At 71.0% G+C, this 229,386-nt stretch carries 205 protein-coding genes, 7 tRNA genes and 1 riboswitch (1 of these 213 only partly in view); of the genes, 74 read left to right on the top strand and 138 right to left on the bottom strand.

The genetic code is table 11. The annotated features are described in order from the left end of the window. A protein-coding gene (locus BDW27_RS14620) for a delta-60 repeat domain-containing protein (protein ID WP_110049664.1) crosses the window boundary here: on the top strand, positions 1–1,268 show its 3' portion. Its footprint begins 1 nt before the window's first position; 1,268 of the gene's 1,269 nt are visible here — the last part of the coding sequence; only part of the start codon is in view: it crosses the left edge, with 2 bases visible at positions 1–2; it ends in the stop codon at positions 1,266–1,268. A 78-nt stretch (positions 1,269–1,346) separates the two neighbouring features. Here the strand turns inward: BDW27_RS14620 and BDW27_RS14615 are convergent, their stop codons facing one another. Continuing rightward, positions 1,347–1,655 (bottom strand): DUF4229 domain-containing protein, encoded by a 309-nt coding sequence (locus tag BDW27_RS14615; RefSeq protein WP_017543083.1) that lies wholly within the window; start codon positions 1,653–1,655, stop codon positions 1,347–1,349. A gap of 406 nt (positions 1,656–2,061) precedes the next feature. On the opposite strand from BDW27_RS14615, the gene BDW27_RS14610 reads away from it, so the two are divergent. Together BDW27_RS14610 and BDW27_RS14605 are read left to right on the top strand one after the other, a co-directional pair. After that, a complete protein-coding gene (locus BDW27_RS14610; RefSeq protein ID WP_026116196.1) occupies positions 2,062–2,262 on the top strand; it encodes a BldC family transcriptional regulator in 201 nt (66 codons plus the stop codon). A 116-nt stretch (positions 2,263–2,378) separates the two neighbouring features. After that, positions 2,379–2,735: a PLD nuclease N-terminal domain-containing protein gene (locus tag BDW27_RS14605; RefSeq protein WP_017543084.1), complete on the top strand. Its 357-nt coding sequence runs from the start codon at positions 2,379–2,381 to the stop codon at positions 2,733–2,735. A gap of 120 nt (positions 2,736–2,855) precedes the next feature. On the opposite strand, the gene ccsB is transcribed toward BDW27_RS14605, so the two are convergent. From ccsB to BDW27_RS14545, 12 genes are all read right to left on the bottom strand, one after another. Next, entirely contained in the window at positions 2,856–3,851 is a 996-nt protein-coding gene (gene ccsB / locus BDW27_RS14600; protein WP_017543085.1) for a c-type cytochrome biogenesis protein CcsB, read from the bottom strand. After that, a complete protein-coding gene (locus tag BDW27_RS14595; protein ID WP_017543086.1) occupies positions 3,848–5,392 on the bottom strand; it encodes a cytochrome c biogenesis protein ResB in 1,545 nt (514 codons plus the stop codon). Before BDW27_RS14595 ends, ccsB begins: the two co-directional genes overlap by 4 nt. A gap of 91 nt (positions 5,393–5,483) precedes the next feature. Further along, positions 5,484–6,314 carry a cytochrome c biogenesis CcdA family protein gene (locus tag BDW27_RS14590; RefSeq protein WP_110049663.1) on the bottom strand — a complete coding sequence of 277 codons (831 nt, stop codon included), beginning with the start codon at positions 6,312–6,314 and terminating at the stop codon, positions 5,484–5,486. Continuing rightward, complete coding sequence (locus tag BDW27_RS14585; protein WP_370446509.1) at positions 6,314–7,075, bottom strand: TlpA disulfide reductase family protein; 762 nt, start codon at positions 7,073–7,075, stop codon at positions 6,314–6,316. Before BDW27_RS14585 ends, BDW27_RS14590 begins: the two co-directional genes overlap by 1 nt. A 286-nt stretch (positions 7,076–7,361) precedes the next feature. Beyond that, a complete protein-coding gene (locus BDW27_RS14580) occupies positions 7,362–7,565 on the bottom strand; it encodes a helix-turn-helix domain-containing protein (protein WP_013155995.1) in 204 nt (67 codons plus the stop codon). Between the two features lie 258 nt (positions 7,566–7,823). Beyond that, positions 7,824–8,621, bottom strand: a complete 798-nt coding sequence (locus tag BDW27_RS14575) for a phosphatase (RefSeq protein ID WP_017543089.1) — start codon at positions 8,619–8,621, stop codon at positions 7,824–7,826. Positions 8,622–8,812: 191 nt separating this feature from the next. Next, entirely contained in the window at positions 8,813–9,973 is a 1,161-nt protein-coding gene (locus tag BDW27_RS14570) for an acetoin utilization protein AcuC (RefSeq protein ID WP_017543090.1), read from the bottom strand. A gap of 224 nt (positions 9,974–10,197) precedes the next feature. After that, on the bottom strand, positions 10,198–11,748 hold the full coding sequence (locus BDW27_RS14565) for a hypothetical protein (protein WP_110049661.1): 1,551 nt from the start codon (positions 11,746–11,748) through the stop codon (positions 10,198–10,200). A gap of 604 nt (positions 11,749–12,352) precedes the next feature. After that, positions 12,353–13,147: a pyrroline-5-carboxylate reductase gene (proC, locus tag BDW27_RS14560; protein WP_017543092.1), complete on the bottom strand. Its 795-nt coding sequence runs from the start codon at positions 13,145–13,147 to the stop codon at positions 12,353–12,355. 107 nt (positions 13,148–13,254) lie between these two features. Beyond that, complete coding sequence (locus BDW27_RS14555; protein ID WP_110049660.1) at positions 13,255–14,190, bottom strand: sugar phosphate isomerase/epimerase; 936 nt, start codon at positions 14,188–14,190, stop codon at positions 13,255–13,257. 184 nt (positions 14,191–14,374) lie between these two features. Next, positions 14,375–14,974, bottom strand: a complete 600-nt coding sequence (locus BDW27_RS14550) for a C40 family peptidase (RefSeq protein ID WP_110049659.1) — start codon at positions 14,972–14,974, stop codon at positions 14,375–14,377. A 233-nt stretch (positions 14,975–15,207) separates the two neighbouring features. Continuing rightward, on the bottom strand, positions 15,208–16,146 hold the full coding sequence (locus tag BDW27_RS14545; protein ID WP_017543095.1) for an SGNH/GDSL hydrolase family protein: 939 nt from the start codon (positions 16,144–16,146) through the stop codon (positions 15,208–15,210). A gap of 190 nt (positions 16,147–16,336) precedes the next feature. Here BDW27_RS14545 and radA point away from each other — a divergent pair, with 190 nt between their 5' ends. Continuing rightward, positions 16,337–17,725, top strand: a complete 1,389-nt coding sequence (gene radA, locus BDW27_RS14540; protein WP_083927456.1) for a DNA repair protein RadA — start codon at positions 16,337–16,339, stop codon at positions 17,723–17,725. A gap of 23 nt (positions 17,726–17,748) precedes the next feature. Here radA and BDW27_RS14535 read toward each other — a convergent pair whose 3' ends face one another. Continuing rightward, positions 17,749–18,132, bottom strand: coding sequence for an SSI family serine proteinase inhibitor (locus BDW27_RS14535; RefSeq protein WP_026128986.1), 384 nt, complete (start codon positions 18,130–18,132; stop codon positions 17,749–17,751). A 115-nt stretch (positions 18,133–18,247) separates the two neighbouring features. Further along, positions 18,248–18,940: a hypothetical protein gene (locus tag BDW27_RS14530; protein WP_199560666.1), complete on the bottom strand. Its 693-nt coding sequence runs from the start codon at positions 18,938–18,940 to the stop codon at positions 18,248–18,250. A gap of 144 nt (positions 18,941–19,084) precedes the next feature. Here BDW27_RS14530 and BDW27_RS14525 point away from each other — a divergent pair, with 144 nt between their 5' ends. Further along, positions 19,085–19,960 carry an A/G-specific adenine glycosylase gene (locus BDW27_RS14525; protein ID WP_110049657.1) on the top strand — a complete coding sequence of 292 codons (876 nt, stop codon included), beginning with the start codon at positions 19,085–19,087 and terminating at the stop codon, positions 19,958–19,960. A 75-nt stretch (positions 19,961–20,035) separates the two neighbouring features. Here the strand turns inward: BDW27_RS14525 and BDW27_RS28080 are convergent, their stop codons facing one another. The 26 genes from BDW27_RS28080 to dacB all read right to left on the bottom strand — a co-directional run bounded on the left by BDW27_RS28080 (position 20,036) and on the right by dacB (position 48,324). After that, positions 20,036–21,091, bottom strand: a complete 1,056-nt coding sequence (locus BDW27_RS28080; RefSeq protein WP_304592352.1) for a DUF3105 domain-containing protein — start codon at positions 21,089–21,091, stop codon at positions 20,036–20,038. Positions 21,092–21,207: 116 nt separating this feature from the next. Next, a complete protein-coding gene (locus tag BDW27_RS14510) occupies positions 21,208–23,712 on the bottom strand; it encodes an ATP-dependent Clp protease ATP-binding subunit (RefSeq protein ID WP_083927449.1) in 2,505 nt (834 codons plus the stop codon). A gap of 814 nt (positions 23,713–24,526) precedes the next feature. Further along, positions 24,527–24,865 (bottom strand): Lsr2 family protein, encoded by a 339-nt coding sequence (locus BDW27_RS14505; protein WP_017542917.1) that lies wholly within the window; start codon positions 24,863–24,865, stop codon positions 24,527–24,529. A 216-nt stretch (positions 24,866–25,081) separates the two neighbouring features. Further along, positions 25,082–25,363 (bottom strand): hypothetical protein, encoded by a 282-nt coding sequence (locus tag BDW27_RS14500; protein WP_026128962.1) that lies wholly within the window; start codon positions 25,361–25,363, stop codon positions 25,082–25,084. Between the two features lie 450 nt (positions 25,364–25,813). Continuing rightward, a complete protein-coding gene (locus BDW27_RS14495; protein WP_026128961.1) occupies positions 25,814–26,395 on the bottom strand; it encodes an amino-acid N-acetyltransferase in 582 nt (193 codons plus the stop codon). Positions 26,396–26,518: 123 nt separating this feature from the next. Then, on the bottom strand, positions 26,519–26,842 hold the full coding sequence (locus BDW27_RS14490; RefSeq protein ID WP_110049656.1) for a LuxR C-terminal-related transcriptional regulator: 324 nt from the start codon (positions 26,840–26,842) through the stop codon (positions 26,519–26,521). A gap of 703 nt (positions 26,843–27,545) precedes the next feature. Beyond that, on the bottom strand, positions 27,546–29,045 hold the full coding sequence (gene lysX / locus BDW27_RS14485; protein WP_017542913.1) for a bifunctional lysylphosphatidylglycerol synthetase/lysine--tRNA ligase LysX: 1,500 nt from the start codon (positions 29,043–29,045) through the stop codon (positions 27,546–27,548). A 111-nt stretch (positions 29,046–29,156) separates the two neighbouring features. Beyond that, positions 29,157–29,939, bottom strand: coding sequence for a type III pantothenate kinase (locus BDW27_RS14480; RefSeq protein WP_017542912.1), 783 nt, complete (start codon positions 29,937–29,939; stop codon positions 29,157–29,159). Between the two features lie 61 nt (positions 29,940–30,000). Beyond that, the gene (locus BDW27_RS14475; RefSeq protein ID WP_110049655.1) at positions 30,001–32,592 is read right to left on the bottom strand and encodes an L-aspartate oxidase; all 2,592 of its coding nucleotides are present in this window, start codon (positions 32,590–32,592) and stop codon (positions 30,001–30,003) included. A gap of 49 nt (positions 32,593–32,641) precedes the next feature. Next, entirely contained in the window at positions 32,642–33,523 is an 882-nt protein-coding gene (gene panC, locus BDW27_RS14470) for a pantoate--beta-alanine ligase (protein ID WP_017542910.1), read from the bottom strand. 172 nt (positions 33,524–33,695) lie between these two features. Then, on the bottom strand, positions 33,696–34,580 hold the full coding sequence (locus BDW27_RS14465; protein ID WP_110049654.1) for a Rossmann-like and DUF2520 domain-containing protein: 885 nt from the start codon (positions 34,578–34,580) through the stop codon (positions 33,696–33,698). A gap of 165 nt (positions 34,581–34,745) precedes the next feature. After that, positions 34,746–34,985, bottom strand: a complete 240-nt coding sequence (locus BDW27_RS14460) for a hypothetical protein (RefSeq protein WP_017542908.1) — start codon at positions 34,983–34,985, stop codon at positions 34,746–34,748. A gap of 459 nt (positions 34,986–35,444) precedes the next feature. Beyond that, a complete protein-coding gene (locus BDW27_RS14455; protein ID WP_017542907.1) occupies positions 35,445–35,687 on the bottom strand; it encodes a chaplin family protein in 243 nt (80 codons plus the stop codon). A 243-nt stretch (positions 35,688–35,930) separates the two neighbouring features. Then, positions 35,931–37,340 carry a PH domain-containing protein gene (locus tag BDW27_RS14450; RefSeq protein WP_110049653.1) on the bottom strand — a complete coding sequence of 470 codons (1,410 nt, stop codon included), beginning with the start codon at positions 37,338–37,340 and terminating at the stop codon, positions 35,931–35,933. Between the two features lie 81 nt (positions 37,341–37,421). Next, positions 37,422–37,973 (bottom strand): PH domain-containing protein, encoded by a 552-nt coding sequence (locus tag BDW27_RS14445; RefSeq protein ID WP_040693076.1) that lies wholly within the window; start codon positions 37,971–37,973, stop codon positions 37,422–37,424. Between the two features lie 112 nt (positions 37,974–38,085). After that, entirely contained in the window at positions 38,086–38,577 is a 492-nt protein-coding gene (locus BDW27_RS14440) for a DUF3180 family protein (protein ID WP_110049652.1), read from the bottom strand. Then, the gene (gene folK / locus BDW27_RS14435; RefSeq protein ID WP_051061244.1) at positions 38,567–39,061 is read right to left on the bottom strand and encodes a 2-amino-4-hydroxy-6-hydroxymethyldihydropteridine diphosphokinase; all 495 of its coding nucleotides are present in this window, start codon (positions 39,059–39,061) and stop codon (positions 38,567–38,569) included. The genes BDW27_RS14440 and folK overlap by 11 nt, the downstream gene beginning before the upstream one ends. A gap of 53 nt (positions 39,062–39,114) precedes the next feature. Continuing rightward, positions 39,115–39,486: a dihydroneopterin aldolase gene (gene folB / locus BDW27_RS14430; protein WP_017542902.1), complete on the bottom strand. Its 372-nt coding sequence runs from the start codon at positions 39,484–39,486 to the stop codon at positions 39,115–39,117. Next, the gene (locus BDW27_RS14425) at positions 39,486–39,932 is read right to left on the bottom strand and encodes a nuclear transport factor 2 family protein (RefSeq protein WP_017588276.1); all 447 of its coding nucleotides are present in this window, start codon (positions 39,930–39,932) and stop codon (positions 39,486–39,488) included. Before BDW27_RS14425 ends, folB begins: the two co-directional genes overlap by 1 nt. After that, complete coding sequence (folP, locus tag BDW27_RS14420) at positions 39,929–40,834, bottom strand: dihydropteroate synthase (protein WP_233515766.1); 906 nt, start codon at positions 40,832–40,834, stop codon at positions 39,929–39,931. The genes BDW27_RS14425 and folP overlap by 4 nt, the downstream gene beginning before the upstream one ends. Positions 40,835–40,934: 100 nt before the next feature. Further along, the gene (folE, locus tag BDW27_RS14415) at positions 40,935–41,528 is read right to left on the bottom strand and encodes a GTP cyclohydrolase I FolE (protein ID WP_017542899.1); all 594 of its coding nucleotides are present in this window, start codon (positions 41,526–41,528) and stop codon (positions 40,935–40,937) included. Continuing rightward, positions 41,525–43,528 carry an ATP-dependent zinc metalloprotease FtsH gene (ftsH, locus tag BDW27_RS14410; RefSeq protein ID WP_110049651.1) on the bottom strand — a complete coding sequence of 668 codons (2,004 nt, stop codon included), beginning with the start codon at positions 43,526–43,528 and terminating at the stop codon, positions 41,525–41,527. Before ftsH ends, folE begins: the two co-directional genes overlap by 4 nt. A 246-nt stretch (positions 43,529–43,774) precedes the next feature. Then, entirely contained in the window at positions 43,775–44,329 is a 555-nt protein-coding gene (gene hpt / locus BDW27_RS14405; RefSeq protein WP_199560655.1) for a hypoxanthine phosphoribosyltransferase, read from the bottom strand. A 108-nt stretch (positions 44,330–44,437) separates the two neighbouring features. Further along, positions 44,438–45,412 (bottom strand): tRNA lysidine(34) synthetase TilS, encoded by a 975-nt coding sequence (gene tilS, locus BDW27_RS14400; protein ID WP_110049650.1) that lies wholly within the window; start codon positions 45,410–45,412, stop codon positions 44,438–44,440. Then, entirely contained in the window at positions 45,409–46,488 is a 1,080-nt protein-coding gene (locus BDW27_RS14395) for a zinc-dependent metalloprotease (RefSeq protein WP_017542895.1), read from the bottom strand. Before BDW27_RS14395 ends, tilS begins: the two co-directional genes overlap by 4 nt. Before the next feature lie 489 nt (positions 46,489–46,977). Continuing rightward, positions 46,978–48,324 (bottom strand): D-alanyl-D-alanine carboxypeptidase/D-alanyl-D-alanine-endopeptidase, encoded by a 1,347-nt coding sequence (gene dacB / locus BDW27_RS14390; RefSeq protein WP_233515765.1) that lies wholly within the window; start codon positions 48,322–48,324, stop codon positions 46,978–46,980. A gap of 83 nt (positions 48,325–48,407) precedes the next feature. Between dacB and BDW27_RS14385 the strand changes: the two genes are divergently transcribed. Continuing rightward, positions 48,408–48,932 carry an inorganic diphosphatase gene (locus tag BDW27_RS14385; RefSeq protein ID WP_017542894.1) on the top strand — a complete coding sequence of 175 codons (525 nt, stop codon included), beginning with the start codon at positions 48,408–48,410 and terminating at the stop codon, positions 48,930–48,932. 66 nt (positions 48,933–48,998) lie between these two features. On the opposite strand, the gene BDW27_RS14380 is transcribed toward BDW27_RS14385, so the two are convergent. Continuing rightward, positions 48,999–49,592 carry an RNA polymerase sigma factor gene (locus BDW27_RS14380; protein WP_017542893.1) on the bottom strand — a complete coding sequence of 198 codons (594 nt, stop codon included), beginning with the start codon at positions 49,590–49,592 and terminating at the stop codon, positions 48,999–49,001. Positions 49,593–49,717: 125 nt separating this feature from the next. Continuing rightward, positions 49,718–49,969 (bottom strand): hypothetical protein, encoded by a 252-nt coding sequence (locus BDW27_RS14375; protein WP_017542892.1) that lies wholly within the window; start codon positions 49,967–49,969, stop codon positions 49,718–49,720. A gap of 551 nt (positions 49,970–50,520) precedes the next feature. Between BDW27_RS14375 and BDW27_RS14370 the strand changes: the two genes are divergently transcribed. Continuing rightward, on the top strand, positions 50,521–51,081 hold the full coding sequence (locus tag BDW27_RS14370; RefSeq protein ID WP_110049648.1) for a hypothetical protein: 561 nt from the start codon (positions 50,521–50,523) through the stop codon (positions 51,079–51,081). 244 nt (positions 51,082–51,325) lie between these two features. Here BDW27_RS14370 and BDW27_RS14365 read toward each other — a convergent pair whose 3' ends face one another. Continuing rightward, entirely contained in the window at positions 51,326–51,715 is a 390-nt protein-coding gene (locus BDW27_RS14365) for a hypothetical protein (RefSeq protein WP_026128957.1), read from the bottom strand. A 58-nt stretch (positions 51,716–51,773) separates the two neighbouring features. Beyond that, positions 51,774–51,983 carry a hypothetical protein gene (locus BDW27_RS14360; protein WP_017542889.1) on the bottom strand — a complete coding sequence of 70 codons (210 nt, stop codon included), beginning with the start codon at positions 51,981–51,983 and terminating at the stop codon, positions 51,774–51,776. A gap of 170 nt (positions 51,984–52,153) precedes the next feature. Between BDW27_RS14360 and BDW27_RS14355 the strand changes: the two genes are divergently transcribed. Both BDW27_RS14355 and BDW27_RS27490 read left to right on the top strand, forming a co-directional pair. Beyond that, the gene (locus BDW27_RS14355; protein ID WP_110049647.1) at positions 52,154–52,987 is read left to right on the top strand and encodes an exonuclease domain-containing protein; all 834 of its coding nucleotides are present in this window, start codon (positions 52,154–52,156) and stop codon (positions 52,985–52,987) included. A 70-nt stretch (positions 52,988–53,057) separates the two neighbouring features. Next, on the top strand, positions 53,058–53,213 hold the full coding sequence (locus BDW27_RS27490) for a hypothetical protein (protein WP_017542887.1): 156 nt from the start codon (positions 53,058–53,060) through the stop codon (positions 53,211–53,213). 12 nt (positions 53,214–53,225) lie between these two features. Here the strand turns inward: BDW27_RS27490 and BDW27_RS14350 are convergent, their stop codons facing one another. The 6 genes from BDW27_RS14350 to BDW27_RS14325 form a co-directional block, all read right to left on the bottom strand. After that, positions 53,226–53,579 (bottom strand): hypothetical protein, encoded by a 354-nt coding sequence (locus BDW27_RS14350; protein WP_040693070.1) that lies wholly within the window; start codon positions 53,577–53,579, stop codon positions 53,226–53,228. Between the two features lie 59 nt (positions 53,580–53,638). Continuing rightward, positions 53,639–57,010: a right-handed parallel beta-helix repeat-containing protein gene (locus tag BDW27_RS14345; RefSeq protein ID WP_110049646.1), complete on the bottom strand. Its 3,372-nt coding sequence runs from the start codon at positions 57,008–57,010 to the stop codon at positions 53,639–53,641. 142 nt (positions 57,011–57,152) lie between these two features. After that, on the bottom strand, positions 57,153–60,488 hold the full coding sequence (locus tag BDW27_RS14340; protein ID WP_233515764.1) for an AAA family ATPase: 3,336 nt from the start codon (positions 60,486–60,488) through the stop codon (positions 57,153–57,155). 598 nt (positions 60,489–61,086) lie between these two features. Beyond that, positions 61,087–61,162 (bottom strand) — tRNA-Thr (locus BDW27_RS14335). Positions 61,163–61,237: 75 nt separating this feature from the next. Continuing rightward, positions 61,238–62,782 carry an alpha/beta hydrolase gene (locus BDW27_RS14330; protein WP_199560664.1) on the bottom strand — a complete coding sequence of 515 codons (1,545 nt, stop codon included), beginning with the start codon at positions 62,780–62,782 and terminating at the stop codon, positions 61,238–61,240. A gap of 162 nt (positions 62,783–62,944) precedes the next feature. Further along, the gene (locus BDW27_RS14325) at positions 62,945–64,117 is read right to left on the bottom strand and encodes a DNA polymerase III subunit delta' (RefSeq protein ID WP_110049644.1); all 1,173 of its coding nucleotides are present in this window, start codon (positions 64,115–64,117) and stop codon (positions 62,945–62,947) included. 191 nt (positions 64,118–64,308) lie between these two features. On the opposite strand from BDW27_RS14325, the gene BDW27_RS14320 reads away from it, so the two are divergent. Next, positions 64,309–64,836, top strand: a complete 528-nt coding sequence (locus tag BDW27_RS14320) for a pyridoxamine 5'-phosphate oxidase family protein (RefSeq protein ID WP_233515763.1) — start codon at positions 64,309–64,311, stop codon at positions 64,834–64,836. Between the two features lie 95 nt (positions 64,837–64,931). Here BDW27_RS14320 and tmk read toward each other — a convergent pair whose 3' ends face one another. From tmk to BDW27_RS14305, 3 genes are all read right to left on the bottom strand, one after another. Continuing rightward, a complete protein-coding gene (tmk, locus tag BDW27_RS14315) occupies positions 64,932–67,040 on the bottom strand; it encodes a dTMP kinase (RefSeq protein ID WP_110049642.1) in 2,109 nt (702 codons plus the stop codon). Between the two features lie 278 nt (positions 67,041–67,318). After that, a complete protein-coding gene (gene topA / locus BDW27_RS14310; RefSeq protein WP_110049641.1) occupies positions 67,319–70,165 on the bottom strand; it encodes a type I DNA topoisomerase in 2,847 nt (948 codons plus the stop codon). A 716-nt stretch (positions 70,166–70,881) separates the two neighbouring features. Further along, entirely contained in the window at positions 70,882–72,177 is a 1,296-nt protein-coding gene (locus tag BDW27_RS14305; protein ID WP_110049640.1) for a hypothetical protein, read from the bottom strand. 75 nt (positions 72,178–72,252) lie between these two features. On the opposite strand from BDW27_RS14305, the gene BDW27_RS27100 reads away from it, so the two are divergent. Beyond that, positions 72,253–72,426, top strand: coding sequence for a hypothetical protein (locus BDW27_RS27100; RefSeq protein WP_160167867.1), 174 nt, complete (start codon positions 72,253–72,255; stop codon positions 72,424–72,426). Between the two features lie 81 nt (positions 72,427–72,507). On the opposite strand, the gene BDW27_RS14300 is transcribed toward BDW27_RS27100, so the two are convergent. From BDW27_RS14300 to BDW27_RS14290, 3 genes are all read right to left on the bottom strand, one after another. Next, positions 72,508–73,191, bottom strand: a complete 684-nt coding sequence (locus tag BDW27_RS14300; protein ID WP_110049639.1) for a chaplin family protein — start codon at positions 73,189–73,191, stop codon at positions 72,508–72,510. A gap of 158 nt (positions 73,192–73,349) precedes the next feature. After that, positions 73,350–74,372 (bottom strand): hypothetical protein, encoded by a 1,023-nt coding sequence (locus BDW27_RS14295; protein WP_110049638.1) that lies wholly within the window; start codon positions 74,370–74,372, stop codon positions 73,350–73,352. Positions 74,373–74,580: 208 nt separating this feature from the next. Next, complete coding sequence (locus BDW27_RS14290; protein ID WP_110049637.1) at positions 74,581–75,903, bottom strand: M20/M25/M40 family metallo-hydrolase; 1,323 nt, start codon at positions 75,901–75,903, stop codon at positions 74,581–74,583. Positions 75,904–76,040: 137 nt separating this feature from the next. On the opposite strand from BDW27_RS14290, the gene BDW27_RS14285 reads away from it, so the two are divergent. Next, a tRNA-Leu gene (locus BDW27_RS14285) sits at positions 76,041–76,125 on the top strand. A 468-nt stretch (positions 76,126–76,593) separates the two neighbouring features. Here BDW27_RS14285 and BDW27_RS14280 read toward each other — a convergent pair. Then, entirely contained in the window at positions 76,594–77,226 is a 633-nt protein-coding gene (locus tag BDW27_RS14280) for a TetR/AcrR family transcriptional regulator (protein WP_110049636.1), read from the bottom strand. A gap of 114 nt (positions 77,227–77,340) precedes the next feature. On the opposite strand from BDW27_RS14280, the gene BDW27_RS14275 reads away from it, so the two are divergent. The 4 genes from BDW27_RS14275 to BDW27_RS14260 all read left to right on the top strand — a co-directional run bounded on the left by BDW27_RS14275 (position 77,341) and on the right by BDW27_RS14260 (position 80,941). Beyond that, complete coding sequence (locus tag BDW27_RS14275) at positions 77,341–78,048, top strand: hypothetical protein (protein WP_110049635.1); 708 nt, start codon at positions 77,341–77,343, stop codon at positions 78,046–78,048. 124 nt (positions 78,049–78,172) lie between these two features. Continuing rightward, positions 78,173–79,750, top strand: a complete 1,578-nt coding sequence (locus BDW27_RS14270) for an alpha/beta hydrolase (protein ID WP_110049634.1) — start codon at positions 78,173–78,175, stop codon at positions 79,748–79,750. A gap of 538 nt (positions 79,751–80,288) precedes the next feature. Continuing rightward, complete coding sequence (locus BDW27_RS28015; protein WP_255421487.1) at positions 80,289–80,423, top strand: hypothetical protein; 135 nt, start codon at positions 80,289–80,291, stop codon at positions 80,421–80,423. Between the two features lie 110 nt (positions 80,424–80,533). After that, positions 80,534–80,941 carry a tautomerase gene (locus BDW27_RS14260; protein WP_110049632.1) on the top strand — a complete coding sequence of 136 codons (408 nt, stop codon included), beginning with the start codon at positions 80,534–80,536 and terminating at the stop codon, positions 80,939–80,941. A gap of 200 nt (positions 80,942–81,141) precedes the next feature. On the opposite strand, the gene BDW27_RS14255 is transcribed toward BDW27_RS14260, so the two are convergent. The 4 genes from BDW27_RS14255 to BDW27_RS14240 form a co-directional block, all read right to left on the bottom strand. Further along, positions 81,142–81,879 carry a hypothetical protein gene (locus tag BDW27_RS14255; RefSeq protein ID WP_110049631.1) on the bottom strand — a complete coding sequence of 246 codons (738 nt, stop codon included), beginning with the start codon at positions 81,877–81,879 and terminating at the stop codon, positions 81,142–81,144. A 614-nt stretch (positions 81,880–82,493) separates the two neighbouring features. After that, positions 82,494–83,540 carry a histidinol-phosphate transaminase gene (locus BDW27_RS14250; RefSeq protein ID WP_110049630.1) on the bottom strand — a complete coding sequence of 349 codons (1,047 nt, stop codon included), beginning with the start codon at positions 83,538–83,540 and terminating at the stop codon, positions 82,494–82,496. Then, entirely contained in the window at positions 83,537–84,586 is a 1,050-nt protein-coding gene (locus tag BDW27_RS14245; RefSeq protein WP_110049629.1) for a 2-ketoarginine methyltransferase, read from the bottom strand. The genes BDW27_RS14250 and BDW27_RS14245 overlap by 4 nt, the downstream gene beginning before the upstream one ends. Before the next feature lie 51 nt (positions 84,587–84,637). Continuing rightward, on the bottom strand, positions 84,638–85,270 hold the full coding sequence (locus tag BDW27_RS14240; RefSeq protein ID WP_158543583.1) for a LysE family translocator: 633 nt from the start codon (positions 85,268–85,270) through the stop codon (positions 84,638–84,640). 648 nt (positions 85,271–85,918) lie between these two features. On the opposite strand from BDW27_RS14240, the gene BDW27_RS14230 reads away from it, so the two are divergent. Genes BDW27_RS14230 through BDW27_RS14215 form a run of 4 tightly spaced genes read left to right on the top strand, consistent with a single transcriptional unit; the run spans position 85,919 to position 89,158 of the window. Then, positions 85,919–87,187 carry a beta-ketoacyl synthase gene (locus BDW27_RS14230; protein ID WP_110049626.1) on the top strand — a complete coding sequence of 423 codons (1,269 nt, stop codon included), beginning with the start codon at positions 85,919–85,921 and terminating at the stop codon, positions 87,185–87,187. Then, positions 87,184–88,395: a beta-ketoacyl synthase N-terminal-like domain-containing protein gene (locus BDW27_RS14225; RefSeq protein ID WP_110049625.1), complete on the top strand. Its 1,212-nt coding sequence runs from the start codon at positions 87,184–87,186 to the stop codon at positions 88,393–88,395. Before BDW27_RS14230 ends, BDW27_RS14225 begins: the two co-directional genes overlap by 4 nt. A 24-nt stretch (positions 88,396–88,419) precedes the next feature. After that, positions 88,420–88,680 (top strand): acyl carrier protein, encoded by a 261-nt coding sequence (locus BDW27_RS14220; protein ID WP_110049624.1) that lies wholly within the window; start codon positions 88,420–88,422, stop codon positions 88,678–88,680. A gap of 4 nt (positions 88,681–88,684) precedes the next feature. After that, a complete protein-coding gene (locus BDW27_RS14215; RefSeq protein ID WP_110049623.1) occupies positions 88,685–89,158 on the top strand; it encodes an SRPBCC family protein in 474 nt (157 codons plus the stop codon). Between the two features lie 165 nt (positions 89,159–89,323). On the opposite strand, the gene BDW27_RS14210 is transcribed toward BDW27_RS14215, so the two are convergent. The 8 genes from BDW27_RS14210 to BDW27_RS14175 form a co-directional block, all read right to left on the bottom strand. After that, positions 89,324–90,595: a Gfo/Idh/MocA family protein gene (locus BDW27_RS14210; protein WP_233515762.1), complete on the bottom strand. Its 1,272-nt coding sequence runs from the start codon at positions 90,593–90,595 to the stop codon at positions 89,324–89,326. Between the two features lie 85 nt (positions 90,596–90,680). Further along, positions 90,681–91,661: an ABC transporter permease gene (locus BDW27_RS14205; RefSeq protein WP_017542862.1), complete on the bottom strand. Its 981-nt coding sequence runs from the start codon at positions 91,659–91,661 to the stop codon at positions 90,681–90,683. Then, positions 91,658–92,674 carry an ABC transporter permease gene (locus BDW27_RS14200; RefSeq protein ID WP_110049621.1) on the bottom strand — a complete coding sequence of 339 codons (1,017 nt, stop codon included), beginning with the start codon at positions 92,672–92,674 and terminating at the stop codon, positions 91,658–91,660. Before BDW27_RS14200 ends, BDW27_RS14205 begins: the two co-directional genes overlap by 4 nt. Further along, a complete protein-coding gene (locus tag BDW27_RS14195; protein WP_233515761.1) occupies positions 92,671–94,338 on the bottom strand; it encodes a sugar ABC transporter ATP-binding protein in 1,668 nt (555 codons plus the stop codon). The genes BDW27_RS14200 and BDW27_RS14195 overlap by 4 nt, the downstream gene beginning before the upstream one ends. 69 nt (positions 94,339–94,407) lie before the next feature. Then, positions 94,408–95,481 (bottom strand): substrate-binding domain-containing protein, encoded by a 1,074-nt coding sequence (locus BDW27_RS14190; RefSeq protein ID WP_233515760.1) that lies wholly within the window; start codon positions 95,479–95,481, stop codon positions 94,408–94,410. A gap of 243 nt (positions 95,482–95,724) precedes the next feature. Further along, positions 95,725–96,666 (bottom strand): ArsA family ATPase, encoded by a 942-nt coding sequence (locus BDW27_RS14185; RefSeq protein ID WP_110049618.1) that lies wholly within the window; start codon positions 96,664–96,666, stop codon positions 95,725–95,727. Further along, positions 96,657–96,938 (bottom strand): cory-CC-star protein, encoded by a 282-nt coding sequence (locus BDW27_RS14180; RefSeq protein ID WP_017542857.1) that lies wholly within the window; start codon positions 96,936–96,938, stop codon positions 96,657–96,659. The genes BDW27_RS14185 and BDW27_RS14180 overlap by 10 nt, the downstream gene beginning before the upstream one ends. Positions 96,939–96,942: 4 nt before the next feature. Next, positions 96,943–98,715 carry a carbon starvation protein A gene (locus tag BDW27_RS14175; protein WP_110049617.1) on the bottom strand — a complete coding sequence of 591 codons (1,773 nt, stop codon included), beginning with the start codon at positions 98,713–98,715 and terminating at the stop codon, positions 96,943–96,945. Positions 98,716–98,866: 151 nt separating this feature from the next. Here BDW27_RS14175 and BDW27_RS14170 point away from each other — a divergent pair, with 151 nt between their 5' ends. From BDW27_RS14170 to BDW27_RS14160, 3 genes are all read left to right on the top strand, one after another. Further along, positions 98,867–99,673, top strand: a complete 807-nt coding sequence (locus tag BDW27_RS14170) for a hypothetical protein (protein WP_110049616.1) — start codon at positions 98,867–98,869, stop codon at positions 99,671–99,673. An 88-nt stretch (positions 99,674–99,761) separates the two neighbouring features. Beyond that, entirely contained in the window at positions 99,762–100,760 is a 999-nt protein-coding gene (locus BDW27_RS14165; protein ID WP_110049615.1) for a small ribosomal subunit Rsm22 family protein, read from the top strand. A 64-nt stretch (positions 100,761–100,824) separates the two neighbouring features. Then, complete coding sequence (locus BDW27_RS14160) at positions 100,825–103,197, top strand: serine/threonine-protein kinase (RefSeq protein ID WP_110049614.1); 2,373 nt, start codon at positions 100,825–100,827, stop codon at positions 103,195–103,197. Positions 103,198–103,218: 21 nt separating this feature from the next. Here BDW27_RS14160 and BDW27_RS14155 read toward each other — a convergent pair whose 3' ends face one another. Then, entirely contained in the window at positions 103,219–104,616 is a 1,398-nt protein-coding gene (locus tag BDW27_RS14155; RefSeq protein WP_110049613.1) for a CoA transferase, read from the bottom strand. Positions 104,617–104,779: 163 nt separating this feature from the next. Here BDW27_RS14155 and BDW27_RS14150 point away from each other — a divergent pair, with 163 nt between their 5' ends. Further along, positions 104,780–105,631, top strand: a complete 852-nt coding sequence (locus BDW27_RS14150; RefSeq protein WP_110049612.1) for an AraC family transcriptional regulator — start codon at positions 104,780–104,782, stop codon at positions 105,629–105,631. Here the strand turns inward: BDW27_RS14150 and BDW27_RS14145 are convergent. The 3 genes from BDW27_RS14145 to BDW27_RS14135 are packed head-to-tail and all read right to left on the bottom strand — an operon-like array spanning position 105,606 to position 107,917. Beyond that, positions 105,606–106,037: a DUF2000 domain-containing protein gene (locus tag BDW27_RS14145; RefSeq protein WP_110049611.1), complete on the bottom strand. Its 432-nt coding sequence runs from the start codon at positions 106,035–106,037 to the stop codon at positions 105,606–105,608. The genes BDW27_RS14150 and BDW27_RS14145 overlap by 26 nt on opposite strands. 45 nt (positions 106,038–106,082) lie before the next feature. After that, positions 106,083–106,724, bottom strand: coding sequence for a TetR/AcrR family transcriptional regulator (locus BDW27_RS14140; RefSeq protein WP_017542849.1), 642 nt, complete (start codon positions 106,722–106,724; stop codon positions 106,083–106,085). Between the two features lie 29 nt (positions 106,725–106,753). Further along, positions 106,754–107,917 (bottom strand): acyl-CoA dehydrogenase family protein, encoded by a 1,164-nt coding sequence (locus tag BDW27_RS14135; protein ID WP_110049610.1) that lies wholly within the window; start codon positions 107,915–107,917, stop codon positions 106,754–106,756. A 141-nt stretch (positions 107,918–108,058) separates the two neighbouring features. Here BDW27_RS14135 and BDW27_RS14130 point away from each other — a divergent pair, with 141 nt between their 5' ends. Both BDW27_RS14130 and BDW27_RS27260 read left to right on the top strand, forming a co-directional pair. Continuing rightward, on the top strand, positions 108,059–108,856 hold the full coding sequence (locus BDW27_RS14130; RefSeq protein ID WP_110049609.1) for a TIGR03084 family metal-binding protein: 798 nt from the start codon (positions 108,059–108,061) through the stop codon (positions 108,854–108,856). Positions 108,857–108,962: 106 nt separating this feature from the next. Beyond that, a complete protein-coding gene (locus BDW27_RS27260) occupies positions 108,963–112,457 on the top strand; it encodes a hypothetical protein (RefSeq protein ID WP_110049608.1) in 3,495 nt (1,164 codons plus the stop codon). A 62-nt stretch (positions 112,458–112,519) separates the two neighbouring features. On the opposite strand, the gene BDW27_RS14120 is transcribed toward BDW27_RS27260, so the two are convergent. Beyond that, positions 112,520–113,725, bottom strand: coding sequence for a DUF418 domain-containing protein (locus BDW27_RS14120; RefSeq protein ID WP_110049607.1), 1,206 nt, complete (start codon positions 113,723–113,725; stop codon positions 112,520–112,522). A gap of 1 nt (position 113,726) precedes the next feature. Then, on the bottom strand, positions 113,727–114,335 hold the full coding sequence (locus BDW27_RS14115) for a TetR/AcrR family transcriptional regulator (RefSeq protein ID WP_110049606.1): 609 nt from the start codon (positions 114,333–114,335) through the stop codon (positions 113,727–113,729). A 202-nt stretch (positions 114,336–114,537) separates the two neighbouring features. On the opposite strand from BDW27_RS14115, the gene BDW27_RS14110 reads away from it, so the two are divergent. From BDW27_RS14110 to BDW27_RS14100, 3 genes are all read left to right on the top strand, one after another. Beyond that, positions 114,538–115,791, top strand: coding sequence for an NAD(P)/FAD-dependent oxidoreductase (locus BDW27_RS14110; protein ID WP_233515759.1), 1,254 nt, complete (start codon positions 114,538–114,540; stop codon positions 115,789–115,791). Between the two features lie 145 nt (positions 115,792–115,936). Further along, complete coding sequence (gene thiD, locus BDW27_RS14105; protein ID WP_017542842.1) at positions 115,937–116,740, top strand: bifunctional hydroxymethylpyrimidine kinase/phosphomethylpyrimidine kinase; 804 nt, start codon at positions 115,937–115,939, stop codon at positions 116,738–116,740. 107 nt (positions 116,741–116,847) lie between these two features. Next, positions 116,848–117,042 (top strand): CsbD family protein, encoded by a 195-nt coding sequence (locus BDW27_RS14100; protein WP_017542841.1) that lies wholly within the window; start codon positions 116,848–116,850, stop codon positions 117,040–117,042. A 70-nt stretch (positions 117,043–117,112) separates the two neighbouring features. On the opposite strand, the gene BDW27_RS14095 is transcribed toward BDW27_RS14100, so the two are convergent. Next, positions 117,113–117,619, bottom strand: coding sequence for a MarR family winged helix-turn-helix transcriptional regulator (locus tag BDW27_RS14095; protein ID WP_017542840.1), 507 nt, complete (start codon positions 117,617–117,619; stop codon positions 117,113–117,115). Positions 117,620–117,789: 170 nt separating this feature from the next. On the opposite strand from BDW27_RS14095, the gene BDW27_RS14090 reads away from it, so the two are divergent. Genes BDW27_RS14090 through galK form a run of 5 tightly spaced genes read left to right on the top strand, consistent with a single transcriptional unit; the run spans position 117,790 to position 122,741 of the window. Then, positions 117,790–118,788 (top strand): EamA family transporter, encoded by a 999-nt coding sequence (locus BDW27_RS14090; RefSeq protein WP_110049604.1) that lies wholly within the window; start codon positions 117,790–117,792, stop codon positions 118,786–118,788. A 37-nt stretch (positions 118,789–118,825) separates the two neighbouring features. Beyond that, complete coding sequence (locus BDW27_RS14085) at positions 118,826–119,614, top strand: DeoR/GlpR family DNA-binding transcription regulator (protein WP_017542838.1); 789 nt, start codon at positions 118,826–118,828, stop codon at positions 119,612–119,614. Next, positions 119,611–120,636: a galactose-1-phosphate uridylyltransferase gene (gene galT / locus BDW27_RS14080; RefSeq protein ID WP_110049603.1), complete on the top strand. Its 1,026-nt coding sequence runs from the start codon at positions 119,611–119,613 to the stop codon at positions 120,634–120,636. Before BDW27_RS14085 ends, galT begins: the two co-directional genes overlap by 4 nt. A 3-nt stretch (positions 120,637–120,639) precedes the next feature. Continuing rightward, positions 120,640–121,602: a UDP-glucose 4-epimerase GalE gene (gene galE, locus BDW27_RS14075; RefSeq protein WP_017542836.1), complete on the top strand. Its 963-nt coding sequence runs from the start codon at positions 120,640–120,642 to the stop codon at positions 121,600–121,602. Continuing rightward, positions 121,599–122,741: a galactokinase gene (gene galK, locus BDW27_RS14070; RefSeq protein WP_110049602.1), complete on the top strand. Its 1,143-nt coding sequence runs from the start codon at positions 121,599–121,601 to the stop codon at positions 122,739–122,741. Before galE ends, galK begins: the two co-directional genes overlap by 4 nt. 104 nt (positions 122,742–122,845) lie before the next feature. Here galK and BDW27_RS14065 read toward each other — a convergent pair whose 3' ends face one another. Beyond that, positions 122,846–123,718: a hypothetical protein gene (locus BDW27_RS14065; RefSeq protein ID WP_110049601.1), complete on the bottom strand. Its 873-nt coding sequence runs from the start codon at positions 123,716–123,718 to the stop codon at positions 122,846–122,848. A 377-nt stretch (positions 123,719–124,095) separates the two neighbouring features. Here BDW27_RS14065 and BDW27_RS14060 point away from each other — a divergent pair, with 377 nt between their 5' ends. Further along, positions 124,096–125,031, top strand: coding sequence for a Gfo/Idh/MocA family protein (locus BDW27_RS14060; RefSeq protein ID WP_110049600.1), 936 nt, complete (start codon positions 124,096–124,098; stop codon positions 125,029–125,031). A gap of 35 nt (positions 125,032–125,066) precedes the next feature. Here BDW27_RS14060 and BDW27_RS14055 read toward each other — a convergent pair whose 3' ends face one another. Further along, positions 125,067–125,327, bottom strand: coding sequence for a GlsB/YeaQ/YmgE family stress response membrane protein (locus BDW27_RS14055; RefSeq protein WP_017542832.1), 261 nt, complete (start codon positions 125,325–125,327; stop codon positions 125,067–125,069). 474 nt (positions 125,328–125,801) lie between these two features. Here BDW27_RS14055 and BDW27_RS28075 point away from each other — a divergent pair, with 474 nt between their 5' ends. Then, positions 125,802–126,269 carry a helix-turn-helix domain-containing protein gene (locus BDW27_RS28075; RefSeq protein WP_017542831.1) on the top strand — a complete coding sequence of 156 codons (468 nt, stop codon included), beginning with the start codon at positions 125,802–125,804 and terminating at the stop codon, positions 126,267–126,269. A 102-nt stretch (positions 126,270–126,371) separates the two neighbouring features. On the opposite strand, the gene BDW27_RS14045 is transcribed toward BDW27_RS28075, so the two are convergent. The 3 genes from BDW27_RS14045 to BDW27_RS14035 form a co-directional block, all read right to left on the bottom strand. Then, entirely contained in the window at positions 126,372–126,986 is a 615-nt protein-coding gene (locus BDW27_RS14045) for an ATP-dependent Clp protease proteolytic subunit (RefSeq protein WP_110049599.1), read from the bottom strand. After that, positions 126,983–127,639 (bottom strand): ClpP family protease, encoded by a 657-nt coding sequence (locus tag BDW27_RS14040; RefSeq protein WP_110049598.1) that lies wholly within the window; start codon positions 127,637–127,639, stop codon positions 126,983–126,985. The genes BDW27_RS14045 and BDW27_RS14040 overlap by 4 nt, the downstream gene beginning before the upstream one ends. Before the next feature lie 151 nt (positions 127,640–127,790). Continuing rightward, on the bottom strand, positions 127,791–128,285 hold the full coding sequence (locus tag BDW27_RS14035) for a MarR family winged helix-turn-helix transcriptional regulator (RefSeq protein WP_017542828.1): 495 nt from the start codon (positions 128,283–128,285) through the stop codon (positions 127,791–127,793). A 245-nt stretch (positions 128,286–128,530) separates the two neighbouring features. Between BDW27_RS14035 and BDW27_RS14030 the strand changes: the two genes are divergently transcribed. From BDW27_RS14030 to mnhG, 6 genes are read left to right on the top strand one after another with little or no spacing between them, the layout of a single operon-like run. Further along, on the top strand, positions 128,531–131,491 hold the full coding sequence (locus tag BDW27_RS14030; protein ID WP_110049597.1) for a Na+/H+ antiporter subunit A: 2,961 nt from the start codon (positions 128,531–128,533) through the stop codon (positions 131,489–131,491). Next, complete coding sequence (locus BDW27_RS14025; protein WP_017542826.1) at positions 131,488–132,321, top strand: Na(+)/H(+) antiporter subunit C; 834 nt, start codon at positions 131,488–131,490, stop codon at positions 132,319–132,321. The genes BDW27_RS14030 and BDW27_RS14025 overlap by 4 nt, the downstream gene beginning before the upstream one ends. A gap of 2 nt (positions 132,322–132,323) precedes the next feature. Then, positions 132,324–133,991 (top strand): Na+/H+ antiporter subunit D, encoded by a 1,668-nt coding sequence (locus BDW27_RS14020; protein ID WP_199560654.1) that lies wholly within the window; start codon positions 132,324–132,326, stop codon positions 133,989–133,991. Continuing rightward, on the top strand, positions 133,988–134,599 hold the full coding sequence (locus tag BDW27_RS14015) for a Na+/H+ antiporter subunit E (protein ID WP_110049596.1): 612 nt from the start codon (positions 133,988–133,990) through the stop codon (positions 134,597–134,599). The genes BDW27_RS14020 and BDW27_RS14015 overlap by 4 nt, the downstream gene beginning before the upstream one ends. Next, positions 134,596–134,919, top strand: coding sequence for a monovalent cation/H+ antiporter complex subunit F (locus BDW27_RS14010; protein WP_017542823.1), 324 nt, complete (start codon positions 134,596–134,598; stop codon positions 134,917–134,919). Before BDW27_RS14015 ends, BDW27_RS14010 begins: the two co-directional genes overlap by 4 nt. Beyond that, positions 134,912–135,322: a monovalent cation/H(+) antiporter subunit G gene (mnhG, locus tag BDW27_RS14005; protein ID WP_017542822.1), complete on the top strand. Its 411-nt coding sequence runs from the start codon at positions 134,912–134,914 to the stop codon at positions 135,320–135,322. The genes BDW27_RS14010 and mnhG overlap by 8 nt, the downstream gene beginning before the upstream one ends. 81 nt (positions 135,323–135,403) lie before the next feature. Here the strand turns inward: mnhG and BDW27_RS14000 are convergent, their stop codons facing one another. From BDW27_RS14000 to BDW27_RS13990, 3 genes are all read right to left on the bottom strand, one after another. Further along, complete coding sequence (locus BDW27_RS14000; RefSeq protein ID WP_110049595.1) at positions 135,404–135,811, bottom strand: DUF779 domain-containing protein; 408 nt, start codon at positions 135,809–135,811, stop codon at positions 135,404–135,406. Further along, positions 135,811–137,334, bottom strand: a complete 1,524-nt coding sequence (locus BDW27_RS13995; protein ID WP_110049594.1) for an aldehyde dehydrogenase family protein — start codon at positions 137,332–137,334, stop codon at positions 135,811–135,813. The genes BDW27_RS14000 and BDW27_RS13995 overlap by 1 nt, the downstream gene beginning before the upstream one ends. A gap of 203 nt (positions 137,335–137,537) precedes the next feature. Continuing rightward, positions 137,538–138,833 (bottom strand): GAF domain-containing protein, encoded by a 1,296-nt coding sequence (locus BDW27_RS13990; RefSeq protein ID WP_110049593.1) that lies wholly within the window; start codon positions 138,831–138,833, stop codon positions 137,538–137,540. Positions 138,834–139,064: 231 nt separating this feature from the next. Here BDW27_RS13990 and BDW27_RS13985 point away from each other — a divergent pair, with 231 nt between their 5' ends. From BDW27_RS13985 to BDW27_RS13970, 4 genes are all read left to right on the top strand, one after another. Beyond that, positions 139,065–139,676: a hypothetical protein gene (locus tag BDW27_RS13985; protein ID WP_146223263.1), complete on the top strand. Its 612-nt coding sequence runs from the start codon at positions 139,065–139,067 to the stop codon at positions 139,674–139,676. A gap of 215 nt (positions 139,677–139,891) precedes the next feature. Next, a complete protein-coding gene (locus BDW27_RS13980; RefSeq protein ID WP_110049591.1) occupies positions 139,892–140,815 on the top strand; it encodes a hypothetical protein in 924 nt (307 codons plus the stop codon). 168 nt (positions 140,816–140,983) lie between these two features. After that, the gene (locus tag BDW27_RS13975; RefSeq protein ID WP_110049590.1) at positions 140,984–142,726 is read left to right on the top strand and encodes a serine/threonine-protein kinase; all 1,743 of its coding nucleotides are present in this window, start codon (positions 140,984–140,986) and stop codon (positions 142,724–142,726) included. Then, positions 142,719–144,311 carry a serine/threonine-protein kinase gene (locus tag BDW27_RS13970; RefSeq protein ID WP_233515758.1) on the top strand — a complete coding sequence of 531 codons (1,593 nt, stop codon included), beginning with the start codon at positions 142,719–142,721 and terminating at the stop codon, positions 144,309–144,311. Before BDW27_RS13975 ends, BDW27_RS13970 begins: the two co-directional genes overlap by 8 nt. A 3-nt stretch (positions 144,312–144,314) precedes the next feature. Here the strand turns inward: BDW27_RS13970 and BDW27_RS13965 are convergent, their stop codons facing one another. From BDW27_RS13965 to BDW27_RS13955, 3 genes are all read right to left on the bottom strand, one after another. Next, a complete protein-coding gene (locus BDW27_RS13965) occupies positions 144,315–145,757 on the bottom strand; it encodes a short-chain fatty acyl-CoA regulator family protein (RefSeq protein ID WP_110049589.1) in 1,443 nt (480 codons plus the stop codon). 105 nt (positions 145,758–145,862) lie between these two features. Beyond that, positions 145,863–146,051, bottom strand: coding sequence for a DUF397 domain-containing protein (locus BDW27_RS13960; protein ID WP_026128944.1), 189 nt, complete (start codon positions 146,049–146,051; stop codon positions 145,863–145,865). An 8-nt stretch (positions 146,052–146,059) separates the two neighbouring features. Beyond that, positions 146,060–146,878, bottom strand: a complete 819-nt coding sequence (locus BDW27_RS13955; RefSeq protein WP_017542813.1) for a helix-turn-helix transcriptional regulator — start codon at positions 146,876–146,878, stop codon at positions 146,060–146,062. Between the two features lie 274 nt (positions 146,879–147,152). Here BDW27_RS13955 and BDW27_RS13950 point away from each other — a divergent pair, with 274 nt between their 5' ends. Beyond that, positions 147,153–147,614: an ATP-binding protein gene (locus BDW27_RS13950; protein ID WP_233515757.1), complete on the top strand. Its 462-nt coding sequence runs from the start codon at positions 147,153–147,155 to the stop codon at positions 147,612–147,614. A gap of 599 nt (positions 147,615–148,213) precedes the next feature. Here the strand turns inward: BDW27_RS13950 and BDW27_RS13940 are convergent. Together BDW27_RS13940 and BDW27_RS13935 are read right to left on the bottom strand one after the other, a co-directional pair. Continuing rightward, the gene (locus BDW27_RS13940; protein ID WP_110049586.1) at positions 148,214–148,435 is read right to left on the bottom strand and encodes a type II toxin-antitoxin system HicA family toxin; all 222 of its coding nucleotides are present in this window, start codon (positions 148,433–148,435) and stop codon (positions 148,214–148,216) included. Further along, complete coding sequence (locus tag BDW27_RS13935; protein WP_110049585.1) at positions 148,432–148,665, bottom strand: type II toxin-antitoxin system HicB family antitoxin; 234 nt, start codon at positions 148,663–148,665, stop codon at positions 148,432–148,434. The genes BDW27_RS13940 and BDW27_RS13935 overlap by 4 nt, the downstream gene beginning before the upstream one ends. 214 nt (positions 148,666–148,879) lie before the next feature. On the opposite strand from BDW27_RS13935, the gene BDW27_RS13930 reads away from it, so the two are divergent. The 5 genes from BDW27_RS13930 (at position 148,880) to BDW27_RS13910 (ending at position 154,999) form a co-directional block, all read left to right on the top strand. Next, complete coding sequence (locus BDW27_RS13930; RefSeq protein ID WP_110049797.1) at positions 148,880–150,388, top strand: MmgE/PrpD family protein; 1,509 nt, start codon at positions 148,880–148,882, stop codon at positions 150,386–150,388. Continuing rightward, on the top strand, positions 150,388–151,281 hold the full coding sequence (prpB, locus tag BDW27_RS13925) for a methylisocitrate lyase (protein ID WP_110049584.1): 894 nt from the start codon (positions 150,388–150,390) through the stop codon (positions 151,279–151,281). The genes BDW27_RS13930 and prpB overlap by 1 nt, the downstream gene beginning before the upstream one ends. Before the next feature lie 15 nt (positions 151,282–151,296). Next, entirely contained in the window at positions 151,297–152,433 is a 1,137-nt protein-coding gene (locus BDW27_RS13920) for a bifunctional 2-methylcitrate synthase/citrate synthase (RefSeq protein ID WP_110049583.1), read from the top strand. 219 nt (positions 152,434–152,652) lie between these two features. Further along, the gene (locus BDW27_RS13915; RefSeq protein WP_110049582.1) at positions 152,653–153,687 is read left to right on the top strand and encodes a methyltransferase; all 1,035 of its coding nucleotides are present in this window, start codon (positions 152,653–152,655) and stop codon (positions 153,685–153,687) included. A 136-nt stretch (positions 153,688–153,823) separates the two neighbouring features. After that, positions 153,824–154,999 (top strand): beta-1,3-glucanase family protein, encoded by a 1,176-nt coding sequence (locus BDW27_RS13910; RefSeq protein WP_017542804.1) that lies wholly within the window; start codon positions 153,824–153,826, stop codon positions 154,997–154,999. An 85-nt stretch (positions 155,000–155,084) separates the two neighbouring features. Here BDW27_RS13910 and BDW27_RS13905 read toward each other — a convergent pair whose 3' ends face one another. From BDW27_RS13905 to BDW27_RS13880, 6 genes are all read right to left on the bottom strand, one after another. Continuing rightward, a complete protein-coding gene (locus tag BDW27_RS13905) occupies positions 155,085–155,564 on the bottom strand; it encodes a hypothetical protein (protein WP_146223262.1) in 480 nt (159 codons plus the stop codon). Positions 155,565–155,697: 133 nt separating this feature from the next. Continuing rightward, entirely contained in the window at positions 155,698–156,120 is a 423-nt protein-coding gene (locus tag BDW27_RS13900; RefSeq protein ID WP_110049580.1) for a hypothetical protein, read from the bottom strand. Between the two features lie 189 nt (positions 156,121–156,309). Next, the gene (mmsB, locus tag BDW27_RS13895; RefSeq protein WP_110049579.1) at positions 156,310–157,245 is read right to left on the bottom strand and encodes a 3-hydroxyisobutyrate dehydrogenase; all 936 of its coding nucleotides are present in this window, start codon (positions 157,243–157,245) and stop codon (positions 156,310–156,312) included. After that, positions 157,242–158,363 (bottom strand): enoyl-CoA hydratase/isomerase family protein, encoded by a 1,122-nt coding sequence (locus BDW27_RS13890; protein ID WP_110049578.1) that lies wholly within the window; start codon positions 158,361–158,363, stop codon positions 157,242–157,244. The genes mmsB and BDW27_RS13890 overlap by 4 nt, the downstream gene beginning before the upstream one ends. Then, positions 158,363–159,505 (bottom strand): acyl-CoA dehydrogenase family protein, encoded by a 1,143-nt coding sequence (locus tag BDW27_RS13885; RefSeq protein WP_110049577.1) that lies wholly within the window; start codon positions 159,503–159,505, stop codon positions 158,363–158,365. Before BDW27_RS13885 ends, BDW27_RS13890 begins: the two co-directional genes overlap by 1 nt. Further along, positions 159,502–161,001, bottom strand: a complete 1,500-nt coding sequence (locus BDW27_RS13880; RefSeq protein ID WP_110049576.1) for a CoA-acylating methylmalonate-semialdehyde dehydrogenase — start codon at positions 160,999–161,001, stop codon at positions 159,502–159,504. The genes BDW27_RS13885 and BDW27_RS13880 overlap by 4 nt, the downstream gene beginning before the upstream one ends. A 27-nt stretch (positions 161,002–161,028) precedes the next feature. Next, positions 161,029–161,149, bottom strand: a riboswitch (cobalamin riboswitch). Between the two features lie 149 nt (positions 161,150–161,298). Between BDW27_RS13880 and BDW27_RS13875 the strand changes: the two genes are divergently transcribed. Beyond that, positions 161,299–162,591, top strand: coding sequence for an MFS transporter (locus BDW27_RS13875; protein WP_110049575.1), 1,293 nt, complete (start codon positions 161,299–161,301; stop codon positions 162,589–162,591). 120 nt (positions 162,592–162,711) lie between these two features. On the opposite strand, the gene BDW27_RS13870 is transcribed toward BDW27_RS13875, so the two are convergent. After that, complete coding sequence (locus BDW27_RS13870) at positions 162,712–163,314, bottom strand: TetR/AcrR family transcriptional regulator (RefSeq protein ID WP_017542796.1); 603 nt, start codon at positions 163,312–163,314, stop codon at positions 162,712–162,714. A gap of 480 nt (positions 163,315–163,794) precedes the next feature. Here BDW27_RS13870 and BDW27_RS13865 point away from each other — a divergent pair, with 480 nt between their 5' ends. Together BDW27_RS13865 and BDW27_RS13860 are read left to right on the top strand one after the other, a co-directional pair. Further along, positions 163,795–164,898 carry a glycosyl hydrolase gene (locus BDW27_RS13865; protein ID WP_110049795.1) on the top strand — a complete coding sequence of 368 codons (1,104 nt, stop codon included), beginning with the start codon at positions 163,795–163,797 and terminating at the stop codon, positions 164,896–164,898. A 1-nt stretch (position 164,899) separates the two neighbouring features. Then, positions 164,900–165,184 (top strand): MoaD/ThiS family protein, encoded by a 285-nt coding sequence (locus BDW27_RS13860; RefSeq protein ID WP_017542794.1) that lies wholly within the window; start codon positions 164,900–164,902, stop codon positions 165,182–165,184. Between the two features lie 34 nt (positions 165,185–165,218). Here BDW27_RS13860 and BDW27_RS13855 read toward each other — a convergent pair whose 3' ends face one another. Then, the gene (locus tag BDW27_RS13855; protein ID WP_233515756.1) at positions 165,219–166,499 is read right to left on the bottom strand and encodes a DUF418 domain-containing protein; all 1,281 of its coding nucleotides are present in this window, start codon (positions 166,497–166,499) and stop codon (positions 165,219–165,221) included. A 180-nt stretch (positions 166,500–166,679) separates the two neighbouring features. On the opposite strand from BDW27_RS13855, the gene BDW27_RS13850 reads away from it, so the two are divergent. The 3 genes from BDW27_RS13850 (at position 166,680) to BDW27_RS13840 (ending at position 169,698) form a co-directional block, all read left to right on the top strand. Continuing rightward, complete coding sequence (locus BDW27_RS13850; RefSeq protein ID WP_110049573.1) at positions 166,680–167,903, top strand: sensor histidine kinase; 1,224 nt, start codon at positions 166,680–166,682, stop codon at positions 167,901–167,903. Next, entirely contained in the window at positions 167,900–168,550 is a 651-nt protein-coding gene (locus BDW27_RS13845) for a response regulator transcription factor (RefSeq protein WP_026128936.1), read from the top strand. The genes BDW27_RS13850 and BDW27_RS13845 overlap by 4 nt, the downstream gene beginning before the upstream one ends. 134 nt (positions 168,551–168,684) lie before the next feature. Continuing rightward, positions 168,685–169,698, top strand: a complete 1,014-nt coding sequence (locus BDW27_RS13840; RefSeq protein ID WP_110049572.1) for a zinc-binding dehydrogenase — start codon at positions 168,685–168,687, stop codon at positions 169,696–169,698. 3 nt (positions 169,699–169,701) lie between these two features. On the opposite strand, the gene BDW27_RS13835 is transcribed toward BDW27_RS13840, so the two are convergent. Beyond that, positions 169,702–171,219 (bottom strand): SDR family NAD(P)-dependent oxidoreductase, encoded by a 1,518-nt coding sequence (locus BDW27_RS13835; RefSeq protein WP_026128935.1) that lies wholly within the window; start codon positions 171,217–171,219, stop codon positions 169,702–169,704. 175 nt (positions 171,220–171,394) lie between these two features. On the opposite strand from BDW27_RS13835, the gene idi reads away from it, so the two are divergent. Together idi and BDW27_RS13825 are read left to right on the top strand one after the other, a co-directional pair. After that, positions 171,395–171,946 (top strand): isopentenyl-diphosphate Delta-isomerase, encoded by a 552-nt coding sequence (idi, locus tag BDW27_RS13830; RefSeq protein ID WP_110049571.1) that lies wholly within the window; start codon positions 171,395–171,397, stop codon positions 171,944–171,946. A 112-nt stretch (positions 171,947–172,058) separates the two neighbouring features. Continuing rightward, entirely contained in the window at positions 172,059–172,748 is a 690-nt protein-coding gene (locus BDW27_RS13825; RefSeq protein WP_110049570.1) for an HAD family hydrolase, read from the top strand. 4 nt (positions 172,749–172,752) lie between these two features. Here BDW27_RS13825 and BDW27_RS13820 read toward each other — a convergent pair whose 3' ends face one another. From BDW27_RS13820 to BDW27_RS13785, 8 genes are all read right to left on the bottom strand, one after another. Beyond that, positions 172,753–173,052, bottom strand: a complete 300-nt coding sequence (locus BDW27_RS13820) for a DUF6221 family protein (RefSeq protein WP_017542785.1) — start codon at positions 173,050–173,052, stop codon at positions 172,753–172,755. A gap of 103 nt (positions 173,053–173,155) precedes the next feature. After that, positions 173,156–173,998, bottom strand: a complete 843-nt coding sequence (locus BDW27_RS13815) for a glutamate ABC transporter substrate-binding protein (RefSeq protein WP_026128934.1) — start codon at positions 173,996–173,998, stop codon at positions 173,156–173,158. 62 nt (positions 173,999–174,060) lie between these two features. Beyond that, positions 174,061–175,461 carry a hypothetical protein gene (locus BDW27_RS13810; protein ID WP_110049794.1) on the bottom strand — a complete coding sequence of 467 codons (1,401 nt, stop codon included), beginning with the start codon at positions 175,459–175,461 and terminating at the stop codon, positions 174,061–174,063. 144 nt (positions 175,462–175,605) lie between these two features. Continuing rightward, positions 175,606–176,307, bottom strand: coding sequence for an FHA domain-containing protein (locus BDW27_RS13805; protein WP_017542782.1), 702 nt, complete (start codon positions 176,305–176,307; stop codon positions 175,606–175,608). 8 nt (positions 176,308–176,315) lie between these two features. Next, positions 176,316–177,665 (bottom strand): VWA domain-containing protein, encoded by a 1,350-nt coding sequence (locus tag BDW27_RS13800; protein ID WP_110049569.1) that lies wholly within the window; start codon positions 177,663–177,665, stop codon positions 176,316–176,318. Next, a complete protein-coding gene (locus tag BDW27_RS13795) occupies positions 177,649–179,067 on the bottom strand; it encodes a PP2C family serine/threonine-protein phosphatase (protein WP_110049568.1) in 1,419 nt (472 codons plus the stop codon). The genes BDW27_RS13800 and BDW27_RS13795 overlap by 17 nt, the downstream gene beginning before the upstream one ends. Before the next feature lie 17 nt (positions 179,068–179,084). Further along, entirely contained in the window at positions 179,085–181,556 is a 2,472-nt protein-coding gene (locus BDW27_RS13790) for a serine/threonine-protein kinase (protein ID WP_233515755.1), read from the bottom strand. Further along, positions 181,557–182,810: a hypothetical protein gene (locus tag BDW27_RS13785; protein WP_110049790.1), complete on the bottom strand. Its 1,254-nt coding sequence runs from the start codon at positions 182,808–182,810 to the stop codon at positions 181,557–181,559. It lies immediately after the preceding gene. Positions 182,811–183,020: 210 nt separating this feature from the next. Here BDW27_RS13785 and BDW27_RS13780 point away from each other — a divergent pair, with 210 nt between their 5' ends. After that, a complete protein-coding gene (locus BDW27_RS13780) occupies positions 183,021–183,218 on the top strand; it encodes a hypothetical protein (RefSeq protein ID WP_017542778.1) in 198 nt (65 codons plus the stop codon). Here BDW27_RS13780 and BDW27_RS13775 read toward each other — a convergent pair. From BDW27_RS13775 to BDW27_RS13745, 6 genes are all read right to left on the bottom strand, one after another. Then, complete coding sequence (locus BDW27_RS13775; protein WP_017542777.1) at positions 183,215–183,751, bottom strand: AAA family ATPase; 537 nt, start codon at positions 183,749–183,751, stop codon at positions 183,215–183,217. The genes BDW27_RS13780 and BDW27_RS13775 overlap by 4 nt on opposite strands. A gap of 123 nt (positions 183,752–183,874) precedes the next feature. Continuing rightward, positions 183,875–185,026 carry a macrolide family glycosyltransferase gene (locus BDW27_RS13770; RefSeq protein ID WP_199560663.1) on the bottom strand — a complete coding sequence of 384 codons (1,152 nt, stop codon included), beginning with the start codon at positions 185,024–185,026 and terminating at the stop codon, positions 183,875–183,877. Between the two features lie 364 nt (positions 185,027–185,390). Beyond that, complete coding sequence (locus BDW27_RS13760) at positions 185,391–186,224, bottom strand: HdeD family acid-resistance protein (RefSeq protein ID WP_110049566.1); 834 nt, start codon at positions 186,222–186,224, stop codon at positions 185,391–185,393. Positions 186,225–186,447: 223 nt separating this feature from the next. Next, positions 186,448–187,734: a citrate synthase gene (locus tag BDW27_RS13755; protein WP_017542773.1), complete on the bottom strand. Its 1,287-nt coding sequence runs from the start codon at positions 187,732–187,734 to the stop codon at positions 186,448–186,450. Between the two features lie 779 nt (positions 187,735–188,513). Next, positions 188,514–190,139 carry a peptide chain release factor 3 gene (locus BDW27_RS13750; RefSeq protein WP_110049565.1) on the bottom strand — a complete coding sequence of 542 codons (1,626 nt, stop codon included), beginning with the start codon at positions 190,137–190,139 and terminating at the stop codon, positions 188,514–188,516. A gap of 87 nt (positions 190,140–190,226) precedes the next feature. Then, positions 190,227–190,943: a TetR/AcrR family transcriptional regulator gene (locus tag BDW27_RS13745; RefSeq protein ID WP_110049564.1), complete on the bottom strand. Its 717-nt coding sequence runs from the start codon at positions 190,941–190,943 to the stop codon at positions 190,227–190,229. Between the two features lie 135 nt (positions 190,944–191,078). On the opposite strand from BDW27_RS13745, the gene BDW27_RS13740 reads away from it, so the two are divergent. Then, on the top strand, positions 191,079–192,233 hold the full coding sequence (locus tag BDW27_RS13740; protein ID WP_049578402.1) for an acyl-CoA dehydrogenase family protein: 1,155 nt from the start codon (positions 191,079–191,081) through the stop codon (positions 192,231–192,233). Positions 192,234–192,294: 61 nt separating this feature from the next. Here the strand turns inward: BDW27_RS13740 and BDW27_RS13735 are convergent, their stop codons facing one another. Together BDW27_RS13735 and BDW27_RS13730 are read right to left on the bottom strand one after the other, a co-directional pair. Next, a complete protein-coding gene (locus BDW27_RS13735; RefSeq protein WP_110049789.1) occupies positions 192,295–193,110 on the bottom strand; it encodes an NAD(P)H-binding protein in 816 nt (271 codons plus the stop codon). 117 nt (positions 193,111–193,227) lie between these two features. Next, on the bottom strand, positions 193,228–193,470 hold the full coding sequence (locus tag BDW27_RS13730) for a hypothetical protein (protein ID WP_110049563.1): 243 nt from the start codon (positions 193,468–193,470) through the stop codon (positions 193,228–193,230). A 179-nt stretch (positions 193,471–193,649) separates the two neighbouring features. Between BDW27_RS13730 and BDW27_RS13725 the strand changes: the two genes are divergently transcribed. The 3 genes from BDW27_RS13725 (at position 193,650) to BDW27_RS13715 (ending at position 197,027) form a co-directional block, all read left to right on the top strand. Next, on the top strand, positions 193,650–194,825 hold the full coding sequence (locus tag BDW27_RS13725; RefSeq protein ID WP_110049562.1) for a sensor histidine kinase: 1,176 nt from the start codon (positions 193,650–193,652) through the stop codon (positions 194,823–194,825). Beyond that, positions 194,822–195,517 carry a response regulator transcription factor gene (locus BDW27_RS13720; protein ID WP_193374206.1) on the top strand — a complete coding sequence of 232 codons (696 nt, stop codon included), beginning with the start codon at positions 194,822–194,824 and terminating at the stop codon, positions 195,515–195,517. The genes BDW27_RS13725 and BDW27_RS13720 overlap by 4 nt, the downstream gene beginning before the upstream one ends. 67 nt (positions 195,518–195,584) lie before the next feature. Then, positions 195,585–197,027, top strand: coding sequence for a glutamate decarboxylase (locus BDW27_RS13715; protein WP_370446494.1), 1,443 nt, complete (start codon positions 195,585–195,587; stop codon positions 197,025–197,027). Positions 197,028–197,030: 3 nt separating this feature from the next. Here the strand turns inward: BDW27_RS13715 and BDW27_RS13710 are convergent, their stop codons facing one another. The 14 genes from BDW27_RS13710 to BDW27_RS13645 all read right to left on the bottom strand — a co-directional run bounded on the left by BDW27_RS13710 (position 197,031) and on the right by BDW27_RS13645 (position 215,683). Then, positions 197,031–198,764, bottom strand: coding sequence for a serine/threonine-protein kinase (locus tag BDW27_RS13710; RefSeq protein ID WP_110049560.1), 1,734 nt, complete (start codon positions 198,762–198,764; stop codon positions 197,031–197,033). A gap of 259 nt (positions 198,765–199,023) precedes the next feature. Beyond that, complete coding sequence (locus tag BDW27_RS13705; protein ID WP_110049559.1) at positions 199,024–200,121, bottom strand: cytochrome P450; 1,098 nt, start codon at positions 200,119–200,121, stop codon at positions 199,024–199,026. Further along, positions 200,118–201,404, bottom strand: coding sequence for a cytochrome P450 (locus BDW27_RS13700; RefSeq protein ID WP_110049558.1), 1,287 nt, complete (start codon positions 201,402–201,404; stop codon positions 200,118–200,120). Before BDW27_RS13700 ends, BDW27_RS13705 begins: the two co-directional genes overlap by 4 nt. Positions 201,405–201,668: 264 nt before the next feature. Then, positions 201,669–203,960 (bottom strand): cation-translocating P-type ATPase, encoded by a 2,292-nt coding sequence (locus tag BDW27_RS13695; protein WP_110049557.1) that lies wholly within the window; start codon positions 203,958–203,960, stop codon positions 201,669–201,671. Between the two features lie 17 nt (positions 203,961–203,977). Beyond that, entirely contained in the window at positions 203,978–204,181 is a 204-nt protein-coding gene (locus tag BDW27_RS13690; RefSeq protein ID WP_110049556.1) for a hypothetical protein, read from the bottom strand. A 1-nt stretch (position 204,182) separates the two neighbouring features. Then, entirely contained in the window at positions 204,183–204,392 is a 210-nt protein-coding gene (locus BDW27_RS13685) for a heavy-metal-associated domain-containing protein (RefSeq protein WP_017542758.1), read from the bottom strand. A gap of 400 nt (positions 204,393–204,792) precedes the next feature. Continuing rightward, positions 204,793–205,392 (bottom strand): GNAT family N-acetyltransferase, encoded by a 600-nt coding sequence (locus BDW27_RS13680; RefSeq protein ID WP_110049555.1) that lies wholly within the window; start codon positions 205,390–205,392, stop codon positions 204,793–204,795. Between the two features lie 224 nt (positions 205,393–205,616). Further along, positions 205,617–207,116 carry a sodium:alanine symporter family protein gene (locus tag BDW27_RS13675; protein ID WP_110049554.1) on the bottom strand — a complete coding sequence of 500 codons (1,500 nt, stop codon included), beginning with the start codon at positions 207,114–207,116 and terminating at the stop codon, positions 205,617–205,619. Positions 207,117–207,245: 129 nt separating this feature from the next. After that, positions 207,246–207,533, bottom strand: coding sequence for a GNAT family N-acetyltransferase (locus tag BDW27_RS13670; protein WP_110049553.1), 288 nt, complete (start codon positions 207,531–207,533; stop codon positions 207,246–207,248). A 110-nt stretch (positions 207,534–207,643) separates the two neighbouring features. Beyond that, positions 207,644–208,582: a DUF5996 family protein gene (locus BDW27_RS13665; protein ID WP_110049552.1), complete on the bottom strand. Its 939-nt coding sequence runs from the start codon at positions 208,580–208,582 to the stop codon at positions 207,644–207,646. Positions 208,583–208,657: 75 nt separating this feature from the next. After that, complete coding sequence (gene narI / locus BDW27_RS13660) at positions 208,658–209,416, bottom strand: respiratory nitrate reductase subunit gamma (protein WP_110049551.1); 759 nt, start codon at positions 209,414–209,416, stop codon at positions 208,658–208,660. Then, a complete protein-coding gene (gene narJ, locus BDW27_RS13655; RefSeq protein ID WP_110049787.1) occupies positions 209,413–210,093 on the bottom strand; it encodes a nitrate reductase molybdenum cofactor assembly chaperone in 681 nt (226 codons plus the stop codon). Before narJ ends, narI begins: the two co-directional genes overlap by 4 nt. Positions 210,094–210,209: 116 nt before the next feature. Then, positions 210,210–212,000, bottom strand: a complete 1,791-nt coding sequence (gene narH / locus BDW27_RS13650) for a nitrate reductase subunit beta (RefSeq protein ID WP_199560652.1) — start codon at positions 211,998–212,000, stop codon at positions 210,210–210,212. After that, positions 212,000–215,683, bottom strand: a complete 3,684-nt coding sequence (locus BDW27_RS13645) for a nitrate reductase subunit alpha (RefSeq protein WP_110049550.1) — start codon at positions 215,681–215,683, stop codon at positions 212,000–212,002. The genes narH and BDW27_RS13645 overlap by 1 nt, the downstream gene beginning before the upstream one ends. A gap of 162 nt (positions 215,684–215,845) precedes the next feature. On the opposite strand from BDW27_RS13645, the gene BDW27_RS13640 reads away from it, so the two are divergent. Then, entirely contained in the window at positions 215,846–217,039 is a 1,194-nt protein-coding gene (locus BDW27_RS13640; protein WP_110049549.1) for a nitrate/nitrite transporter, read from the top strand. A gap of 34 nt (positions 217,040–217,073) precedes the next feature. Here BDW27_RS13640 and BDW27_RS13635 read toward each other — a convergent pair whose 3' ends face one another. Together BDW27_RS13635 and BDW27_RS13630 are read right to left on the bottom strand one after the other, a co-directional pair. Next, a complete protein-coding gene (locus tag BDW27_RS13635; protein WP_110049548.1) occupies positions 217,074–217,802 on the bottom strand; it encodes an rRNA methyltransferase in 729 nt (242 codons plus the stop codon). Positions 217,803–217,869: 67 nt separating this feature from the next. Further along, positions 217,870–217,944 (bottom strand) — tRNA-Asp (locus tag BDW27_RS13630). Positions 217,945–218,042: 98 nt separating this feature from the next. Here BDW27_RS13630 and BDW27_RS13625 point away from each other — a divergent pair. Both BDW27_RS13625 and BDW27_RS13620 read left to right on the top strand, forming a co-directional pair. Next, positions 218,043–218,450: an RNA-binding S4 domain-containing protein gene (locus tag BDW27_RS13625; protein ID WP_017542747.1), complete on the top strand. Its 408-nt coding sequence runs from the start codon at positions 218,043–218,045 to the stop codon at positions 218,448–218,450. Between the two features lie 16 nt (positions 218,451–218,466). Beyond that, positions 218,467–219,111, top strand: coding sequence for a phosphotransferase (locus tag BDW27_RS13620; RefSeq protein ID WP_110049547.1), 645 nt, complete (start codon positions 218,467–218,469; stop codon positions 219,109–219,111). A 12-nt stretch (positions 219,112–219,123) separates the two neighbouring features. On the opposite strand, the gene BDW27_RS13615 is transcribed toward BDW27_RS13620, so the two are convergent. After that, positions 219,124–219,924, bottom strand: a complete 801-nt coding sequence (locus tag BDW27_RS13615) for an alpha/beta fold hydrolase (protein WP_110049783.1) — start codon at positions 219,922–219,924, stop codon at positions 219,124–219,126. 160 nt (positions 219,925–220,084) lie between these two features. Between BDW27_RS13615 and BDW27_RS13610 the strand changes: the two genes are divergently transcribed. Beyond that, complete coding sequence (locus tag BDW27_RS13610; protein ID WP_110049546.1) at positions 220,085–220,999, top strand: PP2C family serine/threonine-protein phosphatase; 915 nt, start codon at positions 220,085–220,087, stop codon at positions 220,997–220,999. A gap of 66 nt (positions 221,000–221,065) precedes the next feature. On the opposite strand, the gene BDW27_RS13605 is transcribed toward BDW27_RS13610, so the two are convergent. From BDW27_RS13605 to BDW27_RS13590, 4 genes are all read right to left on the bottom strand, one after another. After that, positions 221,066–221,139 (bottom strand) — tRNA-Phe (locus BDW27_RS13605). Between the two features lie 28 nt (positions 221,140–221,167). Next, positions 221,168–221,242, bottom strand: a tRNA-Asp gene (locus BDW27_RS13600). 89 nt (positions 221,243–221,331) lie between these two features. After that, a tRNA-Glu gene (locus tag BDW27_RS13595) sits at positions 221,332–221,404 on the bottom strand. A 97-nt stretch (positions 221,405–221,501) separates the two neighbouring features. Next, a complete protein-coding gene (locus tag BDW27_RS13590; RefSeq protein ID WP_233515754.1) occupies positions 221,502–222,977 on the bottom strand; it encodes a metallophosphoesterase in 1,476 nt (491 codons plus the stop codon). A gap of 153 nt (positions 222,978–223,130) precedes the next feature. Here BDW27_RS13590 and BDW27_RS13585 point away from each other — a divergent pair, with 153 nt between their 5' ends. After that, a complete protein-coding gene (locus BDW27_RS13585) occupies positions 223,131–223,481 on the top strand; it encodes a metallopeptidase family protein (protein ID WP_017542741.1) in 351 nt (116 codons plus the stop codon). 383 nt (positions 223,482–223,864) lie between these two features. Further along, entirely contained in the window at positions 223,865–225,181 is a 1,317-nt protein-coding gene (locus tag BDW27_RS13580; RefSeq protein WP_017542740.1) for an MFS transporter, read from the top strand. 139 nt (positions 225,182–225,320) lie between these two features. Here the strand turns inward: BDW27_RS13580 and BDW27_RS13575 are convergent, their stop codons facing one another. Together BDW27_RS13575 and BDW27_RS13570 are read right to left on the bottom strand one after the other, a co-directional pair. Then, positions 225,321–225,581, bottom strand: a complete 261-nt coding sequence (locus tag BDW27_RS13575) for a PspC domain-containing protein (RefSeq protein ID WP_017542739.1) — start codon at positions 225,579–225,581, stop codon at positions 225,321–225,323. A gap of 123 nt (positions 225,582–225,704) precedes the next feature. Next, complete coding sequence (locus tag BDW27_RS13570) at positions 225,705–226,316, bottom strand: TetR/AcrR family transcriptional regulator (RefSeq protein ID WP_017542738.1); 612 nt, start codon at positions 226,314–226,316, stop codon at positions 225,705–225,707. Between the two features lie 292 nt (positions 226,317–226,608). Between BDW27_RS13570 and BDW27_RS13565 the strand changes: the two genes are divergently transcribed. From BDW27_RS13565 to BDW27_RS13550, 3 genes are all read left to right on the top strand, one after another. Further along, positions 226,609–226,684: transfer RNA gene (locus BDW27_RS13565), tRNA-Lys, on the top strand. A 684-nt stretch (positions 226,685–227,368) separates the two neighbouring features. Beyond that, positions 227,369–227,572 carry a cold-shock protein gene (locus BDW27_RS13555; RefSeq protein WP_017542737.1) on the top strand — a complete coding sequence of 68 codons (204 nt, stop codon included), beginning with the start codon at positions 227,369–227,371 and terminating at the stop codon, positions 227,570–227,572. 238 nt (positions 227,573–227,810) lie between these two features. Further along, entirely contained in the window at positions 227,811–229,202 is a 1,392-nt protein-coding gene (locus tag BDW27_RS13550; protein ID WP_110049543.1) for a DEAD/DEAH box helicase, read from the top strand. Positions 229,203–229,386: the final 184 nt, after the last annotated feature.

Raw genomic sequence — 229,386 nt, 5'->3', positions numbered from 1 at the left:
TGAAACCGGCCCGATCGTTCGTCGCCCTGACGATGAGCTCCCTACTCCTGTTCCCGCTGGGGGTCGCGACCGCCGCGCCCGCCCTCGCCGCACCCCACCAAGGCGTGGTCAGCGAACAGCCGGTCCAGTGGACCCCGCACGTCCTGGACGGGACGGTCAAGGACATCCTCCGGATCGGCGACACCGTCGTGGTGGGCGGGGAGTTCGAGAGCGTGTCCGACGCCGACGGCGCCCGGACCCACAACCGGCGCAACCTGTTCGCCTTCCGGCACGGCACCGGCGAACTCCTGCCCGGCTTCGCCCCGCAGGTGGACGGCACCGTCAACACCCTGGCCGAGGGCCCGAACGGGTCGCTGATCATCGGCGGCCAGTTCCAGCGGGTCAACGGCTCGGCAAGCCGGGGCATCGCCCGCGTCGACGCCAGGACCGGCCGGAACGTCTCCGGCTTCGGCGCGAAGCTGGACGACGGGAGCGTGTACCGGCTCGCCAGCGACGGACGCCAGGTCTACGTCGGCGGCAACTTCACCGGGGTGAGCGGGCAGGAGCGCACCGGACTGGCCCGGATCGACCCCGCGACCGGCCGGGTGGACGCGGACTTCACCCCGACCATCTCCGAACAGCGCCGGGGCGTCCTGCGCGTACAGGAGCTGGCCCTGAGCCCGGACGGCCGCAGGCTCGCCATCAACGGGACGTTCACCAAGGTCGACGGCCTGGACCGGTACCAGATCGCCATGATCGACACCGCGAAGGGGGCGCCCACCACCTGGTCGACCTCGGCCTACGAGGCGGAGTGCGACTACTCGGCCATCCACACCTACATGCGGCAGATGGACTTCGCCCCGGACGGCTCCTACTTCGCCGTGGTGACGGGGGGCGGGCCTGAGGTGAAGCCCGGCCTGTGCAAGTCCACGGCCCGGTTCGAGAACACCGACGCCGCGAACTCCGACCCCACCTGGTCCAACCTGACCGGCGGGGACACCCTGTACTCGGTCGAGGTCACCTCGTCCGCCGTCTACGTGGGCGGACACCAGCGCTGGATGGACAACGAGAAGGGCGCCCTGAACCCCGGTCCGGGTTCGGTCGCCCGCGAGGGCATCGCCGCGGTGAACCCCGACACGGGCCGGGCCCTGCCCTGGAACCCGGGACGCTCGCGGGGCCACGGCGTGGAGGCGCTGCACGCGACCTCCGACGGCCTCTACGTCGGCAGCGACACCGATCGTCTGGCGGGCGAGTACCACGCACGTCTGGGGATGTTCCCGGCCCTGTGAGGCGCCGGCGTCAGGTGAGCGCCTGACAGGGAGTGGCCACGGGGTGGTGTCCGAGCGGTCGGACCACCGCCCCGTCGGTCACTTCTGGGGGTTCTCGGACTCCTGGGCGCGCAGGAGCTCGTCCTGGATCTCGTCCTCCCGGGCCGCGCCGCCCTCCAGTCGGCCCCCCACGGCCTTGTCCTGTTCCTGACGCTTCTTCGACCAGTCGTCGACCGAGGCCGACATCTGGTCGCGCCACTTGGAAAGGAGAACGTAGGAAGCGAGGCCGCTGATCAGCCACGCGAGAACCAACGCGATCCACGAGCGCGCGCCGAAGAGGTAGACGACGCCGAAGGCGCCCGCGAACAGCGCCACGCGGGCGGCGGTATAGGTCAGCCAGCTACGCATCAAAAAGCCTCACAACAGACGTTTACCTGCACTAGATTGGGCAGCGAACCCATCCACGCAGATCAGGTGCGTGGACGGCCGAGTCATGCGACCGCGGTCGAAGGGGTGGTGTCCCGGATCAGGCAGCCTTACCTCCAGGTTAAGGGCGTGTCTTCGCCGGTCCGCACCAGGGCGGGGTGTGTCCCGTCGCAGGCCGCGCGCGGTCAGCACTGGATTCAGATAGTCATGGGATGTTTGCAATCCCGACAGCCGGGTCTGAACATCACGTTCCGATCACATATCCCCCGCTTCTCCCCCGAACGCCGCAATTTCTCCGAAAACTAGGGAGGAAACGGACCAACTCGTGCACACTAGGGGATCAAACGCCCGCCGCCCCCTCAGTCCAGGCGGGCACGATTGGGGGAATGTGAAGGTGGAACGAGCAAGCGAACGCCTGTTGACCCCCGGGGAAGTGGCCTCACTCTTCCGGGTTGATCCCAAGACCGTGACTCGCTGGGCCGCCTCCGGGCGCATCAGCAGCATTCGGACCCCCGGCGGGCACCGCCGCTTCCGGGAGTCCGAGGTACGGGCCCTCCTACTCGGGGAACCGAGCGAGAGCACCACCTGAAGGAACGTTCGGCACGCCCCCGACGGTCCCGGACCCGACGACCCCCGGTGGTCTGCCCCGTACCCGGGCCGGTGTCCCCGGCCGGGAGGGGTCGACAGCAAGAGTAGGCTGGAACCATGGTGTGGCTCGGTGGCCTGATCACGCTCGTGTCGATCGTTCTATGGGTGTACGCGTTCTTCGACGCGTTGACCACTCCTGCCCAGGAGATCCGGAACCTTCCGAAGGTCCTGTGGCTGGTCGTCATCGCCCTGTTCATGCCCGTGGGTTCGATCCTGTGGCTCTTCCTCGGTCGTCCGCCCAAGCCCGTCTCCGTCCTGGGCAACGCGTCCTCCCCCGCCGAGGCCGTCAGGTCCGTGGACGACCTCGACCCGTCAGACTTCGCCAAGCCCTCGGACAGCCCGCACCCGCTCGGTCCCGACGACGATCCGGAGTTCCTCAAGGACCTCAACCGTCGGATCGATCCGGAGGACTGAGCCTCCGCAGGAGCTGGCACACGCCGCACCGCGCGCGACAGTCGCGGTACCCGGAACACAGAGGTGGGGCCGTACCCGGACGGGTACGGCCCCACCTTCGTCCCACTGCCCCGACCGGGGTCAGGCGTAGGAGTGCAGCCCGCTGAACATGTAGTTCACGGCGAAGAAGTTGAACATGACGGTCAGGAAGCCGATCACGTTGATCCAGGTCGCCTTCGGGCCGCGCCAGCCACCGGTCGCCCGGGCGTGCAGGTAGGCCGCGTAGATCACCCAGGAGATGAAGGACCACACCTCCTTGGGGTCCCACCCCCAGAACCGGCCCCACGCCTCGTCCGCCCACACGGAACCGGCGATGACACCGAAGGTCCACAGCGGGAACGCGAAGAGGATGAACCGGTGCGAGATGCGGTCGAGCAGCTCGGAGCTGGGCAGGCGTCCGGAGATGCCGGCCACCTTCTCCCCCAGGGCCCGCTTCGCCTCGGCCCGGTGCGCCACCAGGTAGGTGATGCCCGCCGCGCCGGAGACCATGAAGGCGCCGCCTGCGATGATCACCGCGGTGACGTGGATCGGCACCCAGTAGGACTGGAGCGCCGGGATCAGCGGGCCCGGGTCCACGTACAGCCACCGCACACCGATGCCCAGCAGGATCAGCACGGGGACCAGGACGAACGCGCCCAGGAAGCGGGCCTGGTAGCGCCAGGAGGCGTAGAGCAGGGCACCGACGGCCACCAGGCACATCGCCACCACGAACTCGAACATGTTGCCCCAGGGCCAACGTCCCGCGGCCAGCCCCCGGGTGACGATCTGGGCGAAGCCCAGCAGGAAGCCCAGCGCCGTCACACCCAGTGCGATCCGGCCCAGCACGCTCTGGGAGGCCTGCGCCTCCCCCTCGTCCGTGCGGACGTTGACCTCGATGTCACCGTCGTCGGCGCCCTCGACGGAGCCCGCGCCCACGGGCATGAGGCGTCCGGCCCTGAGCTTGGTGCGCTGTCCGTAGGCGGCCTCGATGGCGAAGAGGAACAGCGCGGCCGCGTACGTCACGATCATCGCGATGATCAACGTGTCACTGGCCGACGCCATCGTCTCGTCCACCGGTCCGGCGAGTGTGTACGTCACCGGTCACTCCCTCTTGTCGTCGACCCTCGCGGGTCGGATGTGGTGTGGGGGCCGTCGTCGGGCTCGCTCCTGAGCCGTCCGGCGAGCCGTTTGGTGATCTCGTGGAACTCGGCGTTGTCGCCGGCGACCTCGGTCTTGCCGAGCCCGGCCAGCTCCACGCGGGTCGTGCCGTCCTCCCCCTTGGTCGCGCGCACCCACACACGGCGGGGGCGCACGAACAGGGTCAGGAGCAGCCCCGCCACGGCGGCCGTGGCCGCACCCAGCGCGGGCAGGCGGGCGCCGTCCCGGTTGCTCTGGAGCGTGGCGTACTCCTTGTAGCCGGTGAAGGTGATCGAGCCGGCCTCGTCGGGCAGCTCCCAGGTGTCACCCACCGCCAGGACGGGGGACTCCCCCAGCGGTTCCATCCCGGCGGTCTGGAGCTGGTAGACCGACTGCGGATCCACCATTCCCATGTCGCCCTGGTAAGCCTCCAGCGTCACCCTCGGGTTCTGTGCCCCGGGGAAGGTCGAGACCAGCTCACCCTCGGGATCCTCGGCGGCGGTGGGCAGGAAGACCCCGACGAAGCCCAGTTCCTCGCCGCCGGTGTCGGGCACCTTCACCACACCGTCGGACGTGTAGCTCATCGTCTCGCGGTGCAGGAACGGGACCGCCTGGTCGAAGACCAGGTCCCCGTCGCCGTTGCGGACCTCGAACTGCGGCGCGTACCCGTGCCCCAGCAGGTAGACCTGCACTCCGTCCACGCTCAGAGGGTGGTTGACCTCCAGGGTGTGCTGCTGCACCTCGGCCCCGGGCGACTCCGTGTAGCTCAGCTCCGCCACGTAGGACTCGGCCTGCCCCCGCAGGTCCCCGTCGTCGATGAAGGAGGCCTCGAAACTGTCCAGGTGGATCGTGAACGGCTCGAAGGCGTCGGTGTCGGTCCAGTGCCCCGGGTAGATGGCGTCGTAGGAGGGCAGCGTGTTCGCGAACCCGTCCCCCTCCACCAGCAGCATGTTGCCCCGGTATCCGAAGAAGGATCCCGCCGCCAGGGCCAGCAGCAGGGCCAGGAGGGAGAAGTGGAACAGGACGTTGCCCGCCTCGCGCAGGTACCCGGTCTCGGCCGAGACCGAGTCCCCGTACCGCTCGACCCGGTACCCCTTGAGCACCTTGCGGGCCTGCTCCAGGGCGCTCTCCGGCGAGGCTGCGGTGCCGAACCGGGCCACGTACGGCATCCGCCCGAGGTTGCGCGGGGTCGCCACCGGACGCGCCCGCACCGCCTTGGCGTGCACCAGGGCCCGCGGGATCACACACCCGGCCAGCGACACGAACAGCAGCAGGTAGATCGCGGCATACCAGGGGGAGGAGAACACGTCGAACAGGTAGAACCGGTCCAGCCACGGAGCCAGCTCGGGGTTCTCACGGAAGTAGGTGGCGACCTCGTCGACGCTCACCACGTTCTGCGGCAGGATCGACCCCGGGATCGCCCCCACGGCCAGCATGAACAACAGGATCAGCGCGGTGCGCATCGAGGTGAGCGTGCGCCACACCCACCGGACCCAGCCCATGGGGCCCAGCCCCTTCGGCGCGGGCTTCCCGGGCTCGGGCGCCTTCGCCTGGTCGGCGCTCTCGGAGTTCTCGGACGTACGCGTACTCAAGTCAGATCACCGTCTGGAAGTTGGCGGCCCAGCCCTGCATGGCGATGGTCATCTGGGTCCACAGACCCGTCACCATCGCCAGGCCGACCAGGACGAGCATGACACCGCCGACCACGGTGACGGTCCGGGTGTGGCGCTTGAGCCAGCCGAACGCGTTCAGCGCCCGCCGGTAGAGCAGCGACGCCACGATGAACGGCAGGCCCAGCCCGACGCAGTAGACCAGGGACAGGAGCATGCCGCGACCGGCCCCGCCCTCGATGAAGGCCAGCGTCTGAACCGCCGCCAGGGTCGGGCCGATGCACGGCGTCCAGCCCAGGCCGAACAGCACACCGAGCAGCGGGGCGCCCGCGAGACCGGCGCGGGGCAGGCGGTGGAAGCGGAACTCGCGTCCCAGCCCGGGCAGCACGCCCATGAAGGCCAGGCCGAGGAGGATGGTGAGAGCGCCGAGCACGCGGGTGATCGGGTCGGTGTGGTCCATGAGGAGGTCACCGAGCCAGCCGATGAACCCGCCCACGGCGACGAACACCAGGCTGAACCCCGCGATGAACAGGACGCTGCCGGTGACCATGGTCCAGCGGCGTCGGGCCAGCTCGGCGTCGACGTCGGCGATCGTGCTCGTGGCGGTCGTGCCCTCGCCGCCCAAGGCGGAGTCGGGGGCGTTCGCCTGGCGTTCCCGCACGTGGGAACCGCTCATCCCGGACACGTACGACAGGTAGCCCGGGACCAGGGGCAGCACGCACGGGGAGAGGAAGGAGACCAGTCCGGCGGCCAGGGCGAGGGGGGCGGCCAGGAGGAGGGAGCCGGACATGACGGTGGTGCCGATCGCGTCCATCAGTCGCCGTTCCCGTCCTGGGCGTCCTCGTCGGAGCCCGGGGCGGTCGCGTCCTCGGAGGGCTCCGCGCCTTCGGTGTCCTCGGTGGGCTCGGCGCCCTCGCCGTAGCCCTCCAGCTCCGAGACCCGCGTCCGCTCCTCGGGATCACCCAGGTCGAACTCCACCACCAGCGGGTCGAGCAACCCCGTCAACTGGCCGTAGGTCGTCGGACCGATCACCCGCGCCGCGATGTTCCCCTCGGGGTCGATCAGCAGCGTGCTCGGGATCGCCCGCGGCGGCACCGTCTCACGGAACGCCTGCGGGATCTCCCCCGGCTGGTCGTACAGGCTCGGATACTCCACACCCTTGTTCTCGGTGTAGGCGATCGCCGCCGTCTCGTTGTCCTTGATGTTCACACCGAGGAAGTCCACGCCCAGCTCCCCGTACTCGGCGTGTACCTCGTCCAGCACCGGCTGCTCGGCGCGGCAGGGGCCGCACCAGCTCGCCCACACGTTCACGACCAGGATCCGGCCCTCGTACTCCGACAGCGACAACTCGTCGCCCTCGAAGGTCGTCCCCGTCACCTCCGGCGCGGCCGCGCGCTCGCCGTCCTCGAAGACCGTGGCACTGCCGTCACCCGAGATGAACCGGTCCTCCTCGCCCCCGGGCTCGATCTCGGTCCCCCCGGCGCAGCCGGACAGGACGAGGACGGCCGCCACCGCGGCGGCCGACAGGGACGGCACGGCACGACGGCGTCGCGTACCTGGGCTGCTACTGGGCATCGAGGGGACCTCGCGAACCGGGTGTGATCAGGGCGGACTACAACAACGACAAAGTGTAGTAGATGCCCTGGGGCCGGCTCGGCCGCCCCGACACATGGAAGGTTCCCCGCTGCGACGCCCGAGGTGACCGGTGCCCGGAAGCAGGTGGGAGCGCGGACGCGGAGGGAGGGGCGTCGCACGCGGGACGGCACACGTCAGGGGCGATGCTGGGGAACATCGCCCCTGAGTGGTCGGCGGATCGGGCGCTGGGTCAGTGGGCCCCGCCCCCGGGTCCGGCCTGGCCTGTTCAACCAGCCTCGACGAATGCCTCGCGGAGGTAGTCGTGTACGGCCCGTTCGGGGACCCGGTAGGAACGCCCCACACGAATCGCGGGGAGAACTCCCGAGTGCACCATTCGGTAAACGGTCATCTTGGACACACGCATGATCGTGGCGACCTCCGCCACGGTCAGGAACCTGACCTCTTCGAGAGGCGGTTTGCTCCCGTTCATCTTCCGACGCCCTCATTCCCGGACGTGAGCATTGTCTACCGTTCAGCCCTGGCGTGCCTCACGGTGCTCGGGGGACCCCGGCGAAACAGTCCCCGCCCCACCGACACGCCAGCGTGTCATGCTGTCACTACTGACACGTCCGTTTTCAGAGTAGAGCCGAGTTCCCCTCTACGGAAGGTCGATCGTGCTGTCTTCGTGGCTGTGCGTTGACCAAGGGTCAGATGAGGTTTAACGCTGGGTATAAATGGCCGATCACGCTCAAAGAAGGCCCGCTCTGGCGAGCACGTAGTCGCGCAGCGGAGCGTAGTCCTCGGGTAGGTATCCGTCGTCGAGAGGCACGGTGACCAGCAGTTTCCCCTCGTGTTCGGCGAGGAACAGAGCGGGGTCGTTGCAGTCGGCGAACCCCACCGTGGGCACTCCCGCCTCTCCTGCGGCACCCGCGAAACCGTGGTCGGCGATGACCAACTGCGGCCATGGCTCACCCCGGTCCGTGAGCTCCGCCAGGATCGCCCGCATCGCGAAGGGGTGGTGGCTGTGCCGGGGCAGGTGTCCGTCCGTCACCAGGGCCACGTCCTCCCGCCAGACCACGATCCGCCGGTTCGGCGGCCGTTCGGTGGTCACTTCGTAGGAGTAGCCGCCCGCCGCTGTGAGGACCTTGCACCCGCGTGCGGTGAGCGCGTCCTTCCACGACTGGTAGGTCTCCCGGAGGTTGCGCGGGTGTCCGGTGGCGAACATGACGCTCTCCTGCCGCCGGGCCGCCAGCGCCAGCCGGTCGGCGAGGGCCTCCAGGGCGTCGATGGTGAGGTCGGGGTCGATCGTGTCGATCCCCCAGACGTACTCCTCGTCCCCCACCACGCCGCAGCGCTTGTTCATCAGGGCGAGGACCTCGGCGTACGTCCAGTCGTGTGCGAAGGTCAGCCCGAACTGGTGGTACGGGTCCTTCTGCACGAGCCTCCGGTAGTGGCGCAGGTTGTTCTGCCGTGGGGTGTCGACGTGCCCCGCGATCCCCGTGCGAACCAGATAGGTGATGAGTTCGGCGCGTGTCGGCGGCGTCACCTGCGTTCCCCTTCCTCGTCTGCGCGGCGAGCCGGTGACACGCCGCGCGACCACCACGGCTTCGGCTCCTGTTCGCCCGGTATTAATCCCCTTCCTACCCGCTGAACGCGCGCCACGCGGCAATCGCGGAGATTTCACCGTGGTGTGATCGACGGCGGCGCCGGGGTGGTGAGGGGGCGGAGGGGTCCGGCTCAGAGGGTGGGGTCGATCCCGTGGCTGGGGAACACCGCGGTACGGGTGGCGTGGATGGCCCGGTCGACGGGGTCCCCGGGGTCGTAGCCCTGCTCGAAGGGGGTGAAGGAGACCCCTCGGCCGTCGGTCATGTAGAGCGGGGCCAGCTCGCCGGTGCGCTGGCGCACGAAGTCGCGCCACCCCTGCGGGGTCTCCCGGTCCGGGTCGATGGGCGCGCCCGCTGCCTCGGCCAACAGGTGGGTCCAGGCCCGGGGCACGACGTGGACGAGGCCGTAGCCGCCGCCGCCGAACAGCAGCCAGCGGCCGCCCGCCGTCTTGCGCGCCAGCTTGTGCAGCTCCTCGTAGGCCCGGCGCTGCCCGTCCACGCTGAGGGTGAGGTTGGCCAGGGGGTCGAGGGCGTGGGTGTCGCAGCCCTGCTGGGTCACCAGGATCTCCGGCTGGAACTCGTGCAGCAGTGGGGGGACCACGGCGTCGAAGGCGCGGTGCCAGCCGGTGTCGCCGGTACCGGCGGGCAGGGGGACGTTGACGGCGTACCCCTCGGCGTTGGGGCCGCCGACCTCCGAGGCGTGCCCGGTGCCCGGGAACAGGGTCGCCGGTGACTCGTGGAGGCTGATGGTGAGGACCCGGGGGTCGTCGTAGAAGGCGTTCTGGACGCCGTCCCCGTGGTGGACGTCCACGTCGACGTAGGCGACGCGCTTGGCGCCCTGTTCCAGGAGCCAGGCGATGGCCAGCGCGGGGTCGTTGTAGACGCAGAACCCCCACGCGTTGCCGTGCATGGCGTGGTGGAGTCCGCCCGCGATGTTGGCGGCGTGCGCGCTCTGTCCCGTCCACACGGCCCTGGCCGCCGCCACGGAGGCGCCCGCGATCAGCGCGGAGGCCTCGTGCATGTGGGGGAACACGGGGTTGTCGGTGGTCCCGAGCATGTGGGCGTCGTCGGGCTCCAGGGTCCGGCCGGCCCGCTTGACCGCCTCGATGTAGGCGGGGTCGTGCACCAGGGAGAGGAGTTCGTCCGAGGCCGGTTCGACGTCCAGGAGGTCGACCCCGGCACCCTCGAAGACGCCCAGCTCGCGGCTGAGCGCCATGGTCAGCTCGACCCGGATCGGCGCCATCGGGTGCTGCGGCCCGAAGTCGTAGGCGGTGAGTCCGTCGTCCCATGCCACCCGAAGTGAGCAGGACGTGCGCCCTCCCATGTGGTGACCCCCGTTTCAGGTGTGCGTGCTCCGAAGCACACAGTACGCAAGGCCGGGCCCGGGCAGAACCCCGGGTCCGGTTCGGTTCTCGGGCGTCCTCGCGCTGGAACGCGGCCCCGGGGGACGGGAACGGCCCCGGAGGGGGTTCCCTCCGGGGCCGGGGCCCATGACGGCGGTCCCGCCGCCGCGCGTCCCTAGCTGTTCTCCATCTTGTAGTAGCAGGACTTGTAGGTCTCGCCCGCCTTGAGATTCTTGGTGCCGTGGAGGGGCTTGCCGAAGCCGGACTCGGTGGAGGTGATCATCAGCCGGTACTCGCCCGGGTCCAGCTCGATCCGCATGACCTCGCCGTCGTCGAAGCAGGAGTTCCCGGTGGGCGGCGAGCTGTAGACCTCGCAGCCCTCACAGGGGTCGGTGAACTCCTCGCCGTGGACCGCGTCCGGGCCCACGTACATGAAGTGCATCTCCTCCGGCGAGTTGTTGGTGAACTCGATGACGACCTTGTCGCCGCCGCCGGTCTCGTACGGGCTCATGTCCTCGATCGAGGACTCACCGAAGATGGTCTGGAGGTCCATCTTCTGCTCGATGCGACCGGCGCCGATGTGCTTGGTGAGCTTCTCGACGTCGTCGGTCTCGTAGTCCGGGTAGCTGGCCTCCAGGTACTCGACCGTCTCGTCCGCGTCGTCGAGGTCACCGGAGTCCACCTGGGCCCAACCGCAGTTGAGCGCGGCGTCGGGACGCTCCTCCTCGATGCGCTCGGCGATGTCGGGCGCGGCGTCCCAGGAGAGGTCGTCGAACATCCCGATCTGGTCGAAGGCCGAGCACCAGTTCTCCGACTGGTAGTCGCCGGTGGCCACGTCGTACAGCTCGACGAGGGCGTCGGGCACCTGTGCGGCGGACGGGGTGTCGGAGAAGTCCTCGGCGATGAACGCGTAGGTCTCCTGCGCCTGCCGGAAGGCCTCCCTGACCTCGTCGGTCACGGTTCCCGTGTACGTCTGGTCCGCGTCGGCGGCCAGCTGGGCGGCGTAGTCGAAGTGGATCTCCGCGATGCTGCCGTCGGTGTCCTCCCAGCGGGAGCCCGCGTGCGCGAAGTAGTCGGTGTAGGACTCCAGCGCGTGGTCGTAGGCCTCGTTGGCCACGTCGGACTGGGCGCGGCGCAGGATCTCGCAGGCCTCGCCGCCCGCGCGGGCCCTGTTCATCAGGGACGGCGACATGGAGAGCTGGAAGCCGCCCTCCACCTGGCCGTAGACGTCGATCGCGGTGTCGCAGTCGCCCTCGGCGTGGGCGGTGTCGGCGACACGGAGCCGCCACTCACCGGTCTGCCAGACGCCGATCAGCGAGAGCGCCATGACCACGACGAGGCAGGCGGCCAGGACGACCGGCCTGGATCCGGCCGTGGGCTGCTCGCCCCGGGCCATGAGGCGCCGATCGTGCTTGCGTCCGGCGAAGAGGCCGTGCACGACGGTGACCAGGACCCACGTGAGGAGGGCCGGGGCCCAGGTGAGCAGGTTGTCGGCGGCGCCCATGACGGCGGCCGTGACCAGCAGGCCGAGGGTGACGGCCAGGTTGATCCCGAAGAACACCCAGCTGCGCAGGTAGAAGTAGCCCGCGCCCACACCGGACAGGTTGAGCAGCGCGGCGCGCAGCCCCGCCTTGGACTTGAAGAGGCCGAGCGGGGGCAGGGGCGGCGGCGGGGGGCCACCGAACTGGCCGGAGGGCGGTCCGGGGGGCATGCCGCCGGGCGGCATCCCACCGGGGGGCGGTCCTCCCGGAGGCATCCCTCCGGGCGGCGGTCCTCCCGGAGGCGGTCCGAAGGGCGGGTTGCCGCCGGAGGGGGTTCCCACGGGCGGGGGGCCGCCGAACGTGCCGGGCGGGGGACCACCGGGTCCGCCGGGACCCATGGGAGCGCCGGGGCCACCCGGGCCCACGGGTCCACCGGGAGGCGGACCGCCGGGCCCCTGACCCATGGGAGGCGGACCACCGGGCGGCGGCCCGCCCGGGGGTGGTCCGCCGGGCGGCTGGCCGCCGGGGGGAGACTGGCCGCCGGACGGGTGACCGGCGGCGGGGTTGCCTCCCGCGACCGGACCCCCGACGGGGTTCTGGGGACCGCTCGGAGCAGGGTGCGGAGTCGCGGACCCGGGCTGGCCCGGGACGTTGGACGGGTCCGAAGGGGGTTGAGGAGTTGTCATGGGGCCCCGGAATCAGTGAGGGGAAGACGTACAGAGTCGGAGGGAAGAGGGGACGAGCCCCTCTTATCCCGACTTTATTCGTCAGGTAGGACGCAATGTCCGACACCTCACGACCAGAGGAGCCAGGAAATCCATGAGTGAATTAGGTCACATTCACCCGTGGCTAGCTCTCCGACAGCGCCCTGCTCCGGTCCCGCGCCGCCTCGATCGCGTCCGTGAAGGCCGTGCGCACTCCGTGTCGTTCCAGCTCACGCAGCGCGGCCGCCGTGGTGCCCCCCGGCGAGGTCACCGCCTCGCGCAGGACCACCGGGTGCTCCCCCGAACCGTCGAGCATGGCCGCGGCCCCGGTGATCGTCTGCCCCACGAGGCGCTGCGCGGTGACCCGCGGCATACCCATGGCCACTCCGGCCTCGATCATGGTCTCCGCGATGAAGTAGAAGTAGGCCGGTCCGCTCCCGGAGATGGCGGTGACCGTGTCCATGTGCTGCTCACCGACCCGGAGGACCTCGCCAACCGCACCCAGCAGCTCCTCGGCCCGGTCCAGGTGCTCGGCCTCCGCGAACGCCCCGCCGGAGACGGCCGTCATCCCCCGGCCCATGAGCGCCGGGGTGTTGGGCATCGCGCGCACGACCGGTACGCCCGAGGACAGGTGGTTCTCCATCACCGCGGTGGTCAGCCCGGCGGCCACCGAGATGACCAGGTGGTCGCGAGTCAGGTGCGGGGCGAGATCGTCCAGCAGGGCCAGCATGTCCTGGGGCTTGAGGGCCAGCAGCAGGGTGCCCGCCCGCTTGGCGGCGTCCCCCGCCGGAACCGTCTCGACCCCGTGACGGGCGCGCAGCTCCGCCGCGTGCTCCTCGCGCGGCTCCGTGACGAGCACGTCCTCCGGTGCGTGGCCCTCGGCCAGCAGCCCGGCGAGCAACGCCTCGCCCATCTTTCCTGCGCCGATGATCGCGATCATTAGGGGTCCTCTCTGCGCGTTCACTCCACGCTAGCCGCCCGGAGGCTCCCGCGCCGACCACGCGTCCCACGGAGTGGACGTCCGAGGAGGCGGACCCGCCCCGGCGGTCAGTCCTGGGCCTTACCCTCGTCGTCGACCGACCCGCCGGGGTCGACGGAGAAGCGCCGGGGCGGGGACTGGCCGCGCCCGCGCAGCAGCGCGATGCGCTCACGGCGGCCCAGCGTGGGTTCGGGCTCGGGCGGCCCCTGCGCGAAGTGCAGCCGGGTGAAGGCCAGCGCCTCGGCCAGCTCGCGCATGCGCGCCTCGCGGTCCACGGACTTACGGGTGCTCACCTCCAGCACCAGCTGCCCCTCGTAACCGCTGCCCGCGAGGTGTTCGAGCAGTTCGGCCACGGGCTGAGTGCCGCGTCCCGGGATCAGGTGCTCGTCCAGGTTCTGGCCGCCGAAGCCGTCCGTCACGTGCACGTGGGACAGCCGGTCGCCCAGCCTCCTGGCCATGTCCATCGCGTCGGAGCCGGACATGGCGGTGTGCGAGAGGTCGAGGGTGACGTCCGGGTAGTCCCGGTCGAGCGGGTTCCAGCTCGGGGCGTAGGGGACGACCTCGCGGTCGCGCACGCGCACCGGGTACATGTTCTCGACCGCGAAGACCACGTCGGTCTCGTCCTGCATGCGCGCCACGCCGTTCTCGAAGTCGCGGGCGTACTCGCGCTGCCAGCGGAAGGCGGGGTGCACCACGACCGTCCTGGCGCCCAGCGCCTCGGCCATCTCCTTGGACCGCTGGAGCTTCCCCCAGGGCTCGCGCCCCCACACGCGCTGGGTGAGCACGAGGCAGGGGGAGTGGACCGCGGTCACGGGCATCTGGTGGTAGTCCGAGAGGCGCCGGAGGAGTTCGATGTCCTGGCTGGCCGGGTCGGAGGAGACGAGGACCTCCACGCCGTCGTACCCCAGCTTCGCGGCGATCTCGAACGCGGCCGGGGTCTTCTCCGGGTAGACCGACGCCGACGAGAGGACCACGGGCGCGTCTGGGACCTGGATAGGGCTCACGTGTTCCAGAGTATGCGCTCCTCGGCGATCTGGCGCGGGCGCCCGCGTGGACACGGCGTGGCGGGGGCTCCCCGCGGGGTCCGCACGGGCCCCTGAACTGGGGGGACGGCCGCCCCCGGCACTCGGGGAACGGCCGTCGGAGATCAGTGGCGCGCCCGGTGGCACGGCCCCGCAAGTGACGGGGTCAGAGTCGCACGGCACCGGCGAGGTCGTAGCGGGTCACGTCCCGCTCGGAGATCTTCCCGCCGGACCTCGGTGCGTCGATCATGCGGTCACCGCCGAGGTAGATGGCGACGTGGTAGGCGTGTCCGCCGGAGTCCGTCCAGTACAGGACGTCGCCGCGTCGGGCGTCGGAGTAGCTCACGCGGGTCCCGGACCGGACCTGGTCCTGGGCCACGCGGGGCAGGTTCACGCCGGCCTGCTTGAAGGAGTGCTGCACCAGTCCGGAGCAGTCGAAGGAGTTGGGCCCCGTCCCGCCCCACGCGTAGGGCTTGCCCTTGTGGGACTCGGCCGCGTCGATGGCCTTCTCCACGCCGTCGGTGGACAGGGACTGGTGGACCCGCTCGCGGTTCTCGGCGTTCGCTGGGCCCTCGTGCGGGGCCGCGGCGGAGACGGGCTGGGCCTGTGCCGGGGCTCCCCCGGCGGCTACGGTCGCGGCCGCGAGGGCTGCGACGAGGAGTGCGCGCGACCTACGGCGACGCGCCTGGGCGGATGCGGCCTGTCGCCCCGAGTGGGTGGTGGAACGGCAGGCCCGCGTTTGCTCGTGGTGTCGTGGTGTTCGCATGACGTGGTGCTCCCTGGGTGCTCCCGTCGGGGCAGCCCGCACCTCTGTGACGCGGGTCTCCCTGCCGCCAACACACCACCATTGGTCACACAGACATCACGGAAATTCACTCTCTGTAGTCCAACCAGCATCCAAAGACGGTAAAGACCGGTTGACCTCGGCGGGCAAATCGGTCGTCGATTCACCAAACGACCACTCGCCCGCCGAGGTCGGTCACCACCGGCTACAGCCAGCTACGGCTGCGGGACGTTCAGGGCGGAACGCACGAAGTCGGTCGTCGCCGCCATGCCGAGGTTGTTCGGGTGGATCGGCGCACCGTCCTCCGGAATCAGGCCCTCGACCCAGCGGGTGCCCGAACCCTGGCAGACGTCGTGGCCGCGCTCGAAGGTGTCGACGAAGACCGCCCCCTGGGCCTCGGCCTCCTCCTTGAGCATCGCGTTGAGCGCGGTCTGGGCGGAGTCCAGCCACGGGACGTCCCCACGGGAGATCGGCGTGCTCGGCCAGCAACCGCCGCTCTCCGGCAGGATCTGGAGGTAACCGACGCTGAGGACCGTGGCGTTGGGGCTGCGCTCGGCGATGTCCGCGTACACGCCGGAGACCTCACCCCGCAGTCCCTCGATCCGCTGGTCGAGCTCGTCACCGTAGTAGTCGGCGCAGGGGCTGCCCAGCGGGTTGCCCAGGCTGCGCTTCGCGCACTCCAGGAGAACCTCGGAGAAACCGAAGTCGTTCCCCGCGATCCCCACCGTGACCAGGTCGGTCTCGGGCCGGAGCGCGTCCAGCTGCGGCGGGGTGTCGTCGAACTGAGCCTCGTAGAGGTGGCTCATGACCGCGCCGGAGCAGCTGACGTCGGTGAGGTCGGCGATCCCCAGCTCGTCCGCGAGGCGCTTGGGGTAGTTGACCGAGGACTGCATGCAGCCGAGGAGCGGCATGTTGGCCTGGGCCTGGACCAGGGGGCCCGCGACGAAGGAGTCGCCGATGGCCACGTAGTGCTCGAAGGCGGCCGCCTCGGTCGCCTGGGCCTCCTCGGCGGCGACGGGCGCGGTGGCCAGCGAGATCCCCATGGCGGCGAGTGCCAGGGGGGCCGTGAACCGGGCGAGACGGCGCAGCGCGCCGGGGCGCTCACCGTCTCGGGAGGCACGGGGGATGGCGGGGGTTCGGTTCGTACGGAACACGAGGGATTTCCTCTCTCCAAGGAGCGGGGGCACAGGAGTGTTCTGACCATGGGGCGAGGGTGACTCTCCCCACATACTCTCTAACATGACTTACGAAACCCTTGACCTAACCGGTAGGTAACTTTCTTGTGTTTCCTGGGGCTCCCGATTCCATTCGGGCCTGTCCCCCACAGCCGTTAGCGTGTCGCCCATGGCAAAAGCTGCGAAGACGACGTTCCGGTGCGCCGAGTGCGGATGGACCACCCTCAAGTGGGTGGGGCGCTGCGGCGAGTGCCAGGCCTGGGGCACCGTCGAGGAGGCCGGGGCCCCCGCGCCCATGGCCGTCGCGTCGGCCCCGGTGACCTCCCGGGCCCGCCCCATCACCGAGATCAGCGTGGAGAGCGCCGAGGCGGTTCCCACCGGGGTGGACGAACTCGACCGCGTCCTGGGCGGCGGAGCGGTCCCCGGCGGTGTCGTCCTGCTGGCGGGCGAGCCCGGCGTGGGCAAGTCGACGCTCCTCCTGGAGGTCGCCGCCATGCGCGCCGCCAAGGCGCCCGTCCTCTACGTGACGGGCGAGGAGTCCGCTGGGCAGGTCCGGCTGCGCGCCGAGCGCCTCGGAGCCCTGTCCGACCAGCTCTTCCTCGCCGCCGAGACCTCCGTGGCCACCCTCGCGAGCCACGTCGACGCCGTCGCGCCGCAGCTGCTGATCGTGGACTCGGTGCAGACCATGGTCTCCCCCGAGGCCGCGGGCGTCCCGGGCGGCGTCACCCAGATCCGACAGGTCACCGGTGCGCTCATCCAGATCGCCAAGGAGCGCGGCATCGCCACCGTGCTGGTCGGCCACGTCACCAAGGACGGCTCGATCGCCGGTCCCCGCCTGCTGGAGCACCTGGTGGACGTCGTCCTCCACTTCGAGGGCGAGCGCCACTCCCAGCTGCGCCTGCTGCGCGCGGTCAAGAACCGCTACGGGCCCACCGACGAGATCGGCGTTTTCGAGCTCACCGAGAAGGGCATCTACGGCCTTCCCGACCCCAGCGGGCTCTTCCTCACCGAGCGGACCGACCCGGTGCCGGGCACGTGTGTCACCGTCACCCTGGAAGGTCGGCGCCCCCTCATCACCGAGGTGCAGGCACTGGTCGCTCCGACGCCCCTGCCCGCGCCCCGCCGCGCGACCTCGGGCCTGGACACCTCGCGGGTGAACATGATCCTCGCCGTGCTGGAGAAGCGCACCGGGATGAAGCTGGCCAACATGGACGTGTACGCCTCGACCGTGGGCGGGGTGAAACTGGGCGAGCCCTCCGTGGACCTGGCCCTGGCCCTGGCCGCCGCCAGCTCGAACAACGACGTCGCTCTGCCGAGCGGGTTCATCGCGATCGGCGAGGTGGGGCTGGCGGGCGACGTGCGCAGCGTGAACGGCGTGCGGCGCCGGGTCGCCGAGGCGCAGCGCCTGGGCTTCACTCAGGCGGTGGTGCCCAAGCACTTCGGCGACCCGGTCAACGGCATCCGCGTCCACGAGGTGGAGGAGCTGAGCGAGGCCCTGTCCTGGGTGGAGCGCAGGGGCCGGCGCCGGGGCTCCCCACGCGGGACCTCCGAGGACTAGGGCGTGTTCGGCGAACACACGCCCTAGAAGTCGAAGATCACGCCCTTGGCGTTGGCCAGCTGGCAGGCGTTGCCGAAGGTCTCCTCGTAGTCCTCGGCGCCGGTGACCCGGACGGTGACCGGGCGGTACTCCATGGTGCAGACGCCGTCCTGGTGGGCCCTCACGCTGGCGATGTCGCCGTGCTCGGCGATGAGGTCGCAGGCCTCGGCAGCCCGGGGGTGATCGCCCCCGGCCGGGTCACACTCCAGGGTGGCCCCGCGGGCCCAGCTCGTGGCGGTGTCACCGTGCTGCTCGACGGCGCCGAAGACCTCGAGCGAGTACGCGACGCCCCGGTCGTCGGCGGTCGCGGGCGCGGTCGCGCTGAGAGCGAAGGCGACGGCGGCGGCACAGGTCAGGGCGGTGGCCATGAGTTTCACAGGGAACTCCCGGGACGAGAACGACGAGAACAACATTCGCCACGAATAGTAGCCACTCGGTGACGATCAGTTGTGAGTTTTGCGTGAACTCGTCCCGCGCCCGCGGTCAGGCCTTGAGCTGGAACACGAGCTGGTCGACGCTGCCGACATGGTCGCCGCGCAGGTTCGCCTTGTACCAGCCGGGCTGGGCCTTGGCGCCGCCGTCTCGGCAGTCCGTGAAGGAGCGCTCCAGGTCCCAGGAGACCGTGTACTCGTGCGGTCGGCCCTGGGAGAGCTGACGCTCCTCCTTGCTGTTGCCCTTGGCGCAGTCCGCGGAGGAGTAGATCCGGTCGTCGCCGGAGTCCAGCCTGAGCTCGAACGCCTCGGGACCGACGTCCACGGTGCACGTCTGCTCGGCGACGTTGACCACGGTCACCTTGAACTCGGGCTTGGCGCCGCCCCCGTACACCTCCCGCTCCTTCTCCGCGAAGTCGAAGGTGACCACGACGTCCTGCGGACGGCAGTGGTCCTCGGGGCGCTCGGGGGCCGGGGCGTCGGCCGATCCCCCACCGGAACCGCCACCGGAGCCCTCGTCGTCCCCCTCGCCCTCGGACGGCGACGCGGACGGTGACGGGGACTCCGACGGGGAGGGCGAGGCTGACGGGTCGGCGTCCTCTTCGTCGGTTTCGGCCTCGGAGGGCTCCTCGGCTGGGACACTGGAGGAGGCCTCGGGTTCCTCGATGGACGCCTGGGAGCCCGCTGGCTCGCCGTCGTCGGAGGAGTTCTGGAAGGCGAGCGCGACCAGAGCGAACACCAGCATCACGCCAGCCAGGACGAAGGCGCGTCGCTTCCAGTAGGTCTCACGGCTGACGGGTGCTGGTTGTCCGGTACTTGACGCCATGGGCCGTAGTATTGCGGTTTTGCGTGCCACCCACCTACTCAACCCGCCGATTTCCCGTTAAAGATGAGCGATAACCCTTACAGCACCGCCGTTCTGGCGTGGTACGAGTCCAACGCCAGGGACCTGCCCTGGCGCCGCCCCGAGGCCTCGGCCTGGTCCATCCTGGTCAGCGAGATCATGCTCCAGCAGACTCCCGTCGTGCGGGTGCTCCCCGCGTGGGAGGCCTGGATGGAGCGCTGGCCCACCCCCGCCCACCTGGCCAAGGTGCCCTCCGGCGAGGCGGTTCGCATGTGGAACCGGCTCGGCTACCCGCGCCGGGCGCTGCGCCTGCACGCCTGCGCCGTCGCCATCACGGAGGAGCACGGCGGCGAGGTCCCCGACGACCACGCGACCCTTCTGTCCCTTCCGGGGATCGGCGCGTACACGGCGGCGGCGGTCGCGAGCTTCGCCTACGGACAGCGGCACGCCATTCTGGACACCAACGTGCGCCGGGTCCTGGCCAGGACCGAAACGGGGATCGAGTACCCGCCGAAAACCCAGACCAAGGCGGAGACCGCCCTCGCCGAGACGCTCCTGCCGCCGACGCCCTCCGTCGCGGCCCGATGGGGCGTGGCGGTGATGGAGTTGGGAGCACTGGTCTGCACCGCCCGGTCGCCGCGCTGCGCGGACTGCCCCCTCGCCGGACAGTGCGCCTGGAAGCTCGCCGGGAAACCCGCGTACGACGGCCCGCCCCGGCGCGGACAGACCTACGCGGGTACCGACCGCCAGGTGCGCGGCAAGCTCCTGGCGGTGCTGCGCGCCTCACACGAACCGGTGCTCAAGGACGCCCTGGACGCGGTGTGGGACGACGGCGTACAGCGCGAGCGAGCCCTGGACGCCCTGGTTTCCGACGGACTGGTCGACCCCCTGGACGACGGCCGCTACGCCCTGCCCGGGTAGCGGAACCGCACGGTTGACGGGCCCCCGGCCGGCGCCGGGAGCCCGGCCGGGCCCGTCCGCGCACCTCGCGCGGCCTCAGTTCATCCGGGCCCCGACCTCTCCGGCCCCCTCGGCGTCGAACTCCGCCTGGGTGCCGTCGAAGGCGCCGCTGCACGGAGCGCCGGGCTCGGGAGCGTAGGGGCTCTGCTCGTACTCCAGGAGGAAGTCCGCCAGGCGCGGGTCGGCCGGGTCGTCCAGCTTGAGCTGGGCGCCCCAGGCCGAGGCCACCACGGGTGACGGCAGGTCCTCCATCGGGCTGACCAGCACGTACGAGCCCTCCGTGTGGTGCTCGGTCAGCGTCGCCACCTCGTCGTCGGACAGTGCGGGATCGTGGGTGATCCACACCGCCCCGTGCTCCAGGGAGTGGACGGCCGCCTCCGTCAGGACCGGCTCGTCGTACACCCCGCAGTTCTGCCAGAAGCCGTAGTGCTCCCCGCCCACCGGCGGGAACTGCTCGTAGTCGACGGTCACGCCCGTCTCCACGTGGTCCTTGGACAGGTCCTCGAAGGTCTCGACGCCCTCGGTCCGCGCGCCTCCGGACCCGCCGGAACCATCCGAGCCGCTCGCCTGGTCCGGCCCCGCGTTGCCGTCGTACAGCCAGAAGGCGCCGAGGACCGTTCCGGCCACCAGGACCAGCGCCAGGCCGACCCCGCCGATGATCCACGGAGCGGCCGAACGGCCGCCGGGCGCGGGCGCTCCGGGGTGCCCGTACGGCGGCTGGCCGGGCGGCGGGCCCTGGGGCGGCTGGCCGGGGTGCGCGAACCCGGGCGGCGGACCCTGGTACGCGTAACCGGGCGGGGGTCCCTGCGGCGGGTGTCCCGGACCGGGCGGCGGGCCCTGGGGGTACTGGCCCTGCGGGGGCGGGCCCTGCGGGTACTGGGCCTGCGGGGTCGGACCCTGCGGGTACTGGCCCTGAGGGGGGTGCGGGGGCCACGGCCCCTGCGGCACGGGACCGGGGGGCGGACCCTGGCCCGCCGGAGGCCCCTGAGGGGCGTCGTGCGGCCCCGAGGGGCCGTGCGGGAACGGGGAACCGAGGGACGCCGACTGCGGCGGCTGGGAGCCGTCTGGGCGGGGTTCGTTTGGATTGGCCACGGACGGCACCCTAGCGTCCGACCGCCTTCCCTCGCTTCGGGAAACGACGAAGGGGGCACCCCCGAAGGGATGCCCCCGTCCTCAGACCACCGCCGGTACGGGACCGGCTGGGTCCACTACTCGCCCTTGGCGGCGGACTCCACCTCGGGGGTGTCCGGCACCGCGGCGGGCTTCGGCACACCCTTGAAGGTGAACTTCGCGTCCGTGCCCTCGCCCTCGGCGTCGATCACGACGATCTGACCCGCCTTGATGTCGCCGAAGAGGATCTTCTCGGAGAGCTGGTCCTCGATCTCCCGCTGGATCGTGCGACGCAGCGGCCTCGCGCCCAGGACCGGGTCGAATCCGCGCTCGGACAGGATCTGCTTCGCCTTGGGGCGCAGCTCGATGCCCATGTCCTTCTCCTTGAGCCGGTTGTCCAGGCTCGTGATCATCAGGTCGACGATCTGGAAGATCTCCTTCTCCGTCAGCTGGTGGAAGACGATGACGTCGTCCACACGGTTGAGGAACTCCGGCCGGAAGTTGGTCTTGAGCTCCTCGCTGACCTTCGCCTTCATCCGCTCGTAGTTGGTGTTGGCGTCGTCCTCCTTGGCGAAGCCCATGGCCTGGCCCTTGGAGATGTCCCGCGTACCCAGGTTGGTCGTCATGATGATGACCGTGTTCTTGAAGTCGACGTTGCGACCCTGGGCGTCGGTGAGACGACCCTCCTCCAGCACCTGGAGCAGAGAGTTGAAGATGTCGTTGTGGGCCTTCTCGATCTCGTCGAACAGGACCACGGAGAACGGCTTGCGGCGCACCTTCTCGGTGAGCTGGCCGCCCTCCTCGTAACCGACGTAGCCGGGCGGGGAACCGAACAGCCGCGAGACCGTGTGCTTCTCCATGAACTCGGACATGTCCAGCTGGATCAGCGAGTCCTCGTCCCCGAACAGGAACTCGGCCAGGGTCTTGGACAGCTCGGTCTTACCCACACCGGACGGACCGGCGAAGATGAACGAACCACCGGGGCGCTTGGGGTCCTTCAGACCGGCGCGGGTACGGCGGATCGCCTGGGAGAGCGCCTTGATGGCGTCCTCCTGGCCGATGACCCGGCGGTGCAGCTCGTCCTCCATGCGCAGCAGGCGGGAGCTCTCCTCCTCGGTCAGCTTGAAGACGGGGATGCCGGTGGACGCGGCCAGGACCTCGGCGATGAGCTCCTCGTCGACCTCGGCCACGACGTCCATGTCGCCGGCCTTCCACTCCTTCTCCCGCTGCGCCTTCTTGTTGAGAAGCTGCTTCTCGTCGTCGCGCAGGGACGCGGCCTTCTCGAAGTCCTGCTCGTCGATGGCCGATTCCTTGTCGCGGCGCACGCCGGCGATCTTCTCGTCGAACTCGCGCAGGTCCGGCGGAGCGGTCATCCGGCGGATGCGCATCCGGGAGCCGGCCTCGTCGATGAGGTCGATCGCCTTGTCCGGCAGGAACCGGTCGCTGATGTAGCGGTCGGCCAGCTGCGCGGCGGCCACAAGGGCGCTGTCGGTGATGGAGACCCGGTGGTGGGCCTCGTAGCGGTCACGCAGACCCTTGAGGATCTCGATGGCGTGCGTGATCGTCGGCTCGTCCACCTGGATCGGCTGGAAGCGGCGCTCCAGCGCGGCGTCCTTCTCCAGGTACTTGCGGTACTCGTCGAGCGTGGTCGCACCGATGGTCTGGAGCTCACCCCGGGCCAGCATGGGCTTCAGGATGGAGGCGGCGTCTATGGCACCCTCCGCCGCGCCCGCGCCGACCAGCGTGTGCAGCTCGTCGATGAAGAGGATGATGTCACCGCGGGTGCGGATCTCCTTGAGCACCTTCTTGAGGCGCTCCTCGAAGTCACCGCGGTAGCGGCTGCCCGCGACCAGGGCGCCCAGGTCGAGCGTGTACAGCTGCTTGTCCTTGAGCGTCTCGGGGATCTCACCCTTGACGATCTTCTGCGCGAGCCCCTCGACCACGGCGGTCTTACCGACACCGGGCTCACCGATGAGCACCGGGTTGTTCTTGGTGCGCCGTGAGAGCACCTGCATGACGCGCTCGATTTCCTTGTCCCGGCCGATGACCGGGTCGAGCTTGGACTCACGCGCGGCCTGCGTCAGGTTGCGGCCGAACTGGTCCAGCACCAGCGAGGTGGAGGGGGTGGACTCGGAGGAGGCACCGGTGGCCTGCGGCTCCTTGCCCTGGTAGCCGTGCAGCAGCTGGATGACCTGCTGGCGGACACGGTTGAGGTCCGCGCCGAGCTTCACGAGGACCTGGGCGGCGACGCCCTCGCCCTCGCGGATCAGGCCCAGCAGTATGTGCTCGGTACCGATGTAGTTGTGGCCGAGCTGAAGCGCCTCGCGCAGCGACAGCTCAAGGACCTTCTTGGCGCGCGGGGTGAAGGGAATGTGTCCCGACGGCGCCTGCTGGCCCTGACCGATGATCTCCTCGACCTGCTGCCGAACCGCTTCGAGGCTGATACCAAGGCTCTCGAGAGCCTTGGCGGCGACACCCTCACCCTCGTGGATGAGGCCGAGCAGGATGTGCTCCGTACCGATGTAGTTGTGGTTGAGCATCCTGGCTTCTTCCTGAGCCAGAACCACCACTCGCCGCGCGCGGTCGGTAAACCTCTCGAACATGTCTCGTCGCTCCTCTACAGAGCGGTCAGGCAGGGACGGCGATGACCGACCCGACTCTTCCGCATATAGGCCCCACAGGGATTAACCGCCCCGGGGAGCACTGTCGCACCCGCCCACCCTTCCGGCGGCTGCCGACAGGGTGGACGTCTCCGTACGGCCGACCGCAGCCGTCCGTGCCAGAGACTTTCCCCGACGATAGGGCGTTCACCCAACATCCAACTACCAATTGGCGCGTCAGATTTCCCTGTACGCCGAAGGCGAACGGCCCGGGACTCCCATCCATCACGAGAGTGCCCGGGCCGCACGTGCGTAAGCCGGATTGTCGGCTCTAAGCGAACAAGCGGAAGCCGTGTTGTTCTTCAAGCGGAAATGGACCGAACCATCTCCCGGAGTGACCCTGGTGACCCGGGACGACCCGCGTGCGTGCCACCCCGGCGGCGGGCCGGGGGGCCGGACTCTCTCGCTCGCGGGCTCCTGTCGGCGGTGCCGCGACCGCGACCGCGACCTCGCGCCGACACGCCGGTGTACCGGGCCGCCTCGTGGGCGGGGGTACCGCGCGTGTCACGTCATCCGCGTCGCTCTCCGCCTTCGGTGAACGCCGGGGACCACGGGTCCATTCCGAAGCCTCCCCGGCCTCGGGTCGGGATCCGTGCCCACAGGGCCTCACGTTCATCGGCGCGCCCTCTCGTCCCGGTGTCACAGGCCTCGGGAACCGGGCCTCGGGACGAACGGGTTCGGGACACCGCGTCGGTGACGCATGGGGCGAAATGTCGACCAGGACCCACCCCTATTCCGCCGCGTAGCGGCGGCAAACCTAACCCTTGACGGCCTCGTATTCGGCGACGATGGCCGCGGGGATACGGCCGCGCTCATTGACGGGCTTCCCTGCGGCCTTCGCCCAGGCGCGAATCTCGGCGCTGCGCTCACGGCTGGGAGCATTCCGGGTACCGCGACGAGCGGTACCGCGTGCCTGCTTCGCGGGGGCCTTGCGGGAGGCCTCAATGAACGGAGTAAGAGCCTCACGGAGCTTGGCGGCATTACCCGCGCTGAGGTCGATTTCGTACGTCGATCCATCGAGACCGAACGTCACCGTCTCCTCGGCCTCGCCGCCGTCGAGGTCGTCGACCAGGAAAACCTGGACCTTCTGTGCCATGGAATCAAACCTTTCAGCAGAGCGGTGTCTCCACACCTGAATATAAAGCTATCTCGCGAGAACGCGAAAGACAATTCCCGGCGTGCCAGAAATCACCTGGACCCGGGGCGACGAGATTCGGGGTCGCCGGAGCAGCGCGGGGCCGGCGAGTTGGCCCGCACACGCTGACCCCCGGCGCCGTGGGCGCTGGGGACCGGGTTCAGCGAGGCACAGTATCTAACGGGCCTCGGATTCGGTACGTTCCCCATCCTGGGCAATCGGCGTCTCGTTCGTCGCCTTGGTCTCGTCGACCCCGGCCGCGTCGTTGTCGACCGCGGCCTCCTCATCCTTGGCCGCGTCGCTGACCAGGCTTCCGTCCATCCTGCGCGGGGCCATCTCCTTGCGCAGCAGCTTGATGACGAAGGCACAGAACACGGTCGCGACAACCACGGGCGGGATGAGCGCGGACAATACGTCGATCAGTCCAGGGGGAAGCACCGATGACAAAAAGTCACCCATCGAAGCGGCCTACCCTTCCTGGTTGTTACTTATTGCAGCAAATACCCGACTCAGTGTCGGGCCTGCCGTGGGGGATGGCGCTCCGGCACCGCCGGGCAAACGCATACCAGACATCATAGACATCGTTTGCCCCCCGACTTGACACCGGACGTACCGAAGATGGTCCTTCAAAGCCTGATGGTGGCCAATGTCCGGTCGACTGTTCCACCTCCGCGCGGAAGACCTCCGTCACGGAGTCGGGCGATCGCGGACGGTGTCCCAAAAATCCGGGATGCCGAACGTCCCGTCGTCACTTCACCGGGGAACCGGCGATCCTGACGGACGCAGGTACACATTACCTGCCTTGTTCCACACCCATACCACCCGGTGCGGTTAAGGACCTAGGGCCATCGGGGGATCCGGCGAACCGTTCCGAAGGCGAAGCCCGTCCCTATCCGGGACCCAAAAGCTTTAGCCGGACACGCTTGCCGGACTCCCGTCGAGGTGTACAAGCATCCGAGTGTTCCCCAGGGTGTTGGGTTTGACCCGCTCCAGGTCAAGGAATTCCGCCACGCCCTCGTCATAGGAACGCAGGAGTTCCTCGTAGACACGGAACGAGACCGGGGTGCCCTGGATCGGGGCAAAGCCGTGTTTGGCGAAGAAACCGGTCTCGAATGTCAGACAGAACACACGGCGTACGCCCAACTCGCGGGCCGCGTCCAGCAGTTCGGTCACGATTCGGTGTCCGACGCCGAAACCGCGCAGGGAGGGGTCCACGGCGACGGTGCGCACCTCGGCGAGGTCCTCCCAGAGCACGTGGAGGGCGCCGCAGCCGACCACCCTGAGCTCACCCTCCGGCTCGGCGTGTGCGCCGGGCGCCGGCTCGGGAACGCTCTCCGCCTCGGCCACCCAGAACTCCTGGATGTCCTCGTAGAGGTTGACGGTGCTCTTGGAGAGCACGCGGCGGTCGACGGAGTAGGTGTCGACGAGGCGGCGGATGTGGGTCACGTCACGCGTCCTGGCGCGACGGATCCGGACATGACGAACGGGCATAGCCGGACCAGACTACGCCCAAGCGACCTCCCACCGGAACGCTCCTCATCCGGTGGTCGAAAGCTCGGCCTGCTGGGCCGGTATGCCCGCGGTGTCTCCCGGCGGTCGCCGGGTGGCGTCAGATCAGATGAGCTGACGCCTCGCGGCCCACACGACCGCCTCGATGGGTGTGTTCACGCCCAGCACGTCGCAGATGTTGCGAATGCGACGCCGCAGGGTCCGGGCGCTGAGCTCGAGGTGCCGAGCGGCCACTTCGGTGGTGACACCGGTGGCGATCTCGGCGAGCAGTTCGAGCTCCTCGTGACTCAGCTCGACCGGCGTGTAGGGGCCGTTGAACGCGTTCTCGCGCGACCGGGCCTGCAGGGGAACGACGTTCTCCCTGTGCTCCCGTGGCGAGAGGGTGTTCTGGTCCTCAACGGTACGTCGTACGAGTGTGGCCTGTTCCACTCCGTCCTCCCTCATCCATGTGAGTGCGGAACATCAACTCGTCACCGAGGAGTCAAGCGCGTCGACTGGCTGTCGGCGCGGGTGAGTCCCGACCACCCCGACCGCCCCCGGAGCCCCTCTGGCACAGGGGTGGGAGTAGGAGGGGAGCACGAGACACACGGACCCCGGGCGTCGCGGTCTGGGACGGACAGACCTCGTCGTGGATACGTGTGCGGCGGGTTGTCCGGATCGTGTCTCGACCCGGGCCCCGGCTCACCGTTGTTCTCGATCACTTCGGCAAACTCGCGGACCGAAGTCCGCCCTCAGCACGCTAAGCGGAGCGGATGATACCGTCAAGGCCCAATAAATCACCATGCGTGATGATGCAAAGCCCGTGCGTCACAAGTTCACGCGTCGGGAAATATCCTCCCCAGCCTGACCTGCGTAAACAATCTCCAACTTTATCGGGGCTCCGATAACTCAACTTTCAAGGGAAAAACCGGGCTCTTCCCCACAGGACATGCTGTTCTGGCGGGTGGTTTGTTCCGTCTGGCCGGAAAGTGAGCCGAGTCTCGTGGCGTCGGACACATTTGCGCTCTCGCTGGCATCCACGACTCGGGGCCGCCGCACCTGAGGTGCGACGGCCCCGACTCCCACTTTTCGGTCATCCCGCTACAAGGGTTTCGCTTTTTCCCCTTCCCTCCTCGGGATCGGGGAACGCGCCCTAGTCCCCGGAGGGCTTGACGATCGGGAAGAGCACGGTCTCCCGGATGTTCTTTCCAGTGAAGGCCATGAGCAAACGGTCGATACCGATCCCCACACCGCCGGTGGGAGGCATGCCGTACTCCAGCGCGCGCAGGAAGTCCTCGTCGAGCTGCATCGCCTCGGGGTCGCCGTCGGCGGCCATCAGCGACTGCTCGGTCAGGCGGCGGCGCTGCTCGACCGGGTCCACCAGCTCGGAGAAGCCCGTGCCGAGCTCCATGCCGAACCCGATCAGGTCCCACTTCTCGGTGAGCAGCGGGTCCTCGCGGTGCTGACGAGTCAGCGGACTGGTCTCCAGAGGGAAGTCGCACACGAACGTGGGCTGGACGAGCGTGTGCTCCACCAGCTCCTCGAAGACGTGCTCCACCAGCTTGCCCTGACCCCACTCGTGGCTGTACTCGACGCCCTTGGCCTCGGCCAGGCGACGGACCTCCTCGATCGGCGTCCTCGGGGTGACCTCGGCACCCAGGGCCTCCGAGACCGAGCCGTACAGCGTGACGCGCGGCCACTCCCCGCCCAGGTCGAAGGTCTCGCCGTCACGCTCGATCGTGGTGGAGCCGAAGACCGCGCGGGCGGCCTCCTGGATGAGCTCGCGGGTCACCTCCGCCACGTCGTCGTAGTCGGCGTAGGCCTGGTAGAACTCCAGCATCGTGAACTCGGGGTTGTGCGTGGAGTCCGCGCCCTCGTTCCGGAAGTTCCGGTTGACCTCGAAGACCTTCTCCAGGCCGCCCACGACCAGGCGCTTCAGCGACAGCTCGGGGGCGATGCGCAGGTAGAGATCCATGTCGTAGGCGTTGATGTGCGTGACGAACGGGCGCGCGGTGGCGCCGCCGTGCACGCGCATGAGCATCGGGGTCTCGACCTCGATGTAGTCGCGGGAGCTCAGCCCCTCGCGGATCGCCCGGATGGCGGCCGAACGGCTGCGCACCATCTGCTGCGACTCGGGGTTCACGATGAGGTCCACGTAGCGCTGGCGCACCCGGGCCTCGGGGTCGGTCAGGCCCTTGTGCTTCTCCGGGAGCGGGCGCAGGCACTTGGCCGTCAGCGTCCAGTCGCTCACCAGGATGGAGAGCTCGCCGCGGCGGGAGGTGATGACCTCGCCCTCCACACCCACGTGGTCACCGAGGTCGACGTCGGCCTTCCAGGCGTCCAGGCCCTCCTTGCCGACCTGGTCCAGGGACAGCATGATCTGCACGTCCCCGGTCTCGTCGCGCAGGGTCGCGAAGCACAGCTTGCCGCCGGAGCGGTAGAGCATGACGCGACCGGCGATGGCGACCTTCGCGCCGGTGTGGGTGTCGGGCTCCAGGCCCTGGTGTTTCTCACGCACGGGACCGATCGACGTCGTCCGCGGGTAGTTCACGGGGAAGGGGTCGGTGCCCTCCTCCCGGAGACGGTCCAGCTTCTGCCGCCGGACCCGCATCTGTTCGGGCAGGTCGTCATAGTCGTCGTGCGTGTCATTCACGGGCCCGATCCTACCGGCGCCAGCGCCCCCGAGGGCACCGAGCGAGCGGGAGCGCGGTGGTGGGGCCCGGGTGCGGACGGGCGGGTGGGCGCGGGGCCGCCCACCCCTGGGTCAGCCGGCGTTGCGCTCGAAGACCAGGCGCAGCCCGGTGAGGGTGAGCCAGGGTTCGTGGACGTCGACGGTCTCGCACTCGCCGACCACCGTTCCCGCCAGGCCGCCGGTGGCGACCACCGTCACGTCGTCCGGGTTGTCCGTCAGCTCCGCGACCATGCGGTCCACGATGCCGTCGACCTGCCCGGCGAACCCGAACACGATTCCCGAGCGCAGCGCCTCCGTGGTGTTCTTGGCGATCGCGGAGCGCGGCCTCACGATCTCGACCATGTGCAGCTGCGCCCCGCGCCGGGAGAGGGCGTCCACCGAGATGTCGATGCCCGGGGCGATGGCGCCGCCCACGTACTCGCCCTTGGAGCTCACGGCGTCGAAGGTGGTCGCGGTCCCGAAGTCCACCACCACGCTGGGCCCCCCGTAGAGGTGGCTGGCGGCCAGCGCGTTGATGATCCGGTCGCTGCCCACCTCCTTGGGGTTGTCCATGCGGATCGGCACGCCCGTCTTCACCCCCGGTTCGACGATCACCGCGGGCCGGTCGCCGAAGTGGCGGCGGAACATGTCCCGCATCTCGTGCTGGACCGAGGGGACCGAGCAGCACATCGCGATGCCGTCGATCTCGCTCTGGTCGTTCAGGGAGCTGCCGTCGATGAGCCCGCGCAGGACCACCGCCCACTCGTCCGCGGTGCGTCTGGTGTCGGTTCCCACTCTCCAGTGTTCGAGAAGGTCGTCGGAGTCGAAGAGACCGAAGACCGTCTCGGAGTTGCCGACGTCGATCGCGAGCAGCATTCTGGGGGCCTCACTGGTCGAATTGGTGTGTACCCAAGGAATCTTCCACCAAGTGGCTCCCTCACAACAGGTCGAGCGCGATATCCAGTGCCGGGCTGGAGTGGGTGAGCGCCCCGACCGCCAGGTAGTCGACTCCGGTGCGGGCGACGTCGGCGGCCACGTCGAGGGTGAGTCCACCGCTGGACTCCAGGCGGGCGCGGCCGTCCACGAGTGCCACGGCCTCGGTCAGCCGCTCCACGGGGAAGTTGTCCAGCAGGATCTCCTCGGCCCCGGCGGACAGCGCGTCCTCGATCTGGTCGATCCGGTCCACCTCCACCTCCAGGGGCAGGTCCGGGAAGCGCGCGCGGATGGCGCGGACCGCCTCGGCCACTCCCCCGGCGGCGACCACGTGGTTGTCCTTGACCAGCCCGGCGTCGCTGAGGCAGTAGCGGTGGTTGACCCCGCCGCCGCAGCGGACCGCGTACTTGTCGAGCGCGCGCAGCCCCGGGGTGGTCTTCCGGCTGTCCCGGATCCGCGCCCCGGTACCGGCCACGGCATCCACCCAGGTGCGCGTGGCGGTGGCGATGCCGGACATGTGGGTGAGCAGGTTGAGCGCGGTGCGTTCGGCGGTGAGCAGGTCACGGGTACGGGCGGTGACGGTCATGAGCACGTCGCCGCGCTTGACGGAGTCGCCGTCCCTGGCCACCCGGGAGACGTCCACGGCGCCCTCGGCCACCATCCAGAAGACGAGTTCCGCGAGGGGGAGCCCGCTGACGGTGCCGTGGGCGCGGGCCACCACGTGGGCGGTGCGGACCTGGTCGGCGGGGATGGTGGCCACGGTGGTGACGTCGATCCGGGGACCGGCGGTGAGGTCCTCCGCGAGGGCGCGGCGGACGGTGTCCACGTGGGACTGGTGGGGGGCGGTCCACGGAAGCGTGAACTCGGCGCGCGCCTCGGGCGCGGGGTCGGGCTGGGCCAGGGGGAGGGCGATGGCGTCGAGTTCGGCCACGAGGGCGGGCGGCAGCGACGCCTCCCGGATCTCGTCGGTGGTCACGATCGTTTCCCCTTCCAGTCGGACGACCACGGGCCGCACGCGCAGCTCGGGCCGGGGTTCGGGTGTGTCGGCGCGCTGGTGCGCGCCCCGGCTCTCGGTGCGGTGGAGCGCGGCGGCCGCCACGAGGCGCGCCACCGTGAGCAGGTTGGTGGCCTCCCATGCGGCGACGTCCGGGGCGACGTGCGCGGCGGGGGCCGCCAGTGAGTCGAGCCGGTCGACCAGCGCGGCCAGTCCCTGGCCGGTGCGCAGGACCCCGGCGTCGCGGGACATCAGGGCGCGGACCGTGGCGGAGGTGGCCGGGTCGACCAGCGGTGTGGTGGCCCCGGTGGTCCGCGCGGTCCCCGGGTTCCGCTCCGGGCCCCGGGCCAGGCGGTCGGCGATCCGGTCGGCGTAGACCAGCCCCTCCAGGAGCGAGTTGGAGGCCAGGCGGTTGGCCCCGTGCACGCCGGTGCGGGCCACCTCGCCCACCGCCCACAACCCGGGGACCCCGGTGCGGCCGTCGATGTCGACCTCCACCCCGCCGGACGCGTAGTGCGCCGCCGGAGCCACCGGGATCACCTGGGTGAGCGGGTCGATGCCGTGGGAGCGGCAGGAGGCGAGGATGGTCGGGAAGCGGCGCTCCCAGGTGGCCCGGCCGAAGTGCCGGGTCTCCAGGAACACGTGGTCGGTGTCCTGTTCGGCCATGGTCCGGGCGATGGTGCGGGCCACGACGTCGCGGGGGGCGAGGTCACCGAGCTCGTGCACCCCCTCCATGATCCGGCGGCCCTCGGCGTCGACGAGGTAGGCGCCCTCGCCGCGCAGGGCCTCCGAGACCAGGGGCTGGCGGCCGCGCGCGTCCGGGCCGAGCCAGAGCACGGTCGGATGGAACTGGATGAACTCCAGGTCGCGCAGGCGGGCCCCGGCGCGGGCGGCGAGCGCGAGGCCGTCACCCGTGGACACGGTCGGGTTGGTGGTGGCGGCGAAGACCTGTCCCATCCCCCCGGTGGCCAGCACCAGGGCGGGGGCCAGGACGGCGCCGACGCCGTCGCGCTCCCCCTCCCCCATGACGTGCAGGGTGGCGCCGAGCACCGCGCCGCCGTCCGGGTCGCGCAGGGCGTCCAGGGCCACCGCGTGTTCGACGACCTCGATCCGTTCCTCGGACAGGACCGCCTGGACCAGGGCCCGCTGGATCTCGGCTCCGGTGGCGTCGCCGCCCGCGTGGGCGACCCGGTCGGCGCGGTGTCCGCCCTCGCGGGTCAGGGACAGCTCCCCGTCGTCGTCCCGGTCGAACTCGGCGCCGAGGGAGATGAGCCAGCGCAGCGCGTCGGGCCCCTCGGTGGCCAGGACGTGCACCGCGTGGGGGTCGCACATCCCGGCCCCGGCCAGGAGGGTGTCGACCATGTGGGCGACCGGCCCGTCCTCGGGGGCCATGGCCGCGGCGATGCCACCCTGGGCGTAGGCGGTGGAGCCCGTCGAGAGCCGGTCCTTGGTGACCAGGACGACCCGGCCCGTTCCGGTGCGGCGGACGTAGCGCAGGGCGGTGCTCAGGCCCGCGATGCCCGAGCCGACCACGGCCACGTCGGCGTGGACGGTCCACCCCGGTTCCGGGGCCTCGATCCGGGTCTGTCTGGCAGGTGTCATCTTGGTTCTCTTTTGGGGGCTGTGGCGGACGGCGGCTGGGGCGTGGCGGTCACGGCTGGAGGGGCACTGTCACGTTGTCGATGAGCCGGGTGCGGCCCACCCTGGCGGCCACGGCCAGGACGGCGTCGCCCCGGTGGTCGTCGGCCGCGTCGGCGAAGGTCGCCGGGTCGACCAGCGCGAGGTAGTCGAGTTCGACCGGCGGGGAGGCCCGGGCGGCCTCGTCCAGGACGGCGCGGGCCGCCGCGCGTACGGCCACGGCGCCTTCGGACGCGGCGTCGGCGCCCGCGCGCAGGGCCCGGGACAGGGAGAGGGCGCTCGCGCGGTCGGCCTCGGAGAGGTAGACGTTGCGGCTGGAGGAGGCCAGGCCGTCGGGCTCGCGGAGGGTGGGGGCGCCGACGATCTCCACCGGGAGGTCGAGGTCGGCGACCATGCGCCGGACCAGGGCGATCTGCTGGGCGTCCTTGGCCCCGAAGACGGCGAGGTCCGGTCGGACCAGCTGGAACAGCTTGGTGACCACGGTGAGGACGCCGGTGAAGTGGCCGGGGCGTGAGGCGCCCTCAAGGCGTTCGCCCATGGCCCCGGCGTCCACGGTGACCATCTGCGGGCGCGGGTACATGGTGGCGGTCTCGGGGGCGAAGACCACGTCCACGCCCTCCTCGCCGCACAGCCGGGTGTCGCCGGGCAGGTCGCGCGGGTACTGGTCCAGGTCCTCGTCCGGGCCGAACTGGAGGGGGTTGACGAAGACGCTGACCACGACGGTGTCGGCCCGTTCGCGGGCCAGCCGCATGAGGCTGCGGTGGCCGCCGTGGAGCGCGCCCATGGTGGGGACCAGCCCCACCCGGCCCGCGTCGGCCAGGGCGCGGCGCAGTTCCTCGGAGGTGCGGACGACGAGCGGACCGTCTTCGCGGTCGGGCCGGGCGGGATCGGTCATGGTTCTCCTTGGTGGTCTGCCGGGTCCGCGTCGAGTCCGGGCCGTGGCCGGGTACCCGTGCTTGTGCCGGTGGACGTCGTGGTCGCGGCGGCGCCCCGCCGTGGGCGGGCGCGCCCCGCGGTCGGAGGGCGGCCTCCCGGGGTCCGGCTCGGTCTCCGGGGTGCCGGCGGGGTCAGCGACGCAGGACGTCCAGCAGACGGGCGGCGTCCTCGGGTTTGAGCATCCCGGCGTTGATGGCGCGGTCCGCGGTGAGCCGGGCCAGCTCGACATAGCTGGCGACGCTCTCGGGTGCGTGTTCCCGCAACTGTTCGACGTGTCCGGCCACGGTGCCGGCGTCGCCGCGCAGGACCGGTCCGCTCAGGCCGTGGATGCCCAGGCGCAGGGCGTTGTCCAGGGCCGCGCTGAGCATGGGGGCGAGCAGGCGCGCGGGTTCGGGCACCCCCGCGGCGGTGAGCAGGGAGGCGCTGTCGGCGACGAGGGTGACCAGGTGGTTCGCCCCGCCCGCGAGGGCCGCGTGGTAGAGGGTGCGCTTTTCCTCGGCGATCCACACCGGTTCGGCGCCCATCTCGACCACGAGGGCCTCGGCGATGGGGCGGAGCTGCTCTGGCGCGGTCACGCCGAAGGCGCAGTTGGCGAGCCGCTCGACGTCCTCGTCGCGGCCGGTGAAGGTCATGGCCGGGTGCAGGGCCAGGGGGAGCGCGCCGACGACGGTGGCGGGGGCCAGGATCCCGTACCCGTGGGCGCCGCTCGCGTGGACGAGGATCTTGCCGCGCAGGTCGGTGCCGGTCGCGGCCAGGCCCTCGACGAGGTCGGCGAGGGCGTCGTCGGGGACGGTCAGCAGGACGAGGTCGCTGGCCTCCGCCACCCGGGCGGGTTCGAGGAGGCGGGCGCCGGGGAGCCGTTCCTCGACCCTGGCCCGCGAGGCGTCGGAGACCGCCGAGGCGGCCACGACCCGGTGCCCGGCCCGTGACAGGGCGACGCCCAGGACGGAGCCGACCCGGCCCGCCCCGATGACGCCGACTCGCAGGCGGGCGGGACGCCCTTCGGTCGTCTCCATGAATCGTGTCCCCTCGTGGTCCGGTGCGTCCGCTTCACCTCGCACCGTGCTCTGAGCACACGATAGCCCGCCCGTACCGCTGACCAGCCGCCCCGCCCCCGGGGAAGGGGGCGGGGCGGCCGGGTGACACGGAGAGGGGCGAGTGAGGACACCCGCCCCTCGTCGTCAGTTCTGGATGATGACCCCGGAGTTGAAGCAGGAGCCCAGCGACTGGCCGAGGACGGCGTTCGAGTTGCCGCAGCCCTCGTTCTCGGCCTCCAGGTCCTTGATGTGGGTGAAGTTCCCACTGGCGTAGGTGTGGTGCGGGGTCCAGTGGCCCGCGTGCGCCGCGGCGGGGGCGGCGGAAAGGAGGACTCCGGCGGAGGCGAGGAGCACGGCACCGGTGGCGAGCGTCTTCTTCAGCACTACTTGTCTCCTTCAGTGTCCGGACGGGGGGACCGACCGAACTCGCAGTGACCCTTCGGTGGCGCCCGGGGGCGTCGAGATGAAGCTATCGACGCGCGACCCCCATGGAAATGCCCTGAACTGCATTGATCACAGAACATCGGCCTATGTTCACACCAGGTGACCGAACGTCCCGGTGCCGATCGGGACAAAGACGGGGACTTCGACCCCGGAGGCGTGTGCGCAGCGTGACCGGGCTGCGGGGTTCCAGCCAGGCACCAATCCCGGTTCCGGGTGTGCAACCACCGCCGGGGACCGACTCCCGGAGTCGGCCGACCCCGGACACGCGAAAGGGCGCCACTCCGTCGTCACGGAGTGGCGCCCCTGCGCGGAAAGCTCGCTGGCCCTGGACCGGGTCGGATCAGCCGGGACGTCTCCGGCCGGACACCCCCGCCCGGGCGGGCCGGGAAGTCGTTCCTACTACCAGTTCTTGACGCTGGCGCCGGAGTCGGTGCAGTTCGCGCCGGAGACACCCAGGATGGAGATCGAGTTGCCGCAGACGTTGATCGGCGCGTCGACGTCCACAACGGCCTGGTTGCCGCTCAGGATGCCGCCGTTGCCGGAGGTGAAGACGTTGCTGTTGGCCATGGCAGGAGTGCCGGCGAACAGGACGCTGCCAGCGGCAGCGGCGATGGCCGTGGCGGCGAGAGCCTTCTTCAGCATGTGTTTTCTCCCGTCAGCCGGTCAGCGGGGGCGCCAACCGGTCGATAACGTTGACGATGTGTATGACAGTGAACACTCAACGTGTTCACCACTATTTAGCCATAGGCCGTCGCCGTCCGTGGCCGAAACACGAAAGAGTTTTCCGGTCCTGACCTGGAAGTATCACCACGAGTGAGAAGACATGTCGGACATGCAACGCCGAATCGGAACCCCCGTGGCCCCACAATGTGACACACACCACACTCAGCTCTCGGGGGTGTCGCCGTTCGAACCCTCCGTTTTCTCACCCTCGTTCCGGCCGGTCACCGATCCTCCGTGCATGGTTGCCCGGGTAGCCCACCGTTCCGTTCCCGCAGAGGGCACCCTGGCCCGTCTTCCGTACTCCACCAGGGCGTCCAGTAAACGGCGTCCCTCCCCCGCATTCCGGTCGGTCGCACGCGCCGAGACCGGCCCCGGTGGGATGTCCACGTCGACGGTGACCCTGCCCCTCAGCTGCGCGATCGGCCCGGCCGACAGCCGCAGCGCCTGCATCCGCTCCACCGGCACGATCTCCGTGACCCGGCACAGGAACCCGCGCACGCTCACGAACAACCGTTCGTCCACCCCCACCGCGTGCGGCAGCGGGCCCCGGTTGTCCACCAACGGCACCAGTGCCGCCTCGCTCTCCGGGAACACCTCGTTCACCAGGGCGAAGGCCCTCCCCCGCGGCGCCACCGGCAGCAGTGCCGTCGAGTCGGCCTGGCGCGCGCCCGCGTAGCCCGCCACAGTCGCCTCGACCCTCGCCACGCCCAGCGCCCGCCACAGCAGCGGCTCCACCACGCGAACGGCCTGCACGCGGCCGGGAGGAACCGTCTGCATGCGCCGCTGGAACATCCCGTAGCGCAGCCGCAGCCCGTCCGAGGACGAGGACGCGTAGAAGTCCGTGTAGCGCGCCAGCGGTCCCCAGTAGTAGCGCAGCAGCCCGAGGACGAGCGGGACCGCCCCGGCCAGCGCCCCCGGTTCGAGGAACACCACGAACGCGGTCAGGAGCAGGAGCAGCAGGACGAACGACAGCAGCACCGGCACACGGAAGGTCAGTGCGCCCAGGAGCAGCAGGAAGGGAAGCCGGTAGAAGGGCCACTCGGGTGCCTCGGGCGCGCGCCCGGGCAGACCGGCCGCGTGCGCCAGCACCGCCACCCGCAGCCGCTCGGCCACCCTCCACCGCAGGCAGCGCAGCCGGATGGCGCTCCCGTCACCCCCGGCCAGCTCGACCCGCAGCTCCGCCAGGCCGAACACCTGCATCAGCAGGGGGCGCACCACGTCCACCGCCTGGAGGCGGCTCAGCGGGATCTCCCGCGAACTGCGCAGGAACAGGCCGCTGTGCACCACCAGGTGGTCCTCACGCAGCCCGAACGAGCCGTACCACCACGCGGGCAGCGCGTAGGCGAGGGAGCCGAACACCACCGCGAAGGCCAGGACGATCACCCAGGCGAGGCCGAACTGGCTCAGGATCGGCCCGACCAGCGCCACGAAGACGAGGGTGACCCCGAGGACCTGGAGCGGGATGATCAACCAGTGTGAGCGGAAGATCCCCGTGGTGACGTCGGCCGCCGGGTCCGGCCGCCGGGGCGGCACGGGCGGCGGAGCGCCCCAGGCGCCGTTCGGCGGCAGCATCGACGGCCCCCAGGCGGGCGGCGGCGGTCCGGAGCGGTGCGGTCCCTGCGGCCATGGGCCCCGCTGTGGCGGTCCGTGCACTTACAACCCCGTAGAGAAGGTCTCGCTGCGCGCCGCGAGCCGGTCGCGCAGCTGGACGGCGTCGGCCAGTGGAAGCCCCACCACCCGCGTGTCCGCCGTGCTCGCGGCGGTGCGCACGCGCACGGTCGCGATCCCCAGCGCCTGTTCGAGCAGGTCGGCGGTGACGTCCACGACCTGCATCCGGCCGTAGGGGACGACCACCAGCTGCCGCATCAGCACGCCGTAGGTGAGGTACAGCTCGGCGGACTCCTCGGCGTAGCCCCAGGAGCGCTGGAAGCGCCCGGCCAGGAGCCACAGCACGACGGCCGCCACCAGAACCGCCACCGCCCAGGTCACGGCCGCCCCCGGTCGGCCCGACAGGAACAGGAACAGGGCCCCGGCCGCGCCGACGGCCAGGCAGCACGCACCGGTCACGAGGCGGCGGTACCAGGCGAGCGCGACCGGAACCCGGGTCCAGTCGGTGTCCCCGGGTGCGGCGAAGGCGGCGTCCACGGGGCGCCGCGGCGGGTCGGACCCCTCCGGCGCCGGTGATGTCGGTTCACTGGTGTCCACGGGCTCAGTCAACCATCAGCGGGCAAGCCCCGCCCGAAACGGCTCGGCCGGAACCCGGAGTCGTCCGTGTTCCGCCCCCGTCCCGGGCGGGGCCCCACCCCTCAGCTCACTCCTAGGCGAGCCCCGGTGTGTCGTTCCGGTCCTCGTCGTCGTCCTCCGGCACCCGGCAGGCGTGCTCCAGGTAGAGGGCGGCGGCCAGCAGCAGACCGGCGGCGAGCGCCGTCCCCAGCGCTGTCAGGAACACCTCACGGTGGCTGGGCAGCTCCAGCCGGTCGGAGACGGCCAGCGCGGTCCCCGCGAAGTACCCCGCGGCCAGCGAGGCGAACAGCGCGCTCGCCTTCGCCAGGGCGAGCAGGCGGGCCGCGCCGAGCGGCTCCATCGGCTCGGTCCCGGGCGCCCGGCGCACACGGCGCGCCGTGCGACCGGCGGTGAACCCCTCCGCGAGGGCCAGCAGCAACAGGGTCGGGGTCGCCGACCACGGCATCAGCGGCAGGCCGCTCACCGTGTTGGCGACCAACAGCCCCAGCAGCGCCCCGAGGAGCGCCAGCAGGGTCGGGACGCGCCACCCGGTCGGGGTCAGCGTGCCCCCGCCCTCACCCGACACGTGCGTCCTCCCCTGGCAGCGTGAGCCTCAGGTCCTCCCGGACGGTCAGCTCCTGCTCGCCCCTGGTGTCCGCCTCCTCCACCCCGGCCAGCAGGGCGGCGACCGGCGCCCGGCCGGGCAGGACCGCGCCGGGGTCCGTGTCCAGCCAGGGGCGCAGCACGAACGCGCGCAGGTGCGCGCGCGGGTGCGGCAGCGTCAGCTCCGGATCGTCGTCGGTCGTGTCCCCGAAGGCGATGACGTCCACGTCCAGGGTGCGCGGCCCCCACCGAACCTCGCGGACCCGCTCGAAGGCGCGCTCGGCGGACCGGGCCAGCTCCAGCAGCTCCTTCGGAGTGCCGGTGGTGTCCACGACCAGGACCGCGTTGAGGAACGCGCCCTGGTCGGGCCCGCCCACCGGGGCCGTCTCGTAGACCGGGGAGGCCGTCACCGGGGTGACGCCCTCCCCTGCCGACAGCAGGTCCACCGCACCCTGGAGGGTGGCCATCCGGTCCCCGAGGTTGGAACCCAGGGAGAGCACGGCACGCGCCACCGCCGGACTCACCGCTGCCCCCGCTCGCCCCGGGTGACGGTGACCGACACGTCCGCGAACTCGTGCTCGATGGGCGCCGACGGCTTGTGCACCGTCAGCTCCACCCCTCGCACCAGGGACTCGGCCAGGCACACCCCGGCCAGGCGCTCGGCCAGGGTCTCGATCAGGTTCACCGGTTCACCGGTCACGACCGCGACCAGCCGGTCGGCCAGCTCGCCGTAGTGGACGGTGTCGGCGACGTCGTCGCTCTTCGCGGCGGTCGCCGTGTCCAGGTACAGCACGGCGTCCACGACGAAGTCCTGCCCCTCGCGGCGCTCGAAGTCGAACACCCCGTGGTGGCCCCGGGCCCGGAGGCCGCGGAGCTCGATGCGGTCCCGCATCAGTCCTCGGCCTCCGCCTCGTCGTCGTCCTCCATCAGCACCGGGGAGGCGTGGTGCGACCACAGCCGCCACCCCTGGTCGGTGTCGACGAACAGGTTGGTGGTGACCACCTGCCCGCCCGCCACGAAACCGGGGCTGCCGTCCTCCGCCGTCAGTACGTTCTCCTCGCATGTCACCATGGCGATGTCACCGCCCACCCCGATGTGCGTCTCGGTGAGCACGTACTGGATGTAGGTGACGTTGGCCATGATCAGCGACCAGGCGCGCATGATCTCGGTGCGGCCGCGCAGGAGCGGCCAGCCCGGGTTGACGCACACCAGGTCGGGGGCCTCGTGCTCCTCGGCCCACACGGTGCGCATCAGGTCGATGTCACCGTTCTCGATGGCGCTGTAGAACTGCGCGTTGGCCTCGGCCACGCGCTCCATGACCTCCTGGCGGGACTTCACGCGTCACCCCGGTCCACGGTCTGGTCCCGGCCCTCGGCGAGGCTGGCCCCGCCGTCGGCCCAGGCCGCCGCCACGCGCACCGCGTCGGCGTTCGGACGGACGTCGTGCACCCGGACCGCCCAGGCGCCGCGGTCCGCGGACAGGGTGGTCACGGCCGCGGTGGCCGCGTCGCACTCGACGAACGGGCGGTCCTCGCCCTTGGCGTCGCCGAGCAGGCGGCTGAGGAAGCGTTTGCGTGATCCCGCCACCAGGACGGGCCGGCCCAGTTCGTGGAACCGGTCGAGATGCCGGAGCAGCGCCCAGTTGTGCGCCTGTTCGGGGCGCTTGGAGAATCCCAGGCCCGGGTCCAGAACGATCTGGCCGGGGTCGACACCTGCACTGATCATGGCCTCCATACGGTCGCGGAGTTCATCGAGGACCTCCTGGACGACATCCGTGTACACGGCACGGCTCTGCATGTCATGACTATGCCCACGCCAGTGCATCAACACGTAGGCCACACCGGAAGAAGCGACGAGTCGGCCCATCTCGGGGTCGGCCAGCCCGCCGCTGACGTCGTTGACCAGCACCGCGCCGGCCTCCACCGCGCTCGCGGCGACCTCGGCCCGCATCGTGTCCACACTGACCGCGACTCCGCGCGCGGCGAGTTCGCGCACCACGGGTTCGACCCGGCGCAGCTCCTCGGGGGCCGAGACCCGTTGGGCCCCGGGGCGGGTGGACTCACCGCCCACGTCGACGATGTCCGCGCCCTCCTCGACGAGGCGCAGACCGTGTTCGATCGCGCGCTCGGGGTCGAACCAGGACCCGCCGTCGGAGAAGGAGTCGGGGGTGACGTTCACGACCCCCATGACCAGGCACCGCCCGTGGTCGGGCAGCCCCGGAAGTGTGTGTTTCGGCGCCATGCGCATCACCCTACGCGTACGCCGAGGGGCCGGGGGCACACGGCCCCCGGCCCCTCGGCGGTGGTGTCGGAGTTCGGACCCGGCACGGTCCCGAAGCGGGTCAGCGCTGGTCGAGGATGAGGCTCATGACCTCGGAGCGGGTGCGGTCGCTGCTGCGGAAGATGCCCCGCACCGCGGAGGTGACCGTCTTGGCCCCGGGCTTGCGCACCCCGCGCATGGTCATGCACAGGTGCTCGGCCTCGACGACCACTATCACCCCGCGCGGGTCGAGGTGCTCCATGATGGCGTCCGCGACCTGGCCGGTGAGGCGCTCCTGCACCTGCGGGCGGCGGGCGTAGACGTCCACGAGGCGGGCGAACTTGCTCAGTCCGGTGATCCGGCCGTGCGGGCCCGGGATGTAGCCCACGTGCGCCACCCCGAAGAACGGCACCAGGTGGTGCTCGCAGGTCGAGTAGAGCTCGATGTCCTTGACCAGGACCATTTCCTCGTGGTCGGCCTCGAAGACCGTGGTGAGGACGTCACCGGGCTTCTGACCGAGCCCGGAGAACTGCTCCTCGTAGGCCCGGGCGACCCGCTCGGGGGTCTTCGTCAGGCCGTCGCGGTCGGGGTCCTCCCCGATCGCGATGAGGATCTCCCGAACCGCGTGCTCGATGCGCTCGCGGTCCACGGGTCTGGCGGGCAGGTCCGAGCTCACTCCTGGTCTCCTTCGGTGGTGGTGGTCGGCTCCGGGTGCTGACCGTTGCTGGACGGGCCCTGGACGTCGGCACCGTTCAGCGCGGCCATCTCCTTCTTGGAGCGGACCGGGGGCCGGTTGGAGGGCTGGCGCTTGCCGTAGCCGGTGTAGGACCCGCGGGTGGGCCGCTTGCGGACCGGCTCGAAGACCTCCAGCACCTGGGTCTTGGTGAGCGTCTCCTTCTCCAGGAGCTGGAGGACGAGCTCGTCGAGCACGTCGCGGTACTCCACGAGGACCTCGTAGGCCTCGTCGTGCGCGGACTCGATGAGGCGCCGCACCTCCTCGTCGATGAGGGAGGCGATCTCCTCGGAGTACTCGCGGGCGTGGGACATCTCCCGGCCCAGGAACGGCTCGGTGTTGCCGGAGCCGAACTTGCGGGCGCCCAGGCGCTCGCTCATGCCGTACTCGGTCACCATGTTGCGGGCCAGGCTGGTGGCCTTGTCGATGTCGTTCCCGGCGCCCGTGGTGGGCTCGTGGAAGACGAGTTCCTCGGCGGCGCGGCCGCCGAGCATCATGGCGAGCTGGTCCATCATCTGCGAGCGCGAGGTGAGGAACTTGTCCTCGGTCGGCACCGACATCGTGTAGCCGAGCGCGCGGCCGCGCGGCAGGATGGTGATCTTGTGGACCGGGTCGGCGTTGGGCAGCGCGTGGCCGACCAGGGCGTGACCGCCCTCGTGGTAGGCGATGACCTTCTTCTCGCGGTCCGACATCACGCGGGTCTTGCGCTCGGGACCGGCCATCACGCGCTCGATGGCCTCCTCGAGGACGGCGTGGGTGATGACCTTGCTGTCCGCGCGGGCCGACAGCAGGGCGCCCTCGTTGATGACGTTGGCCAGGTCGGCGCCGGTCATCCCGGAGGTCTGGCGGGCGATGACGGCGAAGTCGACGTCCTCGGCCATGGGCTTGCCCTTGGCGTGCACGGCGAGGATCTCCTTGCGGCCGTCCATGTCCGGACGGTCCACGACGACCTGGCGGTCGAAGCGGCCCGGGCGCAGCAGCGCCGGGTCGAGGATGTCGGGGCGGTTCGTGGCGGCGATCAGGATGACGCCGCCCTTGACGTCGAAGCCGTCCATCTCGACCAGCATCTGGTTGAGGGTCTGCTCGCGCTCGTCGTGCCCGCCGCCCATGCCGGCGCCGCGGTGGCGGCCGACCGCGTCGATCTCGTCGATGAAGATGATCGCGGGCGCGTTGGCCTTGGCCTGCTCGAACAGGTCGCGCACACGCGAGGCGCCCACGCCGACGAACATCTCGACGAAGTCCGAACCGGAGATGGAGTAGAACGGCACCCCGGCCTCACCGGCGACGGCGCGGGCCAGCAGGGTCTTGCCGGTTCCGGGCGGGCCCATGAGCAGCACGCCCTTGGGGATCTTCGCCCCCATCGACTGGAACTTCTCCGGGTTCTGGAGGAACTCCTTGATCTCGTGGAGCTCCTCGATGGCCTCGTCGGCACCGGCCACGTCCTCGAAGGTGTTCTTCGGGGTGTCCTTGGTGATGAGCTTGGCCTTGGACTTGCCGAACTGCATGACCCGGGAGCCGCCGCCCTGCATCTGGCTGAAGATGAACCAGAAGATGACGATGATGATGATCAGCGGCAGGAGGCTGAACAGGGCCGTGGTCCAGATCGGTGTGGTCGCCACCGAGACCTCGTAGGCCTTCAGGTTCCCGTCGGGGTTCTCGCTGGACTCCTGGAGCATGTCGGCCAGCTGGAGGCCCTGCCCCTCCACCCAGTAGGCCTCGAGGATGTCCTCGTCGACCGTGGTCAGTCGGATGCGCTGGTCGCGGTCGACGATCTCGGCGTTGTCCACCTCGTCCTGCTCGATGAGCTGGTAGACCGTCGAGATGTCGGCTTCCTCAGGCTGGGGACCGGCGCCCACGTCGAACACGCGGAAGCCGATGACGAGCATGAGGGCGACAGCCAGGATCCAGATCCACGGGCCGCGGAAAAAACGCTTCAGATTCATGTGAGCGGAACCCTGTCGGGTCCGTCCCTCCTGACCAGGCCGCCCGCCCCAGAGGAGTTTCCGAAGCAGGACCTATCGGACACGTGCTCCCTGCGATGACGCCGGGATATTCGACGGTACACCTCGCCGCACGGAGCGGTCACACCGCTCGGACCGGTGGCGGGTCCGTCATGAACGCAACGACGGTGACCCGCCCCGTTGTTCCCGTGGCCGCCGCCGCGCGGGCACCGCACGGCGGCGGGAACGCTACTTCTCGTAGACGTGCGGGGCGAGGGTGCCGATGAACGGCAGGTTGCGGTACCTCTCGGCGTAGTCGAGCCCGTAGCCGATGATGAACTCGTTGGGCAGGTCGAAGCCGATGTACCTGACGTCGAGGTCGACGTCGAAGGCCAGGGGCTTGCGGACCATGGTGCAGATCTCCACGGACCGGGGCCCGCGGGACTTCAGGTTGCCGACCAGCCAGGAGAGTGTCAGGCCGGAGTCGATGACGTCCTCGACGATCAGGACGTCGCGGTCCTTGATGTCGGTCTCCAGGTCCTTGAGGATGCGCACGACACCCGAGGAGGTGGTCCCGGCCCCGTAGGAGGACACCGCCATCCAGTCCATGGAGACGGGGTTGTGCAGCGCCCGCGCCAGGTCGGCCATGACCATGACCGCGCCCTTGAGCACGCCGACGATCAGCAGGTCCCTGCCCTCGTAGTCGGCGTCGATCCGCGCCCCCAGCTCGGCCAGGCGCGTCTTGATCTCTTCCTCGGTGACGAGGACCTTCTCCAGGTCCTCGCCCATGTCCTTAGCGTCCACGCTCACGTCCTCGCTGCTGAGTTCCCCGTTTGCGGCAACCAGGATAAACGTGCCGAACGAGGCCACGGTGCCCGACCACCTGCCGGAGCCCGGGGTTCGGCCTCCGGATCAGGGCCCGAAGACGATCCGACCAGCGGTCCGACGCCCCCGAACCCCTCCGGGAAGGTCGATGTGGGCCTGCCCCCGCCACTCGGTGACAAGGCGATCCAGCTCACGTACGTGACGTGCGTTCAGCGCGCTCGCCGGGCACCCCGATTCGAGGGCGGCACGGCGCAGCACCCGGGTGCGCAGCGAGGGTTCGGCCCGTTCCAGCGGCCCCACCGCCAGCCCGGGCCCGCCTCCCTCCCGGGCCCGCTCGTGCAGGGCCCCGGCAAGCGCGTCCAGGGTGTCGGCGTCCGAGCGCAGCAGGGCGGCGGTCCTGGCCAGAGCGGAGGCGACCCCCGGGCCGAGGGCGGCCTCCAGGGCGGGCAGCGCCTCGTGGCGCACTCGGGAGCGGGCGAAGCGCGGGTCGTGGTTGTGCGGGTCCTCCCACGGGGTCAGCCCCGTCAGGGAGCAGGCCTCGCGGACGGTGGCGCGGTCCAGGTCCAGCAGGGGACGCAGGTAGTCGCCGGTACGCCGGGCCATACCGGCCAGGGACCGTGCCCCCGACCCCCGGGCCAGCCCGAGCAGGACCGTCTCCGCCTGGTCGTCGAGGGTGTGGCCGAGCAGGACCACCGCGGGACGGAGTTCGTCGACCACCGCGTCCAGGGCGTCGTAGCGGGCCCGCCGGGCCGCCGCCTCGGGGCCGCCCGACCCGCCGACCCGGACGTTGACCGCCCGCACGGGGTCGAGGCCGAGCCCGCCCAGAACCTTGGCCACGGTCTCGGCCCGTTCGTCCGAGCCCTCCTGGAGCCCGTGGTCGACGGTGACACCGCCCGCCCGCACACCCGCCCGGGGCGCCTCAAAGGCCAGCGCACCGGCCAGGGCCAGGGAGTCGGCTCCGCCGCTGCACGCCACCAGGACGGTGGTTCCCTCCGGCAGCTCGGACAGCGCCAACCGGACCGCCGAGCGGACGGCGGCCACGGCGGGGGGCGGCCCGCTCACTCGGTGATGGCGGCGGGGCGCACGACCCGTTCGATCCACTGCGACGGAGCCCGGATCTCCTCCAGGGTGGGCAGCGTCTCCGGCGAGGTCCACACCCTGTTGAAGTCGGCCATCCCGACCTGGGCGACGACCTGCCGCACGAAGGCCGCCCCCTCCTCGTACTGCTTCATCTTCAGGTCCATGCCCAGCAGCTGGCGCATGATCCGGTCGAGGGGGTTGGGGGACTCGCGCCGCTTCTGGAAGCGGGAGCGGATGGTCTCCACCGAGGGGACGACGTCCGGACCCACGGCGTCCATCACGTAGTCGCCGTGGCCCTCGGCCAGGCTCATGACGGCGGTGACCCGGTCCATCAGGGCGCTCTGCTCCGGGGTCTGGAACGCGGTGAGGAGGTTGCCCTCGCCGCCCCGCACCGCGTCCGCCACGGCCTCGCCCGCCTGTCGGAGGCGGTCGATCAGGTCGGAGGCGTCCATCTCCGTGGACAGCAGGAGTTCCCGCATGAGGTCCTGGACATGGCCGCGTAGCCACGGCGTGGCCGTGAACTGCATGCGGTGGGTCTCCTCGTGCAGGCAGACCCACAGGCGGAAGTCGCGCGGGTCGACGCCCAGCTCGCGTTCGGTGTTGACGATGTTGGGTGCCACGAGGGTCAGGCGCCCCGTCGGCGAGTGGCCGTCGGGGTCCGGTGGCAGGAAGAGTTCGTACTGGCCGAGGACCCGCCCGGCCAGGTAGGACAGGACCGCCCCGAGCTGCACCCCGGTGATCCGGGAACCGACCGCGCTGGTCAGGTTCCCGGCCGGGCTGTTGTTCAGCCGGTCGGCTCCCATCTGTTCGAGTACGGGTTCGAGTACGACCCGAAACCCGTCGACGTTGGCTCGAATCCAGCCCGGGCGGTCGACGATGACCGCGGGCCCCGAGGGTTCGAGGGGGTTCATTCCGGTGAAGTCGCGCACGTGCCCGGCGGCCACGGTGGACAGCTCGCGCAACTGCACCACGGCCTGCCGTGCGTCGGACAGGTCCACCTGCGGCCCAGGGCGCACGAGGCGAACACCGGTGTTGACGGCTACGTCCCAGTCGATCACAGTCACACGGTCAGCCTACCCACGCGACGGCTGTGAGCACGGGGATCAGGGCGCTATTTCAGGGCAGACCCCGGGATGTCCCTGAGACCGCCCGAATCACTCTCCCCGGTCATGGAGCCAGTCCCGGGACCCGGGTCACGGCCTCGTGGGTCCCGCCCGTACATCCCAGCCACAAGGGGGGTGCTTTCGTTCAGTGCCGGAGAGGGTTCTGGAGGTGGTGGAGGTGGGATTGCGAGGAACGAGCCATCACACCGAAGACACCGAAGGTTCCTCTGCAAAGGCGCCGAATACGGGCCGAAGCGAAGCGGAGGCCCAAAGAAGATGAGGGTGCCGGAGAGGGTTCTGCAAGACGAGTCAAGCCGCCAGCGAGGAACGAGCCAGGCGTAGACGAGGATGCTGTGTTGCCTTGAACCCAAATCCCTCTGCAAAGGCGCCGAACCCGGGCCAAAGCGAAGCGGAGGCCCCAAAAAAGGGCCCCAGAAAACACTCTCAACCGCACCCGCACTGGCTGAGCGCCGTCGCCAACGTGTCCAGTTGGGGCCCGGAGGCTCCGGGGCTGTTGGCCATCAGGGCGAACACGAAGACGTTGCCCTCCTGGTCGTGGATGGTGCCGGCCAGCGTGCTGACGCCGTCCAGGGTTCCGGTCTTGCCCCGGACCAGTCCCGCGGCCGCGTGGGAGCTGGAGTGTTCCGAGTAGCGCCCTGCCAGGGTCCCCGTGGAGTGGGCGGTGGGCAGACCGGTGATGGTGGCGTTGAGGCGCGGCTCGTCGGCGGCGGCCTTGACCAGCTGGACCAGGGCGCGCGGCGTGATGCGGTTCTTGGTACTCAGACCGCTGTTGTCGGAGAGCTGGACCCCCTCGATGCCCAGGCCCTCCAGGGCCCGGTGCGTGGCGGTCGCGGCACCGGTGTGGTCGGGCTCCTCACCCGTTTCCAGGGCGGTGATCCGGCCCAGGGACTCGGCCATGTTGTTGTCGCTGGCGAGCATCATGAACTCGACCAGGGCGCTCATCGGCATGGAGTCCACGGAGGCGACCGGTTCGCCGGAGGCTCCGGCCTCGTCGGGTGAGCCCTCGACAGTCAGCCCGGCCTGCTCCAGCTGGTCGGCGAAGGCCTCGGCGGCGGCCAGCGGCGGGTTCGCGGACCGGGTGAGCACGTCGGTGTCCACCCGTCCGCTGTCGACCATCAGCGCGTGGATGGTGGCCGTGCTGCCCTCGGTGACGTAGTTGGGCTTCCACCCGGGGGCGGTGTCCGGGCCGGTGAAGAGCGAGTCGTCGTAGCCGACGGTCACGGTGTCCAGGCCCCGCTCGGCGAGGGCGGCGGCGGTGTCCTCGGCCAGCTCCTCCAGAGTGGCTACCTGCGGGTAGGCTGCGGAGTCGGCGGTCGCGGTCAGTGTGACGTCGCCCCCACCACGCAGCACCACCCGGTTCTCCTCGGCGTCGAGGTGGGCCTCGGTCCGCAGCACGTGGTCGGGGCCGACGGTGTCCAGGACGGCGACGGCCGTGGCGATCTTCGTCGTCGACGCCGGGGTCACCGGAGTGTCCGCGTCGCGTTCGAAGAGCGTCTCTCCCGTCACGCCGTCCACGACGTAACCGGAGAGGCCCTCCTCGAGCCCGGACGATGACATGGGATCATCAAGAATGTCCGCGATCCGAACCGGGTCCGCCGGGGTCGGGGTCGCGGGTGCAACCGCCGCCACGCCGTCGGCGCGCGTGACGGGGTTGGGCACCGCCGACAGCGGTCGTGCCTCGATCACGTCCAGGGCGACCAACCCGGTGATCAGCACGAATATGTTGAGCAGGGCCAGCGCGAGGAACGCCTCGCCTCGTACCCGTCGCACCCGGGGACCTGCCTTCCGTCGGTGTCGCGGCCTGACGTTGTAGTTATACGGCGACATTAGTCGCATTGGGAGCCGAGATCAGCATGGAATTCGACGTTACGATCGAGATCCCCAAGGGGGAGCGCAACAAGTACGAGGTGGACCACGAGACCGGTCGTATCCGTCTCGACCGCATGCTGTTCACCTCCACCACCTACCCCGCCGACTACGGCTTCGTCGAGGGGACGCTCGGCGAGGACGGCGACCCCCTGGACGCCCTTGTCCTGCTCAAGGCCCCGACGTTCCCGGGCTGCCTGATCCGGGCGCGCGCGATCGGCATGTTCCGGATGCGCGACGAGGCGGGTGGCGACGACAAGCTGCTGTGCGTCCCGGCGACGGACCCGCGCCAGGAGCACCTGCGTGACATTCACCACGTGAACGAGTTCGAGCGCCTCGAGATCGAGCACTTCTTCACCGTGTACAAGGACCTGGAGCCCGGCAAGTCCGTCGAGGGCGCCAGCTGGGTCGGCCGCCACGAGGCCGAGCAGGAGATCATCGCGTCGGTGAAGCGCGCGGAGGAAGCCGGTGCGCACGGCGACTCCTCGCACATCACCAACGAGGACCAGTAACCGGGGTTCCGGTGTCCACGCCAGGCCCGGTCGGGGTTTCCCGCCGGGCCTTCGTCGTGCCCGGGGTCAGGAGGCCCCGGCGATCTGGGGTTCGTCCGTGCCGAGTTCGCGGCCGGGGTCGCGGGTCAGCGCGTACCCGGCCAGGACGAGCACCAGCAGCGCGCACAGCACGGCGATGACGAAGGACAGCTGGGGCAGCGGCCCGTCCGCGAGGGGCCCGTGGCCGGGAGGCAGCGGGAAGCCGTCGCGGCCGAAGCGGTCGGCCCGCGCGGCGACGTGTGTGCGGTACCCGGCCAGTTCCGGTCTGCCGATGCCGTTGAGGACCCGCGCCCGGACCAGATCGGCCCTCGCGGGCAGGGCCAGGGGGTGGGCGTCCCAGGTCCGGTGCGCTTGGTGACTCCCCAGGTAGCGGGAGCACTCGGCCTCCGTGAGGGCGTGCAGCCACTCCCTGAACCGCTCGGCGTTCGGCAGGCGTCCGATGTGCGCGCGGGCGACGATCAGGGTGTCCCTGAGGACGACGTGCGCGGCGTCCCGGTCGCGGAGGACCAGGATGCAACGCCGGTACAGCTCGTCTCCGTAGGCGTCGAGGAGTCTCGCGTAGGCGTCCGCCGTGTCGCCCCGGTCGAAGCGCAGGGCGTGCAGAAGATCCCGGTCCGTCATAGACCTAGAATCTACGCCGCGCGCGGCGCGGTGCCCCACGGCTCGCCGGTGCCGTGACCGTCCCGTCGCACACTCGGACCGGCTCCGACCTGCTGGTCGGTCCTTCCCGAGGGGCGAGTGTGACCTCAGTCCGAGGTCCCCCGGGGCGGTTCCGGGGGGTCGTCCCGACCACCGGGAGGCTCCTCCCCCGGATCGACGAACAGGAAGCCCGCGTAACGGGAACGGGCCCACAGCAGCACGTGGGTGAGGGCGGTCAGGAAGGCGACCAGCAGTGCCGCTCCGGGGCCCAGGAAGCCGAGCGCCATCACACCGGCGGCGACCACCACGAGGGCGCGCACCAGTACACGCGCCCACAGGCCCGGTGCCTCCGGGGTCAAGGCTGCCCTCTGGGGACGGACGGCTGCACGGCCACTCCTGTCGCTACGGCTGTACTGGGGGATGGTCTCCGGTTCGACGGACGCGCCGTGTTCTCGGGTTCCACATGTCACCACCACGGGACGCCGCCCGCAACACGTTCCGGGCAGACCGGTAAGTGGTCCGACACGCACGATTCCCGGCGTTCGCTTGACGCGCCACCGACTTTGCTGGTCTCCTTACCTTCATGTATCCGCGCACCCGCACCGACGCCACGGCTCGCACGACCCCCTGGGTCTCCTGCCACCTGGCCCGTGCGGCGTGTCCGTGTTGTCGTCGCTGAGTCGTTGCCGAGGGGTCTGAGTCGACCGACCCCGCCCGACCAGTCCGCGAGCGGCCTCCACCATCCGGTGTGACGGGCCCGCGAGCGAACTCCACCAGGGTGATTGTCCTCTCCGAACGTGCGTTCGGTGTGGCCGCCCCTGCCGCCCCGCACCGTCCGGGGCCCATTGACGACACCCTCGCGGCTCCGGTCACCGGACCCGGCCGCGTACACGTGAAGGATCTTCCCACGATGTCCCAGCAGGTCCTGGCCACGAGCGCCGCCCGTCCCGGAACCACCGAGCCCGCTCCCCGTCCGCGCGCCGCGTCGGTGTCCCTCGACGGGATCGGCGACGTGGTCGACGCCGGACGCACCTCTGGTTACTCCCACCTGGCGGAACGCCGTCTGCCCACCGTGGGCCAGCTGGTCGCCGCCGCGCGCGGCGCCGCCGACTCGCTGCGCCGCCCGACCCTGTGGCCGACCCGCAGGGGCCACTGGCAGCCCGCGCCGCGCAGCGCCCGCCGCCACGTGGGCGGCCGGTTCCGGGTGACCACCGTGGCCCTCGAACCGAACAGCTTCGTGCCCGGCCCGGCCCGGCGGCCGGACCGCTCGCACGGCATGGAGGTGCTGCACCTGGTCAGCGGGAGGGCCCACCTGATCACGTCCGGCCCTGACGGTCAGATGCGTTCGGCCGCGGAGTTGGCCACCGGCCGCACCCGCGTGGTGGGTGGCGCCGGGAGCTCCTCCCAGAGCCACCACCACCTGGTGAACACCGGCGACGAGGTCGCCGTCCTGGTCCGTGTGAGCGTCTGACCCTCCCGGCTGGCGCACCGGGGCGTCGGCGTGTGGTCGGTCCCCCTCCCCCGACGGCGGTGGGAGTGCCTGTCCGGGCCCCGGTGACACGGGCCTCGGGAGCAACCGGATGTCCGGTGGTGGTGCGGGTGGCGCCGGGGCGGAGATCCTCGCCTCCGCCGGCGACGGGGACCCCGGGCCCGACGTGGTCCGCGCGCCCGGAGGACGCGCTCCGGGCCGTCCGGGGGTGCCGTGCCTCGGAGGTTCACTCATCGCGGCCCCGATCCGGGGCCGCGGCGCGCAGGGCGCCGTCCACGGCCTCGACCGCGCGCAGGACCTCGGCGGTGCGCCGCCCCTCGGCGAGGTAGGCGTTCATCACCTGGTCGAGCGCGTGCGGAGGGAGTTGGCCGCGTAGGTCCACGCGGGCCGTGCGGTACCCCTCCCGGGCCGCGTCCAGCGTCGCGGAGACGTACTGGCGCGCCAACCGGGAGAGGGCCACGGGATGACGTCGCAGAACCCCGTGCAGCCGGTAGTCGGCGGGCACGTGGTCGAACAGCCACTCCAGGGCCGTCTGCTCGAAGGAGTCCGACCCGGGTGGGTGCACACTCGCGGGCCAGTCCGATGTCAGGGACTGATCGGGCATACCACACAGCATACCCGCTGTTCGAAAGTATGTTCGATACCCGTGGCTCCGGGATCTCGGAGCCCTCCGATCATTCGGGGGTGTCGGCCTCTTCCTTCTTCTCGGCCGTGCGCCTCTCCAGTTCCACCCGGATGGCCTGCTCGGCCGCGTCCACGGCGGCCCGGGCGGTGATCGCGTTGGTGTGCGCCCGGTCCAGTTCCTCCAGCAGGATGCAGTCGAACGCGACCCGCGCGTCGTGGATGGTCGCTTCCAGCTGACGTGATGCCTCTTCCAGACTCATGCTCCTTCCCTTCCCCAAAATGGGGCACCCGCACACACTCGCCACATGGGCCCCGTCACCCCGTACCCTGGCGCGTCGTCCTCCGCGCCTACGATGGTTCCGAATCGCCGCTGTTCACGGCGGTGACGCCGAGGCAGGCACCGGGAGACCGCCCGGTCGGAGAGGAACCCATGCGCAACCGCTACCCCGGCACCTGTTCCGCCTGTTCGGTCCTGGTGGCGACCGGGGAGGGGTCCGTCCTCAGAGTGGACGCGCGCTGGCGCACCTACTGTGTCGGGCACGAGCCGCGCCCGGTCCCGCCGCCGCGCGGCGACCACTCCGGCTGGCACACCCTCGACCTGCTCGGGTTCGACACCGAGACCTCTTCGCCGGACCCGGCCACCGCCTTCCTGGTGTCGGCCGCCCTGGTCGACGGCGAGGGCCGCCGACGCACGTGGCTGGTCGACCCCGGTGAGAAGGAGATCCCCGCCGGAGCGGTGGCCGTCCACGGCATCAGCACCGAGCGGGCGCGCGCCGAGGGCCGTCCCGCCGCGGAGTGCCTGGGGGAGATCGCCGAGGCGCTGGCCGGACATCTGGGCCGTGGCGGGGGGCTGGTCGTGTTCAACGCGCCCTTCGACCTCACCCTGCTCGACGCCGAACACCGCAGGCACGGCCTGGGTCCGCTCGCCGAGGCGCTCGGGCGACCGCCGGAGCCGATCGTGGACCCGCTGGTGATCGACCGCGCCGTGGAGCCCTTCCGGCGCGGCAGGCGCACCCTGGGCGACCTCTGTGCGTACTACGGGGTCCCGCTGACCGACGCGCACAACGCCGAGGGCGACGCCCGGGCCGCGCTGGCCCTGGCCCGGGAGATCGGGGCCCGCCACGCCGAGACCGCCGCGCTGACCCTGCCGGAGTTGCACCGGCGCCAGGTGGAGTGGGCCCTGGAGTTCGCCCGCAGGCGGCAGGAGTGGCTGGACCGGGAGAAGCCCGACCACGGAACCGTGATCGACGGCACCTGGCCCTGAGGGGTGGGGCGGCTTCGGAGGCCGGGCCTCGGGGTAGGTCACCGAAAACGCTGACTACCCGGGGGTTCACATGCTCTACCTCGTCCTCGTCCTGCTCGCCGTCTGGCTGATCCTCGCCATCCTCGGTGTCGTGATCAGGGGGCTGTTCTGGCTCGCGGTGATCGGCGGTCTGCTTTTCGTCGCGACCGCCGTGTGGGGCTGGCTCCAGAACCGCCGGAGGGTCTGAACCCCCGCCCGGTCAGGGTTCGAGCGCGGGCCGTTCCTCGCCGCCCAGGCGTCGCACGACCCCGCGCGCCCGCGCCTCGTCTCCGCCGAGGCGGGTCCGCACCATCCGGACCGCGTCGTCGGTGTGGCCCAGCGCGACCAGGTTGCGCACCCGCGCACGGAGTTCGGCGGGCAGTTCGTCGGGGTGGCCCTGGACCGGGACGTACCCTCCCACGTGCGTGGCGGGCTCGGCCCTCGGGGGCGGTTCGGGCTCCGCCACCGCCGCGGGCGGGTCCATGTGGGCGAGGACGCGGCGCAGGGCGTAGGAACCACCGCCGAGGACGACCACGGCCCCCATCAGGGCGAACAGCATGAACATCAGACTCATACCGCCCACTTACCCATACTTCGGACACAGCAGGCACATCACCCCTACACGCTGAGTAATCATTCCCCCAAGCCGGGGCCCGCGTCGGGCAGGTCCTCCGGCAGCAGGGTCCGGAGTTCGTCCACACCGGGGCTCTCCCCCGACAACGCAGCCGCCTCGATTCGCCTCGCCTGCATGGTCAGGCCGGCCTCGAACAGCGCGCGCACCCGGTGTCCGCCGCCCTCGGCCAGGCCCCGGGCGTCAGCCCCCACCAACTCCGACAGCGCACGCCGGGTCGCCTCCGGCACCAGGAGGTCGGCCCGCTCCGCCATCCCCACGAAGATGTCCGCCAGCTCCTCCCGGTCGTAGGAGGAGAACTCCAGGGTCCGCGAGAGCCGCGCCGCCAGGCCGGGGTGGTCCGCGAGGAACCCGGTCGTCTCCCGGGCCCGGCCGGACACGACCACCACGACCTCGTCCCGGTGCTCCTCCATGAGCCGCAGCAGGGTGTCGACCACCTCCTGTCCGACCCCGCGACCTCCGGTGAAGTCCCTGTTCAGCACTTCGGCGTCGGACAGGAGCAGCAGGCCCCCGCGCGCCCGCTCGAACAGTTCGCGAGTGCGCAGCGCCACCCTCCCGGGCCCCCGCTGTCCCGGCGGCCCCACCAGGCTCCCCGGCGAGGCCTCCACCACGTGCCCGCGGGGCAGGACCCCCACGGCCGCCAGCAGCTCCCCGTAGAGCCGCGCCACCGTTCCCTTCCCGGTTCCCGGCGGCCCCAGGAACACCAGGTGCCGCGCGGCCGGGCGCCGGTCGCCCTCCGAACGGGCCCGGCACAGGAGATCTGTCAGCCCCTTCACCTGGCGCTTGACCTCTCCGAGCCCCACCAGGCCGTCCAGGCTCGCCAGCAGGGCGTTCACCCGGACCCCGTCCACCGCCTCGGTGGGCGTGGCGGGACCCTCGGCCACCACACCCTCAAGGTCGTCGGTCCGGATCCGGGTGAGGTCCGCGACGGTCTGGTAGCCACCCGCCGTGATGCGTTCGGCCTGGACCCGGAGCACCTCCTCGAACACGGCCCGCGCCTCCCGGCCGTGGCCGAAGGAACCCTCCGCGATCCGCCCCCGGAAGTGCCGGAGCAGGAGGTCGCGCGCTCCCTCCCCCAGGGTGTAGCCGCGTTCCTCGGCCATGCCCTCGAAGATCCCGCCGAGCTGCTCCGGGGAGTAGCCCTCGAACTCCACGGTGCGCGCCACCCGCGCGCGCAGCTCCGGGTTCGCTTCCAGGAGCGCCCGCATTCCGTTGGTGGGCCCGGACAGGACCACCACCACCTCGTCGCGGAGCTCCTCCATGAGCCCGGAAAGGGTGTCGACCGCCTCCTGTCCCGAACCGTCGCCCCGGGACAGTGCGTACGCCTCCGCCACGAACAGCACCCCGCCCCGGGCCCGCTCCACCAGGTCCGCCGTCCTCTGGGCGCTGCCGACCCCGCGGTCGGCCACCAGGTCGTCCCGAGAGGCCGTCACGAACTGTCCCTGGCTGAGCAGGCCGAGCGAGCGCAGGATCTCCCCGTACAGTCGGGCCACGGTCGCCCTGCCCGACCCGGAGGGCCCGGAGAGCACCAGGTGGCGGCTGACGTTGAGCGGCGGGAACCCCGCCTCCATACGCTTGGCGCTCACCGTCTGGATGTTGACGAGGGCGCGGACCTCCTTCTTCACCCGGTCCAGGCCCACCAGCCCCTCCAGTTCGGCGAGCAGGGTCTCCAGCGGTCGGGCCCGGTCCCGCACGGTCGCGTCACCGGACTCCTGCGCCGCCGTCCCGCCCTCGTCGGGACGGGTCGCCCCCGTCCCCGCGACCCGGGCGGCCGCCCGGTCGCCGTTACCGCCCTGGTTGGCGTCCCCGCCCCGGTTGCCGCTGAAGGTGGTCTCCTCCAGGTACACCGACGAGCTGTCGGCGGCCCACAGGCCCTCCTCGTCGTTGCCGGTCACGGTGCACCGCACCAACCGCACCCGGCCGCCCTCCTCCACCATGACCCCGTCCCCGCGCCCGTCCCGGATCGAGGTGTCCTCCAGGGCGGCCACGCCGCCCTCCCCCACCCGGATCCCGCGCTCCCCGCTGCCGGACAGGGTGGAGGAGCGCACCGTGACGTGCCCGCCCTGGACGTAGACGGCGTCCTCACCGCAGTCGGAGAGGTCGGCCTGGTGAAGCTGCACCTCGGTGCCGTCGAGGATGTTCAGCCCGTCCTCACGGGCGTCCCGCAGCACCATGCCGCGCACCGTCAGAGTGGCGTCCTCACGGCTGTGGATACCCGAGCCCACGTCGTGGCCGACGATGTCCTCGAAGTACCCACGGCCGCCCACCACGATCGCCATCGGTCCGTGCCAGCGGCTGACCCTGAGGTCGCTCACCTCGAACCGGGAGCGGACCGAGGCGATGGCGCCGCGCTCCTCCACCCCGCTCTCCGCGACGGACATCCCGGAGACGGTGACCCGGGCGCCGTCCGCGATGAGCAGAGCGGCCTTGCCGATCCGGGTGCACCGCAGGTCGGTGACGTCGGCCTGGCCGCCGTCCACGAGTACCGCGTCCGTGGCGGTGCCGTCGACCGTCAGACCCTCGACGGTGAGTTTGCCGCCCTCGATCGCCACGCCGGTCCGGGTGGCGTCGGTGATCTCGCAGTCGTTCAGAGTGGCCTCGGAGTCGCCGTGGACGAAGAACGCGTCAGTGTCCTCCTTTCGGGCACCCTCCACCACCATGCGGGTGAAGGTGGCCCTGGAGCGCTCGTAGACCCGCACGGGCCAGTCGTAGGAGCCGGTGACCCGGAGGTCGGTGAACTCCGCCCGCGCCCGGTCCCGCACGTACACCCCGCCGCCGTCGACCAGCGCGCAGTCGGTGAACTCCGGGGACGCGTCGGCCACGTACAGGGTGTGCCAGTCGTCGTGGGCTCCGGTGAAGACCGTCCCGCTGATCTTCGGGCTGCACCTGCCCTGGACGGCGATCACCGCCCCGGCGAAGTAGCACTCGCTGACACTGCCCTCGCTGCCGTCCCAGAGCAGCCCGCTGTCCTCGAACCGGCAGCCGACGACCTCCGCGCGGGCGCCCACCACGTTGACCCGCCGTGGCGCGGTGAAGACGCAGTCCACCGCCTTGAGCCGGGCGTCCTTCTGCACGTACAGCGGCGGGTACTCCTCCGAGGTGCTCCGCACGGAGATCCCGTGGAGCTCCAGGGTGCCGCCCTCGTGCACGTTGAACACGTTGGTCTCGCCGGTGGCGACGACCGTCACGGTCCCGGCGCCCTCGTCGGGTGTCACGACCACCCGCCCCCGTACGCCGATCACCAACGGCTCCACGTACTCACCCGGTGCGACGCGCAGGTGCAGGTCCGCCCCGGCGTAACGGTGTTCCCGTACCGCCTTCCCGAGTGAGGAAGTGGCGGCGGGATCTGTCTTCGAGACGCGGACCGTGATCATCCATCGACTCCCATGGGGGTATCGGCCCCGGCGCCGCGCCGGAGGGGTCTGCGATAGGTACCGTATCCACCTGGGAGGCCGGGAACCCGGGACGACGCACAGACCTGTGGCCAGGGTCGGTCAGAAACCCCCGAACCCCAGCTCAGCCTCCCCCGCCCCCGGCGACGTCCTCCGCCCTCAGGGTCTGGAGTTCGGCCCGGTCCGGGTGGACGCCCGCCCGGACCGCCGCCTCGATCCGCCGTGCCTGCACGGTCACGCTCGCCTCGAAGAGCTTGCGGATCTCTCGGCCGTTGCCCTCGGCGTACAGCTCCGGGTTCCGTGCGAGCACGGTGACCAGCGCCTCCCGGGTCTCCTCCGGGACCAGGAAGTCGGCGCCCTCGGCCATCCCCGTGAAGATCGTCGCCAGTTCGTCCCGGCCGTAGGGTTCGAACTCCACCGTCCGCGAGAAGCGTGAGGCCAGGCCGGGGTTGCTGGCGAGGAAGCCGTCCATCTCCCCGGTGTAGCCCGCGGCGATCACCACGACCTCGTCTCGGTGGTCCTCCATGAGCTTGAGCAGGGTGTCGATAGCCTCCTGCCCGAAGTCGGACCCGGAGGCGCCCGAACGAGCCAGCGTGTACGCCTCGTCAATGAAGAGGACACCGCCGCGGGCCCGCTCGAAGACGTCCTTGGTCCGCTGCGCCGTCTGACCGACGAACGAACCCACGAGGTCAGCGCGGGCCGCCTCGACCACCTGCCCCTGGGCCAGCACGCCCAGGGCAGCCAGCAGCTGGCCGTAGAGACGAGCAACCGTGGTCTTGCCGGTCCCGGGCGGCCCGGAGAACACCAGGTGCTGTGAGGGCATATCCGCCGCCAGTCCGGCCTCCTGACGGCGTCTGGTCGCGGAGATCAGGCTGGTGAGGTCGGCGACCTCCCGCTTGACCCCGGACAGGCCGACCATGTTCTCCAGCCGGGTCATGAGCTGCTGGGTCTGGTCGGCGTCGCGCGGACCACCGACCCGTGCGGACAACCCCGAGTCCACCACGCCCTCCAGGTCGGCGGGCAGGATCAGGGAGAGTTCGTCGACACCGACGTCCCCGCTCTCCACGATCCGCGTGGCCTGGGCCTGGACCACCTCCTCGAACATCCGGCGCGCCTCCCGGCCGTTGCCGAAGGTCTCGTCGCGCTTCTGCTTCTGGAAGTGGCGCACCAGGAGGTCGCGCACGCCCTCCCCCAGCTCGTAGCCCTGCTTGGGTGCCATGTTCTCGAAGATCGTCGTGAGCTGTTCGGGCGAGTAGTTCTCGAACTCGATGGTGCGCGCCACTCGTGAGCGCAGCCCCGGGTTCGCGTCAAGGAAGGTCCGCATCTCACTGGAGTAGCCCGCGAAGACGATCACGACCTCCTCGCGCAGGTCCTCCATGAGTTTGATGAGGGTGTCGATGGCCTCCTGGCCGAAGTCGGACCCGGTACCGAAGGACCTGGACAGGGCATACGCCTCGTCCACGAAGAGCACCCCTCCACGGGCCCGCTCCACGGCCTCGGTGACCTTGGTGCTGGTCCCGCCCAGGTGTTCGGCGACCAGGTCCTGCCTGGCCACCTCCAGGAACTGGCCCTTCTCCAGCGCCCCCAGGGAGCGCAGGATCTCGCCGTACAACCTGGCCACCGTCGTCTTGCCCGTTCCGGGGGGACCGGAGAAGACCAGGTGGCGGCTCACGTTCAGGGCCGGGAGGCCGGCCGCCTCACGCTTGGCGTTGACCTTCTGGAAGTTGACGAGCGACCGGACCTCCTTCTTCACCCCCTCCAACCCGACCATGCCGTCGAGCTCCGAGAGGAGACCGTCCAGGGGTCTGACCTCGTCCTCGGGTTCGTCCGAGTGGGTCGGCTGCTCTTCGGCCGACTGCTCCCCGGTCACCTGGACCTGGACACGTTCGTCGCCCTTGTTGTCCGAGACGGTGGTGTCCTCCTGGTGCACGAGCGCGTCCTCGTGCGCGTCGACTCCCTGGAGTTCGTTGCCGGTCACCGTGCACCGGACCAGCCTGGCGCGGCTGCTCTCGTCGACGATCAGGACACCCGCCATCGCACCGTCCCGGATCGTGCAGTCCTCCAGGGTGACGACCCCGCCTTCGAGGACCGAGACGCCCTGACCCTCGCTCCGGCTCACCGTGGACGAGCGCATCGCGAGGCGGGCTCCGGCGACGTAGACGGCGTCCACCGCGTTGCCTTCCAACTCGGCGTCGGAGACCTCGAGATGGGCCCCGGACCCCAGGTGGAGGCTGTTGCCCGGGTTCCCGGAGTCCCGCATGGCGCGCACCGTCACCGTGCTGTTCTCCCTGGCCAGGATTCCACCGAAGACATCCTCGACGGTGACGTCGTTCAGGGTGGCCCGGCACTCGCTGAGGATCGCCGCAGGTCCGGGGACACCGGAGACGCGCAGACCGTTGACCGTCACCCGGGAACCGCGCCCGCCCAGGCCTCCGACTCCCGCTCCCTCGGCCGACACCTGTCCCGTGATCCGCACGTCGTCGAGCTCCAGTTGGCCGCCGTCGGACCAGACGGTGTTGCCGCCCGCCTCGCTGAGGACCAACCTCGTCCCCTTCACCCGGCTGTCCTCGCCGGACAGGGCATGCACCCTCGCTCCCTTGACGGTCACGTCAGCGAGGGTGAGCGCGCCGTCCCGCACGCCCAGTGCCGTCGCCGGGGACGCGCTGATCCGAGCGTCCGAGACGCTGGCCTCACCGCCCTCCCACACGAAGAGGCTGTCGCTGTCCGGTCGACCGCCGCTGACACGGAGGCCGGTGAAGACGGCGCGGGTACCGCTCCCCCTGACCCGGATCGGGGCTCCCACGTCACCGGAGACCACCAGATCCGAGAACCGGGCGTTGGCTCCGTTCAGTACGAAGACCGCGGGCACGTCTCCACCGCCGGAGCCGTTGAGCGAGCAACGGAAGATCGTCGGGGAGGCGTCGGAGATCCGCAGGGTGGCCCAGGTGCCGTCGCCGCCGTAGAACTCCACCGAGCTCACTTCGGGGGTCGCCCCGGACTCGACGTTGAGGGAGGCGTCGGTGAAGACGCAGTCACGCAGATGGCCTCCGCCCTCCTTCCAGACGACGCCTCCGCCCTCGAACCGGCAGTTGACGACCTCCTGGAAGACCCCCAGGAACCCCTGCCGCGTGCTCGACTCGAACCGGCAGTCCACCGCCTTCAGCCGGGCCCCGTCGCCCACGTACATCGGCGGATACCTCTTGCTGTGACCCTGGACGTGGACCCCGTAGATCTCCAGGTCACCCTCGACGTCGAAGACGTTGGTGTCGGTGTTCACAGAGATCCGCACGGTGTCGGCCCCCTGGGACGGCACGACCAGCACCTTGTGTCTGACGACGACACGGCGGGACTCCACGTAGTGGCCCGGGTCCACCTGGAGGTACAGGTCCATACCGGAGAACCGGGGGTCACGCACTGCGGCTCCGAGCGAGGCGAAGGCCCGGGGATCCGTCTTCGACACTCGAACGGTGTACAACCATGCCTCCTAGGGGCGGGGGATCAGTGCGCTCCTCACCGTAGCGTTCCCACAACAGGAGGAAACGCCCCAAGGGCGGCTGCTCCCGGCCGTTTCCGGCCGCCCCGAGCGGGCCCGGACCACTGCTTCGGCCAGGGGGAGTGGCCCACCCCCGCCTCCGGTGTCCTGGAGTGCCACGTCGCGCTCGCCGACCGCACCGACCGCACGGCCGGGGGCTGCTGGCCGAGCACCGATCTCGTGTTCCGTACGCGGAGCGGCGAGTGGCGGGACGTGAACAACGTGCGCCGCGCCTTCCGGTCGATCGTGCGGACCGCTGACGTGGAGCGCTCATGGACGTCCCGGGAGCTGCGGCACGGCTTCGTGTCGCTCGTGTCCGCCAGCGGCGTGCACCTGGAGGACATCGGGCGGCTGGTGGGCGGCCTACAGCAGCACGAGCACGACCGAGCTGGTCCACCGGAAGGAGCTGTGTCCCGTGATCACCGAGGGAGCCCACAGCATGGGGAACCTCTTCGCCGAGTGGGCCGCTGGCCCCCTTTTGGCCCCCAACGCGAAACGCCACCCCGGACCGGGGTGGCGTTCTGGCTGGAGCCGCCTATCGGAATCGAACCGATGACCTATTCATTACGAGTGAATCGCTCTGCCGACTGAGCTAAGGCGGCACGTCGCCACGCGGTGCGCGTGGCGAAGCAGAAACCAGTCTAGCGCCTCCACCGAGTGGGGCGAACCGGTCCCCGCTATCCGGCCTCGAGGTGGCTGGCGCAGGCCAGCCCGTCCTCGGGCACGGTCAGTTCCAGCAGGTACTCGTCGACGACCGTGTCCACGCAGGCGTCCCCCATCCGGTAACCGGTGTGGCCGTCGCCGTCGCGGGTCACCAGGAAGCCGGACTCCAGCTGATCGGCGAGCGCCTCGGACCAGGCGTAGGGGGTGGCGGAGTCACGCGTGGTGCCCACCACCATGATCGGGTCGGCGCCGACGGCGTTGAGCTCCCCGAGCGGAGCGACCGCCTCTTCCGGCCAGAACGCACAGGTCAGCGCACCCCAGGCCAGCATCGGGCCGAACATCGGCGACTCCTCGGCGGCTTCGGCCGCCGCCTCCGCGTAGGCCTCCACCTCCCGGGGGGCGACCGAGTCCGAGCAGTTCACCGCGGTGAGGGCGGCCGTGGAGTTCTCGTACTCGGCCAGGTCGGCGCGCCCGTACAGGTCGTCGCCGAGCAGCAACAGGCCGGTGCCGTCGCCCTCCTCCATCGCGTCGGTGAGCGCCTCCCGCACGCGCGGCCACCAGTTCTCGGTGTACAGGGCGGCGAGCACGCCCAGCTCGGCGCGGGCCCGGTTGACCTCACGGCCGTCGCCGGTGGAGTTGGCCAGGGGTTCGTCCGCGGCGCCCGCCAGGAGCGCGTCCAGCGCGGCGATGCCCTCGTCGACTCCGCTCCCCCGCGCGCCCAGCGGGCAGTCGGGTCTGGTGAGGCAGTCCTCGACGAAGGAGCGCAGCGCCGTCTCGAACCCGGTGGCCTGCTCCACGCTCACGCTCAGCTGGTCCTGGCTGGGGTCGACCGCACCGTCGAGCACGAGGGCCCGCACCCGATCGGGGAACTGCTCGGCGTACTGCGCGCCGATGTGGGTGCCGTAGGAGGCGCCGAGGTAGGTGAGTTCCTCGTCCCCGAGCAGGCCGCGCAGCACGTCCATGTCGCGGGCCACGTCGGCGGTGCCGATGTTGCGCATGAGCTCGGGGTCGTTCTCCTCACAGGCCTCGACGAACGCCCGGCTGTTGGCCTCGATCTCGGCCAGGCCCTCGGGGCTGAGCTCGGCGAGGTCGTCCGCCCCCTCGCCGTCGCCGTAGTCCGTGCCCAGGAACGCGTCGATCCCCTCGGCGTCCAGGCACGTGAGCGGGGTGCTGCGACCCACGCCGCGCGGGTCGAACCCGACCACGTCGAAGCTCTCACGGACCGGCTCGCTGACGGTGTAGGGGGCGTGGTCCACGAAGTCGTGGCCGGAGCCGCCGGGACCGCCGGGGTTGACCAGCAGCGATCCGACGACCTCGTCGCCGGTGGCGGGCAGCCGCTTCACGGCGATCTCGATGCGTTCGCCGCCGGGTTCGTCGTAGTCCAACGGCACCTCGAAGACGGCGCACTCGCTGTCGGGCAGGCCGGTCTCGCACTCCTCCCAGGCCAGCTCCTGCTCGGTGACCTCCACCCGGGCGGCGTTGTCGTCGCCGGTCGCGTCGTCGTCACCGCCGATCGTGCAGCCGGAGACCAGCACCGTCCCGGCGAGCAGCGCCGCCAACGGACCCCGATACCTCGTGCCCACCCGTAAACCGCCTTCACTCGAATCCCGTGGCCACGCCCGTGGGAACGCGGCTCCGGACGACGCCCGTCCGTGCCCGGCCGCGCCGACGCGTGACCGGGACCATTCTCCCGTCCGCCGTGGCCGTCCGCACCCCGGGTCCTAGCCCGCCAGGAGCGCGGAAGTCATGGCCTCCATGGCGATCTGCGGGTGTACGTTGGCCGCGATCCGTCCACGGCAGGACATGATCGCGTCGATTCTCCGCAGCGTGGACTCGGGGGTACCGGAACGGGCGATCCGTTCCAGGTCCCCGGAGCGCTCGGCCGTGGACAGCTCCACTGACGCACCCAACTGGAGGGCGAGCACGTCCCGGTAGAAGGCGGCCAGGTCCAGCAGCGCCCGGTCGTAGGAGTCCCGTTTGATCCGCGTGGCTCTGCGCTTCTGCCGCTCGTCCAGGTCCTTGAGCGCCCCCGCCGCGCCACGGACGGCCTTGGCCACGCCCTTGCCGGTGGAACCCTCACCGAAGGCCGCCTTGAGCTCGTCCTTCTCCTTCTCGTTCAGGGCCGTGGTGAGCGCCTTGGACTCCTCCTCGGCGATCTCGAACAGGCGCGCGGCCGCGGTGACGCAGGCCCCGAGCCCGTCGAGCCCGGCCGGGATGGACAGGACCTCCTCCCGTCTGCGCCGCGCCTCCGGGTCGGTGGCCAGTTGCCGCGCCCGGTCGACCCGGCCGGCGGCGGCCCGGGCGGCCGCTTCGGCGGCGGTCCGGTCCACCCCGTCGCGCTGGACGAGGGCGTCCACGATCTGCCCGGTGCCGGGGGTGGCCAGGGTGACCATGCGGCAGCGGGAACGGATGGTGATGAGGAGGTCGTCCGGGGTGGGCGTGCACAGCAGCCACACCGTGCGCGGTGAGGGTTCCTCCACGGCCTTGAGAAGCGCGTTGGAGGCGGCCTCCGTGGCGCGGTCGGCGTCCTCGAAGAGCACGATCCGGAAGTTACCGCCGGAGGGCTTGGACCCGGCGCGGAGCACGAGTTCACGGGTGGCTGCCACACCGAAGCTCAGGCCGCTGGGCTGCACGTACAGCACGTCCGGGTGGGTTCCGGCCAGCACCTGGTGGCAGGAGTCGCAGTGTCCGCACCCCCCGGCCCGGCACTGGAGGGCGGCGGCGAAGGCGCGCGCCGCCTCCTCCCGACCGGACCCGGGCGGACCGGTGAACAGCCAGGCGTGGGTCATCCCGGCGCCGCGCCCCCCGGCGAGGAGATCGGCCGCGCCCGCCACGGCACGCCCCAGCTGCGCGCTCGCCGCCTCCTGGCCGACGAGGTCGTCGAAGACCGTCAAGCTTGCCCCCCGGAGCACATGGAATGTCTGGTTCCAGAATAGGAGCCCCCGCCGACACCGGGACCGTTTTCCACAGGCCCTCCTCAGCGACGCGCCCCCACCGGAGAGGCACGCCGATCACCGGCGAGGTGCACCGATGACTTCGCCTCACTCGGCGAGTCTGTTCTCGTGAGAGGAAGAAGGTGGTCAACGTGAACGCATCCGCTCCCGCGCCCCTGGCCGAGGCCTGCCCGGAGTACAGCAGCCCCGGCGCCGGACCGATCCCCTGGGAACGGACCCGCGCCGTCCTGGCCGAGGCGCCCCTGTACTGGGTGACGACCGTACGCCCCGACGGCCGCCCCCACGCGACCCCCCTGCTGGGCGTGTGGATGGACGGAGCCGCGTACTTCTGCACCGGGAGGGAGGAACGCAAGGCCCTCAACCTGGCCGCGAACCCGCACTGCGCCATGAGCACGGGCGACAACGCGCTGGAGGGCGGCCCGGACGTGGTCGTCGAGGGGACCGGCGCACCGGTGGACGACCCGGCCGCGTTGGACCGGATCGCCAGCGCCTACGAGGAGAAGTACGGCCCCGCCGTCACCGCCGAGGGCGGCACCTGGTTCGGGCTCCCCGACGCGGTGCGCGGATCCCGGGTCCTGGTCGTCCGGGTCACCCCGGTGAAGGCCCTCGCCTTCGGCAAGGCACCCGTGTTCAGCCAGACCCGGTACACGTTCCCCTGAGTCCCGGGCGCCGGCACCCGCCCCGCGCCCGCCGCCCCGGACAGCGAAGGGCCCCCTCCCGCCAGGGAAGGGGCCCACACACTCGCGAACCGGTCCTACTCGGGGCGGATCACCGGGATCATGCCCGTGACCGCCTCGGAGCTGGAGTCGATCGGGTCGGGCAGCAGCGGACGCATCCGGCGCTGGATCTCCCGGGTGATCTTCTCCTGCGGCTCCCGGGCGTCGAGCACCAGGTAGCGGTCCGGATCCCGCTCGGCCAGCTCACGGAAGCCCTTGCGGACCCGCGTGTGGAACTCCACCGACTCCGACTCGATCCGGTCGGCCGGCCCGCCCAGACGCGACAGCCCGTCCTCGGGGCGCACGTCCAACAGCACCGTCAGGTCCGGGACCAGGTCCTGGGTGGCCCACGAACTGATCCGGCCGACGTCGTCGACCTCCAGGTCGCGCCCGGCGCCCTGGTAGGCGAGCAGCGAGTCCACGTAGCGGTCGCTGATCACCACGGCGCCCCGGCGCAGCGCGGGCAGGATCTCCTGCTCCACGTGGTCGGCCTTGTCCGCCGCGTAGAGCAGTACCTCGGCGCGGTTGGTGATGTGCGAGTTCTCGCGGTCGAGCAGGATGCCGCGCAGGCGCATGCCGAGCTTGGTGGCGCCCGGCTGGCGGGTACCCACCACCTCGAAGCCCTGGTCGCGCAGCCACACCGTCAGCTCACGCACCTGGGTGGACTTGCCCGCGCCCTCGCCGCCCTCCAGGACGATGAAGGCGCCGGTGATCCGCGCGTCCTCCTCCTCGTCCGCGGTGGGCGTGATCCCGCGCAGCGCCGCGAAGAGTTCGGGGAGCAGACCGGGCCCGGCCTCCGGGTCGTCCCGGTTGACCTGCTGGTAGGCGACGATCGCCCCGACGACGGCGAGCAGGCCGCCCGCCATCAGGACCAGACCGCTGCCGTGCAGGTCGTAGCTGAGCGGGCCACCGAGCGGGATCACGTGATCCCCCGCGAAACCGGCGGCCAACGGAGCCAGGACGGCGCCCGCGAGCAGGGCCAGCCTGCCCGCGCCGTGCAGGAGGGCGAACGCGGCGCCCCGCTGCTCCTCCTCGACCTCCACGCCGACCAGGGACGTCCCGGTCACCCAAGCCAGACCGGCACCCGTCCCCAGGACCAGCGCCAGGACGGCGGAGAGCACCATGTCGCCGATGGCCCCGGTGAAGAGCAGGGCCAGGGCCGCCAGGACGACGGCCAGACCGAGCAGGCGGCGCCTGCTGAACTGCTTGAGGACGCGCGGACCGGAGACGATCCCCAGTCCCAGGCCCAGGAAGAGCGCGGCGACCAGGACACCGAAACCGGCGTTGCCCGCGCCGAGGTTCTCCACGTGCGCCCGGCCCACACCGACCACCAGACCGCCAGCGGCGGCCGTGACGGCCAGCCCGACGACCACGCCCCGCACGAGCGAACCGCCGCCGACCGCGGCGCGGCCGGAGAGAACCGCGTGCAGGACGTTCGCGTCACGGTTGGGGCTCAGCGACGCCTTGGAGACCGCGTGCTTGGGCAGCGGCAGCCCCGCGACGACGATCGCGGCGACGAAGAACGTGAGGGCGTTCAGGTAGAGGGCTACGTCCGCCTCGGGGTTGGCCATGGACGGCACAAGCGCGCCCAGCAGGTTGCTGACCGAGGCCAGAACCGCGAACAGCAGGGCCGCGACCGGGGCGGCGCCGTAGGTCGCCAGAAGGGTCAGCTTGTTGGCCTGACCGAGCATCCGTTTGGGGACGAGGGTCGGAATGGTGGCGTCCCGTGCCGGGGTCCACAGGAGGGCGACGATCTCCGCGAGCAGGCTGGCGATCAGCAGCCACTGCAACGTGAAACCGGAGGACAGCAGGCCGACCACGGGGATCGACACGTAGAGGAGGCCCCGCAGGACGTCGCCGCCGACCATCGTCCACCGCCGGTCCAGACGGTCCGCGACGGCCCCGGCGAGGGGGCTGAGCAGGACCGCGGGGGCGAGTTTGATGGCGACGACGCCGCTGACGGCGAGGTACTGGACAAGGGGGGAGCCGTCCGCGGTGAAGATGGCCGCGAGGGACACCAACGCCAGCAGGCTCAGCCAGTCACCCAGGCTGGAGAGTGAAAGCGAGATCCACAGCCTTCTGAAGGGTGTGATCGCGAGGACGTTCTGCGCCTCGGCCGGCGCTCCCAGGGGTGCAGATCTGCTCATAGCGCTCAAGATTATCGATGAGGGGGATAGGAACTGACAGGCGTGCTCGCCTGTCCAGGTAATTCGGGGGGAACGTTCGGGGTTCACACACGTTTCAGTGTCCCAATCCGTCACGCACAGCGTAGTACGGAAGATCATCCCCGAACAGGGCCCCGCGTCGCGTATCCGTCACGTCTCCTCCGGGGCCCCACGCGCCCCAGGGAACCGCACGCCCGCCGGAGAACCGCGCGCCCGGGCGTCCCCCGTGAGGGAACACCCGGGCGCGCGGTCGGGGCCGGTCAGGACTCGTCCGTGGTCCTCTTGGCCGTCGTCTTCGGCTCGCCGGTCTTCTTGGCCGCGGGCTTCTTCGCCGCCGCCTTCTTGACCGTGGTGGTCGCGGTCTTCTTCGCGGCGGGCTTCTTCGCCGGGGCCTTCTTGGCGGCGGGCTTCTTGGCCGGCGCCTTCTTCTTCGCGGGGGCCTTGGCCCGACGCTCGGCCAGCAGCTCCGCGGCCCGCTCGTCGGTGATCGACTCGACCTCGTCGCCCTTGCGCAGGGAGGCGTTGATCTCCCCGTCGGTGACGTAGGGACCGAACCGACCGTCCTTGATCACCATCTTGGCGCCCGACTCCGGGTCCTCACCGAGCTCGCGCAGGGGCGGGGCCGCCGCCCGGCGACCGCGCTGCTTGGGCTGGGCGAAGATCGCCTGGGCCTCCTCCAGCGTGACCGTGAACATCTGCTCCTCGGTCTCCAGGGAGCGGCTGTCGGTGCCCTTCTTCAGGTACGGGCCGAAGCGGCCGTTCTGGGCCGTGACGTCCTCGCCGTCGAGCTGTCCCACCACGCGGGGCAGGGACAGCAGGCGCAGCGCGTCCTCCAGGGTGACCGTGTCCAGGTCCATGTCCTTGAGCAGCGAGCTCGTGCGCGGCTTGACCTTGGCGGCCTTCTTCGCCTTGGGCTTGGTCTCGCCCTCGGGCTCCTCCGGCTCCGGGATGACCTCGGTGACGTAGGGGCCGTACCGCCCCGACTTGGCCACGATCATGCGACCGGTCTCCGGGTCCGTGCCGAGCTCGCGGTCGCCGCTGGGCTGGGCGAAGAGCTCCTCGGCCTTCTCCTCGGTCAGCTCGTCCGGGGCCAGGTCCTCCGGGACGTTCACGCGGACGCCCTCGCGGTCCAGGTAGGGGCCGTAACGCCCCACCCGCAGCACGATGTCGGTGCCGGGCAGCGGGAGGGAGCTGACCTCCTTGGGGTCGATGTCGGAGAGGTGGTCGCCCACCAGCTCCTTGAGCCCCGTCTCCTGGTTGCCCTGGGCGTCCTCGCCACCGAAGTAGAACCGTCGCAGCCACGGCAGGCTCTCGGCCTCGCCCCGGGCGATGTCGTCGAGGCTGTCCTCCAGGCGGGCGGTGAACTCGTAGTCCACCAGGTTCCCGAAGTGGCGCTCCAGCAGCTGCACCACGGCGAAGGCCAGGAAGGACGGCACGAGCGCCGTGCCCTTCTTGAACACGTAGCCGCGGTCCAGGATGGTGCCGATGATCGAGGCGTAAGTGGAGGGGCGGCCGATCTCCCGCTCCTCCAGCTCCTTGACCAGGGTCGCCTCGGTGTAGCGCGCGGGCGGCCGGGTGCTGTGCCCCTCGGCCTCCAGGCTCTGCGCCTTGACCGGGTCGTCCTCGGACATCGCGGGCAGGCGGCGCTCACGGTCGTCGAGGTCGGCGGCCGGGTCGTCGGAGCCCTCCACGTAGGCCTTCAGGAAGCCGTGGAAGGTGATGACCTTGCCGCTGGCGGAGAACTCGGCGACCTCACCGTTGGAGGAGGTCCCCTCGATCCGCACGGACACGGACTCGCCGACCGCGTCCTTCATCTGGGAGGCGACGGTGCGCTTCCAGATGAGGTCGTACAGGCGCAGCTCGGGACCGGACAGCGGGGTCTCGTTGGGGGTGCGGAAGGTATCACCGGCGGGGCGGATGGCCTCGTGGGCCTCCTGCGCGTTCTTGACCTTCTTGGCGTACACGCGCGGCTTGTCCGGCAGGTAGTCGCCGCCGTACAGGCGCCGCACCTGGTTGCGGGCGGCGTTGATCGCGCTGTCCGACAGCGTGGTGCTGTCGGTACGCATGTAGGTGATGTACCCGTTCTCATACAGCCGCTGGGCGACCTGCATGGTCTGCTTCGCGGACAGGTTGAGCTTGCGGGAGGCCTCCTGCTGGAGGGTGGTGGTGCGGAAGGGCGCGTACGGCGAGCGGCGGTAGGGCTTGCGCTCCACCGACTTCACCGCGAAACCGGCCCCGGCCAGGCGCTCGGCCAGCCCGCGGGCGGTGGCCTCGTCCATCTGGCGCACGTCGCGGTCGGAGCGGATGGTGCCCTGGGGGGTGAAGTCGCGCCCGGAGGCGATCCGCTTGCCGTCCACGGAGGAGAGCGTCGCCGGGAACGTGGCGGGGCCGTCGGGGACCCCGGCCTCCGTGGCGTCGAAGAGCGCCTTGAGGTCCCAGTACTCGGCGGAGGTGAACGCCATGCGCTCGCGTTCGCGCTCGACCACCAGACGGGTGGCGACGGACTGGACGCGGCCCGCCGAGAGCTTCGGCATGACCTTCTTCCACAGCACGGGGGAGACCTCGTAGCCGTAGAGGCGGTCGAGGATGCGGCGTGTCTCCTGGGCGCTGACCAGGCGGGTGTTCAGGTCGCGCGTGTTGTTCGCGGCGTGCTGGATGGCGTCCTTGGTGATCTCGTTGAAGACCATCCGGCGGACGGGGATCCTGGGCTTGAGTTCCTCGCGCAGGTGCCAGGCGATGGCCTCGCCCTCGCGGTCCTCATCTGTGGCCAGCAGGAGTTCGTCGGCGTCCGCCATCAGCTCCTTGAGCTTCTTGACGTGCGCCTTCTTGTCGGAGTTGACGACATAGAGCGGTTCGAAGTCGCTGTCCACGTCCACACCGAGCCGCGCCCAGGGCTGCCCCCGGTACTTGGTGGGGATCTCCGCGGCCTTGGTGGGCAGGTCACGGATGTGACCGATACTGGACTCCACGACGTAGCCGCGCCCCAGGTACCCGGCGATGGTCTTCGCCTTGGCTGGTGACTCGACGATGACGAGGGCGGTACCCGCCCCCTGGCTTGCGTTGTCCTTCGAGCCGTTCTTGCCGGCGCTGCCCTTCGTGGGTGGCACGCTGATTCCCCTACGTCTAGCCTTACGTGTTCTGTCGGCCGCGGTCCTTCGGGTCCCGTGGGAACCGACAGTAACCGAACTACGGGCTCTCCCCCGTCGGTGAGCGGGCCTGGCCCCTCATTGGGGGCTCACCCTCCACGGACGTCGGGCCCTCTCCCACCGGCACCCGCAGAATAAGCGCAACCCGAGCCGGTACCGGCCCGTAACCTGCACTACCGGCCGTGGCGCCGCTCTCCCCCGAACCATTTCCTGCTCGGGAGAGCACCTGGAACACCCCGTGAAAGTGACTTGCATCACACTTCGGGGCGTCAGGGTGTCTCCGCCTCCAGAATGCGGCGAGTCCTCCCGGATATTCCCGGGAGGACTCGGCTCACGTCCTGAGCTCGGCGGTCGTCACCCCCACCCTCCCGCAGTCCACCGCGTTCCATAACGGAACGGGAGCGCGGAGGCGACTCACCACCACTTCACTTCGGACGTGCACGGCACCTCACTCGGTGCCGGTCGCGGGGACACTGTCCCGTCCCACCGCCGCCGCCGTGCCGGGGAGTTCCGGCTTCCCGCAGTCCACCGCGTTCCATAACGGAACGGGAGGCCGCACTCCCCTGGTACGGCGGGTGGCCGTGAACGGGCACACCCCCCACTCAGGTCCTGCGGACCTCGTCCGGAGGAACGCCCGAAGGCGTCCGCCGCACGGATCCCGGAACCCGTTCTGTCAGCTACAGGCCGATACCGGCGGCGCCCAGCAGGTCGCCGACCGGGTCGACGGCCGGGATCTCGGAGGGCTCGGGCAGCTCGGAGGCGCGCTCCGGGGCGTGCTCCTGCACCGACTGCGCGGCGGTCTCGCTCAGGTCGTAGCCGACGGGCAGCATCTCGGAGACGGGCACCTCGGGCAGCTGGTCGACGACCGGGACGCTGCTCAGGGCCGAGGACTGCGGCTCGGTCTCCGCGCTCTGGTGCACGACCTTGGAGTCGGCGTCGGTGGCGCTGGCGCCCGCGACACCCGCGACGGCGGCCACGGCGTTGCCCGCGACGTTCACCGGGACGTCAGCGTCGGCGACCAGCTGGTTGCCGCCGAGCACGGAGCCGTTGCCGGAGGTCGCGATGTCGCGCTGGGCCTCCTTGACGACCGCGTCGCTGTCAGTGGCGGCCGCCCCCGCGACACCGCCGACCGCACCGATCGCGTTGCCCGCGACGTTCACGGGGACGTCCAGGTCCACGACGGCCTGGTTGCCGCCGAGCACGGAGCCGTTGCCGGAGGTGGCGATCGACTGGTGCTCACGGACCGGGGCGGACTGACGCAGGATGCCCGCGTCGATGCCGGAGGTGTCAGGCAGGATCTGCGCGTTGCTCACGGCCTCGCTGACCAGGTCGGTCGCGGTGATCGGAGCGGACTGGTGCTCGACGCCGGGAGCCTCGTGGCTCTGACGGACGATCGCGTCCGCGTCCGTGGCCGCCGCACCGGCGACGCCGCCGACGGCGCCGATCGCGTTGCCGGAGACGTTCACGGGGATGTCCAGGTCGCCGACGATCTGGTTGCCGCCGATGAGGGAGCCGTTGCCGGAGGTGGCGATGTCGGGCTCGCCGTGCTTGTGGCCGTGCCCGTGCTCGAGGACCTTGGAGTCGCTGCCGGTGCTGGCCGCACCGGCGACGCCGCCGACGGCGCCGATCGCGTTGCCGGTGACGTTGACGGGGATGTCACCGTCGACGACCAGCTGGTTGCCGCCGAGGATCGAGCCGTTGCCCGAGGTGTGCACCTCGTTGTGGTGGTGGTCGATCACCTTGGCGTCGGAACCCGTGCTGGAGGCACCGGCGATACCGGCGACGGCGCCCACGGCGTTGCCGGTCAGGTTGACGGGGACGTCCGCGTCGACGACGGCCTGGTTGCCGCCGAGAACCGAGCCGTTGCCGCTGGTGGCGACATCGCTGTCGGCGAAGGCCACGCCGGTGCCCAGAGCAACGAAGCCGGCCGCCATGAGCACGGACTTCGCGGAGGTGCTGGCCCACTTACGCATGTGGGAAGTCCTTTCAAGAGAACGAGTTGATGAGAAGGTGTCGTGTGCGGGCCACAGGCCGTTCCACACTCCTGGGTGGAGTGCGGGCCTTCGGCCGAGGCGCCGGGGATCATCCGGTGGGCTCCGCACCTGGGCGGTGCGTTGTCTGCCGGGCTGGTGGGTGTGGGCGGCGTCCGTCTGCGCTGGCTGCGTGCGGACGTCCACACCCCGTCGATCAGCTCCGCCCTGGTGGGGCGGCGGCTGACGTGAACCCCGAGCACATGGCCTCGGCCGGTGCTGCGGGACTCGCGTCAACCCCCGGGCCCCTGAGGGCCCGGGAAGCTGATCAGGTCAGGCCCTGGCCCTGCGGCGCTTGCCGAAGAGCAGGAGGCCGGCGCCCGCGGCGACCGTGAGGACCGCCGCGGCGAGCAGCGCGGCGATGCCGCTCTGGTCGGCGCCCGTAACCGCGAGACGCTGCTCGTCGGCGGCCGGAACTGCGGGTGAGGCGGAGTCGGCGGGCCGCTCGGGGGTCCCCGGGGTGCCGGGCGAGGGCTCCTCGGACGGGGAGAGCTCGTCCCCCTCCTGCTCCTCCTCGCGGTCCTGCTCCCCGGGCTCTTCGGGGGTCTCCACGACGGGGTCCTGATCGTCGGGGTTCTCCTCGTGCTTGTCCTCCTCCGGCTCCCCGGGCTTGCCGGGCTCAACCGGGTCGCCGGGCTCACCGGGCTCTCCGGGCTTGCCGGGCTCACCGGGCTTGCCGGGCTCGTGGCCGTCGTAGCCGGGGTGCGGGTTCTTCGGCTTGCCGACCTCGGTCACGCTGGCGTCGCCGTCGGTGCAGTTGGCACCGGCGACACCGAGGACCGCGATGGCGTTCCCGCAGAGGTTGATCGGAACGTCGCCGTCGACGACGAGCTGGTTGCCGCCGCCGATCGACCCGTTACCGCTGGTCGTGGTGTCGGCGTGGGCGATGCCGCTGGCGGCGACGAAGAATCCGGTCGCCACGAGGGCGGCGAAGCGGAGGTGGGTTGACTGGGTCATCGGCTGTCCTTTGGTCGACGAGGAGATTTCACTGCTACTCGTGGTGACCGCGGACGGAGTTCCCGGCTGTGGAGCCTTGGGAAGAGAGCACGCCCACCGGGAATCGGCAGGGCGGCTGTGCGCAGGGCGCACGGACCGGCCGCGGTCTGGGAGCGCGGCTAGTCGGGAGAGTAGGAGGGGTCGTCCGCGGCGTCGCGAACAACCAGGGTGGGGTCGCCGGGAAGGGCGACCCGCTGGGCCCGAAGCGCCATGTGACCGGCGCGGGCCATGAGGAAACCAGCGGCACCGGGTGCCGGGAAGGACGGGGCGGAGGCACCGGTGGTGTCCGGCCCGACCTGGTGGTGGGAGCCACCGCCGATGAGGCGGATGCGCTCGGCGGAGTCGTCGTCGGAGGCCGTGTCACCGGCGTTCTCCGCGACCTCGTTGGCCACACGCCACGAGGTCTGGGCGACGTGGGCGGCGACCTCGTCCTTGACGCGGGCCACCCGCTCCTCACGCTCACGCTCCGCGCGTTCCCGCTCCTCGGCGTCGGAACGCTCGGCGGTGGGCGCGGAGACGGCGGGCTCCTCGTCGGAGCCCAGGATCGGCAGTCCGAGGGGACCACCGGATTCGGTCACGGAGTCGATACCGCTCCGCCCGACCGTGTCGTTCAGGCTCGTGGCCACACTGTCGACCAGTGCGGACTCGCGAAGCGACTCGTCCGTGGAGTCGACGACACCCTGGCTGGTACGCGCGACCCCGGCGACGAGGCCGGTGGCCCCTCGCGCGGTGTCGTCGACGGCCTGCCCGGTTTCGTGGACGACCGCGCCGACGGAGCTCTCCTCCAGCGCCGCGCCCGTCTCCCGGAGCGCGTTCCCCGGAAGGGAGGACGCCTGCGGAACGACGCTGCCGGCGAGGGCCTCGGTGGACGAGGCGGCCCGGCTTGCGGTGTCGGAGAGTCCGGAGTCCCGGAGCTCCTCGGCGGCCTGACCGGTGCGGTCAGTGATCTCGCCGACGCCCAGGACGTCTCCGCCGAGCCCGCCGGACTGGGAGGCGGTCTCGCTGTGCGCGACACCCACTCCCCCGGCCAGCCAGGCGACGGCGACGATGCCGGACAGGAGCAGCAACCGAGCGTAGGCACCACGGGCGTTGCGAGCAGCGCGACTGGAGGAAACCAGCCACCCTCGGCTCGCGAGCACCATGGATGCCCCTTCGTGTCGTTACTGCTGGACGGTCCCGTGCGGCGACGCCGCAGACGGTCGCACCGCGAAGCCCCGGAAAACAGAGGCCTCGCTGAACTGAAAGCAACACTAGCATCACCGTGAGTGACCATGGGCGAAAAAAAGAACCGCGCCGAGAACTTCCCGACGCGGTCCACCCGACCCGTCCCCCTATGAGGGAAATAGCCGGTCAGCTCATGCCGACGAACCGGTCCAGCACCCGCACGCCGAACTGGAGACCGTCCACCGGGACGCGCTCGTCGACCCCGTGGAACATGCCCGCGAAGTCCAGCTCCGGCGGGAGCTTCAGCGGGGCGAAGCCGTAGTTGCGCACGCCCAGGCGGGAGAAGCTCTTGGCGTCCGTGCCGCCCGACAGGCAGTAGGGCACGGCCTTGGCGCCCGGGTCCTCGGCCAGCAGGGACTCCGACATGGCGTTCACCAGTCCGCCGTCGAAGGAGGTCTCCACCGCGGGCAGGTGGTGGATGAAGTCGCGGCTGACCTTCGGGCCGAGCAGTTCGTCGATCTTCGCGAAGTACTCGTCCTCGGTCCCGGGCAGGAAGCGCCCGTCGACCTGGGCGGTGGCCTCACCCGGGATGACGTTGGCCTTGTAGCCGCCGCCGAGCACCGTGGGGTTGAGGGTGTTGCGCAGGGTGGCGCCGATCATCTTGGCGATGGGACCCAGCCGGGCCACCGTGGCGTCCACGTCCCTCTCGTCGAAGGGGATCCCGAACTCCTCGCAGATCTCCTCCAGGAAGGTCCGCACGGTCGGGGTGAGCTGCACGGGGAAATCGTGCTGCCCGAGACGGGCGACGGCCGCCGCCAGCTCGGTGACGGCGTTGTCCCGGTTGGTCATCGAACCGTGCCCGGCGGTGCCGCGCGCGGTCAGCTTCATCCACGCGATGCCCTTCTCCGCCGTCTCCACCAGGTAGAGGCGCCGGTTCTCGTTGACCGTGAAGGAGAAGCCGCCCACCTCGCTGATCGCGGAGTCGCAGTCCGCGAACAGTTCGGGGTGCTCGTCCACCAGGTACTGGGCGCCCCAGGTGCCACCCGCCTCCTCGTCCGCGAGGAAGGCCAGCACGATGTCGCGCGGGGGCCTGCGCCCCTCGCGCAGCCGCTGGCGCAGCATCGCCAGGACCATCGCGTTCATGTTCTTCATGTCGACGGCGCCGCGACCCCACACGCAGCCGTCGGCGACCTCACCTGCGAAGGGGTGGTGGGTCCAGTCCTCGGGGGCGGCCGGGACGACGTCCAGGTGACCGTGGATGAGCAGCGGCGGACGCGAGGAGTCCTCACCGGCGATCCGGGCCACCACGTTGCTGCGCCCGGGGTGCTTCTCGTAGATCCGCGACTCCACCCCGACCTCGTCGAGCCTGGTCGCCACGTACTCCGCGGCCTTGCGCTCCCCCGGCCCGGAGTGGTCACCGTAGTTGGAGGTGTCGAACTCGATGAGCTCACGGCACAGGTCGACGACCTCGACCTCGCCCGCGCTCGGTTCCTTACCTGGTTCCGCCATCTGGCTCTCCCGTCTCCGGCCGCACCTGTTGTCCTAGACCCTGTCACGATCACCCCCCCGCCGGAAAACTGGTTCGGACTCCCCCAGACCTTTGCTATGGTTAAACCTGTTCGGAGCGACACACGCCGAACAACCCGGTCCGGGTGGCGGAATAGGTAGACGCGCTAGCTTGAGGTGCTAGTGGCCGTTAAGGCTGTGGGGGTTCAAGTCCCCCCTCGGACACAATGAAAAGCCCTGGTCACAGGGCTTTTTTCATGCCCGCGAAGAGCCTCCACGAGGGCCCGCGGGTCACTGGCTCGGGGATTCGACTCCCCCGGCCCCCTCGGACGCTCCCGATATCCCCGCATCGCAGGCCGGGGCGTCACGTGATGAACGATCAGGGCACCCGCTGAGCACCGGGCGGACAGCACCGGGTCCGCCAACGGGACCAGGCCGATCTCGCCGTGCAGGCGGCGGTGGTTGAACCAGCCCACGCACTCGGCCACCGCGATCTCCAAGTGGCCAGGTTCCTCCAGGGCCCGCGATTGCGGACCAGATCGGCTTCGAACAGCGAGGCTAGGAACTGCCGTCCGCAGCACCTGCTCCTGCGCGAGGACACTCCCCCTCCGGGCGATCCTCACGCGGTTGCGCTCGGACATGAGCGTTGTGTTGATGACGTGCCAGCCGTAGTTCCGTGACTCCTCGGCGGCCTCAGGATTCTCCAGCCGCTCCCCCGACGGCTTTCTCGGAAGGCGGATAGGCGTCGCGTAGACGTTGCATGGTCGCCGTCACGACGGCGCGGACGTCCGTCTCCTGCAATGGGGCGGAGAACAGCGCCGAACTGAACGAGAGACCCTCGATCAGGGCGAACAGCAGGAGCGCCTCGCGGTGCAGCGCCTCCTCGTCGACAACACGGTCGGCCAGCGCTTCGCGCAGCAGCGAGCGGATCAGCTCCTCGGCCGCGAGGGACGTCGCGGCGATGTCGGCCGCGAGCTCCGGGTCCGTGCGCGCCATGACACGGTATTCGACCAGGGCGATGTTCTCCCGGTGCTCCTGTTCGTCGGTCGGCGTGGCGAAGGCGATCACATCCGCGATTCGCGCCACCGGGTCGTCGGACATCCTCGCGTCGCGGCGCGCGGCGCGCTGCATGAGGACGCCCAGCGTGAAGCGCATGACCTCGCGGACGTTGTCGCCGAAGTAGTGCCGGATGCTCCCGATGGCCAGGCCGGTGCGTGCGGAAATCCGGGTGAGGGTCACCGAGCGGATCCCGTGCTCGGCGATCTCGTCGATCACGGCATCGGCGACCTGCTCCCGGCGGACCTCCGGGTCGACTCTCTTAGGCATGACACCATCCTAGCCATTTTTTTGGCATTCCTGTGCTACTTTATCTAGCATGAGCATGCCAAAAAGACTTCGTGGTGGTGTTCCCTCCCGTCCCGACCCCGGACGGGACCAGACGTGAGCGACTGGCACGACCCCTGGACCGGCGCGGCGCGGAAGAGGCCTCGCGACGACGGCCGGATCGACGGCTTCGACGGGCTCGACGGCGACGCGGGAGCATGGTCGACACCCGCTCCGGATCCGGGAGCGCCGTTGCCACCGTTCCGCCCCTCCCTCTCACTGCAGCGCAAACGATTCGCGATCGACCTTCCCGATGCGTCGACGGCGACGGTCGATGTCGATCACCTGTCGGGCCGCGCCTCGCTCTACAGGGACGCCCGGCACGTGCGGACCTGCGACATGCCGGTCCGGTTCCCGCTCGGATCGGACAGCACCGAGGTCGCCGCGAGCAGGTACGGCATGCAGCGGATCCACCTGATCAGCGCGGGCGGCGGCCAGCGCTGTCTCGATCCCGCACCGGGGACGCCCGAGCACCGGCGCGCTCAACTTTCCCGGCAACACCCCAGGGTCGGGCGCGCCCTGGCCGCCGGCGCCGTCATCGTGCTGACGGTCAATCTGATCCTTCTCGCGCCGCAGCTACTCGAACTGGTCACCCACCTGCCGCTCTGGGCGAATCGCTTCACCCCGTTCGTCTCGCCCGTCGACCTGCCGACATGGGCGAACACGGCGCTCACCATCACCGCGGGCCTCGCGGGGATCGAACGAGCACTCACCTTCCGCCATCACCGGCTCCTGGACGCCGAGACCAACGGGATCGGGAGCTGACATCCCCGCACCAGCCGGTCAGGGTCGCTGCCTGATCGAGCAGCTCAGTGCGCCCGACCAAGAACACCAGGCCAACCGTCGCCGCACCCTCGTACATGACTGCGGCTCGACAAAGGAGATACGCATGCGATCACATCTTCCACGCCCACATCGATCCCGACGCCTGGAGACCGCGCTCGCGGCGGTAGCCACGGCCGTACTCCTCCCGCTCGCCGGATGCGCGTCCGCCTCTCCCCCACCGGACTCCGGAGCGGACACGGACCTCGGTGCCTACCTGGAACAGGAGCTCGACTGGGGCGGATGCGAGGACACCGCGACGAGCGCGGCGGACGCTGAGCTGTTCGCGAACCCGGCGCTGGAGTGCGCCTCGGTCGAGGTTCCACTCGACTACGACGAGCCGGACGGGGAGAGGGCGCGGGTCGCGCTCCTGCGCCTGCCCGCCACGGGCGAGGCCGAGGGCTCGTTGCTGATCAACCCGGGAGGCCCCGGAGGCTCCGGCACCACCCTCGTCGCGTCCACCCTGCCGCTGTGGCAGGCCAGCCCCGTCGCCGAGCGTTTCGACATCGTCGGCTTCGACCCGCGCGGGGTCGGGTCGTCTACTCCCGCCCTCGACTGCTACACCGACGAGGAGTACGACGCGGGCGACGCGCTGCGGTTCGGCGCGGTGTACGAGGTCACGAGCGCCGAGCAGGCGGCCGAGATCGCGCAGCGCTGCGCCGACGGCTCCGGCGGCGTCGAGAACCTTGTCAACGCCGGGTCGACGAATGTCGTGCGCGACATGGACCTCATACGCAAGGTGCTCGGCGACGAGAGGCTCACCTACCTCGGCTACAGCTACGGCTCCGAGCTCGGCGCCATGTACGCCGCGACCTACCCGGAGAGGGTCCGTGCGATCGTGCTCGACGGCGCCGTCCCGCCCGACCTGACGGCGAGCGAGTTCCGCATCTCCCAGTTCACCGGCATGCAGGCCCGGTTCGACGACCTCGCCGCGCTCTGCGCCGAATCACCCGGCTGCGTACTCGGTACCGATCCCGCGGCTGCGAACGATCGCCTGCACGAGATCGTCCAGCCGATCATCGAGACACCGGCGGCGACCGCCGATGGTCGAGCCCTCAACGTCTGGGACGTCTACCTCGCCATCTCCGTCGGACTGTACTCGGAGGCGAGCTGGCCCAACGTCATCTCCGCCCTGACCGCGCTCGAGGCAGGGAACCCCGACGAGATGCTCGCCCTGCGCGACGCCTTCTACGCCCGCACGCCGGACGGCGCCTACGGCCTGGACACCGACACGAACCTCGCCGTGCGCTGCATGGACTGGCCCCGCCTGACGCCGGAGGAACAGACCGCGCTCGCACGCGAGCTCGGGGAGGCCGCGCCGATGTTCGACCTCGACGTGTTCACGGCGGGGAACTACCACAGCGAATGCGAGGCGTGGCCCGCACCGCCCACGAGCGACGAGCCCTGGCTCGCCGATGTCGAAGGCCTCCCTGAGACGCTCGTCGTGTCGGTCACCGGCGACCCCGCGACGCCGCACGAGGGTGGCGTCGCGATGGCTCGAGCTCTCGGCGGAAGCCTGCTCACCGTCGATGGCAAGCAGCACGGCGCCTACCTCCTCGGCGGCAGCGAGTGCGTCGACGACGTGGTCAACGCCTATCTCCTCGACCTCGAATCCCCGCCCGCCGACGCCCGCTGCAGCCTTTGACACGCTCGACTCCGGCAACGATGCCGCCTCGGAGGCATATCTGCGCTCTGCCGCTCAAACGCGGCAGATCGAAGCGTCGGTCAAGGTTTCCTCATGCGATCGAAGCCTCGGCGGTTCGGGCTCCGGGCGGCGTGCGATCGTCCCGGAGTACCTCGGCTCCTGGCTGCTCTGGTCTGCCGGTCAACGCGGGTCGCGTCACACCAGGGCAGCGCGATGGTGGTCCAGCGGGACCAACGGGAAGAATCCATCGCAGGTCACCGCCCGTCCAGGGACAGGTCTGTGCTCAAGACCAGAGGACTCGGTCCGTGTGGGGGAATGGTTGAAGTCCCCCCTCGGACACTCTCGAATTTCCTGTGAGGTGCGGATCGAAGGCGACTTCGGCCCGCACCTTTCTGGTTTCCGGCTCGTGGGTCAGCCGCAGGCCCAACGCCTCGTGCAGGCCTTGCCCTCGGGGTCTGCCTTCTCCGGAACTCCCACGATCTCGCCGAGTTCACGCACCATCAGCTCGATGGTCTCTTCGTCCAGTCGATCGCTTGGTGTGTCCAGTCGCGCTCGCCACCGCCTCGGCCTGGGCACGGCCGTGAGCGTCATGGCGGCCGTCCTCGCCGTTCTGTGCCTCACCACCCTCGCGCTCGTGGGACTCGACGCGAAGACGAGACGCCCGGAGAGCTAAAGTCATCCCTTGGGATCGCAGAGAAGCAACCCATCACTCCGAGCAGTGCTTCGTTGACTCGTTTCGGTTGACTGCCGCTGTGCGAGCACACTGACCATGGAGGAGAGGACATGCCGTCTCTACAGGTGGACGCACCCGTCGAGCTCGTGGGGTCCACCAAACGCGAGTTGGCACGCAGGCTGGGTGCCACCTACAGCCGGCTCATGGACACCGTTCCCGACATTGTCACCGTGGTGGTGCATGATCACGGGGCCGACAGTGTGTGGCGTTGCACGAGCGGGGAGCCCGTCGTAGCCGGGCTCATCATGGCCGATATCCGTTCGGGTCGTGACCGCGCCGCACGGGACCGAGTCGCACGCGCGATGATCGAGATCTGCGTTGATCTGACAGGAATCAGCCCGGAGCACTGGAAGGTCGAATTCACACAGCACGCCGGTGACGAGATGTTCCACGGCCACCTCGGTGGCTTCAACACCAACTGGAGCCCCGGAGAGAGCCGGGGACCGGACCCGTCTTGAGGTCACGCGGATCGAACACCGTGCCCGTTCCTCGTCTGGCGCTCTCTCAGACAGAAGACACGAGGAACTCGCCCCCTCGGACACAAGGAAGGCCCTGCTCGGCGGGGCCTTTTTTCGTGTCCCAGACGGGCGCCCACCGCCTCACTCGTCGCGAGGGCGATGGGCGCCGCGTCCGGGGAGGTCCCCCGTGAGGAGAACTCCTAGTACTCGGTGATCGACGTGGCGATCCCGTCGACGATCTCGACCTCGGCCAGGACCGGGTTCCCGCTCGCGACGGCGGCGTCGAACTCGTCGAAGTCACACGTCACGAGGCCGGTGTCGGGGTCCTGCACACCGTCGGCGCAGGCGTAGATGCCAGCGTGGATGACGGTGTCCTCCGACACGAAGAACGCGGTGTCCTCGACGACGTACTCGCCCGGAGCGACGTAGTCCAGGCCGCCCGCCAGGGTGCCGGTGAACCCGCCGGACTCCTCCGGGGCCTCGGGGCCCTCCGGCTCACCGGGCTCGTGGTGGCTGTCGTTGTCGTACTCGGTGATCGACTCCGCGTTCCCGTTCTCGTCCACCATGGCCTGGACGAAGACACGCGTCTCCCCCTGGGCCGCGGCCTCGAACGACTCCAGGTCGCACTCCACGATCCCGAAGGCGTTCTCGTCGAGACCGTTCTCGGCGGGGCAGACGTGGTGGCCGCCGAGGTAGCGCGTCTCCTCGGTGACGAAGAAGGCCTCCCCGTCGATGATGAACTTGCCCGGGGCGAGGTACTCCAGCTCGCCGTTCCGGGGCTCCGTCACCACCGCGGCACCGGAGTCGTCACCCGCCTGGGACGAACCGACCGACGACACCGTGTCGATCACTTCCTCGGAGGAACACGCCGAAGAGCCGACGACCACCAGACCGGAGGTCGCGAGGGCCAGGACGGTGGTACGGAAACTGCGCTTCATGCGATTCCTTTCTCCCCAGTGGAGGAGGTTCCTGATAACAGGAAGTTTGTTCTGTCGTGTTTGGGGTACGTTTATCGGGTTGATTTCTAAGCACGTGCGTCGGGGGATGGTGCGGCGCTTCGAAAACCCCGGAGGAAACGAGACGTCGGGAGGCTCGGCCGCGCCGACGGGCGCCGGGAGGCGCCGCGAACTGGACCTTCGCCCCTTCGGTACCGGAAGAGACCGCGGCCGGGGAGGGCCTCGTCGACGCGCGTCCGAGTTTCGGTGCATAAGTCGCGCGCCACCATGTTTCACCCTTTCTCCCGTGCCGTTCGGGTCACTCCCGCCTTCGCTCCGCCTGTGTCTGCGGTTCCTTTATGTGCGTTCTGATGGCGGTCGGGGCTGTGGAGTTCACCCGAATATCGAGTTTTTTCGGACTGCTCGCCGAGTCTCCGGCCAGTGAGAGGAACGTGCCTGGTCAGGCAGGCGCGAGGCGATGCGCGCTGTCGCACATCGGACACTGAGCGTGTGTGCGGGCCCACTCGGCCCGCACCGCTGCTCGGAGGTCCGGAGGGGTCCCCGGGTCGTCGCCCCGGGGACCCCTCGACGTACCGACCGGCACTCGGCTCAGGGGCTCACTCCAGGGCTCGGGGCCGCGAGGAGTCCTGTCGGGTCAGCTCCGCCAGGAACCCGCCCAGGAGCGCGGTCTCCTCCTCCGTGCCGACGGAGATCCGCAGCCGTCCGGGGTAGCCGAGCAGCGAGCACTCGTGCACGTGGACACCGCGTTCGGCGAGCAGCCGTTCCACGCGCACGGCCTCGGCGGGGTCCGAGCACCGCGCGATGACGAAGTTGGTCTGGGTGTGCAGGACCTCGACGAACAGGCCCGAGGCGCCGAGGACGTCCACCAGGCGCTGGCGGCCCCGGATCACCTGGGAGCGGTGCCGTTCCAGGTACGCGTCGTCGGTGATCGCGGCGGCGGCCAGGTGGAGGCTGACGGCGTCCGCCGAGTAGAAGCGCTGCCGTTCCCTCAGCCGGGCGGCGAGCAGGGCAGGCGCGGCCAGGACTCCGAGCCGCAGCCCGGCGAGGCCGAGCGCCTTGGACAGGCTGCGGAAGACGCAGAGGTTGTCCCACTCCCCCAGTCGCGGGACGTATCCGCTCTCCTCGGAGAAGTCCACGTAGGTCTCGTCGACGCAGACGAGGTCGACCCGGGCGGGCAGCGCGTCCAGCCACTCGCTGGAGAGGACGGTCCCCGTGGGGTTGTTGGGCCGGGCGACGAAGACGGCCCCGCGGGGTCCGACCCGATCGGGGCCGACCGTGGGCTGACCGTCCTCCCTGAGCGGCAGCCGGGTGGTGGGCAGACCGTTGGTCTCGGGGCGGGTCCAGAAGGCGTCGAACCCGGGGACGGTGCACCACACCCGGTCGGTGAGGGAGGTGAGGAGGTCGATGGCCTCGTCGACGCCGTTGGTCAGGACCAGGCACTCCGGGCTCACGTTCCAGTGGGTGGCGATCTCGTCGCGCAGCAGGGCGCTCGCTCCCCGGGGGTAGCGGTGCAGGGTGTGCTGGAGGGCGAGCAGCCGTTCGACGACGGAGGGCGGCGGCCCGACGGGGGACTCGTTGGAACTCAACTCCGCCGTCCTCCCCGGCACCGGGTCCCTCCCGGAGTTCGCGCGCGTCTCGATCATCGTGCTCCTCCGGCGTTCACTCGCAGGCGGTATCCGAGCAGGAAGCCCGTGGAGTCGACGCGGGGGTCGGCGGTGAGCTGCTGGGCGACCTCGGCCCCCGCCTCGGCGAAGAGTTCGTGCCAGAACGCGTCGCGTTCGAGGCGCTGCTCGGTGAGGTAGTGCACCAGGAAGTACGGGTTGTAGTACGACAGGGCCAGCCGGTGGGCCATCGCGGCGCGGTCGGCGATGCGGTTGTCGACCTCGATCACGATCCAGTGCGCGTCCGGGTGGTGGGTGAACACCTCGCGTACGAGGCCGAGCACCGCCTCCCTCCCCTGCTGTTCCAGGAGCTCCTGGAGCACGAAGGCGGAGATGAAGCACACCGGCCCGGGCCCGAGGTCGAGTTCGGGCGCGTTCTCGGCACCGGCCACCCGCAGGCGGACGCGGTCGGCGAGGCCGCGCCGCCGCATGAGCTCCTCCCCCGCGCGGACGCTCTCGGGTTCCGGGTCGACTCCGATGGCCGACAGCCCGGGCAGGAGTTCCATGAGGTCGGCCAGGGAGCTGCCGTCACCGCACCCGAGGTCGACGACGGACTCGACGTCGTCACGGATGTCCTGAAGCAGGCCGACGATCACGGGATAGGCGTCGTACTGGCTGATGCCGCAGCTGCCGACCCCGACGTCCAGGCCGGAACGGGAGGCGAAGCCCGCCCCCTGTTGGAGGGTTCGGCCGAGCTGTTCGAAGGTCTGTGAGTAGCCGCCGACGAGGAGCTTGTACCAGGAGGAGAACACGGCGGTCTCCCGTGCCTTCTCCTCCAGGGAGAAAACGCCGTCGTTCTCACTGAGGTAGCCCTCGTTGGCGAGGTAGTGCAGCACCCCCTCCAGGCGCCTGGACTGGAGGGAAAGGCTTTCCGACAGCTCTCCCACAGTTCTGGGCCCCGCATTGAGCTCTTTGTGGAGTCCGGTTTCCATGAACTGGTGGAGCACCTGCGCCAAAACGAAGTACCTGACCGGCTGCAAAGCCTCCACCAGCCTGATCTCCAGCCCCGATTTCCTGGTTTCGGGCATGACGAATCCCTTTCACGAGAAATGCACATGTTTCCCTGAAGCCCGGAACCGCTAACGGCCCGGGTCGACCGTGACGACGTGCAGTGCGAGCAGGACGAGCGTCAGCCCGCAGACGATCTGGACCGTCCGGTACCACACGGGTTGGTGGAGGCGTCGGAGTGCGTAGTGGGCGAAGAAGGAGAGGAACCCGAGCCAGGTCGCCACCAGGAGGCAGTCGACGAGGCTGAGCAGCATCATCGCGGGCATGGGCGCCCACCCCTGCGGAACGAACTGGGGCAGGACCGCCAGGAAGAAGAGGCCGGCTTTGGGACTCAGCAGGTCAGCGAGCAGACCCTGCCGGAACCACCTGCGCATGGACACGGGGCGGACCCGGGTGCGACCCGAGGGGGTGGAGGCCGGTTCCGGTTCGGGATCGGGGCCGTAGGCGGGAGAGCGTTCGAGGGCGGTGCGCACCCCCAGGTAGGCGAGGTAGGCGGCGCCCGCGTAGCGCAGGGCTTCGAAGGCCGCGTCCGAACGAGCCACGACGGCGGCGACCCCGACCGCCGCCGCGAACCCCCACGCGAGGGAGCCCAAGGCGGCACCGAAGGAGGCCGAGAGGGCGGGACGCACCCCGTGCATGATGCCGTTCCTCAGGACGATCACGGTGGCGGGGCCCGGGGTGACGGTGACAATGAGCGAAAACACGACAAAAGATGCCAACGCCTGCTGAGCGTCCATACAACCCGTTTCGCGAGGATGCTCATTCGGATACGAATACAAGCTATAACGCGCAGTGAGACCCAGACAAGAGGCCAAGGCACGGTTTCCGAACTGACCACCCCGGGAAGCATGTGCGAAATGTTAATGTTTCCCGCCGTTTAATGGATCATGCCACCGCATTGGACCATTGCATTGCGCGACTTCCGACCATTTCGGGAGATTCGGGCGGGGGCCCTCGACAAAGCTGGCCAGCCAGGTGGGTCGCGGCCGCGTCGCACTCGGGACGTCGATCCTTAGCGTGATATCACATGTACCGAAAGTAGCCATGCGGACCGCAGTCGGACACTCCCGTGCCGAACCGCGCCGTCCCCCGACACCCTTCGTGTCCAACTTCGACCACCGTCCGACGCCCGACCCCGCCCGAGGCGCGGCCCACCACATCCAGCCACCTGGCTGTCGGCCTCTGCATGCCCGAAACCGTGGAGAAGTCACCCTTGACCCTGACCAGCTGCCCTTCAGTGATCATCGGGCCAGGCACCCCTGCGCTCGTCCCCTCCCGACCCGTCCCCGCCACCGTCGCGGAGTCCACCACCCAGCCGCGGCACTCCGCCGAGTCGGCCCCGGGGAGGTCCCGTGAGGCGTGAGGCCGTCATCACCGGAATCGGGGTGGTCGCTCCCGGTGCGACCAACGCGACCGCCTTCTGGGACATGCTCACCGCGGGAAGGACCGCGACCCGTGGCATCACCCTGTTCGACCCGACGGGCTACCGGTCCCGGATCGCCGCCGAGGTCGACTTCGATCCCGTCGCGCTCGGACTGGAACACGAGCAGGCCGAGCGCATGGACAGATACGCGCAGTTCGCGGCCGTCGCCACCGCCGAGGCGCTGGCGGACAGCGCCGTCCCCCTCACCGACGTGTCGCCCTGGCGCGTCGGCGTGAGCATGGGGACGGCGGTCGGCGCCACCACCCAGCTGGACCGCGAGTACGCCGTGATGAGCCGTGGCGGCGCGGACTGGGTGGTCGACCCCGGGGCCGCGGGGCCGCACCTGGACCTGGCGCTGTCCCCGAGCTCTCTCTCGGGTGAGATCGCCGAGCGGGTCGGCGCGCGCGGTCCGGTCCGCACCGTGTCCACCGGCTGCACGTCCGGCCTCGACGCGGTCGGCTACGCCGCGCAGGCCATCGAGGACGACCTGGCCGACGTGGTGATCGCGGGGGCGGCCGAGTCCCCGATCTCCCCCATCGCCATGGCCTGCTTCGACGCCATCAGGGCGACGTCGGACACCAACGACGACCCCGAGCACGCGTCCCGGCCGTTCGACCGGCACCGGAACGGTTTCGTCATGGGTGAGGGGGCGGCCGTCCTGGTCCTGGAGGAGGCGTCGGCGGCCCGCCGCCGGGGCGCGCGCCTCCGCTGCCGGGTCGCGGGTTTCGCCAACCACGGCAACGCCTTCCACATGACGGGCCTGCGCCGCGAGGGTTCGGAGATGGCGCGTGCCATCACGACCGCGCTTGACCAGGCACGCTGTCCGGCCACCGACGTGGACTACGTCAACGCGCACGGTTCGGGGACCGTGCAGAACGACCGGCACGAGACCGACGCGGTCAAGCGGGCGCTGGGTGAGCACGCCCGCCGGACCCCCATGACGTCGATCAAGTCGATGGTGGGGCACTCCCTGGGGGCGATCGGCTCCATCGAACTCGCCGCCTGCGTGCTCGCCATGGACACCGGAGTGGTGCCGCCCACAGCGAACCTGACCACCCCCGACCCCGAGTGCGACCTCGACTACGTGCCCGTGACGGCGCGTGAGCGCAGGGTCGATGTGGTGCTGTCCGTGGGCAGCGGCTTCGGGGGATTCCAGTCTGCGGTCGTCCTGGACCGAGGGAGTGAGGTGCGGTCATGAACCTGGTGATCACGGGCCTGGGCACGGTCTCCCCGGCGGGAACCGGGACCCACGACTACTGGGCCGCGCTCGTGGAGGGCCGGTCGCTCATCGCCCCGCTCTCCGACTTCGACACCGACGGCTTCCCGGTCCGCCTGGGTGGCAGGGTGCGCGGGTTCGACCCCCTCGACCACCTGGACGGCCGCTACGTCGTCCAGACCGACGCGTTCACCTGGTTCGCGATGGTCGCGGCGGAGGAGGCGCTGGAGGACTCGGGGTTCGACGTCACGGCCGACCCGTACGCCACCGGGGTGCTCATCTGCTCCGGCGCGGGCGGGGCCGAGTTCGGACAGCGCGAACTGACCGCCCTGTACGGCAGTGGACCCAGCCACGTGGGCCCCTACCAGTCCATCGCGTGGTTCTACGCGGCCAGCACCGGGCAGGTGTCGATCCGGAACCAGCTCAAGGGCATGTGCGGTGTCCTGGTCACCGACGAACCGGGGATGCTCGACGCCCTGGGGCAGGCGGAGCAGGCCCTGCGCCGCGGCGGCTCGGCGATGCTGGTCGGCGCCAGCGAGTCGGCGATCGGGGCGCCCTACTCCCTGGCCTGCCAGGCGGTGTCCGGAACCCTCACCGACGGCGACGACCCCGAGTCGGTGTACCTCCCGTTCACCGAGCGGACGGTCGGCTACGTCCCGGCCGAGGGCGCGGCCGTCGCACTCGTGGAGGACGAGGAGCTGGCCAGGGCGCGCGGCGCCCGTGTCCGGGCCGTCGTCGCGGGCCAGGCGAGCACCTTCGGTTCGGTCGGGGGCCACGACCCCGGCGGTGAGGGCCTCCTGCACGCGGCCCTGGGCGCGATGCGTCGTGCGGGAGTCACCCCGGACGAGGTGGACGTGGTCTTCGCCGACGCCCTGGGGATGCCCAAGGCCGACGCCGACGAGGCCACGGCCCTGCGTCAGCTCTTCCCCGACGGAGTGGCCGTCACGGCTCCGAAGACGGGTTTCGGCCGGGCGCACGCCGGGGCCGGGGCGCTCGACGTGGCCGCCGCCGTCCTGAGCCTGGAACACCAGGTCATCCCGCCCACACCCCGCGTTCCCGATCCCCCCGCCGGGCTCGACCTGGTCGTCCGGGTGGCCCGGCCCGCACGCCTGCGTACCGCGCTGGTCCTGTCCCGAGGCATGGGCGGCGGCAACTCCGCGGTCGTCCTCACCAGTCCGCACCACGTCTGACACACACGAGATTCGAGGAGAACCATGGCGCAGGAAAAGATCACGTTGGAGGAGCTGGTGGAGCTGATCTCCACCAGTGCCGGGGTACGGACCGACGCGGAGACCGCGGCGGCCCGGACCTTCGAGGACCTGGGCGTCGACTCGCTCGGTGTGCTCGGCATCGTCGCCGAGATCGAGCGCAGGGTCGGCCGCAAGCTGGGCAGCGAGGCGGAGCTGTCGCCCTCTCCCACCGCCCTGATCGCGTTCGTCAACGACGACTCCCCCGCCCTTGTGGAAGGTGTGTGACCCCATGGCAGTGAAGCTCCAGTACAGCACCATCATCGACGCGCCCTACGACCTGGTCTGGGAGGTGACCAACGACGTGGCCAGGTGGACCGACCTCTTCCCCGGCCACGCGTCCGTGGACGTCATCCACCATGAGGGCGACACCGTCCGCTTCCGGATCACCAAGCACCCTGACGAGCAGGGCCGCGTGATGACCTGGGTGTCGGACCGCACCATGTACCGGGACGAGGGCGAGGCCCGCGCCGTGCGCGTGGAGACCGGACCGTTCGAGTACATGCACCTGCGCTGGGTGTACGAGGACCTGCCCGAGGGCGTGCGCCTGACCTGGCACTACGAGTTCACGGCGAAGGCCGACGCACCCTACGACGACACCTGGATGAAGGCGCACTTCGACGAGAGCGTGCCGAGGGAGCTGGAGGGGGTCAGGAACACTCTGGAGGCCAGGGCCCAGGCGCTGGCGGAGGAGCCGGTCCGCTGACCGGATCGTCCCCTCGGGGCCCTCGACCGCACCGGCCGGTGACACCGCGCCGGGGTCGAGGGCCCCGATCCGTGTTTCCGGTGTCCTCTCCGACCAGGGGAGCCCGATCCCGCCGTCCGGCCCCCTGGGGAAGCGGGGGCCGGACGACCGGGCGCGCACGGGGGTTCAGACCCCGGCGCGCCACTTGCCAAGGGCGACGTCGGGCACGAAGGTGGCCAGCCGCTCCTGGGTGGCCGGGTCGGTGAGGTCGACCCGGCGGCCCTCCTGCGCGGACAGGTAGGCGGCCATCAGCAGGCGGGTCACGTCCCTGCCGTCGTGGAGGTCCTCGCGGGGTTGCGCCCCGTCCAGGAAGCGCTCGACCATGTGCCGGTTCTCCTCGGTGTAGCCGTAGGTCGCCGCCTCGTCGGGCACCACCGGCATGAGCCCGCCCTCGGCGTTCTGCTTCTCCACCAGGTCCTCACCGACCCCTCCGGCGACCTCTCGGCTGAGGAACACCTTCGACTCTGTGTCGAGGGTGTTGGAGGACATGGAGTACTCGGGGCCCAGGAGTTCGTAGTTGAGCCGCAGCCCCGCGCCCACGTAGCTCCACGACGTGGTGGCCTCGGCGACCACCTGGTGGCCGTCGCCGTTGACGTAGACCACGGTGGCCCTCGCGTAGTCCTCTGAGGGGCTCCTGCGGTAGTCGACCTCGGGGCCGTACCGGTTGACCAGTTCGTCCGCGTAGTGCGGGCGCGCCCACTTCAGGCAGGCGATGGTCGCCTCCACGCTCACCGGGCGCAGCCAGTCCCTGGCCTTGGTCCCCGGCGGCGTGAGGAGGTAGCGGGAGGCCTCCACGCTGTGGCACATCATGTCGTTGAGGACCCCGCCGCCCTGGTTCTCGCCCTGCCAGAACCACGCCCGGTGCGGGCCGCTGTGCTCCTCGGCGCACCGCGCCAGATAGGGGGAGCCGGACACGGAGGCACCGCGGGCCCACACCAGTTCGTGGGCGCGCGTCACCCCGGGCGCGAAGACCTGGTTCTCCAGGTAACCGTGGAGCAGTCCGGCCCCCTCCACCAGCGTGAGGACCTCCTCGGCCTCGGCGACCGTGCGCCCCAGGGGCTTCTCGATCGCGATCCCCCGCAGTTCGGCCCGGCCGGAGGTCACCTCCTCGCAGATCGCCCGGACGGTCTCCAGCCGCACGTGGTTGGGGGTGGTCACCCACACCGCGTGCACGGCGGGGTCGCGCACCATCGCGCGCACGTCGTCGTAGCCGGTGGGGTCGCCCACGCGCAGCTCCCTGGCGACGTCACCCACCTGTCGAACGGTCTCCGCCGTCCGCCCGCACACCGCCACGACGTCGGCGTCGCGCACCCCTCGGAAGGAACGGGTGTGGAAGTCGGCGATGAACCCGCTGCCGACGATGCCGACGCCGAGCCGACCGGTCACCTGTGAAGTCACGTTGGAGTCTCCCCATCGAGTTGAGCTGTACGGAGTTGGTGGTGGACGCGGCGGTGCGGGGGGTGACCGCCACGGCCGTGGGGGGTCAGGCGCGCAGGTGTCTCTGACGGCCGTAGGCGGTGAGCACGACGATCAGAACCAGGCCGAAGAGGATCTGGCGCGGCGCGTCTCCCCACTCGCCGCCTCCGATCTGCATGGTGCGCAGCAGCGCGCTCAGGACGGTCAGCAGGATGGCCCCGACGATGGTGCCGAGGTAGCCGCCGACCCCTCCGATCAGCGCGGTCCCGCCGATCACGACGGCCGCGACGCTGTTGAGCATGTAGTCGGCGCCCAGGTTCGTGTAGACGTTCTGGGAGTAGCCGAGGAGCAGCAGTCCGCCCACCCCGGCGAACAGGGAGGACAGCACGTAGGCGCTGAACCGGATCGCGGAGGGGTTGACCCCGGAGAGGTGGGCCGTGGTCCGGTTGGCGCCCACCGCGTAGAGCCGCCACCCGAACGCCGTGCGGCGCAGCAGCCAGATCACCACGACCGACAGCGCGAGCCACAGCCACAGGACCCCGGGGATGCCGAACACCGTGTCTCCGGTGACCAGCTGGTTGAGCAGGGGCGCGGCCGATCCCTCGGGGCGGCCGCCGGTGTAGAGCCGGATGAACCCGGCCACGACCGCGATCATGCCGAGGGTCATCACCAGGGGTGGCACCCGGAACAGCAGGACGCCGATCCCGTTGACCACCCCGATCACGCAGGCCGAGCCCAGGGCCACCAGCACCGCGAAGAGGAAGCCGTCGTTGCTGCCGTCCATGAAACGGGAGGCGACGATCGCGGACAGGGTGGCCGCCGAGCCCACCGACAGGTCGATGCCCTCTCCCCCGGCGATGATCACGAGGGTCTGGCCGATGGCGATCACCCCGAGGAACGAGGCGACGGTCAGCGTGGTGACGATGTGGCCCCACGAGGCGAAGGCGGGCGAGTAGAAGCTGGCCACGACCCACAGCAGCAGGGTGACCACACCGGAGATCACCACCGGGTCCCTGGTCAGGCGGCGCGCGGTGAGGGTGGTGGTCATCTTCTGCCTCCTGATGCTCCGGACGCCGAGCCCTCGCGGGCGGTGAGGAGCCCGGCGAGCGCGATCGCCGCGATGATGACGCAGCCGTAGACGAACTCACGGGCGTTGGTGGGGACACCGGCGAAGAAGACGAGCCCCTGGATGAGGGAGAGCACCACCGCGCCCACCAGCGCTCCGCCGACCCCGCCGGAGCCGCCGCGCAGCCGGGTGCCGCCGATGACGAGCGCGGCGATCGACCCGAGGGTGAGTTCGGTGCCCAGGGTGGGGTCGCCCGCCCCGGCGTCGGCCAGCAGCGCCACCCCGGCGAGAGAGGCCACCATGCCGCCGAGGGTGTACGACAGCACGCGCACCCTCGACACCGGGACAGCGGAGGTGTAGGCGGCCTCGGCGTTGCCGCCCACCGCGTACAGGTGCTGGCCGTAGCGGGTGCCCCGCATCATCCGCCAGCTGAGGAAGAGGACCACGAGCAGCACGGCGGGGATCGGCACGTACATCGCCAGGACCATCCGGTAGGTCCCGGTGAGGAGCGGGGAGACCTGGCCGCCGGGGGACGGCAGCACGAGGAGGGCCAGCCCGCCGAACACCGAACTCGTGGCGAAGGTCGCCACGATGGGTTGCAGCCGCAGGACCGCCACCACGAGGCCGTTGAACAGCCCGCAGGCGGCGCCGGTGGCGAGCCCGGCGGCCAGTGCCAGCGGCAGGCGTGCGTCGTCCCCCTGCATGAGCACCACCGACACCGCCGAGGACAGCGTGACGATGGTGCCGATGGACAGGTCGATCCCGCCCCCGAGCACGATGATGGTCTGCGCGGCCGCGATGGTGGCCAGCGGCAGGAAGGTGGCGAAGCTGGCGCTGAGGCCGTAGGGCGAGAAGAACCCGGGTTGGAGGATCGCGGAGGCCGTCACCGTGACCAGCAGGAGGAGGCCCACGGCGAGGGCTGGCATGTGTACGGACATCACGGACCGCACCGGACCCGGAAGGTCCTGTGTTCCGGTGCCCCTCAGGAGGTTCATGCTCCGCCCTCCTCGGCGTGACGCGGTTCGGGGTCGGGGAGTTCGCTCGTGTGGCCCTCGCGGGCGGCGGCGACGTCGGCGCCGGTGACGTGCATGGCGCTGGCGATCAGGGTGTCCTCGGTGAGCCGGTCACCGGACACCTCGTCCACCACCCGCCCCTCGAACATCACCAGTACGCGGTCGCAGACCTCGACCAGTTCGCGGTCGTCGCTGGAGCCCACGATCACGGCCGCTCCGGACGCGGCCAGCTCGGCCACCACGTCGAACATCTCGGCCTTGGCACCGACGTCGATGCCCTTGGCCGGGTCGTCCATCAGCACTACGGCGGGTTCGGTGGGGAACCACTTACCGACCACGATCTTCTGCTGGTTGCCGCCGGAGAGCGTGGAGACCGGGTCGTTCAGGGAGCCGTAGCGGGTGTTGACGCGTTCGGCCACCGCACGGGCGGCCGCGACCTCGCGGCGCCTCGACAGGCCCACGCCCAGGAAGGCTCGGCGGCCCACCGAGGGCAGGGCGAGGTTCTCCAGGATGGGGCGGCCCAGGGCCAGGCCCTGGGTGCCGCGGTTGCCGGGTACGTAACAGAACCCGGCCCGGACGGCCTGTTTGGGCGAGCGGGCGCGCACCGGGGTACCGTCCAGCAGGACGGTGCCACCGGTCCGGCGGGCGGCGCCGAAGAGGGCCGCCATCAGTTCGGACTGCCCCTGCCCCTGGAGTCCGCCGAGCCCCAGCACCTCACCCGCGCGGACCTTGAGGGAGACCCCGTGGAGCCGGTCACCGGTCAGGTCCCGCACCTCCAGGCGGGGTGGCGTGGCGGGGTCGGTGTCCTGGTCCTCGGCCGCCGTCGCGTCCGGGGCGGTGGCGGTCCCCTCCGTGGGCGTTTCCACGGCGGGGGTCCCCGGCGCCCGGGTGCCCGACGGCGCGGCGCTCGGGCGACCCGACATCAGTTCCAGGAGTTCAGCTTCCGGGGTCCCGGCCACTGTCACCGTGGCCACGTCGGTCCCGTTGCGCATGACCGTGGCGCGGTCGCACACCGCGTAGATCTCCGCCAGCCGGTGGGTGATGAACAGGACCAGCACGCCGCGCGCACGGAGTTCGTCAACGACCTCGAAGAGCACCTCCACCTGGCCGCGCCGCAACGAGGCGGTCGCCTCGTCCAGCACCAGCACACGGGGGTCGCGGACCAGCGCCTTGCACACCTCGACGACCTGGCGCTCCCCGGGGTCGAGGTCGCTCACGCGTTCGCGGACCGGAACCCTGCCGCCGAAGGCCGGGGCGAACCGCTCCAACCACGGCAGGGACCTGGCCAGCGCGGCGCGGCGGTCGCGCAGCCCGAACCGGGAGGGCTCCACGCCCAGCACCAGGTTGTCCAGCACGGTGAAGTCCTCGACCAGCGACAGCTCCTGGTACACGGAGCTGATCCCCGCGGTCAGGGTGTCGCGGGGGCCGCGCGGCCGGAGAGGCGCGCCGTCCAACCGCACCTGACCGGCGTCCGGGCCGACCACCCCGGTGAGCACCTTCAGGAGGGTCGATTTGCCCGAACCGTTGGGCCCGAGGACGGCGTGCACCGTCCCGGAGTCGGCCTCGAAGTCGGCACCGTCCAGCGCGGTGACCCCTCCGTAGCGTTTGCGCACACCGCTCATGCGCAGAAACGTCGGTGAGTCCACGAGTTCTCTCCCTGCTCCTGTCCGTTCGCGGCCTCCGCCACGGGTGGGTACGCCCGGCTCCCGCGCGGACTACTCGAAGTAGGCGTCGGCCTCCTCCGGGGTGAGCGCGTGGTCCACGGCGTAGGCGTCGTTCTCGTCGGAGACCTCGGCGAAGCGCTCGTCGAAGGTGTCGTCGGTGATGGTCTCCGGGATGGGCAGCCAGGCGTTGTTGCCGTCGAGGCCGTCCGCGGTGAACTCCTCGCCCTGGAGCATCCGGATCACCACGTGCAGGGCCGACACCGAGACCGACGGCGGGTTGGGGACGCCGATGCTGGTGTAGTCGCCCTCCGAGCGCAGGGCGTCCCACTCGCGCATGTAGCCCACACGCGCCTCACCGGTCATGACGACGTCGTCCACGAGGCCCTCGGCCTGCAACGCGCGGAACGCGCCGAGCGCCATGCCGTCCTGGACGAACACGCCGTCGACGTCGGGGTTGCTGGCCAGCAGGTCGCGGGTGACGGTCTGGCCCTGGTTCTGGTCCCACTCGGCGTAGTCGTTGGCGACGACCTCGACCCCGGCGGCGTCGAAGACCTCGCTCGCACCGGACCAGCGGTCCTCGTTGGCGGGGTGGCCGTCGATGCCGTTGACCGCGATGATCCGGCCGCCCTCGCCGACCTCGTCGGCCAGCCACTGGGCGGAGAGGGAGGCCCACTCCGCCTGGTCGATGACCACGTTGACGACGTTCTCGGACTCCACCGCCTGGTCGATGGCCACGATCTGGATGCCCTGCTCTGCGGCCTCGGCGAACACCTGGTCCAGGGCAGTGGGCGAGTTCGGGTTGACGATGATCGCGTCGACGTCCGAACGGATGAGGTTGCGGATCTGCTGGATCTGGCCGTTGATGTCGACGTCGGCGCTCTCCACGACCAACTGGTCGACGGTCCCTTCGGCCTCGTACTCGCCGAAGGCCGTCTCCAGCTCGGACAGCATCTGCTCGCGCCACTCGCTGCCGATGAAGCCGTTGCTGACCCCGATCGTGAACGGGCCCTCGGTCTCGCCCGATCCGCCGCCGCTCTCGGGGGTGCTGCACGCCGTGGCCAGCAGCGTTCCTGCCACGGCGACGGCGCCCAGCGCCATCGAGCCGCGCCAACGTCGCCCAAGCATGTTGCGATGCATCGTCGAACCCATCGGGGGGACCTCCATCCTGTGAGCTGAGTCACGAATCTACGCATCCTTGTGGCGACCGTCAATAACCTTTTTGATGGCAATCGACAAAAGTCTGCGATGATCCGATCTCTGTTAGCGCAAAAGGACGGAGCGTGGCCGCCGGCCCAGAGAGGTGTCCGGGGAAACGGCGGACGCCCCCGGCGGTGCCGGGGGCGTCAGGGTCAGGCGGCGGAGTGCTGGTCAACCGAGCCGGGCGACCAGGGCGCGCAGGGCCTCGGGGCCGATGGGCTCCGAGGCGCTCAGGGGAAGCTCCACCGTGCCGTGCGCGGCGAAGCGGTCCCGGACGGCACCCAGGACCTCGGGGTCCGCGTCCTCCGGGACCTGGTTGACGATCACCCGGCCCAGCCGGAAACCGGTCCGCACGAGCTGGGCCGCGGCGCGGTCCGTCTCGGCCAGCACCATGCGGCGCGGCACCAGCACGAGCCGGACCTGGGCGTCCTCACGCAGGCGCGCGGCGGCCCGTTCCAGCTTGCGCCGACGTGCGTGCAGCTTCTCCAAGAGGGGATCGTCCGGGGCGCCGTCGCCACCGCCGCCCACCACTCCCACGGCGAAACGATCGGCGTCCACGGCCCGCTCACGCTGGCGCACCAACCCCTGGACCCACGGGGTGAGCAGTTCGGGCAGCTCGAGCAGGCGCAGCAGGTGGCCGGTGGGGGCGCTGTCCACCACGAGACGGTCCCACGTGCCGGGAACCTCCTCCATGGCGTCCATCAGCAGGTCGGCCAGGGCTGACTCGGCCATGCCCGGCCCGGCGGCCGCGTGGTCCAGGTGGCGGGTGACGGCGGGCAGGATCTCCCTGGGCAGAGCGGCGCTGGCGTCGTCTCCGATCTTCTGGACCCTGCGGCGCAGGGCGGCGTCCGCGTCGGGTTCGCGGGCCCACAGGTTCTCGCAGACCCGCACCGGACGGTCTCCCAGGGGCAGGTCCAGCGCGTCGCCCAGCGAGTGCGCGGGGTCGGTGGACACCAGGAGGGTGCGCAGCCCGGCGTCAGCCAGGCCCAGCGCGTGTGCGGCGGCCATGGTCGTCTTGCCGACCCCGCCCTTGCCGCCGAAGAAGACGATGGGGGCCTCCGAGGGGTCGGGGTCCGCTCGCTCACGGCGTTCTCGGCCGAACCTCAACAGCACACCCCCGGTCCGCCCAGATCGTCCCGCCCCATGCGCTGGTGCCACTCGTGCAGGTCGGCCACCATGTACGGGATGAGGTCGAGGGTCTCATAGGAGACGGGCCCCTCCACTCCCAGGGTCTCGAGGAGCAGAAGGGCCCGCAGTGTGTCCTCCTGGGTGCGCGCCTCCCTGCGCAGTTCCTGACGCCAGCGCGAGGCGAAGACCTCGTCGTGGAAGGCCTCCAGCCGTTTCCAGGCGTCACGCACGCGGGAGAGCGCACCCGTCGGGTCCACGGTGTTACTTCTCCTTAGCGTCGGGGGCGGTGTCCTCGGACGGGGCAGCCCCGGCGTCGTCGGCCTCGGGGAGCTCACCGGCCCGGCGGGCGGCGAAGGCCTTGCGCAGGGCGAGACCGGCCTCGACGACCAGCCAGATCGCCAGAGCGAAGATGACGAAGTCCAGCGGGGCCAGCAGGAACAGGTCGATCAGCGAGTCCGACTTCAGGAACGCGATCAGGTTGACGACCAGCGCCCACGAGGTCATCACGAGCAGGAAGACGAGCGGGACGAGGATCGCCAGCGGGTTGCGCCCGCGCTTGGTCACCCACACCGCGATCACCGCGAGCGCGAGACCGGCGGTGAGCTGGTTGGTGGTGCCGAACAGCTGCCAGAGGGTGCCGAAGGCGAAGTCGCCCGGGATGAGCGCCAGTCCCAGCGGAACGATCGTGGCGATCAGGGTGGCCACCGTGAGGTTGCGCGCCAGCGGACGGAAGCGGACGATTTCGGCGATCTCCTGGACGATGTAGCGCTGGAGGCGCACACCGGTGTCCATCGTGGTGGCGGCGAAACTGACCACGACCACCACCGCGAAGATGACGCCGATCTCCAACGGGACGCCGATGTTGTTGGCGAACTGGCCGACACCCTCGACGAAGTTGCCGGTGGCACCGGCGGACGCGGAACCGAAGTCGCTGTAGAGCCCGCGCCAGTCCGCCAGCGGGGAGGCAGAGGCGGCGACGACACCGGCGGTGCAGGCCAGGATCGAGCAGACCGCGAGGGTGCCCTCACCGGCCGCGCCCAGGTAACCGACCATCCGGGAGTCGGTCTCCTTGTCGATCTGCTTGGCCGTGGTCCCCGACGCCACGAGGCTGTGGAAACCGGAGATGGCACCGCAGGCGATGGTGACGAACAGCAGGGGGAACCAGGGCGGGGACCCCGCGGGGATGTCGCTGTTGATCATCGGCGCGACGATCGTGTCCCAGCCGACGATCACACCCACGCCGATGACCGCGAAGGCCAGCAGCATCTGATGCAGGTTGACGTAGTCACGCGGCTGGAGCAGCATCCACACCGGGATGCGGGACGCGATGAACGCGTACACGAACAACAGGACGATCCACACCGTGTTGGGGGTCGTTCCCAGGGCCTCGGAGACGCCGGTGATGTCGATCGGGAACATCACGCCGAGCGGGATGCACACGTAGACCAGGGCCAGCGCGATGAGCGAGGGCACCAGGGCCGCAGTACGGCGCCTGTAGACGAACTGGCCGACCGCGATGGCCAGCGGGATGGTCACCAGGACCGGCAGCACGGCCCCCGGGTAGTTCACGAACAGGTTCGAGATGACCACCGCGAACACCGCGTTCACCATGGTCAGCAGGAAGAAGATGATCACCAGGAAGAGCGTGCGGGAACGCTTGCTGATGACCTCGCCCGCGAGGGTGCCGATACTGCGGGCCTTGTGCCGGACCGACACCACCAGGGCGCCGAAGTCGTGCACACCCGCCGCGAAGACGGTACCGAGCAGGATCCACGCGAGCGCGGGGCCCCAGCCCCAGAAGACCGCGACGGCCGGACCGACGATGGGCGCGGCACCCGCCACCGAGATGAAGTGGTGGCTGAAAACGATGTGACGATTCGTCGGAACGAAATCGACGCCGTCCTTGTAGGTGTGCGCCGGGGTGATGTACCCGGGGTCGAGCGCGTACACCTTCTCTGCCAAATATCGCGAATAGTAACGGTAGCCAACGGCAAACACCGCCACCGACGCGAGTAGGACTAGGGCTGCGGGCATGGCCGAGGCCTACCTTTCACGCTCCGGCTCCAAGTCGTCACCGTGCCCCCTCTGTCCGTGCTCGTCACCTGGGGGGTCGCGGCCGATTCGGAGTATGGGTTAAAGTCACCAGAAATTAACATGCGGCATTCCTCACATATAAGGCCTGACCTTGACAGAACTGATCACGGTTTGGCAGCGATCCACCGTCGCCGAACTCTCCTGGACCTCCTCTTCCGGCCCTTCGGGTATTCCCGTGGTTCCGCTCATGTGGCGTGACACCCCGTGTGTCGCCCTGCCCTACTCGATGGCCGGAACCGCCCTCTCGCTCAGGGGCCGGACCGTCGCCTTCAGCGTGAGCGCGCAGGACGCGGGCGGGCGTTCGGCGGTGGTCGGGACCGGCCCGGTCGAAGTGGTCGAGGACCTCGACGGCTCCGAGTTCGTGGAGCACCTGGTGGAACAGGAGGCGATCAAGCACCCGCCCACACGGCTGCGCGCGGACAGCCTGATCGCGCGCCGGGAGAACTGGTGGTGGGTGCCGCGCCTGATCGTCTCCCTGACCTCGGTCGAGGAGCAGCGCGAACTGCACCCCCGGACCCGCGCCGAGGACGCCCTGCTCGTGCGCGACCGCTCGGGCCGCCCGGAGGTCGAGGTGGTCACGGCCAAGGAGTGGTCCAGCAGCGGCGGCCTCACCCTGTGGGCGCGTGGCGGCGCCCCTCTGGAGGGAAGGGGCGAACCCGCCTTCGTGTTCGCGCACCAGTACAGCCCGGACTTCGAGCGGTGGGAGCGGTGGTCCCGGAGCGGCCTGCTCACCGGCGATTCCCTCACGGTCACCGACGCCGAGGGCGCCCCCGTGGGCGATGCCCCCTCCGGTCCCCTCAGCCCCTACGGCCTGCTGGAGCGCCTCTCCAACCACCGTTCCCTGGCCCGCACCTGCCGCTCCGCCATCGCCCAGGCCGAGTCCCGCAGGGACACCTGAGCCCTCGCGTCGCGCTCCGCTCACCGCCCGGTCCGGGTGGGGGCGGCGGATAGGATGCGCTGGTAACGGCGATCGAGAAGAAACACGCATGGGGAATCTGAACAGCGAACTCTTCGCGGCGATCGACAGCGTCGCCAGCGGGGCCAACGAACACGCGCTGGCCGCGTCGGTCCAGGAACTCATGAAGAAGTACCGGGGCAGGGTCGACCCCCAGGACCTGGTCCTGGCCTCGGACACCGACGTCGTCGCCTACGCCGCCTACCGGCTCCCCGCCACCTTCACCGCCGCTGAGGCCGCCTTCGGGACCGCCGCCGCCTCGATGCCGGGGTTCTCCCCCGCCACCCATCTGGACGTCGGCGGCGGCATGGGCGCCGCCGTGTGGGCCGCCTCCTCCGCCTGGCCGTCCCTGCGCTCCACCACCGTCCTGGAGCAGTCGGCCCCCGCCATCAGCCTGGGCAAGCGGATCGCCCGCAGGTCCACGGCTCCGGCGGTCAGCGGCTCGGTGTGGGAACGCTTCCGGCTCACCGGCGCGGTCCCGGACGGCCCGCGCGTAGACCTGGCCACCATGTCGTACGTGCTCAACGAGCTCACCCCGCAGGTCCAGGAGGAGGTCGTGCGCTCCCTGGCCAAGCGGGCCAGGACGGTCGTGCTGATCGAACCAGGCACCCCCGAGGGGTACGCACGCGTCATCTCCGCCCGCGCGCACCTCCTGGCGGAGGGGATGACCGTGGCCGCGCCCTGCCCCCACAGTGGAGCCTGCCCCATCGCTCCCGGCGACGACTGGTGCCACTTCTCCGAGCGGCTCAACCGCTCCGGCATCCAGCGCAGGCTCAAGTTCGGCACGCTGGGGTTCGAGGACGAGAAGTTCTCGTTCGTGGCCGCCACCAGCGACCCCGTGGACCGCCCCGCCAACCGCGTCCTGCGCCACCCCCAGAAGCGCAAGGGCCTGGTCTCGCTGAGCCTGTGCACCTCCGGCCCCGGGATCGAGGAACGGGTGGTGTCCAAGCGCCAGGGGCAGACCTACCGCGCGGCCCGCAAGGCCGAGTGGGGCGACGCCTGGCCGCCCCCGGAGGAACCCGGCCACTGAGGGTGCCCGGGGGCGCGTCCGTTACGCTTCGGCGAGCACCCCCCGAGTCTGGAAACGAAGCCCTGTGGAACCGCTGCACACCGACGACCCCCGAGAGCTCGGAGACTTCCGACTGCTCCGACGCGTGGGCGAGGGCGGCATGGGCGTCGTGTTCCTCGCGGTCTCCGCCGGGGACGACCTGGCCGCGGTGAAGGTCATCCGCCCCGAGTACGCCGGGGACCGCGAGTTCCGCGCGCGCTTCGCCAGCGAGGTCGATCTGGCCCGACGGGTGCGGGGCCCCTACACCGCCCGGGTCCTGTCCGCGGACACCGACGGCCCGCGCCCCTGGCTGGCCACCGAGTACGTCCCCGGACCCTCCCTGCACGACGCGGTGCGCGACAGCGGCCCCTTCCCCGAGGAATCACTGCGGGCCCTGGCGGCGGGCCTGGCCGAGGCCCTGGCCGCCATCCACGGCGTGGGGCTGATCCACCGCGACCTCAAACCCAGCAACGTCCTGCTCTCGCCGCGCGGCCCCCAGGTGATCGACTTCGGGATCGCCCGCGCCGCCGACGCCACCCAGCTCACCCGCACCGGGCAGACCCTGGGCACGCCCGCGTTCATGTCACCTGAGCAGGCGGTGGGAGCGGTCGTCGACTCCCGCAGTGACCTGTTCTCCTTCGGCGGGCTGCTGTTGTTCACCGCCACCGGCCGCCAGCCCTTCGGCACGGGCAACGCCCCCGCGCAGCTCTACCGGGTGGTCAACGAGGAACCGGACCTGACCGGGGTGCCGGACACCCTGCGCCCGCTGGTCACGGCGTGCCTGGCCAAGGACCCCGGCGACCGGCCGGTGCTGGGCACCGTCCTGGCCGGACTGGCCGGAACCGCGTTGCCCCGCGGCGACGACGACCCCACGGAGTGGCTGCCCGAGGCGGTCGCCACCAGTGTCCTGCGTACGGTCGCCGACACCAGGATCGTCCCGACCCTGGCCGTGACCGGTGAGCTGGCCGCGCAGGAGTCCCCGGCAGTCGTCCCGACGGTCGAAGCCTCCGGAGAGGCCCCGGAGGAGGCGGAATCCGCCGAGGAGTCCAGGGAGTCCCGGGCCGAGGACGCCGACTCGGCACCGGATCAGCCGGAGACGCCCGAACCGGGGCCCGAACCGGGGCCCGAGCCGGACGAACCCGGGAAGGGCGCCGCGGAGGCCACACGGAGGAGCGTGTCGGTCAGCGCCGGGGCGCCCGCCTCGCCTGCGAAGGCTGCCGAGCAGGTCCCGTCCCCAGAGGAGCCCGGCTCGTGGGGACCCTGGAAGGTCGGCGCCGCAGCCGTCATCGCGGTCGCCGTCGTGGCGTTGGTCGTCAACAGTGCGGAGCAGAGCGCGCCACGGGACGAAACTGTGGGGAGCGTCCAGTCGAGTGAGTCCAGCGCCACTCCCACCCCGACGCCGAGCCGTACCCCCAGCGAGCCGACCAGGCAGTACAGCGGTTTCAAGGACACCGTCCACCTCGGCGGGACCGGCCGCTTCGCGACGCTCTCCTCGGCGGGCGTGAACGTCTTCGAGGCGGACGAGACTCGTGCGGTCGAGCGGCTCACCAACACCGATGAGAACTTCACCTTCAGCTATTCACGGTTGGCGACCACCCCCGACGGCTCCTTCCTGGCCAGCAAGGCGGTGAAGTCCGCCAACGACGGGTCGGCCGCCATCCACGTGTGGGGCCTGGAGGATTCCGAGCGTCATGTGGTGGAGCTGCCCGACGCCGGTGACGGCGGATACTTCTCCCTCTCCCCTGACGGCGGGACTGTGTACTTCGGGGAGAACGGCCAGTCCGAGAACTCGGTGACCGCCTACCGCGTGGACGACGGCGAAGAGCTCTACAGCGTCGAGGTACCCGAGGCCACGGGCACCGGTTGGCAGGGGTCGATCCTGGACGTGGGGACCTCCCCCGACGGGGACCTGCTGGTCGCCGCCCTGGACAACGGCGTCGCGGTGTGGGACGCGGCCACAGGAGATCCGCGCCCCGACGTCCCGGAACTCCGGCGGTGGTCCCGTGAGCTCAGGGACGCGACGGAGATCAGGGGCGGGTTCGTCGTCTCCGGCACGGAGAGCGGGGTGGCGCTGTGGGACGTCCGGTCCGAGGAGGGCCCCACGACGTTCCGGCTGCCCGAACACATCCGGAGCACGAACGCCAGGGTGAGGGAGGTGTCCGTGGGCGACGGCGGGAACCGCATCCTCGCCTCGGGCCACGACGCCGACCGAAACAGCAGCTTCCTCGTCGCCTGGGACGCGGAGGGCGAGGTCGTGGCGCAGGGCGACTCAGAGCTGGAGTACGTCTCCCTGTCGGCCTTCCCGGACGACGACAGCGTCCTCGTGACCACCTTCCCTCTGGACGGTTCGGGAGACCGGCTCACGCTTCTGGACGGGGATCTGGAGCCCGTGGAGGAGTTCACGGTCCCGACCCGCTGATCCCCGGACGGAGCACCCCGCTCAGAGCCAGACCGCCGGGTCACCGCCCCACCGCGTGGACGCGTGGGCCCAGCTGGTGGGCCCTCCCTCGTAGGAGACCGGTGGGAGCGCGTGGCGCAGCATGCCGTACGCGGACGGGGACTCGGTGAGCCAGTCGGCGGGCTCGTACCCGCCGCCCTCCACCGGTTCCGGGGCGATGTCGTTCATCAGCCACGCGGCGGTACCCGCGAGGGAGAACCGCAGGTGCCTCCCCCGGCCGTCCTCCTGCCGTTCGGTGAGTGCCCGCAGCACTCCGGCGGCCAGCAGGTAACCGGTGCCGTGGTCCAGGGCCTGTGCGGGCAGCGCGCCCGGACGCCCCTCGGGACCGGCCTCGATCGCCGCGATCCCGCTCGCCGCCTGGACCAGGCTGTCGAACCCCCTCCGGTCGGCCCACGGCCCCGACCATCCCCAGGCGCACAGCTGGGCGACGACCAGCCCGGGACGGCGGGCGATCAGCTCCTGCGCGACCAGACCGTGGCGGTCGAGCCCGCCCGGCCGGTATCCGGTCACCACCGCGTCGGCGGAGTCCACCAGCGTGTCGAAGGTGCTCCGACCCTCGGCCGTGCCCAGGTCCAGCAGGGTGGACCGTTTGCCCATCCCGGTGTCGGTGTGGCTGTCGGGGTCCTCCTCCAGGCCCGGGGAGTCCACTCGCAGCACGTCGGCGCCCAGTAGCGCGAGGGTGCGGGTGGCGACCGGTCCGGCGATGACCCGGGTCAGGTCCAGCACGCGCACCCCGCTGGCGGGCAGCTCCGCCCGGGGCAGGCGGCGCCCGCCCGCCGGGCCCACGGCCTCGCCCTCAGCCAGCGGGAGCCCGGCCGCGCGAAATCCCCCCGGGGCCCCGGGTTCCCCGTCCTCTCCTGGCACGGGTGCCACGGCGACCGCCAGGCCGCCCTCGGCGTACACCCGCTCCTGGATGTCGTGCGCGGAGAGCGAGGCCAACCTCTCGGCGAGCCCCTCCGGCCCCGTGCCCTCGTCCAGTCCCAGAGCGGCCAGCAGTCGGGCACGGTGGTGGGGGTAGTTCGCGTGGGTGCGCACCCAGCCGTCAGCGGCCGGCCAGAAGCCGGAGTGCGGGGCGAAGGGGGTCAGCGCGCGCCCGTCCACCAACAGGTGGCGTTCGCTGATAAAGGAGGTGGCCACCGCGCCCTCGTCGACACTCACCCGGGGGATCGGCCCACCATTGCGCGCCGCCAGCAGTTCGGCGGCGGCCAGCGAGCACGCCCCCACGGTGGCCCGGGCCAGTTCACGCACGGGCAGCACGGCGGGAAGCACGTCCCCCGCGCCCCGGTGGGAGACCCGCTCCGTCAGGTCCGGCGCACCTCCGATCGCCCGCCACGCCTGAGTCGTCGCCCGGTCCGGTGCACCACTGGGATTGCTCGTCATGGCGCCATTGTGCCCATCCGGCCCCGGGGCGCCGAGGCTCGCCCCGCCCTGGGGCGCGACTCCCGCGCCGTGGATCCCGCTCGGGGCGCACGACCCGGCCCGTGTGTCGGAGCGCACCCCGGCACCCGCCTGGCCTCGGGGGTGAGCCGCGTAGGCTGCGGGAATGGACGGCCACGCGGACACGGTGGTCCTCAGACCGGGGATCGACGGCATCGCCGAGGTGTTCCACACCCACCTGCGCCAGCACGCCTACCCGATGCACACGCACCGGTCGTGGACGCTGCTCATCATCGACTCCGGGACCGTCCGCTACGACCTGGGCCGCCACGAGCACGGTGCGCTCGACCGCACGGTGACCCTGCTACCGCCACAGGTCCCGCACAACGGCACGCCCACCACCGCGCAGGGGCTGCGCAAACGGGTGCTGTACCTGGAGCCGGAGCAGATCGACCCGGAGCTGGTCGGCCGGGCGGTGGACCGTCCGATGTTCGACGATCCCCTCCTGCGTCACCGCATTCACCAGCTGCACGGCACCCTGTTCCGGCAGGGAGACCTCCTGGAGGCGGAGAGCAGGCTCGAACTCGTCTCCGAGCGGCTCCGTCAGCACCTGCGCGGCACGGTGGGGTCCGCCGCGACCGCCGACGACCCCGGTCTGGCCGACCAGCTGCGTGACCTCCTGGACGCGCGCACCGTCGAGGGGGTGCCGCTGGCCGAGGCCGCCGCGCTTCTGCACGCCCACCCCGCCCACCTGACCCGGGTGTTCACGAGGCGGTTCGGGATGCCGCCGCACCAGTACCTGGTGGGGCGGCGCGTGGACCTGGCCCGGAGACTGATCCTCGAAGGGGGGTCACCCGCGCACGCGGCGTCCGCCTCGGGCTTCTACGACCAGGCCCACCTGAACCGGCACTTCACCCGGGTGCTCGGCCTGCCGCCCGGCCGCTACGCCCGTGCGCTGCGCCAGGGTTCCCCGCAGCGGCCCCGGCCCCGCCTCAACGGTGCATCCGCGCGCCCTTGACGATCCTGTCCACCCCGATCCGGGGCCCGTGCACCGCCAGACCCACCAGGTCCAGGGAGTCCCGGCCGACCGCGCGAACGGCGGCCCGGTTGTCCCGGTCGTTGCCGGTGGCGAACAGGTCGGAGGTGAACACCGCCAGGTCGGCCTCCCTCGACAGCGCCCGGCCGTGCGCCGTGGTCAGGGTCTCCTTGTCCGCCTCGAACACCATGACGGGCTGGCGGAACATCGGCAGGTAGGCGGTGCCGTCGGCGTCCTCGTAGGGTTGGCCGACCAGCTCCGGAACACGACTTCCCAAACCGCTGACCAGGAAGGACGTGACGTTGAGCCGTTGCCAGACGGCCAGGTCGTCACGGAGCAGGACAGCGATCTTGGTGTCGAAGCGCACTGGGGCGTCTGTGGTCTCCATGCGCCCATCCTCGCCAGCAGCACCGGCCGGGGTCTTGTACGTTCCTCACCGGTCTCCGAGGTCCGGGGGCTCGTAGTCCAGGCCGATACCGCGCGCCCACAGGCGGGTCGCGGTCTCCACCACGACGTCGGGGTCGTGCTCCTCCCCGTAGAGGAACAGCATCCGTGCGGTGTGCTCCACCATGCCGCCGAGCATGCTCGCGGTGGCCTCCACGTCGATGTCGGTCGAGGCCAGTCCCTCCTCCTGGAGGCGACGGGTCCCCGTGCTGATGCGCTCGACGAAGAGCCCCCGGATCTCCAGGAAGAGGGTCCGAAAGACCGGATGGCGCGGCGACACCTGCTCGATGACCTGCATGATCCGCGCGTTGTCCCGGTAGGCGGTGAGGAAGCGGCCGGTGGCGTGCCTGATCCGGTCCACGGGGCCCGTCCCCGGGGGCGCGGCGGAGCGGGCGGCGTCGAACATCTCCCCGGCCACCCCCTTGGCGACCTCGTGGAAGACCTCGTCCTTGGAGTCGAAGTACGTGTAGAAACTCCCGTAGGCGATCCCGGCGCGGCCGGTGATCTGGGCGATCCTGGTCGCCTCGAACCCGCGTTCCTCGAACTCCTCGCGGGCCGCCTGGACGAGAGCGCCCCGCTTGCGCCGTCCGCGTTCCGTGGGCGGTCGCCCGGTCAGCGTCTGTTTTCCCACTGGTACCCCTCGTCACCACATCCCCTTGGTCACCGCAGGGGGAGGAACTTCGCGATGACCTCGTTCATGATCTCGTAGGTGCCGCCGCCGATGCTGAACACCCGGGCGTCCCGGTAGTGGCGCTCCACCTCGGTGCCGCGCATGAAGCCCGCACCGCCGTGCAGCTGGACGGCGTTGTCCACCACGTAGTCCATGGCCTCGGTCGCGGTGTTCTTGGCCATGGCCACCTCGGCGATGAGCGGTTCGCCGTCCTGGAGCCGCTCCGCGATCCCCCGCACGTAGGCGGTGGCGACCTCGGTCCGGCGGTGCATCTCCACCAGGCGGTGGCGCAGGACCTGGCGGCGGGCCAGCGGACCGCCGAAGGCCTCGCGTTCGCGCACCCACGCCACCGAAAGGTCCACGCAACGGCGCGCCATGGCGCAGGCCTGCACGGACAGGCCGATCCTCTCGCTGGCGAACTGGCGCATGATCTGGACGAAGCCCTGGTCCACGCCGCCGACGAGGTGGTCGTCGGGAACCCGGACGTCCGTGAAGGAGAGTTCGGCGGTGTCCGAGGACCGCCAGCCCATCTTCTCCAGTTTGCGAGCGGCGGTGAAGCCGGGGGTGTCCCGCTCGACGACGAACAGCGAGATGCCCTCGTGCCCGGTGCCGGAGGTGCGGGCTGCCACGGTCACGAAGTCGGCCCGGTAGCCGGAGGTGATGAAGGTCTTCGCCCCGTTGAGCACCCACGCGTCTCCGTCGCGGACCGCCCGCGTGCGGAGGTGGGCCACGTCCGAACCGGCGTCGGGCTCGGTGATCCCGAGCGAGCAGACGAGTTCCCCGGCCAGGGCGGGGCGGACGTAGTCGCGCACCAGGTGTTCGCGGCCGTCCGCGACCAGGGCGGGCAGGGCGATGGTGTGGGTGAACAGCGAGGCCAGGACCCCGGTGGGCACCCCCGCCAGGACCGCCTCCTCGGAGACGACCAGCTGGTCGATCATCTCCCCCTCGCCGCCCACGGACGCGGGCTGGCCGAGTCCGAGCAGCCCGGACCGCCCCGCGGCCCGGTGCAGGTCGCGGGGCAGTTCGCCCTCGTCCTCCCACTGTTCGACGTGGGGAAGGATCTCCTTCGCCGCGAAGGCCCGCACGGTCTCCCGGAGCACGGCACGTTCGGGGGTGTTCCAGCGGTCCGTCCGTGGGGTTTCGGTCGCGGTCATGTACGCACACTCGCATCCGTTGGGGGTTCCGGCCGGACCCCCTGGGAGATCCAGCTCACACTTTGTTATGGTGCGCGGAACATGACAAGCCAGTCAAGATCTGTGGTCGCCGGGAGACCGGCGCCCGCGTGAGGAGCCCCTGTGGTGGACACAGCCGCACTCGTCGAGGACCTGCGAGCCGAACAGGAGGAACTGGCAGCGCTGCTCCGGGGAATCGACCCCGCCGACTGGGCCCGCCCCACTCCCTCGCCCGGATGGAGCATCACCGATCAGGTCGCCCACCTGGCCTTCTTCGACGAGTCGGCGCTGACCGCCGTGACCGCCCCGGAGCGGTTCGCGGCGATGCTCGAAGCGGCCATGGCCGATCCCGAGGGCTACGTGGACACGGCCGCCGCCCCGCTGGCCGCCCTCGCACCGGACACCCTGCTCAGCCGCTGGCGTGCGGCCTCGGAGGCGCTCAGGAGCGCCCTCCTCGACGCCCCCGCCGGGACACGGGTGCCCTGGTTCGGCCCGCCGATGAGCGTTCCCTCCAAGGCGACGGCACGGCTCATGGAGACCTGGGCCCACGGCCAGGACGTGGTGGACGCGCTGAGCACCACCCGTGAACCCACGGGGCGGCTGCGCCACATCGTCCACCTCGCCCTGCGTACCCGGTCCTTCAGCTACCTGGCGCGCGGCCTGCCCGCGCCCGAGACCCCGGTCCGCGTGGAGCTCACCGCCCCGGACGGCGGTCTCTGGACGATGGGACCGGAGGGTGCGGAGGAGGTGGTGCGCGGCGACTCCGAAGAGTTCTGCCTGGTCCTGACCCGCCGCCGCCACCACGCTGACACGTCGCTGACCGCCGAGGGATCCGCCGCCCGGGAGTGGCTGGAGGTGGGCCAGACCTACGCGGGCGGTCCCGGCCAGGGGCGCCGACCCGGTCAGTTCCCCCGGGGATGAACTCCGGCCCCGGCCTCCGCCCCAGAGCTGACACAGCTGTCATGTTCAAGTTCCACGGGAGTGCCTCGCAGCCGGAGCTGTCAGAGGTCGCTGGGATACTCGCCGCATGCCCCTCAAGCTCCCTCAGGACCCCTGGCGGTCCACCCTCCACACCGACTGGACCAGGGCCCACGACCCCGCCAACCTGCCCGCCGCCCTGGAACTGATCGACGCCTACGAACGGCTCACCAGCAACAGGACACGCAAGCCGAGCAGACTGCTCGACCAGGCCAGCAAGGCGGTCGACAACCTCGGTCTTCCGGTCGAGCACCTGCCCTGGGTCTGGGACACGATCGGGCACTGGAGGGCCCGTGGCGATGCCCGACAGGCGGGCGCGGCCTACGCGCGGGCCCGCCGAGCGGAGGTCGAGCACGGGCTCACGACCGACCCTCACCACACCGTCGAGAACGCCCTGCTCTTCGCCCGGTACCGCGCCCTGTCCGCCAAGGAACTGACGGCACAGCGGCGCAGGCTCACGGCCCTGTTCCCGCCCGAGGACGCCCACCGAGAGTTCGTCCGTCTCCTGGAGACCTGGGCAGTGGGCGGCGCGCCGCTCCCCGGCGACCTGGTCTCCCAGCTGCGCGCCTCCGGCCGGAGGGCCGGTCTCGGGGAAGGGGATCGCGCCCAGGATCTGGGACGCGTCCTGGCCGCGGCGCGCGGGCGCGCGATTCCGGACCGGCTCCTGGACGAGGCCGAGGAAGTCTTCGCGAGGGCCGCCCCGGAAGCCGCGTCCCGCCCCGGCCTGGCCGAGCTCTTCCCCGATACGGCCAGCGACGGCGCCCCGTGGCTGCGCCTTCTGGAGACCACCGGGATCAGCGACGACCTGGCCGCGGGGAGGATCATCCCCGAGGGCGGCCTCACGGCGTGGCTCTCCCGGTACCACCGCATGTACAACTCCCTGTGGGTGGGCGAGGGCGTGCGGTCACAGCCCCTGCCGGGCGAGCTGTACACCCTCCTGCCCCGGATCGCGCCACGTATCCGGGAGAGCGGGGTTCCGGTGGACCTGACCGGGCGCCGGTACAAGGTGGAGGCGCGCACCGATCGCACGCTGGCCAGCGCCTGCCGGAGAGAGGGCATCCAGGTGAAGGTGGTCGGGCGGCAACGGGCCGCCGTCAACCGCGCCCGTCCGACCCCGGCCGACCTGGTGGACCGTGTTGCGGTGTCCGCCCTGCGCGCGGTGGAGGAGACCCTGACCAAGCTCGACCACAGCCTGGACCACGATGGTCTGCGTGCGCTGGGACCGTTGGAGGACCGCCTGGACCAGCTCGATCTCGGCCCGTCCCTGACACGGACCCTGCGTCTGGGCATCCCTGGGGAGTACGGGTGGCCCGCCTTCGAGGAGGCCCTGGCCGAGATCGGCGCGCGGGACGGCGGCGTGCTGGGCCTCACCTCCACCTGGCCGGTTCTCACCGTCCACGGAGGTGACACCGCCATCGCGGTCGACCACGCGGGGTGCCGCGCCCGTACGCGGTTCTCCCTGCCCGAGGGGTGGGGTCGGGTCCGGGTCCACTACGCGGGCGGCGACTTCCTGGTCGCGTGGGGGGTGTCCGCCGAGGTGCCCGATCCGACGCCGTACCGTTCCCTGACGGGCACTGAGTGGACCTACCGGGCCTTCTGGTCCTCCGCCCCGGAGGAGGAGTTCGAGGTGGACGGGCTCGGAGACGACGCCAGGACCTGCGCCTTCGAGGCCCCGGGTGGGCGCCAGGACGCCGGGGGCGTTCTGCGCCCCGGCGACCGCCGGGCTCCCCTGCCGACCGAAGGCCAGGTCAGCGACGGCGCACGGGTCCGAGTCGTCCCACCCCTCTCCTCGTCCCGGTGGGACGAGGAGTCCTTCATGGAGCTCACGTCCTGCACCGCTGAGAGCGGCTCTCCCGCGAGTGCCCCGGAATCCCGCCTCACCACCTTCCTCTCCCCCGGTGCGGTCCCGGATGACGCGGCCTTGGAGCCGCGCTCGTCCAGCCTGGTCCCGCTGCCCGAGGGTGCGGAGGGCTCTCCACTGGGTTCGGCGGACGGCGTGGCCGGGTTCCGGGTCTGGCAAACGCCGCGTGACAGCGAGGCGCCCGGACCCCACAGGTGGACCGCCGAGGGGGTGGACGGACGCCGGTACACCATCAACCGCAACGACCGGGGCAGGCTCTGGGGAGTCGCGCGGTTCCCAGGGGCAGACACCGTCGCACCCCTGGTCACCTGGGCTCCCCGGCGCGAGATGAACTGGACCCAGCTCCTGGACCCCGAGGACGCCTCGCCGGTGTGGCGGGTCATGACCGACCCGACCATCGACGTGCACGCCGAGGATGGCCCCGGCCCGCTCCCGCTGAGCCCGCCCACTCCCTACTGGCACCACCTCCGCCCACGTGACCCCGAGGGCTCGCGCGCCCTGCGCCAGGTGGATGAGGAGACGGCGCGGCAACTGATCGGGGCCGCCGAGGGCGCACCCGATCCCGCCGTGGCGGTACGCGGGGCCGTGGCCCGGCTGCTGCCGTCCGTCACCGACCCGGACCTGGTCAGCGGTGACGGCGGGATCGTGTGGGCCGTTCTCTGGGCCGTCGGACTGGCGCGGCGCGGCGAGGACGTGGCCCGTCGCGCCAGGCTCGTCCGGACCGATCGCGTCGTCCGCCCCTCGGTACAGGTCTGCGACACCGACCTCGAGTCCGCTCTGTCGGGGATCACGACGCTCACACCGCACGGACGCGGGCACGGTGACGCCACGCTCGCCGACATCGCGGCGGGCGGCGCCCGCCTGCGCGGCGCCGTCGACGAGGAGACCCGGTGGCTGAGCGTGCCCCGGATCCCCGCTCGGTGGTCGGGCCTGCTCGGCGGGATCGGCCCGGTCCTCTGGCGTGTGGCCGCCGGACGGATGCCCCGAGCCGAGCACGAGGCTCTCATGGGGCTGCTGCGCACCTGGGAGGGACAGCCCTTCGCGGAACCGGGCACCGTCTGGCGTACCGGCCACGCCCGGGGCTCGGATCTGGCACCACTGCTCGCCAGCCGGGACACCATCGTCACCGGGCCCGGGGAGTGGCGTGGTCTGGGTGAGCCGGCGTGGGCGATGGCCGGGCCGCCCCACCCCCACGTCAGCTACGAGTTCCTACAGCGCGCGAACGCCCCGGAACCGGAGCGCGCCTCCGGGACGAGGGAACACCACGTCGTCCACGACGACGCGCGGCGGATCCGCCGATTCCTGGAGGCCTACGACGGGCACGGACCGGTCGCGGTGGAGAAGGAAGCGGTCCGGGTCTTCCGTGAACACACCGGGACGCGGCGACCCGTGGCCCTGTTCGTCCTTTCGGGGCTGATGGGGTTCGGGAAGGCCGAACCGGACACCAGGGACAGCTCCGCCCTGGCCGAGTACCGCAGGGCCGCGCGGAAGGTGAACGGCCTTCAGTTCCTCAGGGTCGCGACACCCGAGGACCCCGCCGAGCTGTGGGAACCCGGTGGCACGACAGCCGTTGCCGAGCGCATGGCCGGGGTCTGGGTCGAGCACGTGGGGCGCCTCCCGGGCCCACGCCGCAACCCGTCGGCACCGCTTCCGAGTAGGTCACCGCCCCGGGCCCGGGCGTGATCTTTCGGCCCCGGGGCCGGAGGAGGCACACACGGGGCCGGGCCCACGGCTGGACCGGCTCCTCACCGGGCCCGGGCGAGGACCTTCTTCTGGAGGGCCTCCAACGGGCCCTGGCGAAAGTGGCGCAGCCACAGCAGAGAGGCCACCACCAGCACCAGCGACACCACGGCCCACAGGACCAGCACCCACCACCGTCCCGTGTCCGCCATGCGGTCGGCCAGGCCGAGGCCGAACCCGTAGCAGACGAACATGAGGATGACGTTCTGGGTCACGTAGCCGGTCATCGCCATCCGGCCGAGGGCGGAGACCCCCGCGACCACGGGACCGGTGCCGGTCGTGCCGTCCAGCAGGCGACCGACCAGGCCGATCAGACCCACAGCGACCAGCGGAGCCACCACGTAGCGGTCCATGAGGAGCCAGTCCGGCCCGCCGAGGGCGGTGAGGACGGTGAGCGGGACGCCCAGGCCGAGCCCCCACCCGAGCAGTCGGGCACGGGTGCCGCGCCCGACCGGGTCGTCGGCGAAGGCACCGGCGCGGAGGAGCCGCACCCCCAGGAGGAACATGAACACCATCAGGCCGAACGTGAGGACGGGTTCGAGGCGCAGCCCCAGGAAGTTGTCCAGGCGGAAGGCGACCTGCTCCGGGTAGGAGCCGTGCGCGTAGAGCTCGACCGCCTCGGGGGGCACGGATGTCGGCCGCGTGGGCCCGGCCACGAGCGCCGCCGTGACCAGGCCCATGAGGACCACGTGCAGGGAGACCGACACCCACATGACCCCGTTCCGGGCCCGTTCCGAGCGGGTGAGCAGCCAGGCGGCCAACAGGGCGACCGCCGCGTACCCCATAAGCACGTCACCGGCGAAAACAAGCGTGAAGTGCACGGTTCCTTCGACGAACAGGAACAGCGCCCGCCACCGGTAGGGCCCCGGCCAGCGTGCGCCCCGTCGCGCGGCCGACTGGAACTGGATGGCCAGGCCCGCGCCGAAGAGCAGCGTGAGCAGGGCGAGGAACTTGCCGTTGGCGACGGTCCGGAAGACGCCCTCGGCCAGGGTCGCGGCGGACGGGTCCGCGTGGAACGGCGTGAACGGGCTGAGTTCGTCGGTCCCGTAGAGGATCACGGCGTCCCCGCCGGGTCCGGCGAACAGCCACACGTTGGTGGCGAGCGTGCCGAGGATGGCCACGCCCCTGAGGACGTCCAGCAGGGGCAGTCGCCCGCTGGCCGACCGCCCGGTGGGTTCGGCCCTCTGGAGAGCGGTGTCGTCGCCGGTCATGTCAGGCGTCCTCCGTCCCCGCCGCGAAGAGGCGGGCGAAGTGCTGCCGGAGCAGGCGCTCGGCGGTGGCGTCGTCGAACAGGTCCGGGGTGGCCAACTGGTGCAGGGTGAGCCCGTCGGCGAGGGCCACCAGGGTGGCGGCCTCAGCCCTGGGGTCGAGGTCTGCGGAGAGTTCGCCCACGCGTTGCGCGGCGTCCAGCCCCTCCGCCAACCCGTCGACCAGTCGGCGGGTGGTGGTCCGGTGCAGTTCGGCCATCTCGGGGTCGCGGACGGCCGTGGGCAGGAACTCCAGCCAGACGGTGAGTTCCCTGCGCCGCTCCTCGTCCATGGGCAGGAGGGTGTGCGCGATCCGGAACATGAGGTCGCGGACGGGCGCGACCCGCTCCACCGCCTCGATCCTCTCCTCACCTCGCTGGTAGAGGTGCTCGACCCCGAAGCGCAGGAGGTCGGACTTGCTGCGGAAGTAGCGCTGGACCAGCCCCACGGAGCCGCCGAGTTCGTCGGCGACGTCCGCGAAGGTGGTCGCCGCCAGGCCCTTGCGGGCGATGGTGCGCAACAGGGCCTCGGCGACCTGGCGTCGTCTCTCGTCGTGGTCAGCGGTGCGTGGCATATAAAAATATTAGGGACATATTTTTATTCTCGCAACCGCTGGCCGTCTCCGGCCACCCCGGGTTCCGCGGGCTCACGTGACCGCCGCGTCCGGTTCCGCACCGATAATGCGGGGACGGGCGCCCCCGAGACCGGGGGCCTGGCCAACTGGAGGCGGCGTGGGAGCGGACGGGCGGGGCACTCAGGACGCCCCGCGACCAGCGGTGAGCAGGCGGTCCCTGCTGGTCGGCGGGGGCGTGCTCCTGGGCGGAGCCGCGCTGTTGGGCGCGTCGGCCCACGCCGCGCGGGAACGCTGGGACGTGGCGGTGATCGGGGCCGGGGTCACCGGGCTCTCGGCCGCGCGCAACCTCGCCGACCACGGCTTCTCCGTGATCGTCCTGGAGGCACGCGACCGGATCGGCGGCCAGCTGTACACCGACCACGGCTTCAGCTCGGTCCCCGTCGAACTCGGTGCCGGGCTGATCCACGGCCGGGAGGCCTACACGTGGGAACTGGTGGCGGAGGCCGGGGTGGAGACCGTCCAGGTGCGCGCCGGGAAGGGGGTCTCCGCGCCCGTTCCGACCCCCGAGGCACCCCACGAGAACGAGGACGCCGCCGCGTACCTGCGCCGTATGGGCGTACCCGAGGACCAGTGGCCACCGGTCTCCATCGACAACGAGTCCCTGGAGCGGTGGAGCGCCGTGTGGATGCGCGAGTACGGCCTCTTCGACTGGTGGTCCGTACCCCGGGAGAACTTCCGCGTGGTCGGCGGTTACGACGGCCTGCTGCCACCCCTCTCCCACGGCCTGGACGTGCGTCTGGAACACGCGGTCCGCCGCGTGCGCTGGTCCGGACGCGGCGTGCGACTGGACGTGGCCTCGCCCGAGGGCGGCCTGGAGGTGCGGGCCGACCGGTGCGTGGTGACGCTCCCGATCGGGGTCCTCAAGGCCGGTGACGTGGCCTTCGAACCAGCGCTGCCCTCCGGCCACTGGGACGCCGTCGACGCCCTGGACCGCACCGACGCCCTCAAACTCGTGTACGAGTTCGACCGCGCGGTCTTCCCCGCCGACGAAGACGCCCTGGGTTGGGACGAGGACACCGGTTTCGTGTTCTGGTGCCTGTCGCGCGCGACACCGGAGGTGGTGGTGGCCTGGGCCGCGGGCGACCCGGCCCGGGAGCTCCTGGACCTGCCACCGGACCAGCGGTTCGCCGCCGGGCTGGCCGCGCTCGCCGAGGCGCTCGGTGAGGAGCCGCCCGCGCCGGTGGCCCGCACCACGCACGACTGGGCGGCCGACGAGTTCAGCCGGGGCGCCTACCTCTTCGTCCCTCCGGGCGCGCACGATGCTCCGGACACGCTCGCGCGGCCGCTGGAGGGGGTGCTGTACTTCGCGGGCGAGCCGACGACCGGGGAGAACACGGTGGAGGGCGCCTACGTCAGCGGCTACGACACCACGGACGCCCTGCTCGCCGACTGGTGAGGGCGGGCCGAACCGGGTGTCCCGAGAACCACACTCTGAACGTTATGCCGGAAATGAACAGTTGTGATGCAATAACCAGTGGGTTCGTGTCCCGCGAGGGCCCCGACACCGCGCATCTGCACAGCAAGTTAGAGGGAGGTTGGCGATGACCAACCGCGCGTACGTGATCGCAGGGTCGGAGGCCACCGGCGGCGCCGGCATCCAGGCTGACCTGAAGGCCTTCCAGGAACTGGGCGTCTACGGCATGGGGACGATCACCTGCATCGTCTCCTTCGACCCGAAGGAGAACTGGGGCCACCGGTTCGTCCCCGTCGACCCGGGCGTCATCGCGGACCAGATCGAGGCGGCCACCACCTGCCACGACCTCGACGTCGTCAAGATCGGCATGCTCGGCACCCCGGACACCATCGACGTGGTCTCCGAGGCCCTCCAGCGCCAGCCGTGGCGCCACGTGGTCCTCGACCCGGTCCTGATCTGCAAGGGCCAGGAGCCCGGCGCCGCCCTGGACACGGACAAGGCCCTGACCGCGCAGATCCTGCCGCTGGCCACCGTCATCACCCCGAACCACTTCGAGGCCCGCACCCTCGCCGGGATGGAGTCGATCGAGACCGTCGAGGACCTCGTGGAGGCGGCCCGCCGCATCCGCGAACTCGGCCCCCGGCACGTGGTCGTCAAGGGCGGCACCGAGCTGCCCGGCCCCGACGCCGTCGACGTCTACTTCGACGGCGAAGAGGTCACCGTCCTGAGCGCGCCGAAGATCGGCGAGGAGCGCGTGAGCGGGGCGGGCTGCACCTTCGCCGCCGCGATCACCGCCGAACTGGCCAAGGGAGCCGAGGTCGGCGACGCCGTGCGCACCGCGAAGGCCATGGTCCGCGAGGGTATCGCCGAGCGCCTGGCCACCCACGCCCCCTTCGCCTCCGTCGTGCCGATCGCGCCCGCCCAGGCCTGAGATCACGGGTGTCCTCGGTCACTCCAGGCACATCCGTCCCCCCGATCATGAATGTTTTCCCGTGAATCGGACAGGGCTGTGGGTGAATCCGATCGAAGGAGGCTCCCATGTCCGAGAGCGACAAGGCTGAGAACAAGTTCGACGAGTTCAAGGGCAAGGCCAAGGAGGGCCTCGGCAAGGCCACCGGCAACGAGCAGTGGCAGGCCGAGGGCAAGGCCGAGCAGACCAAGTCCAAGCTCAAGCAGGCTGGCGAGAAGGTCAAGGACGCCCTGACCCCGGACGACAAGCCCGGCCGCGAGTAGTTCGTTCTCCGAACACCAGGCTTCAGGGGGAGGTTCCCACACGGGACCTCCCCCTCGTCGTGCGGCGGGGTCAGGGCACCTCGGGCGCGGTGTCGCCCAGGGAGAGCAGCAGGGCGCGCATCAGGTCGGCGAGCTGGTCCTGCTCCTCCTTGCTCAGACCGTCGAGCAGACGGGCCTCGTTGTCCACGTGCCCCGCGACCGCGCCGTCCACCAGAGCCAGACCCTTGTCGGTGAGGGTGACCAGGACACGGCGTCTGCTCGCCGGGTCGACCTGACGGTGGACCAGTTCCTTGCGCACGAGGCGGTCGACCCGGTGCGTCATGGCCGCCGAACCCACCATCATCATCCGGACCAGGTCCCTGGCGGTCAGCTGGTAGGGCTCCCCGGACCGCCGCAGAGTGGCCAGCACGTCGAACTCCCAGCGCTCCAGGTCGTACTCGGCCAGGAGGTCGGCGACCCTGCGCCCCAGCAGCTGCTGCAAGCGGTTCATCCGACCGATCACCCCCATCGGGGAGGCGTCGAGGTCGGGCCGTTCGCGGGCCCACTGGGCGAGGAAGAGGTCGACGGCGTCGTTCATCCGGCGATCATAGCGCCGCGTCCTTGACCTACCCCGAACCCTTCGCGTAATCTTTCGGCATCGAACAGTTCGACATCGAAGGGTTGGCAGATGACACCCCCCGTCACTAAGACCGTCCGCTCCCTCGGCCTCGCCCTGGTCCCACCCCTCGGATCCACCACGCGGGCGACGTGAGCGGGCGCGGACGGATCCTCGGCGACTCGCTGGTCACCGCCCTGGCACCCGTGGTCTGGGGCAGCACCTACCTGGTCACCACCGAGCTCCTCCCACCGGACCGCCCCCTGCTGGCCGCGCTCCTGCGCGCTCTGCCAGCGGGACTCCTGCTGGTGCTGTTCGCCCGGACGCTGCCCTCGGGGGTGTGGTGGTGGCGTTCGCTGATCCTGGGCACCCTCAACATCGGCGCCTTCCTCTACCTGCTGTACGTGGCCGCCTACCTGCTCCCCGGAGGGGTCGCCGCCCTGGTGATGGCGGTCCAGCCGGTGATCGTCATGCTCCTGGCGGCCCTGCTGCTGGGTGACCGGCTCAGGCTGACGCACCTGCTCGCCTGCCTGCTCGGGGCCTCCGGCGTGGGGCTGCTCGTGGCGGGCCCGGAGACCGCCCTGAACCCCGTGGGGATCCTGGCCGGTCTGTGCGCCGCGGTGTCCATGGGCACCGGCCTCGTGCTCACCAAGCACTGGGGGCGCCCTGCGGGGGTGAGCCTGCTGGGAGCCACCGGCTGGCAGCTCACCGCGGGCGGGCTGGTCCTGCTTCCCCCCACCCTGCTCCTGGAGGGGCTGCCCGCGAGCCTCAGCGCCGCCAACCTGGCGGGCTACACGTATCTGGGCCTGGTCGGGGCTCTGCTCTCCTACCTGGTCTGGTTCCGGGGTCTGGAGCGGCTGCCCGCGCTGGCGGTGTCCTTCCTGTCCTTCGCCAGTCCGCTCACCGCCACCCTCCTGGGGTTCCTCGTGCTCGACGAGACCCTCACCCCCGCACAGGGGGCGGGTGCCCTCGCCGCGATCGGTGCTGTGCTGCTGGTCCAGCTCACCTCACACCGGCCCGCCCGGAAGGGGAACGAGGACCGACCCCGATTGGCCAGGACCGGCGAGACCAACGGATCCATGACGGAAACCAACAGATTCCGTCAGACAGATCGCACCATTGACAACAGACACAGCAACAAGGCACCGTAAATAAACAAGATCACACATTTCCGATCATGGGAGCCGGATGCTGGCCGCACAACGGCGAGAGCTGATCCTCGAACAGGTCCGACGGGACGGCGGCGTCCGTGTCACCGACCTGGTCGACTCCCTCGCCGTGTCCGACATGACCATCCGGCGCGACCTCGACGCGCTGGAGCACCGGGGGTCACTGGTCAAGGTCCACGGCGGCGCCGTCGCCCCCGAGGGCGCCCGCACCACGGAACCCGGGTTCGAGGCGAAGTCCACGCTCCAGTCCGAGGAGAAGCACACGATCGCCAGGGCCGTCGCCGGTCTGGTCGAACCACACAGCGCCGTGGGGCTGTCCGCCGGGACCACCACCGCCCTGGTCGCCGAGTACCTGCGGGAGACCCCCGGGCTGACCGTCATCACCAACTCGATCCACGTGGCCGAGGTCCTGTACCGCTCCGAGCGCACCGACCAGACCGTGGCGCTCACCGGCGGATTCCGTACCCCCTCCGACGCCCTCGTGGGCCCGATGGCCCTGGCCTCCGTGCGCGGGATCAACCTGGACACCCTGGTCCTGGGCGTGCACGGCATCCATGATCGAGCCGGGTTCACCACACCCAACCTGATGGAGTCCGAGACCAACCGGGCCCTGGTGGAGGCGGCCGCGACCCTGGTGGTCGCCGCCGACCACACCAAGTGGGGCACCGTGGGGATCAGCACCATCGCCCCGCTGGACCGCTGCGACGTGCTCGTCACCGACGACCGGATCACCCCCTCCGCACGTGAGACCCTCCAGGACCGCGTGGGCCGCCTCGTGGTCACCGACGTCCCCCGGGAGCACGGATGAGGAAGACCGCCACACGGCTGGCCGACGGCCGCGAGATCATCTACTACGACGAGGAGGGCGGTGCCCGCGAGGAGGTCCCGGACCGGCGCGACCTGCCGCCCGCCGCCTCCGGCTCGGAGCTGCGCTGGGACCCGCTCCGGCGCGAGTGGGTGGTCATCGCCGCACACCGCCAGGACCGCACCCACCTGCCGCCCAGCGACGAGTGCCCGCTGTGCCCCTCCCATGGCGACCGCCTCACCGAGGTGCCCTCCTCGTCCTACGACGTCGCGGTCTTCGAGAACCGCTTCCCCGCCCTCAGCGGCTCCGAGGGCCGTTGTGAGGTGGTCTGCTTCTCCTCCGACCACGACACCTCGCTCGCCGCTCTCGGTCCCCGTCGCGTTCGCACGATCATCGACGCCTGGGCGGACCGGACCGAGGAGCTGTCCGCCCGGCCCGAGGTCGCGCACGTGTACGTCTTCGAGAACCGGGGACCGGAGATCGGCGTGACCCTGCACCATCCGCACGGGCAGATCTACGCGCTCCCCTTCGTCACCCCCCGGGCCGAACGCGACCTCGACTCCGCTCGGCGGCACCGCGCCGCGACCGGGGGCGACCTGTTCGCCGACATCCTGGCAGCCGAGAGCGCCGGACCCCGTGTGGTGCTGCGCAACGAGCACTGGACGGCCTTCGTCCCCGAGGCCGCGCGCTGGCCCGTGGAGGTCCACGTCTACCCCCACCGCGCCGTGCCCGACCTGCCCGCCCTGGACTCCGGCGAGCGCTCCGCCCTCGCCGATCTCTACTCCGACCTCCTCGCCCGGGCGGACCGGCTCTACGACACCCCGCTGCCCTACATCTCGGCCTGGCACCAGGCCCCCGCCCACGACGCCGAGGCGCGCGGGCTGGCCCGTCTGCGCCTCGAACTGTTCTCCGTGCGCCGCGCCCCGGGCAGACTCAAGTACCTGGCCGGGACCGAGTCCGGCGCGGGCGTGTTCAGCAACGACGTGGCCCCCGAGACCACGGCCCGACGACTCCGAGAGGCCTGATCCGTGAAACTCCTCGTCACCGGCGGTGCCGGTTACGTCGGCAGCGTCGTCACGGCGCTCCTGACCGAGGCCGGGCACGAGGTCACCGTGCTCGACGCGCTGCACGCCGGGCACCGGGACGCGGTCCACCCGGGCGCGACCCTGGTCGAGGGGGACCTGCGCGCCGCCGCGGACGTTCTCGACCCGTCGTTCGACGGCGTGGTGCACCTGGCCGCGAGGTCCCTGGTCGGCGAGTCCGTCGAGGACCCGGGGCCGTACTGGGACACCAACGTGGGCGGCACCCTGGCTTTGCTGGAGGCCGCACGGACCCACGGCGTGCGCCGTCTGGTGTTCTCCTCCACCGCCGCCACCTACGGCGACCCGCCCTCGGACGCGCCGCTGCGGGAGTCCGACCCGGCGATGCCCACCAACCCCTACGGGGCGAGCAAGCTCGCCGTCGACCACATGCTGGCCGGGTGGGCGCGGGCACACGGGTTGGGCGCGGTGAGCCTGCGCTACTTCAACGTGGCCGGGGCCCACCTGGGCTTCGGCGAACGGCACGATCCCGAGACCCACCTCATCCCGAACCTGCTCCGGGTGGCCTCCGGGGAGGTCCCGCACGCCACGGTGTTCGGCACCGACTACCCGACCTCGGACGGCACCGCCGTCCGCGACTACCTGCACGTGGCCGACCTCGCCGACGCCCACCTGAGAGCGCTGGAGCACGTGGCGCCGGGAACCCACCGGGTGTTCAACCTGGGTGGAGGCGGCGGCTCCACTGTGCGCGAGGTCCTGGCCGCCGTGCGCCGGGTCACCGGGCACCCCGTTCCGGTGGTGGAGGGGCCCAGGAGGGCCGGTGACCCGGCGGTGCTGGTCGCCGGTGTCGAACGGGCCCGCCAGGAGCTGGGCTGGGAACCCTCCCGTGGCCTGGACGAGATCGTGGCGGACGCCTGGGCGTTCGCCCGCGCCGGGGAGGTCTCCCGGTGAACGGTGTCGCGACGGAGTTCCGAGAGGCCTTCGGTGCGGAGCCGGAGGGGGTGTGGACCGCTCCGGGGCGGATCAACCTCATCGGCGAGCACACCGACTACAACGACGGTTTCGCCCTCCCCATCGCCCTGCCCCACTCGCTGACCGTGGCCGCCGCGCGCCGCCCGGACGACCGGGTGCGGCTGCGGTCGCGGGAGTTCCCCGACACCTTCGAGGCGCGGCTGGCCGACCTGTCCCCCGGCACGGTGCCCGGCTGGGCCGCCTACCAGGCAGGCGCGCTGTGGGCCCTGGCCGACGAGGGGTACGGCATCGGCGGCCTGGACCTGTGGGTGGAGAGCCGCATCCCCACCGGCACCGGGCTGTCCACGTCCGCGGCGGTGTGCTGCGCGACGATCCTGGCCGCCACCGGCCTGCACGGGTCGGGCCCGGCCCCGGCCGAGGTGGCACGGCTGGCCCAGCGGTCGGAGAACGACTTCGTGGGGATGCCCTGCGGGATCATGGACCAGTCCGCGGTGATGCTGGCCGACGAGGGACGGGCGCTGTTCCTGGACTGCCGTTCGCTGGAGACCGAGCAGGTTCCGTTCGACCCGGCCGCGCACGGGATCTCGCTGCTGGTGGTGGACACCCGGGCCCCGCGTCGGCTGGTCGAGGGCGCCTACGCCGAGCGGCGCCGCTCCTGTGAGGAGGCCGCCCGCGCCCTGGGCGTCAGGGCGCTGCGGGACGTCTCCGTCGAGGACCTCCCAGGAGCGCTGGCCGCGCTCCCTGATCCGGTGGTCCGCCGCAGGGTGCGGCACGTGGTCACCGAGAACGCCCGGGTGCTGGAGACGGTGGCCCTCTTCAGAGCCGGTCGTCCCCGCGAGGCGGGTCCGCTGTTCACCGCCTCGCACGCCTCCCTGCGGGACGACTTCGAGGTGAGCGTTCCCGAGGTGGACACGGCGGTGGCGGCCGCCCTGTCCTCGGGGGCACTGGGGGCGCGGATCACCGGCGGCGGCTTCGGCGGCTGCGTCATCGCCCTGGTGGAGGCCGAGGGCGCGCAGGACTGCGACAAGGCGGTCCGCGCCGCCTTCGCGGAACACGGATTCGCCGAACCGGTGGTGTTCACCGCCCTGCCCTCGCCGGGAGCCCGCCGCCTGAGCTGAACGGCGCCCGGGAACCGGGCCGTCACCACCGGGCCGTGGCGGGGACACCCTCGGCCCGCCGCAGACCGCCAGCTGCTCTACGCGTCATCCCCGGAAGATCCGCTTCACCCTCCGGAACGGCCCCGGGGCAGGAACGAGCGGATGCGCTCCGCCTCGGCCTCGCTGCCGACCTCGCGGTAGAGCCGTTCGGCCTCCAGCAGGTGGTCCATCCAGTTCTTCTCTCCGGCCAGCTGCGTCACCCCGGCGAGCGCCTCACGGACCCGGGCCATCTGCACGGTGTGGCCCCGGGCCTCGAAGCCGGCCAGGGAGAGTTCCAGTTCGTCCCGGGCCTCCTCTCCACGGCGCTTGCCGTTGAGCGCACGGCCCCGCTCCAGCCGGACCCTGGCGAGGTTGACCTCGTCCACCGCCCCTCCGCCGGACGGGGCGAACACCTCCCGGGCCGCGTCCAGCCGTTCCAAAGCGTGGTCGAAACGGCCCAGGGTCACCAGGGACCGTCCGCGCAGGAGGTCCAACACGGCCGTCCCCCGGGGGCGGCCCTTCGGGTCCCGGAGCGGTTCGACCAGGTCGAACAGGTCCAGCGCCTCCTGGTCGCGCCGGTCCCGCTGGGCGACGACGCCCCGGGCCTCCAGGGACGCGGCGCGGGCCCGGTCGTCGCCGTGGGTCTCGGCCAGCATGAGGGAGGCGACGAACTCCTGGTCGGCGCCCTCCAGGTCCCCGGAGTCCAGCAGGGCCAGGCCCCGGAGGTGGCGGACCCATGACTCCAACCCCTTGTCCCCGAGCGCGCGTGCCGCGCGCAGCCCCGCTTCGAGGAGTGCGTGGGACCGGTCCTCGACCGTCCCGGACTCGTGCTCGGCCCAGTGCGCGCAGGCCCGCAGAGATTCCATGTGGACGCGCATCCAGTCGTTGGCCTCTTCCGGCCCCTCGAAGTCGAACCGAACGGTGTCCTGAGGAGCGTCCTTCATCTGGTCGGTGTCCACGGGCTGGCCCCCTTCGTGGCGAACACGCGCACCGGCCGGTCTCCAGGCCGCCGACGTTCCCGCTGGCCGGACCAGTCCCGGTACTCACAAGTGCCCATGATGGTCGAGACCGGAGGATTCCACCAGGAGTTTCACGGGCCGCCCCGGGCTCCGCGAGGAGGACCGTTTTGGGATAAAGCCCCCTTCACCAGCGCGGACACCGGAAGCGCTCCCGGACCGCGCGTCCGGACCTGGCCACTCCGGAGGGTCCCCGAACGCCCGGGCGGCCCCCTTCCCGATGGTCGGGCGACCAATCCGGGCCTGGGCCTTGCTGGGAGCGTTCCCGTGGGCCAGGGTTGCGTTGGCAGGGGCAAGACCACAGACACCGGGAGGGTCCTATGGGAGTGCGGTTCGGACTGTTGGGCACGGGCTTCTGGGCGACCGGGACCCATGGCGCGGCGTTGGCCGCGCATCCGGAGACCACCCTGGTCGGGGTGTGGGGGCGCGACCCCGCGAAGGCGGCGGAGCTGGCCGAGGGGCTCGGCACGCGGCCCTACGAGGACGTGGACGCGCTCCTCGCCGACGTCGACGCCGTCGCGATCGCCCTCCCCCCGGACGTCCAGGGTGACCTGGCGCTGCGCGCGGCCCGGGCCGGGAAGCACCTGCTGTTGGACAAACCGCTGGCCCTGTCCGTCGAGGCCGCCGACGCGGTCGTCGCCGAGACCGAGGCGCGTGGTCTGGCCTCCGTGGTCTTCTTCACCAGCCGTTTCTCCGAGTCGGTGAACGACTTCCTGCGTCAGGCCGCCGACGACGGCGGCTGGGACGGTGTGCGGGCGACCCTGTTCGCGTCGATCTTCCAGCCGGGCAACCCCTACGGGGCCTCACCCTGGCGCCGGGAGAAGGGCGGACTGTGGGACGTGGGCCCGCACGTGCTCTCGGTGGTGCTGCCCGTCCTCGGGACGGTCGAGGAGGTCACCGCGGTCCCGGGCCCCCGGGACAGCGTTCACGTGCTCACCCGGCACACGAGCGGGGCGGTGGGTTCGCTGTCGGTGACGCTGGACGCCGCACCGGAGGCGGGGGCCTTCTCCGTGGACCTCTACGGCGAACACGGGTGGCGCTCGGTTCCGGGTGGTGACCGGAGCGCCGTCGAGGCCTTCGGGTCGGCCGTCGACCGTCTGCTGGCGCAGCTCCGGGAGGGCGCCGGGGACCCCTGTGACGTGCGGTTCGGCCGGGAGGTCGTGGCCGTGCTCGCGGCGGCGGAGGCCTCCGCTGGCTCGGGCCGGACCGTGCGCGTGGCCGAGGCCACCGGATCGCGTCCGGTGGCCTCGGGCTGAGGTGGCGGCCTCGGGTCGAGTCGTTTGGCGGCGGATCAGGCCGTTCTGGTGTTCTTGGAGTACATGCCGTCCGCGAGGTACACGATCGCCGCGGCGACCAGGACCTGGACGATCAGCACGAACAGCCAGAACCCCGTGAAGAGGCTCGCGATCCAGCCACCGATGAAGGCGGCGACGATGCCCAGGAGCAGGGTCAGCCAGATGGGCAGGTGCTGCTTGCCGGGAACGATGAGACGTCCGAGCGCACCGATGATCAGACCAACAATGATCGCGGTGATGATTCCTGTGATCTCCACGAGCCCTCCCCAAGTAGACGCGTCCTCCCCGTTCCCGCTCCGAAGGCCGTGGACACCGGACAAAACAAAGGTTTTGCCCCGCTTTGTGCACTTCAAGACGTAGTGCCGCAAGACGCACGATCGCCGGGAACGACCAGGTGCCGGGTCGAGTCCCGCTCGGCACGGCGCCCGGGGCGAGGGCCGGTGGACCGACCCGGCTGTGGCCGCCCACAGCCGGGCGAGGGGGTACGGGCCGCGGACGGGCTGTCTGTGGGAGTCCACGGTCACCGGGTCGCCGTGTGCACCGGGTCTCCGTGCACCGGGTCTCCGTGCGCACCGGGTCCGTGTTCCCCCACGGGGGCGCACCGCTCCGCCCGCTCCGTAGGACTTCGTCCGGCTTCTGCCGTCCGCATAAGGCCACCGGAACCCCTCCCGCTACCGCACTCCGGCGGCGTAGGCTCGAAGGGTCGGGACACGGCAACACGGGAGGCACCGATGTCCGAAGGCGTCCTGCGCACGATGGACGAGGCCCGCGAGGGGAATCGCTCCCGAGCACGCCCCGCCGAACCCCTGATGCGCGACCTCATCGGTGACCTGCTCCGCCGCACCCGCGTGGAACAGGGCCGCACCCTGCGTGAGGTGGCCGAGGACGCCCAGGTCTCGCTCCCCTACCTGTCGGAGGTCGAACGCGGCCGCAAGGAGGCCTCCTCGGAGGTCCTCGCCGCGATCTACCGTTCCCTGGGCCTGAGCATCATCGACGTGCTCGGCGAACTCCACCGGCGCACCCTCGTCGCCCAGTACGGTGCGGCCACCCGGCGTCCGGCCCCCGTGCCCAACCAGGTCGTCAACCGCGTGTCCGTCACGGACGTCTCCGGCAGACTCGTCCGCAGCGGTCTCGGTGGCGTGTTCACGTCACCGGTCGCGCAGGGCCGCCGCGACGGCGTGGTATCCCTGGCAGCCTGACCCCCGCATCCCCCGCTCATGGACGGCATCGCGTCCGGCCCATCCCAAGCCGCGCGCTGCCCGCGGCCCCGGGCTCTCAAGCCCGGGGCCGCACCTCTCACCTCAGGCGGCGGCCGGGGCCGTCAGCTCCCGGGTGGTGATGACCCCGTCCACCAGCCCGTACTCCCGGGCCTGGTGAGCCGTGAAGATCTTGTCCCGGTCGGTGTCGGCCCGCAGCCGCTCCTGGGTCTGACCGGTGTGCCGCGACAGGATCTCCTCCACCTGGGACCGGACCCGCAGGATCTCGGCGGCCTGGATCTCCAGGTCCGCGGCCTCGCCCCGCCCCTCCGTGGACGGTTGGTGCAGCAGCACCCGGGAGTGCTCCAGCGCCGCCCGTTTGCCGGGGGCGCCGGCGGCGAGCAGTACCGCTGCGGCGGAGGCGGCCTGCCCCATGCACACCGTGGCCACGTCCGCGCGGACGAAGCTCATCGTGTCGTAGATGGCCGTCAGCGCGGTGTTCGAGCCGCCCGGCGAATTGATGTACAGCTGGATGTCCAGGTCCGGGCTCTCGTAGTCCAGGTGGAGCATCTGCGCCATGACCACGTTGGCCACGTCGTCGTCGATCGGCGTGCCCAGGAAGATGATGCGTTCGGACAGCAGCCTGCTGAACACGTCGAACGAACGCTCTCCGCTCGGGGTCCGCTCGACGACCATCGGCACCGTGTAGCGCCCGCTCATCTGGTGCCCCCCGTCCGCGCACCGAAGCCGGTCGATCCCCGACCCAGGCGCATCGCGCCCTCCATCTGGTCGACCGACGCCACCACGTGGTCGACGAACCCGTAGGCGCGGGCCTCCTCCGCGGTGAACCAGGCGTCCCGGTGCTGGTCCTCGGCGATGGTCTCCTCGCTCTGGCCACTGTGCCGGGCGATCAGCTCGATCATGGTGCGCTTGGTGTGCGCGAGGTTCTCGGCCTGGATGGCGATGTCGGCCGCCGTACCGCCCAGCCCCCCGGACGGCTGGTGCATCATGATCCGGGCGTGCGGCAGGCTGTACCGCTTGCCGGGCGCACCGGTGCAGGCCAGGAACTGCCCCATGCTCGCGGCGAACCCCATGACGAGGGTGGACACGTCGTTGGGGACGAAGTTCATCGTGTCGTAGATGGCGAGCCCGGCGGAGACCACTCCCCCGGGGCTGTTGATCGCCAGGGTGATGTCCCGGTGCGGGTCCTCGTCGGCGAGCAGGAGAAGCTGGGCGCAGACTCGGTTGGCGCTCTCCTCGTCGACCTGGGTTCCCAGGAGCACGACGCGGCTCCGCAGCAGCCGGGCGGCCAGTTGGTCGTCGAAGGTCCCGCTCGGCGGGTGCTCCGCGACGAGCTGTTGGTGGATCGGCATGAGCTCTCCTCGGTCCGGCGTCTGCGGAACGGACCGCGTGTCCGTTCCGGCCGGTACTCTCAGCCTGGGCTGGGGAGAGCTCTGACCTCCACTTTTTCGGCCTGGGGCAGATCTGCCACGGGCAGACTGGGCGGGCGAGGGGCGGCGGCGGTCAGGTGTCGTCTATGGCTTCGCGCAGGTCCCGCAGGACGTCGAGGACCACCGGCCGCAGGGACGGCCTTATCGCGTCGAAGACCTGGCGCTGTTTGCGCTCCATGTACTTGCGCCGCTCGGCCAGGACCCGCTCGCCCTCGTCCGTGATGGCGACCACGGTGCTGCGTTCGTCACGTTCGGAGCGGCGCCGGGCCATCATCCCCTTGCGCTCCAGCTGTTGGATCATCCGGGTGGCCGAAGGGGACGACACGCCGACGATGTGAGCAACCGCACCGACACTGGGTTGGTCCATGCCGCGTACCGCTTCCATCAGCAACGACTGTGTCAGGGTGAGTTCTTCGGCACCGCGATGCCCGTGCCCGCCCCGCGATCGGGCATGGAGCGCGGCGTTGATCAGTTCGGTCCACACACGCTGGAACTCCTCGAGTTCGGCAGCGTTGGGCTCGGGTGATTCCTGCTGATCAGAACAGGGCTCGGGGGTCTCGTCGGGCACGAAACGGTCCTCGCAGGCTGGGCAGTGACGCGGGTCCTCGACCCGCGCGGAGGTTTGACGTTTGTGTAGTCTAGCTATTAAATAGCTTGCGCACGCAAGTTCAAGTTAATCCATGCCCCCTCAAAACGGTAACGACACCCCGTCCACTGATCCGGTTGTGGCGGAGTTGTTTGCTGCGGGGCGTGGACGTCCGCCCGAACACCCGGGTGGGCCCGGACCGGTCCGGGAGGGGCGCATTGACAACAGTGCTGGTCGCGCATTTCATCACAGCTGCGGTCGCACCGTTACTGGTGCGCCTCTGGGGCCGTAACGGCTTCTACGCGCTCGCGATCGTCCCGGGTCTGGCCACCGTGTGGGCCCTCTTCCAGCTCCCCGCCATCCTCAACGGCGAGAGCCTCTCCGAGTCCGTCGCGTGGGCACCCCAGTTCTCGCTCCGGCTCGGCCTCCACATGGACGCCCTCGGCCTGGTCATGACGCTCATCGCCGCTGGCGTGGGCACGCTGATCCTGATCTACTGCGCGCGTTACTTCAACGACTCCGAGCCCGGTCTCGGACGCTTCGCCGGTGTGTTCGTCGCCTTCGCCGGGGCCATGCTCGGCCTCGTGCTGGCCGACGACCTCATCCAGCTCTTCATCTACTGGGAGCTGACCACGGTCTTCTCCTACCTCCTCGTCGGACACAACGCCGAGATGAAGGAGAGCCGCCGGGCGGCGATGACGGCCCTGACCGTCACCACCTTCGGCGGTCTGGCCATGCTCGTCGGCATGATCATGCTCGGCGAGACCGCCGGGACCTACGTGATCTCCGAGATCGTCGCCGATCCGCCCGCCACGGGTCCCGTGGTCACCTGGGCCCTGGTGCTGATCATGATCGGCGCCATGTCCAAGTCGGCGCTGTTCCCGTTCAGCCTGTGGCTGCCCGCCGCCATGCAGGCCCCCACTCCGGTGTCCGGCTACCTGCACGCCGCGGCGATGGTCAAGGCCGGCGTCTACCTGGTCGCCCGCCTCACCCCGGCCTTCGGGGACGTCCCGGTCTGGCAGGGCATGGCGCTGTTCTTCGGCGTGGTCACCATGGTCCTCGCCGGGTGGAAGGCCCTGCGCCAGTACGACCTCAAGCTGGTCTTGGCCTACGGCACCATCAGCCAGCTCGGGTTCCTCATCGCCCTGCTGGGCACGGGGACCCGCGCCGCCGCCCTCGCCGGTCTGGCCATGCTGGTCGCGCACTCACTGTTCAAGGCCCCCCTCTTCCTCGTGGTCGGCATCATCGACCACAGCACCGGGACACGGGACCTGCGTGAGCTGTCCGGCCTGCGCCAGTCCATGCCCACCACCTACTGGGTCTCGATCGTGGCCATGGCCTCCATGGCCGGTCTGCCACCCACGGCGGGCTTCGCCGCCAAGGAACTGGCCTTCGGCGCCTACACCCACGGCGGAACACTCGACACCGTGGTCCTGGTGGGCCTGGTCCTGGGCTCGACCCTGACGGTCGCCTACAGCCTCCGCTTCATGTGGGGCGCCTTCTTCGACAAGGAGGGCGTCCAGCCCACCCCGGTCCACGCCCCCGGAGCGCTCTTCCTCGCCCCGGCCGTGACCCTGGCTGCGCTCAGCCTGTTCGGCGGTCTCCTCTCCTACTGGGCCGACCCCCTCTTCGCGGTCTACGCCGACACCGTCCCGATGGGGGACCACGAGACGTACCAGAGCTACCTCGCCCTGTGGCACGGCTGGGAGCTGCCGCTCCTGCTGTCCGCGGTCTGCGTGGTCGGCGGTCTGGTGCTCTTCTACTTCCGCAACCGGGTGGTGTGGCTGGGCACCCGCCTGGCCTTCGTCAACCCCGAGCGCAACTACCGGCGGATGCTCGCCGGGCTGGAGAACCTGGCCCTCCAGGTCACCGGAAGCACCCAGCGCGGTTCGCTCCCGGTCTATCTCGGCACCATCCTGATCGTGCTGGTCGTGGCGGCCGGGATCCCGATGATCACCGGCCGGATCTGGGACGGGCCCAACCCGCAGCTCCGGCTCTGGGACACCCCGGTCCAGGTCATCCCGGCCCTGATCATCGTCATCACCTGCCTGTTCATCCTGTTCGTGCGACGCCGCCTGTTCGCGGTGATCCTCGTCGGCATCGGCGGGTACGGCGTCGCCGCGCTCTTCTACCTCCAGGGCGCACCGGACATCGCGCTCACCCAGTTCCTCGTCGAGACCGTCAGCCTGGTGGTCTTCGTCCTGGTGCTGCGCCGCTTCCCGTCCCACTTCTCGGCACCGGCCCTCAAGGGCCGCCGGATCTGGAACATGACGATCGGGCTCGCCACGGGTCTGATGGTGGCCACGATGACCTGGTTCGCGCTGGCCGGGCGCCTACAGCCCTCGATCTCCGAGGGCTACCCGGCCGCGGCAGAGGAGGCGGGCGGCTACAACATCATCTCCGTCCTGCTGGTGGACGTCCGTGCCTGGGACACCATGGGTGAGATCTCGGTGCTCGCCGCCGCGGCCGCCGGTGTCGCCAGCCTGATGTTCGTCCGGCGCAGGGCCCAGCCCCGCAAGGCCCCGGGCGGCGTGATGGCGCTGTCCGTCACCAAGCCCCCCGAGCCCACCAACGGGCACGGAAGCGTGGACCTGGGCAACCTCCGGGTGGCCCCGCAGAGCATGCACGTGAAGCCGCAGTGGAACCGCACCTGGCTGCCGGGGGCGGACAGCCTGCCCACCGAACGCCGGTCGCTGATCTTCGAGGTGGTCTCGCGCTTCCTCTTCCCGGTGATCATGGCGATCTCGCTGTACCTGATGCTCACCGGCCACACCGACGTCGGCGGAGGTTTCGCCGGCGGCATCGTGGCGGGCCTGGCGTTCATCGTCCGCTACCTCGCGGGCGGCAGGTTCGAGCTGTACGCCACCGCCTGGGTGCAGCCGGGCGCCCTGATCGGCGCCGGTCTGGCGCTGGCCACCGGTGTCGCCATCGGCGGCGCGATCTTCGGCGGGGACGTGCTCGCCGGAAACGACTGGTACGTCAACCTCGGAATCCTGGGCAGCCCGCACATCACGGTCTCGCTGTTCTTCGACATCGGGGTCTACCTGCTGGTGATCGGCCTGATCCTGGACATCCTGCGCAGTCTCGGCGCCCGCATCGACGAACAGATCGAGCGCGACGCCGCGCACGCGGAGGAAGAGGGCTCCGCGCCCGGAACCGCCGCCCGTGCAGAGGAGGTCACCTCGTGAGCGAGTCACCCAGCCTGACCCTCGTCATCGTCATCGGCGTCCTCGTGGCGGTCGGCGTCGTGCTCCTCCTGGAGCGCAGCCTCACCCGCGTGCTGCTGGGCTTCATCGTGATGAGCAACGGCGTCAACCTGATGATCCTGGCCATGGCCGGGCAGGCCGGCGGTCCGCCGGTCCTGTGGTTCACGCCGACCAACGACGAGATGACGGACCCGCTGCCCCAGGCGATGATCCTGACGGCGATCGTCATCACCCTCGGTATCACCGCGTTCCTGCTGGCACTGGCCTACCGGAGCTGGCAGCTGGAGGGCAACGACGAGGTCCAGGACGACGCCGAGGACCTCAGGATCGTGCAGGGCGAGGGCCGCCGTGCCGTGCGTCAGCGTTTCCTCCAGGAGCGCCGACGGCTGCGGGCGGACATCCGCCGCCAGCGCGCCGAACTCCAGGCGACCATCGCCGCGGCCGACGCCCAGGAGCTGGCCGAACAGGCCCGCATCAAGGCGGAGATCGCGGCCGCCCAGGCCGAGCTGGCCCGGTTCGAGGTCGAGGCCGAGGACGGCCAGGGCGACGAACGCTCCGAGGAGACCGTGCGCCGTCTGACCGACCGTCAGCAGAGCATGGTCAACCAGGTCACGGAGCTGCGCGGTCGCATCCGGCTCGGCCGGAAGAGGCTGCGTGAGCACCGGCGCGCCGACCGCGCCGCCGAACGCGAGCTGTGGCGCGAGCTGCGCCGCCGCATCCGTTCGCAGCGGCGCCAGGCGAGCCAGACCATGCGGGCCGAGCGCGAACGCCTGGCTCGTGCGGAGGACAGCGATCTGCAAGGGAACGACTGACCATGGAATGGGACTACTTCGCTGGCTTCCTCCACTACCTCATTCCGCTGCCGGTGGTGCTGCCGCTCTTCGCGGCCGGGGTCAAGCTGGCCCTCGGTATCCGCTGGCCCCGGGTCCAGCAGTGGCTGAGCGTCATCACCCTGGCGCTGGTGCTCGTCATCGGTGCCGCGCTGATGGTGGGAGCCGACATGTTCGGCCCGCAGGCCGTCCAGGTGGGCGGCTGGGAGACGCCGATCGGCATCACGCTGGTGGCGGACCGGCTGTCCGCGCTGATGGTGACGGTGTCGGCGGCGATCACGCTCGCCGTGCTGATCTACTCCATCGGCCAGGGGATGGCGGGCAAGGCGGAGGTGGCACCGCTGTCGGTGTACCAGCCGACCTACCTGATCCTGGTCGCCGGTGTCTCCAACGCCTTCCTCGCCGGTGACCTCTTCAACCTGTACGTGGGCTTCGAGATCCTGCTGACCGCCAGCTACGTGCTCCTGACCCTCGGGGGTACGCAGTCGCGGATGCGGGCGGGCGCCATCTACGTGGTCGTCTCGCTGGTCTCCTCGGTGCTGTTCCTCATCGCCATCGCGCTGATCTTCGGCGCGACCGGCACGGTGAACATGGCCCAGCTGGGCGAGCGCCTCCCGGAGATCTCCACGGAGCTGGCCCTGGTCCTGGAGGTCATTCTCGTGATGGCCTTCGGTATCAAGGCGGCGGTGTTCCCGCTGGCCGCCTGGCTACCCGACTCCTACCCGACCGCACCGGCTCCGGTCACGGCCGTGTTCGCGGGCCTGCTGACCAAGGTCGGCGTGTACGCGATCATCCGGGCCGAGACCCTGATGTTCCCCGGCACGCAGCTCAACCAGATGCTCATGTGGGTGGCGCTGGCCACGATGATCATGGGCATCCTGGGCGCCGTGGCGCAGACGGACATCAAGCGACTACTGTCGTTCACCCTGATCAGCCACATCGGGTACATGGTGTTCGGTGTGGCGTTGGGCAGCGAACTCGGCATGGCGGGCGCCGTGTTCTACATCGCGCACCACATCACCGTGCAGACCACGCTGTTCCTGGTCACGGGACTGATCGAACGCAGGGGCGGGTCCACCTCGCTGGACCACCTCGGCGGACTGGCCAAGATCGCGCCGATGCTCGCCATCCTGTTCTTCATCCCCGCGATGAACCTGGGAGGCATCCCGCCGCTGTCCGGGTTCCTCGGCAAGATCGGCCTGATCCAGGCCGGTGTGGAGTCCGGCACCCCGCTGGCGTACACGCTGGTCGGCGCCTCGGTCCTGACGAGCCTGCTCACCCTGTACGTCATCGCCCGGGTCTGGAACTACGCGTTCTGGCGCACCCCGGCGGAGGGCATGGTGGCCGAGCCCGGCACCGTGCTGGACGACTCCGAGGCCGACGACACCTCCACGGCGGCGCTCGGTCCGTCGGGCGAGGCGGTCGGCCCGTCGTCCCGGCTCGGTGACACCACCACCGCGGCCGCCCCGGTGGTGACCTCGGTGGTCCTGCCCAAGAGCATGGTCGGCGCCACGATCGCGCTGGTCGCGTTCGGTCTGGCCATGACCGTGTTCGCCGGTCCGCTCATCGCCTACTCCTCCGAGGCGGCGGTCGAGCTGATCGCGCAGACGCCCTACATCGAGGCGGTCCTCGGAGTCGGAGGCTCACAGTGAACGACCTGAACACCAGGAAGAAGCAGGGGGTGCGCGCCGTCCGGCACCGTCTGGGCAAGGTACAGATCCCCGTCGCCCTCGGCATGACCGTGGTGTGGATGCTGCTCTTCGACGGTTTCCAGCCGCGCACGGAGTCCCTGGGCATCGCGCTCCTGGGCTTCACGGTGTCCGTGGCGATCATGATGGTCTTCCCGCTCCCGCCGATCGTGCCGGGGTTCCGGTTCTGGCCGGTGCAGGGCGTGCGGATGTTCTTCTACGTCCTGGTGAAGATGGCCGTCGCCAGCTTCCAGGTGACGGCGCAGGTCTTCCGCCCCGGCCCTCCGGTCAAGAGCTCGGTGGTGTCCGTCCGCCTGCGCACCGACTCCGACCTCATGCTGGTGTGCACCGCCATCACCGTCTCGGTGATCCCCGGCAGTGTGATCGTCGAGGTGGCCCAGCCCGAACACGTCCTGTACGTGCACGTGCTGGGCGCGGAGAGCGAGGCCGAGGCGGAGAAGGCCAAGGAGGACATCCTCGAACTGGAGGAGCGCATCGTTCGGGCGCTCGGTACCCGGGAGAACATCGCCGAACTGGAGGCCGCCCAGGCCGCCGGGAAGGGGAACACGTGAGCGCGCTGTGGGTCATCGTCGCCGTCCTGCTCGGGGTGGCCGCGCTGCTGTGCACCGCCCGGCTCCTGCTGGGGCCGAGCATCCTGGACCGGGCCCTGTCCGTGGACGTCCTGCTCGCCTCGGCCCTGACGGGGCTGGGCGCCTACGCGGCGTTCTTCAGGGACCCCACCATCCTGCCGACCCTGCTGGTGCTGTCGCTGCTCGGCTTCGTCGGATCGATCAGCATCTCCAAGTTCGTCGCCCGACGTCCCGAGGAGCACGCCCGCCCGGAGGACGTCATCCACCCGGGAACCACGGGGGAAGGGGAGAACCGTGAGTGACCAGCTCGTCAACGTCCTGGACTGGATCGCGATCCTGTGCATCCTGGCGGGGGCCATGCTGTCCTTCGTCGCCGCCGTGGGTCTGGTCCGGTTCCCCGACCTGCTCTCACGCATGCACGCCGCCGCCAAGCCGCAGGTCCTGGGGCTGCTGCTGGTGCTGGTGGGGATCGCCCTGCGGCTGGTCCCGCAGGAGGACACCGGCACCTTCAGCGTCGGCACGCTGCTCCTGGTCGGGCTCTTCCAGGTGGTCACCGTCCCGGTCGCCGGGCACATCGCGGCCCGGGTCGGCTACCGGACCGGCCGTATCCGTGAGGACCTCGTGGTCACCGACGAACTGGCCGACCGCCTGGACACCAAGCGGCGGGCCGAGGCCGCCCAGAAGAGCGGTGGCAGCACCGCGTAGCGGGGCCGAACACCTGGGGTCGGGGGCCGGAGGAACAGTGTTCCTCCGGCCCCCGACCGCTCCCACGGTGGAGCCACCTCCTCACTCCAGGCGCTCCGCCTCCTCATCGGTCATCAGGCGCGACCTCACCAGGAACCGGTTGCCGGTCGGGGCCTCCACGGAGAAGCCGGAGCCCCTGCCGGGGACGACGTCGATGGTCAGGTGCGTGTGGCTCCACAGTTCGTACTGGGACCGGGACATCCACACCGGCACCGGGTCGGGCAGTCCGGCGTCGAGGTCGCCCAGGTGCACGTCGGAGGCGCCGGTGCGGAACTCCCCGAGCGGATAGCACATCGGTGAGCTGCCGTCGCAGCAGCCGCCGGACTGGTGGAACATCAACGGCCCGTGGTCGGCGGTGAGCTCCCGGAGCAGGGCGGCCGCCCCCTCGGTGAGGGCGACCCTCTCCACGGGCGCGGCGCCGGCCGCCCCGGGCTCGTGGGAGGTGTCCATCAGAAGAACCCCTGAGCCTGCTCCGAGTAGCTGACCAGCAGGTTCTTGGTCTGCTGGTAGTGGTCGAGCATCATCTTGTGGTTCTCGCGGCCGATCCCGGACTGCTTGTACCCGCCGAACGCGGCGTGCGCGGGGTAGGCGTGGTAGTTGTTCACCCACACGCGCCCGGCCTGGATGTCGCGCCCGGCCCGGTAGGCGGTGTTGCCGTCGCGGGACCACACGCCCGCGCCGAGCCCGTACAGGGTGTCGTTGGCGGTCTTGACGGCGTCCGCGTAGTCGTCGAATCGCGCCACGGAGACCACCGGGCCGAAGATCTCCTCCTGGAAGATCCGCATGCTGTTCTGGCCCTCGAACACGGTGGGGCTGACGTAGTAGCCGCCCGCGAGGTCGCCCCCCATCTCGGCCCGGCCGCCTCCGGCGAGCACCCGTGCGCCCTCCTGGCGGCCGATGTCGACGTAGGACAGGATCTTCTCCAGCTGGTCGTTGCTGGCCTGCGCGCCGAGCATGGTCTCGGTGTCCAGCGGGTCGCCCTGCCTGATCCGGCCGACCCGCTCCAGGGCGTCGGCCATGAAGCCGTCGTAGATCGAGCCCTGCACCAGGGCGCGCGACGGACAGGTGCACACCTCCCCCTGGTTGAGGGCGAACATGGTGAACCCCTCCAGCGACTTGTCGTAGAAGGCGTCGCGTTCGGCGGCCACGTCGGCGAAGAAGATGTTCGGGCTCTTCCCGCCCAGTTCCAGGGTGACCGGGATGAGGTTCTCGGAGGCGTACTGCATGATCAGTCGGCCGGTCGTGGTCTCACCCGTGAAGGCGACCTTGCGAACCCGCGGGTTGGAGGCCAGCGGCTTGCCCGCCTCGACCCCGAAGCCGTTGACGATGTTGACCACACCGGGTGGCAGGAGGTCGGCGATGAGGTCGACCAGCACCAGGATCGACGTCGGGGTCTGCTCGGCGGGCTTGAGGACCACGGCGTTGCCCGCCGCCAGGGCCGGGGCCAGCTTCCAGACCGCCATGAGGATCGGGAAGTTCCAGGGGATGATCTGGCCGACCACCCCCAGCGGCTCCTGGAAGTGGTAGGCGACGGTGTCGGCGTCGATCTGCGAGCTGTGCCCCTCCTGGGCGCGGATGGCCCCGGCGAAGTACCGGAAGTGGTCGATGGCCAGCGGGATGTCGGCGGCCAGGCACTCACGGACCGGTTTGCCGTTCTCCCAGCTTTCAGCCACCGCGAGCCGCTCCAGGTGCTCCTCCATCCGGTCCGCGATCCGGTTGAGGACGAGCGCCCGTTCGCCCGCCGGGGTGCGGCCCCAGGCGGGCGCGGCGCCGTGCGCGGCGTCGAGGGCGAGTTCGACGTCCTCGGCACCGCTGCGGGCGACCTCGGTGAAGGTCCGGCCGGTGACCGGGGTGGGGTTCTCGAAGTAGCGGCCCCTGACCGGTCTGACCCACTCGCCGCCGATCCAGTTCTCGTAGCGAGGCGCGTACTCGACGACGCTGCCGGACTCACCTGGGGGAGCGTAGATCACCATGGTGGGGTGCCTCCTTGTGTCGCTGCGCGGGCGCGGCGAGGCGCCCGCCCGGCTCCTGGAACAGGGAGGTGTGACGCTAGTTACCCGCAGGTTGCGACCACGTTGCGCGAGGCGGGGTCGTGTCGCGGTCGCGGCGGGGGTGCGGCGAGCGCGGCGGAGTCGCGTCGCAGTCGCGGCAGCAGTCCCCGCGGGTCGCGCACAGGTCAGGCTCCGAGCCTGCGCAGCCGCCCTCGAAGGGCGGCGTGCCGGGGTGAGTCCGGATCCAGGGCACGCAGGGCGGCGGTCAGGACCCGTGGGTCCTCACGCCACTCCGGCCGGTCGGACCAGGCCAGGAGCGCCTGGGGATCGGCCCCGGTGGCGAGCACCTCGCACACCTCGGCCTGGAGTTCCTCGCGGGCCTCGGCCACCCCCGGCGCCTCGGAGCGCGGCAGCACGGGTCCCTCGTAGACGCTGACGGCCTGGCGGTAGGCGCCCTCGGCCAGGTGGCGGCGCACCTCGTCGAGGTCGGTGGTGAGCGGTCTGCACAGCCGGTAGGGGCGGGAGGCGAGCAGCCCCGAGCCCAGCAGTCGGCGCAGGAGGGACATCTCCGCACGGACCGTGACCGGGGCGGCGTCCCGCTCGTGCAGCAGCGCGCCGAGAGCGTCGCCGGTCAGGCCGCACGGGTGGCGAGCGAGCAGCAGGAGGATCTCGGAGTGGCGGGTGCTGAGCTCGACGGTCTCCCCGTCGGCCTCGAACAGTCCGTGGTCACGGCCGAGGACGCGCAGGCGGGCCGGGCCCGGAGCGGAACCGGACCGGGAGACGGCGTCCCCCTCCGTGCGGGGCGCCGGGAGCAGCCCGCTGGTCCGCTGGGCCCGGATCTCCATTTCGGCGGCGGTGGCGGCCACCCTGACCAGGGCCAGGGCCTGCGGTGAGGCGAGGTGGTCCGCGCCGGTGAGGTCGAGGACGCCGATCAGCGCGCCCGTGTCGGGGTCGTGCAGCGGCGCCGCCGAACAGCTCCAGCGCTGGACGCCCCGGCTGAAGTGCTCGCTGGCGAAGACCTGCACCTCGTGGTCGAGAGTGAGGGCCACCCCGGGCGCGTTGGTCCCCACCGAGCTCTCGTGCCAGTTGGCGCCCTCGACGAAGTGCATGGCCTCGGCGCTGCTGCGCAGGCGGTGGTCGCCCTCCACCCACAGCAGACGGCCGGAGACGTCGCCGACCGCCACGATCTGCGGTCCGGGCGCGGTGTCGAGGAGGAGACGGCGCAGCAGGGGCATGGCAACGGAGATCGGGTGGGCACTGCGGTAGGCGTGCAGGGCGGGGCCGGTGAGTTCGAGGCGGGGCAGCGTGCGGTCGGGGTCCACCCCGTGCAGGGCGCTGCGCCGCCAGGACTCCCCCACCACCGGGCGGACCCGGCCGCTGAGCCGTCCGGAGCCGGTGAAGCGTTCGTGCGCGACGGCCACGTCCCGGCGCAGGGTGTCGGGATCGGTCTCCCAAGTCCACGCGTTCCATGCTGCGGACATCGGTGTGTCCCTTCGTCGCGGCGGTGCGGCCCCCGGCGGCCTCCGTCCCGGGGCCCTCGAGTCAACCCGCGGGGAGGGGTCCTGACAAGGGTCTCGGCCGAGGCCACGGGCGAGTTGCCCCAGGACGTCGCGTGTGTACCCGAACGCGTCCCGGCTGGGACCGGACGAGGTCGGAATGCCCGCTGATTCCTCGTTTTCTCCTCTGTCGCAGGGTTCTGCGACACTGCGTGCATGCCCCCTCCCCCTCAGCATCCGAACCCGTACCCCGTTCCGTCCGCTCGGCGGCCCTCCCACGAACGCGGCTACCGGTGGTCCGGCGCCCTGGCCCTCGCCGCAGTGCTGCTCTTCGGCTTGTCTCTCCTGCTGAACAGCAACCCGATCAAGCTCTCCCCGGCCATCACCGAGGAGTTCACGTCGGACGACATGATCGAGCTCGAGGTGGCCGAGGGCGAGGCCGACGCGTGGGCGCTCTTCACCTCCGGTGAAGCCAAGGGAACCTGCATGTACTACCCGCCGTCGGGAGACCTGTCGATCCCGCGAACCTGGTACCTGAACGCGGAGGGCTACGGCGACTGGGACACCTTGGGGAACCTGGACACCTCGGAGCCCGGCCTCTACAGGATCACGTGCGCCGATTCGACCAACGACTTCGCCCTGGCGTCCGCCGGTACCCTCCACGCCGTGAAGGCCCAGCTCTTCGTCACCGCCGTGATCGCCGTCTTCGTGGCCCCGTCCGTGCTCCTCGCGGCGATCGTGGTCGGTGTGGTCACGGCCCTGCGCCGGAGATCAGCTCGCACGAGGCCCTCCTCCCAGGTGGCGCAGCAGTCCCCTCACCAGTTCTGACCGCGAAAGCACGAGGCCCCATGCCGACCCCCGAGACCGGCGGCCCCACCCCGGGTCCGCAGCCCGGTGAGCCCCCACGGAACCCCACCCCGCCAGGGCACCAGCCGCCGAGGCCCCCGCAGGGCACACCCCCTCCGCCGTCCCCGCACCACCTCCCGCAGAATCCCGTTCCCGAACCGCCTCCGCGGCAGGAGGCCGGGGAACGTCCGCCCGATGTGCGCCCCTCCCGGCTCTGGTACTGGGTGGGCGCGCTCTTCCCGGCGAACCTGCTGGTCAGCATCCTTCTGTTGAGCGACAACCCGGACGCCTCACCGGGGCTGATCGTCGGCGGTATCCTGACCCCGATCCTGACCTTCATGGTCTCCACGATCACCTGTCTGATCGTGCTCCTCATCCGTTCCAGCAGGCTCTCCCGCCAACGCGCCGAGCGGGCCCAGCGCGAGCGGGCCGCGACGATGGGGGTGCCGATGGGTGCTCCCGTGGGTGCTCCGGCGTTCCACCCCGCGTACGGTCCACCCCCCAGGGTCGAGATCCCCGCGAAGGACATCCGCCCCCGCCGCCGGTGGATGGTGGTCGGCGCCCTCGCCCTTCCCCTCGGGATCGTCCTGGGGGCGACCGCCTTCGGAACCGGGTTCTCCCACCACCAGCCTCCGGAGCACGTCTCCCAGGTGGTCCGGGGCTCCGGCACGACCACGTTCGAGGTCACCGAGGAGCAGACCGGGTCCCTGGGCCTGTTCTCCAATGCCGAGTCGGACGAGGAGTACCGGTTCTCCTGCGCGCTGGACGGCGCGGGGACCCCGAGGTTCACGGAGAAGGTGGTCGGGTTCAGCCACGAGGAGTGGCGACTGGTCCAGTCCGCCACGTTCAACACCCCCGGCCGGTACATCCTGACCTGCGACGGACCACCCGACCTGGAGTACGTGATCGCGGACACCGACGCTGCCGTCGCCTACGACAACCGGATGCTCGCCGGGGTCGGGGTGATGATGCTGTCCGGCATCACCGGCTTCGTCGTGTCGTTGGTCCTGCTGATCACAGTGGGGGTCAAGCGCGGGGAGCACCGCCGTCGGCTTGTCCGTGAGTACCAGGCACGGGCCCACCAGGCCCGGTTTCAGGGTCACCATCCGCCCGGGGTCTGACCGCGGGGTCTCCGGTCCCTGAGCCGGAGGGCGGGCTCGGCGTGCTCGGCCCGGACGGGCCCGGCGGGCGAACCGTCGGAACCGGAACGGTGCGGGCGGGGTCATAGTGGCTAAGCTCGGTGCGCGCTCGCCGCCCGAATCCCAGCCACCAGCTCCTCGGGAGCGCACGTGACCCCTCCTGAACCGCCCTTCCAACCCCTCCGCCCGCGCGACCCACGATCCGTGGGCGACTACCGGACCGTGGGTCGCCTCGGCGCGGGCGGCATGGGCGCCGTCTACGCCGGTCGCGCCCCCTCCGGTGCCCTCGTGGCGATCAAGCTCGTCCACGGCGACCTGGCCGCCGACCCCGACTTCCGGGCCCGGTTCCGCCGCGAGGCCGACCTCGTCCGACGGGTCTCCAGTCCCTGCGTGCCGCGCTTCCTGGCCAGCGACACCGGCTCCGGGCAGCCCTGGCTGGTCACCGAGTACGTCGCCGGACCCACCCTGCGCCAGCACGTGCGCGATCACGGTCCGCTGACCGGAGGGCACCTGAGGGCCTTCGCCGCCGGGGTCGCCGAGGCGTTGCGGGCGATCCACACCGCCGGGATCGTGCACCGCGACCTCAAGCCCGGCAACGTCGTCCTCGCGGAGGACGGGCCCAAGGTCCTGGACTTCGGCATCGCCCGTGCGCTGGCAGAGACCGCCATCACCCGTACCGGAGGGCTGTTCGGCACGCCCGGCTGGGTCGCCCCGGAGCTGCTGCGGGGCGGCCAGCCCGGCCCGGCCGCCGACGTCTTCGCGTGGGGCGCCCTGGCGGCCTTCGCCGCCACGGGCAGGAACCCGTTCGGGACCGGTTCCGCCGAGTCCGTGGCGGTACGGGTCCTGGAAGCCCGGCCGGACCTTGACGGAGTGCCCGAGGATCTGGCACCCCTGGTCACGGCCGCGACCGGGGACGACCCCGCGCGAAGGCCGACCGTGGAGCAGGTGCTGTCCGAACTGCTCGGAACGGAGCCGACCCGGGTCGGCGGGACCGGCGCGGAGGAGGCGACCGTCCGGGTCACCCAGGTACTCCGGGAGCAGTGGGAGGCTCCGTCGCCGCCCGCCGCGGTCGCCCCGCACCGGAGCCCCACCCCGAACCCGGACTCCGCGCGCACCCCGGCGGGTGCGGGTGGGCGCCGATGGGCCGTGGGCGTCGCGGCGGTGGCGACCGTGCTGTTGGTGACCGCGGGCGGCTGGTACCTGGGCGGCCGGTTCGGCACGAACGTCGACGGCACCAGCGCGCGCGGGACCGACGGCTCGGAGGAGGGACGCGTCGGGGGTACGGAGACCGGCGCGGTCTCCGGCGCGGGCGGCACGATCGCGGTCGAGATGTCCGGGAACGGGTTGTTCACCGTGCACGCGGACGACTCCGGGCAACTCGGGATCGCGCCGGGGTTCGACGGGGTGGGTCCCGTGCTTCCCGAGGAGGCCGAGCGCGCGGAGTCAGCCGTGGCGACCGTCCGTCTGGAGACTGTGAGCTCCGACGCCGCGGCGCGGACCGGAGTGACGGTGTTCGGCGAAGTCGAGTACGTGGCGGACAACGGGGAGTTCACGCTGCGCTCGGGCGACTTCACCCTCCTGGAGGTCGGGGAAGGGATGGACCCGCTCCCGGACGACCCCACCGCCGACGGACGCCCCGCCCACCACGCGGACCCCGACGACGTGCTGGTCACCGTCGACCCGGAGTCGCCCGGCGCCGAGTTCGAGGTGCGCTTCCCTGGGGCGCCCGACAGCGGGCTGCTGGCCTACCTGCCCGCGCACGACGCCCACGGCGGCACGCGGTACGCCGTCCGGGGCGCCTACGCCTGCTACATGAACTGGCACCCGTACCCGCCGGTCGACATGACCGACGAGGAGTTCGTGCCCTGCTGGGAGGAACCCCCGAGTGAGTGAGCCCCGAGTCACGAACCCGCACCCGGCCCCGGGGTTCGCCCCGTTGCGCCCGGACGACCCGGAGTCCCTCGGCGGGTTCCGCGTCGTCGGCAGGATCGGCACCGGCGGCATGGGCACCGTGTACGCGGGTCTGCGGCGGTGCGGAGGCTCCCGCGACGGCTACACGGCGATCAAGGTCATCCGGGAGGAACTCACCGAGGACCCGGACTTCCGCGCCCGCTTCACCCGGGAGGTCCGGGTCCTGGGCCGCGTCCGCAGCCGCTCGGTGCCGCGGTTCCTCGGCTCCGGCCAGGACGCGGACGGCCCCTGGCTGGCCACCGAGTTCGTGCCCGGCCTGACCCTGTCCGCCTACGTCAGACGGCACGGGCCCCTACCGCCGAACCTCCTCCTGGGCCTGGCGGCCGGGGTCGCCGAGGCCCTCCAGGCCGTGCACGCCGCCGGTGTCGTGCACAGGGACCTCAAGCCCGGCAACGTCGTGCTCGCCCCCGACGGCCCCAAAGTGCTGGACTTCGGCATCGCCCGCGCTGTCGACGAGACCGCGCTGACCCGCACAGGGGGCCTGGTGGGCACCCCCGGATGGATCGCCCCGGAGGTGCTGCGCGGGTCGGCGGCCGCACCACCCGCCGACCTGTTCGCCTGGGGCGCTCTCGTGGCCCACGCCGCCACCGGCCGCCCGCCCTTCGGCTCGGAACCCACCGACTCGCTCGCGCTCCGAGCACTCGACCGGGTGCCGGACCTGACCGGTGTGCCCGCGCCGCTGCTGCCCCTGGTGGCGGCCGCGCTCAGCCCCGACCCGGGCCAGCGCCCGACGGCGGCCGGGGTCACCCACGCCCTGGTCACCCTGGGGGGGCGACGGTCCCCCGCCCCGGACGCCGCCGCCGTCCGGATGTCGGTGGGCGCCCTACTGGACCGGGAGTGGCGAGGTGTGCGGGCCGTCCCGCCGCCTCCGCCGCGCCGGGTGTCCAGGGCCCTCGTGGCGGGAGGAGCAGCCGTCCTGCTGCTGTGCGCCGTGGGCGGCGGGACCCTGGCCGCCCGCACCCTCTCCACAGACGCCGAGGTGAACGGTGAGGACACCGCCACCGCAACCGCGGAACCGGACGAGGACCCGGGCGAGGGCGCGCGGACCGCCGGTGCGGAGTGGGTGATGCCGGAACCGACGCCCTTCGGCACCAACGCCGAGTGGCTGGCCGAGGCGATCACGTCGTCGAACGGCCTGCCGACCTTCCAGGCCACCCCCGACGACCACCGGACGCTGTTCCACCTCTCCGTGGCCTCCATCGAGCAGACGCCCGAAGGGGTGCGCTTCACGCTGCTGGTGGAGAACCTGGTCGACGGCCACGGCGCGGCCGTCGCCGAGCAGTTCACGGTACCCACCCCCGAGGGGCCGATCCACCCGGAGGAGACCCCCGGACCGGCCGCCGTCGGGGACGAGCTGGTCCTCACCTTCCCCGGCGCCCCCGCGCGCGGCCCGCTCACCTTCGGAGACCCCGACCACGTGCCCGGGATCTCCGGCATCCCGCCGATCAGCCAGTGCTACGACGCCCCGGCCGGGAGCACGTCCGTGGAGTACGACTCCTGCCCCTGAGTGTCAGCGCGGGTCGAGCCCGACCCTGTCCGCGTGGTCCGCGACCGGGTAGGGCGAAACCGTGCTGGAGTTCTCGTTGACCAGCAGGGAGCGACCGGCCGGGGGGAACGCCCGCTGCGGACAGGCGGGGCGTTCGCAGACCTTGCAGCCCAGGCCGATGGGGGTGGCAGAGCCCGGGTCGGCCAGGTCCAGGCCGGTGGAGTAGACGAGCCGGTTCGCGTGCCGGAGTTCGCATCCCAGACCGACCGCGAAGGTCTTGCGGGCGGCCCTGTAACCGCCGTATCCCCTGGTCACCGTGCGCGCGACCCAGAAGTAGGAGCGGCCGTCGGGCATCTGGGCGATCTGCCGTTGGATGACGCCCGGGGCGGAGAAGGCCGCGTAGACGTTCCACAGCGGACAGGTACCGCCCGAGCGGGAGAAGTGGAAGCCGGTGGCGGACTGGCGCTTGGACATGTTGCCCGCCCGGTCCACGCGCACGAACGAGAAGGGCACGCCCCGCTGCCGGGGTCGTTGCAGGGTGGAGAGGCGGTGGCAGACGGTCTCGAAGCCCACGCCGAAGCGGTCCGCGAGCAGCTCGATGTCATGGCGCTCGGCCTCCGCCGCCGACTGGAACTCGCGGTAAGGGAGGATGAACGCGCCCGCGAAGTAGTTGGCCAGGCCGATCCTCGCCAGCCGGACCGCCTGTTCGGTGGTGAGCTCCTCCCCCTGGGCGAGCTCGTCCAGGAGGGGGCCGTGTTCGAGGAAGGCCAGCTGGGTGGCGAGCTGGAAGGCGCGCTGACCGGGGCGCAGGTGTGCGGCCAGGGTGAGGACCCGCCGCTCGGAGTCGAAGACCCGGTTGCGAGCGCCCTCGTTGCCGGGGGCCTCACTCTCCACCCTGACGCCGTGCCGCTCCTTCAGCAGACGCGCGAGGACGATGTGGGCGCGGCCCGGTTCGACACCCTGCTGGGTGGCGAGTTCTTCGGCGCGTTCGTCGAGCTCGCCCACGTAGTTCTGGCGTTCGTAGAAGAAGTCGCGGACCTGCTCGTAGGCCATGGGCGCCACGGACGACTCCGCGCCGTCGCGGCCCTCCGCGAGCGCGGCGGCCTGCCCGGAGACGTCCCGGTACCGCCGGTGCAGGTCCACCAGGACCCGGGCGACGGAGGGCATGGCGGAGGCGAGTTCGTCGAGTTCGTCCGGGCTCACCTGGTCCCCGGTGGGGACGTCGGTCAGGGCCTCCCGGAGCTCGGCGATCAGCCGCGAGGTGTCGCTGGTCGCGAAGAAGCTGGGATCGACCCCGAAGGCCTCGGTGATCCTCAGCAGGACGGGAACGCTCAGCGGGCGCTGGTTGTGCTCCATCTGGTTGAGGTAACCGGCGGAGATGCCCAGATCACGGGCGAGTTCGGACTGTTTGAGCGAGTGTTCCTGCCGCAGCCTGCGCAGCCGTGGACCCGCGAAGACCTTGCGCACTGTGCCGCCCCTTCCGTCCCCGCCAGGCTAACCCGAAGGTGTCCCACCAGGCGTTAGCAGGCTTAGCGGGGATGGAAGGGGGTCTTAGCTCGTCTCAGCAGTAGTTCAGCGCTTGAGGGTGTTCAGCAGGGTGGCCCACTCGCCGCTCACAAAGGAGAGGTGGCCCTGCTCCCGGTGCTGCGTGTCGCGAACCAGGACGTCCTGCCCTTCCGCGACCTCCACGCAGTTGCCACCTCCGCTACCGGAGTAGCTTGACTTGTGCCAGGCCGTCTTCTCGGCCTTGTTGAAAGCCACCTTGTGCCTCATCCTTCAAATCGTTCACTGCGGATGCGCTGGATGCGCTTGACGGATTCCTCTTGGCTGAGCGCCTGGCTCTGTAGGCGCTGAAAGATACGCGCGAAGAGATCGACCTCTTGGTCCTTCTCCAGGTAGAGGGCTCCTGTCCGGTACTCGATGAGTGCGATGTCCTCGAAGCTGACGTTGTCCAGCAGGTCGGGGAACTGCATGAGCACGAAGCTGCTTCCCGTCACTGGGTGAGCACCGGCCTCAAAGGGGAGCACTCTGAGATCCACGTTGGGCAGCTCGGCGCACTCCAGAAGGTGGCCAAGCTGCTCAGACATGATTTCTGCGCCGCCAACAGCGCGGTAGAGCGCGCTCTCGTTGAACACCGTGTCGAACTGAAGGGGAGTTTCTTCAGTGATCCGCTTTTGGCGCTGCATCCGTACGGTGACGTGGCCCTCTACCTGCTCGTCCGAACCAGCGTCGATGTCAGCGGCAAGGATGGCACGCGCGTATTCCTCGGTCTGGAGCAGCCCAGGAATGACACCGTCCTCGTAGTTGGACACGGTGTGAGCTTCGGCTTCCAGCCCGACATAGGACTCGAACCACTCGGGGATCTCCTGATGGCGATGCCACCAGCCGAGTTCCTTCTGGCGGGCCAGCGCGACGAGCCTGTCACGGTCCTCCACGGAGAGCCCGTAAAACTCGCTGAGCACGTAGACGACCGGCACCGGCCAGGGGTTCTCGGCCTTCTCGTACTTGGTCAGCGTGCCGGGGCTGATGTCCGCGTGCTGCGCCGCCGTTCCGCTCTTGATGCCCGCGCGGAGCCGCGCACGCTTCATGACTCGCGCGATGGTGCGCCGAGTGACGCCTGCTGGACTCTGCCCCACCAATGACCTCCGGAAGTCGGGAGGTGTCCAGTTTGACGCATCCCACACCCCCGGGCCAACTTCCCGCAATCCGTTCTCGGGAAAATTTCCCCAGCATCTATTGCGAGAAAGTTGCTCTCCGTGGATACTTCTAAGCGTAGGGCGATCACACGAGAGTGGATGTTGATTCGAAGGAGAAGTCATGGGCAGTGGTCGGATACCTGGGCCTCGGCGACCCGGTGGTGGGGTGGGACGGTCGTCCGCGCGATGGGGCTACTTCGGTGGCAACCCCAAGGACGTGGCTCTGGCACGCGAGTGGTTGTTGCGCAACGCCCGGCTCCAGGACGGGAGTGGGTTCTGGGTCGAGCTGGTGCTGAGTGAACTGGCGACCAACGCCGTGCAGCACACCGCGACCGGAGAGCCGCACGGCCGGATGGGGATCTCCTTCGAACTCTTGGGGAACCAGGTCGCGCTGATGAGCGTGGTCGACCAGGGACCCCGGCTGCGCGGCGGCGTGAAGATGCCCCAGGTGGTGGACCGTCAGCCCGGTGAGATGCACCCGGGCGGCCGGGGGCTGTGGCTGGTGGACCGGATCGCCGAGTACTGGTGGTGGGAGGGCCGACGCGGCTTCCCGCTGGAGATGCGCGCGATGGTGCGGTTGGACCGGGAACCGGACCTGGGGGAGAGCTGGCTCGCACTTGCCAGCTAGAAGGCACGCCTGTTCGGCCTGGTCAGGCACACACAAAACCGGGCACACAGCAGAACGCCCCGGGGCGGCGCTACCAACACCGGCCCCCGGGGCTGATCAATCACCTGACGAGACAGGGAATCGACTGTGCAGAACTCTACTGGTGGCCGCCACCGCAGGCCCCGGGTTTCGATGACCTCGCGACTGTGGTGGATGTTCGCCTCGACGGTGGCGTGGGCGCTGTGCCAGGTGATCGGCGCCCCCACCCGAACCGAACCCCTCCGCCGCGACCGCGTCGCACTCGCCCCGGCACCCCGAAGGCCGGAACTGACCCACCACCGGGGACCACTCCCCCGCCCGGAACCCACCGTCCACAGCGACCTGCCAAGCGGCTTGATGGAACTCTGGCCAGAGCACCACCGCACGGGCTCCCTCATCCGCCCGTACATGTCCAGCGCACCCCAGACCCGGAGGCGTGGTCGCCATGGAAGCGGGACCTCGGGACGGCAACCCTCACCCTGTGAGGCTGGCTGCCATTCCCGGGCGAGGAGCCCCAGCGGGAACTCGCCCAGAACATCCACGTTTCCCACTCCCGCGTAGGTCAGCCGCACGCGGACTACTCAGAGGAGGTCACGGAGTTCGTCCGGGGTGAGACCCGCCTGTTTGAGGACGGACACCGTGGTCCCGCGCTTGAGTTCCTTGTGCAGCGGAACGATCACCACTCTGGAGCCCTTCCTGAGCTTCGCGTGGTCGCCCTTGGTCCGGACGTGCTCGAAACCGATTCTCCGGAGCGCGGCGACCACCTTGGCGCCGGAGGAGATCGGGATGTGGGAAGGGCTCACGCGGGCAAGCGTACGTCGATCTCCGTGACCCTGGTGGGGGTTTCCGCCAATTGCCGGACGGCGTCCTCGTCGTCCTCGAAGTACAGCTCCAGGGCCTCGATAAGAGCGTCCAATGCCTCCTGCTCCGTCTCACCTTGGGAGGCGACTTCGACGTCCACAGCGCGAGCCACGTAACCACCGGCTTCGTGGTCGGGTGTCACCGTGACGGCGAGGTGCAGTGTGCGGTGCATATAACGACTGTACCGGGGTGACGTTAGTTAGTGCATTAACTCAGCAACTCTTGACCCTACGCGCCTCCCACGCTTGAAGTGGCCTCAGCCGACTTGGCCGACTTAGCGAAAACACACCCCTCGGTTAGCACGACTCAGCAGGTTTCGGGCCTTCCACCTGGCCTTTCTCCCGTGCGAACCTCGGCTGCACAGATACCGCGTCGAGGGGATGAACATGGTGCAGCACCGCGTCCGGGTCCACCGGAGCTCCGAGGGGCCCGCCAAGGAGGAGCAGCTGGCCCACCGGATCGCGTCCGTGGCGACCGACCCGGTCCGGGTCGAGCCCGCCGTGGTGGAGATGATCGGCAACCGGATCATCGACAACGCCGCCGTGGCCGCCGCCTCACTGCGCCGCCGTCCCGTCCGCAGCGCCCGCGCGCAGGCCACCCGGCACCCTCTGAACCCCGGCGCGGCCGTCATGGGCACCCCGTCGTCCACGCGGGTCTCCCCCGAGTGGGCGGCCTGGGCCAACGGGGTGGCCGTCCGGGAACTGGACTTCCACGACACCTTCCTGGCCGCCGACTACTCGCACCCCGGGGACAACATCCCGCCGATCCTCGCCGTCGCACAGCACCTCGGACGGGACGGCCGTGACCTGGTGCGCGGCATCGCCACCGGCTACGAGATCCAGGTCGCGCTGGTGAAGGGCATCTGCCTGCACGAGCACAAGATCGACCACATCGCCCACCTGGGCCCCTCCGCCGCGGCCGGGATCGGCACGCTCCTGGAGCTCGACACCGAGACCGTCTACCAGGCCGTCCAGCAGGCCCTGCACGTCACCACCACCACGCGCCAGTCCCGCAAGGGCGAGATCTCCAGCTGGAAGGCGTACGCCCCCGCGTTCGCCGGGAAGATGGCCGTGGAGTCCGTGGACCGCGCCATGCGCGGCGAGGGCGCCCCCTCCCCCGCCTACGAGGGCGAGGACGGCTTCATCGCCTACCTGCTCAGCGGCCCGGGGGTCGAGTACGTGGTCGAACTCCCCGCACCGGGTGAGGCCAAGCGCGGCATCCTGGACACCTACACCAAGGAGCACTCGGCCGAGTACCAGAGCCAGGCCCTCATCGATCTGGCACGACGTCTGGGCCCGAAGGTCGGGGACACGTCCCGGGTGCGCTCGATCACCATCCACACCAGCCACCACACGCACCACGTGATCGGCACCGGTTCGGGCGACCCGCAGAAGATGGACCCCACCGCCAGCCGGGAGACCCTGGACCACTCCATCCCCTACATCTTCGCCGTCGCCCTCCAGGACGGCGAGTGGCACCACGAGCGCTCCTACTCCCCTGAGCGCGCCCAGCGGCCGGACACCGTGGAGCTGTGGCACCGCATCAGCACGGTGGAGGACCCGGAGTGGACCCGCAGGTACCACGCCACGGATCCGAACGAGAAGGCCTTCGGAGGCCGCGTGGTGGTGGAGATGGCGGACGGCTCCGTGATCGAGGACGAGATCGCGATGGCCGACGCCCACCCGCTCGGTGCCCGCCCGTTCACCCGCCCGGACTACGTCGCCAAGTTCCGCGCCCTCGCCGAGGGGGTCGTGTCCAAGGACGAGCAGGACCGCTTCCTGGGCCTGGTGGGGCGCCTGCCCGAGCTCACCGCCGACGAGGTGCGTCAGCTGTCCTTCGCGGAGGACACGGCCACCGCGCCGAGCGACCTGCCGACCTCGAAGGGAATCTTCTGATGTCGCAGTCCACCACGTCACCCAACGCCAGGCGGCGGCTTCTTCGGGAGGGGCTCGCCTCGGACCGGCTCCTGCGGGTTCCCGGCGCGATGAACCCGCTCACCGCCGTCCTCGTCCAGGAACTCGGCTTCGACGGCGTGTACGTCTCCGGCGCCGTGATCGCCGCGGACCTCGCCCTGCCGGACATCGGCCTGACCACCCTCACCGAGGTGGCCGGGCGCGGGGGCCAGATCGCCCGGGTGACGGACCTTCCGACGATCATCGACGCCGACACCGGGTTCGGGGAACCCATGAACGCCGCCCGCACCGTGCGGTCCCTGGAGGAGGCCGGGCTGGCCGGGTGCCACCTGGAGGACCAGGTCAACCCCAAGCGCTGCGGGCACCTGGACGGCAAGACCGTCACGGACACCGGCACGATGGTGCGCCGCGTCCGGGCGGCGGTGAGCGCCCGCCGAGACGAGGACTTCGTGATCTGCGCGCGCACCGACGCGGCCGCCGTGGAGGGCTTGGACGCCGCGATCGAACGGGCGAAGGCGTACGTGGACGCCGGAGCCGACATGGTCTTTCCCGAGGCGATGCGCGGCCCGGCGGACTTCGAGGCCTTCCGCAAGGCGGTGGACGTGCCCCTGCTGGCCAACATGACCGAGTTCGGCAAGAGCGAGCTGCTCACCGTGGAACAGCTGGAGTCCCTCGGCATGGACATGGTGATCTACCCGGTCACCAGCCTGCGCCTGGCCATGGGCGCCGTGGAGGACGGACTGCGCACCCTCCGCGAGGAGGGCACGCAAGCGGGGCTCGTGGACCGCATGCAGACGCGCGCCCGCCTCTACGAACTCATCGACTACGCCTCGTACAACGCCTTCGACGACGACGTCTACAACTTCAGGATCTGAAGGGATGTGGTGAGCATGACCGACACGGCGATCCGCAAGGGACTGGCCGGGGTGGTGGTCGACACCACCGAGATCTCCATGGTCGACGAGGCCTCGAACTCGCTGACCTACCGGGGTTACCCGGTGCAGGACCTGGCCGCCTCGTGCACGTTCGAGGAGGTCGCGTACCTGCTCTGGTACGGGGAGCTGCCCACGTCGGGCCAGCTGCGCGAGTTCACCGCCCGCGAGCGGGCCAACCGCGCCCTGGACCGGCACACCCTGGACCTGCTGCGCCGTCTCCCCGAGACCGCGCACCCCATGGACGTGCTGCGCACCGCCATCAGCTACCTGGGCGCGGACGACCCCACCGAGGACGACAACTCGGTCGAGGCCAACCGGGTCAAGGCCGAGGCCATGCTGGCCAGACTGCCCACGGTGGTCGCCGCCGACCACCGGCGCCGTCAGGGTCTGGACCCGATCCAGCCGGACCCGGGCCTGGACTACGCCGAGAACTTCTTCCACATGTGCTTCGGGGAGGTGCCGGAGACCGAGGTGGTGCGCTGCTTCGAGGTGTCGATGATCCTCTACGCCGAGCACAGCTTCAACGCCTCCACGTTCACCGCCCGGGTCGTGACCTCAACTCTCTCGGACATCTACAGCTCCGTGACGGCCGCGATCGGCGCCCTGAAGGGTTCCCTGCACGGGGGCGCGAACGAGGCCGTCATGCACATGCTCCAGGAGATCGGTTCGGCCGACCGCGCCTCCGACTGGCTGGACACCGCCCTGGCCGAGAAGCGCAAGATCATGGGGTTCGGGCACCGCGTGTACAAGCACGGGGACTCCCGGGTGCCGACCATGCGCGAGGCGCTGGACCGGATGGCCGCGCTCAAGGGCGCCGACGAGCTCATGGAGCTGTACGAGGCCCTGGAGACGGCGATGGTGGAGCGCAAGGGCATCCACCCGAACCTGGACTACCCGGCGGGCCCCGCCTATCACCTGATGGGGTTCGAGGTCCCGACCTTCACGCCGCTGTTCGTGATGGCCCGGATCACCGGGTGGACCGCGCACATCCTGGAGCAGCAGGAGGCGAACGCGCTCATCCGTCCGCTGAGCAGCTACACGGGTCGCGAGCGCCGTTCGGTGCCGCTGCCCGCCCAGCGGCTGGCGGGCTGACCACCCGCCGCGCCACCGACTGACCCGGCCCGGTCTCCCTCGGGGCCGGGTCAGCGGCGTGCGGCCGGCACCCGTCCGGGTGCGGTCGGCCTCGGGCGCTCGTGGGGCGGGCCCCGGATCGCCACGTGTGGGGAGATTGCGCCCATGGAGACGCCCCGTCCTGGGTAGTGTCCGGAGGAGCCGAGGAGAAGACGGCCCGAGTTGTCTGGAGCGTGCCCGATGAGCGCAGAGCGTGGGGAACACGGGAGCACCGAGGAGGCCAGGGAGGCGTCCGCACGTCTTTGGTCGCTGGCCAGCCCGGTCACCCCGATGGCGATCCGGGCGGTGGCCACGCTGCGGGTCGCCGACCACCTGGCCGAGGGGCCGCGCACGGCGGCCGAACTCGGCGCCGCGGTCGGGGCGGACCCGGACGGCCTGTCGCGGGTGCTGCGGTACCTGGTCAAGGAGGATCTGTTCACCCTGGAGGGGGACCGGTTCGCGCTCACCGCCGTGGGGGCGTCCCTGCGGTCGGACCACCCGTACTCCCGGCTCGGCTGGTTCGCGGGGGACGGGGCGCACGGACGCGCCGACCTCTGCCTGTCCGAGCTGGCCGAGGCGCTGCGTACCGGCCGGAGCGCCTACTCCCTGCGTTTCGACGGCTCGAACTTCTGGGAGGACCTGTCCGCCGACCCGGAGCTCTCCCGTTCGTTCGACGAACTCATGAGCGCCCGGATGGTCAACCACTCCGGGACCCTCGCGGAGATGTACGAGTGGCAGGCGCTGGACCACATCGTGGACGTGGGCGGCGGGAACGGATCACTGCTGATCACACTGCTGGAACGCTTCCACCGGCCGCGCGGGACCGTGGTGGACCTGCCGGGTCCGGTGGCGGCGGCGCGAGTCAACCTCCGGAAGGCGGGTCTGGCCGACCGCGCCGACGCCGTCGAGGGCAGCTTCTTCGATCCGCTGCCGGTGACCGGGGACGCCCTGGTGCTCGGCTGGATCCTGCACGACTGGGACGACGCGTCGGCCGAGGCCATCCTGCGGCGGTGCGCGGAGGCGGCAGGTCCGGCCGGGACCGTGCTGGTGGCCGAGCACGCCGCCGAGGACGTGGTCAGCGAGCTGGACCTGCGGATGCTGGCCTTCTTCCAGGGCCGGGAGCGCGGCGCCGACGAGCTGGCGGCCCTGGCCGAGCGCGCGGGGCTGTCGGTCGCGGGGAGCCACCGGCACAGGGGGGTCGCTCTGATGGAGCTCACCCCCGGACACCCCATGTGATCTACATCACACGCAACTTCGTCACCACGGGTAACGTGATCGCCACGCGAATCCGCCCCACTGACCCCGTTGACGCGGACACCCCCGGCCTGGCTCCATGGTGCGCACCTCTTCACACCCGCTACTGAGGAGTTCCATGATCAACCGCAGGCTCTTCCTGGGCGGCGCCTCGATCGCCGTCGGGGCTCCCCTGCTCGGCGCGACCGGTTGCGCCACCAGGCCCCAGAACATCGCCCCCGTCTCGGACTCGTCCAACCTGGGAGCGCTCCCGGTGAGCGTCACCAACAACAGCGGTCGCTTCGGGGACGACGAGGTCCTCGTGTACGTGGTCGGCACCGACCTCGTCGACGACGTCCACTGCTGGGTCGACTCCGACGGCACGCCCCACCCCGTCAGCGTGGACGACAACACCGACGACGGCTACACGGACTACTCGATCCCCCTGGGCGCCCTCTCCGGCATGACGCTCCCCTACATGTCCGGCCGGATCTACTTCGCCATGGGAGGCAAGCTCGGTATCCGGATCGTCGAGGACGGAGACGGCAACCCCGCCCTCCAGCTCCCGGCGGGCTGGGTCGAGGACGACCACGGCTTCGACGTCCTGCACGACTCGGTGGAGTTCACCCACAACGAGGACGGCATGTTCTGCAACACCTCGATGGTGGACCAGTTCAGCGTGCCGATCGGCATCCGGCTGACCGGGAACGAGGACCAGAGCACCGGCTTCCTCCTGCCCGGCGGCCGCGACGCGATCTTCGAGACCCTCGCCGCCGACCCGGACTTCTCGTCCCTGGTCTACGACGGTCACCGGATCATCGCCCCCGGTCACGGGCTCGACGCGGGGATTTTCCCCACCGACTACTACGACCCGTACGTGGACCAGGTGTGGTCGCACTACGCGGGCACCGACCTGAGCGTCACCACCAACGCGGGGACCTTCACCGGCCGGGTCCAGGGCGACGAGCTGCTGTTCGACGGCGGGGTCTCGCCCATCCCCCGGCCCAGCACCCGTGACGTGCTCTTCTGCGACGGCGCCCTGGCCGCGCCCAACGACGGGATCACGGGCCCCGTGGCGGCGATCGTGGGGGCGGCGCTCAACCGCGCCACCCTGCTGGACCACGCCGCCCAGCCCACCAACGACCCGGCCGAGTTCTACCTGGCCGACATCGCCAACCGCTACGCCGGGACGTTCCACGAGCACACGGAGGACGGCAAGGCGTACGGTTTCGCCTTCGACGACGTCGAGGACTTCGCGTCCTACATCCAGGACCACGGCCCCTCGGGGCTGGAGATCACCCTGACGCCGTTCTAGGACGCCGCCGGGGCGGCACCACGGACGCGCGCCCCGGCCACCCCGGCCTGATGGGAGCCGGAGGTGGCCGGGGCGCGCACGCGTGTCAGGGGGTCGGGGCCGGGGCGTCCGGTACCGGAGGCTCCGCCCTCGGAGGGGCCGCCTCCGGTGCCGCGCCCGTCGCCCGCGACCGGTACCAGTTCCGGGCCGACCGGCTCTCGTTGAGCGCCAGGTACAGCAGGCCGACCGCGATGTCGAAGAGCCCGGTGACGTCCAGGACCAGCAGTAGCACAAGCCCCGGCAGCAGGTACGACGCCGCGACCACACGCACGCACCACCGCTGGGCCCGACCTCCCCGGCTCAGGGACGCCGCGACGTACGCCTTGACCAGGAGCATGACCGCAGTCGACAGCATGAGCGCGATCGAGGCGGACCGGCCCATCCCCGTCTCCTGGTGGATCTCCTCCTCCGTCATGACCGAGAACCCGATCAGGGAGAGGACGAGCCCCATCGTTCCGAAGACGACCATGATCCACAGGATGTTGCGCAGGGCTCTGAGCGCCAGGGGCATGCGGCTCGTACTCATGGGGGACTTCCTGGTGAGAGGGCGGCGGGCCTCGGACCGGGCCCGTCCTCGCCGGGTCTGGATCCTAGCGACCGGATCGGACGTTCCCCACTCGGGATCCACCACCAGGGACACCGCCCCGGCGCCGACCCGGTCAGTGGCCCCGGAGGGGGGCCGGGTTCTCGGTCTCCTCGTACCAGCGCTTGGCGGACTCGCCCTCGTTGAGGACGAGGACGACGACCATGAGCACGAGGCCGACGATGCCGCTCTCCCCGCTCAGCATGTTGATCAGCGCGGAGGCGACTCCGACCCCCACCACCACGCGCACCAGGGTCCGGGTGCGGTACCCGCCCCGGCCCAGGGTGGAGGCCACGTAGGCGTAGAAGGCGGTCGTCGCGGCGGCGACGAGCATCAGGAACCAGAAGGTCCCGGAGCTCACTCCGGTGGCGCTCTCCAGCTCCCCGGAGCTCACGGCGCTCACGCCCACCACGGCCAGCAGGAGGGCGAGGCCCGCGATGGCGGACATGATGAAGAGGATGACCTGGATGGCAGTGAGCGCGCCGGGTTTGGGGTTCATGGGGGATTCAGCTCCACGCTGGGGTGACGACTGCCCGGGACACCGCGTCCCGAAGCCTGACTCTCTGTGAGACGCCACCCGGCGGGCCGTGGTTCCTCCCCGTGTGACCGACGTCGGCCACTGTGTGCCCGACGTCGGACGGCCCGGGTGCCCGTTCCCTCGGGTCACCCGGGCCGCCTCCGGCCCCACTCAGTCCGAGACGGCCTCCGGGGCCGACCGGCCGGAGCGCTCGCGCACGGACTCCACGATCGCGGAGAAGTCCCGGGGCTCCCCGTCCAGACCCTCGACGAAGGTCCGGTAGACCTCCGCCGCGCGGGCGCCGATGAGCGCCTCCACCCCGGTCTGTTCCAGAGCGCTGGCCGCCAGACCCAGGTCCTTGGCCATCAGCGCGGCCGCGAAGCCCGGCCGGTAGTCGTTGTTGGCCGGGCTGGTGGGCACCGGTCCCGGGACCGGGCAGTAGGTCGTGAGCGACCAGCACTGCCCGGAGGCCGTGGACATCACGTCGTACAGCGCCTGGTGGGTCAGGCCCAGCCGCTCGCCCAGCACGAACGCCTCGCTCACGGCCAGCATCGAGGCGCCCAGCACCATGTTGTTGCAGATCTTCGCCGCCTGGCCGCCGCCGGGGCCGCCGCAGTGCACGGCCTTGGCGCCCATCACGTCCAGCAGCGGCCGCACCGTGTCGAGGTCGGACTCCTGCGCTCCGACCATGAAGGTGAGCGTCCCGCCCTCGGCGCCCGTCACGCCCCCGGAGACGGGGGCGTCCATGGCCCGGTGCCCGGCCTCGACGGCGGCGGCGTTGGCCGTTCGCGCGTCGGCCACGTCCACCGTGGAGCAGTCCAGGAAGAGCGTGCCGGGACGGGCGGCGGCCAGCAGGCCGCCCTCGGCGTCGGCGCCGCCCTGGTAGGCGGTGAGCAGGTGGCGGCCGCTCGGCAGCATCGTGATGACGACGTCGGCACCGGCCACCGCCTCGGCGGCGGACCCGGCGACCCGGACCCCGGCGCCCGAGGCGCGCTCCAGCGCCTCGGGGACCAGGTCGTACCCGGTGACGTCGTGCCCCGCCGTGACGAGGTTGGCTGCCATCGGCCCGCCCATGTTGCCGAGCCCCACGAAGGCGATCGCGGTCATCGGGCACCTCCGGTGCCATCGGTCACGGCGACCGGTTCGGCGAGGCCGACCGGTCCGTCCGGAGCGGGATCGAAGGCACGGTCGACGTCGGCGTCGTCCACCTCCGCGAGCGTGGCCGGGGACCACCGGGGGTTCCGGTCCTTGTCGATCACCTGCGCCCGGATGCCCTCCGCGAGATCGGGCCAGGCCAGCGCGGCCGTGGACACGCGGTACTCCTGTTCCAGAACCTCCTCCAGGGTGTCCAGGGCCCGGGCCCGGCGCAGCGCCGCCAGGGTGGTCTTCACGGCGGTCGGCGACTTGGCCACGATGGTCTCGGCCGCCTGAGCCGCCTCGGGGTCGCCGTGGTCGCGCAGCCGCGCCACGATCTCCTCTGCGGTGTCCGCGGAGTAGCAGGCGTCGATCCACCGGCGCCGGGCCTCCAGGGGCGCGGCCGGGACGATCTCGGCGAACCGGCCCACGGCCTCGGTGACCTCGGCCTCCGTACCCGCCCGCGTGAGCGCGGCGACGAGGTCGGGCAGCCGCTCGGAGGGCACGTAGTGGTCGGCCATGCCCGTGTACACGGCGTCCGCGGCGCCGATCGGCGTGCCGGTGAGCGCCAGGTGCGTGCCGGTCTCGCCGGGCGCCCGCGACAGCAGGAAGGTTCCGCCCACGTCCGGCACGAACCCGATGGTGGTCTCCGGCATGCCCACCTTGGAGCGCTCGGTGACCACACGGACGCCGCCGTGCGCGGACACACCCACGCCCCCGCCCATGACCACACCGTCCATGAGGGCCACGTAGGGCTTGGGACAGCGGGCGATCCGCGCGTTGAGGTGGTACTCGTCCCGCCAGAAGTCGGCGGCCTGCCGGTCACCGTTCACCGCGCTGGCCCGGATGGCGCGGATGTCGCCGCCCGCGCACAGGCCGCGCTCCCCGGCGCCGTCGAGCAGCACCACCGACACCCCCTCGTCCTTCTCCCAGGAGGTGAGGGCGTCCGCGAGCACCCGGACCATCGCGTGGTCCAGGGCGTTGATGGTGCGCGGCCGGTTGAGCGTGGCGCGGGCGAGCGTGCCCTCCACCCGCAGCAGCACCGTCGCGTCGTCCGGGGTCGGTTCCCCGGGGGTGGTCACGCCGGTCATCAGGCGGCCCCGGTGAGTCGTCGAGCGATGATGAGGCTCATGATCTCGTTGGTTCCTTCCAGGATTCGGTGCACCCGCAGGTCGCGCACGATCTTCTCAATGCCGTACTCCGTGAGGTAGCCGTACCCTCCGTGGAGCTGGAGGGCCTGGTCCGCGACGGTGTACCCGGCCTCGGTGGCGAACCGCTTGGCCATCGCGCACAGGTGCGCGGCCTCCGGGTCGCCCTCGTCCAGGGCGCTCGCGGCCCGCCACAGCAGGGAGCGGGCGGCCTCCAGGTCGGTGGCCATCTCCGCGAGCCGGAACTGGAGCGCCTGCGCGTTGATGAGCGGGGCGCCGAAGGCCTCCCGGCTCCCCAGGTAGGCGGTGCTCCCCTCCAGGGCGGCCAGAGCGCCCCCGAGCGAGCAGGCGGCGATGCCGAGGCGCCCGCCGTTGAGCCCGTTCATGGCGATGCGGAAGCCGTCGCCCTCGGCCCCCAGGAGACGGTCGGCGGGCAGCCGGACCCCGTCCATGAGGACCTGGCGGGTGGGCTGGGCGTTCCAGCCCATCTTGGCCTCGTTGGGGCCGAAGGACACCCCGGGGTCGTCGCGGTGTACGACGAACGCGGAGATCCCCGCGGCGCCGTCGCCTCCGGTGCGCGCCATCACCACGTACACCTCGGAGACGCCCGCCCCGGAGATGAACTGCTTGGAGCCGGTGAGGACGTGGGAGTCCCCCTCGCGGACGGCACGGGTGCTGAGCGCGGCGGCGTCGGAACCGGCGCCGGGCTCGGTGAGGCAGTAGCTGCCCAGGGTCTCCATGGAGCACAGCCCCGGGAGCCAGCGGGCGCGCTGTTCGTCGTCGCCGTAGCGGTCGACCATCCAGGCGACCATGTTGTGGATGGACAGGTACCCGGCCAGGGACGGGCAGCCGGTGGCCAGGGCCTCGAAGACGAGGGCGCCGTCGAGCCTGGTCAGGCCGGTGCCACCGGTGTCCTCTGAGACGTAGAGGCCGCCCATGCCGAGTTCGGCGGCCTTGCGGAGCACGTCCACCGGGAAGTGCTTGGTCTGGTCCCAGCCGACGGCGAAGGGTGCGAGGTGTTCGTCGGCGAACCCGCGCGCGGTCTCGGCCAGCGCGCGCTGTTCGTCGGTGATCGCGGAGGTCATCGGACGACCGGGATCGTGAACTCCGCGCCCTCCTTGACCCCGGAGGGCCAGCGCGAGGTGACGGTCTTGGTACGGGTGTAGAAGCGGACGGAGTCGGGTCCGTGCTGGTTGAGGTCACCGAAGCCGGAGCGCTTCCAGCCGCCGAACGTGTGGTAGGCGACCGGGACCGGGATGGGCACGTTCACGCCGACCATGCCGGTGTTGACGCGCTGCGAGAAGTCGCGGGCGGTGTCGCCGTCCCGGGTGAAGATGGAGACGCCGTTGCCGTACTCGTGCTCGCTGGGCAGCCGCAGGGCCTCCTCGTAGTCGGCCGCGCGCACCACGGTCAGCACGGGACCGAAGATCTCCTCCTTGTAGACGCGCATGTCGGAGGTGACGCGGTCGAACAGGGAGGCGCCGGTGAAGAAGCCGTCCTCGTGGCCCTTGACCTTGAGTCCGCGGCCGTCGACCACCAGTTCGGCGCCCTCCTCCACCCCCAGCCCCACGTAGGCGTCCACGCGGTCCAGGGCGTCCCTGGACACCAGGGGCCCGAAGTCGGCCTCGGGGTCGTCCGAGGCGCCCACGGTGAGCCCGGCGATGCGCTCGGTGAGCTTGGCGACGAGGGCGTCGGCGGTCTCCTCGCCCACGGGGACGGCCACGGAGATGGCCATGCAGCGCTCACCGGCGGACCCGTACCCCGCGCCGATCAGGGCGTCGGCGACCTGGTCGAGGTCGGCGTCGGGCATGACGATCATGTGGTTCTTGGCCCCGCCGAAGCACTGGGCGCGTTTGCCGTGCGCGGTGGCCGTGGAGTACACGTACTCGGCGATCGGGGTGGAGCCGACGAAGCCCACGGCGGCCACACGGGGGTCGGTGAGCAGGGTGTCCACCGTCTCCTTGTCGCCGTTGACCACGTTGAGCACGCCCGGCGGCAGGCCCGCCTCCAGGAAGAGTTCGGCCAGGCGGAGCGGGACCGAGGGGTCGCGCTCCGAGGGCTTGAGGATGAAGGCGTTCCCGCAGGCCAGGGCGGGCGCGGCCTTCCAGAGCGGGATCATCGCCGGGAAGTTGAACGGGGTGATGCCCGCGACCACGCCCAGGGGCTGGCGCAGGGAGTGGACGTCGATCCCGGACCCGGCGTTGTCGGTGAACTCGCCCTTGATCAGGTGCGGGATGCCCGCCGCGAACTCCACCACCTCCAGTCCGCGCTGGAGGTCGCCGTGCGCGTCGGCGACGGTCTTGCCGTGCTCGGCGGACAGGGCCCGGGCGAGGGACTCGCGTTCGGGTTCGACCAGCTGGAGGAATTTGAGCAGGACCCGCGCCCTGCGCTGGGGGCTCCAGGAACCCCATTCGACCTGCGCCCGCTCGGCGTCGGCGATGACCGCCTCGGTCTCCGCCCGGTCCGCAAGGGGGACCCTCGCCTGGACCTGGCCGGTGCTGGGGTCGTACACGTCGCCGAAGCGGCCGCTCCGCCCCGGGACGTTGGTGCCATGCACGAAATGCGTCAGCTCGCTGACCATGCGTGTTCGCTCCATCCTCGTGGACCACACGAATCTCCGGCCGCGAGCGGTGGCCTGACTTCCGGGTGTTCTGCCCGGTCACAGTGGCGGGACCGCGCTGGATTCGCACCAGCTTCCCCGCTCCGCGGCTCCCTCACCATATAGTTGGACGTCCTACTAAATCCAGCCCCCTCGCGCTCCCGATCCCCCGCGCATCCCCCGGATGTGGCAGGGGAGCGGCGGGTTAGCGTGGGGCCGTGTGCCGGTGCCCCGCTCGGGAACCGCCCGATACACCGGCGTGCGGAAGGCCGGTCCCCCATGTCCGACTCCACGACCCGGGCGTCGGCGGCACCGCTCGGCGGTCGCTTCTGGGCCTTCTGGTCCGCGTCCCTGGCCTCGAACCTGAGCGACGGCGTGGCGATGATCGCCGTGCCCTGGCTGGCCTCCTCCCTGGCCCCCGACAGCGCGGCCCTGGTGGCCGCCGTCGCCACCGCCGGGCGGCTGCCCTGGCTCCTCCTGGCGCTCCCCGCGGGCGTGCTCGTGGACCGCCTGCCCCGGTTCACCCTGATGGTCTCCGCCAACACGCTGCGACTGCTGCTGTGGGCGCTGCTGGCCCTCGTGGTGTTCTCCGGCTCGGCCTCGGTCCCCCTGCTCGCGGCCTTCGCGTTCTGCTTCGGCGCCCTGGAGGTCTGTTACGACACCGCCGCCGAGACCACCGTGACCGCGCTCGTGCCCCGGGAGTCGTTGGAGCGCGCCAACGGGCACGTCCGCTCCGGGGCGATCGTGGCGCAGGAGTTCGCCGGGCGCCCGCTGGGGGGATTCGTGCTGACCCTGGGCCTGTTCGTGCCGTTCCTGTTCAACATCGTCGCGCTGCTGGTGTCGGTGGTCGCGCTCCTGAGGGTCCGCGCGACCTCCCCCGCACCCGTCGGCGCCGGACTCGCGGAGGGCCCCGCTCCCAGAGCACCGAGCGGACCGCGCGGGGTGTGGGCGGACGTGGCCGAGGGCGTGCGGGCCCTGTGGGACCAGCCGCTGCTGCGCGCGGTGGCGGTCATCGCGGTGTTCGTGAACACCGCCTACGCGACCCTGCTCTCCACCCAGGTGCTGTTCGTCCGGGACACGCTGGGGCTGGGACCGGCCGGGTTCGGCCTACTCATGGCCTTCGCCGCGATCGGCGGGGTGCTCGGCGGGCAGGTGGTCTCCTGGCTGCGCTCCGTCCTTCCGCACGGGACGCTGCCGACGCTCTGCCTGGCCGGGAGCGGGCTGCTCTACTCGTTGGTGGCGCTCCTCCCCCTCACCCCGGTGGTGGCCGGGGTGTACTTCCTCAGCGGCGGCCTCGTCCTGGGCTACGCGGTGGCGATGACGTCGATCCGTCAGCGCGTCACCCCGGACCACCTGCTCGGGAGGGTGAACGCCGCCATGCGCACGGTCAGCTGGGGCATGAGCGCCGTGGGCATGGCGGCGGGCGGTGTCCTGGTGGCCGCCCTGACCCCCACCCTGGGCCAGACTGACGCGCTCCGTGCCCCCTACGCACTGGTGGGCGCGGTCAGCCTGGCGGTGGTGGCGTGCTTCGGCCGACGGCTCGTCGGTCTGGTGCGTGAGCACGACGTCTGAGCCACGGCCGGCCCCCCGCGCGGCCCGGTCCGGGTCCGGGTGTGCGGGCCGGGGGCGGGTGCCGGGAACGGCCGTGTCAGGGCGTGCGGATCGGGGCAGGAGGGTCGCGCCCCGATCCGGTCACTCCCCGGACATCCCCAGGGTGCGGAGCATCCCGTGGGCCTCGTCCACGCGGGCGGGGTAGGCCTCCGGGCTGTCCGCGAGCCGCATCGCCGTGAGATCGCAGGCCATCGCCGTGTGGGCGGCCAGGACGGCGACGTCCTCCACCGTCCCGGCCTCCGTCAGGGCCACGGCCAGCCGGAGCGCCCTCTGCTGCCTGGTGAGCAGGTAGCGGGACCTGAGGTCGATGCTCTCCCGGAGGAGCCGCACCAGCACGACCGAGTGCGCGGGTGACAGGGCGGCGTGGGGTCGCGTGGCCGCAGCGGCCTCACGGAGCAGGGCGAGCGCGGCCCCGAGATCGGTCCCCGGCTTCCGGTCCACGCGTTCGCGCACGTAGGCGCACATGCGGTCCACCTCGGCGCTGTCGTCGGCGAACAGCACCTGTTGTTTGTCGCCGAAGTACCGGAAGAAGGTGGTGCGGCCGACCTCGGCGCGTTCCGCGATGGCCGCGACCGTGACGTTGTCGAATCCGTGTTCGGCGAAGAGTTGGAAGGCTGCTGACACGATCGTGGCCCTCGCCTTACGACGTTTGCGAGCGTGGAGCGTGTCCGGGGGGTGGTGCATGAGGCGACCCTATCGAGTGGGAACTCGGTTCTCGATGGTACGCGGGACCGGCCATTGGGACGGTGGTCCCGAAACGGACCGAGAGACCGAAGGAGCGGGATGTCTTCCGGGCTGGATGACGGGACGTGACCGGCGTCCCGGGGTTTGGGCAAACCTCGGAGCGAACACCGGTTGGCCCGGGAGTTTATTGCAAAGTGATCTGGTACCGACAACCGCCTTCCACTCGCCGCAGAACCCTTGCCCGGAAAGGGTTCCCTCCACACAGAACTTATCCCTCCAACAGGGCCACCATTTCCCCGAGGTGCGAATTCGCCACCCACGGTAAATCGTTCGGGTTCCTAACTATTCACTACCCGAGGCGTCCGCAACCCCGCCTTTGACGCTTCCGCCACCCCGCCCGCCGGGTCGGCCCCGCGCCTTCCGGCCACGACCGCCCCCCTGTGCCAGAGTGGAGACCTGACTCACACCTTGGAGTTCGTCATGGCATATCTCCTGGTCATCGGCACACGCAAGGGGTTGTTCACGGCCCGGAGCGAGGATCGGCGCGCATGGGAGGTGACCGGCCCGCACCGGCTGGACGAGGCCAACGACGCGGGGATGAGCCCCGTCTACACGGTCGGGATCAACCCGCGCACCAAGCGGCTGCTCGCCGGGACGGAGAGCTGGCACTTCGGTCCGAGCGTCTGGCACAGCGACGACCTCGGCGCCACGTGGACCGAGCCGCCGTCTCCGCCCATCGCCTTCCCCGAGGACACCGACGGTTCGCTGACCCGCGCCTGGCAGTTCGCCTTCGGCGCCGACCCGGACACGGTGTTCGCCGGGGTGGAGCCGCACGCCCTGTTCAGGTCCTCGGACGGGGGCGACAGCTTCGAGCTGGTCCGCGCGCTGTGGGACCACCCGCACCGGGTCAACTGGATGCCCGGCGCCGGTGGCGCCGCCATCCACACGGTCCTGCCCGGCACGCTCGGCGCGGGCCGTCAGTCGCCCGAGGCGATCACCGTGGCCATGTCCACGGGGGGTGTCTACCAGAGCGAGGACGACGGGGCCAGTTGGACGCCGACCAACCGGGGTATCTCCGCTGGTTTCCTCCCCGATGAGGAGCCCGAGTACGGCCAGTGCGTGCACAAGGTCGCCGCCGCCCCGGACGGGTCGTTCTACGCGCAGAACCACCACGGGGTCTACCGCAGCGCCAACCCGGCCGTGGACGGGTGGAGCCGGATCGAGGAGGGGCTGCCCACCGACTTCGGCTTCGCGATGGTCGCCCACCCGCACGACCCGGACACGGCGCTGAACTTCCCCGTGATCAGTCAGGAGGTCCACCTGCCGGCCGGGTACCGGCTGGGGGCCTACCGCACCGACGACGGCGGAGCGACGTGGCGGGCGGTCAACGAGGGCCTGCCCGAGGAGCCGTACTTCGGGATCGTCCTGCGCGACGCCGCCTGCACGGACGGAGCACGGGTACCCGGCTTCTACTTCGGCACCCGTTCCGGGGACGTCTACGCGACCACCGACGACGATGACCGCTGGAACCTCGTCACCGCCCACCTGCCCGACGTCCTGTGCGTTCGGGCCACGGAGGTGTGAGATGCGGGTGACCGTGCACCTGACCAGCGTGCTGCGGGTCGACGCCGAGGGCGCCACCCACGTGCCGCTGGAGGTCGAGGACGGCACCGAGCTGCGCGGCGTGCTGGACGCGCTGGCCGCGCGCCACCCCGGCCTGGACCGTCGGATCAGGGACGAGCAGGGCGCTCTGCGCCGGTACGTGAACGTGTTCGTGGACCAGGACGAGTGCCGTTCGGTGGGCGGCCTGGAGGCACCGGTCCACGACGGCTCGGACGTCCGGCTGCTGCCCTCGGTGGCCGGGGGCTGAAGACCGGGACCGCCCCGGAGCGGCGCTCCGCGCCTCAGCCCCTCGAAACCTCGCCGGGGGTTCCGGGCCGCCCTGCCGGGTCCTGTCCGCTGACGACCCGCTCGGGTTCGGTGAGCGACGACGTGACCGCCTCCGGGATCCGGCGCATCGGCATGGGGCGCAGGTAGGTGAGGCTGCGCCAGATCCACTCCAGCGGCCCCAGCCTGAAACGGCCCAGCCACCAGCGGGCGAACAGGGCCATCACCACGAAGTAGGCGGCGGCGATCCCGTACTGCGCCAGGAGCGGGATCTCGCCCTCGAACGGCTTCATGCTCAGCAGGAACACGGCGGTGCTGCCCAGGTACACGGTGAGCGTCATCCGGCCCAACGGCGCCAGCGTGCCCAGCGCGCGGGCACCGGTCCGGTCCCGCCTCACCAGCCACCACACAAGTCCCAGGAAGAACAGGGCGCCGCCCAGGCCACCGAGGCTCGCGCCGAAGGAGACCATCATGTCCGACCCCGGGGAGGCCACCGGGACGCCGTCGGGACCCATCACCGGGATGCCGTCGGAATCGAACTCCATGGGGAAGAACAGGTCGGCGCCGTAGAGGGCCACCAGGCCGAGCACCTGTCCCACCAGTCCCGTCCACATCATGCGTGCCGGGAGCCGGGTGGGCTCGTCGGCGCGCTCGGGGTCGAGTTCGGGCCTGCGGGCCAGCCACACGCCCACACAGAAGAACCCGAGAGTCTGCGGGATGAGGGTGACCAGGATGTCCAGCTGGCTGCCCGGGAACAGCGTGCCCAGGCCGAACTCGGCGAAGGGGGCCGTGGCGAACAGGGCCACCGCGAACCACAGGGGCCGGTTCCCCCGCCCGGCCAGCAGGAACGGCATCAGCGGGGCGAGCACCAGCGCGGTGAGCGCGTAGTGGGTGAGGATGTCGCCGTGGAACACCAGCAGGTGCGGCACCCCGAAGAGCACCCCCAGGACCACGTAGCGGCGGAGCATGACGGCCATCGGCCGTCCTCCGCGCCGGGTCGCGGAACGCCAGGCGAGAACGGCCCCCACCCCCAGCAGCACCATGAGCAGGGCGCGGGCCTTCCCCGACATCAGCAGGCCCAGCGCCCCGTCCACGATCGACGCGAGCGTGCTCTGCTCGACCTCCCCGAGGCGCTCGGCCGCGAAGACGACGGTGGGCGCGTTCATCGCCACCACGCCGATCATCGCGAGAGCGCGGGCGATGTCCAGCAGGGCGACCCGTCGCGCGGGTCCGCCGTCGGGTGCACCTCCAGGCGGTGCGGTGGCCGGGGCCCCGGCCGGGGTCGATGCAGTGGTCACTGGTCCTCCCTCGTGGTTGGGACCAGCGTCCCCCGGCGGCCCCTCGCCGCACATCGACCGATCAGTCGAACCCCAGGGGCGCGGAGTCAGCCTTTCGGCCCATCCCCGCCCCCACCACCCGCCGCGCGTCGGCCATTCGACCGATGCACGGCCGCCGGACCACGGCCTAGCCTGGTCACCATGCTCCACACCATGGCTCTGAACAGGCTCTCCGCCACCGCTGACGGCCGGTCGCGCCTGTACCCCCTCCTGGTGGCGTTCGCCCTGACGGCGGGGACGATCCTGCTGTGGGTCGTGGATCTGCGGACGGCGTCGGCCATCCCCACGCATCCGGACTGGATGGGACCGCCGACCTCCGCGATGGACTTCGCGGGCTGCGTCTCCGGCGCTCTCTGCGTGCTGCTGGTCGCCCTGGTCGCGCGGCCCTCGGCCGGTCCACTCGCGACCCTGGCGGCCGGGATCGTCGCGCCGGTGGCCGTGATGTTCGTGTCGGTGCTGCTGTGGCCCCTGCCCAAGGGCATCTTCGGCTTCCCGGTCACCATGTCCGAGGCCGTGGGGATGCTGGCGATCCTCGCCCTGGCCGCGTATCGGTGCCGCGGCTGGCAGATCACCGTGGTGATGGTCCTGACCTTCGTCGCCGTCTACTCCGACCACCTGCGGGAACCCTTCGACCTCGAACCGACCGCCGCGCTGCTGGCGGTCGTCGCCGGCCTGGCTCCCGGTCTGTACCTGCGCTGGCGGCGGGCCGAGCGCACCGCCGACGTGGAGCGCGTCCGCGCGACCGAGCGGCTCGCCATCGCGCGCGACCTGCACGACGTGGTGGCACACGAGGTCACCGGGATCGTGGTGCAGACACAGGCCCTGAGGCACATCGCCGAGCGCGACCCCGAGGCGGTGCGCGCGGCCCTGCCGGAGATCGAGGCGGCGGGCACCCGGGCCCTGGAGTCCATGCGGGGGATGGTCACCCGCCTGCGGGAGCCGGGGGAGGCCCCGCTCGCGCCCGGCCCGGCCGAGGGGTTGGACGCGCTCGCCGCCCCGGCCGCGCCCGGCCGCCCCGAGGTGGCCGTGCACGTGTCAGGACCGGTCCCGGACCTGCCGCCGGAGGTGGGCACGGCGGTACTGCGGATCGCCCAGGAGTCGGTGACCAACGCGCTGCGGTACGCGCGGGGCGCCACCCGGGTGAGCGTGGTGGTCTCGGTCCTGGACGGCGAGGTGGAGGTGCGCGTCCAGGACGACGGCCGGGGCTCCGGGCTTCCGGTGGGCGGCGGGCACGGGCTGGTGGGCATGGGCGAGCGCGCCCGGCTCCTCGGCGGAGAGCTGTCCGCGGGACCCGACGGCGTGGGGCAGGGTTGGACCGTGCGGGGAACCATCCCCGCGCGGCGCGGAGGGGACGGTCAGGGTTGACGATTCGGGTGCTGCTCGCTGACGACCAGCAGATGGTGCGGACGGGGTTCCGCTACATGCTCGACGCCGAGGACGGGATCACGGTGGTCGGGGAGGCGGGAGACGGGATCGAAGCGGTCCGGCTCGCCGAGCGGCTGCGCCCGGACGTGGTCCTCATGGACATCCGGATGCCGGGGATCGACGGGCTGGAGGCCACCCGCCGGTTGGCCGGCCCGGGGGTGGCCGACCCGCTCCGGGTGGTCGTGGTGACCACCTTCGACCTCGACGAGTACGTGCACGCGGCGCTGACGGGCGGCGCGGTCGGGTTCCTGCTCAAGGACGCGGGACCGGCGCTGCTGATCGAGGCGGTGCGTGCCGCCGCCCGTGGCGACGCGATGGTCTCCCCGCAGATCACCGTGCGTCTGCTCCAGCACTTCTCGACGGCCCGGGCACCCCGGCAGGGCCTCGCCGAGAGCGGGCTGACCGCCCGCGAACTGGAGATCGTGCGCACGGTCGCACGCGGGCTCACCAACACCGAGGTGGCGGCGGAGCTGCACGTCACCGTGAGCACGGTCAAGACGCACCTGGCCCGGGTGCAGGAGAAGCTCGGGGCGCGCAACCGGGTGGAGGTCGCCGCCTGGGCGTACCGCGGCGGCCTCATGGACTGACCCCGGCCCGCTTGACGAAAAAGTGAGCGGGTTCTGACCCGTGAGGTCCGTGTCGTCCCCGTGCGCACACCAGCACCAACCGTGATGATCGGTGAGGAAATGGGCACCTGCGACACGACTGCGAGGAACGACCTATGGCCACCATGCGTGCGGCCCGGCTGAACATCACCGACCGAACCCTCACGGTCACCGACGTCCCCCGGCCCACCCCCGGCCCAGGCCAGGTCCTCGTCCGAGTCCGGGCGGCCGGTGTGTGCCTGTCCGACGCCCATCTCGTCGGCGGCGGTCTGACCCCGCTCCACCTCAAGGGGGACACCGTCACCCTGGGGCACGAGGTCGCCGGGGAGGTCGAGGAACTGGGCCCGGAGGTGTTCGATGTCCGGGTCGGCGACCGGGTGGCGCTCCAGGCCGGTGAGCCCGACCGGCACGGCCAGGTGCTCACGAGGGGTGTGGACTACGACGGCGGGTGGGCCGAGTACGCGCTGGCCAGTGAGTCCACGGTAGTGCCCATCCCGGACGAGCTGCCCTTCGAGCAGGCCGCGATCATCCCCGACGCCGTCTCCACACCCTGGGCCGCCGTGACCGCCACCGGTGACGTGCGCCCGGCCGAGGCCGTGGCCGTGTGGGGCGTGGGCGGCCTGGGCGCGCACGCCGTGCAGCTCCTGCGGATGGTGGGGGCCGCCCCGATCATCGCCGCCGACCCCGACGAGCACGCCCGTGCGCGCGCCCTGGACTACGGGGCGGACGTGGCACTGGACTCCACGGCGCCGGAGTTCCTCACCCGGATCGGCCAGCTCACCCACGGACGCGGCCTGGACGTCGCCTTCGACTTCGCCGGGGTCCCGAGCGTGCGCGAACAGGCCGTCCAGGTCCTCGGCGAGCACGGCCGCCTGGTGCTGGTCGGGCTGACCGACAAGCCCCTGGAGGTCCGCGACGGCACCCGGTTCAGCTACCTGCGCCAGCAGGTCCTCGGCCACTACGGGTCGGAACCGGAGCACGTGGTGCAGCTCGTGGACCTGGTCCGGGCGGGCCGCCTGGAGTTCAGCCGCTCCGTCAGCGGGAGGTTCACCCTGGAGGAGGCGCCCCAGGCGGTCGACCGGCTGGAGAAGCGGGTCGGCGCACCGGTGCGCCTGGTCCTGGAACCCTGACGCCTACCAGTTCGAGGGCCGGTAGTCCTTGAGGAAGCAGCCGTGCAGGTCCTCGCCGAGCTCGCCGCGCACGATGGGGTCGTACACGCGGGCCGCGCCGTCCTCCAGGTCCAGGGGCGCGTGGAATCCTTCGGCGGCGATCCGCACCCGGTCCGGGTGCGGCCGCTCGTCGGTGATCCACCCGGTGTCCACGCTGGTCATGAGGATGCCGTCGGTCTCCAGCATCTCCTCGGCGCTGGTCCGCGTGAGCATGTTCAGCGACGCCTTGGCCATGTTGGTGTGCGGGTGGCCGGGTCCCTTGTACCCGCGCCCGAACACGCCCTCCATCGCGGACACGTTCACGATGTAGGTGCGCCGCGCGGAGGAGGCGGCCATCGCGGGGCGCAGCCGGTCCACCAGGAGGAAGGGCGCGCTCACGTTGCACAGCTGCACCTCCAGCATCTCCACGGGGTCGACCCCGCCGATCCGCTGCGTCCAGCTGTTGACCGGTGCCAGGTCGGGCACCAGGCCTCCCGCGTCGATCGCGCCCGCCTGGTGCGCCCGGTCCGGGTGCGCCGCGCCGGTGGTCAGCGCCAGGGAGGTGAGCATCTCGGGGGTCAGCGTGTGCGGCGCGACCTCGGCCACCTCGGACTCGGTGGCACCCTCCAGCTCGCGGGGGCGGACCCCGCCGAGCACCAGCGGTTCGGGCAGGCCCTCCCCGGTCAGCGGCTGGGACTCGGCGGCGATCAGCGGCGCGTAGGAGCCCGGCGAGCGGCGCACGGTCTGCGCGGCGTTGTTGATGAGGATGTCCAGCGGCCCCTGTTCGGCCACCGAGTCGGCCAGCCGCACCACCTGGCCGGGGTCGCGCAGGTCGATGCCGACCACCCGCAGCCGGTGCAGCCACTGGTCGCTGTCGGGCATCGCGGCGAAGCGGCGCACGGCGTCGTTGGGAAAACGCGTGGTGACAGTGGTGTGGGCGCCGTCGCGCAGCAGCCGCAGCGCGATGTACATGCCGATCTTCGCGCGGCCGCCGGTGAGGAGGGCCCGCCGCCCGGTCAGGTCGGTGCGGGCCTCCCTGCGCTGCCGGTTGAAGACGGCGCACTCGGGACAGAGCTGGTGGTAGAAGGCGTCGACCTCCTGGTACTTCTGCTTGCACACGTAACAGGGGCGGGCCTTGCGCAGCACCCCGGCGAGCTGACGACCGGCGTCCTCGGCGCCACCGGTCTCCTCCGCGCCGTCCTCACCGGAGGCCAGGGCGCGGCTGGTGAGCGCGCGGCCGTTGGTCTCGTCGTCGATCCGGTCCGGGGCGGCCGTGGCGGTGGCGGCGAACACGGCCTTGTCGTGGGCGCTGCGGGCGGCGTTGCGCTCCTTGCGCCGCCGCTCCTTCAGGGCCTTGAACAGCCGGGCGGTACCCCGCTGGAGCGTCAGGGAGTCGTCGTGGTCGACGGGCAGCCCCTCCGCCTCGGCCAACACCTCCAGGCACACCCGAAGTCTGTCCGGGTCGATCCCGTCGACCGTGGTCCGCGTCACCGTTTCCGTCACCACTGCATCCCGCCGCTGTTCCTGGTGGCCTCCTGCCGGGCCACCAGGAACCCTATGCGCACTCCGGGACCGGACGGTCGGTGCGAAGCGGTCACGGGGACAGGCGACCATGGGAGGTGAGCCAGCACTGGGAATCGACGCGTGGGGCCCTGGCACCACGGGCAGGGGGAGTTTCGTGAGCCAGCAGACGGCCGCCGGCGGCGGTGCGGAACGCGAGTTCGTGGTCCTGCTGGACGAGGCGCACGAGCCGGTAGGGGTGGCCGACAAGGCCCTCGTCCACACCGAGGACACCCCGCTCCACCTGGCCTTCTCCTGCTACGTACTGGGACCGGACGGCCGGGTACTGCTCACCCGCCGTGCTCTGGGCAAGACCACCTGGCCCGGTGTGTGGACGAACAGCTGCTGCGGCCACCCCGCTCCCGACGAGTCCATGGAGGAGGCGGTGCGCCGCCGCGTCCGCCAGGAGCTGGGGATCGAGCTGACCGAGGTCACCGAGGCCCTGCCGGACTTCCGGTACCGCGCGGTCTCCGCCGAGGGGATCGTGGAGAACGAGTTCTGCCCGGTGTTCTGGGCCCGCACCGAGGACACCCCCGCCCCGGACGCGGACGAGGTCGCCGAGTTCACCTGGGCGGCCTGGCCGGACGTGGCCGCACTGGCCGAACGCACACCCTGGGTGATCAGCCCGTGGGCGGCGGAGCAGATTCCGCGGCTCAACGCCGCCCGCTGATCCGGGGCCGTCTCCCGGCCACCTTGAGGACGACATCTCCGGCCACGTCGTCTTCTGAGCCCGGCTGCGGGGTAGATAGCAACCACACGCCCCCACCGAGTTGGAGCGCCCCGTGCCCCCTCACGCCCGCGGTCCCGTCCGTCCCGCCGCCCTCGTCCTCGACGCCCTCGACACCCTCTTCCCGCTCGGCCCGCTGGAGTGGCGGTTCCGTGAGGCGGGCATCCCCCGGGTGCTCATGACCCGCTGGTGCGACCACCTGCTGCGGGACGCCTTCGCCCTGTCCCTATTGGGCGGGGAACGCACCTTCGAGGACGTGGCCCGGGGGTCCCTGCGGGACATCACCGGGAACCAGATCGCCCCGGGGGCCGAGGACGCGATCATCGACGGACTCGCCCGGCTCGAACCCCGCCGCGAGGCCGCCTCGGCGCTGGAGGCCGCCCACGCGCGGGGCGTCCGGGCGGCGGTGCTCGGCCACGGCGACGGCGAACACGTCCGCCTGCTGCTGGAACGATCCGGACTACCGCTGGAACCCCTCGCCGGGGGCGGCGGCCCGGCGGCGTGGAAACCGGCGCGCGAGCCGTATCTGGCGGCAGCGCGCGAACTGGGGGTGCCCCCGGAACGGTTGGGGCTGGTCACGGCGCACGGCTGGGACGCGGCGGGGGGCCGCCGGGCCGGGCTGGTGACAGGGTGGTCCGCGCACCTGGAGGGGCGGTTCCCGTCGGTCTTCCCCAGTCCCGACGTCGAGGGGCGCGACCTGGCCCAGACCGTGGAACGGCTCCTCGACCTCCCCGAGCCCGCCTAGCGGGCTACTCCTCCCAGCTCCGGTCGTACTGGGGGTGCCCCCGGTACACGGACGCCAGGTACTTCACCGCGAGCCGCCAGGCCAGCAGTTCCGACCACGGGTCGCCGCCGACGTTCGCCGCCGGGGAGGAGGGGTCGACGATGCGCATGCTCGCGTCGTGCGCCTCGGTGTAGCCCCGGACGATCCCGCGCTTGGCCGCGACCTCGGCCAGCGCCCGTTCCCGGCCGCGTGAACCCACGGGGACGGCCCTGGACGCACGTTCGTCCTCGTCCAGACGCGCGTTCAGGAACTCGACGATGGTCAACGGACAACTCCTCTTCTCTCCCCCCAAAGCCCCCTGCGGGGATCAGTATCTGACATACGCCCCTCCTGGGCCACTCGGTGCCCCCGCCGAACGGCCACGACCCCTACGCGCACCCCTCGAACTGGGGCACCTCCGTGACCAGCTCCAGGTCGGTCCCGCCGAACCAGCGGTCCAGACTCCTCCCGGCCTCACCGCTCAGGTACATCGTGTCGATCGCCCTGTTCACGGCCTCGCAGCCCGCCACGTCACCGTTCGGCAGACCCACTCCGTACCGCTCTTCGGTGAACGGCTTGTTCACGAACTCGAACGCCTCCGGGTCCTCGTCCAGGAACCCGGCGAGGATCAGATCGTCCGTGGACACGGCGTCGACCTCGCCCGCTCTGAGCATGTCGACGCAGTCACTGTAGGTTTCCGGCTTCTCGACCTTGGCCACGTCGATACCGAGGCCCTCCTCGACCCGGCTGGCGGAGTTGGAGCCGTCTCCCTGACAGATCACCCGCCCCTCCAGGTCCGCCACCCCGTTCACCCCCTGCTCACCCCTGCGCACCAGGATGTCCTGCCTGGCCACGTAGTAGGGGCCCGCGAAGGTCACGTCGAGCTTGCGTTCGGCGGTGATGGAGTAGGTCGCCACGACCATGTCCACGTCACCGTCCACCAGCCTCTCCTCGCGCACGTCGGACGTGATGGGCACCAACCGCACGTGGTCGATTCCCAGCTCCTCGGCGATGTGGTTCACCACGTCCACGTCGAACCCCTCGAACTCCTCGCCGTTCCTCAGCCCCACGCCGGGCTGGTCGGCCTTGACCCCGACCGTGATCGACGTCTTGTCGAGGAGGGACCGCAGGGGCGGGTCCTCTCCTCCCTCCGCCGAGCAGGCGGGCAGCGCCATCACCGCCACGGCACACAGAGCCGCCACGGCCCGGCCGCGGCCTCCTCGCAACCACATCGACCCGCTCCTCGTCTCTCGGGGGGTTTCGGCGCGTGCGGACGAACCGGCGCCCGCCGCGCTCACCGGTACTCCGCCAGACGGGGGCGGACCCCCACCACGACCAGGGCGAACAGCGCGAGGGCGCCGACCGGCAGCCCCAGTACCCACGGGGACAGCGCCGACCGACCGTCGTGGATGCCCGCGTCGAACTCGTTCGTGTGCGCGCTGACCAGGACGTCGAGCGCGTCCGTGTGCTGGCGGAACAGCCCGTTCTCGGTGTCGGCCACCCGCATGCGGATGTCGATGGCCCGCGCGGTGTCACCGTCGGCGACGGCCTCACGCAGACTCTCGTCCGCCTCCTGGAGCGCGACGAAGGTGGTGAGCACCTCCTCCAGGGCGTTCTCCGCGTCATGGTCCTCCAGCAACGCCCGCTGGGCGTCCTCCCCCAGGTAACCGAGGGTGCCCGGGTCCTCCTCGTCGGGCACGCCGGACCCCGGCAGCTCCGGGTAGGCGTCCGGGATCTCCCCGACCGCCTCGTAGTAGCCCGGCAGCGTGCTGACCGGGCGGAAGAGCACCTGCTGGGCCCGTTCCAGGTACACCTGCCGGTACGTGTCGGCGTGGTCGTCGTCGATCAGGAACCGGCTCTGGTCGGCCTGCATGTCGGTGGCGATGGCCTTGGCCCGGGACAGCGCCATGGCGGCGTCCATCCCGTCGTTCTTGGCCCGGTGCTCGTGGGCCGCGCTGCCGCTCAGCGCCAGGACGGCACCGACGGTCAGCACCACCGACCCGGCCGTCGCCACCAGCAGCGGGGCGTTGAAGCGGCGGCGGAAGCGCACCCGCAGGTAGAGCTGGAGCGCCAGGAGGGACGCCACCGTCACAGCTCCCACGACGCCGACCACCACGCGCCCGCCCGTCACCGCGCCCCGGCCGTCCTCGTGACTCTGCCGCACGATCGCCGAGGACTCCAACCCCAGGTTGAAGGCCTTGGGCAGCAGTTCGGTGTGCATCCGCTGCGTGGCGTCGCTGTACTCGGCGAGCGCCTCGGCGTCCACCTCCCCCGGAGGCGCCTCCGCCTCCCGGTTGATCAGGAGCGCCCTACCGACCTCCTGCTCGTAGGCGCCCATCCCGTTCATGAGCGCCTGCACGTTCTCCCGCGCGTTCTCCTGCGCGTCACCGTCCTGACTGGTCAGCGACGCCACCTGGAGCAGGGCCTCGTTGGCCTCCCGTCGGCTGGTGACGTAGCGGTCCATGGCGGCCTCGCGCCCGGACCCGAGGTCGTGGTCGGTGCCCATGAGCAGCACGTCCGCCACGCTGGCGTCCATCGCCGCCAGGTTCAGGTAGAGGTCGGTGGTGTTCATGGCCTGCCGCCCCGCGCCCTCGTCCAGGACCTCCAGACCGCCACGGGCCTGGTTGAGCGTCACCGACGCCGAACCGAACAGGCCCGCGACGGCCAGCACGCACAGCAGCGTCAGGGTCCACACCCGGGCGGGCGTGGACCGCGTCGACGCCCGCACGCGCGGCCACCAGGTGCGGAGACGTCGTCCGGGCACGGCCGACGGCGGTGTGGGGGCGCCGCTCTTCGGGCGCCTGGCCGGCTGGCCGGGGTCGGGGGGCATCAACGGGGTTCACCCCTTCTGGATGATGATGACGGTCCATGCGCCGACGTAGATCCGGTCACTGTCATTCAGGGGAACCTCCACGTTGCGGGGGATGGGGTTGGCCGTCCCGTTGATGGTGGTCCCGTTGGTCGACCCGGGGTCGAGGAGCGACCAGGTGTCACCGGGTCCGGCCAGCAGGACCGCGTGGATGTGGGAGATCGCCGGGTCTCCCCCGGGCCCGCCCAGGTCGATCTCCGGAGTGAACCCCTTGGACTGGCTGCGTCGTCCAACGTGCACGCGGTCGCCCTGGAGGTTCACCCGGCGCGGCTTGCCCCCGGAGGGGAAGCTGATCCGGCCCGGGTCGAGCATGCCCTGGTTGACCATGTACTGGTAGTAGGCGGGATCGGCCGCGACGATGGCCCGCCAGTGCACGCCCGTGGGCGCGCTGTCGGGCGCGGAGAGCCGCCGCTGGTGGCTGCCGGACTGGGAGGCGAAGGCGAAGTCGTGGCCGCACTCCTCACAGAAGCGGCCCGCCCGGGACGTGCCGCACTCCGGACAGGGGCCGCCCCGGGTCGCCGGTCGGGGCCTGGGGGGCGCCCGGTGGGGGGTGGGCGGGGTCGCGGTCGGGGGGTGGGCGGGGGGCGGCACCGACAGTGTCTGGAGACGCAGTCCGCAGACGTCACAGAAGTCGTCGGCCGTGGAGTGGTGCCCTGAGGGGCAACTCGGCATGGTCCCTCCTACCCGGATCCGGGGGCGCCGCCGGGTCCCGGTCCACCCGGGTGGGGGCGGGTCCGTACGGTCCGGGTCGAGTTGGTGTCGAGGGTCATCTCGTCGACCTTGTCGACGCTGGGCTTGAGCCGCACCGTTCCGGTGGCCGCGTCGACGACGTCGACGACGCGGTCGAGGAGCCTCGCGGTCTCCTCGTTGCCCGACTCGTGTGCGAGCGCGACGGCCCGGCCCAGCCTGGTGGTGGCGGTCGGGTCGTCCCCCTCGCGACGGGCGTCGAGCCCGTCCTGGATCGCCTGGGCCAGTTCGACCTGGCCCGTGTAGTGGGCCACCCGGGGGTTGATCTCGGTGGCCCTGTCCTCGTCCGACGTCCATTCGGTGAGGATGTTCCCGGAGGCGAGGACCTGGTCCTGGGCGCCGCCCTCACCGGGCAGCACCACCCGGACCCAGCCCGCGCGCAGCTGGCGGCCGGGGTCGCCCGGCGGCACCTCCACACACACGTGGTAGTCGCGGCTCTCCGTCCCCCAGGAACCGGTGGGGTAGTCCCCGGCCTGGGCGGCCCGCTCCACCGCGCGGTGGGTGAGGTCGCGGACGGTGGGCGCCACCTGTTTGACGTAGCGCACCACGGCGTTCTGCGGGGTCCACAGGCGCAGCGCCACGTCGGCCACCGCCTTACCCATGGAGGCCTGGGCCATCGCCCGGAAGTCGGCCTCCAGGTCGGCGGGGTCGGCGACGATGCCGGGGCCGCCGCCCAACAGCGCGGCGTCGATGCGGCGCAGCTCCTCCACCTTCCAGTCGGTGCCCACGCCCCGGCAGTCGCAGACGAAGCTGCCCTCCAGCCGTCGGAGCACCCGCTCGAAGACGTCGGACATCTCGTTGTTCTGGCCGTCGGTGAGCAGGATGGCGTGCCGGATGCCGTCGTCCGCGGTGTCGAAGAGCTCGGCCGCCTTGAGCAGCCAGGCCCCCATGCGCGTGCCGCCGTCGGCGCGCAGCCGTCCCACGGCCTCCAGGGCCGCCGCCCGGGTCGAGGCGTCCACCTCCACCAGGTGGGCGCTCTCGGGGAAGATCATCTCGGCTTCGCGGTGCCCGGCGACGACGGCGAAGCGGACCCCGTCGCGCAGGGTCTCGATGGCCGCGCGGGCCGCCCGCTTGGCCGCGTTGATCTTCTCCCCGTACATCGAGCCGGAGGTGTCGACGATGATCACTTCCGAGGCCCGCACGGACGACCCCACCAGCACGGGACTGTTCGAGGTCACGCTCACCACGGCGTGCACCTCCGTCCCGCCCAGCGGCAGGTACGGGTTCTGGTCGATCTCGACGCGGAACTCGGGCTCGGCGGAGCGGTCAGACCTGTCCGGCACGGGGACCCCCTTGGTCGGTGGGCACGGGAACGACGACGACGGTGATGTTGTCCTTGCCGCCGGCCCGCAGCGCGAGGCTGACGTAGGTGCGGGAGGCCTCCCACGGTGCGCTCGACGCCCCGGGCACCGCCTCGGTCAGGTCCCGGGCCTCGGGGTAGTAGTTCCACAGGCCGTCGCTGCACAGCAGGACCGCTCCGGGGCCGGTCGGGGTGACGGTGGAGATGTGCGCGTCGATCTCCCCCGAATCCGCCCCCATCCAGGCGATGAGCGCGTGGGCGTTGGCCGAGCGCATGGCCTCCTCACGGGAGAGGGCGCCCATCTGCACCATCGCCTCACTCCAGGAGTCGTCCCGGGTGAGCAGCGCGGAGGCGCTGGAGGCCGGACCGCCGGAGATCCAGTAGGCGCGGCTGTCACCGACCCAGCCGACCGTGACGGCCCCGGTGGCCGGGTCCACCACGGCGGACACGAAGGTGCAGGCCGGTGCGGAACTGGGTGAGTCAGCGATCGCGGCCACCGCCTCGGCCGCGCGGGTCATCGCGGTGGCGGTGGCCTCGCGCGGGTCCGCGCCCTGGCGCACGCGTTCGGCGAGCACGGTCGCACCCGTCTCGGCGGTGACCCGGGAGGCCTCGTCGGAGCGGGGGGAGCTGGACACACCGTCGCAGACGACGGCCACGACGGTGCCGGCGGCGTGCGGCGCGTCGTCCTCGACGACCCGTACGGCCATGGCGTCCTCGTTGCGTCTGTGCCGCAGGCCCCGGTCGCTGACGCCGAAGGCGCGCCGGGTGCGTACCTCGACGTGGTCCCGGCCGGTGGGCTGGAGGAAGCCGCACTTCTCGCAGTACCCGTCCACGACCCGCCCGGGGCACCACACGCACAGGTCGGGGTCGTCCACTGAGACCGGTTCACTGCCCACGGCGGGCGGCGGCCAGTCGGGGACCTCGCTCCTCGGCGGTGACGGCTCGGCGGGGCCGGGGTCCCGGCGCACCGGCTGGGTGGTCTGGGAGTCGGCGTCGTCCCAGTCCGAGCCCGGCACCTCGTCGGGGCCGGACGAGGCGGGCGTGGCGGGTGTGGCCGACACAGCGGGACCAGACGCGGGCGCGGCGGACACGTCGTCGACGGCGCCTTGCAGGCTCACCTGGGGCGCGGTGGGGGCGCCCTCGGCCGGGACCAGCCCGGGACGTTCGCCCGTCACCGTCTCGCCCTCCGAGGACACGACCCTCCGGAAGGTCCCGGTCATGCTCGCCTGCGGCGTGGTGGGGACGCGGTCGGGCTGTCCGGGCGGTCCGCCCTTCCCCGCCCCGGAGCGCGCTTCCACCGGGAGGGTACGGCCGCAACCCTCACAGTAGAGGTCGCCCTCTGACACCGTGTCGGCGCAGGCAGGGCAGGTCCGTACCTCGGTCATCGACGTTCCTTCACTTCTCACAGCAGTGTCACGGGGCGGAGGGAGTTCGCCCTGTCGATGAGCTCGTGGCGTTCCGACGTCACGCCGGAGCGCTGGGCCAGGGCCCGGTACCGCCGCTCCAGGTTGGCGCGGACGCCCTCCTCGGTGAAGTCCCCGCCGAGGAGCCGCTGGCCGGCCGGGGCCGCGCCGCCCGCGCGCAGCCAGCCCAGGGCCGCTTCGAGGACGCGCGTGGCGAGCCGGTCGGCGGACTCGCTGTCCAGCCCGATCCGGTCGAGCCGTTCCCCGGCGCGCACGTGGTCGGCGCCGTCGGTGGCGCCGGTGGCGAGCGCGGCGATCAGCGCGGTCTGGGCGTGGACGTACAGGCTGGACAGTTCGGGTACGGCGTCCAGGACCCGGATGGCGGCGGCCCGGTCACCCTGGGCCAGCCGGACCCTGGCCAGGCCGAAGGCCGCGCTCACGTACGAGTGGTCGGTGGACCACACCGTGGAGTACTGGCGGGCGGCGGTCTCCAGGTCCCCGGTCCGCTCGCAGGCCAGCGCCAGGCCGAGCTTGGGCGCCACCTCCCCGGGGAGGTGGTCGAAGAGCTCGTCGAAGTGCCCCCGGGCTCCCTCGAAGCTGCCGGAGCTCAGCTCGGCGACGGCGAGGTACCACATGGTCCGCCAGTCACCGGGGACCGCGGTGCTGAACTGCTGGAGCGCGTCCAGGGCCTCCCCGTGCCGGCCGACCGTGATCAGGGCCCGGGCGAGCATCAGGAGGGTCTCGGGGGACGGCGCCTGGGCCGCTCGCAGGGTCGGGATGAGTTCGGCCGGGGACATGCCGCCGAAGCTGCGCAGGAGCTGGGCGGCCGGGTCGGACGGATCGATGAGCGGGGCGGGCAGCAGCCCGGCGGACTCGGTGGGCGGGGGCGGACTCAGCATGCGGTCGGCGTTGTGCGTCCCCACGCCGGAGACGAGGGTGAAGCTCTCGCCGCCGAAGAGCACGGAGGCCGCCGGGTGCGGAGTGCCCTCCAAGTCGGACAGGACCTCGCGGAGCACACCGGTGAGCTGGTCGGCCATGTCCCCGGCGTCGTGGAAACGCGCCTCCGGGTCGATGTTGGTGGCCCGGCGCAGGAAGCGGTCGTAGGACTCGTACCGCTGGAGCAGGGGCACCTCGTGCCGGTCGGGAATGCTGTGCGGGTGCTGGCGCATGAAGCTGAAGTGGAAGCTGAGCACGGCCAGGGCCCGGCCGACCGAGTAGAGGTCGGCGCTCACCGTGGGGCCCGGTCCGCGCAGCTCGTCCTCGGGCACCCGGTAGCCGGGGGTCGTGTAGACGGGGCTGAGCGTGTCGTCCATGCGCCGGACGCCGCCGAGGTCGATGAGCTTAATCAGCTCCTCGCTCTGGATGACGTTGTCAGGCTTGAAGTCGCAGTAGAGCAGGCCCCGGGAGTGCAGGTAGCCCAGAGCGCGCAGGCACTCCAGGCCGTAGGCGATCACCTGGCCGAGGGGGAGGACCTCCTCGGCCGAGCCGTTCGCCCGGCGTTCGATGAGCAGTTCCCGGAGGGATTTGCCGCCCACGTACTCCATGACGATGTGGCCGCCGGGGATGCCGGTGCGCGGGTCCGGGTGCTGGGAGAAGTTGATGATCTTGACGATGTTGGGGTGCTCGACCTCGGAGAGGAACGCGCGCTCCGCCGCGGCCGCCTTGTGCGCCTCGGCGTCACCGGCGTTGAGCAGGCCCTTGAGCACCACCCAGCGGTTGTTGACGTTGAGGTCGCGGGCCAGGTAGATCCACCCGAGGCCGCCGTGGGCCAGGCAGCCGAGCACCTGGTACTGGCCGCCCACCACGTCGCCCTCGACCAGCTTGGGGGTGAAGGAGAACTGGGTCCCGCACTGACGGCAGAACCCCTCGGTACGGCCCGGCTGCTCACCGCGCGACCGGCCGACCCTCTCTGAGCAGTTGCCGCAGAACCGGTTCTTCTCCGACACGACCGGGTTGGTCATGATCGCGTCGGAGGGGTCGTGGGCCGGGACCAGGGGGACCTGGAGCAGGCCGAGGCCGAGCATGCCGCGCCGGGCGCCGCGGCCGGAACCGCCGCTCCCGCTGGGCGAGGTACCGATGGTCCCGGAGCCGCTGCTCGGTCCGGACCGGCCGGACGGGCGGATGTTCCCCGAGCTGATCGGGTGGGAGTGCACGGCCGCGTCGCCGCCGTCGGAGTCCCGTGTGGAACCTCCTGAGGAGGCACCGGAGGAGGGGCCGGACGACGCGTCGGATGTGCCGCCGCGGGACCACCGCGGGCCGGGGCCCCTGTGGGGCGCCGCGTAGGAGGGCTGGGTCCGCTCGCCGTCGCGGTCCTGGTTCCGGGCGGCGGCGCGCCACGGGCCGGACACCGGCGGACGCGGCGCCGGCGGGGTCGGGGAGGGAGGACGAACGCCCACGGGAGCCAGGCCGCACACCACGCAGAAGCCGTCCTCGATCTGGCCCTGGCAGCCGGGGGAAGTGCACATGGTCATCTAGGTCACACCACCATCAGTCTCGCCGTCAGACGCTCCGTTTCCCGGTCTGGTTCTGTCCTCCGGGGAATCGCTTCCCGAAAGTTCCAGAAGCGCCCTCTGGTAGGCGGAGAGCGCCCTGGTGGCGGCTCGCAGGTCACAGGGCGCCTTCCACAGCTCACCGTGCGCGTGTCCGTGGAGTCCGGCGAGCCGTTCGTGCTCGGCCAGTCCGAGGCGGACCGCGCGGGCGCGGTAGGCGTCCAGGCGACCGCGGAGTTCGGCCCGGCGCGCGAAGAGCTCCGACAGGTTCCGTTCGCACTCCTGGGCGGCGTCGCTGGCCTGGTGCACGTCGTGCTGGACCCGGCCCAGACGGGCGCCCAGCCCACGCCAGTCGCTCCGGGAACGCAGGAGGTCCATCTCGATCACCGCGGCGCGCAGCGACGGAACCGAGTCGGGGACGTCCGCGGTTCCGGGTGCGGAGATCTTCGCCACGACCCGTTCCCGCAGTTCACGGGCGCGCCGGAGGACCTGCTCGACGTCGTCGATGGCCGAGACCAGGCGTGCCACGCTCTCGGAGTAGGAGTCGCGCATCCTCAGGGCGTCGCGGAGTTCGCCACGGGTGCGCACCAGGAGTCCCCGGAGGTGGTCCAGCGACGAGGTGTCCACACGGGCCTCGACGACCAGGACGAGCGGGTCCCGGCGGACGGTCTCCCCCACCCGCACGAGCTGTCGGCGCAGCCCCTCGTGTTCGTCCTCGCCCAGTTCCACCTGGTCCGAGAGCGTGCAGACCTCCTGCCACATGGTCTCCAGCTCCGCGAGCCGGGGGTGCAGGACGTCCCAGGCGGTCTCCACCGCCGAGATGACCTCGGTGGCCTTGTCGTAGTCGGCCGACATCCGCGCGATGGCCTCGGCTGTGGTGACGCGTTCGGAGTCGGGATCGAGCAGACCGCGTTCGTGCAGGGGACCCCGGTCCAGCGGCAGGATGACGGACGGGCCCCTCAGCAGGAAGGCGAGTTCCCTCTGGGGATCCTCGCCGCCGCGTTCGCGGACCAGGTTCGCACGGTCCAGCACGAGCGCGAAGGCGCCGTGGACCGTCCACAGCCGGTGGAGGTGGGCTGCGGCGTACTCCCAGCGCTCACGGGTGCCGCCCACGAGGTCGGCGTCCCTGAGCAGCCGGTGTCCCACGTGCTGGTCCAGGTCCGCGAGCCGGAGCTTGATGCGGTCGGCCTCGCCCCGCACGTGGTTGATGGCGTGGTCGAGCACCTCCCAGCTCATCGGCGTCACCTCGGGCTCCGCGTCGCTGCCCACCCGACGAATCACCTCCAGCGGACCGCGGACCGCCCCGATTTCTCCCGTTACCTAGGACAAGAGTGTGGCCGCGCCCACTCCGAACCACAAGGGACTCCCGCGTTTACGGCCGCGAGCGGCCACAAACGCAACACACATGTCATCTCAGGTATCCCGTCCGATGGGTACGACAACGGCATGGACAGAACAGAGGAAGAGTTCCCCGGTATCGGCGCCCCTGCCCGCAGGGCCCTGAACCGCGCCGGGTACACGCATCTGGAACAGCTGGACGGGGTGAGCGAGACCGACCTTCTGCGACTGCACGGGATGGGCCCCACGGGAACCGACATCCTGAGCGACCTCCTGAACGCCCGCGGCATGTCCCTTGAGCCCTAGCCGTCCAGGTGGTCCAGGAGGAAGCGGGCGCGATCGGCGACGGGGACGCGGGGCAGGGTGACCAGTGCGTACCCGCAGGCCGGGTAGGCCTCGCACATCGCCTCGAAGGTCCGTTCGGCCTCCTCCGGTGACTGGTGGCGTTCGGTGTCCCCGGCGAAGATCTCGGGCCAGGGCGGGGCGACGAACACCGTGCGCCGGTATCGGAACGCACGGGTGGCCGCCCACAGGTGTTCGGGCACCGGCAGGCCGCGCAGGCGGTGGTAGCCGACCAGGTCGGGCACGCCCCGGTCGCACAGGACCAGCCCGTCGTGCTCGGCGGCCTCGCGGTGGGAGCGCATCTCCCACGCCAGCATCAACTCGGCGAAGAGGGCGTCGTCCCGCCAGGCCAGGCCGGGTCCGTCGATCTCCCGCTGGTCGCGGATGATCGCACGGCCCGCCTCGACCGTGCGCCGGTGTCCGAGCCCGGCCAGGTGGTCGATCAGCGTCGTCTTGCCCGAACCCGGGCCGCCGGTGACGACGACGAGGTGGTCCATGGTGGTTCCTCCTGGTGATGACGGCCGTCGTGGAGCGGGACAGGGCGCTGGGTGGAACGCCCGGGGTGCGCCGTGCCCGAAGGGGCGCGGCGCACCGCGGCGGTCGCGGGGTCGCGTCCGGGACTACTCGGCTGCCTCGTCCTCGATGAGGTCGGCAGCGTACGAGGCGCCGCCGTCCCGGAGCCGGGCGCTGATCGCCGCCAGGCGCGCGGCCACCTCCGGGTCCGAGGTCAGGTCCACCAGGGCTGAGCGCAGCGCTTCGGCCGTGGCGTCCGCCGAGTCGATCCGACGGGCCACCCCGGCCGCCTGGAGGCGGTCGGCGTTGTCGAACCCGTCGGTGGCCTGCGGCACCGCGATCATCAGTGTGGCCGTGTACAGGCCCTCGCTGGAGCCGCCCATCCCGGCGTGGGTGACGAAGGCGTCCGCCTGGCGGAGGACGTCCAACTGCGGCACCCAGGGGTGCACCTCGACGTTGGCGGGAACCTCGCCCAGCTCGTCGGCGCCCACGAACCGGCCGACCTGGAGTACCACGTGCCAGCCCGGGAGATCGCCGAAGGCACGCACGCACTCGCGGTAGAACCCGGGCAGCCGGGTCAGGGCCGACCCCATGGACACCAGCAGCACCCGCTCGGCCCCTTCGGGGCGCCGCCAGGTGCCCTGGTCCTCACGCGCGCCCAGGCACGGGCCCACGAAGGTGACCGCGTCCGAGACCGTGTCGGCGAAGGGCTGCATCTCGCGCGGGATCATGGCCAGGGCCCGGTCCGGGGCCCCGGCGAAGCTCGCGTGGTCCAGCCCGGTGACGCCGTTCTCGGCGAGCCAGGCGTCGAACTTCGCGAAGTGCTCGGTGGCGCCGGGCCGCGCGCGCAGCCACTCCATGACGGTGTCCCCGTGGTCCGCCCAGGCCACATAGGTGGGTGAGAGCTGGACGGTCGGGATGCCCCAGTCGACGCCCAAGACCCGCGCGGCGTAACCGCCGATGTCGTACAGGAAGAGGTCGGGCCGGTCGTCGTCGTAGGCGTCCCGCAGGACGGGCAGCACGTTGATCGCGTCGTCGAGGAAGACGTCCATCCCCTCGACGGGGTCGTCGGACCACTCCTCGTCGCCGGTGGGCAGCGTGGTGGTGAAGCGGACGAGTTCGGCGCCGGTCGAGGCGATCAGCTCGCCGACCCCGTCCACGGGGTCGTTGGCGTAGGTGACGCGGTGGCCGCGGTCAACCAGCTCGCGGATGATCTCCAGGCCGGGCAGGACGTGGCTCACGGCGGGGACGCCGACCATGGCGATGTGAAGGCGGCGGGTCAAGGTACTTCTCCAGGGGTCGTCTACGGGTTGGACTGAGGTGCGCCGGTTCCCGAGGGGATGGCGCGGGGCGTCGTGGACGCCGGGTCCTAGCCGTAGATCTGCTGGAAGTACATGCGCACCAGACTAGGGCAGCCCTCCCGGGGGCGTCCAGCGCTTTTTCGAGGCCGCTCTCCACCAGGAAGGGGTCCCCACGTGACCGCGCTCCCCGTCGCATGGCAGCGGGAGAAGGCCGCGCCGGTCGTCCCTGGCAGCCAGGTCGACCGGCGCGGCCCCCTCCTCGTCAACGGCGGCTGAGCCGCCCGTGGCCCCGGCTCCGAGCTCGGGCCACGGCTCCCCGGCCCTACGGGGTCCCGGGATCGTTCGGGCCCTTCTTCGGGGCCCGGTGGCGTCCCGAGCGGGGCGAGGCCGTCTCGTCGTCCCCGGGCGCCTGCTCGGTGTCGCGCCCATCCCCCCGGTAGCCGTCGGTGTAGCCGCCTGCGTACCCCTCGTCGAACGCGCTCACCGGACGCTCCGCGTCCTTCCCGGTGGCGGCCGTCGCACCGCCCGCCCCGTCGAGGTCCGCGTCGGTGTCGGCGTCCGCGGTGGCGACGGTGTCCTGCTCGCTGGTCGACCGGACGCCGTCCGTGGCGCCGCGCAGCTGGAAGCCCGCGACCGCCATGACCACACCGAACACGATCGCGTACACACCGACGACCAGCATGATCGCCTCGGCTCCCGCCAACGGCCAGAACCACATCAGGAGACCGAAGATCACCGAGAGGGCGCCGACGAAGATCAGCAGCCACTCGGAGCTGATGTGGGCGCGCAGGCGCACGGCGGTGACGATCTCGGCGACACCGGTGACGATCGCCCAGGCACCGATCAGGAAGACGATGGCGATGATCGCGGCCATCGGCCAGGTGAGGGCGAGCAGACCCAGGACGATGCTCAGTCCGGCCTGCACGCCCAGCGACAACCGGCTCCCCGGGGTGGCGCGGTAGGCGGTGAACGCGAGCGCGACCCCGTCCACCAGCGCGAAGACACCGAAGATGATCGCCAGGGCCAGCAGGCTCGCTCCCGGCCAGACGAGGGCCAGCAGACCGAAGACCACCGCGACCACACCGCGTACGACCAGGACCCACCAGTGACGGCTCAGTTCTCCGAGTATGTCGCCTGTCAACGCGTACCGGACCATGACCAGGCCCCCTTCCTCGTGTGGTCCCGCTCGTGTGCGGGGTCACGCTCTGCCACTTCCCTCAACGTCGCATACGGATGACAGAAAGTACGCAAAATACACGGCAAGGGAGGTTCTGCACCTGGAACTGGGCGCCTCGGAGCGCGCTTCGCACAGCCCCCGGACACACGAACGCCCGCCCTCGTCGGTGACGTGGGCGGGCGGTCGAGGTACTCCGGCGGGATCAGCCCTGACCGGGGTAGCGGCGCTCGGCGGAGCCGATGTAGTGCTGGCGCGGGCGGGCGATCCGGAAGGCCGGGTCGCTGAGCTGCTCGCGGTAGTGGGCGACCCAGCCGGGCAGGCGGCCGATGGCGAACAACACGGTGAACATGTTGGTCGGGAAGCCCATGGTGCGGTAGATGACGCCGGTGTAGAAGTCGACGTTCGGGTAGAGCTTGCGCTCAGTGAAGTACGAGTCCTGGAGCGCGGCGGCCTCAAGCTTGAGGGCGAGCGCGAAGAGCTCGTCGGGGTTGTCGTGGCTGTCGAGGATCTGGCTGGCCAGAACCTTGATCTCCTTGCTGCGCGGGTCGAAGTTCTTGTAGACCCGGTGGCCGAATCCCATGAGACGCATCTCGCGGGCCTTGACCTTCTCCAGGAAGTCCTCGATGGAGATACCGGAGTCGCGGATCTCCTCCAGCATCTCCAGGACGGCCTGGTTGGCGCCGCCGTGGGAGGGGCCGGACAGGGCGTTGATGCCCGAGGCGACGCTGGCGTAGATGTCGGCCTTGGAGGAGCCCACCACGCGCACGGTGGCCGTGGAGCAGTTCAGCTCGTGGTCGGCGTGCAGCACCAGCAGCATGCCGACGGCCTTGTTGAACAGCTCGCCGAGCTCACCGGTGGGGGCCTCGTCGCCGAAGGTCATCCGGATGAAGTTGTCGACGTAGTCGAGCGAGGGGTCCGGGGCGATCGGCGACGCGCCGATGGAGTTGCGGTAGATGCGGGCCGCGATCGTCGGCAGCTTGGCCATCAGCCGGATCGTGGCGAGCTCGACCTGGTTCTCGTCGTCCGGGTCCACGCTGTCGTCGTAGTACGCGGCGAGGGTGTTCACGGCGCTGGAGATCAGTGCCATGGGGTGGCCGTTACGGGGCATCGCGTCGATGAACGCGCCCATGTCGGCCGGGATGTCGGAGTTGTCGCGCAGCTGCTCGGAGAACTCCTTGAGCTGGCCGGGCTCCGGCAGCTCGCCGTAGATCACCAGATAGGCGGACTCGAGGAAGGTGCTGTGTACGGCGAGGTCCTCGATCGGGTACCCGCGGTAACGCAGGATGCCCGCGGCCCCATCGATGTAGGTGATCTTCGAGCTACACGAAGCGGTATTGCCGAACCCAGGGTCCAGGGTCGTCATACCGGTCGACCCCAGCAGGGTCTTCAGCTCGATGGTGCTCTCACCCTCGGTACCGGTGAAAACCGGCAGCTTCAGCACGCCGCCCTCGTAGTGGAGCTCCACCGTGCGCTCTTTGTCATCGCTCATGCCCGAGGTCAACCTTTCCAGGCGGGGGATACGTGAGGTGCGTCAGACGCGAGGCGATCCGCCGCCGCGACTTGTTCACTCGTTATTGTTCTGTTTTGTTAAACGACGGTTAAGCAAAATCATATAAGTTTCACCGATTCACGAACAGGTGACATGCAACACATACCCAGACGTGATCAGAATTACCGTGGAGTGAAGATTTACAGACTTTGCCGAACGTCGATAACGCCGTGATCGCCCTGAGACATCACGGACGCCGACGGGGTTCTCCCGCCATCCGTCCCTGGCCTCCTGAACCGGTCCCCTGGGCGCCCCGAACCCCCACGCGGGACGCACCCGGAGCCGCTCTTCGGACCGCCCTTCACAGATGCGGACATACCCGAACGGAACTCGGTGCGGCCAGGTGTTCGAACACGCCCTAGCGGCCTGCCATCAGAGTACCTTCGCCCTGATCACAAGGGCTGAGGCGGGGCACCCCCGACTCGGTGATCTTGGCCTCTGCCCAGCCCGGAGGCGGTGCGTCGGCCCCCCAAAGGGTGCTGTCCCCGGCACTCCGGGGATCTGAGTATGTGCCCCGCGCACGAGAGTTCACACGCGTCCCGGACGTGGCATTCGTCCCTCTCGTCACAGCCGGGCCGACGGCCCCGAACGGGGCACGGCGAATGGCACACCGAACGTGACCGAAGTCGACAACGGGTGACCGACTTTCACCGCCGGTAAACAATGACTTCACGCAATGCCGGAGAATCCGACCCGCGGTGTACAGCCGGTGACGGGCGCTACTCGCCCTCGTCCACACCACCGGCGAGCAACGCCTCCATGAACAGCGAGGGGTGGTCCCGCTCGATCACGCGCAGACGCCACTTGTTGTGGACCAGGACCAGCAGTTCACCGTCCGAACGGCGCCGCAGGACCTCGGCCCCGGACAGCGAGTGCAGCGTCGGCGCGGACTCCTCGTCCGTGCGCCGCGCCACCGAGTACTCCAGCGGGGAGGCCTCGATCGGGCTGCGGAACTCCTGCTCCATCCGGTGCCTGACCACGTCGAACTGGAGCGGGCCGACCGCCGCCAGCACGGGTGCCTGCTCGCCTCGCACGTCGGAGGTGAGCACCTGCACCACGCCCTCGGCGTCGAGCTGGGCGATACCGCGCTGGAACTGCTTGTACTTGCCCGCGTCCACCGCGCGCGCCACCACGAAGTGCTCGGGCGCGAAGCTGGGGATCGGCGGGAAGGAGACCTTGGGGCCGTCGAAGAGGGTGTCCCCCACCGCCAGCGCGTGCGCGTTGACCAGGGCGATCACGTCGCCCGGGAAGGCCGTGTCGATGGTGGAGCGGTCCGAGCCGAACACCGCCTGGGTGTACTTGGTGGCGAAGGGGCGGCCGGTGGGCGCGTGCGTGAGCACCATGCCCCGGTCGAACCGGCCCGAGCTGACCCGCACGAACGCCATCCGGTCCCGGTGGTTCTTGTCCATGTTGGCCTGCATCTTGAAGACCTGGCCGGAGAAGGGCTGCTCCACCCGGCGCGTCCGGTCCTTGTCGTCGACCTTGGCCGACGGCGCGGGGGCCAGGCCCACGACGGTGTCCAGCAGCTGCCCCACCCCGAAGTTGGACAGCGCCGCGCCGAACAGCACCGGGGAGGACTCGCCCGCCATGAAGGACTCGTGGTCGAAGTCGGCGCCCAGGGCCTCAAGGAGTTCGATCTCCTCCTTGGCCTGCTCCCAGGCGTCCAGCTCGACCTCGGCGGCACGATCGGAGTCCAGGACCTCCTCGATCGCCTTCTGGGCGCCGCCGGGGGTCCGCGTCATCTTGGTGTACGTGCCGTTCGTGCGGTCGACCAGGCCGCGGAAGTCGCCCGCGATGCCGACCGGCCAGTTCAGCGGGGTCGGGCGCAGGCCGATGCGCTGCTCGATCTCGTCGAGGAGTTCCAGCGGCTCGCGGCCCGGCCGGTCCCACTTGTTCACGAACGTGATGACCGGCATCTTGCGGGCCCGGCACACGTCGAAGAGCTTGAGGGTCTGCGGCTCCAGGCCCTTGGCCGAGTCCAGCAGCATGATCGCGCAGTCGACCGCCGAGAGCACCCGGTAGGTGTCCTCGGAGAAGTCGGCGTGGCCGGGGGTGTCCAGCAGGTTGAGGACGCGGTCGTCGTAGTCGATGCGCAGCGCGGCCGAGGTGATGGAGATCCCCCGGTCCTGCTCCATGTCCATCCAGTCCGAGGTGACGCCCTTGCGGTCGCCCTTGCCGTGTACGGCTCCGGCGGAGGAGATGGCCGCGGCGTGCAGTGCCAGCGCCTCGGTCAGCGTCGACTTACCGGCGTCGGGGTGGGAGATGACCGCGAAGGTCCGCCGCCGCTCCGCCTCCTGGGCGACCTCGGACTCCTGCTTGGTCGCTCCCGCCGTGTCCACGCTCATCTGCGCTGCCGCCCCGCCTCGTGTGCTGCCCTGTTTTCGGCCCCGTCCAGCCTACGCGCGCGCGGGTGTGGCTGGGACCCGATCGGGCTACCGGTCCCGCTCGACCGCCTCGGAGACCCGTCGCAGCAGGTCGGAGGGGTCCGTGCCGCTCGGATAGACCGCCACCAGGACGCGCTCCCCCTCGCCCGTGCCCCGCCCGGACGGGCCGCCCCGGTCCGCCCCGGCGCCGCCGATCAGGGGCGCGGCGAGGTCGGCGATCCTGGCCATCGCCTCGTCGAAGCGGTCCCACACCCCCGCGTCCCCGGGCGCGCGCAGCCAGCCGCGCAGCACGTGGTTGTGGGCGGCGATGACGGCGGCGGCGACCATCTCGACCTCCAGGGAGGGCCGGTCGTCCCCCGCGCTCTGGGCCAGGTAGCGGCTGAACGCGGCCTGGTACCTGGCGGTCATCGCCACCTCCCGGTCCCGCAGCCTGGGGTGGGCGCGCACCAGCCGGTACCGGGGGACGGTGATCTCGGGGTCGCGCACGTAACCCTGGAAGACCAGGCGCGCGGCGGTGACCACCGTGGCCGTCGGGGTCTCGGGGGAGGCCTCCATGTAGCGCACGACCGTCTCGAAGAGTTCGTCGTGCTCGGCGAAGAGGAGGTCCTCCTTGGAGCCGAACCTGCGGAAGAGGCTGCGTCGGCTCACCCCGGTGGCGGCGGCGATGCCGTCCATGGTGGTGCCGTCGAAGCCCTCGTCGGTGAACAGCCGCACGGCCGCGAGCACCGCCTCGCGGGTCGACACACGCGTCGTCGCCACGTCCACCTCCCCCGCTCTTGCCCCGGCGACTCGTCCGGCGCCAAGGTATCCGACCCCGTCTGTGTACTTCGCACCGATCATCTCCTAACCTGGCACCGAATGCCATATCCAGGCACGCGGTGCCAGAGCGAGGAGAGCGTGATGGGCGACTTCGACCTGTTCAAGACCAACGAGGAGCACGAGGAGCTGCGGGCCGCGGTCCGCTCCGTGGCCGAGGACAAGATCGCCCCGCACGCCGCCGAGGTGGACGAGAAGTCCGCCTTCCCGCAGGACGCGCTGGACGCCCTGGTCGCCACCGACTTCCACGCCGCGCACATCTCCGAGGACTACGAGGGCATGGGCGCCGACGCGCTCGCGACCTGCGTCATCATCGAGGAGGTCGCCCGCGTGTGCGCCTCCTCCTCACTCATCCCGGCGGTGAACAAGCTCGGCACCATGCCGCTGATCCTGGGCGCCTCCGAGGAGGTCAAGCAGCGCTACCTGCCGCCGGTGGCGCGCGGCGAGGCGATGTTCTCCTACGGCCTGTCCGAGCGCGAGGCCGGTTCCGACACCGCGTCCATGCGCAGCCTGGCCACGCCCAAGGGCGACGACTGGATCCTCAACGGCCAGAAGTCCTGGATCACCAACGCGGGTGTCAGCGAGTACTACACCGTCCTGGCCGTCACCGACCCCGAGGGCAAACGCGGCCGCAACATCTCCGCCTTCGTGGTCCACGCCGACGACGCCGGGTTGACCCTCGGCGAGCCCGAGCGCAAGCTCGGCATCAAGGGCTCCCCCACCCGTGAGCTGTTCTTCGACGACGTGCGCCTCCCCGGCGACCGCATGGTCGGCGCCCCGGGCGAGGGCCTCAAGATCGCCCTGCGCACCCTGGACCACACCCGCGTCACCATCGGCGCGCAGGCCGTCGGCATCGCCCAGGGCGCCCTGGACCACGCCGTGGCCTACGTGAAGGAGCGCGAGCAGTTCGGCAAGGCGATCGCCGAGTTCCAGGGCATCCAGTTCATGCTCGCCGACATGGCCATGAAGCTGGAGACCGCCCGTCAGATGGTCTACGTGGCCGCCGCCAAGTCCGAGCGCGGGGACGACGACCTCGCCTTCTTCGGCGCGGCCGCCAAGTGCTACGCCTCCGATGCCGCCATGGAGATCACCACGGACGCCGTGCAGCTGCTGGGCGGCGCGGGCTACGTGAAGGACTTCCCGCTGGAGCGCATGATGCGCGACGCCAAGATCACCCAGATCTACGAGGGCACCAACCAGATCCAGCGCATGGTGATGGCCCGCCAGCTCCTGAAGTAGGCCGTCGGCCTCACGACGCCCGCCTCCCGGCTCGGGGAGGTGGGCGTTCGCGGTTCCGGGGTCAGTGCACCGACTCGCGGACGAACTTGGCCATGGGAACGGGGTCACGGCCCAGGGCACGGCGGACGTCGTCGGTGACCACGGCCGCCTGGCCGTTGGCCACGGCCCGAAACCGTTCGTTGAGGGTGTCCACGTACCGGTCCGACCAGCCCATGTTGGTGGCCCGGAAGTAGAATCCGGCCTCGTCGAGCTTCTTGTACCGCCACACGGGGCTCTCCGTCCCCTTGGTCATCCGCACGACCTCGCGGAAGGTGACGGGGGCGGGACCGGTGAGCGTGTACTCGCGCCCGTGGAGGGAGTCGTCGGTGAGCGCCGCGACGACAGTGTCGGTGACGTCGCGCGCGTCCACGAAGCTGACCGCCGCGTGCTTGCGCAGCGGCAGCTCCAGGCGCCCGTTGCGCGAGCGCGCCAGCCGGGCGAAGAGGCCTTCGGTGAAGTCCTGGTCCAGCCAGTTGGGGCGGACCACCGTCCAGTGGTCGAACAGCTCCCGGACCCTGCGTTCCAGGACGCGCTGCTCGGAGTCGGGCGGGCCGTTCTCGGTCCCCATCGCGGTGGTCAGCACCGCCGTCCGGACCCCGGTCCCGGCGGCCTTCTCCAGGAAGGCCCCCGCCCGGTCGGCCAGCCCACTGGCCATGGGAACGGTCACGAAGAGACTCTCCACCCCCTTCAACGCCGGTTCCCAGCTGGTGGTGTCGGTCCAGTCCAACCGCACCTCACCGTCCCTGGAGGCACCGGCCGCGGGCAGGCCGCGTCTGCGCAGTTCGGTCAGGACACGTCGACCCACCTGTCCGGTGGCGCCGGTGACCAGTGTGCTCATCGGGTGATCCCCCAGGTTCACGCGCGGGTGCTCCGCCTGCTGACGGTACCCACTCCCGGGGGCCAAACGAGCGCGAAACGGGGGAACCGGTCCGTGTCAGGGACGGACGCGGGGGTCTCAGCCGCGCCCGCGGGAGTGTGTCAGCGACTCCACGCAGACGACGAGGACGATCCCGCAGGCCGCCAGCCCCAGGTTGGCGAGCAGGGCGTTCTCCTGGAGCACGGCGACGTTGCGGACCACCAGGCGGTTGAAGGCGTTGAGCACGATCCCGAGAATCGGCTGGGTCCAGAGGTGGTCGACGGCCCCGCTGATCCCCATGAGGGTGAGGAGGGCGCCCAGGCCCTGGAGTGCTTTGCGCATGACACGACGTTAGGGAGCCCGCACCCTCGCGCGGATCGGCCGCGAGGTGGCCGCTCGCCCTTCCGAGGTCTTCTCCCGGGGGCCGCCACGCGACCAAAGTAGCGACCCGAGCGGCCTTCGGTATCGAGTCGGCCCCGTCCTCTCACCTGCGGGTCGTCCACTCCATAGACTCCGAGACGATGAACGACACGACCTCCTCCCGGCAGCGGTACCGGCGCGGCGCGCGCGACTGGGTCGTGGACTCCCTGATGTTCCTGACGGCGCTCGGATTCGGCCTGCTGGGCGTGGTGACCATGCCCGGGGAGCCCCCTCCGCCGGTTCCGCCCGACCCCCTCAGGGTCACCGAGCAGTTGGTCGCCCTCGCCTGTTGCACGGCACTGTGGTGGCGGCGCCGTTGGCCGGTGGGGGTCGCCGTGGTCCTCGTGGCGGCCTCAGCGGTGTCCCAGCTGGCCGTGGGGGCGATGCTCGTCGCCCTGTTCTCCCTGTGCGTCCACCGCCCGCCCAGGGTGGGCCTGACGGTGCTGGGCCTGAGTTTCCTGGCCTCGTACGTGGGCGCCCTGGTCCACCCCGACCCGCACGGGACCCCCGTCGTGACGACGTTCCTGCTGAGCGCGGTCTTCCAGGGCGCCGCCGCCGGATGGGGCCTCTCGGTGCAGCACCGCCGCCAGCTGTTCGACTCCCTGCGGGAGCGGGCCGCGCACGCCGAGGCCGAGGCCCAGCTGCGCGCCGAACAGGCCCAGCACAGGGTCCGCGAGTCGATCGCCAGGGAGATCCACGACGTCCTGGGGCACCGGCTCTCTCTGCTCAGCGTGCACGCCGGCGCCCTGGAGTACCGGCCGAACGCCCCGGCCGAGGAGGTCGCCCGCTCCGCCGGGGTGATCCGGGAGAGCGCCCACCAGGCCCTCCAGGACCTGCGCGAGGTGATCGGCGTGCTGCGTGCCCCGGTGGGCGAGCTTCCACAGCCCACGATGGCCGACCTCTCCCAGCTGGTGACCGAGGCCGGCGACACCGGCGCCGGGGTGGACCTCGTGGAGGAGTACTCCGGTGAGGTCCCCGAACGCACCGGGCGCACCGCGTACCGGATCGTCCAGGAGGGGCTGACCAACGCCCGCAAACACGCCACCGGCGCTCGCACGTCCGTGCGGATCTCCGGGTCCCCCGGCCGGGGGCTGAACGTGGAGGTGGGCAACGGACCCGCCGTCCGCGACCCGGAGGCGGTCACTGAGGCGTCCGGGGGCGGCCAGGGCCTGGTCGGCCTGACCGAGCGGGTCTCCCTCGCCTCCGGCCGCCTGGAGTACGGCCCGACCGCCGATGGTGGCTGGCGCCTTTCCGCCTGGCTACCGTGGCCCTCATGAGCGAAACGGAGCGGGACGTGGACCGACGGATCGGTGTGGTGATCGTCGACGACGACGCCCTGGTACGGGTCGGTCTGGTGATGATGATGGGCGGTGCCCCGGACGTACGCGTGCTCGCCGAGGCCGAGGACGGCGGCGCGGTCCAGGAGCTGGTCGAGCTGCACTCGCCGGACGTGGTCCTGATGGACATCCGCATGCCCACGGTGGACGGGCTGACCGCCACCGAGCGGCTGCGTGCCCTGCCCGACCCGCCGGAGGTGCTGGTGCTCACCACCTTCGACGCCGACGAGCACGTGCTGCGCGCGCTGCGGGCGGGGGCCGCGGGGTTCCTGCTCAAGGACACCCCGCCCGAGGAGATCGTGGAGTCGGTGCGGCGGGTGGCGCGGGGCTTCCCCGTGTTGTCGCCGAACGTGACGAGGCGGCTGATGGACCGGGTCGCCCAGACCGATCAGGGAGCACGCGCGGACCGGGCGCGGGCCCGCCTGTCGGTGCTGAACGGGCGGGAGACCGAGGTGGCGGTCGCCGTCGGCGAGGGGCGGTCCAACGCCGACATCGCCGCACGGCTGTTCCTGAGCGTGCCGACGGTCAAGACCCACGTGTCCAGCGTCCTCACCAAGCTGGACCTGAACAACCGCGTGCAGATCGCCCTGCTGGTGCACGACGCCCGGCTCCTCGACGAGGACCGGAGCTGACGCCGCGCGGGTCCTCCCGTCCGGCGGGGCCCCCGGATCGCATACTGGTGGTGACCATGGCATCACGGTGAGCACGGGGGCGTGGATGGGCGGGCACGGGGACAACAGCGACGCCGACGTCTACGCGGAGTGGCTGATGCGCCACGGCGCACCCAAGGACGGCTTCCCGCGCCTGGGCACCGAGGCGCGCGTGGCCTACCAGCTGGTCCACGACGAGCTCATGCTCGACGGCGTCTCCCGGATGAACCTCGCCACCTTCTGCACGACCTGGGTGGAGCCCGAGGTGCACCGGCTCATGGACGAGTCGCTCGACAAGAACATGATCGACAAGGACGAGTACCCCCAGACCGCCGAGCTGGAGCGGCGCTGCGTGCGCATGCTCGCCGACCTGTGGCACTCCCCCGACCCGGCCGGGACCCTGGGGACCTCCACCACCGGTTCCAGCGAGGCCGCCATGCTCGGCGGGCTCGCCGCCAAGTTCGCCTGGCGCGAGCGCCGCGAGGCGGCGGGCCGACCCACCGACCGACCCAACCTCGTCTGCGGGCCGGTCCAGGTGTGCTGGGAGAAGTTCGCCCGCTACTTCGACGTCGAGCTCCGCCAGGTCCCCCTACGCGGTGACAGGTACGTGCTGGAACCGGACGACGTCGAGCGCCACTGCGACGAGAACACCATCATGGTGGTCTGCAACTTCGGCCAGACCTTCACCGGGCTCTTCGAGGACGTCCGTGGCATCACGGAGGCCCTGGACCGCTTCGAGGAGCGCACCGGCCACGACATCCGCGTGCACGTGGACGGGGCCAACGGCGCGTTCGTCGCCCCGTTCACCGAGCCCGGCCTGGTCTGGGACTTCCGGCTGCCCCGGGTCCGCTCGATCAACGCCTCGGGCCACAAGACCGGGCTGGCCCCGCTCGGCGCGGGGTGGGCGGTCTGGCGGACCACCGAGGACCTGCCGGAGGACCTCGTGTTCCGGGTCAACTACCTGGGCGGGGAGGAGGCCACCTTCAGCCTCAACTTCTCGCGCCCCGGCGGGCCGGTCGTCTCGCAGTACTACGACTTCGTCCGCCTTGGCCGCGAGGGCTACCGGCGCGTCCACGGGGCCCAGACGGAGACGGCCCGGCACCTGGCCGAGCGGGTGGCCGCGATGGGCCCGTTCGAGATCATCCACGGCGGCGACCCGGCCCGGGGCATCAGCGCCGTGGCGTGGCGGATGGTCGGCGACGAGCCCTTCACCCTCTACGACCTCGCCGACCGCCTGCGCACCCGGGGCTGGCTGGTCCCCGCCTACCCGCTGCCGGTGGACCGCCAGGACGAGGTCGTCCAGCGCGTACTGGTGCGGCACGGCTTCAGCCGCGACATGGGCGACCTGTTCCTGGCCGACCTGGAACGCGCCATCGAGCACCTGCGGGGCCACCCGCCCACGCCCTCGCTCACCCAGGACGAGGCGGGCGGCTTCAACCACGGCGCCGGTTCGTCCACCAGCACGCCCCGGCCGCCCTCCCGGAGCGCCTAGTCGCTAGGCGGGGTCGAAGGACTCCGAGATGCGGTCGAGGAGTTCGTGGTTGTAGTCCTGTTCGTCGGCGCTCACCAGGAACAGGGCGTAGCCGATGTCCTCGGTGTGGAAGCCGCGGTTGATGGCGTGCATCTCGCCGTTGCGCCCGCTGAAGGTGAACTCCCAGTCGGCGGCGCTGACGTAGTCGTCGGCCCAGTCGGAGTCCACGTCCTCGATGCCGATCAGCGAGTAGCCGCCGAAGTTCTGGCGGCCGGTCGGCTCGAAGTCGCGCCAGTCGTCACCCGCGTCGTCGTTGGGGTTGGAGGTCTGGTCCACCAGCAGGTAGCCGCCGTCCGGGTTGCGGAAGTAGACCATGTGGCCCTGGCGGTCGACCTCCCAGTTCCCGGGCACGTCCACGGAGAAGCCGCTGGAGTCCTCGTGGCGTTCGAGGAAGTCCCACTGGTCGTCCTCCTCGTCGTCCTCGTCCTCGGCCGCCGCTTCCTCCTCCTCCGCGCCGCCCTCACCCTCGGCACCGGCGGAGGCCTCGGTCTCCTCTGTGGCGCCCTCCTCCGGGGCGCCTCCGGCGGGCTGCTCCTCGCTGGAACCGGCCAGCCCGGCGTCCGTGTCGTCCGCCCGGTTCATGCTGACGAACAGCGTGGCCGCGCCGACGGTGACCAGCAGGACGACCGCCGCCACGGCGACCAGCAGCGCCCTCCTGCGGGAGCCCGCCGCGTGTTCACGGGTGCGCCGGGGCACGCTGGGAGGCGGCGGGACCGGGGCGGGTGCGGCCTCGGCGGCGCTGACCGCGCGGTGCACGGTGCCCTGGTCGGTGACCCGGTTCCAGTCGGACGGGGCCTGCGGGTCGGCCGGTTCCAGGGCGGGTTCGGGGGCGAGGGCGGGCGCCACCATGGTGGTGCTCGTCGATCCGCCGGAGTCCCGGATCTCCCTGAGGAGGGCGCGGACCTCGGTCACCGACGGCCGGTCCTCGGGGCGCTTCTCGGTGAGGGCCTCCAGGACGGGGCGGAGCGCGCCCGCGTTGGGGGTCTCCGGCAGGTCCTGGGTGACGATGGCAGTCAGTGTGGCCATCGGGGTGGGACGGTCGAACGGGAGCGTGCCCTCCACCGTCTGGTAGAGGGTGATGCCGAGCGCCCACATGTCGGAGGCGGAGGTGGCCGCGCGGCCGTGCGCGACCTCCGGGGCCAGGTAGCTCGGCGACCCGATCAGCAGCCCGGTGCTGGTCAGGTGGGTGGAACCGTCCAGATGGGCGATGCCGAAGTCGGTGAGGACGGCGCGGTCGTTGCCCGCGATGAGCACGTTGCCCGGCTTGATGTCGCGGTGCACGATGCCGCGTTCGTGCGCCTCGGCCAGACCGGCGGCCATCTGCTCGCCGACATTGGCCGCGCGCGGGACCGCCAGCCCGCCCTCGTCCTTGATGAGGTCGCCGAGGGAGGGACCCCGAACGAGTTCCATCACGATCCACGGGCGGCCGTCCTCCTCCGCCACGTCGAACACCGTGATGATGGACGGGTGGCTGAGCTGCGCGGCGCTGCGGGCCTCGCGGATCATCCGCGTGCGCAGGACGTCGACCTCGTGCGGCGGGAGGCTGGGCGGCGTGGTCAGCTCCTTGACCGCCACCGGGCGGTCCAGCAGGGTGTCCGTGCCGCGCCAGACCCGGCCCATACCGCCCGCGCCGATGACCTCGTCCAGGCGGTACCGGTTGACCAGGACACGGCCGGGGTCGGATTCCGAACTGTTCATGTGCGCGCGATCCTCTTCGGGGGAGGGGGCCTTCCGTGGGAGGAGGGCGGGACAGGGCAGGGGTCGACGGGAGGGGACCGGGGGACCCTGCCGAGTCTAGAAGGCCGGCCCCGCTCCTTGGTGCTCTCCGGAAGGTGCAAAGGCTGTTGCCCCCGGGTCTCCAAACCCCGGAATCACCCCTGAAATGCGCGAATCCCGCCGGGGCCACCGGGGTGACCCACGACGGGACCGCCGAAACCGGGCGGGCCACCCCGGGGGATCAGCGCAGCCGGACCGGAAGGGCGTCGACCCCGGAGGAGATGATCGACGGGGCCGGGACCAGGTCGGCGTCGTCCACCGCCACGTCCAGATCCGGGAAGCGCTCGAACAGGCGCGGCAGCACCGCGTTCACCTCCATGCGGGCCAGGCTCGCCCCCAGGCAGTAGTGGCGCCCGTGGGAGAAGGACAGGTGCGAGCTGTCCGCACGGGTGACGTCGAACTCCTCGGAGGTGGGCCCGTGGCGCGCCTCGTCGCGGCCCGCGGAGCCGTAGCCGAGCAGGAGCGGCTCCCCCTTGGGGATCGGCACCCCCGCCAGCTCCATGTCCTCGGTCGTGTAGCGCATGGGCACGTACTGGCCCGGCGGGTCCCAGCGCAGCACCTCCTCCACGGCCTTGGACCACTCCACCTCGCCCGCCACGACCAGGTCGAGCTGGTCGCGGTGGTGGGTGAGCGCGCGCACGGCGTTGGAGATCAGGTTCATCGTCGTCTCGTAGCCGGCGCTGATGAACAGCACCAGGTTCCAGAGGAGCTCGTCCTCGGTGAGCCGGTCCTCCTCGTCGCGGGCGGCGATGAGGGCGGTGGTCAGGTCGTCGCCGGGTTCGGCGCGCTTGGTCTCCACCAGCTCGGTGAGCACGCCCCACAGCTCGAAGAAGGTGGCCATCGCCTCCTCGGGAGTGACGCTCTGGTCGAAGAAGACGCCCACGGGCCGGTGCAGGCGGGGCCGGGTCGCCTCGTCCACCCCGAACAGTTCGCTGATCACGGTGAGTGGCAGCGGCTGGGAGACGACCGCCCGCAGGTCCACGACACCGTCCGGGCTCTCCGCCGCCGCCCGTTCCAGGTCGTCCAGGAGCGACTCGACGATCGCGACGACCCCCTCGCGCAGCAGCTCGACCCGGCGCGGGGTGAAGGCCTTGGAGACCAGACGGCGCAGGCGGGTGTGGTCCTCACCGTCCTTGGAGAGCATGTTCTCGTTGATGATCCACGAGATCAGCGGCCAGTCCGCCGGGATCTCCCCGTTGTTGAACGCCGTCCAGTACTTCTTGTCCTTCTGGACGCGCGGGTCGGCGAGGGCGGCGCTGACCGCCTCGTGGGTGGTCACGACCCACGCATCAACCTCACCAGGAAGCTGGACAGGGACGACAGGGGCGATCTTCCGGAGGTGGGTGCTCTGTGCGCGGAGGTTTCCGGGCGCGAGTCTGACGCGGTCCAAGGGGTTCCTTCCACCGGTGTGGGGGGCGGGGGGTTCTGGGGTGTGAACTGCACGGGAAGGGTGACGGGTATCCAGGACAGGGCGGACAGGTGCCAGCGCAGGTCCTCCGGCGGCACCTCCACCCTGAGCCCCGGCAGGCGGTCGAGGAGGGTGCGCAGCGCGACGATGGTGATCGTGGTGGCCTCCTCACGCGCCGGGCAGCGGTGCGGCCCGGCGCCCCAGGCCACGTGGGCCCGGTTGCGGGTCTCCTCCATCCGTTCCGCGTTCTCCTCCATGTAGAAGCGGTTGGACGCGGCGAAGCCCAGCAGGATGGGGGAACCCGCCTCGATGGTGCGGCCGTCTCCGAGCGGCACGTCCACGCGCGGGTAGATCACGGGGTAGTTGGTGATGGGCGGGTCGTGCCACAGCACCCGGTCGACGATGTCGGCGAGCATCGTCGGGGAGGGCGCACGGTCGGCCGGGGCGTTCGGGTCGGCCAGCACCTCGCGGACTCCCGCGTTGATGAGGTTGGCCGTCGGCTCGTTGGCGGCGGCGACCACCAGCAGAAGCTGCATGATCACCTCCTCGTCAGTGAGCGCGGCACGGTGCCGGATCAGCCGGGTGGTGACGTCGTCGCCGGGATCGCGGTGCTTGGCGGTGACCACCTCCGACAGCGCCCGCTCGGCCTGGGCGTTGGACCGCTCCGCGTCGACGCCCAGCCACAGGTTGCGCATGGCCTCGACGAAGCGCACGCCCTGGTCGCGGTCGAACCCGAACAGTTCGTTGATGACCAGCAACGGCAGCATGCGGGCGTACTCGTTGAGGACGTCGGCCCGGCCGCGCTGGCAGAACTGGTCGATGAGCCCGTGGGCGTAGCGTTCGGTGACCCGGACCCACCGCTCGGAAGCGATCGCGCCCAGGCTGTCGGTGATCGCCCTGCGGTACCTCTGGTGCTCGGTCCCGTCGACGAAGAGGGCGTTGGGGCGCGGCGCCATCATGGGCAGGACCGCGGCGTCCGCGCTGACGCGGCCCTCGCGGAAGTCCTTCCACAGGCGCGCGTCGTGTCCGAACGTGGTGGTGTCCCGCGACCAGGAGATGAGGGTGGTGTAGTCGGTGACGAGCCACCCGTGCACACCGGGTTCGAGCTCCACCGGGACCACCGGGCCGTGTTCGGCGCGCATGCGCTCGTACACGGAGTAGGGGTCGGGTCGCGGTTCGTGGTGGTACAGCTTCGCGCGGGGACATCCAGATGACACGGGGAGACCTCTGCTGTGCGGGGGGAGCGGCTGCGGAGGGACGTCCTCTCTGGTGCTCGCGGCGCGCGGGACGCCGGTCCGGCGGGGGGTGCGCCGACACGCGTGCGGGCCGCGCGGATCAACGCGAAGCCCATGGGGCGGGGCTTCGCGCAACCCTAGCGGCCCGTCCGCGCCAGTTGCGAGACCTGCGTCACATTGTCGCTACTGAGTGTCGATCTGACCGGTTCCGGTCAGGGGGCGGAACCGGCGCAACCTCTGGCTGTTGGTCACCACGAAGACGCTCGACAGCGCCATCGCCGCCCCGGCGAGCATCGGGTTGAGCAGGCCCATCGCGGCCAGGGGCAGGGCGGCGGTGTTGTAGGCGAAGGCCCAGAACAGGTTGCCCTTGATGGTGCCGAGCGTGCGCCGGGAGAGCCGGACCGCGTCTGCGGCCGCCCGGAGGTCGCCCCGGACCAGGGTGAGGTCGCTCGCCTCGATGGCCACGTCGGTACCGGTGCCCATGGACAGCCCCAGGTCGGCCTGGGCGAGCGCGGCGGCGTCGTTGACCCCGTCGCCGACCATCGCCACCGTGCGACCCTCGGACTGGAGCCGGGTGACCACGTCCACCTTGTCCTTGGGCAGGACCTCGGCGACGACCTCGTCGATGCCCACCTCGGCGGCGACCGAGCGGGCCACCGCCTCGTTGTCGCCGGTCAGCAGGATCGGCGTGAGCCCGAGGTCGCGGAACTGGCGGACCGCCTCGGCGCTGGTCGGCTTGACGGTGTCGGACACGACCAGCACACCGCGGGCCCGGCCGTCCCAGCCGACCGCGACGGCGGTGCGGCCCTCGGCCTCGGCCGCCCGCATGGCCAGGGTCAGGTCGTCGGACAGGGGCTGTGACCACTCAGCGAGGAGCGCGGCCCGGCCCACGAGGACGGCGTGGCCGTCCACGACTCCCTGCACGCCCAGGCCCTCGACGTTCGCGAAGTCCTCCGGGACGGACAGGTCCCCGACCCGCACCACGGCCCCCGTGGCGATGGCGCGGGCGATGGGGTGCTCGGAGGCGTTCTCCAGGGCGCCAGCCAGGCGCAGGACCTCGTCCTCGTCCTCGCCCTCGGCGACAGTGACCCCGGCCAGGGCCATCCGGCCGGTGGTGACGGTGCCGGTCTTGTCCAGCAGCACGGTGTCCACTCGCCGGGTGCTCTCCAGCACCTCCGGGCCCTTGATCAGGATGCCGAGCTGGGCGCCGCGACCGGTGCCCACCATGAGAGCCATCGGGGTGGCCAGGCCGAGGGCGCAGGGGCAAGCGATGATCAGCACGGCCACGGCGGCGGTGAAGGCCGCCCCGGCCGGGTCGCCGGTGCCGAGCCAGAAGCCCAGGGCCGCGACGGCGATCATGATGGCGACCGGCACGAACACGCCGGACACCCGGTCAGCGAGCCGCTGCACGGCGGCCTTGCCGTTCTGGGCGTCCTCGACCAGGCGCGCCATCTGCGCGAGCTGGGTGTCGGAGCCGACCCGCGAGGCCCGCACGACCAGGCGGCCGCCGGCGTTGACGGTGGCGCCGACCACGGCGGAGCCGGGCGCGACCTCGACCGGGACGGACTCACCGGTGAGCATGCTCATGTCGACGGCGGAGGTGCCCTCCTCGACGGTGCCGTCCGTGGCGATCTTCTCGCCGGGGCGGACCACGAAGCGGTCGCCGACCGCCAACCGGTCCACGGCGACCAGTTCCTCACGTGCGCCGGGGCCCTCGCCGCGCAGCACGGCGACCTCCTTGGCGCCCATCTCCAGGAGCGCGCGCAGAGCGGCGCCCGCGCGGCGCTTGGACCGCGCCTCGAAGAACTTGCCGAGGAGGATGAAGGAGGTGACGCCCGCCGCGACCTCCAGGTAGATGTTGGCCGACCCGTCGGTGCGGGCGATGGTGAACTCGAAGGGGTGGGTCATGCCCGGCGTCCCGGCGGTGCCCAGGAACAGGGCGTACAGGGACCACAGAAAGGCCGAGGTGACGCCCAGGGACACCAGGGTGTCCATGGTCGCGGTGCCCAGCCGGAGGTTCTTCCACGCGGCGACGTGGAAGGGCAGCGCGCCCCAGACCACGACCGGCGCGGCCAGGGCGAGGGAGGCCCACTGCCAGTAGGTGAACTGGAGCGCCGGGACCATCGCCATCGCGATGACGGGGACGGACAGGACGATGGAGACCAGGGCGCGGTTCCACAGGGCCCGGGTGGGGTCGGCCGGGTCGGACGCCTCGGCGGCGGTGTCGGGATCGGTCCGGGGCACGGTGGCGGTGTAGCCCGCCTTCTCGACCTGGGTGACCAGGTCCTCGACCGGGATCCCCTCGCCCTCGAAGGTGACCCGGGCCTTCTCTGTCGCGAAGTTGACGGTGGCGGTGACGCCCTCCATCTTGTTGAGGCGCTTCTCCACCCGGTTGGCACAGGCCGCGCAGGTCATCCCGCCGATCGCCAGCTCCACCGGCTCCACCGCGGCGGACGCCGTCTTGCTGCTACTCATATGCCGCTCCAGGGTGGCTAGTGGTCGACGCCGTCGTCGACGTGGTCCCTCTCGGTGGTGTCGTGGTCCTGTTCGGCGGAAGCCGGGGACTCCACGCTCTCCGCGTGTCCCCCGGGCTGGTTCGGCAGGACGGGGCCGACCTGGGTGCCGACCCCGAACGCCGCGACGAACACGACCACGAGACCCACCGCGTACAGCGCGAGCTTCGTGGTCACCCCCATGTCAGCTCGCCACCTCGTACCCGGCCTCGTCGATCGCGGCGCGCACGGCGGCGTCGTCGATCTGGCTCTCACCGGTGACGGTCACCTTCCGGCTCTCCAGGTCGACCTTCACGTCGGTGACGCCGGAGACCCCGCTGACCTCCTCGGTGACCGAGTTGACGCAGTGTCCGCAGCTCATGCCCTCGACGGTGTAGACGACGGTGCTGGCCATTCCTGCCTCCTGCTGGGTTCTGCCGCACTGGTGCGCGGGCTCGTGTTCCAACGAGGCCCAATATACCCCCCTGGGGTATAGAACTGTCAAACCCCTGCGTCGCCTCGACCCCGGAACACGCACTCCACGTTACCCCAGGGGGGTACCGAGCACGACGGAACCCCGCCGGGACAGGGCGGACACGCGAAACGGGGCCCCCACGGCGCGCGCGGGGAGCCCTTGGATCATCGGACACCCCGGGGCCGCCTCGACGGCGACACACCCGCGACGACCGGGAGAGACTCGGTCTCGGATACCCTCCCCCCGTTTGTCGGGCCGCCTCTCCGGCGCCCGGGGAAGGGAGGTGACGGATGGAGAAAGGGGGAAGGGGAAGGGGACTTGGGGCGGGGAGGCGTGGGCGCTACTCGGCCTTCAGCTCCAGCCGGGCCACCACCCGCTCACTCAGGTGGTGCCCCTCCAACGTGAACCCGGCCCTGCGGAACATCTCGACCGTGCCCGTGTAGACCTCGGCACTGGGGGCGCGCCCGCCCGCCGTGTCCACGGGATAGGCCTCCAGGACCCGGCCGCCGCCCGCGCGCGCGTACTCGATGGCACCGTCCAGCAACCGGCTGCCCAGCCCGCGTTTGCGTCTGCGCGGCGGCAGCCAGAAGCACACCAGGGACCACACCCCGGGCTCGTCGGGGTCGGACGGGCGCAGCGTCCGCGAGCGGGACAGGCGGATGAAGTCCTCCCGCGGCGCCACGGAGACCCAGCCGCAGGGGCCGTCCCCGTCATAGGCGATCAGCCCCGGCACACGACCGTCCAGGGTCAGTCGACGCAACTCCTCCTTGTTGTCCAGACCGCGTGTGGACCGGTCGCAGGACACACTCGCCGTGTGGTCCTTGGCGCGTCTTCGGAAGAACGTGCACCAGCAGTGCCCGTACGCTCCGGTCGGTCCGAACAGGTTCTCCAGGTCATCCCACCGCTCGGCGGTGGCGGGCTCGATTGAGACGATGGACATCGGACTCCCTCGCGAGGCACAACTCTGACCGCCACAACTGTGATCCAGCACACTAGCGATGATCCGCGGTGACCGAAAGAACACGGATGCCTGAAAGCTCCTACCGTTAGGGATTTGTGTGCTTTCAGAAGTGAACCAAGCGCCGACTGAACCGTCGCGTGCCCCCGAGAGAGCACGCGGGGCGCGCCCGAAACCGCCTCGGACGCGCCCCCGTCAGCCCTCGGTCAGGAGGAGAGCTTCTCCTTCTCGTGGGCCTCGACCCCCTCCTGCGGCTCCCAGCACTCCACGCCGCGCACGTCCGGCATCCGGTCCCTGGTGAAGACCGGGTCCAGTCCCTGCTTGCGCTGGTCCGTGTAGTCCTTGAGCAGACGGCAGGCGATCACCGTCAGCGGGGCGATGGCGACCAGGTTGACCAGTGCCATGAGGCCCATCGTGGTGTCGGCCAGGGTCCAGATCAGGTCGATCGACCCCAGCGACCCCAGGAAGGTGGCGACGAGGAAGACCACCTTGTAGCCGAACAGCACGTTCCCGTTGCCGGTCAGGTACTCGACGTTGGACTCGCCGTAGTAGTAGTTGCCGAGCACCGAGGTGAACGCCACCAGGAAGATGATGAGCGTCATCAGGTGCAGCGCCCACGGGCCCAGCATGGACATCAGGGCCAGCTGGGTGAGGTCGCCCTCCATCGTGCCGTCGAGCGTCCCCTGGTAGCCGAGCAGGACGATGAAGGCGGTCACCGAGCAGACCACCAGGGTGTCCACGTAGACGCCGAGGGTCTGCACGAGGCCCTGCTTGACCGGGTGCGTGACCGAGGCGCTGGCCGCCGCGTTCGGGGCGGAACCCAGGCCCGCCTCGTTGGAGAACATGCCCCGTCGCACGCCCTGGATGATCACCACGCCCAGAGCGGCGGCGGCGAACTCGCCCAGACCGAACGCGTTCTGGATGATCGAGGCGAACATGCCGGGCACGAGCTGCCAGTTCAGCGCCATGACGATCAGGCCGATGACGATGTAGAGCCCGGCGAAGAAGGGAATCAGCGCCTGCGCGGTGTTGGCGATCCGGCGGACGCCGCCGAAGATCACCAGGGCGGTGAGGACCACCAGCAGGGCGCCGATGATCGCCGAGAACATCAGGTTGGTCTCCGCGCCGAGCTCACCGGCGGAGTTGGCGATCGTGTTGGTGATGGTGTTGCTCTGCACCGCGTTGAACACCATCGGGAAGGTGATGATGAGGATGACCGCGAAGACCACGGCCAGCCAGCGCTGTCCCAGACCACGCTCGATGTAGTAGGCGGGCCCACCCCGGTACCCGGCCGGGTGGCGGACCTTGTACAGCTGCGCGAGCGTGGACTCCACGAAGCTCGCGGCGCACACGACCAGGGCCATCACCCACATCCAGAAGACCGCTCCGGGGCCTCCCAGGGAGATGGCGATCGAGACGCCGATGATGTTGCCCGTGCCGATCCGCGCGGCGGCCGAGATGAAGAAGGCCTGAAGCGAGGAGACGGCCTTCTTGCCGTCGGGCGCGACCTCGGGCTTGCTCTTCAGCACCCGGAACATCTCCGGGAACATCCGGAACTGCACGAGGCCGCTCCGGAGGGTGATGTAGACACTCACCACGATCAGGAGCGGGATCAGGATCCACGACCAGAAGAAGTCGTCGTTGAAGGTGCCGATCGCGTCCGTGACGCGGGCATCGAGGGTGGGTACTGCGTCTGCCAGTATCACGGGGGTGGGGCTCCTTCACTCCAAACAAGGACAACCGCCGACCCATGCCCCGGAACGGACACGAAACACCATCCGAGGCGCACTGTTCTCGGATGGTGATACTTCCGTTACTCGCTTATTCGGGCGGGTTCACCCCTCGTGCACCAGGTCCGCGTAACCCGGGTTCCGCTTGAGGAAGGCCTGGGCGAACGGGCAGATGGGAACGATCCTCAGCCCGCGCTCCCGGATCTGGTCCAGGGATCGGCGCATGAGCTCGCTGGCCACTCCCCTGCCCTCGAAGGCGGGCTCCACCTCCACGTGCGGAAGCGCCAGGACGCCCTCGGAGATGAGGTGGTAGGCGGAGAAGCCGACCACCCTGCCGTCCGCGCTCACCTCGTAGCGGGATCGTTCCGGCACGTCGACGACGGACAACTCCATGGCCACTTTCCCCCTGCCTCGTGCGTGTCACACGCGTGGTGCGCGCGTGGTGGGCCCCACAGGATGTCATGTTCCCGGGCGAACCCTCCACGCACACCCTCGGGACGGGTTCAGTGCCCCCCGAGGTAGGGGTCGGTGACCCCGCCGGGACAGGCGAGGGCGTCGATGTCCCAGCCCAGCCGCCCGGCCCCGGCCCGGTAGGCGCTCTCCAGGAACCCGAGGACCGCCGCCCTGGGGTCGGCGTGCTTGCGGGCGTCGGAGTAGCGCAGCAGCGCGAGGTGCCCCTGCCCGCTGGGCGCCCACTCCGCCTGGGCGGGGCTGAGCGGCTGCTCGGTGAGCCCCTCCGGTTCGGGCGCCGCGTAGGCGTAGAAGCAGGGTTCGGGGACGTTGTCGTCACCGAACCAGAACCCGAAGCTGACCACCTCGCGCGAGTAGGCCTCGCGGACCAGGCCGCCCGCCCGCTCCGGCTGCTGGATCGGGTGCGGTGAGAAGCGGGTGACCGCGATGTCGAACGTGTGCCAGAAGTGGTGCACCGGGCTGGTCTTGCCGGAGAAGGAGGCCGCGAACTCCTCCAGGACCAGGTTCACCTGGCTCAGAACGCGCCAGTACCGGTGGGCGTGCTCGGGTACGTAGGTGGCGTGGTCGTGGTCGTCCGCGAAGGGGCGGCCGGAGTCGGGGAGGTCGAAGGGCGTGGCCGACGGGATGCTGCCGTCCACCCCCAGGCTGTCCAGGGCCGACTGGAACTGGAGGTAGAACGAGGCCACGCTGTGCCCCTGGAGCGGGAAGGCGGCCGTGTGCCCGTCCAGGTTCGACGCGACCAGTTCGTGGCGGACGAAGTCGAAGTCCACAGTGAAGACCGGGTTGCCGTCCACCAGCCCCATCGGACGGGACGTGATGCCGCTTCCGGTCAGGTGGAAGGGCACGTTCCACCAGTGGTTGCGGCGGGGGCTGTGGGCCAGCCGGACCTTGCCGACGATCTGCTCGAAACGGTGCAGGGTCTGCTTGGTGTCGTACCACTCGTCAAGCGGGAACGCGGGGAACAGCTCCATGGTGACGGCCTCCTGGTCGGGTCACGCGGGTGGCGCGGCGGTGGCTTGGTGGCGGCGCCGCGTGGAACGGTCGCTTCACCAGCCCCGGCGGGCGGTCCGCACCGCCTGTCCGGAGGCGGGCGAGTGCGAGTCACGCGTGCGGTAGACGACGTAGGGACGGAACAGGTAGCCCACGGGCGCGCTGAAGGCGTGCACGAGGCGGGTGAACGGCAGCAGCGCGAACAGGGCCAGACCCATCAGCGCGTGCAGTTTGTAGGGCGCCTCGGCCGCCGTCATCGCCGCGATGTCCGGACGCAGGAACCAGATCGACCGGAACCACGGCGACACCGTCTCCCGGTAGTCGCCGGAGTGCCCGCCCGCGAGCGCGACCCCGGCGAAGTAGACGGTCATCCCCAGGCCGGTCACGATCGCCAGGACCAGGACCGCGTACATGAGCTTGTCGTTGCGGGTGGTGGCGCTGAACACCGGGCCGGTGGTGCGTCTGCGCCAGATGAGCAGGGTGATCCCGGCGAGCGTGCACACACCCGCCACGATCCCCATCGACAGCGCGACCACGTGGTACGCGGTGTCGGAGACCCCCAGCGCCCTGGTCCACGTGTCGGGGACCAGCAGGCCCACCACGTGGCCGACGATCACCACCAGCAGGCCGAAGTGGAAGAGCGGGCTGCCGATCCGCAGCAGCCGGGACTCGTACAGCTCCGAGGAGCGGGTGGTCCAGCCGAACCGGTCGTAGCGATACCGCCACACGAGCCCGCCCACCACGAGCACCAGCACCACGTAGGGCAGCACGCCCCACAGGATCAGGTCCGCGGGCCCCGGAGCCCCGGGGTTCACTGCGGTTTCCTGGTGACGTCGGTCAGGGGCAGCGGGACCCGGGGCCGCGCACCATAGGGCTCCATGCCCACGTCCTCGGCGGGCGGCCCCTCCTGGGCCAGCCGGCGCACCCGCTCCTCGTCCGCGCGCCGGGGCGGCGGCAGCGTGTACCGGACCGCGTCGACCACCCGCGCGTACGGCGTTCCGTGCTCCTCCAGGGACTGGGAGAGCAGGTCCAGGCCCGAGCGGAAGTCCACGAGCAGTTCCTGCCCGGTGTCCATGTCGCCCCGGGCCGCGAACTCCAGCATGACCGCCAGGTGGTCCGGCAGCTCGCGGGCCTCGACCCGCCACCCCGCCTCGGTGTAGACCCGCTTGATCTCGGCCAGCGCGTGGCCGCGGCGCCTGGTGTCGCCGTCCGTGTAGTAGGTCATGTGGAGCGCGCGGCGGCGCTTCAAGTCGAACACGTCCACGTAGTGCTCGGCCAGTTCCAGCTCGGGCGTGCTGGAGGCGTGCTCGCAGAACTCCAACAGGAGGGTGCGGGACTGGCTCCTCGGCAGCTCGGCGGCGGCGCGCGCGGCCAGCGGGAGCCGCTCGAAGAAGAGGGCGTCCGGGTAGCCGAGCAGGACCGAGGCCGCCTGGTGGGTCACCGCGCGGGCGTGGGCCCGGCGCGCGGCTCGGCCGGCGCCGAGCCAGCCCATCCGACCCGGACCGTCCGGGTCGCGGCCGTCCTGGCTCGGGATCACCGCGCGGGCGTCGAGTGCGTTCGCGCTCCGGCCGTCGCCGGACACGTCGTCCGTGCCGTTGGTGTTGGTGCTCATGGTCGACCCCCTTCGAGCGGCCCGGGGTCCGCGCCCCGTCCGCCGCCGTCGTCGGTACCGCCACCCCGTCGGGGTGGGAAGAGTCCACTCGGACGACCGTTGCCGTCCCAGTTCAGAAGGTTGACGCGGCCGTCGGTGGCGGACCGCTCCTCGGCTCCGCCCTCACTGGTCTGGCGGTCGCGCAGGGCGTGGAAGGTCTCCACGGTGGCCGCGTCCGGGCGCCCGGAGGCCTCACCGAAGGGGACGTCGCCCATCCCGCCCATGCCGGGGCCGCCGTCGAAGTCGAGGCTGCACCCGATCTCCTCGATGACCCCCTTGTCAGCCTCGTCCACTCCGAAGGCCGTGGGCACTACGTAGCGCTCGTCGTACTTGGCCAGGGCCAGCAGCCGGTACATGTCCTCGATCTCCGCGCCGGTCATCCCGACCGCCTCGGCGATGGACTCGTCGCGCTCCTGGCCGAGGTTGATCCGGCGCATGTACGACCGCATGGCCGCCAGCCGCCGCAGCACGAGGTCCACGGGACCGGTGTCCCCCGCGGTGAACAGTTCGGCCAGGTACTCGATCGGGATGCGCAGGGCGTCGATGGCCCCGAAGAGGTGGCCCGCCTCCTCGCCGTCGTGCCCGGTCCGGGTGAGCGCGTCCACCACCGGCGACAGCGGCGGGACGTACCAGACCATCGGCATCGTGCGGAACTCCGGGTGCAGCGGCAGGGCCACCCGGAAGCGCTTGGCCAGGGCGAGGATCGGGGACCGCTCGGCGGACCGCACCCAGCGGTCGGGGATGCCGTCGCGGCGGGCGGCCGCGCGCACCTCCGGATCGGAGGGGTCGAGGAACACGTCCAGCTGCGCCTCGTACAGGTCCCGTTCGTCCTCGACTGCGGCGGCCTCACCCACGCGGTCCACGTCGTAGAGCACCACCCCCAGGTACCGCAGGCGCCCCACGCACGTCTCGGAGCAGATGGTGGGCATGCCCACCTCCACGCGCGGGTAGCAGAAGGTGCACTTCTCGGCCTTGCCCGTCCTGTGGTTGAAGTAGATCTTCTTGTACGGGCAGGCGGTGACGCACATGCGCCAGCCCCGGCAGCGGTCCTGGTCCACCAGCACGATGCCGTCCTCGACCCGCTTGTACAGCGCCCCGCTCGGGCAGGCGGCCACACAGGTGGGGTTGAGGCAGTGCTCACAGATGCGCGGCAGGTAGAACATGAAGGTCTCCTCGAAGGAGAGCTTCACCCGGTCCCCGAGCCTGCGCACGATGGGGTCCTGGGAGGCGAGTTCGGGTCCGCCGCCCAGGTCGTCGTCCCAGTTCGCGCTCCAGCTCACCTGCATGGGCTTGCCCGTGAGCGCCGAGCGCGGGCTCGCCACGGGGAAGTCGTCGCCCAGGGGCGCGTTGGTCAGGGTCTCGTAGTCGTAGGTCCAGGGTTCGTAGTAGTCCTGGATGGAGGGCATCACCGGGTTGGCGAAGATGGTCGCGAGCCGCCTGATCCGGCCGCCCGCGCGCGGCACGAGCCGGCCGTCGGGGCGCCGGACCCAGCCGCCCTTCCACCGGTCCTGGTCCTGGTAGGTGCGCGGGTACCCCTGGCCGGGGCGGGTCTCGACGTTGTTGAACCACGCGTACTCGACACCGCCCCGGTTGGTCCACGCCTGTTTGCAGGTGACCGAGCAGGTGTGGCAACCGATGCACTTGTCCAGGTTCATCACCATGGCGACCTGCGCCATGACCCGGCCGATCGGCCGCCGCCGCGCCCCCCGGTCCGCGCGGCCCGCCCGCTCCGGGCTCCGCTCCGCCATCAGTAACGCACCTCCGTCGTCCGCTTGCGCACGACGGTGACCTCGTCGCGCTGGTTCCCCGTCGGGCCGAGGTAGTTGAAGGCGTAGGTGAGCTGGGCGTAGCCGCCGATGAGGTGCGTCGGCTTGACCAGCAGGCGGGTGAGCGAGTTGTGGATGCCGCCGCGTCGGCCGGTGGTCTCCGTCTTGGGCACGTCGATGGTCCGCTCCTGGGCGTGGTGCATGTAGACCGTCCCGGTCGGCATGCGGTGCGAGACCACCAGGCGCGCGGCGACGACCCCGTTGCGGTTGACCGCCTCGACCCAGTCGTTGTCGGCCGCCCCGATCGCCTCGGCGTCGGCCACGCTCATCCAGATCGTGGGGCCGCCCCGGGACAGGGTCTGCATGAGCAGGTTGTCCTGGTACTCGGAGTGGATGGACCACTTGGAGTGCGGGGTCAGGTAGCGCACGACCACCTCGCGCTGACCGGTCGGCCCGATCCGGGGCTCCCCGAACAGACGGCCCATGTCCAGCGGGGGCCGGTAGACCGGCAGGGCCTCACCGAACTCGTGCATCCAGTCGTGGTCCAGGTAGAAGTGCTGGCGGCCGGTGAGCGTGTGCCAGGGCTTGTCGTGCTCGACGTTGATGGTGAAGGGCGAGTACCGGCGGTCGGCGGACTCCTTGCCGGACCACTCCGGGCTGGTGCCCACCGGGGTGGGCCCGCGCCGGGCGTCGTCGAAGACCACCCGGCGCTCCTCGGCGTGGTGGATCAGCTCGTCCATGTCGGTGCCGGTGCGCGCGGCCAGGCGCTCGAAGCCCTGGGCGGCCAGGCGACCGTTGCTGGTGCCGGACAGCGCGAGGATCATCTCGCAGGCCCTGACGTCGGTGTCCAGGGAGGGGCGGCCGTCCGCGACCCCGCCGCGCACGACCCCGTTTTTCTGGCGCAGCCACTCGATCTCCTCGTCGGGGGTGAAGGAGACGCCCTTGACCGGCAGTCCCTTCCCCTCGGCCAGCGGACCGAGCGCGGCGAGCTTCTGGGCGGTCGCCGAGTAGTTGCGGCGGACCGGGACGATGGCCGGCATGGTGGTCCCGGGGACCGGCCGCTCCCCTTCGGCCTTCCAGTCCCTCGGCACCCCGTGCGGCTGGGCCAGCTCGCCCTCGGTGTCGTGCTGGTGGGGCACCGCGACCAGGTCGGTGACCTCGCCGAGGTGGTCGGCCGCCAGTTCGCTGAACACCTTCGCCAGCGCGTGGAAGGTGTCGAAGTCGGTGCGGGTCTCCCAGGGCGGGTCGATCGCGGGGTTGAAGGCGTGCACGTAGGGGTGCATGTCCGTCGTGGACAGGTCGTGCTTCTCGTACCAGGTGGCGGCGGGCAGCACGATGTCGGACAGCAGCGTGGAGCTGGTCATACGGAAGTCCAGGGTGAGCAGCAGGTCGAGCTTGCCCTCCGGGATCTCCTCCCGCCAGGTCACGTCCTCGGGCCGGTCGTCCGGCCCGGCGGGCTCCGACTGGAGGTTGGAGTGGGTGCCCAGCAGGTGCTTCAGGAAGTACTCGTTGCCCTTGGCGGAGGAACCGAACAGGTTGGACCGCCACAGCGTGAGGGTCCGGGGCCAGTTCTTCGGGTCGTCGGGGTCCTCGGCCGCGAACCGGAGCGTGCCGTCCTGGAGCTGGTCGGCGATGTACTCGGCGGGGTCCCGGTTGCGTTCGGCTGCCTCCTTGCCGAGCTGGATCGGGTTGCGGTTGAAGGTCGGGTAGGACGGCATCCAGCCCATGCGCGCGGACGCCGCGACGAGGTCGGCGGTGTGCTGCCCGCGCACCCTGCCGGGGCCCAGCGGCGACATGAGGGAGTCGGCCCGGTAGGTGTCGTAGCGCCACTGGTCGGTGTGCGAGTACCAGTAGGCGGTTCCGGCCATGAAGCGCGGCGGGCGCGACCAGTCCATACCCGAGGCGTAGGCGGCCCAGCCCGTGGCCGTGCGGCACTTCTCCTGCCCCACGTAGTGCGCCCAGCCGCCGCCGTTGACCCCCTGGCAGCCGGTGAGGAGCAGCAGGGAGAGGAAGGCGCGGTAGGCGTTCTCGCCGTGGAACCACTGGTTGGTCCCGGCGCCCAGGACGATCATCGCCCGGCCGCCGCTGGCCTCGGCGGTGTCGGCGAACTCGCGGGCGATCCGCACCGCGCGGTCGGCGGGGACGGAGGTGAGGGCCTCCTGCCAGGCCGGGGTGCAGGCGGCGCCCGGGTCGTCGTACCCGGAGGGCCAGACCCCGGGCAGACCCGGGCGGGACACCCCGTACTGGGCCAGGACCAGGTCGAACACGGTGGTGACCAGCCGGTCGCCGACCCTGCGGACCGGGACGCCCCGGGTGTCGACCTCGGCCGTGCCGTCGGGGGTGTCGAAGCGCGGCAGGGCGACCTCCGCCGCCTCGGCGCCCTGGCCGTAGAAGGTGAGTTCGGGGACGCGGCCCTCCAGGTCCAGGTTCCACTTCCCCAGGCCGTCCTCGCCCCAGCGGTGGCCGACCGTGCCGTTGGGGGCGACCGGCGCGTCCTCCCCCTCCGGCCAGAACACGGGCTTCCACTCGGGGTTGGCACCGTCCAGGTTCCCGGGCAGGTCGGAGGCGGTGAGGAACTTGCCTGGCACGAACCGGCCGTCCCTCCTGTCCAGGGTCACGAGGAAGGGCAGGTCCGTGTAGGCGCGCGCGTACTCGGTGAAGCGCGGGGTGGGCCGCTCGACGAAGCGCTCCCTGAGGATCACGTGCCCCATGGCCATCGCCAGGGCCCCGTCCGTGCCCGGGTGCGGGGCCAGCCACTCGTCGGCGAACTTGGCGGCGTCGTTGAAGTCCGGGGCGACCACCACGACCTTCTGGCCCCGGTAGCGGGCCTCGGCCATCCAGTGGGCGTCCGGGGTGCGGGTCACCGGGACGTTGGAGCCCCACAGCACGAGGTAGGCGGCGTCCCACCAGTCACCGGACTCGGGGACGTCGGTCTGGTCGCCGAACACCTGCGGGGAGGCCACGGGCAGGTCCGCGTACCAGTCGTAGAACGACAGCATCGAGCCGCCGAGCAGGTTGATGAACCGGGCGCCCACGCCGTGGGAGACCATCGACATCGCGGGGATGGGGGAGAACCCGGCGATCCGGTCGGGGCCGTACTTCCGGATCGTCAGGACGTGCGCGGCGGCGGCGATCTCCAGGGCCTCGTCCCAGGTGGTGCGGACCAGCCCGCCCTTGCCCCGCGCCCGCTGGTAGCGGCGGCGCCTCTCCGGGTCGGTGGTGATCTCCTCCCACGCCAGGACCGGATCGCCCAGCCGCTCGCGCGCCTCCCGGTACATCTCCACGAGCACGGCGCGCGCGTAGGGGTAGCGCACCCGGGTCGGTGAATACGTGTACCAGGAAAAGGCCGCGCCGCGCGGACAGCCCCGGGGTTCGTACTCGGGCCGATCCGGTCCGACCGACGGATAATCCGTGGCCTGAGTTTCCCAGGTGATGATTCCGTCTTTGACATAAACATCCCAGGAACAGGATCCCGTGCAGTTCACTCCATGCGTGGAACGCACCACCCGGTCGTGGCTCCACCGGTCCCGGTAGAACACGTCGCCCTCGCGTCCACCGTGTCTGACCTGGGCTCGGTCTCCGTCAAGGGGCTCCGAACGGGTCAGGTAGTTTCCCAACCGGAGAAGGCCGTCGCCCGCTCCCCCGCGTTTGCTCCGTGCCGCCATAAGGAAAACACCTCGTTTGCCCGCCCGTTGCCCGAAGCGCAGGAAAAAGAGCCCAGGCCCGACCACATTCCGTTAATGAATATGCCTGCTCCGGCACGGATGTCACGTTTCCCACACCGCATTGGACGACAATCGCCGCAGACGACTGACGAAGGAGCCGGAATGCGTGCGGAAGTTGGGGAGCGGTCGACCCGTTCCGGAACCGCGGGCGGCAACCTCGCCCTCGCCACGGCGGCGTTCACGCTGACCTTCTGGGCCTGGAACCTGATCGGTCCGCTGTCACGGAGCTACAGCGAGGACCTGGGCCTCACGCCCACGCAGACGTCGATCCTGGTCGCCTTCCCGGTGCTGGTGGGCTCTCTGGGGCGCATCCCGGTGGGCACCCTGACCGACCGTTACGGCGGCCGGGTGATGTTCACGGCCATCTGCCTGCTCAGCATCGTCCCGACCCTCCTCGTCGGCCTGTCCGCGAACTCCTACCCGATGCTGCTCCTCTGGGGCTTCTTCCTCGGAATCGCGGGCACCTCGTTCGCCGTCGGCATCCCGTTCGTCAACGCCTGGTACAAGGCCGACCGGCGCGGGTTCGCCACGGGCGTGTTCGGCGCGGGCATGGGCGGAACGGCGCTGTCGGCCTTCCTGACCCCGCGCCTGGTCGAGGCCATGGGCGTACTCACCACCCACCTGCTCATGTGCGTGGCGCTCGCGGTGATGGGCGCCGTCATGTGGTTCCTGGCCCGAAACTCACCCGAGTGGAGCCCGCGGACCGAACCCGCCCTGCCCCGCATGCGCGAGGCGCTCGCCCTCAGGGCCACCTGGCAGGCCTCGGCGCTCTACGCGCTGGTATTCGGCGGTTTCGTGGCCTTCTCCACGTACCTGCCGACCCTGCTCACCACCGCCTACGACTTCGCGCAGACCGACGCGGGCATGCGCACCGCCGGATTCGCCGTGGCCGCGGTGATCGCCCGTCCCGTCGGCGGCATCCTGTCGGACCGGATCGGTCCGGTGCGGGTCTGCCTGATCTCCTTCTTCGGCACGTGCGCCTTCGCGGTCGTCCTCGCGCTGCACCCCCCGGCGGAGTTCCCGGCGGGGCTGTCGTTCGTGCTGATCGCGCTGTCCCTGGGCTTGGGCACCGGCGCGGTGTTCGCACTGGTCGCCAAGCTCGTGGACCCGTCCCGGGTGGGCACGGTCACGGGTCTGGTGGGTGCCGCCGGCGGCCTCGGCGGCTACTTCCCGCCGCTGCTCATGGGCGTGGTGTACCAGGCCACGGGCGCCTACACGCTGGGCTTCGTCCTGCTGGCGGTGGTCGCGCTCATCGTGGCGCTGTACACCACACGGGCCTTCCGCGACGTCACCTGACAGCCCCGTCCACAGGCTGTGGACGGGGCGGGATTCACAGCGCCGCGAGGTCCCGGGCGCGGACCAGGACCGCCGACCTGTTACCGACCTTCACCCGTTCCAGGGCCCGGACTCCCTCCGGCAACGGCACCCGGCGGGTGCGCGCCGTCACGACCACCACCGCGCTCCGGGGCAGGACACGGCCCATCGAGGAGAGCAGGGCACGGATCGGGTCGCCGTCGGGGACGCTGCCGTCCCAGTGGGTCATCTCGCCGTAGGGGACATCCGTGATCACGAGGTCGGCCCCGACCGGGTCCGTCATCGTGAAGACGTCGGCCACCCCCGACTCGTGCGGGAGGTCCCCGCCCATGGCGGCCAACCCGGCGGCCAGGTCGCGGGCGGACCCGGCCCGCTCCACGAACGCCACCCGGCCGAAGTCCCGAGCAGAACGGCGCAGCTCCCGCTCCCGCTCGGCCAGCCCCTCGGCGGTCAGCAGCTCCAGGTTGCGCGCGGCGATACCCACGGCGTCCTCGTCCACGTCGGTGGCGCGCACGTGCGTGAGCTGGTCGCGGTGGAGCAGGCCCAGCACGGCCACCAGGTACCCGCTGCCGCAGCAGGGGTCCCACAGCCGCACCCGGTCGCCCTCCACGTGGACCATCGCCCGTTGGAGGAGTTCACTCGCCATTCTCACGGGAAATCCCGGGTATCCGGGAGCGGACCTCAACACCTGTCCGCTCGCCAGAGCCGAGTGGTCCACACGCTCGGTGGCGTACCGGTAGCTCACAACCGTCCCCCCTGTCACGCGACAACGCCGAAGGCCCGGTGTCTGGGACACCGGGCCTTCGTTGATGCGGTCCTGACGGGATTTGAACCCGCGGCCTCCACCTTGACAGGGTGGCGAGCACTCCTAACTGCTCCACAGGACCTCGTTGCAAGAACAACTCTAGCGCGACTTTGGAGCGCTTCGTACCGCAGTCGACCTAGAGTGGCTCACAACGCACCCGAACCCGTGAGAGGACCCCGCGTGAGCGACTCGTCCGCCCCCCTTCCCTCCGGCCCGGACTCCACGCGGGTCGACCGTTGGCTGTGGGCGGTACGCCTCACCAAGACCCGCGCCGACGCCGCCCAGGCCTGCCGCGGCGGGCACGTGCGGGTCAACGACCGGCCGGCCAAACCGGCCATGGTGATCACGGTCGGCGACCAGGTCAGGGTCCGTCTGCACGGCATCACGCGCATCGTCGACGTGAGCCACGTCATCGTGAAGAGGGTCGGCGCCCCTGTCGCGGCCCGCTGCTACGTGGACCGCACCCCGGCGCAGCCGTCCCAGGCCGCCGCCCCGGTGATCCGCCGTGACCGCGGCGCGGGCCGCCCCACCAAGCGGGACCGCCGCCAGCTGGACCGGCTCCGCACGGATTTCCCACCCCCCGCCTGACCCCCCAGGAGCCACAGTGCCCTCCCCCATCCCCCTGGCCTCAGGACGCGACGCCGACGTGTTCGCCCTGGGCGATCACCGCGTGCTGCGCCGGTACCGCCACCCGCAGGACACCGGCCCCGAGGCCGCCGCCATGGCGCACGCGGGCGAACACGGCTTCCCCACACCCGAAGTGCACCGGGCCGAGGGGTCCGAGCTGGAGATGGAGCGGCTGTACGGGCCCACGATGCTCGACGCGGCCCTGGAGGGACGGCTCACCCCCGAAGGAACCGGCCGGGAGCTGGCCGGGCTCCACGCCCGCCTGCACGCGCTCCCCGGCAGGGCCACCGGTCGACTCCTGCACCTGGACCTGCACCCCGGCAACGTCGTCCTCACCCCGAGGGGCCCGGTGGTCATCGACTGGACCAACGCCCGCGACGGCGAACCCGACCTGGACCTGGCGGTGACCGCGCTCCTGTTGGCGCTCACCGGCCTGTGCGGCCCCCGCCCCCTGGCGGCCCTGGCCGGGGCCTGCCTCGACCCCTACCTCAGGAGCGCCGAGGGCGACCCGGCCCGGCTCGTGAACGACGCCGTCGCCCTGCGCCGGGCGGACCCCAACCTCACCCTCGAGGAAGTGTCCCTGCTCCCCCGCGCCGCCGACCTCGTCCGCCGACAGCCCTGAGAACCCCCGGCGTCACCGGTCGGCGGAGACCAGGGGGTTCGCGGCGAGGAAGGCCAGGACGGCCTCGGTGGCCTTGGGCGCCGCCTCGTGGAGGTAGCCGTGGCGGGCACCGGGCAGGACCAGCAGTTCCGCGTCGGGAACGCGCTCGGCGAGCAGTTCGGCGTTGCCCACCGGGGTGAGTTCGTCGTCCTCGCCGTGCACCACCAGGGTCGGGGCCTGGACACAGGGCAGCAGGTCCCAGCCGTCGTGCTTGAGGCTGGCCTCGTAGTGACGGCGCTGCGCGCGCAGCGGGTTGCGGGGCAGCACACGGGTGACTGTCTCCGGGTGCGCCATCGCCCACTCGGGCGTGTAGAACAGCGGACCGATCAGGCCGCGCCCCTCATCACCGCTGGCCTTGCGCAGCGCCAGGGACGCGTGCTCGGGACGCTCCACCTCGTGCTCCCCACCGGGAGCCGTGGAGCCGAGCACCAGGGCGCCGACCCGTTCGGGGGCGATGGCCGCGAGCGTCTGGGCGACCTTCCCGCCCATGGAGAACCCGTAGACGTGCGCGCGCCCGAGCCCGAGGTCGTCCATGACCGCGAGGACGTCCCTGGCCAGGAGTTCCATGCTGTAGGACCGGTCCAGCGGTGCGTCGCTGCCACCGGTGCCCCGCAGGTCCACACGCACCACCCGGTGGCGCTCGGCGAGGTCCTCGTACACCCCGTCCCACATCTCGTGGTCGAGGGACTGCCCGTGGATCAGTACCAGGGCGTCCCCCGCACCGTGGACGTCGTACCAGATTCGGGTTCCGTCTGCGGCGGTCGCGTGGTTCACGTCAACGGACACTACCCGACAATCCCGGCGCCCACGGGGCATGCCCGGATGGATCACCGGTTCGTGACCTTCGTCCGCGAACCAAACCCCCGTCTGCGAGCATCTTCCCAGGTCCCATCGTCCTTGGGTGAGGCCACCCGAACCGGTTGAAGGAGCGCGCATGAGTTCTCCCGTCATCGCCACCGACACCGACCAGGGCCCCCGACCGAGCCAACAGGACGCCTGCGCACACCAGGTCGAGTCCGCCTCCGACGGTTGGCGGGCCGCGGTGGCCGACGGGTTCGGCGACCACCCCGACACCGCGCGGGCCGCGCAGCTCGCCGCCGACACGGCCACGTCGGCTCCGGGCGAGGCCGTGGACGCGCTCCTTGCCGCCGCCCGGGCGATCACCCGAGCCCACCCCGGCACCGACTGCGTGATGGCCCACGCCCGGCAGGACGCCCCCGACGACCCCATAGACATCGCGTGGGTCGGCGACTGCCGGGTGTGGACCTGGAGCCCCGGGGAGGGCCTGCGCCAGCACACCCGGGACCACACGCACGGCCAGGAGCTGCGCGACCGGTGGGCCTCGGACGACCTCGCCCGGGCCTGCGACCACACGGTCACCACCTCGGTCGCCACCGCGGGCCCCGAGGACATCGGCACCACCACCGCGCCCGCGGCCGACCTCACCCTGTTCACCTGCGACGGGGTCCACGACTACGTGGACGAGCGGCTGATGGCCGAGCTCGTCGCCGACCACGCGCACGACCCCGACACCCTGGTCCGCGTCCTGGTGGACGCCGCGCGTGAGGCGGAGAGCACCGACAACGCCACCGCCCTGGTGATCAGGTCGGCCCCGGCTCCCGTCGCCCCCCGGACCCGGCAGGAACGCCTCCTGGACGGGCTGGAGAGCTTCGGAGCACCGGGCTGCCCCCCGGAGAGTCCGGAACTCCTGCTGGACGCGCTGGCCGAGGACCGCGCCGCCGGGATCGCCTGCGACCGCTTCCTGCTGCGCGACGGCACCACCTACTGGTGCACGAAGGACTCCGACCACACCGACCACCACGTGAGCTGGCACGGCGTCACCTGGTGACCGCCGGACACGAAGAAGCCCCCGCCGCCTGGTTTCCCAGGTGACGGGGGCTCTCTCACGCCGATGTGGCTAGGGGCGGGGTCGAACCGCCGACCTTCCGCTTTTCAGGCGGACGCTCGTACCAACTGAGCTACCTAGCCGCGGCGCCGATTCCCTCGGCGACGCACGCGGTCCTGACGGGATTTGAACCCGCGGCCTCCACCTTGACAGGGTGGCGAGCACTCCTAACTGCTCCACAGGACCTTGTTCAGTTGTCACGCCCGGCCTCGCGGCCCTGCGTGTCGCTGCGGTTCTCATTCTGCCAGACGCCCGGCAGTGCTCTGACCGCTTCGTACCCCCAACGGGATTCGAACCCGCGCTACCGCCTTGAAAGGGCGGCGTCCTGGGCCGCTAGACGATGGGGGCCCGTGTAGACAGCCCAAGCATAGGGGAGATTCCCACCAACGCCAAAGCGAATACCCGAGTCAGCCCAAACCCTCCGGGACCTGCGACGACGCGGGGCCTACGACGACTCCTCCGTCGGGGTCGCACGCTCGTCCTCGCCCTCTTCCGGCTCACCGATCCGCCGGTCGGGGTCCGCCTCGATGTGCCGCTCGACCTGCGCCGACGTGAGCCCGATACCCCCGAGATCGATGTCGTCGCGGGCCTGGAGGCGGCCGGTCTCCGCGTCGAAGTACAGGACCGACGCCTGGTACGGCGTGGGACGACCGGAACCGTGATCCAGGCCACGTAGTCCCGCGCCGCCGGTGGACCCCTGGACGAGGAACCTGGTGCCCTGGTCCGTGAGTTCGGTGGAGCGCAGGTGCTCGTTCCCGGCCAGGACCAGCGGAACCACGCCGTCGAACGGCCGGGCCTGGGTGCGCGTGTGCAGGATCGCGACGTCCACGTCGTCCCCGCCGCCCCTGATCGACGCCGCCTGCTCCTCGCCGAGAGCGGCCACCCCCGCGGCGTCCGGGTTGAGCCGGGTGGCGTCCGGAGTGAACCGGGGGTCGCCCGCCCCGTAGAAGGTGAGGCCGCCGACCTCCTCGACGTCACCGTCCAGCACCACCGCGTTGGACTGGGCCGCCACCGCCCGCTGGGTGCCCATGGAGTCGTGCTGGCCGCGCACCCACACGTAGGGCACGTCCAGCTTCCCGATCTCGTCGGCGAAGACGTCCTCCGCCGCGCTGCCGCGATCGGTGAGGTCGCCGGAGTCCACGATCACGTCGACCCCGTACTGCTCCCGCAGCGTGCTGATGATGCTCCACGACGCCGGGTTCAGCTGGATGTCGGACACGTGCAGCACCCGGATGACGGACTCGTCGTCGTCGTACACCGGCAGCGAGGACGTGGCCTCGTAGATCATCGACACGTTGCCGACCAGCCCGGCGAGCTGTTCCTGGTACTCGCTGAACCTGCTGACGACGTCGTCGGCGCTGCCCACCACCTGCGGGGCGCCCGCGATGAGCCCGGTGTAGCGCGGCTCGGCGATGGCGCTCGGGTTGAAAGTGAACCCCGCCAGGCCGCCGAAGCCCACCAGGACGAGCAGCGAGGTGGCCCCGCTCGCCAGGGCGCGCCAGGCGCTCCGGAACAGCAGCAGGCCCATCAGGGCCGCGCCGAGGGTCGCCACGAGCAGGGAGCGCAGCAGGAGGGCGGTCACACCGCTCGTGAGGTCGGCGCCGATCCCCGCGGCCATGCGGTTGATGGCGTCGGGGTCGGCGAACATCTCCTCGGCCGCCGAGAGCCGGATGTCGGTGATGGTCGCCTCGAGTCTCAGGGGCGCCGTGTGGGTGTCGAAGGCCAGCTGGCCCAGCGGGGCGACGTTGACGACGGTCTCACCGTGCCACTGGGGGCTCAGGGCGAAGGTGACGTCGGCCGGTCCGATCGGCGTGACCACCTGGCCGCCCAGGGCCAGCCCGAGCCAGCCCCCGACCAGTCCCGCGACGACGACGCAGCTCCACCGCCACACACGTCCGGCACGCCACCGGCGAAGGGTCATTCGGGACCGTTCGAGGGCCCCCCGGTAGTCGTAAGCGCGGATCTCTCCCCAAGACAACACACCTCCATCATGCCGTTGACTGGAGCCGTTCCCAATGTTTCCTCCCGTCCAGAGTGTTATGTCTCTTCCTCGCCACCCCGGGAAGGCAGCACAATGGCAGGCGTGGTTGAACTGACACGCAGGGACTTCGAGGAACTGGTGGCCGACGCCCTGGACCAGATCCCGCCGGAACTGGCCCGACTCATGGACAACGTGGTGATCACGGTCGCGGAGGAGTCCCCGGAGGGCCTGCTCGGCCTGTACGAGGGGATTCCGCTGACCGAGCGCGGCGACTCCTACTTCGGGGTGCTCCCAGACCAGATCTTCATCTACCGGCGCAACATCTGCGCGATGTGCGAGACCCCCGACCAGGTGGTGGAGGAGGTGCTCGTCACCGTCATCCACGAGATCGCGCACCACTTCGGGATCGACGACGCCCGGCTCACCGAACTCGGTTGGGGCTGACTCTGCCGTTGGGGCTGACTCGGCCGGAAGTGCTCACCCAGAGCGATATTCCGAGGGAATAGAGATCCGAAGATCCCATAAATTCTGGCATCTGGGACATGATTCCCATTCGTGACACCATTTCGGCGAGTAACGACCCCCCTCCCCGCCCAGCACCCCCGGAGGACACACGAAGCTCTCCTTCAACGGCACCCACCTGGGAAAACAATCCGGACAGCAACCTTCGGGGGCGATACCGAATCACACCGGGAGACATTACTCGGAGCAACGAATCAGACACGAATTCACCCAACCCGCTTGCCAGTGCGACCCTCTTCCGGAACCGTTGGTCATGGGAGCACGACACAGCGTGATTCACCCCTGTGACAGTAAGGGAGTGCCTGGTGGGCAATCCGAGCCTCGACAAGGCCGCCGACGGCGGGGATCACGGATCTCCGAAGGCGCGGGACGACAAATGGCGGAGCAGTTACCGCGACGTCATGGCGATAGCCGAGTTCCGTTCCATGTGGTTGGCCCACGCCCTGTCGGTGATCGGCGCCAACCTGCTGAACATCACTTCCAGCGTCCTCGTCTACCAACTGACGGACTCGGCCTTCGCCGCCGGGGTCACGCTGGCCGTGATGTTCCTGCCGCCGATCATCGCCGGTCCGCTGTTCTCCGGACTCGCGGACATCCTGCCGCGCCGCCAGGTGATGGTGGCCTGCGACGTGATCCGGGCCGTGGTCATCGTCATCGTCGGAATCCCCGGCATGCCGGTCTGGGCGGTCTGGGCGCTGCTGTTCCTCTCGATCCTGCCGTCGATCCCGTTCTCGGCGGCCCGTGCGGCCCTGCTCAGCCAGATCGTCCAGGGCGAGCGCTACGTGGCCAGCACCGCGATCATCCAGCTGACCGCGCAGGTCGGGATGCTCCTCGGTCTGATCGCGGGCGGTGTGATCGTCACCTTCGTCAGTCCCAACATCACCCTGATGTCCACGGGCGTGCTCTTCGTCCTGTCGGCGCTGATCGTACGCCTGGGCGTGAAGGCCCGCCCCGCTCCCGCGCGTGAGGAGAGCGGCGAGAAGCGCCCCGGACTCCTGGTGATGACCAGGGACGGCGCCAAGCTCGTCTTCAGCGACCCCAAGCTGCGCGTGCTGGCCCTGCTCGCCTGGCTCGCGGGCCTGTACTCGATCCCCTACGGGCTGGCCAACCCCATGGCCGCCGAAGCGGGCGCCGGGCCCGCCGCGGCCGGGTTCATCATGGCGGGCCAGTCGATCGGGGCGCTCGTGGGCGGTTTCGTCCTCACCCGACTGATCGCCCCGCCGACCCGCACCCGTCTCCTCGGCCCGCTGGCGATCCTCACCTGCGTGCCGCTGCTGCTCTGGGTGCTCCAGATGCCGCTGTGGATGATGATCGCCGCCCTGACCCTCTGTGGGGCGGCCGGTTCCTACCAGTTCGTGGCCAACGCGGCCTTCGTCCTCTGCGTGCCCAAGGAGGGCCGCGGGCTGGCCTTCGGCCTGGTCGCCTCGGGGCTCCAGGCCGCGCAGGGCATCGGCATCCTGCTGTCCAGCTACTTCGTCGAGCTCACCAGCACCAGCACGGTGATCGTCGGTGCCGGTCTGCTCGCCCTGCTCTCCGCGATCGCCCTCTCCGTCCCGTGGGCACGGATGTCCCGGGAGGTCGCCGAGCGGATGGAGGCGACCGAGTCGGAGTCGGCCTCCTAGGGCCGGTGAGCGCCGAGCACGCCCTGGCGCTCGGCGCGGTGCTCCGCGGGCTGGTCACAGGACTGGTCGGTCTCTCGATCATCCCGTGGGGCACACAGCTCGCGCCGCTGCCAACCGGGATGTGCGCGCAGGGTCCACATCAGTTGTCACTCGACTTTCCCTGGAAGTTACGGATGATCTGCTCCAGCAGCGAACGCTGCTCGCTCTCGGCCGGCATGAGCAGCCAGGCCAGGATGTAGATCGGGATACCGGCCATGCCCAGCAGGGCCAGGACCACGAAGACGATCCGGATGATCGTGGAGTCCACACCGGTGTAGGCGGCGATGCCCCCGCAAACGCCGGTCAGGAAGCGGTCGGTCTCGCTGCGCTGGAGTCTCTTGCTGGCGAAGTTCTCGTTCATACCTCCACCTTGCCCGCTGACGACGACGATTCCCATCGGGGAGAGCCCTGGGCGGTCCCTGATCTCCGTCCCCGAAGGTCCGACGGCGTCGAGCCCCGGGACGTTCCTGAGACGTGGCGCACATCAGCCCCGGCGTTCGGGGGCGAAGACCTCTCCCAACGTCCGGAAGGCCTGGCCGAGGTGGGCACGCAGTTCGTCGATGCCCTCCTCCGCCTGTTCCGGGACCATCTTCATGGACTGGCGCATGGAGGACATGGCGGCGGCCGCCGCCACCTGGGATCGGGTGTCGTCGGCGGGGACCCCCGCGCGCTCGGCGATCGCGGCGGCCACGCTCCGCTCGACGTCGTGGAAGCGCCCCAGCAGACCGGGGAGGAGGTGGGGTTCCCGGTCGATGAGCTGCCTGCGCAGAGCGATCTCGGCACGCTGCTTGCCGAGGTCGCCCGAGACCACGAGGGAGGCCATCAGGAGGGAGCCGAGGTCGTCGGTGAACACACCGGTGGGGCCACCGGCCACGAACGCCGCGTGCGCCTCCTCGTCCAGGGACACGGGGACGTCGTCGAGGAGCGCGTCCTCCTTGGTCGCGAAGTAGTTGAAGAAGGTCCGGGGCGAGACGTCGGCCTCAGCCGAGATCGCCTCCACGGTCACGTTCTCCAGACCGCGCTCCAGGGTGAGCCGCACGGCGGCCTCCCGCAGAGCCCGGCGCGTGGCCAGCTTCTTGCGTTCTCGCAGCCCCATAGGTCCTCCCTTGCACGGACAACTATTACAGCCCGCGCAATATTTCTCCATGTGTACTTTTGCACGCTTCCGACCCCTTCAGGGTCGCCCCCTCCGGGTTCCCTCAGGGACACGGCCCGCCAGCGCCCGGTGATCATCTCACTCCCCCGCGACCTTCGAACCTGGCCCGTCACCCCCGAGAGCGGTCCCGCATGTGCGCGCTGACAGGCGAATCCACTGCTCCGCAACTCCTGTGGTATCCGGTAGGATGTCGTCTTGTGTGACGTTCCCCCAGTTCACCTGGGCACGCCACGGGGCCTTAGCTCAACTGGCAGAGCAGCGGACTTTTAATCCGCGGGTTCAGGGTTCGATCCCCTGGGGCCCTACCACCCTTCACCTGGAACAACGCCCGCCGAATCCCGGCGGGGCGTTGCCGTGGTGGGACCCGGACGGGACGCGCGTGGGCCCCCTCCGCTTCCTTCGACGGCGGAGCGCACGGTGCCGACCGGGCGCCGACCGGGCCTCTCTCAGCACCAGCGCCGCCGCCTCATGGGCGACCTCGGGCGAGACACGCGTGTACGTGCCCGCGGTCAACACGATGCTCATCTGCCCCAGCATCGCCCGCATCGTCTTCAGGCACACCCCTCCTCACAAGCGAACGCGGCCCGCGCCCGCCGCAGATCACGCATCCGCACCGACGGCAGTCCGCTCTCCGGCCTTCCGGAACACGCGGCTCAGCCGGTCCGGAGCCGGGCAGCCTCCCTTCATACGGGCGGACACCAGGTCCGGGTCCGCACACCCCGTTCCCGGCTGCCCACTCTGGCGCCCCTCCAGCGGCGGACGGCCGCGGCGGGGCGGGCGTTCAGCGCGAGCAGCACGGCACTTTCTGTTTCCGCACCATTTTTCTGGCACTCCGCGATGCACCGGATATCGGGAGAATAGAATTTTCTGTGCTACTGTCTACGAAGTTGCAGTAGTGGCCCCCGTGGAACCTCGCGTTCCTGGGAGATCACCGCAGTGACGGGAAAATCGTCACCTGCGGTTTTCTTCATTTTCGAGCGAGAGGTGCCACCATGGCCACCGGTACAGTCAAGTGGTTCAACGGCGAAAAGGGCTTCGGCTTCATCGAGCAGGACGGCGGCGGCCCGGACGTCTTCGCCCACTACTCGAACATCCAGGCCACGGGCTACCGTGAGCTGGCCGAAGGCCAGGCCGTGCAGTTCGATGCCGTCGCCGGGGCCAAGGGCCCCCAGGCTGAGAACATCACCCTGCGCTAAGCCTGATCCGGGGAGAGCACACTCTCCCCCGCGACGGGGTCCGCCCTCCAGGGGGCCGGACCCCGTCTTTTTGTTTCTCCGCCTGATTTCTGGGCTTCGTTTTTCCAAATAGCTTGCTTTACTCGCCCCGGAAATTCTCCAGTCGGGCGTGCAGGTTTCATTCATCCGGTGTACCCGGTTTTCCCTGTGAGGCCGTGAGGCCTCCCGCCCGGCGAACTCCGACGGCGAAAGGCCATTCATGAGCCATCCCCACCCCACCAGCAACCGTGCGCGACCGGCCCGGAGCTACGGTCGACAGCGCCCGGGCGGCGCCTCGCGCCCTCGTAACGCGGGCCCCTCCGGGGAGTTCGCGCTCCCCGTCACCGTGACTCCGGCGCTCCCGCCTGCGGACTCCTTCGCGGCGTTGGACATGCCGTCGGCCCTGAAGCGGACCCTGGACCGCCAGGGACTGACGACCCCGTCCGAGATCCAGGCTGCGACCCTGCCCAACTCCCTGGCCGGACGCGACGTACTGGGCCGCAGCCGGACGGGTTCCGGCAAGACCCTGGCCTTCGGCCTGCCCCTGCTCGCCGGCCTCGACGGGCGCCCCGCGGAACCGCGGCGCCCCCTGGCCGTGGTCCTGGCCCCCACCCGGGAGCTGGCACAGCAGGTCGCTGAGTCCCTGGAGCCCTACTCGCGTTCGGTGGGGGTGCGCATCACCACCGTCGTGGGCGGCATGCCCATCCGCCGACAGACGCGCGCCCTACAGCAGGGAACGCACGTGGTCGTGGCCACCCCGGGGCGGCTGCGCGACCTGATGGAGCGCGACGACTGTGTGCTGGACCGGGTGGAGACCACCGTCCTGGACGAGGCCGACCAGATGACCGACATGGGCTTCATGCCCCAGGTCACCGCGATCCTCCAGGAGGTACCGAAGGGTGGGCGGCGCATGTTGTTCTCAGCCACCCTGGACCGGAACGTGGACCAGCTGGTCCGACGTTTCCTCAACGACCCGGTGGTCCACTCGGTCGACCTGTCCGAGGGCGCCGTCTCCACCATGGAGCACCACCTCGTGCACGTCTCGCCCGGCGAGAAGAGGTCCGTCGCCACCAGGATCGCCGCTCGACAGGGCCGGGTGATCATGTTTCTCGACACCAAGCGCGCGGTGGACCGTATGGCCGAACACCTGCTGGCCAACGGGGTGCTCGCCGCGCCCCTGCACGGCGGACGCAGCCAACCCCAGCGCACCCGTACCCTCGACCAGTTCAAGCGGGGCGACGTGACGGCGCTGATCGCGACCAACGTCGCGGCGCGCGGCATCCACGTGGACGGGTTGGACCTGGTCGTCAACATCGACCCGCCGACCGACCACAAGGACTACCTGCACCGGGGCGGGCGCACCGCCCGGGCCGGTGAGTCCGGCAACGTGGTCACGCTGGTGATGCCCGCCCAGCGCCGCGACATGACCCGCCTGGTCGCCAGGGCACGGATCGAACCGCGCACCCTGGGCGCCGGAGCGGACACCCCGGAGCTGGCCGAGGTGACCGGGGCCCGCGAACCTTCGGGACTGCCGGTGACCGTGCGGTCCGCCAGGCCACAGGAGCGCGCCCGCACGCAGGCACCCCACGGACGTCGCCGCCCGCGCCGCTGACCCGGGTTCCCCTCCGGAGCTCTCCCCCTCTCTCCGGAGGGAACAGCTGAACCGACCTGGAGGCGTCGGCCGGTCCCGGGACGGGGAAGGTGCGTGTCCTTCTTCTCCTGAACGCACGTCGAGGGCCCCAGCGCCGTACGGCGCTGGGGCCCGAGAGTTCAATACCACCTACCGGCCGCTGCCG

Source organism: Nocardiopsis sp. L17-MgMaSL7 (assembly GCF_003182025.1).
GTDB lineage: Bacteria > Actinomycetota > Actinomycetes > Streptosporangiales > Streptosporangiaceae > Nocardiopsis > Nocardiopsis prasina.
This window is presented reverse-complemented; position numbering and strand designations above follow the sequence as displayed.

Coding starts and splice junctions, on each gene's coding strand:
- BDW27_RS14615 (WP_017543083.1), bottom strand. CDS start 1,655: ATGCGTAGCTGGCTGACCTATACCGCCGCCCGCGTGGCGCTGTTCGCG.
- BDW27_RS14605 (WP_017543084.1), top strand. CDS start 2,379: ATGGTGTGGCTCGGTGGCCTGATCACGCTCGTGTCGATCGTTCTATGG.
- BDW27_RS14595 (WP_017543086.1), bottom strand. CDS start 5,392: ATGGGCTGGGTCCGGTGGGTGTGGCGCACGCTCACCTCGATGCGCACC.
- BDW27_RS14590 (WP_110049663.1), bottom strand. CDS start 6,314: ATGGACGCGATCGGCACCACCGTCATGTCCGGCTCCCTCCTCCTGGCC.
- BDW27_RS14585 (WP_370446509.1), bottom strand. CDS start 7,075: ATGCCCAGTAGCAGCCCAGGTACGCGACGCCGTCGTGCCGTGCCGTCC.
- BDW27_RS14580 (WP_013155995.1), bottom strand. CDS start 7,565: ATGAACGGGAGCAAACCGCCTCTCGAAGAGGTCAGGTTCCTGACCGTG.
- BDW27_RS14565 (WP_110049661.1), bottom strand. CDS start 11,748: ATGCCGCCCGGCGGCATGCCCCCCGGACCGCCCTCCGGCCAGTTCGGT.
- proC (WP_017543092.1), bottom strand. CDS start 13,147: ATGATCGCGATCATCGGCGCAGGAAAGATGGGCGAGGCGTTGCTCGCC.
- BDW27_RS14550 (WP_110049659.1), bottom strand. CDS start 14,974: ATGCGAACACCACGACACCACGAGCAAACGCGGGCCTGCCGTTCCACC.
- radA (WP_083927456.1), top strand. CDS start 16,337: ATGGCAAAAGCTGCGAAGACGACGTTCCGGTGCGCCGAGTGCGGATGG.
- BDW27_RS14535 (WP_026128986.1), bottom strand. CDS start 18,132: ATGGCCACCGCCCTGACCTGTGCCGCCGCCGTCGCCTTCGCTCTCAGC.
- BDW27_RS14530 (WP_199560666.1), bottom strand. CDS start 18,940: ATGCTGGTGTTCGCTCTGGTCGCGCTCGCCTTCCAGAACTCCTCCGAC.
- BDW27_RS14525 (WP_110049657.1), top strand. CDS start 19,085: ATGAGCGATAACCCTTACAGCACCGCCGTTCTGGCGTGGTACGAGTCC.
- BDW27_RS14510 (WP_083927449.1), bottom strand. CDS start 23,712: ATGTTCGAGAGGTTTACCGACCGCGCGCGGCGAGTGGTGGTTCTGGCT.
- BDW27_RS14505 (WP_017542917.1), bottom strand. CDS start 24,865: ATGGCACAGAAGGTCCAGGTTTTCCTGGTCGACGACCTCGACGGCGGC.
- BDW27_RS14500 (WP_026128962.1), bottom strand. CDS start 25,363: ATGGGTGACTTTTTGTCATCGGTGCTTCCCCCTGGACTGATCGACGTA.
- BDW27_RS14495 (WP_026128961.1), bottom strand. CDS start 26,395: ATGCCCGTTCGTCATGTCCGGATCCGTCGCGCCAGGACGCGTGACGTG.
- BDW27_RS14480 (WP_017542912.1), bottom strand. CDS start 29,939: ATGCTGCTCGCGATCGACGTCGGCAACTCCGAGACGGTCTTCGGTCTC.
- BDW27_RS14475 (WP_110049655.1), bottom strand. CDS start 32,592: ATGACACCTGCCAGACAGACCCGGATCGAGGCCCCGGAACCGGGGTGG.
- panC (WP_017542910.1), bottom strand. CDS start 33,523: ATGACCGATCCCGCCCGGCCCGACCGCGAAGACGGTCCGCTCGTCGTC.
- BDW27_RS14465 (WP_110049654.1), bottom strand. CDS start 34,580: ATGGAGACGACCGAAGGGCGTCCCGCCCGCCTGCGAGTCGGCGTCATC.
- BDW27_RS14455 (WP_017542907.1), bottom strand. CDS start 35,687: ATGCTGAAGAAGGCTCTCGCCGCCACGGCCATCGCCGCTGCCGCTGGC.
- BDW27_RS14450 (WP_110049653.1), bottom strand. CDS start 37,340: ATGCTGCCGCCGAACGGCGCCTGGGGCGCTCCGCCGCCCGTGCCGCCC.
- folK (WP_051061244.1), bottom strand. CDS start 39,061: ATGGCCACCCTCCAGGGTGCGGTGGACCTGCTGTCGGCAGGGGAGGGC.
- folB (WP_017542902.1), bottom strand. CDS start 39,486: ATGCGGGACCGCATCGAGCTCCGCGGCCTCCGGGCCCGGGGCCACCAC.
- folP (WP_233515766.1), bottom strand. CDS start 40,834: ATGGCGCCGAAACACACACTTCCGGGGCTGCCCGACCACGGGCGGTGC.
- ftsH (WP_110049651.1), bottom strand. CDS start 43,528: ATGAATCTGAAGCGTTTTTTCCGCGGCCCGTGGATCTGGATCCTGGCT.
- BDW27_RS14385 (WP_017542894.1), top strand. CDS start 48,408: ATGGAATTCGACGTTACGATCGAGATCCCCAAGGGGGAGCGCAACAAG.
- BDW27_RS14380 (WP_017542893.1), bottom strand. CDS start 49,592: ATGACGGACCGGGATCTTCTGCACGCCCTGCGCTTCGACCGGGGCGAC.
- BDW27_RS14370 (WP_110049648.1), top strand. CDS start 50,521: ATGTCCCAGCAGGTCCTGGCCACGAGCGCCGCCCGTCCCGGAACCACC.
- BDW27_RS14365 (WP_026128957.1), bottom strand. CDS start 51,715: ATGCTGTGTGGTATGCCCGATCAGTCCCTGACATCGGACTGGCCCGCG.
- BDW27_RS14360 (WP_017542889.1), bottom strand. CDS start 51,983: ATGAGTCTGGAAGAGGCATCACGTCAGCTGGAAGCGACCATCCACGAC.
- BDW27_RS14355 (WP_110049647.1), top strand. CDS start 52,154: ATGCGCAACCGCTACCCCGGCACCTGTTCCGCCTGTTCGGTCCTGGTG.
- BDW27_RS27490 (WP_017542887.1), top strand. CDS start 53,058: ATGCTCTACCTCGTCCTCGTCCTGCTCGCCGTCTGGCTGATCCTCGCC.
- BDW27_RS14350 (WP_040693070.1), bottom strand. CDS start 53,579: ATGAGTCTGATGTTCATGCTGTTCGCCCTGATGGGGGCCGTGGTCGTC.
- BDW27_RS14345 (WP_110049646.1), bottom strand. CDS start 57,010: ATGATCACGGTCCGCGTCTCGAAGACAGATCCCGCCGCCACTTCCTCA.
- tmk (WP_110049642.1), bottom strand. CDS start 67,040: ATGAGCAGATCTGCACCCCTGGGAGCGCCGGCCGAGGCGCAGAACGTC.
- BDW27_RS14305 (WP_110049640.1), bottom strand. CDS start 72,177: ATGCGTAAGTGGGCCAGCACCTCCGCGAAGTCCGTGCTCATGGCGGCC.
- BDW27_RS14300 (WP_110049639.1), bottom strand. CDS start 73,191: ATGACCCAGTCAACCCACCTCCGCTTCGCCGCCCTCGTGGCGACCGGA.
- BDW27_RS14295 (WP_110049638.1), bottom strand. CDS start 74,372: ATGGTGCTCGCGAGCCGAGGGTGGCTGGTTTCCTCCAGTCGCGCTGCT.
- BDW27_RS14290 (WP_110049637.1), bottom strand. CDS start 75,903: ATGGCGGAACCAGGTAAGGAACCGAGCGCGGGCGAGGTCGAGGTCGTC.
- BDW27_RS14280 (WP_110049636.1), bottom strand. CDS start 77,226: ATGCCTAAGAGAGTCGACCCGGAGGTCCGCCGGGAGCAGGTCGCCGAT.
- BDW27_RS14270 (WP_110049634.1), top strand. CDS start 78,173: ATGCGATCACATCTTCCACGCCCACATCGATCCCGACGCCTGGAGACC.
- BDW27_RS14260 (WP_110049632.1), top strand. CDS start 80,534: ATGCCGTCTCTACAGGTGGACGCACCCGTCGAGCTCGTGGGGTCCACC.
- BDW27_RS14255 (WP_110049631.1), bottom strand. CDS start 81,879: ATGAAGCGCAGTTTCCGTACCACCGTCCTGGCCCTCGCGACCTCCGGT.
- BDW27_RS14250 (WP_110049630.1), bottom strand. CDS start 83,540: ATGATCGAGACGCGCGCGAACTCCGGGAGGGACCCGGTGCCGGGGAGG.
- BDW27_RS14245 (WP_110049629.1), bottom strand. CDS start 84,586: ATGCCCGAAACCAGGAAATCGGGGCTGGAGATCAGGCTGGTGGAGGCT.
- BDW27_RS14225 (WP_110049625.1), top strand. CDS start 87,184: ATGAACCTGGTGATCACGGGCCTGGGCACGGTCTCCCCGGCGGGAACC.
- BDW27_RS14220 (WP_110049624.1), top strand. CDS start 88,420: ATGGCGCAGGAAAAGATCACGTTGGAGGAGCTGGTGGAGCTGATCTCC.
- BDW27_RS14215 (WP_110049623.1), top strand. CDS start 88,685: ATGGCAGTGAAGCTCCAGTACAGCACCATCATCGACGCGCCCTACGAC.
- BDW27_RS14205 (WP_017542862.1), bottom strand. CDS start 91,661: ATGACCACCACCCTCACCGCGCGCCGCCTGACCAGGGACCCGGTGGTG.
- BDW27_RS14200 (WP_110049621.1), bottom strand. CDS start 92,674: ATGAACCTCCTGAGGGGCACCGGAACACAGGACCTTCCGGGTCCGGTG.
- BDW27_RS14190 (WP_233515760.1), bottom strand. CDS start 95,481: ATGCTTGGGCGACGTTGGCGCGGCTCGATGGCGCTGGGCGCCGTCGCC.
- BDW27_RS14175 (WP_110049617.1), bottom strand. CDS start 98,715: ATGCCCGCAGCCCTAGTCCTACTCGCGTCGGTGGCGGTGTTTGCCGTT.
- BDW27_RS14165 (WP_110049615.1), top strand. CDS start 99,762: ATGGGGAATCTGAACAGCGAACTCTTCGCGGCGATCGACAGCGTCGCC.
- BDW27_RS14155 (WP_110049613.1), bottom strand. CDS start 104,616: ATGACGAGCAATCCCAGTGGTGCACCGGACCGGGCGACGACTCAGGCG.
- BDW27_RS14150 (WP_110049612.1), top strand. CDS start 104,780: ATGGACGGCCACGCGGACACGGTGGTCCTCAGACCGGGGATCGACGGC.
- BDW27_RS14145 (WP_110049611.1), bottom strand. CDS start 106,037: ATGGAGACCACAGACGCCCCAGTGCGCTTCGACACCAAGATCGCTGTC.
- BDW27_RS14135 (WP_110049610.1), bottom strand. CDS start 107,917: ATGACCGCGACCGAAACCCCACGGACGGACCGCTGGAACACCCCCGAA.
- BDW27_RS27260 (WP_110049608.1), top strand. CDS start 108,963: ATGCCCCTCAAGCTCCCTCAGGACCCCTGGCGGTCCACCCTCCACACC.
- BDW27_RS14120 (WP_110049607.1), bottom strand. CDS start 113,725: ATGACCGGCGACGACACCGCTCTCCAGAGGGCCGAACCCACCGGGCGG.
- BDW27_RS14115 (WP_110049606.1), bottom strand. CDS start 114,335: ATGCCACGCACCGCTGACCACGACGAGAGACGACGCCAGGTCGCCGAG.
- thiD (WP_017542842.1), top strand. CDS start 115,937: ATGACCAACCGCGCGTACGTGATCGCAGGGTCGGAGGCCACCGGCGGC.
- BDW27_RS14100 (WP_017542841.1), top strand. CDS start 116,848: ATGTCCGAGAGCGACAAGGCTGAGAACAAGTTCGACGAGTTCAAGGGC.
- BDW27_RS14095 (WP_017542840.1), bottom strand. CDS start 117,619: ATGAACGACGCCGTCGACCTCTTCCTCGCCCAGTGGGCCCGCGAACGG.
- BDW27_RS14085 (WP_017542838.1), top strand. CDS start 118,826: ATGCTGGCCGCACAACGGCGAGAGCTGATCCTCGAACAGGTCCGACGG.
- galT (WP_110049603.1), top strand. CDS start 119,611: ATGAGGAAGACCGCCACACGGCTGGCCGACGGCCGCGAGATCATCTAC.
- BDW27_RS14060 (WP_110049600.1), top strand. CDS start 124,096: ATGGGAGTGCGGTTCGGACTGTTGGGCACGGGCTTCTGGGCGACCGGG.
- BDW27_RS28075 (WP_017542831.1), top strand. CDS start 125,802: ATGTCCGAAGGCGTCCTGCGCACGATGGACGAGGCCCGCGAGGGGAAT.
- BDW27_RS14045 (WP_110049599.1), bottom strand. CDS start 126,986: ATGAGCGGGCGCTACACGGTGCCGATGGTCGTCGAGCGGACCCCGAGC.
- BDW27_RS14040 (WP_110049598.1), bottom strand. CDS start 127,639: ATGCCGATCCACCAACAGCTCGTCGCGGAGCACCCGCCGAGCGGGACC.
- BDW27_RS14020 (WP_199560654.1), top strand. CDS start 132,324: ATGGAATGGGACTACTTCGCTGGCTTCCTCCACTACCTCATTCCGCTG.
- BDW27_RS14000 (WP_110049595.1), bottom strand. CDS start 135,811: ATGGACACCTCCCACGAGCCCGGGGCGGCCGGCGCCGCGCCCGTGGAG.
- BDW27_RS13995 (WP_110049594.1), bottom strand. CDS start 137,334: ATGGTGATCTACGCTCCCCCAGGTGAGTCCGGCAGCGTCGTCGAGTAC.
- BDW27_RS13990 (WP_110049593.1), bottom strand. CDS start 138,833: ATGTCCGCAGCATGGAACGCGTGGACTTGGGAGACCGATCCCGACACC.
- BDW27_RS13985 (WP_146223263.1), top strand. CDS start 139,065: ATGCCCCCTCCCCCTCAGCATCCGAACCCGTACCCCGTTCCGTCCGCT.
- BDW27_RS13955 (WP_017542813.1), bottom strand. CDS start 146,878: ATGAAGCGTGCGCGGCTCCGCGCGGGCATCAAGAGCGGAACGGCGGCG.
- BDW27_RS13935 (WP_110049585.1), bottom strand. CDS start 148,665: ATGCACCGCACACTGCACCTCGCCGTCACGGTGACACCCGACCACGAA.
- BDW27_RS13930 (WP_110049797.1), top strand. CDS start 148,880: ATGGTGCAGCACCGCGTCCGGGTCCACCGGAGCTCCGAGGGGCCCGCC.
- prpB (WP_110049584.1), top strand. CDS start 150,388: ATGTCGCAGTCCACCACGTCACCCAACGCCAGGCGGCGGCTTCTTCGG.
- BDW27_RS13920 (WP_110049583.1), top strand. CDS start 151,297: ATGACCGACACGGCGATCCGCAAGGGACTGGCCGGGGTGGTGGTCGAC.
- BDW27_RS13915 (WP_110049582.1), top strand. CDS start 152,653: ATGAGCGCAGAGCGTGGGGAACACGGGAGCACCGAGGAGGCCAGGGAG.
- BDW27_RS13910 (WP_017542804.1), top strand. CDS start 153,824: ATGATCAACCGCAGGCTCTTCCTGGGCGGCGCCTCGATCGCCGTCGGG.
- BDW27_RS13905 (WP_146223262.1), bottom strand. CDS start 155,564: ATGAGTACGAGCCGCATGCCCCTGGCGCTCAGAGCCCTGCGCAACATC.
- BDW27_RS13900 (WP_110049580.1), bottom strand. CDS start 156,120: ATGAACCCCAAACCCGGCGCGCTCACTGCCATCCAGGTCATCCTCTTC.
- mmsB (WP_110049579.1), bottom strand. CDS start 157,245: ATGACCGCGATCGCCTTCGTGGGGCTCGGCAACATGGGCGGGCCGATG.
- BDW27_RS13890 (WP_110049578.1), bottom strand. CDS start 158,363: ATGACCGGCGTGACCACCCCCGGGGAACCGACCCCGGACGACGCGACG.
- BDW27_RS13885 (WP_110049577.1), bottom strand. CDS start 159,505: ATGACCTCCGCGATCACCGACGAACAGCGCGCGCTGGCCGAGACCGCG.
- BDW27_RS13880 (WP_110049576.1), bottom strand. CDS start 161,001: ATGGTCAGCGAGCTGACGCATTTCGTGCATGGCACCAACGTCCCGGGG.
- BDW27_RS13875 (WP_110049575.1), top strand. CDS start 161,299: ATGTCCGACTCCACGACCCGGGCGTCGGCGGCACCGCTCGGCGGTCGC.
- BDW27_RS13870 (WP_017542796.1), bottom strand. CDS start 163,314: ATGCACCACCCCCCGGACACGCTCCACGCTCGCAAACGTCGTAAGGCG.
- BDW27_RS13865 (WP_110049795.1), top strand. CDS start 163,795: ATGGCATATCTCCTGGTCATCGGCACACGCAAGGGGTTGTTCACGGCC.
- BDW27_RS13860 (WP_017542794.1), top strand. CDS start 164,900: ATGCGGGTGACCGTGCACCTGACCAGCGTGCTGCGGGTCGACGCCGAG.
- BDW27_RS13850 (WP_110049573.1), top strand. CDS start 166,680: ATGCTCCACACCATGGCTCTGAACAGGCTCTCCGCCACCGCTGACGGC.
- BDW27_RS13840 (WP_110049572.1), top strand. CDS start 168,685: ATGGCCACCATGCGTGCGGCCCGGCTGAACATCACCGACCGAACCCTC.
- BDW27_RS13815 (WP_026128934.1), bottom strand. CDS start 173,998: ATGTGGTTGCGAGGAGGCCGCGGCCGGGCCGTGGCGGCTCTGTGTGCC.
- BDW27_RS13805 (WP_017542782.1), bottom strand. CDS start 176,307: ATGCCGAGTTGCCCCTCAGGGCACCACTCCACGGCCGACGACTTCTGT.
- BDW27_RS13795 (WP_110049568.1), bottom strand. CDS start 179,067: ATGACCGAGGTACGGACCTGCCCTGCCTGCGCCGACACGGTGTCAGAG.
- BDW27_RS13790 (WP_233515755.1), bottom strand. CDS start 181,556: ATGACCATGTGCACTTCCCCCGGCTGCCAGGGCCAGATCGAGGACGGC.
- BDW27_RS13785 (WP_110049790.1), bottom strand. CDS start 182,810: ATGAGCTGGGAGGTGCTCGACCACGCCATCAACCACGTGCGGGGCGAG.
- BDW27_RS13780 (WP_017542778.1), top strand. CDS start 183,021: ATGGACAGAACAGAGGAAGAGTTCCCCGGTATCGGCGCCCCTGCCCGC.
- BDW27_RS13775 (WP_017542777.1), bottom strand. CDS start 183,751: ATGGACCACCTCGTCGTCGTCACCGGCGGCCCGGGTTCGGGCAAGACG.
- BDW27_RS13770 (WP_199560663.1), bottom strand. CDS start 185,026: ATGGTCGGCGTCCCCGCCGTGAGCCACGTCCTGCCCGGCCTGGAGATC.
- BDW27_RS13760 (WP_110049566.1), bottom strand. CDS start 186,224: ATGGTCCGGTACGCGTTGACAGGCGACATACTCGGAGAACTGAGCCGT.
- BDW27_RS13755 (WP_017542773.1), bottom strand. CDS start 187,734: ATGAGCGATGACAAAGAGCGCACGGTGGAGCTCCACTACGAGGGCGGC.
- BDW27_RS13750 (WP_110049565.1), bottom strand. CDS start 190,139: ATGAGCGTGGACACGGCGGGAGCGACCAAGCAGGAGTCCGAGGTCGCC.
- BDW27_RS13740 (WP_049578402.1), top strand. CDS start 191,079: ATGGGCGACTTCGACCTGTTCAAGACCAACGAGGAGCACGAGGAGCTG.
- BDW27_RS13735 (WP_110049789.1), bottom strand. CDS start 193,110: ATGAGCACACTGGTCACCGGCGCCACCGGACAGGTGGGTCGACGTGTC.
- BDW27_RS13730 (WP_110049563.1), bottom strand. CDS start 193,470: ATGCGCAAAGCACTCCAGGGCCTGGGCGCCCTCCTCACCCTCATGGGG.
- BDW27_RS13725 (WP_110049562.1), top strand. CDS start 193,650: ATGAACGACACGACCTCCTCCCGGCAGCGGTACCGGCGCGGCGCGCGC.
- BDW27_RS13720 (WP_193374206.1), top strand. CDS start 194,822: ATGAGCGAAACGGAGCGGGACGTGGACCGACGGATCGGTGTGGTGATC.
- BDW27_RS13710 (WP_110049560.1), bottom strand. CDS start 198,764: ATGAACAGTTCGGAATCCGACCCCGGCCGTGTCCTGGTCAACCGGTAC.
- BDW27_RS13695 (WP_110049557.1), bottom strand. CDS start 203,960: ATGAGTAGCAGCAAGACGGCGTCCGCCGCGGTGGAGCCGGTGGAGCTG.
- BDW27_RS13690 (WP_110049556.1), bottom strand. CDS start 204,181: ATGGGGGTGACCACGAAGCTCGCGCTGTACGCGGTGGGTCTCGTGGTC.
- BDW27_RS13685 (WP_017542758.1), bottom strand. CDS start 204,392: ATGGCCAGCACCGTCGTCTACACCGTCGAGGGCATGAGCTGCGGACAC.
- BDW27_RS13680 (WP_110049555.1), bottom strand. CDS start 205,392: ATGTCCATCGTCTCAATCGAGCCCGCCACCGCCGAGCGGTGGGATGAC.
- BDW27_RS13670 (WP_110049553.1), bottom strand. CDS start 207,533: ATGGAGTTGTCCGTCGTCGACGTGCCGGAACGATCCCGCTACGAGGTG.
- BDW27_RS13665 (WP_110049552.1), bottom strand. CDS start 208,582: ATGGAGCTGTTCCCCGCGTTCCCGCTTGACGAGTGGTACGACACCAAG.
- narJ (WP_110049787.1), bottom strand. CDS start 210,093: ATGGGCTGGCTCGGCGCCGGCCGAGCCGCGCGCCGGGCCCACGCCCGC.
- narH (WP_199560652.1), bottom strand. CDS start 212,000: ATGGCGGAGCGGAGCCCGGAGCGGGCGGGCCGCGCGGACCGGGGGGCG.
- BDW27_RS13645 (WP_110049550.1), bottom strand. CDS start 215,683: ATGGCGGCACGGAGCAAACGCGGGGGAGCGGGCGACGGCCTTCTCCGG.
- BDW27_RS13640 (WP_110049549.1), top strand. CDS start 215,846: ATGCGTGCGGAAGTTGGGGAGCGGTCGACCCGTTCCGGAACCGCGGGC.
- BDW27_RS13610 (WP_110049546.1), top strand. CDS start 220,085: ATGAGTTCTCCCGTCATCGCCACCGACACCGACCAGGGCCCCCGACCG.
- BDW27_RS13590 (WP_233515754.1), bottom strand. CDS start 222,977: ATGACCCTTCGCCGGTGGCGTGCCGGACGTGTGTGGCGGTGGAGCTGC.
- BDW27_RS13585 (WP_017542741.1), top strand. CDS start 223,131: ATGGCAGGCGTGGTTGAACTGACACGCAGGGACTTCGAGGAACTGGTG.
- BDW27_RS13575 (WP_017542739.1), bottom strand. CDS start 225,581: ATGAACGAGAACTTCGCCAGCAAGAGACTCCAGCGCAGCGAGACCGAC.
- BDW27_RS13570 (WP_017542738.1), bottom strand. CDS start 226,316: ATGGGGCTGCGAGAACGCAAGAAGCTGGCCACGCGCCGGGCTCTGCGG.
- BDW27_RS13555 (WP_017542737.1), top strand. CDS start 227,369: ATGGCCACCGGTACAGTCAAGTGGTTCAACGGCGAAAAGGGCTTCGGC.
- BDW27_RS13550 (WP_110049543.1), top strand. CDS start 227,811: ATGAGCCATCCCCACCCCACCAGCAACCGTGCGCGACCGGCCCGGAGC.